This window comes from Caulobacter segnis ATCC 21756 (genome assembly GCF_000092285.1).
GTDB lineage: Bacteria > Pseudomonadota > Alphaproteobacteria > Caulobacterales > Caulobacteraceae > Caulobacter > Caulobacter segnis.
Window position 1 is genome coordinate 3,772,206 of the sequence record NC_014100.1, and the last position, 227,932, is coordinate 4,000,137.

Sequence of the window (227,932 nt, forward strand, 5' to 3'; positions counted from 1 at the left end):
TAGTTGCCAGCCGGCTTTTCGATGGCGTCGCCAGCCTTGCCGAAGGCGGTGCCGAGCTTGGTGCCGAGGGTCGTGACGGCGGTCACGATCACAACGGCGATCAGGGCGACGATCAGGCCGTATTCGATGGCCGTGGCGCCGGATTCATCCTTCAGGAAGCGCGTGACGAACTTGCTCATGACTTGGTCTCCAAAACCAGGGCTTGTGAGTTTGAGGCTTCCAAGTCAGCTCGACTTGCCACCCCTCCGAGAACACGACCAACTTCTCGGCAGGCGCTTAATTGGTAGTAAATTGGAAATGGTTTATTTCATATTTAGCTAAGTTTATTCGAATTTACTATTATCAAGACTTAACCATAAATCGAAATCGCGACACAAAGTGCTGATTCAGCTGGAGTTTTGCGCGATCATCGATAGCGCCCACGGCGCCCCTTAGGCCTTTATTGACCAATAGGTCCGATCCTGAAGGGCGTCGGCATCAGCCCAAGGCCCTCCATGCGTCGTTTTTCGTTCACCCTCGCCGCCCTCCTGGTCGCCTGGAACGTCGACGCCGCGGCCCAATCGCGCCCCGCCGCCCTGCCGCTGGCGACCGGCCAAGCGATCTCGTTGTCTCTGGGCGGCGCCATGCGCGACGTGGTGGTGGGCGATCCCGAGGTCGCCGACGTCAGCATCGTCAACGAGCGCACGCTGGTCGTTCTGGGCAAGCGCCCGGGCGTCACCAATCTGCTGGTCTTCGGCGCCGGCGGCCGCGCCCTGACCGATCGCCAGCTGATCGTCTCCGAAGCCGGCGGCGCGGCGGTGACCGTCTATCGAGGCGTCACCACCAGCAACTATGCCTGCCCGCGCGAGTGCGCTCGCCTGGCCCCTCCCGCCGCAGGCGCCTCGCCGCCCTGAGGGCTAAAAACCTCGTGCGCTTCTAACCAGTGATTAGGACCGTTCGACCTAGGCTCGCGGTTCGTTCACGAGGCGCCGCTCCGCATGGCCCATCGCTTCATCCTCGATCGCGCGCGGCTGCGTCTCGCGCGCGCCGCGGCCCGCTTCGCGCGGGCCGAGCGCGGCGCGACGGCCGTGGAGTTCGCCCTCGTGTCGATCCCGTTCCTGCTGCTGGTCATGGCGATGATCGAGCTGGGCCTGGTGTTCCTGGTCTCGCTGAGCCTGGAGAACGCCATCATCGACGCCGGCCGCACGATCCGGACCGGCGAGGCCCAGGGCGCGAAGGTCACGGCGACCGCGTTCAAGACCAGCGTCTGCAACCGGATGAGCTGGCTCGGCGACCGTTGCGCCGACGCCCTCTCGCTCGACGTGCGAACCTTTACCGACTTCGCGGGCGTCAGCGCCTCGGCGGCCAACGCCACGGCGCCGAACCCGACCGCCTGGGATCCCGGCCAGCCCGGCTCGATCGTGCTGGTGCGGGGCTACTACACCTGGCCGCTGGTCACGCCCCTGATGAACACCGGCCTGCAGAGCGCGGACGGCAAGCGCACGATCTACGCGGCGACCGCCTTCATGAACGAGCCCTACGAGCAATGAGCGCGCGCGGCCCCGTCTTGCCGCGCTTCTGGCGCGACCGGCGCGGCGCCTCGGCCGTGGAGTTCGCCCTGATCGCGCCGGTGCTGATCGTCATGTATTGCGGCATGGCCGAGTTCACCCAGGCGATGATGGCCCAGCGCCGGCTGACCAACATCACCTCCTCGATCGGCGACCTGACCGCCCAGGCCTCCCAGACCGGGCCGGCGCGAACGACGGACATCTTCACGATCGGCGCGATCATCATGTCCCCCTTCCCGACGGGAGGACTGAAGATGTGCCTGGCCAGCGTGGTCTCGGACGCGAACGGCAAGGCGACGGTGGCCTGGTCTCAGGCCTCGGCGGCGGGCATGGCCGAGTGCCCGACCAAGGGCGCGGTTCTCACCGACGTTCCGCTCGCCGTGCTGCCGGCCAACAAGAGCGTGATCCTCTCGCGCACCGCCTATGTCTACAGCTCGCCGATCCAGTTCATGCTGCCTCGGCCGCTGACCTTCACCCGCACGCTCTACCTGCGCCCGCGCCGGGTGGACGCGGTGCTGTGGTCGATCGCGAGCTAGACCCCTAGGCCGGCAGCGCCGCGCGCAGGCGCTCGACCAGCGGATGAGGCTCGAACGCCCGCTCGCCCAGCCGCGAGACGGGACGCAGGCCGATCAAACTGTTCGTCAGGAACACGGCCTCGACGCCGTCCAGAGCCTCGGGCCCCACGGCGACCTCCTCGACGGCCTGCGCCGCCAGCAACCGCGCCCGGGTGATCCCCGGCAGGACGCCGCAGTGGAGCGCCGGCGTGAACAGCCGCCCATCCGCGACCCAGAAAAGGTTGGCCGCGGCGCCGCAGACCAGTTCGCCGCGATTGTTCAGCATCAAGGCCTCGTCGGCCCCGGCGGCGACGGCCTCGGCGCGCGCCAGGACGCTGTCGACATAGGCCAGGGTCTTCAGGCGCGAGGCCGGCGAGCCCTCGTTGCGACGGACGGTCGAGAGCACGGCCCGCGCCGGCGTCGTCACCGGAGCGACGGGCGCCGCGCGGGCGAAGAGACGCGGCGCCTGGTCGGCCGGCCGATCCAGGCCGCGGCCGCCCGAGCCGCCGGTCAGGGTCAGGCGCAGCGCCACCCGGCCCGTCGCCGGGATCATGCGGCGGCACAGCCCCTCGGCCTCGGCCCGGTCGAACGGCAGGCCCAACACCGCGCAGCCGCCGGCCATGCGATCGAGGTGGGCGTCCAGGTGACGGACCTCGCCATCGAGGGCCAGCAAGGTCTCGAACAGCCCCTCGCCCAGCAGCAGGCCCCTGTCGTCAAAGGGAATGGCGTCGTGGGGGATGGCGTCGTGGGGGATGGCGTTGGGGGCGATCATCCAAGGCTCTCTGTCAGCGCACGCCGAATGGCGGCGATCTTGGCCTCGGCCTCCAGCCGCTCGGCGCGCGGGTCGCTGTCGGCGACGATCCCCGCGCCGGCGCGCGCCTCGACCCGCCAGCCGTCGCCATCCTCGACCAAGGCGACGGTGCGGATCAACACGCTGGAGTCGAGTGCGCCATCATGCCCCACCCAGAATAGGGAGCCACAGTAGGGGCCGCGCGGTGTTTCCAGCCCCGCGATGACCTTCATGGCCTGAACCTTGGGCGCGCCGGTGATCGAACCGGGCGGAAAGCTGGCCCGCAGCAGGTCGGCGACCCCGCGCCCCTGCGCCAGCCGCGCGGTGACCGTCGAGACCAGGTGATGGACGTTGGCGAAGCTCTCGATCCGGAAGAGGTCCTGCGCGCGGACGCTGCCCGGCGGACTGACGCGCGCGAGATCGTTGCGCATCAGGTCGACGATCATCAGGTTCTCGGCCCGGTCCTTCTCGCTGGCCAGGAGCTCGGCGGCCAGGGCGAGGTCGCGGGCCGGATCGCGGTCGCGCGGCCGCGTGCCCTTGATCGGCTTGGTCTCGATCGCGCCGTCGGACTGGACCTTCAGGAATCGCTCCGGCGAGTTGGAGACCACCGCCCGCCCCGGCAGGCGCAGATAGGCCGAGAACGGCGCTGGGCTCTGGCCCCGCAGGCGCATGAAGAGATCGAAAGGGTCGGCGTCCGGCGAAAGGCGGCCAGTCCAGGCGCGGGCGATGTTGGCCTGGAAGATCTCGCCGGACAGGATGCGCTCGACCACCTCGGCGACGGCGGCTTCGTAGGTCGCCGGATCGTCGGCGGCGAGATCAGGGCAGAGCGGGCCGTCGGGCTGCGCGCGCGGGGCCGCCGGCGCGTCCAGCCAGGCCAGGGCCGCGCGGGCCCGGGCGTCCGCCTCGCCCTCGCTCGCCCCGCGTCCGATCGCCAGCACCTGGCGCGCATGGTGATCGAAGGCCAGCAGGGCCGGATAGCGCGCGCAGACGAGGTCGGGCCAGTCGGAGCGTTGAAGGCCCAGCGCCTCAACCCGATCGCCAAGCTCATAGGCGGCCAGGCCCACGACCCCGCCCTGGAACGGCGGCCCCTCGGGGTCGGTCAGCTGGCGCGGGCCCAGCAGGTCCGCCAGCGCCGCAAAGGGATCGGTCTTGTCGGCGGCGGTCAGGCTGAGGGTCTGGTCCGGCGCGCGCAGCAGATACGACCAGCGCCCGCCCTGGCCGCCCGACATCATCGCACAGGCGTACGGCTCGTCCCGGAAGGGCGCCAGGGCCCAGACCGGTTCACGCCAGGGGGCGGTGAGGATGGCGACGCGGCGCATGGGGGCCGGAGTATCAAAATCCTCTCCCCAGCGGGAGAGGTGTCGCCAAAGGCGACGGAGAGGGAAGAGGCAGGGCCGGCGGAACTTCCCCCTCCGGTCCTTCAGACCACCTCCCCCGCTGGGGGGAGGATTAAGCTACCCTTCCCGTCCCCCGCCCTTCACCGTCGACAGCCCGACCAGCCCCACCAGCATCAGCGCCGCGATCGGGATGAAGCCGGCCACCTGGTTGTTGGCCAGCTTGGTCGCCAGAGCCACCAGCAGCGAGCCCAGCCAAACCGTCGCCGTGCCCGACAGCGAGAACAGGCCGAAGAAGGCGGCCATGCGGTCGGGCGGCGCCAGGCGCACCAGCAGGGTGCGGCTGGAGGCGTATTGGGCGGTGACGAACACCGCGATCATCAGGCTGCAACCCAGATAGACGAGCTCGGGCAGGGTCTGGAACAGCGGGCCGCCCCAGACGGGCGGATGGGCCCCCGCCGGCCAGGGCCAGAGGTACAGGATCTTCTCGCGGTTGGTGCCGATCATGCCCAGCAGCATCAAGACGCAACCGATGATCTCGACCTGGACAGCGCGGCGCGGTCCCAGTGTCCGGTCCAGCACCGGCGCGATCAGGCCGCCCAGCACGCCGAACACCGACAGCGAGATGCCGTAGGCCAGCATCTCCAGCTCGCCCCAGCCCATCAGTCCGGCCGCGAACAGGCCGCCGAAGATGATCATGGCGGTCATGCCGTCGCAGTAGAACATCCGCGCCCCCAGGAACTTGGCGACCTCGGCATGACCCTTGAGGTTGCTGAAGGTGTCGAGGATCAGCCGCACGCCCTCCTTCAGCGAGGCGAGCATCGAGACGCCGGTGCGGGCCGCGTCGCGGGTCCACAGAAAGAACGGGATCGCGCCCAGCAGCATCACCGCCGCCGACAGGGGCCCCGCCAGGCGGCTGGGCTCGTTGTCGGCCTGGCTGAGGCCGAACAGCGGCGTGGCGGGCACGAACGACCAAGGGACCTGGCCCGGCAGCACGAAGGCCCACATCACGAAGATCAGCAGGCTGACCGACAGGCCGTTGGCGAGCGCATAGCCCAGCCCGGACAGCACCGGCTCCTGGCCAGGCTGCGCGGCCCGCGACAGCAGCGAGTTGTTGAGCACGTCGCCCAGGTTATAGGCCACGCCCAGGGTGATCAGGGCCGCGCCGATCAGGGCGACCGACGGACCGCCGGGCTTGGCGAACCACAGGGCCAGCAGGATCGGCAGCATGATCGCCAGGATCATGGCCATGAACGGCTTGCGCGGCCCGTAGCGCTCGATCGAGGCGCCCAGCAACGGCGCCGTCAGGGCGGTGATGATCCCGTAGACGGTGGAGATGTCGGCGACGACCGCCTGGCCCCTGACCGGATCACCGACCAGCACCCGAGAGAAATAGGGCGCGAACACATAGATGGTGACCAGGATGACATAGGGGTCGCGGCTGCCCTGGTGCAGGATCCAGCTGAGCGCCCCGCGCGAGAGCCGTTTTCGCGGCGCCGGAACCAGGACGTCCTCGGCCCCCGCTTGACCCAGGACCTCGCTGACGCCCGGAGGCGTCCCCGCCAGCTCGCTCATGCCGCACCCTAATGTCACCGGCCCTCTGACGGGACCATGCGACGAGGCTGGACCTTAAACGAGCGTTTGTCACCTTACGGATTAGAGCAGGATATGCGCCCGCACCCGCTCGCGGACGTCGTTATCCAGGCCCACCACCCGCTCCAGATAACCGTCCAGCGAGCCGCACTCGTCCTTGATCACCGCGAAGGCGGCGGCGAGATAGCGGCCCTCGACACCCATGGCCGCGCGCATGGCCGCTTCGTCGGGGCGGCGGCCGGTCAGCTCCGCGATGTGATCCATGAAGATCCGGCCGCGACGGTCGAAGCGGGTGGGGTCGTTGGTCAGCAGGTAGTCGTCGATGACGTCGTCGTCGGCCACGCCGGCGATGTGATGGGTCAGCGCCGCCAGCACGCCGGTCCGGTCCTTGCCCGCCGCGCAGTGGATCAGCGCGGGGCCCTCGCCCTCGGCCAGCGCCAGGAAGAAGCGGCGGAAGAGGTCGATGTGCCGCTCCTTGAACGGCAGGCGGCGATAGTACTCGTCCATGTAGTCGTGGACGGCGTCCTCGGTGAGATCCGTGCTCGTGATGAACTCGAGCCAGGGGTCGGTCCCGGTGACGCCCAGGTCGTTGTCGATCACCCGGGCCGCGAAGCCCTTCCAGCGCCGCGAGGGCGAACGCTCCCGCTCGTTGGGCCGGCGCAGATCGACCAGGGTGACGACGCCCAGGGACGCCAGGATCTCGAGGTCCTCGTCGGTGGCCTCGGCCTGATGGGCGGCGCGGAACAGCACGCCCTTCTTCAGGCGGCCCGCCCCCGCGGCGTAGTCGCCGAAATCGCGGAAGTTCTCGACGCCTTGCAGGGGGATGTGGCGGGTCATGACGACTTACTTTCTGAGCAGCGGCTGCAGCCGGTCCTGGATCGGCTGGTCGATATAGGTGTGGGAACAGCCAGGCCGCGGCGTAGGCCAGCGGGAAGCCGGCCAGCCACATCAGCCACTGCCAGCCGATGCCGATCGGCACGGTGTCGATCAGCTTGTGAATGGCGCTCCAGTAGATGACGCCAACGAAGATGTGGGTGATGAACAGCGCGAAGGACAGCTTGGCGCCCTCCTCGATCCAGGCTTGCGGGCGCTTCACGGGCAGGCGGCCGGCGCCCAGCACGATCATGGCGATGGCCAGCAGCGACGGCGCATCGAACATCCATTCGTCCGGCAGGGCGTAGCGGTCCAGCGGCTGGGTGACGACCAGCAGGGCGACGCCGCCCCACAGCAGGGCCCTGGCCGCGCCCTCGGAGGGCCAGCGCATGTCGACCGCCCGCGCCAGACAGACGCCCAGGATAAACAGCGGCAGGGCTCGGACGACCCCGAACTGGAACTGCAGGTCGGCCAGGGCGTGGTGGAACACCAGCTCGGCCAGCACCTCGAAGGCGGCCAGCAACGCCAGGCCGAACAGCGGCAGCAGCCAGACATGGCGGACCTTGCTGGCCGTCCGCCAGAACAGCGGGAACAGGGCGTAGCAGACGATCAGCGCCGACAGCGACCAGCTGGGCAGGTTCCAGCCGTCGCTGGGAAAGCCCCAGGCGTGGATCAGCAGGGCCTGGGTCGGCAGTTGGTCCCAGGCGAAGCGGCTGGGCTTGTGGGCGTCGGTGCCGAAGCTGTTGAGGATCAGCACTAGCACCGCCAACATCGCCAGCACCGCCAGGTGCCCCGGCCAGACCCGCGCCGCGCGGCGGACCCAGAAGCGCGGCGTGCTGATGTGGCCCTTCAGCACCGAACCGCCATAGGCGCGGCCCAGCACATAGCCCGACAGCATCAGGAAGAAGTCGGTGGCCAGGAAGCCGCGCGAGAACACCTGGGCGAACCGCTCGATCCGCATCGGGCTCTCGGCACCGTAGTGGTAGACCACGATCAGCAGCGAGGCGAGGAAGCGCAGGAAGTCCAACGCGCCGCCGCGCACGGCCTCCTTGCCGGCGGGCGAAGGCGCGGTTTCCGGCGAGGCCGAGGCGGAGGGGGTAAGCGGCGCGGTCACGGCTCGCGCATACCAAAGCCGCTCGCGCCGGGAAAGGCCGCCGTAAGGGCGCCGAGTTGCGACGAGGCCGCGCGGCGCTTATCTGTAACTCATCTTGTTTCCAATGAGCTCCGCCATGTCCCGCACCCCCGTCCTCTTCCTCGGCCACGGCTCGCCGATGAACGCCATCGAGGACAACGCCTGGAGCCGTGACTGGGCGCGCCTGGGCCGCGAGCTGCCTCGGCCCAAGGCGATCCTGATGATCAGCGCCCACTGGGAGACGCGCGGCGCCTCGGCCGTCAGCGCCGCGAGCGCGCCCGAGACGATTCACGACTTCGGCGGCTTCCCCCAGGCGCTGTTCGACGTGCGCTATCCCGCGCCCGGCGATCCGGCCCTGGCCGCGCGGGTGGCGGAGCGGCTCTCGCCTGATCCCGTAGTCCAGCATCCGACGCGCGGTCTCGACCACGGCGCCTGGGGCGTGCTGAGGCCGATGTATCCGGACGCCGACATTCCCGTGGTCCAGCTCAGCCTCGATCGCGCCCGCCCGGACCGCTGGCACTACGAGGCGGGCCGACGCCTGGCCCCGCTGCGCGACGAGGGCGTGATGATCCTGGGCAGCGGCGACATCGTCCACAATCTGCGGGCCATCGACTTCCGGCGGCCCGAGACCCTGCCCTGGGCCGAGCGCTTCAACGAGACCGCCAAGGCCTTGATCCTGGCCGGCGACCACGATCCGCTGATCGATTGGCGCAGCCTCGGCCCCGACGCCGAGGCCTCGATCAACAGCGCCGAGCACTACCTGCCACTGCTCTACGTGCTGGGCGCGGCGGGCAAGGACGAGCCCGTCAGCTTCTTCAACGACGACGTCTTCGCGGCGATCTCGATGACGGGGGTGAAGGTGGGTGAGGGGGGTCAGTAAGCGCCCCCTCCGTCACGCGGCTGCGCCGCGCGCCACCTCCCCCGTTGCACGGGTGAGGAGGAAGTCGCCCATCCTCACCCGCCCGCGGGGGAGGTGGATCGCCGCTCGCGGCGAGACGGAGGGGGCGCTGCCTCACATCGCCGCGCCGCCTGTTTCGCCGCCTCGATCCGCGCGTCCATCGCCTTGCCATAGAGCGCGGCGATCCGCTCCAGCACCTGGGCCGGCGCCGTCTCGGGACGGCCGGCGTCGAACGGCGGGGCCGGCGCGTACTCGACGGCCAGCTGAATACCTTGCGCCATCTCGTCGCCCGCCAGCTCGGCGATCAGGGTCAGGGCGAAGTCGATGCCCGCAGTCACGCCGCCGCCGGTGATGTAGCGCCCGTCGCGCGCCACCCGCGCCGGATCGGGGATCGCGCCGAACAGGGCCAGCTGATCGCGCCAGGCCCAGTGGCAGGCCGCGCGCTTGCCCTTCAGGAGCCCCGCCGCCCCCAGCACCAGCGAGCCGGTGCAGACCGAGCAGACATAGCGCGCGCCGTCCGCCAGCCGGCGGATTTCGGCGATGAAGTCGGGGTCGCCCATCGCCTCGGTTGTCCCGAAGCCGCCGGGCACGATCAGCACGTCACAGGCCTCGATGTCCGACAGCTTCGGCAGATGCGCGAAGACCAGGCCGTCGGCCTCGATCTCGCCGCCCGCCAGGCTGGCGACCGTGACCTTGGCGCCCGGCAGCCGGCATAGCACCTGGTGCGGGCCGGTGAAGTCGAGATGGGTCACGCCAGGAAACAGGGCGATGACTATGGAGAGGGGCTGGCTCATGCGGTGGTCTCCGTCACGATTGACGTGGAGAACATGGTTCGATTAGCCTCTGGCGGAAATGACATAGTTCCCACGGTTTCAGCCAAGGCGCTCCCCATGCCCCGCGCGATCGGCTTTCTGGTCTATCCAGGCTTCCAGCTGCTGGACGCCACCGGCCCGATCGCGGCCTTCGAGATCGCGGCGCGGTTCTCGCCAGGGGCCTACAGCCTGCACTTTCTGTCGCTACGGGGCGAGCCCACGCCCAGCTCCTCGGGCCTGATCATCCAGACCCAGGCCTTGAAGGACGCCCCGCCGCTCGACACGCTGGTCGTTTCGGGCGGCGCGACGGGGTCAGGGTCCCGGCGACCTGCCCCGAGACCCAGGAATTCGTCCGCAAGGCCGGGCGCGAGGCGCGCCGCGTCGCCTCGGTCTGTTCGGGGAGCTATGTCCTGGCCGAGGCGGGCCTGTTGGACGGCAAGCGCGCGACGACCCACTGGAGCCGGACCAAGGACTTCCAGCGCCGCTATCCGAACGTGCGACTGGAGCCCGACCGCATCTGGATCCAGGACGGCAAGGTGTGGAGCTCGGCGGGCATCACCGCGGGCATCGACCTGTCGCTGGCCCTGATCGGCGCGGACCTCGGCGAGGCCATCGCCCGCCGCACGGCCCAGCAGCTGGTGGTCTATCACCACCGCCCCGGCGGTCAGTCGCAGCACTCGGCGCTGATCGACCTGCGCCCCGGCCGCTTCGACGCCCTGCTGTCGTGGGCGCGGCAGAACCTGGCCGAGCCGCTCAGCGTCGAGCAGTTGGCCGACCGCGCGGCCATGAGCCCCCGCAACTTCGCCCGCCTGTTCGCCCAGGAGACCGGCGTCACCCCGGCCAAGGCCATCGAGCGCCTGCGCGTCGAGGCCGCCCGCGCCCTGCTCGACAGCGGTCCGCTGCAGGTCGAGGACGTGGCGCTGGAGACGGGCTTTGGCGATCCCGAACGCATGCGTCGGGCCTTCCTCCGCGCCTTCGGCCAGCCGCCGCAGGCGCTACGACGATCGGCGAGGGCGGGGTGAGTTTCGAGGGGAGATTTAAATGAGGCTCTTGTTGGCGCTCGCGGCCTTGATCCTGTCAGGCGCTATGAGCCTGGCCCAGGCCGGGACCTGCGAGCAGCGCTCGCCGACGGTGTTCGTCATCATGGGCGAGATAGATACGGCCTTGGCGGATTGCGTGACCGCCAAGCACGCGCCGACGACCCGCGAACTCATCATCGACAGCCCTGGCGGCAAGGTGGGGCCCGCCATGGATATCGCTGACCGCCTTTCGACTTCGACAGACCTGACGATCCGCATCACGGGACAGTGCGTATCGAGCTGCGCGAATTACATCCTGCCGATGGCGCGCCGAATGATCGCGGCGCCGAACGCGATTATCGCGCTCCACGGCGGGGTTGATCCCGCCCAGGTCGCAAAGGCCCCACCGGCGAAAGCCGAAGCCCTGCGCAGCCTCTCCGACAAGCAAAGACGCTTCGCGACGCGCCATGGCGTCCCGCCAGGGTGGCTGCTCTACCGGACGGCCGAAGCGCCCGCGCGCACGGATGGCTTGGATGGTCGGTATCGGTGGCCGCCCGCGAACGCGACCCTATACCTTGTCGAAGCTCCGATGCTGAAATCCTGCCTGCCTTGGCTCGATATCGGCGACTATCAGGCCGAGCTCGAAGCCAACCGCCTGCTCGCCAAGGGCATCGAACGGCTCAAGCGAGACGGGCTGGTCGCCACGGGCTCGATCGTCTGCAACGGCGCAACTTGGTAGTCAGTCCGTGCAGTGAACCTCGTCGTCGTCTTCCATCGCCTCCTGGACGCGGTGGGCGATCGCCGTAGCGCCGGCGTCGTCGGCGGCGATGTCGCCCTGGTCCTTGCGGTCGGCCGAAGCCTTGGCCAGGGCGTCCTCGGTCTCGTCTTCGGTGGGTTGGGTCATCGGGATCTCCTGTGAACTCAGGAGTCTAAGGCCCGGCGCGCGGGACTGTTCCGAACGAATCAGGCCGCCGCGGGGTTCGCCGGCAGGAACGGCGAAACCGCCGCCATGGCCCGCTCGACATAGGCCTCCTTTCGCCGGCCGGCGCGACGTAGCGGACGGCCACCACGCCGGTCTAGGCGCGCCGCAGCCCGGGCTCTGGGCTTGACCCGTCGCGTCCGCGGGCATCTGATCAGCGATAACAAAGATACGGGAGGGACGACATCATGGCCGCGAACGGTCGCAAGAGCATCTTTATCACCGGGGCGGCCAGCGGCATCGGCCTGGCCTGCGCCAAGCGTTTCGCGGCCGAGGGCTGGTTCGTGGGCCTGTCGGATATCGATCAGACGGGGCTGAAGGCCGCCCTCCTGGCGATCGGCGCGAGCAACGGCTCGATCCATCCGCTGGACGTGCGGGATCGGCAAGCTTGGGAGAACGCGCTGGGCGAGTTCGGGCGCGAGACCGGCGGCAAGGCCGACGTGCTGCTGAACAACGCCGGCGTCGCGCGCTTCGGCGTGTTGGAGGACATGTCCGACGCCGATTGCGACATCCAGATCGACGTCAACATCAAGGGCGTGATCAACGGCGCGCGGACCGGTCTGCCGCTGCTGAAGGCCGTGGGCGGGCGGCTGATCAACATCGCCTCATGCGCGGGACTCTATGGCGCGCCCAAGCTGGCGGTCTATTCGGCGACCAAGTTCGCGGTGCGCGGCCTCTCGGAAGCCCTCGACGTCGAATACGCCCGTCACGGCGTCAGCGTCGCCTGCGTCATGCCATGGTTCATCGAGACGCCGATCCTGAACGCCGGGGCGTCAGGCACGAACGAGCACATGAGCGACGCCCTGCGCGCCGGGGGCCTGGAGGTCTATCCCGTCGAGGACGCCGCCCAGGTCGTCTGGGAGGCCGCGCAGGGCAAGGCCCTGCACTACTTCGTGGGCAAGCGGGCCAAGCAGATGCGCTTCGCTTCCAGCCATATGCCCGGCGTCGTCAGGAAGCAGCTCCGCTCCCGGCCCCTACTGTCGACTTGAGGCCGTCCAGCGGCGCGCGGTCGGCCGAGATCGCGATCGGCTTGGGTCCGACGGCCTTGTCGGCGGCCGGAACCAACGCCTTCACGGCGGCGGCGATCGGGGCCGAGGCCGGCTCCGGCGCCGGGCCGATCGGACCACCCTGTCCGCCCGGAACCGAGGCCTGCTCGAGGCGGCCCAGCGCGCTGGCGGCGTAAGCCACCGGCGGCTTCCCGTCGGCGGTCAGGCTGGCGATCTCCGACGGCGCGATGTCCTCGACCGTGGGCACGCGGGCCGACGACGCGCCGTGGCGTCCGAAGCGATAGAAGATGTGCATCCCCACCTGCGCCACGCGCATCAGGCGCGGCCCCCAGATGGGCGAGACGTTGATGGTGTGGAAGTGGGTGGCCGAACCGACCTGGTTGGACATGTCGCCCGCCAGGGTGCGCGCGGCCATCTTGCGGGCCCGGTTCCAGGCGCTCACGTCGCGGGCGCGACGCATCGAGCCGTCGCAGGCGAAGCTGAACTGGCAGCCCGTGCGGTTGTAGGCGCCCTGGAACACGACACCGCAAACCGACTTCGGGAAGGCCGGGTGGCGCACGCGGTTCATCACCACCTGCGCGACGGCCGCCTGGCCGCTCGGCGTCTCGCCGCGGGCCTCGTAGTAGATGGCGTCGGCCAGACACTCGAGCTCGCGCGAGCTTTCCAGGGCGTTGCCGAGTTGGAACGGGCCGGCGGCGCCGGGCGTCAAGGAGCCGAAGCTGGCCCGCAGCATCAGCGGACCGGTGCGGCCGCTTTGGCCGGGCATCAGGGTCCCACCGGCGCCTTCGAGACGCGCGGCCAATTGGGCCGACTGACGGTTACGCTGGTCTAGAGCTGCGAAAAGAAAAGGATCATGACGCTTGGCCACGGCGAGAGCGCCGGGGTCCATACGCGTAGCCGCGCTGACCATGGCGGCGTCCGAAAAGCTTCCGGAGGCGCCATCGGCCAAGCGGGCGACGCGGGCGTGGGTGGTGGCGGTCTGCGCCAGGCCACCCATCAGGTAAACGCCGCCCAGAGCCAGACCCGTGATGGATCCGACCAATACGGCGCCGACCAGCCCGCGCGCGTCCGCGCGCGTCTGCGACTTGATATACAAAACTCGTGTCCTGCGCGGCGAGGGCCTCCGGCCCCCCGACAAAAACCGCTTCGAGATCCCCGGAAAAGCACTGTCGGGGAGGCCTTCGAAGCGGGGGATTGGCCGTATCACGACGTGGCCAAGATCCCGCTGTTAGCGGCTTATGAACGATTGGTGACCGACTCGCAAGCGCTCGGGCCCCGCCCAAGGCCCCGTTGCGCGGTCGCGTCGCAGGGTCAAATCGTTAATCCGTTGAATCCGCGTGAAAAGCTGGACAGGAGCAATCGGCGATTTTTTTCGCCGTCAAAACCCTTGCGCCGCCTGATTTCCACTCAGGGTGGCGCTGACCGACCACCCTCGCCCGGCGCATCCCTGGCGGAAAAAAGGTTAATACGGAACCTTAAGCTGAGCTTTCCGGAGGGCGCCTTTCAGCGCCCTCGCGAGAGGCGCCAACCATGGACCGCGACCTTGGTCAGGTTGATGGCGGCGGCGACCCAGAGCGTGATTTCGAAGGTCAGGTCCAGGGTTCGCTGCAGGTTGGCGAGCCCTGCTTCAGAGGCGGCGGGCGCCAGGACCGTGACCAGGGGCTGGGCGGACCACAACGCCCAGACCAGGGCGACGCCGCCCACCGCGCCGACGATCTCGGCGAGATTGCGAGCAACCGTCCAGCCCGGCTTGACCACCAGGAACAGGGACGAGATCACCTGCACGATCGCGAGCGCCAGGATCGGCCAATAGAGCTGCCGGAACACCGGGGAAACCTGCAGGAACGCCTCGCCTCCGCGCGTCTTGATCACATTGGCCACGGGGAACGTGACGACCCCCGTCCACCAGCCGATGAACAGCAGCATCACCACCAACTCGAACAGCCCGTCGAAGCGGCTCTTCACGAACCACTCTCGACTGTCGGAGACACGGGGCAGCTCGCTGACCTTCCAGCGCCGGAACCCCTCGGTCTTGATCCAGCCGCGCTCGATGGCGGCGGCGATCAGGGTGGCGGCGCCAACGAGGCTGAGCGCCGTGGGGATGAAGTCCTGGATCGTTCGGAACACCAGGCGCGCGTCGCCATGGGCCGTGAGCACAGCGATCCCGGCCGGGATCGTCGCGGCCAGGGCGGCGATGGCCAGCAGGACCTTCACCCCGAACAGCCAGAACGGATAGATCTCGGCCCCGACCAGCGCCCGCGCGGGGCCATAGCGGCCGGCCACCGCGATCGGATGGCCGATCTCGCGCAGCAGATCCTCCATCTCGCGCTTGTCGAGCGGGCGGCCGCGCTGGGCCTCGGCGTCCTCGACGCGGTTGAGGATCAGGTCGCGCAGCTCGGCGACGATGTCCTGGCGTTGGGCCTTGGGCAGCAGGGCGGCGACGGCGCCCAGGTAACGATCAACCAGATCGCTCATGTCATAGGGTCCTTCGGTGAGGGTGGCCGCGCTCACAGCAGCGGCTCCAGGGCGGCGTTGATCGCGCGCCATTCGTCGGCGAGGCGCGCCAGCACGGCCCGGCCCTCTTCCGACAGCTGGTAGAAACGCTTCTTGCGCTTGTCTTCCTCACGCCACTCGCTGGCCAGCAGGCCCTGGGCCTCCAGCCGGCGCAGCATGGGGTAGAGCGCGCCTTCGTCGATCTCGACGCCCACCGACGAGAGGGCCTGACGCAGGCTGTAGCCGTAGCGCTCCTCCCGCAGCTGGGCGAGGACGGCGAGGATCAGCGTCCCCCGCCGAAGCTCCTGGCGGAGCGATTCAAAGATGTCCGTATCGGTCGGCATGAACGTGTGCGCCACATAGTGTGCATCACATGGTGTGTGACGCACACTGTATGTCACACAGTATTGGCGCGCGTCAATGGCGTAACGTGGATCGCTCGGACGCGACGCGTATTCTCCAGAGGACCACAGCGACGGGAGCCGCCCATGGCCGACCTTTCCCGCTTCGTCGAGGCGCAAGCCACGACCTACCAGACCGCCCTCGCCGAGCTGCGGAGAGGACGCAAGGAAAGCCACTGGATGTGGTTCGTCTTCCCGCAGATCCAGGGCCTGGGCTCCAGTCCGACCGCCCGGTTCTACGCGATCGCCGATCTGGCCGAGGCCCGGGCCTATCTGGAGCATCCGGTGCTGGGACCGCGCCTGCTGGAGGTCGTGGCGGCGATCAACGCCCTGCCCGGCGCCGACGCCCACGCCGTGTTCGGCGCGCCCGATGACTTGAAGCTGCGCTCGAGCCTGACCCTGTTCCAGGCCGCCGCGCCCGACGAGCCGGCGTTCGGCCAGGCGCTGGACAAGTTCTTCGGCGGCGCGCCCGATCCGCGGACGCTGGAGCAACTTGCGGCCAAACCGTAGGTAGTCGCCCCGACTGCGTTCGCGTCCCGTCGAGCGTACTATCCCGCCCAGAGGCTATAGGCTTCCGGGAGAACGCCATGGATACGATGATGAAGGCCGCCGTGGTGCGGGCCTTTGGCCAGCCGCTGGTGATCGAGGATCGGCCGCGCCCCAAGCCCGGACGTGGCCAGGTGCTGGTCAAGATCGCCGCCTGTGGCGTCTGCCACACCGATCTCCACGCCGCCCACGGCGACTGGCCGATCAAGCCGTCCCTGCCCTTCGTGCCCGGACATGAAGGCGTCGGCGCGGTCGTCGAACTGGGCGAAGACGTCGAGCACCTGAAGATCGGCGACCGCGTCGGCGTGCCCTGGCTGCACACCGCCTGCGGCCGCTGCGTCCACTGCCTGGCCGGCTGGGAGACCCTCTGCGAGAAGCAGCAGAACACCGGCTATTCGGTCGACGGCGGCTTCGCCGAATACGTCCTGGCCGACGCCGACTATGTCGGGCTGATCCCGGCCAACCTCACTTTCGTCGAGGCCGCGCCGATCCTGTGCGCCGGGGTCACCGTCTATAAGGGCCTCAAGGTGCTGGACGCCAAGCCGGGCGACTGGGTGGCGATCTCGGGCGTCGGGGGCCTGGGGCACCTGGCGGTGCAATACGCCAAGGCCATGGGCTTCAAGGTCGCCGCCGTCGACGTGGCCGAAGACAAGCTGGCCCTGGCGCGCGCTCTGGGCGCCGAGCTCACGGTGGACGCCAGCCGCGAGGATCCGGTCGCCGTGTTCCAGGCCAAGGTCGGGGGCGTGCAAGGCGTGCTGGTCACGGCCGTCTCGCGCGGCGCCTTCGCCCAGGCGCTGGGCATGGTCCGGCGCGGCGGAACCGTGTCGCTGAACGGCCTGCCGCCCGGCGACTTCCCGCTGTCGATCTTCGACACCGTGCTGCGCGGCATCACCGTGCGCGGCTCGATCGTCGGCACGCGCCTGGACCTGCAGGAGGCCCTGGCCTTCGCCGCCGACGGCCGGGTCAAGGCGACGGTCTCGACCGAGGGCCTGGACGCCATCAACGACATCTTCCAACGCATGGAGAAAGGCGCGATCGAAGGCCGGGTGGTGCTGGACTTTGAGGCCGCGCGGTGAGGAGCGTCCTGCTGGCGCTAGGCGCGGCGCTGGTCGCCTCCCCGGCCTTGGCGCAGGCGTCGCCCGAGAACGGCGAGCGGATCGCCCAGCGGGCCTGCGGCGGCTGCCACGCCGTGCGCGGGACCAAGAGCCCCCTCCCCGACGCGCCGCCGTTCGCGCGGCTGCACGAACGCTATCGCAAAGGCGGCCTCGACGCGCTGCTCGACGAGGGCATGCTCGCCCCGCCCCTACCGCCCGAAGAAGGCGCGCCCCGCACCCATCCACGCATGCCGATGGCCAAGTTCGACGACGACCAGCGCGCGGACCTGAAGGCGTATCTGCAGAGCCTGGAGCCGAGGCGGTAGGGCATCGCGAGCGCCCCCTCCGTCACGTCGCCTATCGGCGCCGCGCCACCTCCCCCGCGAGCGGGGCAGGAGGGACGTGTTTCCTCCTCACCCGTGCAAACGGGGGAGGTGGATCGATGCGGATACGCATCGAGACGGAGGGGCCGTCCTCCGCCTACACCGCCGGCAGAGGCTCCGCCGGCCCCGGCGCGTCGTCTGCGTCGAGTGGGAAGCTGATCTCGCAGCGCACCCCGGCGGGGTCATGCTCCAGGCGCACCTTGCCGCGCAGTTCGCGAGCCAAGGCCTGCGAGATCAGGCGCGTGCCGAATCCCCGGCGGGTCGGGGCGACGACGGGCGGGCCGCCCTCTTCCGCCCAGAGGAAATCCAACTGCCCCGCCGCCACGCGCCACGTCACGCGGATCACACCATCGGGCGCGCTCAGCGCTCCGTACTTGAGCGCGTTGGTGCTGAGCTCGTGCAGCGCCATGGACAGGGCCAGCGACCGCGCGGGCGAGAGGCTCACCGACGGCCCCTCGGCGATGAAGCGGTCGGCGACGAACGGCTCGGCGGCCTGCCGCACCAGGTCGCCGAGCTCGGCGCTGGTCCAGCTGGATTGGGTCAGCAGGTTGTGGGTGGCCGACAAGGCCATCAGGCGGCGGTCGAAGGCCTCGCGCGCCGTGGCCAGGTCGTCCGACGAGCGCAGGGTCTGGGCCGCCAGCGATTGCACCGTGGCCAAGGTGTTCTTCACCCGGTGGTTCAGCTCGTTGATCAGCAGGCGCTGCAGCTCTTCCGCGCGGCGGCGCTGCGCCAGCTCGGCCTGGGCCGACTGGTAGAGGCGGGCGTTGTCGATGGCGATCGCCGCGTGCGAGGCCACGCCCTCGGCCAGCCATTGGGCGCGCTCGTCGAACACGTCGGGATCGGAGTGGCCGAAGAACAGCCCGCCGATGATCTCGCCCGAGCGCGAGCGGACCGGCACAGCCAGGTAGCTGCGCACCGGCAGATGGCCCTTGGGCATGCCGAAGTGCGGCGCGTTGTGGCCGTAGCGGGGGTCCTGGGTGATGTCGCCCGAGCGCACCGTGGCGCTGCCCTCGAAGGTCGGAGCGAAGACCTCGGTGGGCCGGGGATGGCCGAACGCCTCGAACGCCGAGCGCGGCGCCCCCGACAGGGCGTAGAGCATCATCGACTGCCCCTGGGTGTCCGGCGCGGTGTAGAAGAACGCCGCGTAGCGCGCGCGGGTCAGGGCCGCGCCGGCGTCGATCACCACCTGGACCGCGCGCTCCAGGTCGAGCTCGGCGGCGATCACCGCGCCGGTCTCGTTGAGCACCGCCAGGGCCGCGCTCTCGGCCTTGTACCGGCTTTCGCTGCGTTCCAGCGCCTCGCGGCCGCGCCGCTCGCTGGCGACGGCGGCCAGGATCAGGGTGGTCGAGGCCATCACCGCCACGAACTGCTGGGTCAGCAGGATACCGCCGGACGGTTCGGCGTTGTGGAAGGGCCCGCCGCCCTGCAGCGTCCCGACGAACGCGCAGAGGCTGACCAGCAGGGAGGCCAGGGCCGCGCCGCGCGCGTCGAAGGCCAGGCCCGCCCAGACCAGCAACGGAAAGACGAACCAGGCTCGCGAGTAGGCCCCCTCGCCCCGCAGGAAGATCAGATAGGCCAGGGCGCCCGTCGCCACGCAGATCAGCGACAGATGGCCGATACGCGTTGGCGACCAGCGCTCCAGCGCGCCACGCCAGGTCAGAAACACGGGCGCGAAGGTCAGCACCCCGGTCAGGAAGCCGAACCACCAGTTGACGAAGGCCTGGTCCACCTTGCCCGGCGCCGAGCCGCTGAGCAGCAGCATCAGCGCCCCCGCGCCGGCCGAGATGGTCGCCCCGCCGGCGCCCGCGCCGATCACCAGCCACAGGGCGCTGGGCAGGCTGTCGAGCATGGCGTTGGTCTTCAGGCGGTTGAGGACCAGGACGGGGACCAGCGCGCCCAGCGCCGTCGCCGTGGCGATCACCAACTGCGTCCACAGCGGCTGCGGCGCGGCCATCACCCAGAAGGTCAGCAGACGGCCCAGCAGCGCGCCCAGCCACACGCGCGGTCCGTAATAGGCCACCGCCGCCAGGGCGATCCCGGCCGATGGCCAGAACGCGGTCCCGGCCCCGGGCACCACGGCCCAGCGCAGGCTGATCACCGCGCCGGCGCAATAGATCAGCGCCAGACTGGCGACCAGCAGCCATTCGCGAAGGGTGCGGGGCGTCAGGTTCATGCGCTCGAGCCCGCGGAGGACCGACGTCACGCGCCCAGCTCCAAACCCGTCCGCGCCCTCAAAGCGTCCACACTCCCAAAGCCCACCTTCAGCTTATCGCCTTCCGCCGGCTCGTCGCCATACGCCTTTTCGCCCCGACGAGCACCTCTGCCGCCACCCTGCTGCCAGCCTTGTCAGCAGCCCCCTAGCCGTCAGCCCCCCGCGCGCCTACCTTGGGGTCATGCCTCGCAGCCAGAACCCCGGCGTTTCGGACGTCTCCGCGCCCTTCGTCATGGACAACCTTGAGGGCGCCGTCGCCGACGTGGCGGCCGGCGTCATGCCCATGCTCTGGACCCCGCACCGCCCCGCGCGGCCGGACAAGACCGAGGGCGGGCGCAAGTTCAAGCTGGTCAGCGAGTACCAGCCCGCCGGCGACCAGCCGACCGCCATCGCCGAACTGGTGCAGGGCATCGAGAGCGGCGACCAGGATCAGGTGCTGCTGGGCGTCACCGGCTCGGGCAAGACCTTCACCATGGCCAAGGTCATCGAGGCCACCCAGCGCCCGGCGCTGATCCTGGCCCCGAACAAGACCCTGGCCGCCCAGCTCTACAGCGAGATGAAGTCGTTCTTCCCGGAGAACGCGGTCGAGTACTTCGTCAGCTACTACGACTACTACCAGCCCGAGGCCTACGTGCCCCGGACCGACACCTATATCGAGAAGGACAGCTCGATTAACGAGCAGATCGACCGGATGCGCCACTCGGCCACGCGGGCGATCCTGGAGCGCGACGACGTCATCGTCGTGGCCTCGGTGAGCTGCATCTACGGCATCGGCTCGGTCGAGACCTACACCGCCATGACCTTCACCCTGGAGGTCGGGCAGAAGGTCGACGAGAAGCAGCTGATCGCCGACCTCGTGGCCCAGCAGTACAAGCGCAACGACCAGGCCTTCGAGCGCGGCGCGTTCCGCCGCCGCGGCGACACCATCGAGATCTTCCCCGCCCACTACGAGGACCGCGCCTGGCGCGTGACCATGTTCGGCGACGAGGTCGAGGCCCTGTCCGAGTTCGACACCCTGACCGGCAAGAAGACGGCCGATCTGGAGATGATCAAGGTCTACGCCAACAGCCACCACGTCACCCCGCGCCCCACCCTGCGCCAGGCGATCATCGCCATCCGCCAGGAGCTGAAGGAGCGGCTCGAGTGGCTGACCGCCAACGGCAAGCTCCTGGAAGCCCAGCGCCTGGAGCAGCGCACGACCTTCGATCTGGAGATGATCGAGACCACCGGCTCGTGCGCCGGCATCGAGAACTACAGCCGCTACCTGTCGGGCCGCAAACCCGGCGAGCCGCCGCCGACCTTCTTCGAATACATCCCCGACAACGCCCTGCTTTTCACCGACGAGAGCCACCAGACGGTTCCGCAGATCGGCGCCATGTACAAGGGCGACCGCAACCGCAAATGGACGCTTGCGGAGTACGGCTTCCGCCTGCCCTCGGCCCTGGATAACCGCCCCCTCAAGTTCGAGGAGTGGGACGCCATGCGCCCGCAGTCGGTGCACGTGTCCGCCACCCCGGCCAACTGGGAGATGGAGCGCGCCGGCGGCGTCTTCGCCGAGCAGGTCATCCGCCCGACCGGCCTGATCGACCCGCCTGTCGAGGTGCGCCCGGTCTCCAAGGACGGCGCCAGCCAGGTCGACGACGTGGTCGACGAGATCCGCCAGACCATCCAGAAGGGCTACCGCACCCTGGTCACCGTGCTGACCAAGAAGATGGCCGAGGACCTGACCGAGTACCTGAACGAACAGGGCATCCGCGTCCGCTACATGCACAGCGACGTCGATACCCTGGAGCGGATCGAGATCATCCGCGATCTGCGCCTGGGCCACTTCGACGTGCTGGTGGGCATCAACCTGCTGCGCGAAGGCCTCGACATCCCCGAGTGCGGCCTGGTGGCCATCCTCGACGCCGACAAGGAAGGCTTCCTGCGCTCGGAGACCTCGCTGATCCAGACGATCGGCCGGGCCGCGCGGAACATCGACGGCAAGGTCATCCTCTACGCCGACCGGATCACCGGCTCGATGGAGCGGGCCATGGCCGAGACCGCTCGCCGCCGCGAGAAGCAGCACGCCTACAATCTCGAGCACGGCATCACGCCCGAGAGCGTCAAGCGCGACATCAAGGACATCCTCAACAGCCCCTACGAGCGCGGCGACCGCGTGCTGGTGCCGATGGGCATGTCCGAGACCGACGACCGGCCGTTCAGCGGCGACAACTTCAAGGCCGCGCTCAAGGACCTGGAGGCCAAGATGCGCGAGGCCGCCGCCAACCTCGAGTTCGAGACCGCCGCCCGCCTGCGCGACGAGATCAAGCGCATGAAGCTGATGGACCTGGAGTTCGCCAACGAGGTCCTGGCCGCCACCGGCGACGAGGTCGACAAGGCCGCGCCCAAGCGCCTGCGCGCCGAGATCCGCGAGGAGAAGGCCGCCGAGTTCCGCAAGAAGCGGCGCTAGGGCGTGGCGGACGACGCGCGCAGGAGCCAGCCGCCGCCGAAGACCGCCCAGGCGATCCTAGGCCGCAGGGCGCTCGGGATCGGGATCGCGCTCTGCCTGGCGGGGCTTGGCCTCGCGGGACTGCAGGCCCTCCAGACGCTGCTTGACCGGCCCAACGAGGCCGTCGTCAGGACGATCCCCGACGTCCTGGCGATCTGGCGCGAGGAGGAGCCCTCGGCCCTGTTCTGGGCGTTCCTGCTGATCATCACGCCGCCGCTGGCCCTGATCCCGAACGCGTTCGGCACGCTCCATCGCCAGCCCTTGCCGCGGATCTCAGCGCGGACCCGCTGGGCGATCGTGGCCGTGTCGGCCCTGCTGGTCGTCGCCGGCGTCGGCGTGGGCGCCGTCTTCGGCCGCGCCGAGGTCGCCGTCGCCACCCCGGTCGGCGTCAGCTGGCTGAAGGACGGCAAGGTGCGGGAGTACTGGTCCTGGGGCGCGGCGACGACCATCGCCGCCGCCTGCGTCCGGCGCGACGCGAGCGGCGGCGGCGACAAGGCCGGCTTCGCCCTGAACTACGACGTCACCTTCCCCACTGGCCGCGAGGCCCGCCTGGTCCGGACGCCGGACAAGCTCGCCGACCAGGTTCCGCGCCTGGCGGTGCTGGACCAGCGCCTGCGCGCGACGGGCGTCCCGCGCTTCACCAGCGCGGAGGCGGCGTGTTTGGAGCATTACGGGCGAGCGCTGGCGCCGGCCGAGCGGGAGACGCTAGGCGCCCTGCTGAAGCGCTAGCCGTCACCCCCTCCCCCGGTTGGTTCGACGCGCCGACCTCAAATTGCCCGCGACGGCGGCCCGCGCAGGGCCTAAACAGCCGCCTCGTTCGAAAGGCCCGACCATGTCCCTCCACATCGCCCTGCTGCGCGGCGTCAACGCCACCGGAGGTCGCTTGATCACCGGCGACGAGTTGACGGGCCTGCTGACCGATCTCGGCCACACCGAAGTCCGCATGGCCCCCAAGGTCGGCGACCTGGTGTTCGAGAGCGGCGAGCGCACGGGCGCGGAACTTCAGACCCAGATCGAAACCGAGCTTATGGCGCGCCTGGGCCTGCGCACCGATGTCTATGTCCGCACCGCCGAAGCCTGGCGGGCCTTGATCGCGGCAAACCCGTTCCCGGACTTCGCGGCGGCCAATCCGGGCTGGCTGATGACTCTGTTCTGCAAGGACACACCCGACAAAAAGGCTATGGGCGCCCTGCGCGCGGCGATCCGGGGGACCGAGCAAGCGCGCGCTGAAAACCGCCAGATCTATGCGATCTACCCCGACGGAGTCGGCGGCTCGAAACTGACCAACAGCCTGGTCGAGAAGACCCTCGGCACGCGGATCACGGGGCGGACGTGGACGGCGGTGCTGGCGCTCGCCGAGATGCTTGAGCCGATCTAGCGCCTCAGTGCCTTTCTTGGCTCTATCGTCCCACCCCTCCAGCCCCCCTTAATGGGGGAGGGGGACCGGCGAACGCCGGTGGAGGGGGGGGGGCGGCGCCGGCCCGACTGGCCCCGGTTGGCGTTACGGGTAGTTAGATGGCTTGCCCCGCCTCGACTAGTCGGCCGTAGCGGCGGCTTTCGCCCCCTTGGCCGCGGCCTCAAGTTCCTTCAATCGCGCTTCGATCTGCGGCACATACTGATAAATGTCCGTTAGGTCATTTATCTGATGACGAGTCTCTTCCTTATCGACAAACGTGCCGACATACTTTGAAGTCGCTGCATTGAAGTGCAGTCGGGCTATGGATTTTCTATTGTTGTCATCCAAAAGAATAGCACAGTATGACTTTTGATCCCGCATCACAATTCGCTTGGGGTGAACAAACTTGGATGCGATTGCTTGAACGATATGAAAGCCTGACATCTCTTCTTGGGTAGTGACGATTTCCTCCTCGGTTGGCTCGGGCTCATTAGTCACCTCCAAGGGTTTCGGCGTTGATGCGTTTAGCGCCGATGATAGCCGATCTGTCACCATGTCCCGGACTAGCGTTGAAATTGTGCTAGCAAGCAGCTTAGCGGTATTATCTTTAATCGCCGCCGTTACGTTTCCGCTGTAAACGCGACGCGCCATAATCTTCACAAAATCATCCGAAGGATCGGAAAACTCCTTCTCCAATTCTTTTCGTAGAAGTGACTGAATTTTTAGATTTCCAGCCTCTTTAACAATCTTATCTATATCGAAATTACCTTTCGCAAAGTTTTCTAGCGTCTTTACATCTGTTGGCTTGATAGCATCCATGCTGAACGTGAAGAACGGCTTATCGTCCATCTTATTCGGCGCTTCTATGTCGGAATAGAATTGATAGACCACGCCATTAGTCAAAATAGCGAGGCGCGCCGATGTCACAGAAAAATACCGGAATAGTTGCCCGGCGTGGTTTATATTTAACTCAGAAGACGACGGCTTACATTCAATTAGGACAGCGACAGATTTGTCCCTACAGATGGCATAGTCGACCTTTTCGCCCTTTTTAGTCCCCACATCCGCAACATACTCAGGAACGACTTCCGAGGGATTGAAAACATCGTACCCGAGCGCCTGAATAAAGGGCATTACCAAGGCAGTCTTCGCTGCCTCCTCGGTCAGCAGAACCTCGCGGTGCTCAACAGTCCGCTTCTGAAGCTCGGCCAGTCTAGTCGCCAAATCCATGTTATTCCCCCAATTCGCACGTCATAGGGGAAGAATGTCCCAGCCGAGCCCTCGCGTCCACTACCCCTCAAAGCTCACGTCAGCCCAGCGATCATCTCGCCGCGAGATTCAAGGACAGCTCCTTCTCGGGCGAGAAGCCACTCACGGCGCGCGGAGCAGCCCCTACTCCTCCACCACCCGCCGCAGGGCGTCGAAGCGCGAGCGCCACAGCGTTCGCTGCAGCCGGGCGAAGGTTTCGAGCCGCTCCAGGCCGTCGGGGTCGATGGCGCAGCGGCGTTCGCGGCCGACCTTGCGGGTGCGGACGAGGCGCGCGGCCTCCAGCACGCGGATGTGCTGACCAAGGCCGCTGAGGGTGATGCCGAGGGGCTGGGCCAGCTCGCCGATCGACTGCTCCTTCTCCATCAGAGCGAAGAAGACGCCGCGCCGGGTGCTGTCGCCCAGCGCCGCGAAGAGGCCGTCCATCTCGCTGGGCGTCGGGCCGTGGGTCGCGGGCGTCACGGCTAGGCGTCCAGGTGGCGGCGGAGGTCGGCCAGGAGCTGCTCATGGCCGCGACGGCGCAGCTCGGGGCCGTCGGCGCCTTCCAGATAGGTCCCCTGCTGGGTCATCTTCAGGCGCGCGCCCGCGCCGTGCGCGCTGAAGACGAAGGTCTCGTTGGTGATCGAGACCACGCGCTCGCCGGCGATCATCCGCGACGCATAGACCAGGAGCGCGGCGTCGACGCGGGCGACGCACTCGCCGACCATGTCGATCCGCATCCCGGGAACGGGGGTCTTGTCGTTGAGGACCAGGCGGAAGATCTCCTTGCCGCCGACCTGGGCGTCGAGCGAATAGTCCAACGTCTCGTGGGTGTCGGCGTGCGCGCCGTCGACGTACCAGTCGCGCTTGATCGCCGGATCGGTGAAGGCGCGGAAGAGCGTCTCGACCGAACAGGCGAAGGTCTCCTCGATCTCGAAACTGTCGAATTGCACGGCCATGGCGCGCTCCCGATTGGTGAAGTTTGGACTTCACCATCGAGCGCCGCGAGGCGATAGTCAAGCCCTCACTTCACCATTGAGCAGCGTCGTTGGGCGGGGGGCTGGCTAGCCCCGCCCTACCTCTACGCCGCCACGGCGTCGTCGGGGTCGGTCATGATCTCGTACTGGTCGTCGATCCAGCGTCCGACCAGCCTGCCCGTGCGGTCATAGATCCAGACCTCGGCCTCGCCGTCGTACGAGCGAGCTTCGCCGGCCAGGGCGCGGGCGCGGCGTTCGGCCTGGCCGCCCGTGTCGAAGAACATCACCTCGCCGGTTGAGATGACCTTGACGCACCATCCCCCATCGAAGGGGGAGACCACGAAAATACTCCGCATGGTTCTCTCCGTTCAAATGGATGCTTCTGGAGGAAGCGTGGTGAACGTAGGCGCCGTCCGGCCAGTTCCAAGACCCCATCCAATGATGGCGGCGCCGGCGGTCGAACGGGGGGAACCGCCGCGACGGCCGCCCGTTGCTGCACGGCTCTGGAGACCGCCGGAGCGGTCAACGCCCGGATGCTCGGATGACGCCCCTCGCCTCGGACCGCCCCGCCTACGACACGCCCTACGACGCCATCGTCGTCGGCGCGGGCCCCGCCGGGCTGACGGCCGCGACCTATCTGGGGCGCTTCCACCGCAAGACGCTGGTGCTGGACGGCGGGATGTCGCGGGCGAGCTGGATTCCCGAGAGCCACAATACGCCGGGCTTCCCGCACGGCGTGGGCGGCGAGGCTTTGCTGGCCCGCCTGCGCGAGCAAGCCGATCGCTACGGCGCCCAGCGCCGCCCGGGCCGGGCGCGGAGCCTGGTCCGCGGGGCGGACGGCTTCGTGCTGGCGTTCGAGACCGAGGCCCCGGGCGAGGACGCCGACGCGCCGGTGATCGCGCGCGCGCCGTTCGTGCTGCTGGCGACCGGCGTGGTCGACCGGCTGCCAGCGATGGAGGGGGTGGAGGACGCGATCCGCGCCGCTCGCGTGCGGCTCTGCCCGATCTGCGACGCCTATGAGGCGACCGGCCAGCGCATCGCCGTGCTGGGCGACAGCGAGCACGGCGCGCGGGAGGCGGCGTTCCTGACGACCTATTCGGCGGACGTGACCCTGCTGGACCTGCGGCCGGACGCGGCCCGCCAGGGCGACGGCGTCTTCGCTCGGATGCCGGTGGCCCTGGCCGACATCACGGTCGGTCCGAACGCCGTCACGATCGCGGCGGCGGGCCAGGCGGAGCGAACTTTCGACTGCCTGTATCTTGCGCTGGGCTTCGACAGCCAGCAGACGCTCGCCCGGCAGGCGGGCGCCGTGCTCGACGCCGACGGCCGTCTAACCGTCAACGCCCATCAGCAGACGTCGGTGGAGGGCTTGTACGCAGCCGGGGATGTCGTTCGAGGCCTGAACCAGATCGCCGTCGCCACGGCCGAGGCGGCGATCGCCGCCACCGACATCCACAATCAGCTCAGGGCGTTGACGGCCTGAGGGTCGCCCTCGCCGACCGAGCAGATCTCGACCCAGACCGGATAGAGCTCGTTGCGCGTGTCGCTGGCCAGGGCGGCGCGACCGTTGACGACGATGTAGGGCTGGAACTCGGCGTCGGCGCCCAGGCGGACCTCGCCGCACACCGCCACGCGCCCTTGGCGGTGCTCGATGTGGTCGTTGCGGAAGACGACATTGTCCCAGACTTCCATCTGGCGCTTGACGGTCCATTGAGCGCCGGTCAGCTCCATCTGGCGGATGCGCGGCAGGGCCAGGGGGGTCTCGATCTGCGCGGACTTGGCGCTGGGATGATAGCCGATCGCCATGAAGGCCACGAAGGCCAGCAGGATCAGATACGGCGCGAGCGCGCGGACGATCGGCGTCCGGAGCGTCGGCCCTTCCGCAACGTTTCCAGCCATGGAAAATCTCCGCCTCTCGTCAAGCCATCCCGGACGTAGGGGAAGGATGGCTCACGCAAAACGTCGTTAACACGAACCTACACCAGGGACCACAGCCACCCGCCCCAAAACTAGTAATATGCAGGCCCAGGCACACACCTTTGAGTGTAATTAAAATCACACTCGCCGCGAAAACGAGCAATGAAGCGGACTATATTTCAGATCGTCGTTATCTGCACGGCGGCGTAATGGCGCACGGCGAGGCTTGACGACGACGATCAGGACTTGGGCTTGGGCTTGGCCGCCGACTTGGTCTTCTCGCGCCGTTCGTCGGCGGCGATCTGGCTGAGGATCAGCAGGGACGAGGAATAGTAGTCCTCGTTCTGGATCCGGGCGGACGAGGCCTTGCCGGTCAGGGCCAGGTCCGCGACGCTGACCATGCCGACCGGCGCGGCGAACGGGGCGACTTCGCCGGTGCGCACGTCGATCCAGGCCGGGGCCGGCTTGCCCGCCGCGCGGAACGAAGTCCACCAGCGCTTGACCGGATCCAGCGAGGCGTCGCCGCAGCGGCCCGACCAGCACATGTAGAGCGGCACCCGTATGGCGTCGAAACCGAAGCGCGGCGGGCGGTCGGGGTCGGTCCACATGGCGCCGGCCGTGTCGACCTTCACCCAGTCGACGGGCAGGTCCGTGGCGCCGAAGCGGGCGTCGCGAAGGGCCCTGAGCGTCTCGTCCCGGACCATCGGCCAGGGCGACTTCGGCTCGCGCGCGGCGAAGGCGTCAAGCGCCGGCATGATCGCGTAGGACGGGTTGAAAATCATCCCCTGGGCGTTGACGAAGCCGTCGACGCCCGGGACCAGCAGAGTCCGGTTCCCCTGCTTGACCAGCAGCTTGCTCAGGATCGCGCTGCGGATCTGAGCGCTGGCCTCGAGATATTCGGGGCGCTTCCAGCGCTCGCCGCCGCGCAGCAGGGCCCAGGCGATCAGCATGTCGCCGTCCAGGGCGTTGTTCGGATCGGGGGTGTGCAGATCCCCCGTGGGGATGTAGCGCCACTTGAACAGGCGCGTGTCCGGCCGCGACAGGGTCTTGTCGGTCCAGGTCCACATCTTCTTGAAGGTCGCCGGATCATCATAGGCCGTGGCCATGATCATCGCGAAGCCCTGGCCTTCGGAGTGGCTGACATTGCCGTTGCCGGTGTCGACCACCCGCCCGTCGGCCTGGAGGAACCGGGTCTTGTAGTCCGCCCAGTTGCCGGGCGTAGGCGCGGCGCAGGCGCTCATGGTCACCGCCTGGAAGCCCAGGGCCGCGACCACCAGCAGCATGGCTCCGCGCCTAGAGGCCATAGGAGAATTCCAGGACGTCGTCGCTGGCGCCCTCGCGGTGGGTGGCGGTCATTTCCGGGCGCCCCCCCTGGCTTTGCAGCCAGACGGTGTAGACGCCTTCCAGCAGCGCGCAGAAGGCGCGGCGCCAGTGGCCGCTGGCGTCTTCCAGATATTGGCCCGGATAGGCGCGGTGGCGGATGGCGATGGCGCTGTCGGCCAGCGACAGGGACACATAGCCCCAGTCCATCTCGGCCAGCACGACGTTCAGCGAGGCTTCGAGCTCCTCCAGGGTCTTGACCGGCGGCAGGGCGACCGAGCGCGACACGCGCAGGCCGATCTGGCGGTAGAAGCCCCAGGCCTCCTGGGCGCTGAAGTTCTCGAACAGCTCGTCGGCCATGGCGAGCATGACGGCGCGCCACTGCGCGCTGAACTGACGGGCGGCCAGGTAGCGCAGGTCGGCCGCGTCGGCGACCTTGGCGGCTTCCGGCGCGGCGGTCCGGGACGAAAGACTCTTCAACATCGGTCGTTCCTATTGGCTGGCCAGGATCCGCCGCAGATAGAAGCGGAACTTGTACTCATTGTAGATCCCGAAGGTGTCGAGCGAGAGTTCGCCGCCGGCGGCCGAGCCGCCCCGGAACTTGTACTCGCCCAACAGCTGGCCGGTCAGGCCGATGCCGGTCTTGCTGGCCGAGTCGTAGCGGGCCAGGACCGTGCTGTCGGCCGCCGCATAGGACTCGATGGCCTGCTGGGCCGCCGGGTTGTTCGGGAAGATCGGCGAGCTGTCTTCGCTGTACGACTGCACGCCGACGCTGAAGCCCGCCTTGGCCCGCCAGTGCTCGCGCTCCTTGGTGTACGACACCGGCAGGGCGACGCTGACGAACTGCTGCGGGCTGAAATAACCGCCCTGTCCGAAGCTGAAGAAGCGCAGGTTGCGATCATAGGCCTGCATGTTGGCGTTGAGGCCGATCTGCAGCTGGTCGCCGTCGCTGTCGATCGGGCGGAAATAGGCCCCGGCGTTGATCTCGTAGCCGGTGTTCCGCGCGACGTTGACGCCGGTCAGACGGCGATAGGCGGCGTCCAGATAGGCGCCGGCCGAGCCGAAGTTGGCCGAGGCGCCCAGGCTGGCGTTGCGCCGGATCACCCCGCCCCACTCGACGCCCGTCAGCGGGTCGCGGTCGCCGGAATAGGCCAGCACGCTGTCGGTCACCGGACGCTGCTCGATCGTGGCCCGCACCTGGGCCTCGCCGATGTCGAGACGCCCGGTCAGGCCGCCGGTGAAGCGCTTGCGCATGAAGCCCAGCGGCGTGACGCCGGCGTCCAGCGAGATCGGGCCGGAATCGTAGAACACCGACACCCCGGCGCCGGCCTCGCTGCGGCTGTCCAGCGCGGGCAGGACGATGGTGTTGCCGGCGACGATCGCTTCGGCGTTGACCAGCGGGTTGGTCCCGATGTTGGCGATCGCGGCCTGCTTGGGCGCGCCGGCGCTGATGATCACCGGATTGACCGCTACGCCCAGGCGTCCGATCCCGAACGGCGAGACCGAGGCGGCGATGCGGGTGTTGGCCTCGAACAGGCGGCTCGTGCCCTCCTCGCCGCTGCGGGCGCGCATGTTGGCCACGCCCTCCAGCTGCGGGGCGGTCGATTGGCGCAGCGCGGCGATCTCGCGACGGACCTTGGTCGGCAGCGGCGCGGAAGCGTCGGCGGCCGAGCCGACCACCTGGGTCCGGCCCGTGGCGGCGTAGGCGCGCGGCGGCGTGTAGGCCGGCGCGGGCGTCGGCATCGGCGCCAGGGCGGCCGGCGCGGCGCCGTAGGGCGAGGCTTGGTAGGCCGGAGCCGCATAGCTCGGCGCGGAGTCGACCGGCGACAGGCCGGCCTGCGCGTAGGACGGCGTAGCCGTCGGGTTCGAGTTGGCCGGCAGGCTGAGACCGCCGCTCATCGCGCCCGGATCGCTCTGCGGCGAGTTCGACGGAATGGGCGCGAAGCTCTGGACCGGGGCCGGCGCGTAGGACGCGTAGGCCTGCGGCTGAGCCGTCGCCGCGTTCGGAAGCTGCGGCAGGGCGAAGGTGGGCGCGGCGGCCGACACCGCCGGCGCGCCGTAGGTCGGGGCGCCATAGGACGGAGACTCCGCCGCCTGGGCCATCGCGCGCGCGGCGAACGGGTTGGGACCCAGAGCGCCGCCGAGGCTGGCCGGGGCGCCGGGCTGACCGCCCTGCCCGCGCGCCAACAGGCCCTGGGCGCGTTCGAACGCCTTCAGCGCGGCGCGCTCGCGGCCCCGCGCCTGCTCCATCTGACCAAGCTGGTAGTAGAGGTCGGCGTTGTTCGGCTGGATCGCGATCGCGCGACGCAGCAGGTCGTTGGCGCGGTCGTAGTCGCCCGTCCGGACCGCGACGCGGGCCGAGCCGGCCAGCGCCTCGTAGTCGTTCGGATTGATCGACAGCAGGGCGTCGTAGGTCTGGGCCGCCTGAGGGGCCAGGTCGCCGGTGTCGTAGAGGCGGGCCAGGGCCGACAGCAGCATCGGATCGCGCGGCGCGACCGTGAAGCCTTGCGACAGGGTGTCGAAGGCGCCGGCGAAATCGCCCGCCAGGCGCAGGCGGTCGGCGCGGCGGGCGCTGTAGAGCGCCGCCAGGCCGCGGTACTCGCTTTGCGGCTGCTGCTGCGAGGCGGCGTTGAGCAGGTTGATCGCGGCGGCGTCCTGCCCGGTCTGGGCCAGCACCGCCAGGAAGCCCGAGGCCTCCGACGGCTTGAAGCTCGCGGGCGGCTGGCGGGCGGCTTCCAGCGCCAGAGCGGTCGACTGATAGCTGTCGCCGAGGTCCAGCAGGGTCTCGGCGATGCGACCGCGCACGCCGAAGCTGGGCGAGGTGCGGGACATCAGGCCGCGCAGCAGGCTGACGCCGTCGACCGGGCGGCCCTGGGCGCCCCAGCGCTTGGCCTGCTCGATGGCGCTGAGGGCGTCCACGCGGGCGATCAGATCCCTCACCGCGCGGGTGCGGCTGGCCTCGGGCACGCGACGCAGGAGGCCGACGGCCTCCTCGTTGCGGCCGCGCGATTCCGAGTACAGCGCGGCGGCCTGAAGGGCCTCCGGATCGCTGGACTGGTACAGCGGGGCCATCAGCGACTGGGCCTCGGCCTCCTGGCCTTGATCCGCCAGGAACTTGGCGTAGTCGTAGCGCGACCAGGGATTGTTCGGATTGGCGGTCAGGGCGGCCGACAGGGCCGCGCCGGAGCCGAAGGTGTCGCCGCGCTTCTGCAGTTCGTTGGCGCGAGCGCGTTCGATGGCGGCGCGCGTCTGGCCGGCCGTGGGGCCAGTCAGGTTCGCGGCGATCTCGCTGGCCTCGTCATAGCGGGCCTGGTCGGCCAGGGCCTGGGCGAGGCCGGCGACGGCCTCCGGCCGCTGCGGCGCGGTGGCCAGGGCGGCGCGGAACGCGGTCTCGGCGTCGGTCGGGCGGCCCAAGGCGGCCAGGGACTGGCCCCAGAGGACCTGCGCCTCAATGCGATCGGGGTTCTGGCCGTTGGCCAACGGGCGAGCGTCCTGCTCGGCCTGGGCGAAGCGACCGCCCTCGTAAGCCGCACGGGCGCGCGACAGGGTCGAGAAGAACTGGGCCGAGCGCAGGGCCTCGCCCCAGCGCTGCTCGCCCGACGCGCCGCCGCTGGCGCGCTTCAGCAGCGTCTCGGCGTCGGCGAACCGGCCTTGCTGCAGGCGGATGATCCCAAGCCCGCCGGCGGCGTCGAGGTCGTTCGAGCGTTCGCGCAGGGCCTGGTTGAACAGGCGCTCGGCGCCGGCGAGGTCCTTGCGCTCCAGCGCCTCGAAGCCGGCCGCGCGCGAGGCGCCGCTGGGATCGATCGGCGGCGAAGGCTTGGTCTCGGTCCTGCCCTGGCGGGGATCGACCACCGCCGTGTCCTGGCTGTTGGCGACCGAACTGGCGAAGCGCGTCTTCAGCGCCCTGTCCAGCGCCACGACCCGGGGGTCGGACGCACTGGTGACGGCGCGCAGCTGCCGCAGCCAGCGGTCGCCCGCCCCGACATCGCCGTCCTCGATGGCGTAGGTGGCCAGACGCTGCAGCACCTGCGGGTTATTCGGGCTCTCCTTCAGCGCCCGTTGCAGGGCCTGAAGGCTGAGATCGTTGCGCCCGCGCTTGCGCTGGCTGGCCGCCTGGTTGAGCAGCACCTGCACCACGCCGCCCTGGGTGGCGCCCTGGGCCGGCGGCGGCGCGGCCACCTCCGGCTTCAGCGTCTTGGCCCCGGGGACCAGCGGCTGGGCCGCCGGCTTGTCGGTCGGCAGGCGAGGTTGGACCTGGGCGATCGCCGTCGAGGCCAGCAGGCTCGACGCCAGAGAGATAAAGGCGATCGTCCTCATCGCGGGTCCACTTCCCTGTCGGCCAGGCGCTTACGCTCAAGGGCGCCGAGCACGACCCAGAAGCCTAGCCCGATTACCAGCGAAGCGCCGATCACCGCCAGAGCCAGCAGCAACGGATTGCGGCTGCACCACCACATAACCGCCACCCACCACGGCAGGTGACCAGACCAGAAGCCCGGCGCAACCTGGAAGCTATTGAAGCTCTTGTCGGTCGCGATGGCCAGGTCGCCCTGCATCGCGGCGTTGGCTTCCGGCTTGTCCATGGCGTTGACGAGTTCGGGCAACCGCGCCGGCGTGGCCGACAGGACGGCGACCACCACGCGGGTCTTGTCGAACGGCGAGCGCCAGCTGGTGACGCCCGTGAAGTCGCTGTTCGTCACCAGGGCGGCGTCGGCGGCGACCGGGTTGCGCTGGTCGACATTGGAGCCGAAGCGCGAGAACAGGCGCGTGATCGGCGAGTTCGAGGCCACGCGCAGCTGGCTGCCTTCCACCCGAACGGGAGCGTTCTGGAACAGCTCCGAGGCTTGCGAGGCCAGCGACAGCGGGCCCACCACCAGGATGTCGCGACCGCGGAGGCTGGGCGACTCGCCCGGATGGGCGATCGTGACGCCTACGGCAGGCGCGCCGGTGGAGTCGCCGATGCGGCCGATCAGGGTGAACAGCGCCTGCAGCGTGTCCGGCTGCGGTTGCTGCGGGATCAGGACCAGGGTCTCCGAAAGGTCGGCGACGCGGCTGAACGGGAAGCCGGAGCTGGCGAAGAACGCCAGGTCGGGCATGCGCGAGAAGTGGTGCGCGCCGGTCAGGTCCAGCGTCGAGTCGGCGTCGATGCCCACGCGGATGCCGACCGGAAGCGTGCCTTGGCAGGCGCCCTTCTTGTTGCTGTGCAGGTCATAATAGAACTGCAGCTGGTTCTGGCCGAAAATGTTGTAGCCGGGAATGTCCACCGACGCCGTCTGCTGGGTCGCCGAGACGCCGATGGCGTCGCGGACCTTGGCGGCGGTCCGTTCCGGGCGCAGCGGGATCGAGCGGATGTACTTGTCGTTGGCCAGCACATCCAGGCGCGACATCGAATAGTCGAGCCACGGACCGGCGGGATAGCGATAGCCGAAGGTCAGCTTGGCGCCCGTGCGCGGCCAGAAGAACAGGTCCGGCGCGGTGCGGAATTCGGCCGTCAGCAGACCGGGGCGAAGACCCGAGCCTTCCAGGTAGGATTGCCCAACCAGGTCGCCCAGCCGCACCGGACGGCGGGTGTCGACCCAACGTGGCGCGTCATAGGGCTGGCGGCGCGCGATCGGCTGCGGCGTGATCTGGGCGCTCTGGCCCGAGAGGCTCTTGGGCGAGGCGGCCAGCACCCGCGCGGCCGACAGGACGTCCTCGTCGGAACCGCCGGTGATCACCAGCAGGGAGGCGTAGGGGTTGCGCGGGTTGCGCACCAGGCTGATCGTCGGTCCGGCGGCGTCCGGGACCACCCAGCCGCCGATCTGACTGCCGCCGCGCGCCAGCACGACCGCGTTGCCGTCCGGCAGGTCGCTGAACAGCACCGGGAACGAGAAGCCGTGGAAGCTGGCGGTCATGCCGAAATAGGACGCGGTCGCCGCGCCGGCGGCGATCAGGTCGTTGGACGGCGCGCCGGCGAACACGAACGGCAGCTTCAGCTGACGGCCTTCCGTCGCGTCGAAAAACGGACCAGGCAGGCGCGAGAGCGAGTCGCCCACCGACAGCTGCTGCATGGTCAGGGTCAGGCGGCTGCGGGTGTTGCTGATATTGGCCCACAGCGTCGAGTGCAGCGGATCCTCGCAGCTGCGCGTGTAGTGGCTGATGAAGCGGAAGCCCAGGCGGTTCTCGTTGGTGAACAGGCCCGGATCGATCGGCAGGGTGACGACCACGCCGCCGGCGCCGTCCGGCGTCAGGGGCACGGTGCCGATCACCTCGTCGTTCATCAGCACGGTCAGGTGGCTGAGGTCCGCCAGAAGCTGCGGGGAATAGGCGAAGTTCAGCGTCAGCTGAGCCTGGGTGACGACCTCGTCCTGACGCAGGTTCACCGGGATGCCGGCCTCGGCCGCCGAGCCGATCAGGCGCAGCGGTCGATTAACCTTAAGATCCTCCAGCGTCATCGACAGGCTGCGGATGCCGCCCGTGGAGACGGCCTTGGCCGGGGCGGCGGCGCCGGGCGCGGCCGGCCCAGCGGCGGCGGGACGGCTCGCGGCGCGCGCCGTCTGGGCGTGGCCCTCGCTCGGCGCCAGCAGGCCAAGACCCAGCGCCACGGCCAGGATCGCGGCCATCGTCGAGGCGCCCGCGCGGTTGTAGGCCGCCGACGCCCGCGGCGTATCGCGATGGCGCCACCAGAACATGATCGACAGAGACGCGCGCATCAGGTCGGTGAAGGACTGCCAGGCCGACCAGGACACGTGGTCGTCGATCAGCGGCCAGGCGTCGGCGCGCCCCATGACGACGCGCACCAATTGCCGGCGCGACTCCAGCGTCATTTCCGTGAACATGAACCTCAGCCCGCCCTTCCCGCTTCCCAACATCTTGACCGGGAACCCAAATGTCTTTTCGGCCGCGAACACCTCGACGTGGGTCACGGTCCGTCCCTCTAGGACCTCTTCGTCCGGCGCCGGAACCGCCATGCCGCCCATCGAGATGTTCATCGTCTCGGTGGACAGCACATGGCCGTCGTCGAAATAGAGCCGCGTGGGCAAAACAACGCCCAAGTGCTCGTGTTTGCGGACCTGCCGCGTCTCGCGCCCCACCGCGATCGCCGTGATCAGGATCAGCAAGCTGAAGCTTGACCAGCCCACGTTCAGCATGATCGTGCCCAACTGCACATCGAAATACTGCGGCAACAGCAGCTTGGCGATCCCCGAACCGATCCCACCGAACAACAGGCCCGTGGTGATCAGCAGAGGCAAGAGAACCTTGAAGTCGAAATAGCCTTCCTCAAGCAGCCCGCCCTTGTCGGTGACGTTGAACTTGCCCTTCTTGGGATCGAACAACGGCAGGATCGTCGGCCCCACCAGGTGGAACGAGATCAGCGATTCATAGACCTCGCCCCAGAACGCGCGGCGATAGCGCCCCTGGATCCGCTCGTTGACCAGCACCGACAGCAGAAGGTGCGGGATCGCATAGGTGACGATCGTCCAGGCCGCCGCCGCGATGATGTTCTGCTCGAAGATGAGATAGGCCAGCGGCGAGGTCAGGAACACGATGCGCGGCAGTGGAAACTGGAAGTGCAGCATCGCATTCAGGTAGCAGAGGCGCTGCCCCAGGCTCAGGCCCGGCCCGAGCATCGGATTGTCGATGCGGAAGATCTGGGTCATGCCGCGCGCCCACCGGGCCCGCTGGCCGATGTGCAGCGCCAGGCGCTCGGTGGCCAGGCCCGCCGACAGGCGCGTGTTCAGATAGGCCGTGTTCCAGCCCATGCGCTGCAGCTTCAGCGCGGTGTGGGCGTCCTCGGTGACGGTTTCGCCGGCGAAGCCGTTGGTCTGCTCCAGGGCCTCGCGACGGATCACCGCGCAGGAGCCACAGAAGAAGGTGGCGTTCCAGAAGTCGTTGCCCTTCTGGACCACGCCGTAGAACAGGTCGCCCTCGCCCGGGATGTCCTTCACGGCGCGGATGTTCCGCTGCACCGGATCGGGCGAGTAGAAGTAGTGCGGCGTCTGCATCAGGGCCAGCTTCGGGTCGGCCTGGAACCAGCCGACGGTCAGCTGCAGGAAGGCGCGCGTGGCCACGTGGTCGGCGTCGAAGATGCAGAGCAGCTCGCCGGTGGTCTGCGGAATGGCGTTGTTGAGATTGCCCGCCTTGGCGTGCTTGTTGTCGGTCCGGGTGATGTAGCCGCAGCCGGCCTTCCGGGCGAACTCCTCGAACTCGGGCCGTCGGCCGTCGTCGAGGATGTAGACCTTGAAGCGGTCCGGCGGATAGTCCTGGTCCATCGCCGCGAACACGGTGTCCTGCACCAGCTCGAGGCTTTCGTTATAGGTCGGGATGTAGATGTCGACCGTCGGCCAGGTCTCGGGCGGGCCGGAGATCTCGCGCACCTTGCGGTCCAGCGGCCAGACGCATTGCACGTAGCCAAGGACGAGGATGAGCCAGGCGTACAGCTCGGCCAGATAAAGACCTGTCCCCAGGCCGGCGGCCAGGGGATTGTCGAAGTGCAGGGTTTGGGTGGTGCGCCACCATATGTATCGCGTCGACAGCGCCGTTGAGACCACGACGAGGCCGATGGTCATCTTACGGCTTTGGCTGAGCTGGCCGATGGCGGCGCTGACGGCGAACACGCCCAGGCCGAAGATCAGCTGGCCGTTGCTGTCCAGGGGCACCACGACGGCCAGGAAGACGACGGCCGCCGCCAGCGCGAAGATCGCGTAGCGCGCCGGCGCGGACGCCGCGACGCGGCCGAAAAGGCCTTCGCCGAGGTCCGATGCCCCCTGGATTTTCATGGTCAGTAGGACCCCGGAGCTGTCAGTCGATCAAGGCGACCCGCGATCATGTCGATGTCAAGCGCCGCCACGCTGCCCGGCGCGGCGCCGACCACGGGCTCGCCCCGCGCCGCGGCCTCGGCCAGCGCCTCGTCATAGTGCACGACGCCGATGAACCGCTCGGGCGCATTTACGGAAATGAAGTCGGCGATGTCACGGCTGAGCCGGCGTCGCGGATCCACCTGGTTGAGGACGCCGAAGGTGTCGGGTCGCTCCGAGAGCGGACGCAGCATCAGGCCGTCGCGATAGGTGGGCACCAGCGCCATCGAGCCGGCGTCGGCCAGCAGGACGATCAGCTTGATGTCCGCCAGGGCCTCGAGGCGCTCCTGCATGCGCCCCTCGCCCGGCGTGGTGTCGGCGATGACGATCTCGTCGGGCGAGCGCGCCAGGCCGCTCAGGGCTTCGGACAGCGCTTCCTGGACCAGCATGTCCTTCATGCGCAGGCGCTCGGCCGTTGAGGCCTCGCCGTAGGGCGCGACCCGCACGCCATCGATCCCGCCGACGAGCGCGGCCGACCAAGGCAGCCCGCGCGCGGTGCAGCGCGCCACGCCAAGGTCGTCTTCGTGATTGGGGGCCAGGAGGAAGCGCAGAGCGTTCTGGGAGTCGAAATCGACGGCGGTCACCTGTCGCCCCCGGCGGCGCAAGGCCACGGCCAGGTTGGCGACAAGTGTCGTCTTTCCCACGCCCCCCTTGGGCGACGACACGACAACAAGAACCATTTAGAGCGCCTTCCGCCCGATGCGCTCGAAGATCTCCGAAAGGGCTTGGGGCGCGTCTTCGACGGGCTTGGCCGCGCCGTAACGGCTGAAGGCGGCGGCCTTGGCGGGCGCGGTGTCGGCCTGCAGGCGGGAGAACAGCGACCCTTCGGCCGGGGCTTCGCTCACCAGAACGTCGGCCACGCGAGCGGCGGGGCTGGCGGCGGGCGGGGCGGCGGGCGCGGCTTCGATCGGCGCGACCGGGGCAGCCACCGGAGACACGGCCCGCGACAGGGCGCTCTTGGCCTGCGCCATCTTCTCGAGGATCGGCCAAGCCTGGTCCCCAGCGCGCGGCGCGTCAAACTGCTTATAGCTGACGGTCGCTTTCAACTTATCCATCAGGGCGCTTACGTCGCTCACCGGGCAATTCCTTCGTTCCAATCAGGGCAGCGTTTGCTCGATTAGAGATGAATTCGAAACTCTTGATCTAATCCAACAACTTCAAAGCACAAGACTTGAAATTGTTTCGTCCCGTGTCGCCAACCCTATGAACCGTTGAAACCGAACAGAATTCAGCGAAGCACGGTCCCGCCGAAAAAAGTAGAGATACAACTCACAGTTTATTATTATTAATCTCTTATTTACCCGTCGCACCGAGCTCAGAAGACTCCAAGCACAACCCAACAAGGTAAATGCATGTACACTATCGCAAGAGCCTAAGGTCAAGCGTCGCGACATGCAGGTTAACCCATAACAACCCAAAACGGGTAAACTCAAAGACAACCTTAGAGAGGAATACCACCTAGAAGCGAAGTTCATTTCACGAGCCAAAGTTCTATATCGGTTTTTATTCCGAACTAGTTGCCGCTCTCGTGGAAGGTCTCTCCGCGCCATCGATGACCGCTGGTATACGAGCAGTCGCGATCTCAGCACAGGCTGAACCCACGCGCTCTATTGTCGCATCCTCCACGCGCAGGCCGCGCCCCGGGAGACGCGCAACCCCAAGCGCCACAAGCCTTTGCGACTTCGGCGCGGACCAGCGGCGCGCGGAAAGCGCGCATGCGGCAAGAGCGCCGATCAAGCTTGGATTTTCGACTTAAAGCATTTTTACCATGTCTTGCTCGCCGCTCGGCGGGCGACATGACCGACGGGTCGGGCGCCGGCGCGGCGAGGTCGCCCTCGACCGCGCCAAGGATTCGCCTCGCCTTAGACGATCCCGATCAGGGCGTCGAAGCCCGAGACATCGTTCAGCGCCACCGCGGCGCCGACTTGGTGCACGGCCAGCGTATCGGCGAAGACATAGAAGTCGTCTCCCACCTGCACCCCGACATATACGAGAGCCGCCTTGGCGGTGAACGCGGCGTTGGCCGCGGCCAGGGCGCTGTCGAACGTGGCCGCGCTGGGCAGCAGCTGGTAGTTCGTGATGGTGGCCGCCGTCAGGCCCTGGAAGTCCAGAGAGTCCTCGCCATCGAAGTCGAGGATGTGGTCCGGCGCGGACGGCAGCGAGTCCGAGGCTCCGAACACGAAGACGTCGGCGCCCGAGCCGCCCGAGAGGGTGTCCGCGCCCGCGCCGCCGGTCAGGGTGTCATCGCCCGCGCCGCCGATCAGGATGTCCTTGCCCACGCCGCCCACCAGGACGTCGGCGCCGGCGCCGCCATCGAGCGTATCGTCGCCGCGGCCGCCGGTCAGGGTGTCGGCGCCCGCGCCGCCCGTCAGGGTGTCATTTCCAGAACCGCCGTCGAGCGTGTCGTTGCCCGCGCCGCCGATCAGGATGTCGGCGCCCGAACCGCCCTGCAGCGTGTCGGCGCCCGCACCGCCGTCCAGCGTGTCGTCGCCGTCGCCCCCGATCAGGGTGTCTGCGCCGTCGCCGCCTTCCAGGCTGTCGTCTCCGCCCGCGCCGTCCAGGGTGTCGTCACCCACGCCGCCGACCAGGTGGTCGTTGGCGTCGCCGCCGGTCAGGATGTCGTCGCCCGCGCCGCCGAACGCCGCGATGACGTGGCTGGCCTGCGCGGCGGTCGGCTCGAAGAAGTCGTCGGCGACGCCGCCGACGAACAGATGCGAGCCGTCCGAGAACTTGATCCGGTCGGCGGTCGCGGCCGCCGGCAGGCCGAAGTTCACGCCCGCCTGCGGGAAGGACACCGACCGCGACCCCAGAGTCAGCTGGTAGGAGCCATAGCCATTCGATTGCGGGAAGAAGTCGATCACGACATCCGTCGCCGAGCCCGAGGTGAAGACCAGGGTGTCGTAGCTCAGGATATTGAAGCGTTTCGCCTCGGCGGCCGTAATCTTGGAGAAGGTGTAGGTCGCCATGGTCTGCCTCCCGGCCGCGAAAATGTCAGCGGTCATCGGTCGATAGTGCGTGACGAGGCGATCGTCGAGCCCCGGGCTCGGGCAATTTGTCGCATGGCGCGGTTTGTTCGCAAAATAACGCCGCCAACATCCCCAATCCGGGTAGCCGGGGAGACTGCGAACAGCTTCACCGTTTCAGTACAGCCAAGTAGACGCTCCGAGACGAAATCTGCGCAGATCTCGACCGCGGCGGGAGCGCCGGCTCGGCCGGCCCCGGCGCGAACGCCGAGGCCGGCCTTGCAGGCCATAGAGGTGTCGGAGTCGGGCGGGCGCCCGACCCTCTGCGCTCTAGAAGTTGGCCTTCACGCCCAGGTACATGTACCGGCCGCGGTTGTCGTAGATGCCGCTGCCTTCGCCCGCGCCCGTCAGGCGGTACGGCGGCAGGCGATCGAAGACATTCTCCATGCCGCCATAGACGGTGTAGTTGCCGTTGATCGCGTATTCGGCCGTCAGGTCATGATACATGACGTCCGGATAGTAGTTGATCGTCGCGAAGTCGGCGTTCTGCGGCGGGCGGCCGCCGACCGACTTGATGTTCTCGATCACGTCCACCGACATCTTGCCGATGTAGCGGCCCTGATAGCCGACGGTCAGCTTATCCTTGCGCCATTGCGCCGAGATGTTGAACGCCCAGCGCGGATCGCCCAGCTCGTACAGGATCTGGTCCGGACGGTTCGGGTCGTCGATGAACGGATAGTTGTCGCGCTGGACCACGTAGGTCACCGTGCCACGCAGGTTCACCGTCCCGCTGTCTTGCGGCAGGTCGAAGCGATAGTTGATGTCGCTGTCGACGCCCCGCGCGCGACGCTTGGCGAAGTTCAGCGAGGTGTCCTGCAGGCTGCCCGGCACGAAGAACTTCGTGGTCGGATCACGCTGGAACAGGGCGCAGAAGGCGTTGTCCAGGTTGGCGGCGTCGTAGCAGTTGTTCAGGACCTGCTGCGGAGCCACCGACGAGATCACGTTGGCCAGCTTGATGTCGTAGTAGTCGACCGAGACGGTCAGGCCCGGGACGAAGCGCGGCTGCAGAACAGCCCCGATCGTCCAGGACTTGGCGGTCTCTTCGCCCAGCCGGGGGTTGCCCGCGCTGGTGATCTCGGTCGTCGCCGCCCGCGCCTCGTCGTTGATGAAGCCGACCGGGATGCCGGCGGCGGCGCAGTTGGCCGCCCGCGTCGCCGTGCCCGAACCGATGTTGGCCACGTCGCAGGGGTCGCTGACGCTGGCGAAGTTCTGGCTGGGGGCCGAGTACAGTTCGGCCAGCAGCGGCGCGCGGACCGACTTGGAGTAGTTGGCCCGGAAGCGAACGTCGCGGATCGGCGCGTAGATGACGCCGGCGTTGTAGGCCAGGACCTTGCCGGTGGCGCCGCTGTAGTCCGCGCCGCGCACCGCGCCGTTGACCGACAGTTCTTCGGCCCAGGGCAGGTTGGCCAGGACCGGCACGCGGATTTCGGCGAAGGCTTCCTTCACGCTGAACGCCGGCGGATCGAAGATCGGGATGGCGTTCAGGAAGGTGCCGCCGCGGCGGACCAGTTCGTCATATTCCTCGCGCGCGGTTTCGCGGCGGTATTCGGCGCCGGCGGCCAGGCCGATGGGGCCGGCCGGCAGGCTGAACCAGGGGCTGGTGTCGCCCGAGATCGAGCCGCTGAACACGGCTTGCGTCTGCTTGCCGTCCGAGCGCGAGGTCGTGTTGACATAGGCCTTGGCGGCTTCGCTGGGCGCGCCCTCACCGAAGGGGTTCAGCGGCACGCAGGCGGCGACGTCGCCGGCCACGTACGACGCCAGGTCGGGCGCGTAGGGCACGCGAGCGGTGGGGTCGACCGTCACGCGGCAGACGATCTGGCCGGTCGGCGAGCGGACCGCGTCCAGGGCGTAGGCGTAGCGCTGCTCGACGCGGTTGTTGCGCGACAGGGTGCGCTTCTTGAACTCGCCGTAGGTCGCCGAGACGTCGTAGCGCCAGGCGTCGCCGATGTCGCCCTCGGCGCCGAGCACGGCGCGATAGGTTTCACGACGGATCGACTCCTCGCGCACGCCCAGGTCGAGGTTGTTGCGGTTCAGGCGGAACGTGGTGGCGCCGGCCGGCAGACGGGCGGCGATGAAGGCGCGCGTCTCGGCCGAGAGGAAGGGGTTGTCCAGGCTGATCTGGTCGCCGCTGTTCAGCAGCAGCGGCTGGTCGAACGAGGGGCTGGACTGCTGGAAGACCTTGTTGCGGACGTACTTGGCCTCGACGTAGGGACGGAAGGCGCGGTTAACGTCGAAGTGGCCGATCAGGTTCACGGCCAGGCGCTCGGTCTGGGGCTGGAGCTGACCGTAGCGGCGCAGGGTCGAACCGTCGCCGCCGGCCGAGCTGTTGGCCAGCGGACGGAAGTCCTGGCCGTAGTCGGCCTCGCGCAGCGTGCCGTCCTGCTGGAAGCGGAACAGGCGGGCGCGGCCGTCGGGGCGGCAGGTCAGCGGGTTGCCGGCCGTGCACGAGGGCTGGAACGTGCCGCCTTCCGACAGCAGCAGGCTGTGGATGTCCGAGACGAAGATGCGGTCGGGAATCCCGTCCGAACCGTTCGGCGAGCCGGCCGGATCGGAATCGACGATCACGAAGCCGCCGCGCTCGCGGAATTGGCGACGGTCGCTGAAGTAGATGTCTTCCTGCTTGGCGTACTCGACCGACAGGGCCACGTTGCCGCGGTCCTCGGCGAAGTTGCGGCCGGCGGTGCCGCTGACGAACCAGGCATTGCCGTCGCCGCGGCTGCTGATGCCGTCCTGGGCGCGCAGCTGCAGGCCTTCGAAATTACGCTTCAGCACGAAGTTGACGACGCCGCCGATGGCGTCCGAACCGTAGATGGCCGAGTTGCCGCCGGTGACCACGTCGATGCGGTCGATCAGGTCGGTCGGGATGGTGTTGGTGTCGACCTCGTTGGAGCCTTCCGACGACGACACGTGGCGACGGCCGTTGACCAGGACCAGGGTCCGCGTGGTGCCGAGGCCACGCAGGTCGAGGAAGTTCAGACCGGCCGTGCCGATGAAGCGGGTCGAATTGGACGACGAGAACGTCGAACGGATCGAGGGCAGCTCGTTCAGGATGTCGCCGACCGACACGATGCCGGTGTTCTGGACCTGGGCGGCGCTGATGCTGGTCACCGGCACGTTCGATTGCAGGTTCGGCGTACGGATGCGCGAGCCCGTGACGACCACCTGCTCGACCGTCGCGGCGTCCTGCTCAGGCGCCGGAGCCGTGGTCTGAGCCGTCGAGGCCGTGGCCAGCGCGCACGCCAAGGCGGCCGCGCCGGAGAACAAAATATGGCGATAAGACATGTCCAACCTTCACCCGAAACGGGATTTTACTCTTCGGGCGGCGAACATAGAGGACGGCGACCAGTAGCCAAGATCAACTGTTTCACAAAGTTGCAACGTGGCAAAAGGCACACACCTTTTGATATCATCGTTATTCACAAATAGTAGAGATCATCGTTTTTTGAAATCGGCGTATGCCGAGCTTCATCTCAAATCCTGACTATTTAATCAGGTGTCGGCCGAACCGATCAGGCGCGTGAAACAACGCGACGGAACACGCCGTATACTCAGAGAACGATGATCAACCGCGCACTCACATGGTCGCGCTAGAGCGCTCACGCGACGGGCGTGAACGCTCTGGGCCGATGGTCGGAGCTACATGGGCGTATTGGGCGCGGCCCCGGCGGCCTCGGGGCCGTCTTTCGACGGGCTTAGGACACCATCCCCGCCAGCCGGCCGCGGATCAGCGCCTCGGCCTCGGAGACGATGCGGTCGACCAGCTCGCGCACGGTCGGCACGTCGTGGATCAGGCCCTGGACCATGCCGGCGGTCCAGACGCCGTGGTCGACATCGCCGCTCTCAAGGCCTTCCCGGCCCCGCGCGCCCTTCACCAGGTCGGCGACGTCCTCGAACTTGGCCCCGCCGGCCCGCTCGATGGCGACGACCTGCTGGCTGATGGCGTTGCGGGCCACCCGTGCGGTGTTGTGCAGGGTGCGGAAGATGAGGTCCGTGGCGCGCTCGTCGTTCTCGACCATGGCCCGCTTGAAGTTCTCGTGGATCGGCGCTTCGACCGTGGCGCAGAAGCGGGTGCCCATGTTGACCCCGTCTGCGCCCAGCGCGAGGGCCGCCACAAGGCCGCGTGCGTCGCCGAAGCCGCCCGAGGCGATCATCGGGATCTTCACCTTGTCGGCGGCGATCGGGATCAGGATCAGGCCCGGGATGTCGTCCTCGCCCGGATGGCCGGCGCACTCGAAGCCGTCGATGCTGATCGCGTCGACGCCCATCCGCTCGGCCGAGAGGGCGTGGCGGACGGCGGTGCACTTGTGGATCACCTTCACGCCGTGGGCCTTGAAGTGGTCGACGTGCTCCTGCGGCTTGTAGCCGGCGGTCTCGACGACCTTGATCCCGCTCTCGATGATCGCGGCGCGATACTCGGCGTAGGGCGGCGGCGTCATGGCCGGCAGGATGGTCAGGTTCACCCCGAACGGCTTGTCGGTCATCTCGCGGGTGCGGGCGATCTCTTTCGCGAGAGCCTCCGGCGTCGGCTGGGTCAGGGCCGTCAGGAAGCCCAGCGCCCCGGCGTTGGCCACGGCCCCGACCAGCTCGGCCTTGCCGACCCACTGCATGCCGCCCTGGGCGATCGGGTGCTCGACGCCGAACAGCTCGGTGAAACGGGTCTTGATGGCCATGGCGCGGCGCCTCCCTCTGATTTTGAGGGGACTATGAAGAGGCGGCCCTTAGGTCAGGCAAGAGGCTGATCCTCCCCCGCGATGCGGGGGAGGTGGCCCAGAGGGCCGGAGGGGGCTAGCTGGACGAATGCCGCGCTTGCCCCCTCAGTCACTCCGTGACAGCTCCCCCGCATCACGGGGGAGCATCTAACGAAGCCGCCGATACATCTCCAGCGCGTCGGCGCGGCGGGCGGTGTGGTCCAGCAAGCAGGCGTTGGCCTCGATGCGCGCCAGCGTCCCCCAGTCCGGGTCGTAGACGCTGGCGCAATCGGCGTCGCGATAGGCGATCCAGGCCCGCTGGGCCTTCTTCAACGCGGCGCGCTGGCGCGGCTGGTCCAGGCGCTTCATGGCGTCCTGGTAGGCGCGGTTCAGGCGCGCGTCCTGGACCTTCAGCTCGGCGGCCGCGCACTGGATCATGCCGATCGTGCTCTGGCCCTCGGGCGAGGCCAGGCAGCGGTCATAGGCCGGCGAATATTTCGGCTCGGCCGCCTGGCCCACGACGGGCGCGGCCAGGATGGAAAGACACAGCAGGATGGGGGCGAAACGCATGAGAAACTCCGGCTTGGTCCCCCGACCCGACGTGATCGCCTACTGCAGGCCCGCGCGGCCGATCGCGTAGAAGCGGTCGGAGCGCTGCTTGCGAAGCTGCTCGGCGCTCATGTGCGCCATGGCCTTCAGCTCTTCCTCGACGGCGTCGCCGACCGCCTGGATGGCCACTTCCGAGTTCGAGTGCGCGCCGCCGGCCGGCTCGTCGACAATGCGGTCGACGATGCCCAGCTTGATCAGGTCCTGGGCGGTGATGCGCATGTTCGTCGCCGCGTCCTTGGCCCGGGCGCCGTCGCGCCACAGGATCGAGGCCGCGCCTTCCGGCGAAATCACCGAATAGATCGAATGCTCGAGGATCAGCACGCGGTTGGCGCCCGCCAGGGCGATCGCGCCGCCCGAGCCGCCCTCGCCCACGATCGTGGCGACCATCGGCACACCCAGCGTCAGGCAGCGCTCGGTCGAGCGCGCGATGGCCTCGGCCTGACCGCGCTCCTCGGCACCAAGGCCCGGATAGGCGCCGGCGGTGTCGACGAAGGTGATGACCGGCAGCGAGAAGCGCTCGGCCATGTCCATCAGCCGGACGGCCTTACGATACCCTTCCGGGCGGGCCATGCCGAAGTTGTGCTTCAGGCGCGTGGTGGTGTCGTGGCCCTTCTCGTGGCCCATGACCACGACCGGCTGGCCGCGGAAGCGGCCGAGGCCCCCGACAATGGCCTGGTCGTCGGCGAACTTGCGGTCGCCGCGCAGCTCGACGAACTCGTCGATCAGGCCTGCGACATAATCGCGCAGGTGAGGCCGCTGCGGGTGCCGCGCGACCATGGTCTTCTGCCAGGCGTCGAGGTTGGCGTAGGCCTCCTTGCGGAGCTCCTGGGCCCGATCGCGCAGGGCCTGGATTTCGAGATCGAACGCGCCCGGCCCAGCGGTCTCGGAGAGCTTGGACAGCTCTTCGATCTTGCTTTCCAGGTCAGCGATCGGGCGCTCGAAATCGAGATAATGGGCGGCCATGGACTCTCAAACGTCGCCGTGAATGAAAGGGTGCGAACCTAGTGGCGGAATCCTCCGAGGGAAAGAGGCGAGATTCCGTCGGGGAACCGCCCCGAATCCGCCGGGTTTTATCCACAGCATCAATCAACAGGTGAGTCTCGATTCAAGACTCTCCTGATCTGGTGAATCGCGACATAGAGTCCTATGTTGTTTTCCAGCGAGCCGCGAAAGCCGGTTCGCGCCCACCGCGGCCCCCGCCATCGAATATGCGCGGTCCCGCCTGATGAGAGCGCACAGTTCCCATGCAGGTGTTCACCTTCTTCTGTGTCGAGTCCGACGGCTCGGTCCCCCGTTTCGACGTCACGCCCTGCGCGGACGATCAGGCCGCGCGCGCCCGCGCCTTCGAGCTGCTGGATATGCACCGCCGCTGCGACTTCGTGGAAGTGTGGCGCGGTTCTCAGCGCGCCTTCGACGTTTCCGGCCAACAGCAAGCGGCCGCCTGAATTCATCGAGCGATGAATTATTGCGTCGCCTGGTGAGCGGCGCTAGGCTGTTTTTCCGGATGGGGCCTCTTTAGACGCCCGCTTTCCGGAAGGCCGCTTCATGGACGCTCAAGTCCGCGACGTCAAAGTCGGCCCAGGGCCGCTCGTTCCTCCCGTTCCCAAGGTTCACCCCCGTCCGCTGGGCGGCTCCCCCCTCGACGACCTGCGCATCGCGTGGGAAATGAGCCGAAACCTGATCGGGGCCTGGTGCGAAGAGGACTTCGACAACCTCGTCACGCCTTATCATTTCATGGGCCAGCCTGGGCTGGTCGTCAGCGATCCCGCCGGCGTGCGTCAGGTGCTGGCCTCGCCGAACTTCCGCCGCCCGCTCAAGCTGGGCCGGCCGCTGAAGCCTCTGGCCGGCGAGGGCCTGCTGCTCTCCGAGGGCGAGACCTGGAAGCGCCAGCGCAAGAGCCTGGCGCCCGCCTTCACGCCGGCGGCCATCGGCGGCCTGCTGCCCCACTTCGTCGCCGCGGGCGCCAGCCTGACCGAAGGCCTGGCGAACCAGACCAAGGCCAACCTGTCCGAGGCTTTCCACCACGGCACGCTGGACGCGGTGCTGCGCGCCCTCTTCTCGCGCCGCGCCGACCGGGACGGCGCGGTCCTGGCGCAGATCGCCCGGCGCTATCTGGAAGGCCCGGCGCACTTTCGCCTGCTGGACTTCATCGGCCGAGGGCGGGATGACCTGACCTTCGCGGACGGCGACCGGCGGCGGCTGGGCGGCCGCTGGCTGGCCGAGGTCGACGCGCTGATCGCCCAGCGGCGGGCCGCGCCGGCGGCCGATGACCGGCCCGGTGATCTCCTGGACCGCCTGCTGACCGCGCGCGACGAGGACGGCGGCCCCCTGCCCGACCAGGAGATCCGCGACCAGTGCAGCTCGATGCTGGCGGCGGGTTTCGAGACCACCTCGCGCCTGCTGTTCTGGGCGACCTATCTGCTGGCCCGGGATCCCGAGACCCAGGATCGCGTCCGGGCCGAGATCCTGGCCTTCCCGGTCGAGCGCGTGAACGGCCTCGACGACCTCAAGGCCTGGCCGCTGCTACGATCGGTGCTGTTCGAGACCCTGCGCCTGTATCCCACCGCCCCGACCTTCGGCCGCCAGGCCCTGGCCGACGAAACGGTGCTGGGCCACAAGGTCCCGGCTGGAGCCATGGTCACCATCAGTCCGTGGCTGATCCATCGCCACCGCAAGCTTTGGGACGCGCCGGCCGTCTTCCGACCCGAGCGCTTTCTGGACCAGCCGCATCCGTGGGGGATCGAGGCCTTCCTGCCGTTCGGCGGCGGGCCCCGCGTCTGCATCGGCGCCGGCTTCGCCCTGGCCGAGGCCCAGATCATCCTGGCGACCGTGCTGGCGCGCTTGGAGATCGCCCTGGCCGACGACCGCCCGGTGATCCCCGTCGCCTCGATCACCCTGGGTCCCGACCGCGAGCCGGATTTTCTCCTCACGCCGATCGTCCAAGCGCGGGCGTGAGCGGAGTGCTAGGAAGCGTCCGCTAGCGCCCCTTTCCGAGGAAAGCCATGACCGAAGATCTCCGCACCCGCCCGTTCGCCACCGCCACCGACAGCGGCCACGGCGGCTTGCAAACCTTCGTGACGGCGGGACCTTCGACCATCGTCGCCGACATCGCGGTGGCCCAGGGCGGCCTCGACCTGGGCCCCGATCCGCACGAGCTGGTCGCCGCGGGCCTGGCGGCCTGCACCAGCATGACCCTGCGCCTCTACGCCAACCGCAAGGGCTGGACGATCAGCCACATGCACGTCGAGGTCTTCTCGCACTTCGACAAGGACCAGACCCCGCACGAGCGCTTCGAGCGGGTGATCACCATCGAGGGCGACCTGAACGACGAGCAGCTGGAGCGCCTGTTCGAAATCGCCGACCGCTGCCCGATCCACCAGCTGCTGACGAATGGCGCCCGGGTGGTGACAACGGTGGGCGGGAATTAGGGACCAGTTCCTCCCCCGCGATGCGGGGGAGGTGGCCCGGAGGGCCGGAGGGGGCCAGTTCGGCCGCCACGGTGCTCGCCCCCTCAGTCGCCCCGCGACAGCTCCCCCGCATCGCGGGGGAGCATCTAGAAATCACAACCCGTACAGCCCCGCATACTCCGCGTCCTTCGCCGCGATCTGCTTGGCGCAATCCACCATCACCTTGGCCTGCTTCCAGGTGGCGTCGTCCTGCATCTTGCCGTCGATCATCGCCACGCCGGTTCCGTCGGGCATGGCCTCGAGGATCTTCTTGGCGAAGGCGACCTCGGCCGGGTCGGGGCTGAAGACCCGCTTGGCGATCTCGATTTGGCTGGGGTGCAGGCTCCAGGCGCCGGCGCAACCCATCAGGAAGGCGTTGCGGAACTGCTGCTCGCAGGCGACCGGGTCGTCGATCGCGCCGAACGGGCCGTAGAACGGCTTGATGCCGTGGGCGGCGCAGGCGTCGACCATCTTGGCGAAGGTGTAGTGCCAGAGGTCCTGCTGCACCGAGACTCGCGCCGAGCCGTCGGCGTGCGGATCCTCGATCACCCGATAGCCCGGATGACCACCGCCCACGCGCGTCGTCTTCATCGCCCGGCTGGCGGCGAGGTCGGCGGGGCCCAGGCTGATCCCCTGCATGCGCGGGCTGGCCGCGGCGATCGCCTCGACGTTCATCACGCCCTCGGCCGTCTCCAGGATCGCGTGCAGCAGGATCGGCCGGGTGACGCCGTGCTTGGCCTCCAGCGAGGCCAGCAGTTGGTCCATGTAGAAGATGTCCCACGGCCCCTCGACCTTTGGGACCATGATCACGTCGATCTTGTCGCCGGCCTTCTCGACGATGGTGGCGACCTCATCCAGGTGCCAGGGCGAGTTCAGGCAGTTGATCCGCGTCCAGAAGCCGACGCCCAGCGCCTTGAAGTCGACCTCCCGCGATAGGGCGACCAATCCGGCCAGCGCCGCGCCCTTCGCGTCGGCGGGAATGGCGTCCTCCAGATTGGCCAGGATGACGTCGACCGTCGGGGCGATCTCGGGGACCTTGGCGCGCACCTTGTCCAGGTGCGGCGGCACGAAGTGGATCATCCGCTCCACGCGAGCGGGCAGCTCGCGATAGGGCGTCGGCGCGCCGATGGCCAAGGGTTTGAAAAAGCCGCGCGGCGTCTTCATGCCGGTCACTCCCCGTTCTGTCGCCGCCATCTTGAGCGGTCATTTCGCAATTGCGAGAAGATTGCGGCGGCGCGGCATGGAGGTCAAGGCTGACGCGTGGGTCAGGCCTTCGCGGGCGGCGGCTTGGGGGCCTCTTCGGGATCCTCGCGCTCGAGATCGGCGGCGGCGTCGTTGCTGGAGCCCGACTTGGCGGCCTTGGCCTTGCGACGACGGGCGGCGGGCTCGAGGCGCAGGCTGGTGAGCGCGTCCTCGCCCTCCTCGCCGAACAGGCCGCGCAGGCGGATGTCGCGCTGGGGATAGGGGATCTCGATCCCCGCGCCGCGCAGGGCGTCATCGATCAGCCAGGTATAGGCCGCGTGAATGGCGGCCGGACGGCGCACCGCCTCGATGGTAGGCCAGACGATCAGCTCGAACTTCAGGGCGCTCTCGCCGAACCCCACCAGCCAGACCTGCGCGCGGCGCGTCGGGTCGTCGGGCGAGGTGAAGGGGGCGGATTTCGCGGCCTTGAGGACGGCGTCACGCACCTTGTCCTTGTCGACGCCCAAAGCGGTGTTGAACGGCACCCGGATGCGGCGGTTGGTGCCGCGCAGGGTCCAGTTGATCACCTGATCGTTCACCAGCACCGAGTTCGGCACGATGATGTCGGTGCTGTCGTTGGTGCGAATACGGGTGGCGCGCGCGCCGATCGCGTGGACCACGCCGCGCCCGCCATTGGGCAGCTCCACGAAGTCGCCCACCGCCACCAGGCGCTCGAACACCAGGCTGACGCCCGAGGCGAAGTCCTTGATCACGCCTTGCAGGCCAAGACCGACCCCGACGCCCACGGCGCCGGCGAACACGGTCAGCGAGGTCAGGTCGACGCCCATGGTCGACAGGCCGACCACCACGCCGATGATCACCAGGCCGTAGGTCGCCACCTTCTCGACGACATAGAGCGAGGCCGCGTCGCCGGCCGCCCGCTCGCGCAGCCGTCGCAGGCCCGCCGAGGTCAGCCGCGCGGCGACCATCGCCACGCCGACGATCAGCAGCCCGGCCGCCAATCCGCCGACCGTCACCGACGCCTTGCCCAGCTTGATCAGTTCGAAAGAATCGAGGGTGCGGAGCGGATTGCCGGCCATGGCGGGAGTGTGGGCTCAGGTTGCGGCGAGGGGCAAGCGCGACGTCAGCCCGGCGTGACCAGGCCCTGGAGGCCAACGATCATGGCGATCACGCCGAAGACGGCGAGCAGAAGACCTGGACCGCGCGCGGCGCTGTCGGGTAGCGCTCGGCCGATCCGCAGGCGCTCCCACAGAAGCAATACGCCGACGGCGATGCCCACGACCTCGAAGTGGAAGACGTGCAGGCCGCTGGTCAGATGGACGATCAGGAAATAGCCGCCGCAGACCAGGGCCGCGATGCCGACGATCCAGCGGAACGGCGCCAGCCGCCCCGCGAACCGCTCGAAATCATCGCCGATGCGCGGAGCCAGCACCAGCAGGCCGATCGCCAACAGGAAGCCGCCGAGGATGTTGCAGAGATCGAGGATGAGCGAGAGCATGGGCCATCAATGCCCAAGCTCCGCAGGTGTTCCCGGCCTCAGCGCCCCACCATCGCCAGCCCCGCCTTGGTGTATCGCTCGCCCTCGACGGCCGTCTCCGGCACGGCGGCGGCGATGCGGGCGAGGTCTTCGGCGGAGAGGGCCAGATCGACCGCGCCGAGGTTCTCCTCCAGCCGGGCGATCTTGGTGGTGCCCGGGATCGGGGCGATGGAGTCGCCCTGGTGCAGGATCCAGGCGAGCGCCAGCTGGGCCGGGGTCGCGCCCTTCTCGGCCGCGATCTGGGTCAGCGCCTCGACCAGCGACAGGTTCTTGGCCAGGGCCTCGCCCTGGAAGCGCGGCAGGTTGCGGCGGAAGTCGTTGTCGGCGAGCTCGGTCTTCATCGCGCCGGTCAGGAAGCCGCGGCCCAGCGGGCTGTAGGGCACGAGACCGATCCCCAGCTCGCGCAGGGTCGGCAGGACCTCGGCCTCCAGCTCACGGAACCACAACGAATACTCGCTCTGCAGGGCCGCGACGGGCTGGACGGCGTGGGCCTTGCGGATGGTCGCCGCGCCGGCTTCGGACAGGCCGAAGTGCTTGACCTTGCCCTCGGCGATCAGGTCCTTGACCGTCCCGGCCACGTCCTCGATCGGCACGTTCGGGTCGACGCGATGCTGATAGAAGAGGTCGATCACCTCGACGCCCAAGCGCTTCAGCGAGGCCTCGGCCACGGCGCGGATATGCTCGGGGCGGCTGTCGGTGCCGCGCATGCGCGAGAAGCCCTCGCCCGTCCCCTCCGGCGCGATGTCGAAGCCGAACTTGGTGGCGATCACGACCTTGTCGCGGAAGGGCTTGAGGCCCGCGCCGACCAGCACCTCGTTGGTGTAGGGGCCATAGACCTCGGCGGTGTCGAAGAAGGTCACGCCCAGCTCGACGGCGCGGGCCAGCAGCTTGTGGGCGTCGGCCGTCTCCAGCGCCGTGCCGTAGACCTGGCCCATCCCCATGCAGCCAAGACCGATGGCCGAGACCTCGAGGCCGTCGCCGAGTTTACGCGTCTTCATGGGATGCTCCTTCGTCTGGATGGGCCGGCGTCGCCGACGCTCGGCAGATGGGGTCGAGCCGCGCGCGACCTAGCCCCTCGCCCATCGATCCGTAGGATCAGGCAATCATCCCGGCGCGGGCGTCAATCAAGGCGACGCCTAATTTCCAAAGCCCTGTCGGAACGGACGTCGCCCAGCCGTCCTCGGGTCATGACGATGGAGAACGCCATGCCGAAGATCACCCCGTTCCTGTGGTTCGATACAGAGGCCGAGCAGGCCGCCAACCTCTATGTGTCGGTGTTCCCGAATTCGCGGATCCACGACGTCTCCTACTATCCCGGCGAAGCGCCGGGCGGCGGCAAGCCGGGCAAGGTGATGACCGTGACCTTCGAGCTCGACGGGCAAAAGATCGTCGCGCTGAACGCCGGCCCGACGTTCAAGCTGGACGAGGCGTTCTCGTTCGTCATCGACTGCGACGGCCAGGACGAGGTCGACCACTACTGGAACGCGCTCACCGCCGATGGTGGGGCGGAGTCGCAATGCGGCTGGCTGAAGGACCGCTTCGGCCTGTCCTGGCAGGTGACGCCCCGCCAGCTGATCGAGATGACCACCAGCCCGGACCGCGCGGCGGCCGGTCGGGCGTTTCAGGCGATGATGGGCATGAAGAAGATCGACATCGCCGCGCTGAAGGCGGCGTACGAGGGAGCGTAGTCAGAAAGCGCCCCCTCCGGCCCTACGGGCCACCTCCCCCGTTGTACGGGGGAGGATGAAACTGAAACTTCCTCACCCGCATCGCGGGGGAGGTGGCGCGGCGCGGAGCGCCGTGACGGAGGGGGCGCTCTTCTGCCGCCTCAAGCCTTCTTGACGAACTCCGTCCGCAGGACCAGGCCGCGGACCTTGTCGACATTGGCTTCGATCTCGTCGGGGTCGCCGGTCAGGCGGATTTTCTTGACCACGGTGCCGCGCTTGAGCGTGACGCCGCCCGAGCCCTTGACCTTCAGGTCCTTGATCAGGGTGACGGTGTCGCCGTCGGCCAGGAGGGTTCCGTTGGAGTCGCGGGTTTCGTCCGACATGGCGGGCCTTTCAGGTGGGGCGGCCGATGACGGCAAACCCGTAAATTTGGTGTGGGCTTTCCTAAGCGGCGCCGTGCCTACGCGTCAATGCGGCGTCTTCTTCCGCCCCAGCGGGTGCTTGGTCTGGACGACATGGGCCAGGTGCTCGCCGGCCACGTGGGTGTAGATCTGGGTGGTGGCGATGTCGGCGTGGCCGAGCAGGGTCTGGATCACCCGCAGATCCGCGCCGCCTTCCAGCAGATGTGTGGCGAAGGCGTGTCGCAGGACGTGGGGGCTGACCTTGTCGCGGTCGATGCCGGCGGCGATGGCCGCGTCGTCCAGCAACTGTCCCACCCGCCGCGCCGTCAGCCGCCCCGAGCCGCCGCGCGAGGGGAACAGCCACGGGCTCTCCTTGGCGCCCTTCGGCAGGAAGGTCCGGCGACCCGCGAGATAGGCGTTCACCGCCGCGCGGGCGGCGTCGTTCAGCGGGGCCAGCCGCTCCTTGCCGCCCTTGCCCTTGACGATCAGATAGGCTGGGTCGCGCGCCAGGGCCGTCAGCGGCAGGGCCAGCAGCTCGGAGATCCGCAGGCCCGAGGCGTAGATCAGCTCGATGATGCAGGCCAGGCGCAGGCCCTGGGCGCTGTCCCCCATTTCTGTATTTGGGGCCGTCGCGGCCGCCAGCAGGCGCTCGATCTCGGCGCGCTCCAGCACTTTCGGCAGGGGCCGGCCCGCCTTGGGCGCGGCGACGCGGCGGGAGGGATCGTCAGTGCGCCAGCCCTCGCCCAGCACGAAGCGATAGAACTGACGCACGGCCGAGCGGCGGCGGGCGGCGGTGGCGGGCGACAGGCCGCGCGCGCCGAGATCCTGAAAATAGGCCTCGACGGCTTCAGCGTCTGCGTCGTCGAGGTCGCGCTTCGAGCGTCCCAGGAAGCCGCGCGCGTCCTCGAGGTCCTTGCCGTAGGCCGTCAGCGTGTTGCGGGCGGCGGCGCGCTCGACCGCCATCATCTCCAGGAACGCGTCGACCCAGCCGGACGCGGCCCCGCTCATTTGGCGTATGCGAGGCCGAGCAGGCCTTCGACCACCACCGCCCGCGCGTCGACCGGCAGGCCGGCGCGGTTCAGGGCGCGAGCGATGCGGGCGCGATCGACGGGCGCGGGTCCGTTGGCCCCAGCGTCCAAGGCGATCGACAAGGCCATCAGCGCCGCCTCGCCCTTGCGCTTGGCGCTCGCGGCGTCTTCCAGGATCTGGACACGCGCCGCCGACGCGGCGGGACGGCCCAGGTCGAAGGCCGCGAACTGGGTCCGCGTGTCGGCGTCCATGGTTCCGCCCAGGCTGGACAACAGCACGGCGGCCGCCGGAGCGGGCGACTTGGCGCCGCCGGTCGCGCCGCGGCCGACCAGATTGCTCAGCACCTGGTTGTCGACCTTGCCCGAGGCCGCGCCGATCAGGGCGTCGAGGATGGCGAGATCCGTGGCCGAGGCGCCGGGGATCACGTCCTGGGTCAGACGGCTGCGGATCGCCTGGGCGCTCTCGACATCGCCCGCCGCCACGGCCGCGCGGGCCAGCAGCACCGGATCCTGCAGCGGGCCGCCGGCCTTGGCCAGGGCCGCGATCGACGGGGCCGTGGCGCGGGCGGCCTCGCTGAAAGCCGGCAGGGTCTTGGCTTGGCGCAGGAAGGCGAGATCCGAGGCCTCGGCCGCGGTAAGGTCATGACCGATGTCGGCCACGGGGGCCGGCGGCGGGGCCGCCACGGCCTTCAGCGCCGGCGAGGCCGAGGCCAGGGCGGCGGCGGACTGGACGTCCAGGTTCAGCCGGCGTGACAGGGCGTAGTTGACCCCGTTCTTCAGATTGGCCGCGCCGGGCGGCGTGCCGGCCAGGGCCGCGCCCATCAGGCGGGCGTAGTCGGCGTCCTTCGTCTGCTGCTGGGCCAGTTGGAAGGTCAGTTGGGCGGCGTCGAGCTGGGCGGCCTTCAGCTGGCAGAACGCGCGCAGGCGAACCCAGTAGGCCGCGCTGCGATCGACGATCAGGTCTTGCTCGGTGCGGCAGGCCTTGTCGTCGTCTCCCGCGATCAGGGCGGCCTCGGCCGTCGCCATCGACAGGGCTGAACTGCCCGGACCACCGGTCGCGCGGTCGAGGATGGCGTTCGCGCCCTTGGCCTCGCCCAGGGCGATCAAGGCCAGGCCCCGCGCCGCGCCCATTTCGACCTCGTCGCCGGCGTCGGCCGGGCCGTTGGCGCCGGTCGACAACACGCGCCGCGCCAAGCTGGCGAAGGCCGGCGACAGGGGCTTGGATCCCGCCAGCTTGGGCAGCGCGTCGCGCAGGATCCCCGGCGCGGTGTCTTTCCAGAGGTCCGACGGAATCCCGGTGTCGGCGACGGCGCCGGAGAAGTAGTCCGGCGCGGCCAGGGTCTTGACCCTGACGTCTTCCTGGGCGCGCGCGGCGCTCCCGGAGAGCGATGGCGACAGCGACAGGACAAGCGCGCTGGACAGCAGCAGCAGGCGCGGAGAACGCGGGAGCGAGATCATGGAGCGGTTATGACGCATGACGGGGTTCTCGCAAACTTGGGCTTTGGCCAAGCCTCGTGTAAACCCGCGACCGCATCATGACCGAGTCCGCTCATCCTCCCGAAGACAAGGCGTCGGCGCGCCAGGGGTCCGAAGACCTGGCGCCGCTGCGCCAGAAGACCATCGTGCTGGTCGGGCTGATGGGCGTGGGCAAGTCCAGCGTCGGCCGCCGCCTGGCGACGGCCCTGAACCTGCCCTTCCGTGACGCCGACAACGAGGTCGAGGCCGCCGCCGGCCGCTCGATCTCCGAGATCTTCGCCGAGCTGGGCGAGGCCGCCTTCCGCGATGGCGAGCGCCGGGTGATCGCTCGTCTGCTGGAAGAACCGCCCCACGTTCTGGCCACGGGCGGCGGCGCCTTCGTCAACGCCGAGACCCGCGCCCTGATCAACGAGAAGGCCCTGTCGGTCTGGCTGAAGGCCGATGTCGAGCTGCTGGCCCGCCGCGTCTCGCGCAAGGACACCCGGCCGCTACTGAAGGGCAAGGACCCGGTCGCGGTGCTGACCGAGCTGGCCCGCGTCCGCAATCCCGCCTACGCCGAGGCGCAAGTGCACGTCCAGACCGGCGACACGCCGCACGGGGTGGCCGTCGACGCCATCCTGACCGCGCTGCGCCAACGTCTGGCGCAAGGAGTTCCCGTTCGATGATCCGCACAGTCTCCGTGGGCCTGGGCGACCGCGCCTATGACGTCGTCATCGGCCCCGGCCTGATCGATCGCGCGGGCGAGCGGATCGCGCCCGTCCTCGGAAAGCGCAAGCGCGTCGCGATCGTCACCGACGCCAATGTCGGCGAGCACCACGGCGAGCGCCTGGCGGCGTCCTTGGAAAAGGCCGGCGTCGCGGTCGACGTCATCACCATCCCGCCCGGCGAGGAGAGCAAGAGCTTCGACGGCCTGTCCGAGCTTTCCGACCACCTGCTGGCCCTGAACCTGGAACGCGGCGACCAGATCGTCGCCTTCGGCGGCGGCGTCGTGGGCGATCTCGCTGGCTTCGCGGCGGCGATCTACAAGCGCGGCATCGATTTCGTACAGGTCCCGACCACCCTGCTCGCCCAGGTCGACAGCTCGGTCGGCGGCAAGACCGCCATCGACACCCCGCGCGGCAAGAACCTGATCGGCGCCTTCCACCAGCCGCGTCTCGTCCTGGCCGACCTCGACGTCCTGGCCACCCTGCCCGCCCGCGAGCTGGCCTGCGGCTACGCCGAGATCATCAAGTACGGCCTGCTGGGCGACTTCGCCTTCTTCGAATGGCTTGAAGCCAACGTCGCCAAGGTGCTGGAGCGCGACGTCGACGCCCTGGTCCGCGCCGTCGGCCGCTCGGTGGAGATGAAGGCCGAGATTGTCGCCGAAGACGAGAAGGAAGCCGGCCGCCGCGCCCTGCTGAACCTCGGCCACACCTTCGGCCACGCGATCGAGGCCGAGATGGGCTTTGGCGATGCGCTCAAGCACGGCGAGGCCGTCGGAGTCGGCATGGCCCAGGCGTTCCGCTTCTCGGCCGCCCAGGGCCTCTGCCCCAGCCAGGACGCCGTCCGCGCCGAGGCCGCCATCAAGGCCGCCGGCCTGCCGACCACGCTGGCGGATGTCCGTCCCGAGCCCTTCGACGCCGACGCCCTGGTCGCCCATTGCGGCCAGGACAAGAAGGCCGAGGGCGGCAAGCTGACCTTCGTGCTCGCGCGCGGCATCGGCGATGCGTTCGTCGCCAAGGACGTGGACCGGGCAGCGCTGAAGGCGTTCCTGATCGAGGAAGGGGCCCGCTAGGCCCCTCTCTCTTGGCGTCCGCGCGACGCCTAGGCCCGCTTGCGGCCCTTGAGCGTCAGCGCCACGGCCGCGACCAGGAAGTAGAACGCCCCGAAGCCCGCATAGGGCGCGATCTCGATCGGCGCGGGCGGATGGCCGCCGTGCTGCAGCGAGCGGGTGATCATGAAGACCCCGGCCAGGACCGACTGGGCGCCGCTCAGCACCATCGGCCATTGGCCGCCGACCGAGCGCCAGCGGCGCAGCCCCGCGACGAGCTGCAGGATACCGGAGAACCCGGCCCAGACGCCGAACACGGTCAGCACCCGGCGCGGCTCGACCTGCAGCGCGAGCAGCACCGCGGCCGCGACCAGCAGGCTGACGACCAGGTTGAAGGTCTGCGGCGGATTGGCCGCGAAGCCGCCGTTGGATCGCGCGTCCATCGCGTTGGCCAGGGCGTCCCAGGCCGGATAGGCGACCAGCAGCACGCCGCCCAGCAGCGGGTTGCTCGTCCCCACCGCGACGGCGGCGAGGATCCAGGCGACCGACACCGCGGCCCGCAGGAAATAGTAGCGCTTGAGACCGTCGCGCTGGACTTGATCGACCTGGGCCATGGCGGCCTCCCTGAAGATGAGCTTTCCATGTCGAGACATTATATGTCGCGACATATGATTGCTCTCTACAGCCCCTCGGTGAACGAGTCCAGGCATTATTTGTCACGACATCTAATTTCGCGGTATGGAAGGAGGACGATCAGGAGCGCGCCGTGTCCGACTACATCCCCACCCTCGACCAGCAGCTGTGCTTCTCGCTGTACGGGGCCAGCATGGCGATCAACCGCGCCTACAAGCCGCTGCTGGACGCGCTGGAGATCACCTATCCGCAGTACCTGGTGCTGAGCGCCCTTTGGGAGACCGACGGCATGAGCGTCGGCGCGATCGGCGAACGGCTGGGCCTCGACTCCAGCAACGTCACCCCCCTGGTCAAGCGCATGGAGGGCGCGGGCCTGGTCAGCCGCGTCCGCAACCCCGCCGACGAGCGCCAGGTGGTGGTCAGCCTGACCGACGCCGGACGCGACATGCAGGCCCGCAGCACGTGCCTTGGCCAGACCCTGTTCGCCGCCGGCGGCATGAGCGTCGAGCGACTGGTGCAGCTAAACAAGGACGTCCAGGCGTTTCGGGATTCGGTCTCGCGCTTCGTGAGCGAGCAACCGCGCGGGTCGGGCCATTGAGCCACGCCGGCCAGGGCCGCGTCGATCCGGCGCGGCCCTAGCAAGCCAATTGTGCCGCCAAGTCGCGCTCCAGCACTGGCGTTCCGCGCCCAGCCGGGGTAGCAGCCCCGCCCATGATCCGCCTCGACAACATCTCCAAGCAGAACGGCCACCAGATCCTGTTCATCGAAGCCTCGATGGGCATCCAGAAGGGTGAGAAGGTCGGGCTGGTCGGCCCAAACGGCGCCGGCAAGACGACCCTGTTCCGCATGATCACGGGGCAGGAGCAGCCCGACGACGGGATCGTCTCGATCGATCCGGGCACGCGGATCGGCTATTTCAGCCAGGACGTCGGCGAGATGTCGGGCCAGAGCGCCGTGGCGGCGGTGATGGATGGCGTCGGCCCGGTCAGCGCCCTCGCGGCCGAGATGGCGCAGCTGGAGGCGGCCATGGTCGATCCGGACCAAGCCGACCAGCTGGACGCCGTCATGGAGCGCTATGGCGAGGTGCTGGAGCGCTTCCAGGAGCTGGACGGCTATGCGCTGGAGGCCCGCGCCCGCGAGGTGCTGGCGGGCCTGAGCTTCAGCCAGGAGCGCATGGACGGCGACGTCGGCCTCTTGTCAGGCGGCTGGAAGATGCGCGTGGCCCTGGCCCGCATCCTGCTGATGCGCCCCGACGCCATGCTGCTGGACGAGCCCAGCAACCACCTGGACCTGGAAAGCCTGATCTGGCTGGAAGCCTTCCTGAAGAACTACGACGGCGCGCTGCTGATGACCTCGCACGACCGCGCCTTCATGAACCGCATCATCGGCAAGGTGGTCGAGATCGACGCCGGCCAGCTGATAACCTATTCCGGCGACCTTGATTTCTACGACCAGCAGCGGGCGCTCAGCGAGGCCCAGCGCCAGGCGCAGTACGAGCGCCAGCAAGCGATGCTGGCCAAGGAAATCAAGTTCATCGAAAAGTTCAAGGCGCGCGCCTCGCACGCCGCCCAGGTCCAGAGCCGGGTCAAGAAGCTGGACAAGATCGAGCGCGTGGAAGCGCCGCGTCGTCGCCAGACGGTCCAGTTCGAATTCCAGAGCCCGCCCCGCTCGGGCGAGGACGTGATCAGCCTGCGCGGCGTCCACAAGGGCTACGGCGAGCGGCCGATCTACCAGGACCTCGACTTCCTGGTCCGCCGCAAGGAGCGCTGGGCCGTGCTGGGCGCGAACGGCGCGGGCAAGTCGACGCTGCTGAAGCTGGTGGCCGGCGCGACCGAGCCCGACCAGGGCAAGGTCGCCATCGGGGCCAGCGTGAAGATGGGCTACTTCGCCCAGCACTCCATGGACCTGCTGGAGGGCGAGGAGACGATCTTCGAGTCGCTGGAACGCTCGTTCCCGCAGGCGGGCCAAGGGGCCCTGCGCACCCTGGCCGGCTGCTTCGGCTTCTCCGGCGACGACGTCGAAAAGCCCTGCCGCGTGCTGTCGGGCGGCGAGAAGGCGCGTCTGGTCATGGCCAAGATGCTGTTCGATCCGCCGAACCTGCTGGTCCTCGACGAGCCGACCAACCACCTCGACATGGCGACCAAGGAGATGCTGGTGGCGTCCCTGGCGGACTTCGAGGGCACCATGCTGTTCGTCTCGCACGACCGTCACTTCCTGGCGGCCCTGTCGAACCGCGTGCTGGAGCTGACGCCGGAGGGCGTCCACCAGTACGGCGGCGGCTACACCGAATATGTCGCCCGCACCGGCCAGGAAGCGCCGGGCCTGCACCCGGGGGGCTAACGCCTCTCCCCCCCGCCCTCGGCATGGCCTAGAACAAGCTCATGTTCACCGCCCTGCTCGGCCTCGCGCCCATCGTCATCGCCCTGCTGACCCTCTCGGCGCTGTTCTCGGCGGCGGAGACGTCGATGACGGGCGCCAGCCGGTCGCGCATGCACCAGCTGGAGCGCGACGGCGACGCGCCGGCGCGGCGGGTCAACAGGCTGCTGTCCGATCAGGAGACGATGATCGGGGCCGTCCTGCTGGGCAACAACCTGATCAACATCCTGGCCTCGGCCCTGGCGACCCAGGTGCTGACCACCCTGATCCCCGGCCCCTGGGGCGTGGCCGTCGCCACGGCGGTGATGACCGTGCTGGTCCTGGTCTTCGCCGAGGTGCTGCCCAAGACGGTGGCCATCGTCCGCTCCGACGACGTCGCCCGCGCCCTGTCGGGCCCCACCCTGTTCATCGTTCGGCTGTTCGGGCCGATCATCTACACGATCCAGTGGATCGTGCGCCGCACGCTGCGCCTGTTCGGCGTCAAGCTGGACATGGCCGTCGACGTGCTGGCCGCCCACGAGGAGATCCGCGGCGCGGTCGACTACCACCACTCCGAAGGCCTGGTGGAGACCGACGACCGACGGATGCTGGGCGGGGTGCTGGACCTGTCGGACATGGACGTCTCGGAGATCATGGTCCACCGCAAGTCGATGGTCCTGCTGGACGCCGCCCTCCCCGCTCGGGAGCTGGTCGACGAGGTGCTCGAGGCCCAGCACACCCGTGTTCCCGTCTATCGCAACGAGCCCGACAACATCGTCGGCGTGCTGCACGCCCGCGACCTGCTGAAGGCCCTGGCGGAGTCCCCCACGGGCGTCGAGGGCCTCGACATCGCCGCCATCCTGCGCGAGCCGTGGTTCATCCCCGACACCACCAACCTGAAGGACCAGCTGAACGCCTTCCTCAAGCGCAAGAGCCACTTCGCCCTCGTGGTCGACGAGTACGGCGCGCTGCAGGGCCTGGTGACGCTGGAGGACATCCTCGAGGAGATCGTCGGCGAGATCGACGACGAGCACGACACCGCGCTGGACGGCGTGCGCAAGCAGCAGGACGGCTCGGTCAATGTCGACGGCCACGTCACGGTCCGCGACCTGAACCGCGCCATGGACTGGCGGCTGCCGGAGGGCGACGCCGTGACCATCGCGGGCCTCGTCATCCATGAGGCTCAAATGATCCCCGAGCCCGGCCAGACCTTCATCTTCCATCGCCATCGTTTCCAGGTGCTGCGGCGCCAGCGCAACCAGATCACCGCGCTGCGCATTAGCGCCTTGCTAGACGAGGGCGAGGGTCCGTGAGCTGATCATCTGACAGCGATGGAACCCAATCCCTTAGCGCGCGTTTAGGCCCATTGCTGGCCAGGGGCGGTCAGACGGAGGGGCAAGTTGGTCGGCTTGGCTGGGACGCAGTTTCGCGACGTTTCGACGGACGACCTTTACGCACGCCTGGAGCAGGCCGAGGCCGCGCTCGCCGACGAAATCCGAAAGTCCGAAACCCTGGCGCGGGTGACCGAAGCGGTCGCCTCCACCAGTGATGTCGACGCCTGCGTCCAGGCGGGGATCGACGGCGCCCGCGAGATCATCGGCGCGGCCTACGGGGCGTTCTTCTACAATGCCGTGAGGGGCGACGGCGAGGCCTACACGCTCTATCGGCTGTCCGGCGCGCCGCCCGAGGCCTTCTCCAACTTCCCCATGCCGCGCAAGACCGCGGTCTTCGCCCCGACCTTCGACGGCGCCGGGGTCGTGCGCTCCAGCGATATCACCCAAGACCCGCGCTACGGCCAGAACACGCCGAGGAGCGGCATGCCCGAAGGCCACCTGCCCGTGCGCAGCTACCTGGCTATTCCGGTCAGCAACCCGCAAGGCGTGGTGCTGGGCGGCCTCTTCTTCGGCCATCCGGAGCCTGGGCGCTTCACGGCGCGCGATGAGGCGCTGCTGGTGGGCCTGGGCGCCCAGCTGGCGGTGACCATCGACTCGATCCGCATCAACGCCGCCGCCCTGGATGAACTGGACCAGCGCCGCCGGGCCGAGGAGCGCCTGAAGTTCGCGCTGGATTCCGGGCGCATGGGCTCCTGGGACCTCGATGTCGCCACCCGCGCCTACGAGGCTTCCGACCTCTGCAAGGCCAATTACGGGCGCCGCACGGACGAGTCCTTCACCTTCGCGGACCTGATCGCCACGATCCATCCCGAGGATCGCCCACGCATCATGGCGGCGATCGAGAGCGCCATCCGCGACGGGGCGGACTATGATGTCGAGTACCGCGTCGTCCTGCCCACGGGCGAGCTGCGCTGGCTGCACGCCCGCGGCCGCGCGGCCCAGACGGCCGACGACGGCGGCGCCCGGCGGCTGGCCGGGGTCTCCCTGGACATCACCGAGCGCAAGCGCGCCGAAGAGCGCCAGAAGCTGCTGGTCAACGAGCTGAATCACCGGGTCAAGAACAGCCTGGCCACCGTGCAGTCGATCGCCGCCCAGACCCTGCGCTCGATCGCCTCCCCGGAATTCTTCCGCGAAGCCTTCGAGGCGCGGCTGATCGCCCTGTCCCACACCCACGACCTCCTGACCCGCGAAAGCTGGGAGGGCGCCAGCCTGCGCGAGGTGTTCGACGGCGAGCTGCGCGCCATGGCCGGCGAGGACCGCGTCACCTTCGACTACCAGGCGGATCTGCGGCTGAACCCGAAGGCCGCCGTGGCGCTGGGCATGGGGCTGCACGAGCTGGCGACCAACGCGGCCAAATACGGCGCCTGGTCGGTTCCGGGCGGGCGCGTGGTCGTCTCCTGGCGGCTGGAACCCAATCTGCTGCGTCTGACCTGGACCGAACATGGTGGTCCGACGGTGAAGCCTCCCACCCGCCGCGGCTTCGGCGCGCGGCTTCTTGAACGCGGTCTCGCGGCCGAGCTATCCGGCGCGGTCGAGCTGACCTATGATGCGTCTGGACTCGTCTGCCACATGGCGCTGCCCCTTCGCGCGCTGGAGCCCTGATCTATGAAGACACTCTCGTCCCTGAAGGTGCTGGTCGTCGAAGACGAAGCCCTGGTTTCCATGCTGGTCGAGGACATGCTGACCGACCTCGGCTGCACCGTCGTCGGGCCCGCCGCCGAGATCGAGGAGGCGTTGAAGCTTGCCGGCTCGGCGGATATCGACGCCGCCCTGCTGGACGTGAACCTGGGCGGTCGGCCGATCTTCCCGGTCGCCGACGCCCTGCGCAGCCGCGGCGTGCCCTTCGCGTTCGCCAGCGGCTACGGCGAGGCCGGCATCAGCGAGGACCACAAGGGCTCGGCCGTTCTGCAGAAGCCCTTCCGCGAGGCCGACCTGCGCCGCGTGCTGGAAGGCCTGGTCGCCCAGACGGCCTGAACACGCTCTTCTACCCGAAATGACGAGGGGCGGCCTCACGCAGGCCGCCCCTTTTTCGTCCGCGCGCCGGAAACGAAGAAGGCCCGCCTCCCCAAAGGAAGGCGGGCCTCTTTTCGCGGCCTGACGACCGAGAGCGACCACGAAGGTCGTCCCCGGTCTTGGTCGGCTTCTAGAAGCGCATGTTGACGCCGAAGTGGAACCGACGACCGAAGAGGTCGAAGTTGTCCGTGAAGCCGGTCTGCACATTCGGCTCGGCGTCGAACACGTTGTTCACGCCGCCCCGGATGTAGGCCTTCTCGCTGACGTCGTAACGGAACGAGATGTCCTGCTGCAGGAAGCTGCCGGTGTCGAAGTAGTCCTTCTCACGCGAGTCGATGTTCTCGCCGACCAGACGGTAGTTGAACAGTTCCTGGGCGGTTTGGTAGTCCGCGCGCCAGGTCAGCGCGAGCGGGCCCTTGCTCCAGGTCGCGGTCGTGCGGAAGCGGACGCGCGGGTTGTTCGTGGTGGTGTCCAGGTTGGTGGCCAGGCCCTTGACCGTCGGGTTGGTGAAGTCCTGACGACGGATCAGGTAGTTGCCCGTCACGCCGAGGTCCAGACGACCCCACTCCTTGCCGCCGAACAGGTCGCCGGGTTCGAAGTTGTACTTAATCGAGAAGTCCATGCCGCGCGACAGCAGAGCCGCGAAGTTGAACGGACCTTGGGTGAAGCCGTCAATTTCGTAGGCGTCGGGACCCGACGAGGCCGGGCGACGCGGAACGGCGGCGCAGGCGGTCGTGTTCAGGACGTCCTCGTCCACGCAGAGGTTGGCGAGGGTCTGGGCCGACAGGGTCGAGATCGCGTCGGTGATCTTGATGTCGTAGTAGTCCAGAACGATCGACAGACGCGGCGTCCAACGCGGCGTGATGATCGCCGAGATGGTGTGGCTGGTCGACTTTTCGGCCTTCAGGTTCGGGTTGCTGCCGTCCTTGCCGTTGTTCGAGAAGCCCGGGTTGGGGTCCACGTAACTGGCCGGAATGCCGAGCAGCGCGCAGTTCTTGATCCGGTTGTTGCGGATACGCGGATCGGTCGTGCCGGCGATGATCGGGGCCGAGCACGGGTCGGTCAGGCTGGGGAAGGTGTCGAACGGCGGATCATAGAGCTCACCCAGCGTCGGCGCGCGCACCGACTTGCCGTAGGTGAAGCGGAACGCGATGTCGCGAACCGGACGCCACAGACCGTTCACGCCCCAGGTCTTGGTCGAGCCGATGGTCGAGTAGTCCGAATAGCGATAGTTGCCGCTGACTTCCAGGTTTTCGGCCAGGAACATGTTCTTCAGCAGGGGCAGGCGAGCTTCGCCGAAGCCTTCCTTGACGCTGAAGCCGATCTTGGCCAGGTCGCCGCCCGAGTTGCCGAACAGCACGCGATCGCCGAAATCGGTCAGGTCGGCGCTGGTCTGTTCCTTGCGGTACTCGCCGCCGACAGCGATGCCGATCGGACCCGCGCCCCAGAAGTCCCAGAGGTTACCCGAGGCGAAACCGCGCACGTCGTGCTGCTCGTTCATCTCCTTGGTGACCAGGCTGGTCGTGATGTAGTCCTTCGAGTCCGCGAAACCGCCGGTGCCGAACACGCGCGAAGGCTTACAGCCGGCGATGGTCGGGTCGTTGGCCGAGTAGGCCACGCCGTCCAGGTTCTTGATCTGCACGCCGCGCTTGGCCAGCAGCTGCACGCGGCAGACCACCGCGCCGGCCTTGCCGAGTTCGCCGGCCGTGTCGACGACAGCGTCGATCGAGTAGGCGTAGCGCTCGACGTCGATGGTTTCCGGCTCGGTGTTGACGGCCTTCATCTTGCCGTAGGTGTAGCCCAGCTCCCAGGACACGTCCTTCACGAAGCTCAGCTGTTCGAAGTCGCCGCGGAAACCGCCCACGAAGCGGGTGGTGTTGCGCTCGGCGATCGACGGGCGATAGCCCAGGTCGTAGCTGAACACGCGCAGCAGGGCGCGACGGTCGTTGACCGTGCCCGTGACGGCGCTGCCGGCCGTCGCGGTCGGCGCGCCGTAGACGGTGCGCTGGTTGTTGATGATCGCGTTGCGGACTTCGCCTGGCATGTAGGCGTTGTCCAGACCGATCGTGAACGAGGTCAGAGCGCTGTAGTCGTTGGGGTACTCGGTGGCGCCGAACGCGCGGATGTTCACGTTGGCGAAGTGCGGCTGGAAGATGTCGACGTTGGTTTCTTCGACATACTTCAGTTCGCTGAAGAACTTGACGTTCTCCTTGACGTCGAAGTTCAGGCCCACTTGGAAGCGGTCGGCCTTCTGCTTGGGCAGGCGGTTGGTTTCGACCACGCTCAGGCCGTCGCCGCTGCCGCCGATCGTGGTGACGCGGTTGACCGCGCCCGCCGTCTGGCCAGCGCCGAAGTCGGCCAGATAAGGGGTGCCGTCGGCGCGGAACTGATAGGTCTTGCCCGGATTGGTGGCGAAGCAGTTGGCCGCGAAGGTGGCCGAGTTCGCCTGGGTGGTGGCGCAGGCGCCGTACGGGATGTCCGGATCGGTCGTGATGCTGCCGGGCGTGCCGTTGGCCAGCACCAGAACGCCGCCGATCGGACGGTTCAGCGAGCGCAGGTTGAAGCGACGATCAACGTCGAAAACGCCATCGTTGACCGCGCTGGTCGGGTCGACGTCCAGCGTCACCAGACGGCTGTTCTTGCGGACCCACGAAATCGCCAGGTCCTTGTCGAACACGACGTCCGAGCGTTGGGTCTCGGCGTAGCCGTAGACGTTCAGGCGGCCGTCCATGAAGTTCTTGCCGGCGGTCAGCGAGATCTTCTTGTTGTAGGCCGAGGTGTTCTGCGCCAGCTGACCGATGGCGGCGTCCATTTCGACGCCTTCGTAGTCATCGCGCATGATGAAGTTGACGACGCCCGAGACGGCGTCGGCGCCGTACAGGGCCGAGCCCGCGCCGGTGGTGACTTCCACGCGACGGACCAGCGAGCTGGGGATGGTGTCGACGTCCACCGAAGCGCCGCCCGGATCGCCGGCGACGTGACGACGGCCATCGACCAGGACGAGGGTCCGCGCGGAGCCGAGGTTACGCAGGTTCAGGAACGCCAGACCGCCGATGCCGACGAAGCCGCCGGTGGTGTCTTCGTAGACCTGGCTGTTCTGCAGGGCGGGGATGTCGGCCAGGTAGTCGACGATGTTGATCTCGCCCGACTGCTGGATTTCTTCCTGGCCGATCTGGATCAGCGGCGTCGGCGAATTGAGCGGATTACGACGGATCAGCGAGCCGGTGACGACGACTTCCTCGACCTGAGTATCCTGAGGTGCAGTCTGGGCGGACACGACACCAGGAGCGGTCAAGGCCAAGCCAGCCATCATGGTGCTGGCCAGCAGCGATTTTCTATTGCGCGCGATCAACTAACTTCTCCAGCCTCAGCTTTGGAATACAAACACGAACGCGCCTCTCCCCGAGGCCCCTCCACAGGAAACGTTCGCCCGTTTGCAACCTAGCGGACCAGCCGCGCCTTCCAAGTCAGATTGCCACAAAGCAGACACGATTATAAATTTACTGTAACGCAATCGGCACACTTTTCCGACAAGTGCCCGCTTCCGCGCCAGGTCAGACCCCGCGTCAGCGCAAAGCAGCAAGGACATTCCAAGCCGCTAGCTGCCCGAATTGTTTCGACTTTTACCCGTTTCGACACAGCATCAAACGCAGGTCGGCCCCAGTCGGGCCGTTTGCGCTCGCGCCAAGGGAAATTGGGCGAAAAAACGCCCCTTTTCAGCTCAATCCAGATCACTCGGCCCGAAGGCCTGGGGCAACAGGTCCCAGAAGAGCGTCCTTGCGGTCGGCAGGCCGCCTTGCACCGACACGATCTCGCAGCGCTTGGCGGCGAATTCGGCGATCCGCTGACGGCAGGCGCCGCAGGGTTGGACGACCGCGTCGGAGCCGGCCGCGATCAGCACCTTGGCGATGCGGCGAGAACCGCCGGCCGTGATCATCGCCCCGATCGCGGTCTGTTCGGCGCAGGTTCCGGAGGGATAGGCCGCGTTCTCGACATTGACGCCATAATGCGCCCGCCCCTCGTCATCGATCACCGCCGCCGCCACCGTGAAGTTGGAATAACGGGCGTAGGACCGCTCCAGCAAGGCGGGCAGAGCTCGGGCGGCGTCTTGTTCCAGGGTGTCGAAGGTTACGGAGACGTCGGCGCTCATGCTTATCCTGCCTGCCCGGCCAAGATCGCGCCGGGGAGAGAGGCAATCAGTCGCGGCGCCGGGGCGCAAGCCCAAAATAACTTAGGCGCTCAAGCCTCTCCGGGCGCGGTCGCGACGATCGACAGGGCGTGGACCGGCCCCGCCAGTTCGTCGGCCAGCACTTTCATCACCATGCGCTGGCGCATCACCCGCGCCTTCCCGGCGAAGGCCTCCGCCTCGATGCGCAGGGTGAAATGGCTTTCGCCCGCGCCGCTGTGGCCGGCGTGGCCGTGGTGACGGTCGCTGTCGTCCGCCAACTCCAGGCGCGACGGCGAGAAAGCGGCCTCCAACTTGCCGCGAATAGCTTCCGCAACGGCGCCCATGACGCGACTCCCGCATGTCAATCCTTGAACGGAAATAGCGCGGGCTTACTCTAAGCGCCATGAGCCGGCCGTTCGAGTACCGCCCCAAATTCTACGACATCCGGGTCCGCCCGCCAAAGGAAGGCGAGGACGAGGCTGTCAACGACGTGCTGCGCCTGAAGCCGGGCGAGAAGCGCTGCGACCATCCCGACTGCAGCCTGCCCGGCTCGGCCAAGGCGCCAAAGTCGCGCGACATGCCCAACCAGCACTACTGGTTCTGTCAGCGGCACGCAGCCGAGTACAACAAGAACTGGAACTTCTACGCCGGCATGAGCGAGGCCCAGATTCGGGCCCAGCAGGAGACCGAGCGGATGACCGGCGGCCGCCCGACCTGGAGCTTCAAGGCCGACGCCAACTCGCGCGAGGCCGCCGCCGCCGCCGCCCGCGACGCTCGCGCCTTCGCCGATCCGTTCGGCATCTTCCGCGCCCAGCAGCGGCGGGCCGAATCCCAGCGCACCGCCGCCGAGCGCGGCCTGGGCAAGCTGGAGCGGCAGGCCCTGGCCGACCTCGACCTCGAGGCCGGCGCCGACGGCGCGGCGATCAAGGCCAAGTACAAGGAGCTGCTCAAGCGCTGCCACCCCGACGCCAACGGCGGCGACCGTAGCGCCGAGCACAAGCTTCAGCGCGTGATCAAGGCCTACAAGCAGTTGCAGAAGTCGGGGCTGGTCTAACCGCGCCGCCCCGAGCTTGGTTCGCCCGCCCGCTCCGCGCTAAGGGGCGGGCGCGTGATCGATGCTGAAGGTGCGGGCCATACGCCACTGGCCGTCCTCGCCCAGCTTCCACAGGATCGAGAACCGGGCCTGGCCCGCCAGGCGCTCGGGGCCGTCGCCCTTGCGCTCGTAGAAGAGGTGGGCCCCTTCCTCGACCGCGCCGAAGCCGGGAATGGCGTAGACCCTCAGGGTCTCGGGCTTCAGCTCGCGACGCGACCGCCAGGCGTCCGGGGCCCGCTTGGCCTCGCAGCTTTTGGCGTAGTCCGCGATGAAAGCCTCGCGCTCCATCAGACCGCCCTTGTCGTGATAGAACTCCATGTCGTCGGTGACCAAGCGCTTCAAGGCGCCAGGATCGCATTGCGCGAACATCACATCGAACAGCGCCGCGTCCCGCGCGGCGATGGCTTGCGTCAACGCCGGCGGCGAAGGAACCTCGACGGGCGACAAGGCGAGCGCGGCGAGAAGGGCGAACGGCGGCATGGGCGGCTCCAGGTCGAGCTTGGAGACTGGATCGAGCCAGAAAATCTGTCTCGTGAATTCGAGGCCATGAAGGGGCGAGGGCCCAGGGGCGCCCACGGACGCGCTCCAGCGCACCTAGGCGAGGCTGCGGCCGCATTCCCTTGCGACGCACGGGGCGAATAGGCCATTGTCCCGCGCCGACACGCGGCGGGCGGGGGACTCCTTTCGATGAGACAGCCAGCGATCCAGAATGGCGCGCCCCGGCTGAAGCGCCGACGCCGGTGACGCCGGTGCCCTTCGGCAAGCCCTGGAGCATCTGGGCCTGGGGCTCGGTGCTCTCGACGGCGGGTCTGGCCCTGGCGGTCGCGCCGAACGCCGTCCTGCACGTGCTGGAAAGCCCGGTCGAACACGCCGCCCTGCCCTGGGTGCGGTTCTGCGGCCTGCTGCTGCTGGCCTACGCCATGGGCTATCACGTCGCCGGCTGGACCGGGCAGCGGACCTATATGCGCGCCTCGGTCGTGCTGCGGGTGTTGTCGCTGGTGGTGATCGGCGCCTTCGTCCTGGCCGACTGGCTGCCCAAGGCCTGGCTGGCCGTGGGCCTGGCCGACTTCGCCGGCGCGGTCTGGACCACGCTGGAGCTCAGGTGGCGTCCAAAGCCGAAGGCGGCTTGAGCCGACGGCGCACGAGATAGGCCAGCAGCCAGCAGGCCATCGCCCAGGCGCCGCCGACGCACCAGCCCGCCAGCACGTCGCTGGCCCAGTGGACGCCGAGATAGACGCGACTGGCGCCGACCAGCAGGCTGAGCAGCACCGCCGCGCTGATCGCCAGCACCTTGACCCGCCGCCGATCGGCGAAGCGCGCGGTCAGGACGCCCAGGGTGAGGAACACGACCGCCGACAGCATGGCGTGGCCGGAGGGGAAGCTGGCGTTGACCGCCTCGACCGCGCGATAGGCCATGTCGGGCCGCTCGCGCCCGAACACCAGCTTCAGGCCCTGGCTGATACTCACCCCGCCTACCGCCCCCGCCAGCAGCAGAACGCCCTCGCCCCAGCGGCGCAGCGAGGCCAGCAAGGCGAAGGCCAGCAGAATGATCAGGCTGAGCACCGCCACGGAGCCGAGCGCCGTGACGTCCACCGCGGCGACATGCAGCCAGTCCGGCCCGACCAAGGTCTGAGGTCGCCCCTCGACCCGCAAGGCGCGCAGCACGGCCAGGTCCAGAGCATGGGTCTCGCCCTCGGCCACCTCGTCGGCGATGGCCAGGAAGCCCATTCCGCCCAACGCCGCGATCAGCAAGGCCGAGGCCGCGCCGATCTCGCGCCGAGCAACGGCCACAAGTCTTCGAACGTCCAAGTGAAACACCAATGAAAACCTCGCGTCGAGAACCGAAGATATCGGCCTGTATAACAATATTTCTCTTTTGAAACATGAACTTAAGCCAACCACGCCCGTTCATGCCAGGACCACGTCGAGCCGCATAGGCTCTGATCCTGGACAAAGGAGACCGACATGAAACGCATTCTTACCGCTTCGGTGGCCGTGCTGATGCTGGCCAGTGGCGCGACCGCCGCTTCGGCCCAGGCCTATCGCCACGACGGTCGTTACGACAGCCGCGATCGCGCCTATCAGCAGGGCCGCCACGACCAGGCGCGCCAAGAGACCCGCCAGGATCGCCGCGAATACCGTCGCTGGGCCAAGGGCCAGCGCCTGGACACCCGCTACCGCGACCGCGCCTACTATGTCAGCGACTGGCGCCGCCACGGTCTCCGGGCTCCGCCGCGCGGCTATCAGTGGCGCAAGGTCGACAACCAGTACGTCCTGGCCGCCGTCGCCACCGGCCTGATCGCCTCGGTGATCATCGCCAATCGCTAAAAAAGAAGCTGAAAGGGCGTCGCCGAGGCGGCGCCCTCTTCCCTCCCCCTGGGTCAAGGCGCTAATCGGAAAGCATGCCCGAGTTCGCCGAAACCAGCTCCGCCCAAGATCCGCTGATCACCCTGGTCCCTGACAAGTGGGTGACGCTGCGGGACGCATTCGGCGTCGACAGCGACATGAAGGTTCCGGCCTTCAGCCACCGCGATCCGCACGTGCCGGAGATCGACGGCGCCTATCGCTTCGATCCCCAGACGACCAAGGCCATCTGCGCGGGCTTCGCCAAGGACCGCCGCGTCATGGTCCAGGGCTATCACGGCACCGGCAAGTCGACGCACATCGAGCAGATCGCCGCGCGCCTGAACTGGCCGCTGGTCCGGGTGAACCTGGACAGCCACGTCTCGCGGATCGACCTCGTCGGCAAGGACGCGATCGTCCTGAAGGACGGCAAGCAGGTCACCGAATTCCGCGAAGGCATCCTGCCCTGGTCGCTGCAGCGCCCGATCGCCCTGGTGTTCGACGAATACGACGCCGGCCGCCCGGACGTGATGTTCGTGATCCAGCGCGTGCTGGAGGCCGGCGGCAAGCTGACCCTGCTGGACCAGAACCGCGTCATCCGCGCCAATCCGTATTTCCGCCTGTTCGCCACGACCAACACCATCGGCCTGGGCGACACCACCGGCCTCTATCACGGCACCCAGCAGATCAACCAAGGCCAGATGGACCGCTGGTCGATCGTCACGACGCTGAACTACCTTGAGCACGACGTCGAGGCGGCGATCGTGCTGGCCAAGAACCCGTCCTACGACACGACGGAAGGCAAACGCACGATCTCGGCCATGGTCCGCGTCGCCGACATGACCCGCAACGCCTTCATGAACGGCGACATCTCGACGGTCATGAGCCCCCGCACCGTGATCACCTGGGCCCAGAACGCCGAGATCTTCGATCACGACGTGGCCCTGGCCTTCCGCCTGACCTTCCTGAACAAGTGCGACGAGCTCGAGCGCCCCACCGTGGCCGAGTTCTTCCAGCGCGCGTTCGGGACCGACCTGCCGGAAAGCGCCGCGCGGGTGAAGGTGGCTTAAGGGCTAGTCGTTTTCCGACAAGACAGCGTCATCGGAACCGCCTTAACTGGCGGACCGTTCGACGTCCGAGCTTTACGGAGATGCGCCATGACCGAAGTCACCTACACCATCGTCGAACATGACGGCGGCTGGGCCTACAAGGTGGGCGACACCTTCTCCGAGACCTTCCCCAGCCACGACGCTGCGCTGAAGGCCGCCCAGCGCGCGGCCGGCGAGCAGCGCCTGCCCGGCGAGACCGAAGGCATCGTCTACGAAGACAAGCAGGCGGTCTGGCATCAGGAGCTCTCGTCCGGCGACGACCGCCCGACGACCCGCGTCGAGGACGCGAACTAGCCGTCGCACGCCGGCGAAACGCACGTTTTTTCGGCGCCGACGCGGGGCGTGTGGCGAGCGCGCCACGCGGCCCCGCTTTCACGTCCTTCCCCGGGAACGGTGATCCACGGCCAGGCTTTGTAGAAGCGTGGGTCGAACCGATCGACCGTTTCTAGGAGTCCTCATTCCATGGCCGGCAAGTCGCTGAAAATCGTGCCGCCGATCTCGGGCGTGGCCGAAATCTACGACCTCGGGCGTGGTCCCGAGACAAACGCTCAGCGCGTCAAACGCCTCCAGGCCGAAGCCCGCATGCTGGCCCGCGAGGAGGTCGAGCGCCTCGAGCGCGATCTGCGCCGCCTGGCCCAGCAGGCCAACGCTATCGCCGACGGCGGCGAAGCCTATCCGGCGGGCATTCGCGAACTCACGAGCCGCATCTCGGTCGAGACCGCCCAGCGCGCGGAGATCCTCCAGGCGCTGCTGCAGCGACTGGCCTGAGCGGCCTAGACCGCGTTCGCCATCCGACGAAGACGGCGGGCCAGGTCCTCAGGGCGATCGGCGATCTGGTCGAACAGAGCCTGGACCTCGGCCTCGCCGAAACCCGCCGCTCGCAGCGTGCGCCAAGCGCCGGCCAGCACCGCCTCGGCGATGTCCAGGCGATCCTCGGTCAGGCGCAGGCCCGAGCCGAACGGCGTTTGCGCCAGGGCGCCGGGCGAGAGGGACGACGGAGCGAGCGGCGACATCAAGGCTCTCCTGCGGCTGGGGAGTAATGTTCCTTTTTTGTTCTTATTTGATCGCCGAGTCGAGTCCCGCAGCGCTTAAGCGCGACAAAAAGCCCCAGGTCCCGAAAGACCTGGGGCTTGAAGGCGGATCGCCGGCTCACAACGGCGACCCGATCGTCCGCGTGTCTTAGCGGCACACGGTGCGTTCGAAGTAGCGTCCGCTCCACCGATCGTACTCACGCGTGGTCCAGCATTCCCGGTCGCCGTAGTAGGGACGCGGGGCGTAACCATAGCCGTAACCATAGTGGCGCGGAGGCGGCGGCGGAGGCGGCGCGTAGGCGCGACGGCCGTAGTAGCGATCGTCGTAACGATCGCCCCGATCGTTGTCAGACAAGGCCGCGCCGACCGCCAGGCCCAGCACGCCGGCCGCGATCGCGGCCACGGCGACGTCGTCGCCCTTATCCCGATGACGATGATAATAGCGCGGATCGGCCGAGGCCGTGGTGGCCGCGGCGACCAGCGAAAGGGCCGCGACGCCGGCGCCGACCCGACCCAGGGTGTTGACGAATTTGCGGACCATGACGGCCTCCCTGACCTCTCTCGCTTCCCGGCGCGGCGCGCCGCTCAGAAGCGTCACGAGGACGATCGACCTTCTCGCCTGAACGGCGCCTGAACGAATTTGTCGGGTTCCTGGAACCGGTTTGTTCATCTTTTTCCGCGAGCGTGGTCAGACGAAATTCGCGCTCCCCGGAGACCGCCATGACCACGACCGTGTCTTACGCCCAAGGCCAGGCCCTGCAGGTCCTGTCTTTCGAAGTCGGCGCCCAGACCTATTGCGTGCCCGTCAGCGCCGTCCGTGAAATCCGCGGCGTGACCCCGCCGACCCCGCTGCCCGACGCGCCGCCTTTCGTGCGCGGCGTCATCAACCTGCGCGGCCAGGTCATGCCCGTCATTGACCTGTCGCAACGTCTGGGCAAAGGCGCCGCGCAAGACGGTCCCCGTCAGGTGATCATCGTCGTCGAGAACCAGACCGACGTCGCCGGCCTGCTGGTCGACGCCGTCTGCGACAGCTTCACCGTCGAGGCCGACGCGATCAACCCGCCGCCGTCGCTGGGCGACGTCGAGGAATCGCCGCTGGTCTCGGCCGTGATCACCACGGGCGAAGGCGACATGACGGTCCTGCTGGCCGTCAGCCGCATCCTGCCCGAGCGCCCGATCGCCCTGGCGGCCTAAGCAAGCCGCGCGAGCCGCCCCCGGCTTGCCACCTCCCGTCGCATCGAACATGTTGCCGCCCCCGGGCGCGACGAGGTTTGCTGCGTATGAACGATGTGAGGGTTGAACGCGAACCCGGCGAAACCGCTGAGTTGTGGCGGCTATGGAGCGCGCTGCACCGCCTGTTTCCGACCTGGGCCCTGATCCCCGAAAGCTTCGTCACGCCCGGCGCCTGGGGCTATGTGGGCCTGGACTTCATCAGCGGCTTTCGGCGCAATCCCTCGACCCTGAAGGCCTTCGCGCTGTTCGACGGCGTCAGCGACGCGTTGTTCGACGGCGTAACGGCGATGGCGGCCCTGAACGCGCGTCGACAGGATCAGCTGCTGCGGGTGGTCATCGTGGGCTATCTGACCGTCCCGCTGTCGGTTCTCGCCCTAGCGGCGGAACTGGCCGGCGCCAGCCTCTTGACCTTCGTGAAGGCGCACCAGAGCATCACGCTGTGGATCGCCCTCACCCTGACGCTCGCCCCCCTGGGCTACATGATGAGCACCTGGCGGTCCAAGCAGCTGATCGGCGTGCTCGACCTGATCCGCATCGAGCGCCAGCAGCAGCCCTACACCGCGCTGGAACTGCGGGAAGATTAAGGGCCGCCCGCGCCAAACATTTGTTCGAATAGCCCCTTCCACTCGCCCCGAGCGGGACGCTAGTCTCCTGGCAAACAAGAGGGAGACGAGCATGAAGGCCGCTGTTCTGCGCGAGGTGGGCAAGCCCCTCGAGATCGAGACCGTGGCCATCGGCAAGCCCGGCCCGCGCGAAGTGCTGATCCGCACCAAGGCCGCGGGCGTCTGCCACTCCGACCTGCACTTCATTGAGGGCTCCTATCCTCACCCCCTGCCCGCCGTGCTGGGCCACGAGAGCGCCGGGATCGTCGAGGCGGTCGGCTCGGAGGTGCGGACGGTCAAGGTCGGCGACCACGTCATCACCTGCCTCAATCCCTATTGCGGCCACTGCGAGGTTTGCCTGACCGGGCACATGAACCTCTGCATTAGCCCCGAGACGCGTCGGGGCAAAACCGAGGAGCCTCGCCTCTTCAAGGAAGATCTCGGCGGCGAGCGCGGCCCGATGGCCCAGTTCCTGAACCTGTCGTCCTTCGCCGAGATGATGCTGGTCCACGAGCACGCCTGCGTGGCGGTGCGCAAGGACATGCCGTTCGACCGCGCCGCCCTGATCGGCTGCGCGGTGACGACGGGGGTCGGGGCGGTGATTCAGACCTCCAGCGTCCGCGCGGGCGAGACCGTGGCGGTGATCGGCTGCGGCGGCGTCGGCCTGGCCACGATCAACGGCGCGGCGATCGCCGGGGCCGGCCGGATCATCGCCATCGACCGCGTCCCCGCCAAGCTGGAGCTGGCCAAGACGTTCGGCGCGACGGACGTGATCGACGGCTCGCAGGTCGACGACATCGCCAAGGCGGTGATCGAGCTGACCGGCGGCGGCGTGCAGCACAGCTTCGAGGCCATCGGCCTGAAGGCCACCGCCGAGGCCTCGTTCAAGATGCTAAGGCGCGGCGGCACGGCCAACATCATCGGCATGATCCCGGTCGGCACCAAGATCGAGCTGCACGGCCCCGACTTCCTGGGCGAGCGCCGGATCCAGGGCAGCTACATGGGCTCCAACCGCTTTCCGGTCGACATGCCGCGTCTGGTGGACTTCTACATGTCGGGCAAGCTGAAGCTGGACGCGCTGATCTCGCGCCGGATCAAGCTGGAGGACGTGAACTCGGCCTTCGACGAGCTGAAACGCGGCGAGTTGGCGCGATCGGTGATCGTGTTCGATTGAGTTTTCAGCGCCCCCTCCGTCACGTCGCCTATCGGCGCCGCGCCACCTCCCCCGCAAGCGGGGCAGGAGGGAGACACTTCTCCTCACCCGTGAAACGGGGGAGGTGGATCGCTGCGGATACGCAGCGAGACGGAGGGGGCGCTAAGTCCCAAGGCAAACATCTGGTCTAGTCCAGTTGTCACAGGACTGACGAATAAGCCGTGCTATTTCCGGCGGCAGTTCATCGGAGTTCCGCCATGTCCCAGATCGATCGTCGCGGCTTGCTCGCCGCCATCGGCGCCCTGAGCCTGCCGCCCGCGCTGGCGCGCGCGGCCGCCATCGACGCCGACGTCCGCAGCGGCGCGATCCAGGACGTCGAGCATGTGGTGATCCTGATGCAGGAGAACCGGGGCTTCGATCACTATTTCGGGACCCTGAACGGCGTGCGCGGCTTTGGCGACCGCTTCCCCGCGCCCGTCCGCGACGCCGCGGGCCGCAAGGACGCCTCGGTGTTCGTCCAGGCCCACGGCAAGGACAAGCTGCTCGCGCCGTTCGCGCTGAACAGCGCCGAGACCTTCGCCCACATGCGGGTCGAGGGCACGCCGCACAGCTGGACCGACGCCCAGGACGCCTGGGACCAGGGCCGCATGGACCGCTGGCCCGACGCCAAGCACCCCTGGTCGATGGGCTATTTCCAGCGCGCCGACATCCCGTTCCAGTACGCCCTGGCCGACGCCTTCACCCTCTGCGACGCCTATCACTGCGCCACCCAGACGGGGACCAACACCAACCGCCTGTTCCTGTGGACCGGCACCAACGACCCCGCGGGCAAGGCCGGCGGTCCGTCGATCTCGAACAGCCACGACAACTTCGCCGAAAAGGGCGGCTCCAAGGAGTCGTACAGCTGGACCACCTATCCCGAGCGGCTGCTGAAAGCCGGCGTCTCCTGGCGCATCTACCAGGACATGGCCGACAACTTCACCGACAACCCCCGCTGGCGGGCTTCAAGGCCTATCGCGACGCCTACAAGGACGCGCCGGGGTCTGATCCGCGCCTCAAGCAGTTGGGGCTGTCGACCTGGCACCTGGACAAGCTGCGCGAGGACGTTCTGGCCGGCCGCCTGCCGCAGGTCTCGTGGATCATCGCGCCGGCCGCCGATTCCGAGCATCCCAACCCCTCCAGCCCCGCCCAGGGCGCGGACTACACCGCCCGGGTGCTCGACGCCCTGACCGCCGATCCCAAGGTCTGGGCGCGGACGGTGTTCCTGGTGATGTTCGACGAGAACGACGGCTTCTACGATCACATGCCCCCGCCCTCGCCCGCCTCGCTCGGCGCGGACGGCAAGCCGCTGGGCGGCTCGACGGTCGACGAGACCGGCATGCGCCACCACGTGCGCAACCCGACCGAAGCCAAGTCCGAGCGCGACGACCTGATGGGGCGGCCCTATGGCCTGGGCCCGCGCGTGCCGCTCTACGTGATCTCGCCCTGGAGCCGCGGCGGCTGGGTCAACAGCCAGGTCTTCGACCACACCTCGGTGATCCGCTTCCTGGAGGCGCGTTTTGGCGTGATGGAGCCGAACATCGCCCCCTGGCGGCGCGCGGTCTGCGGCGACCTGACCACCTGCTTCGACTTCAAGACGCCGAACGCCAAGCCCTTCGCGCCCCTGCCGCCGACCGCCGAGGCCGCCAAGCGCGCTAACGCCCTGGGTCGCACCAAGCCGCCGACGCCGACGAGCGTGGTCGCGCCCGTTCAGGCCAAGGGAACGCGGCCCTCGCGCGCCCTGCCCTACGCCCTGAGCGTCGACGCCCAGGTCCGCGACGGCGCGGCGCGGCTGACGCTGGCCAACCTGGGCGCGGCCGCGGCCGTGCTGCACGTCTATGACCGCCTGCGGCTGGAGACGGTTCCGCGCCGCTACACCCTGGCGCCCGGGACGCGTCTGGAGGACGTCTGGCCGGCCGGCCCCTATGATCTGTGGGTGCTGGGCCCGAACGGCTTCCACCGCCGCTTCGCGGGCAATGACGAGGGCGTCGAGATCAGCGCCCGCGCCGAGGGCGACACGCTGCTCGTCAGCGCCGTCAACACCAGCCAGGCGCCCCGCGCCCTGTCGGTCGAGGTCCTGGACGGCGAAAGCCTGAACGTGACCCTGGCGCCGGGCGAGACCCGCTCCAAGGCCTTCCCGACCCGTCAGGGCTGGTACGACCTCACCGCCCGCCTCGACGGCGCCCCGGGCTGGCGGCGCCGGGTCTCGGGCCGGATCGAGACCGGCAAGGACTCGATCAGTGACCCTTGGATGGGCGGTCCGGCGCTGCTGACGGTCTAAGGCGTCACAGCGCTTCGCTTCCCGTTGGATGACGGTCTAGGGTGGCGGCGTTTCCAAGGATTCGCCGCCATGCCCCTTCGCCACGCCGTCTCCCTCGCCGCTCTCGCCCTGGCCCTGACGGCGGCGCCGGCGATCGCCGCGCCCAAAGCTGATCCAGCCAAGACCGTCGGCAAGCTGGTCGCCTCCCCGGCCTTCAAGACGGCCGTCGCCAAGCTCGACGCCGACTACGACCGCACGGTCGCCGACATCATCACCCTGACCGAGATTCCCGCCCCGCCCTTCAAGGAAGAGAAGCGGGCCAAGGCCTATCTCGAGATGCTCAAGGCCCACGGCCTGACGAACGTCGAGATGGACGCCGAGGGCAACGTCATGGGCGTGCGTCCTGGAACCGCGACCAAGGGCGCGGGCCCGTTCGTGGTCATCGCCGCCCACCTCGACACGGTCTTCCCCGAGGGCACGGACGTGAAGGTGCGTCGCGAGGGCGCCAAGCTGATGGCGCCGGGGATCGGCGACGACACGCGCGCCCTGGCGACCCTGCTGGCCTATGTACGGGCCATGGACGCGGCCGGGATCAAGACCAAGAAGGACATCTTGTTCGTCGGCAATGTCGGCGAGGAAGGCCCGGGCGATCTGCGCGGCGTCCGCCACCTGTTCAACAAGGGCCCGTACAAGGGCCGGATCAGCGCCTTCTTCTCGATGGACGGCGCCAATCCGGAGCACATCGTCGACCAGGGGACGGGCTCGAAGCGTTATCGCGTGACCTTCTCCGGCCCGGGCGGCCACAGCTATGGCGCGTTCGGCATCGTCAACCCGATGGCCGCGATGGCCAAGGCGGTGACCGACCTCTACGCGGTCGAGCCGCCGAAAAAGCCCAAGACCACCTATTCGGCCAGCGTCACCGGCGGCGGCACCTCGGTGAACTCGATCCCGCACGACGTCTTCATGGAGTTCGACATGCGCTCGGAGAGCGCGGCCGAGCTCGCCAAGCTGGATCAGACCCTGATCGGTATTCTCGATAAGGCGGTGGCCAGCGAAAACGCCGCCCGATCGACGCGCGCCGGCGTCGTGACCTACCAGGCCAAGGTGATCGGCGAGCGTCCGGCGGGCGCCACGCCCGAGACGGCCGAGATCTCGGTGCTGACCCAGGCGGCGGTCACAGCCCTCGGCTACAAGCCTTCGCGCGAGGCCAGCTCCACCGACGCCAATATCCCGATGAGCCTGGGGATCCCGGCGCTGACCATCGGGGCGGGCTTCCTCGGCGGCCGCGCCCACGCCCTCGACGAGTGGATCGACATCGAGAAGGCGCCGACGGTGAAGGGCATGAGCGTGGGCCTGGCGGCCCTGCTGGCGGTCGCGGGCGCCGACTGAGCTCGAGCCGCCGCGCCCCTCGATGGCCGCGCGCCATAGCCTCGCAATCTCCGGAGCCGGTCGAGGCTAAGAGCGCGAGCGCTCTGTGGCGGCTCACGATGTTGGTCGGCGTCGACTTCAGCGTTGGAACATCATCACGCCGAGACGCCACATGCGCAGGAAATGCCCGCGGAAGAACGCCAACCGGGCCTCGCGATCAAACGCCGCGAAAAGCGGGTCGGCCTCCATGGAGGCGATCGTTCGTGCGCCGTCACACCACTCGAACGTGGCCGCTTCCGCGGGGCTGACCGGAAAGCGGCCGGGGCCGCTGATCACGTGCATGGCTCCCTCCTGAACCTCAAGCCGAGCGTTTGGGAAGCGACATGGCCTGTAGGTGAGGAAATCATCGCTTTCTAGGTCCAAGCGATGGACCTGGTCTGCGTGGCGTAGAATGAACGAGTGGCGGAGAAGAGATCCTTGCAGAGCCTCAACCGACGCCCAGCGATCACGATCCGATAGGGGCGCCAATCTTTCAGCGACCTCGGGCGGCAAAAAAGCCTGTGGCTCATAGCGCGCGTTCTGCATCCAGGACTGGAAGCCCAGACCGACGCCCTCAACCCAGTCCAACAGCTGCGGCACGGTGTAGGCCCGATCCTGTGGATGAAGAAAGCTGTCCACGAAGCCGGCGTCGTAGCTAAGGTCCTGCACGGTATGGCGGTAGCGTTGCACCGGATGGTCTATCGGCAGGAGGTCCAGCACGCGACGGGCGAAGGCCACATCCTCCGGCGTGTGCGACAAGCCCATGCGCCGAAAGGCGTCTTGCAACAGATAGACGCCTGCGCGCCCGACCGCCGCATAGACCATGATGTACATGGCCCCATCCGGGGCCAGCACCGACTTGAGGGCCGCTAACCCCTCAGCCGGATCCGCCATATGGTGAAGCACGCCGGTCGAGACGATCAGATCGAACTTTTCGCCGATCTCGCCCACTTCGCGGAGATCGCCCTGGTAGAGCTCCAGGTTGGTCAGTTCGAACTTCTCGCGCAGGAAACGTTCGTGCCCCAAGCTGGCGTCCGAAAGATCTATGCCGACCACACGAGACGCCGGATTATTGTAAGCGATAACGGCCGCCTGCACGGTCCCGCAGCCGGCGATCAGGATGCGGGGCGGCGCCTTGCGCGCTCCCTCCGGCCAGAACATCCGCTCGAACAGAGATGGATCGCCATACTCAGCGTGGCCCGACCGCACGCGGACGTCGAGATCGACGAAAGCTTCGGGATAGCTGTAGGCCGAGTACTGGGCGGCGACTCGCGTCGTGACGTTGTCCATTCCGCCGTACTAACCGAAAGATATACTTAGCGCAGCTTGGGCTCTCGCAAATCCGTCATCGCCAGCTTCGGTGTGTCCATGACCGCTCCACCATCCGCCAGCATGCGGTCGATGTGGGCCTTCTGCGACCGGAAGGCGGCCAGCTCCGAGCCGGCCAGCACCGTGCCTTGGGGGACCTTTGCGCCGATCGGATTGACCCGCTGGCCGCGCTGCCAGATTTCGTAGTGGAGGTGCGGGCCCGACGCCAGGCCGGTCGAACCGACATAGGCCACCACCTGGCCCTGGCGGACCTTCACGCCCGGACGGATGCCGGGGGCGTAGCGCGAGACGTGGCCGTAGCCGGTGTCCCAATTGCCCGAGTGGCGGATGCGCAACCAGTTGCCGTAGCCGCCCCAGCGGCGGGCCTCCAGCACCACGCCGTCGCCGGCGGCCAGGATCGGCGTGCCCGTCCCCGCCCCGAAGTCGACGCCCTGGTGGGCGCGGGTGTAGCCCAGCACCGGGTGGCGACGCATGCCGAACACCGAGGTGATCCGCGCGCCGTCGACGGGCGTGCGCAGCAGGAAACCTTTGATGTTCTTGCCCATCTCGTCGAAGAACTGGGTCTTGCCGTCCCCCCCACCGCTATTTGGGTCTCGACGATCGAAAGCGTAGAACTTCTGACCCTTGACCTCGGCGTATTCCAGGTCGCCGGCCTCGATGGTGCGGCCGCTCTCGGTGACCTTGCGCTCGAACACCAGGCAGAAGCGATCGCCTTCCTGGATGTCGCGCGAGAAGTCGATCTTGTGCGAGAACAACTTGGCCGCCTGGCTGATCACCTGCGGGGTGCCGCCGACGCTGGCCACGCTCTCATAGAACGAGCCGTTCATCTCGCCGCACGCGACCTTCTTCTCGTCGCGGACCTTCTCCTCCAGCTCGCGCAGGCGCAGGGCGCCGTCGAAGGTGCGCGAGACGGTCAGGGTCGAGGACGGGCTGGCGCGCATCGACAGGCCGATCAGCCGCGCCGGACCGCGCTGGTCCCGACGCTGGGCGATGGCGGTCTCGAAGGCCATGCCGGCCTTGATGTTGACGGTGTCGATCGCGCCTTGCAGCACCGAGACGACCTGGCGGGCCTCTTCCGGCGTCACGCCCGCGCGCTGGACGGCGCCGAGCAGGGTCTCACCGGGCCGCACCTTGACCTCGACGTTCTCGGGACGCTCGAAGCCGGGCTGGGCCTCTGCGCCGGCGAAGGCGACATGCTGCAGGGCGGCCAGGGCGGCGGGATCCAGCGGCGCCTTGTCGGCGGGCGACTTCACGTCGTCGGCGGTCAGTTTCAGGCCCAGGCCCAACGCGGCCAGGCCGGCGACAGCGGTAAAGAGCCTCGGCGCCCAGCGCGTGGCGCTGCGTCGCGGATCGAATTCCTGCATCGTGCCCCCGTCGATGTCGACGCCGCGCAAATCGTAGTCACACGGCTGGGAAGCCCCCCAGTCGTTGTTTTCGCGCCGGACCATGGTCGCCCCCGCAGCCAGCGGCAACGACTATTCGGCGCTTCGGTCGATTTGTCACGGGGTGGATCGCCACGCAAGCTAAGCCATTGACCCAAAAAGAAAACGCCCGCCGTTTCCGGCGGGCGTCTTGGGTACGCTTACTGTTACGCTACTAAAGAGTTTCGCCTTAGGCGGCGTTGACCTGCTCGTTCGGGTCGCGCAGGACGTAGCCGCGGCCCCAGACGGTTTCGATGTGGTGCTTGCCGTGCGCCGAAGCGGCCAGCTTCTTGCGCAGCTTGCAGATGAAGACGTCGATGATCTTCAGCTCGGGCTCGTCCATGCCGCCGTACAGGTGGTTCAGGAACATTTCCTTGGTCAGGGTCGTGCCCTTACGCAGGGAGAGCAGCTCGAGCATCTGATATTCCTTGCCGGTCAGATGCACGCGGTTGCCGTTCACTTCGACGGTCTTGGCGTCGAGGTTGACGACGATGTCGCCAGTCTTGATGACCGACTGGGCGTGACCCTTCGAACGACGGACCACCGCGTGGATGCGGGCGATCATCTCGTCCTTGTGGAAGGGCTTGGTCATGTAGTCGTCGGCGCCGCCGGCGAACGTCTTGACCTTGGTGTCGATCTCGGACGAACCCGACAGGATCATGATCGGGGTATTGATCTTCGCGACCCGCAGGGTGCGCAGAACATCGATGCCGCTCATGTCGGGAAGGTTCAGATCCAGCAGGATCAGGTCGTAGTCGTAGATCTTGCCCAGATCCACGCCTTCCTCGCCCAGATCGGTCGTGTAGACGTTGAAGCCCTCGGACTTCAGCATCAGCTCGATCGTCTGCGCGGTCGCGCTGTCATCCTCGATCAACAGTACGCGCATGAGCCCCTCCACGCCATTCAGGCGTAATTCGACGTCTTGGCGGAATACCGCCGGTTAAACTCTTCGACCATCCTGCCGGAGAGTTAATTTAAGACTGGTTAATGGTGAATGTTCGTGTTGGTCGAATGGTTAATCTGATTTGCGAATCGGGTGCAAGCCGTCCGCTGACGCTTTGGCACATTGGTCGCAGGCGTCGCACCCAGCGTTTCCGGGCCTTCCAAAACACGCTCGCCCAGACCGAAACCCGATAGCCGACAAGCCTCATCGAGCGCCCGCAACTGTTAATCCAGGGTCGTATCACAGGGCGGTTCCGGTGCTATTGCGGCGTTCTGTCGCGAGATTTCCGGCCGTTGCTTGGCGGTCGGCGGCGCTCTTCTCATCGTCGCCGCTTCAAAGCCTGCGACGCCGGGACGCGGCGCTTCAGATCAAGTTTTCGTCGGCCAGCCAACCGGCGGCGCGAAGCTTGGCCACCGAGGCGCGACTGACCGGCGCGGTCTGGCCGTCGACAAGACGCAGACGCAGGTTTCGGCCGTCGCGCTCGACCCCCGCGATGGCCCGCCGCGCCACCCACCACGACCGGTGGGTCTGCAACCCCTCGACGCCGGAAAGCCCGGCGGTGACCCGCGCCAGCGGCCCCATTTCGAGTCTGGAGCCGTGCTCGCTCCGCACCCGGACATAGTGGTCCTCCATCCTCAGATAGAGGACAGCGCCCGGATCGACGGTGAAGGCGGGCGCCGTCACCGGAACCAGCGCCTCGCGCGCGCGGGCGCGGACGAGCGGGCGGATGCGGATGAAGTAGTAGGCCAGGACGATCGGCGTCGTGATCGCCACGCATTGGCCGTACCACGCCAGCGGCGTGACCAGCCTGCCGATCTCCGGCCATAGGGCCACCGCGACGAGGCGCAGCGGCGCGCCTTGCAGCAGGGCGCCGATCAGCACGACGGGCGGCAACACCGCCCAGAGCGGCCAGCCCCGTCGCCAAGCCAGGGCCAGACCCAACCGCGCCAGGCCGCTGATCACCGCCATGCCGGTGACGACGCTGCCGACCCAGTAGGCGATCCGCACCGGAACCCCGCCGTTGAAGAAGCTGCCGAAAGGCCCCATCAGCCCCAGCAGCACGCCGATCCCCACGGCGACGGCCAGGTCGACCGCCCATTCGCGAGCGGTCCCCATCAGCGGCGCTGTCGAGCGGTGGGCGGTCATGTCCTTCGTATAGGACCAGGCCCGGCGGAGTCGCCAGCCCATGACCGCTCGCCCGCTCGCGAACCCGTTCGCCCATTCGCGCAGAACCCCTGGCGAGACACCCGCTCCGCCGGCGAAAGCGGCGACATCGTCATTCTCGAAGGTTCCCCCATGTCCCTCCGCGCCCTCCTCGCCGCCGCCCTGCTGGCCGCGACCGCCACCCCCGCCCTGGCCGCCAACGCCGGCTTCATGGTGCTGCAACAGCCGCGCCCCGACGCGCCGCCGGTCGAGGTCGGGGTCTGGTATCCCACCGACGCCGCGCCCTCGCCGATGAAGCTGGGCCTCAACGCCCAGACCGTGGCGGCCGGCGCGCCGATCCTTGGCGAGCGCCTGCCGCTGATCGTCATGTCGCACGGCAACGGCGGCGCTTTCAGCGGCCACGCCGACACGGCCCAGGCCCTGGCGGAGGCCGGCTTCGTGGTCGCAGCCCTGACCCATCCCGGCGACAACTACCGCGACCAGAGCCGCGCCACCGCCATGACCGACCGACCGGCCGCTTTGTCGGCCCTGATCGGCTGGATGCTGGACAGCTCACCCCTGAAGGCGAAGATCGACCCCGATCGCGTCGGCGCCTTCGGTTTCTCGTCCGGCGGCTTCACGGTGCTGGCGGCGGCGGGCGGAGAGCCGGACCTGTCGCGGATGGTCGGCCACTGCCTGAAGTCTCCCAGCAACTTCGACTGCAAGCTGACCGCCAGCCGCCCGGCGCCGGCCAGCGCCTTGACCGCCCGCTGGGTTCACGACCCGCGCATCAAGGCCGTGGTCGCCGCCGCCCCGGCCCTGGGCTTCACTTTCCGCAAGGACGGCCTGAAGGGGATCACCGCGCCCGTGCAGCTGTGGAAGGCCGCCGACGACGAGATCCTGCCCGGCGACGACTACGCCGAGGCCGTGCACCGGAACCTCAAACGTCCACACGATTATCGCGTGGTCGCCCATGCGGGGCACTTCGACTTTCTGGCGCCCTGCGCCGCCACGCCGCCGGCCGACCTGGCCTATTTGTGCGCCAGCGCGCCCGGCTTCGACCGCCAGGCTTTCCACCGCGACTTCAACGCCGCCGTGGCGCGCTTCTTCATCGACCAATTGGTCGCACCCAAAGACGTCGCACCCCGACGCTGATTTCACACCTGGTTAACCACGTTGCCCGACTGTGGCGACACGGAGGCAACGGTCAAGTTCGGCGCCGCCGTGGGGTTTTCGGGGTCCAGCTTGCGCAGTCTCATCGCCGCCGTCGAACGTCTCGACCCGCTGACCGTCTATGGTCGCGTGGCCGCCGTGAACGGCCTGCTGATCGAGGCGCGTGGCGGCCTGACCCGCCTGGCGGTCGGCGCCCGGGTCGAGATCGAGCGTCTGGGCCAGACCGCCCTGCCCGCCGAGGTGGTCGGCTTCCGCGAGACCCGCGCCCTGCTGATGCCCTTCGGCCCCGTCGAGGGCGTCGCGCCCGGCGCGGAGATCCGCATCGTCCCCGAAGGCGCCGTGGTCCGCCCGACCAAGGCGTGGCTGGGCCGGATCATCAACGCCTTCGGCGAGCCGATCGACGGCCTGGGTCCGCTGCCGCAGGGCGAGGTTCCCTATCCGCTGAAGACCGCCCCGCCGCCGGCCCACGCCCGCGGCCGGGTGGGCGAGCGCCTGGATCTGGGCGTGCGCTCGATGAACGTCTTCACCACCACATGCCGGGGCCAGCGCCTGGGCATTTTCGCCGGCTCGGGCGTCGGCAAGTCGGTGCTGCTGTCGATGCTGGCGAAAGAAGCCACCTGCGACGCCGTCGTCGTCGGCCTGATCGGCGAGCGGGGCCGCGAGGTCCGCGAGTTCGTCGAGGAGACCCTGGGCGAGGAAGGCCTGCGCCGCGCCGTCGTCGTGGTCGCCACCTCGGACGAGCCGGCCCTGACCCGCCGCCAGGCCGCCTACATGACCCTGGCGATCAGCGAATACATGCGCGACCAGGACCAGGAAGTCCTGTGCCTGATGGACTCGGTCACCCGCTTCGCCATGGCCCAGCGCGAGATCGGCCTGGCCGCCGGCGAGCCGCCGACCACCAAGGGCTACACGCCCACCGTCTTCACGGAGCTGCCCAAGCTGCTGGAGCGCGCCGGCCCGGGGCCCATCCGCGCCGACGGCACCACCGCCGCGCCGATCACGGCGCTCTTCACCGTGCTGGTGGACGGCGATGACCACAACGAGCCGATCGCCGACGCCACGCGCGGTATCCTGGACGGCCACATCGTCATGGAGCGCGCCATCGCCGAGCGCGGCCGCTTCCCGGCCATCAACGTGCTGAAGTCGATCAGCCGGACCATGCCAGGCTGCCAGCTCCCGCACGAGCGCGACATCGTCAAGGGCGCGCGCCAGGTGATGGCCGCCTATTCGAACATGGAAGAGCTGATCCGCATCGGCGCCTATCGCGCCGGGGCCGACCCGGTGGTCGACCGCGCGATCCGCCTGAACCCCGCCATCGAGGCTTTCCTTAGCCAGGATAAGGAAGAGGCAACCAGTCTCGACGACTCTTTCGGCTTGCTGGGCCAGATCCTGCAGAGTGAGTACTGATGACCAAGTGGGCCGCCTCGCTGATCCGCATCTCGACCCACGAAGTCGAGACCCTGCAGAAACGCCTCGCCGAGATCGTCGAGCGCCGCACGGCGGCCGAGATGCGCGTGGCCATGCTGGACGCCGAGGCCGAGGCCGAGGCCAAGCGCGCCGAGGGCGACGCCTCGGCCGGCTGGTACATGATCGGCTACCGGGAAGGCCATAAGCGCCGTCGCGCGGAAATGCTGCTCGAGATCGACCTGCACCTGGAAGAAGAAGCCGGAGCCCGCGACGCCCTCTCCGAGGCCTTCGAGAACCTCAAGAAGTACGAGCACGTCGCCGAACAGGCCAAGGTTCTGGCCGCCAAGAAGCTGGGCGTCTTCGAGTCCGCCCAACTGGACGAGCTGGGCCTGCGCCGCAAGGCGGCGGGGTTCTGACCTCGCCATACACGAAATCTCAAGCCGCCCGCCCGATAGCTGCGGCATGAGCCTCATTCACGCGCTTCAGGAAACAGGCCGCGCCAATTCGTTGGCGACGCGCTTCCGGCGCGCGCGGGCCGCCCATGTGGTGGCGCTGATCGAGAAGACCTTCGCCGAGCGCGGCCAGTGCCGCATCGCCGACCTGGGCGGCGAGCCGGCCTATTGGCGGCTGCTGTTCGACCGCGACTTCCTGGAGTCGCGCAAGGTCCACGTCAGCCTGTTCAATCCGCAGCCCTTCACCGTCGACGATCCGCTGTTCAGCGCCGTGGTCGGCGACGCCTGCGACCTGTCGGACCACGGCGACCAGAGCTTCGATCTCGTCCACTCCAACTCGGTGGTCGAGCATGTCGGCGACTGGCCGCGCATGGAAGCCTTCGCTGGCGAGTGCCGGCGCCTCGCGCCGCGCTACTACGTCCAGACGCCGTATTTCTGGTTTCCGATCGAGCCGCACTTCTCGTCGGCCTTCTTCCACTGGCGCTCGGAGCAGACGCGGGCCCGCATGCTGCTGAAGCGGGGTTATGGCTGGTGGCCCAAGGCCGCCGACATGGGCGAGGCCATGCGCGCCGTCCAGCACGCCCGCCTGCTGGACAAGGCCCAGTTCCAGTTCCTCTTCCCCGACGCGCGGCGCATCGACGAGAAGGTCCTGGTGGTGACGAAATCGCTGATCGCGATCCGGGATTAGTCGAACCGCGCGAAGACCTTGTGCGTAAAGGTCGCCAGGACGTTGTCGACCTGATCCCAGTAGACCGTGCGCCAGCCGATCTCGGTGTCGTGTCCGTTGTGATCGATCGGACCGGGGTACATGCCGCCATAGACGACGTCCACCAGACCGGCGTCGCCGGCCGAAAAGGTGATGTAGGGCAGCGGCTGGTCGGCCGGATGGTCTGGGCGCTTGATCTCCAAGCGATACTTCGACGCTTGGCCTTCGCCCGCCACCTCGAGCCGCGCTTCGAAACCGTGCGCGCCGGCCCGATCGACGACGTTGCGGAGCAGAGGCTCCAACTTCTCCTGCGCCACCTCGTCGAACCCGCGATGAGCGGCGGCGGGCCGCTGCTCGGGAGTCCCGCTGGCGCGCCCGGCCCCGCGTATTTCCCGGCCGGTCACCGTTCTGGATGCTTTGGGCCACGAGACCCGAAATCCGAAAATCGACGCGATACAGATGACAACAAGCACGAAAGCCAGGATGCCTGGCCATCCGCCCAACGCTTCTAGGTACATGGACGCCTCCGGCCTTCGGTAGGCCATCGGCGCCTCGCGGGGGCATTGTCCTGGATCAACCCGTGCGCCGCGTCGAAAGCGGCCCGGCGATCGTGCTCAAGGTTAATTCGAGGTCATGAAGGTCTTGTAAGTTGAGGCTCGAGGTGAGCGCCCGTAAACCCCGCCGCTCCGGCGCGTAACGCCGTTTTTTGAACAGCAATTGGCGAGCTCAGGCCGAGGTGCGCGACAGTCGTCGCGCGTCCATAGCCTCGCTGCGCCCAATCATTAGGGGTATATCGTGATCCATCATCTGTCCGTCAGCGCCGCCGATCCGAAAGGCGTGGCCGAGTTCTTCGCCGACATCATGGGCGGGACCGTCGTCGACTTCCCCCCCAATCCGGGGAGCTACATGGTGTTCAAGGCCGACGGCATGGGCACCGCCATCGAGATCTATCCGGCCGGCAGCGTCATGGTCCCGAACGGCGATCCCGGCGCGGTCTTCGAACGCCAGGCCGAAGGCGCCGACCGCCGCTCGCCCACCCATTTCGCGCTGAGCGTCTCGATCGCGCGGCAAGACGTGCTGGCCCGCGCCGCCGCTCTGGGCTGGCACGCCTATGTCTGCGATCGCGGCGGCCATTTCCACGTGATCGAGGTGTGGGTGGAGAACGCCTGGCTGGTCGAGGTCCTGCCGCTGGACTTCGCCGCCGAATATCTGAGCTTCGCCAACGCGGTGACCGAGATGGCCGATCCGAACACGGCCCTCGACGCCCACCAGCCCCAGGCGCGCACGCTCGAGCACGCTTAAGGGCGAGCACGCTCAAGGGAGAGAGGGGCGGCGCTCCCCCACACCGCCGCCCCTCTTGCCGAGACCCTCCACATTACAGCGAGTTCACTTTTGCCGCTACAAATGTAGCGCTACGGATGTAGCGAACCGGTTCTCGGAGGCCGCCCTTGATCGACTCCCTGCCACGACGCGAACGCGAGGTCTTCGAGACGCTGTGCCGGCTGGAGACCGGCGCCACCGCCGACGTCCGCGCCGCGCTCGCCGATCCCTTGAGCGACTCCGCCGTCCGCACCCTGCTCGTCCGCTTGGAGAGCAAGGGCCTGGTCGAGCGCTCGCCCGGCGCGCACGGTGTCGTCTACCGCCCCGCCCAGGCCACCCCGAGACCGTCGCGGTCGGGGCCCTGCGCAGGCTGATCGACACCTTCTTCGCCGGCTCGGCCGCCAGCGCCGCCAGCGCCCTGCTGGGCCTGGGCCAGAAGCTGACGCCGGAAGAAGCCGCCGCCCTCGAGGCGATGATCGACAAGGCCGTGATCCCCCGGGACGGAGAGGATAAGCAATGACCTGGACACTGCTGATCTCGCTGCTGGTCAAGTCCAGCCTGATCGCGGGCGCGGGCCTGGCCGCGTCTCGCCACCTCACCCAGCGCCCGGTCGAGCGGGTCGACATTCTGCGCGGGACGGTATGCCTGCTGCTGGCCTTGCCGGTGATCATGAACGCCCTGCCGCCCATCGAGCTGGCGCTGCTGCCGCCGCTGACGGAAACGCCCACCCTCGCCGCGTCGGATATCGCCAGCATCACCCCGCCGCCGCCCACCGCGCGCTGGACCACGCCGGGCGCGATCCTGGGCGGTCTGTGGCTGCTGGGCGCGGCGCTGATCGGCGCGCGCCTGGCCCTGGGGCTTCGCACCCTGACGCGCTGGACGCGGAAGGCTTCGCCGGTCACCTGCCCCGCCTGGCTGGCGCCGATCGAGGACCTGCCGCCGGCGGATCGTCCCAACCTTGTCTGCAGCGACAAGGTCGCCGGTCCCCTGAGCTGGGGCGTCGCGCCGGGCGCCATCCTGGTCGACCCGGCCACCCTGGCCGAACGCAACACCGCCAGCGCGATCATGGCCCACGAGCTGGCGCACCTGCGTCGCCACGACTGGATCTTCCTGGTGATCTCGCGCGTGGTGCTGGCGATCTTCTGGTTCAATCCGCTGGTCTGGCGCCTGCACGCCGTCCTGCGCCAACGCTCCGAGGAAGCGGCCGACGCCGCCGCGCTGGGGACCGTCGATCGCGCGCTATACGCCCGCACGCTGGTCCGCCTGGCCGCCCACCCCACGTCCCTGCTCGCGCCGGCCGCCTCGCTGCCGATGGCCGCCGACGCCCGGACCCTGAAATCGAGGATCGCCAGCATCATGACCGACGCCCCCGCGCGCCGCCGCCCCCTGACCGTCGCGCTTTGCATCGGCACCATCGCGCTGGTCGCAGCCCCGCTGGCCGCCTTCGCCGTGACCCGGCAGCTCGCGCCGCCGATCCCGCCGGTCCCGCCCGCCGAGGTCGCGAGCGCGCCCCTGCCGCCCGCGCCGGCGGCCGAGCCCGCCGAAGCCGCGCCCGCCGCTCCGCCAGCGCCTGCCGCGCCTGCCGCGCCTCCGGCTCCAGCAGCTGACGCGGCTGACGCCTACGACATGGCTCAGGCGCGAGCCCAAGCCGCCTGGGACAGGGCGCAGGCGCGAGCCGAGGCGCGGACTCAGGCGGCCTTTGACAGAGGCCAGGCGCAAGACCAGGCGCGCGCTCAGGCCGCCTGGGACCGGGCGCAAGCCCAGGCGCAAGCCGAATGGGCCAGGGCCCAGGCGGACGCCGCCCGCGTAAACGCCGACGAGATCCGCCGCCAGGTCGAAGCCCATCGCGACGAGATCCAGGCCGCCGCGCAGGTAGCCGCCGCCCAGGCTCGCGCCCAGTCGCGCGTCTACGCCGAACAGGCGCGTCTCTCGGCCGAGGACGCCCGCCGCATCGGCGAGGAGGCCCGCAGGGCCGGCGAGCACGCCCGCGTCGTCGCGATGAAGCAGGCCAGGCTCGACATGGCCAAAGGCGCCGAGCAGATGCGGGCCGGCGCACGCCAGATGCGCGAGGAGGCCACGCGCCTGCGCGATCCGGCCTACCGCACCAAGCAGATCGCCGACAATCGCGCGCGCGGGCAGACCGTGACGGACGAGGAGCTGAAGGCCCTCTGCCGCAGCCTGCCGGGCAAGGCCGAAGACCTGGAACGCCGGGCGGATCAGCTTGAGGAACGCGCGCGCGAGGTGTCGTAAGTGATCCTTCTCCCCTTGCGGGAGAAGGCTTCAAACGTCCAAACAAAAACGCCCCGGTCCTGCGACCGGGGCGTCTTCATTTGAGCTGAGCCTGTACCTTACGAGTCCAGGAAGCTGCGCAGCTTGCGCGACCGCGACGGGTGCTTGAGCTTGCGCAGGGCCTTGGCCTCGATCTGACGAATACGTTCGCGGGTCACCGAGAACTGCTGGCCGACTTCTTCCAGCGTGTGGTCGGTGTTCATGCCGATGCCGAAGCGCATGCGCAGCACGCGCTCTTCACGCGGGGTCAGCGAGGCCAGCACGCGGGTGGTGGTTTCCCGCAGGTTGGACTGGATGGCCGCGTCGATCGGCAGGACGGCGTTCTTGTCCTCGATGAAGTCGCCCAGGTGGCTGTCTTCCTCGTCGCCGATCGGCGTTTCGAGCGAGATCGGCTCCTTGGCGATCTTCAGGACCTTGCGGACCTTTTCCAGCGGCATGGCCAGCTTCTCGGCCAGCTCTTCCGGGGTCGGCTCGCGGCCGATCTCGTGCAGCATCTGGCGGCTGGTGCGGACGATCTTGTTGATCGTCTCGATCATGTGCACCGGGATCCGGATGGTCCGGGCCTGGTCGGCGATCGAGCGGGTGATGGCCTGACGGATCCACCAGGTGGCGTAGGTCGAGAACTTGTAGCCGCGGCGGTACTCGAACTTGTCGACGGCCTTCATCAGGCCGATGTTGCCTTCCTGGATCAGGTCCAGGAACTGCAGGCCGCGGTTGGTGTACTTCTTGGCGATCGAGATCACGAGACGGAGGTTGGCCTCGACCATCTCCTTCTTGGCCTGACGGGCCTCGCGCTCGCCCTTCTGCACGGTCTGGACGATGCGGCGGTAGTCGTCGATCGGCACGCCGGTCTCGGTGGCCAGCGCGGCGATCTCCTGACGGATGTCGCTGATCGAGCTGTTGTCGTTCTCGACGAACTTGGTCCAGCGCACGCCCATCGCCTTGACCTGCTCGCCCCAGGTCGGGTTCAGCTCCGAACCAAAATAGGCTTTCAGGAACTCGGCGCGGCTGATGCCGTAGCTGTCGGCCAGGCGCAGCAGGCGGCCTTCCAGGCCGATCAGGCGCTTGTTGATCGCATAGAGCTGCTCGACCAGCGCCTCGATGCGGTTGTTGTTCAGCTTCAGCGTCTTCAGGTGCTGGATGATGGTCGCCGACAGGCCTTCGTAGGCCTTGCGGTCGGCTTCCGAGAGATCTTCACCCTTCAGGCGGCTGCCGACCAGCTTGTCCTGCAGCTTGCGGAAGCTTTCGAACTCGCTGGCGATGGCGTCCAGGATGGCCATCACGCCTTCGCGCAACTCGCCTTCCATGGCGCTGACGGTCGGACCGGCGCCGTCGTCGAAGTCGTCGTCGTCCTCGCCCTCGGCGCCTTCCGGCTTGGCTTCGCCGGCTTCGTCGTCGATCGGCTCGGCCGGGCCTTCCTCGTCCTCGGCGGCGGGCTGGGCGGCCACGCCGTTGATCGCGGCGTAGGTGCCTTCCAGGTCGATGACTTCGCGCAGCAGGATACGGCCCGAGCCCAGCTCCTCACGCCACACCATGATGGCTTCGAAGGTCAGGGCGGACTCGCAGAGGCCGCGGATCATCGTGTCGCGGCCGGCCTCGATGCGCTTGGCGATGGCGATTTCGCCCTCGCGCGACAGCAGCTCCACCGAGCCCATCTCGCGCAGGTACATGCGCACGGGGTCGTCGGTGCGGTCGTAGGCGGCCGGCTTGTCGCTGGTGATGACGGTGGTGTTCTCGTCGCGGGTCGCGACCTCGCCGCCCTCGCCGCCCTCGGCGTCTTCTTCGGCCTCGACGACGTTGACGCCCATCTCGCTGAGCATGGCCAGGGTGTCTTCGATCGCGTCGGGAGAAACCTCCTCCGACGGCAGCACCTTGTTCAGCTCGTCCATCGTGACATAGCCGCGGGCTTTCGCCTGCTTGATGAACTTCTTGACGCCGGCGTCGGTCAGGTCGAGCAGCGGGCCGTCGCCACCGGTGGCTTCGGGCGCTTCGGTCTCGGCCGAGGAATTGTTGCTCATCAAGCTCTCCGCAATCGACGTCGCCTCGGTCCTGCAAGACGCGCGCCGAAAAAATCCTTATCGAAAAGGCTTGCCGGCCTCGTCCGCGCCTTTGATCAGCGCTTACCCAGGGATCACGTTCCCGTCAGGAGGCCAGTCCGCGCTCGTTCGCCATGTCAGAACGCTCCGCGAGAGACCCGTCGGAGGACACAGAGGCGATAAGCGCGATCTGGCGCGTCTCCCGTAGGGGTCAGCGACCGCTGGGGACTCGGGACGGCGGCGAGGGTGACATCCTGTTTCGATAAGGGCGCGCGCTACGGCGGCCCGAGCGATGTCAATCAGCTGCGTGGCAAATCCTTGAGTCGGCATGTGGCTTTGGGAGGGCTCTGTGTCAAGATGGGAAGACGCCGGACCGCAAAGATTTGCAAGCCAGAGCAAGACGCCCGCCCGCCTCCGCGGAGCGCTCACGCGATCCGCACCGGCAGCCTCGCCTCGACGCCTGGCGGCAGGAAGACCAGCTCAGGCTTGCCGCCCAGGTCTCCGACGAGGCCGCGCTCCAGCAGCCGCGCGCCAAAGCCGCGATGCGTCGGCGCGACGACCTCCGGCCCGCCCCACTCCCGCCAGCGCACCATCGCGTGCTTGTCGCTCTCCAACGCCCACTCGACGCTCACCCGACCGCCGGGCGACGATAGCGCGCCGTACTTGGCCGCGTTCGTGCCCAGTTCGTGCGCGGCGAGCGCCAGGGCCAGGGCCGCGCCGGGCTCGACGCGCAACGAGGGGCCCTTGATCGAGATGCGGTCCGGGTCCTGATCGTCGGCGAAGGGGCGCAGGGCCTCGCGCAGGATGTCGTCGATGACCGCGCCCGACCAGCTCTCGCTGGTCAGCACGTTGTGGGCGGCCGACATCGCCATCAGACGCTCGATGAACTGGTCCCGCGCCCGCGGCGCCACATCGTCCGAGCGCAGGGTTTGGCGGGCGATCGACTGGATCGAGGACAGGGTGTTCTTCACCCGGTGGTTCAGCTCGTTGATCAGCAACTGCTGGTGAACCTGGGCGGTCTTGATCTCCGTGTGGTCCATCGCCATCCCAACATAGCCAAGGAACGCGCCGCTGGCGTCGATGCGCGGCTTGGCGTTGACCAGCATCCAGCGCCATCCTTCGGGATGACGCCGGAAGCGCGCCTCGAAACTGTAGGGATCGGGCCCGGCCCGCGCCGCCTCGCGACGCACCAGGATTTCGGCGAGGTCATCGGGATGGATCAGAGCGATCCAGGCGTGGCCCATCAGGTCATCGCGACCAACATTGGCCAGCTCGGCGAAGGCGGCGTTGACGAACTCGACCTCGCCGGAGGGCTCGGTTATCCAGATCGGCGCTGGCGCGGCGTCCGCGAGGATGCGGAACAAGGCCTCGCTCTCGCGCAGCTTGTCGGCGGCCGCCTTCTGCTCGGTGATGTCGGTGTGAACGCCGACCCACTCGCGGATTTCGCCGGTCTCCTCGAACAGCGGCACGGCCCGGATGCGGAAGTCGCGCCAGACGCCGTCACGCCGCCGCACGCGATGCTCGAACTCGAAGGTCCGCTTCTCGGCGACCGCCGCCAGCCACGCCTTGACGGTCGGTTCGATGTCGTCGGGATGCACCGCCTTGGTCCAGCCAAAGCCCTGATAGTCCGCTCGCTCCTGGCCTGTCAGCGCGCCCCAGGCCGGCTGCTCGCCTTCCATCTGGCCCTTGGCGTTGTTGGTCCACAGCACGCCCTGGACCGCGTCAACCGCCGCGCGCAGGCGCGCCTCGCTAGCGAGCACGCGAGTCATCGCGTCGGTGGTCGGGATAGGCCGCGGTCTTTCGGGGTCCGACAATCTGGCCTCGCAATGGCTTCCGGCGCGTGGCGGGGAGTTGGCGGTCCAGGCCCGACGCGCCTGTCCACCACACAACTCCCACGCTGGAAAGGCAACCGTGAAGGTTGAGGCGCCTTAACTCTAGTGCAGCACCTGCGCCACCAGGCTGGGATCGGTCCAGCCGCCGCTGTCGATCAGTCGCTTGACCGCGTCGCGCTCGGTCTTCAGCCGGAACAGGGTGTGGGAGTCGCCTTCGTGGGCCAGGTCGGCCTTGGCCTCGTCGACCGCCCGCTCCAGCGCCGTCAGCCGGATCAGGAGATCGAAGGCCTGAGACCACAGCCCTCGAATCGCGTCCTCGGGGCTCTGGGCGGCGCTCTGGGCGGCGTCCAGCGCCTTCACGTGCGCGGCTGAGCGCTCCAGCGCCGCAAGGGTCGCGTCGTCATAGCCGGCCGTGGCCAGACGCCCACGCACCATGCCCGCCTCGACATGGTCGGCGTCCATGCGCAGGTTCACCAACTCCTGGGCGATGGCGTCCAGCCGCTGGTCTCCGAAGCCCTGGTTCATCAGCACCTCGATCCGGTCGTCGACGACCTTGGGATCGCGGATGGCGGCGATCAGCAGGGCGGCCGAGAACGGGCGCGGGGCCTGCTGCAGGGCCGCCGCCGCCTGACGCCCCTCGGCGGTGGAGCCTTCCAGCCGCCCTTTGCCGCCGCGCCGAGGCGTGTTGTCCCAGCGCTGGCGCGACAGCGCGCGTCCCGCGTCGCTGGCGTCGGCCTTGACCCGCCGGGCCGCCCGCATCTCGTCCAGGCGGTCGAGCAGTTCTTCCTTGTAGGCGTGGGCCAGGTCCTTGTCGGCGATGGTCGCGGCCAGGGTGCGCAGGCGAACCTTGAGGTTCGTGCGCTGTTCGGGCGTATCGAAGGGCTCAAGCTCGCGCTCACGCTCGAACAGAGCCTCGACGAACGGCTTGGTGTTCGAGATCTGCGCCTTCAGCGCCGCCGGTCCCTGCTCGCGCAGCACGTCGTCCGGGTCCTTGCCGCCCACGGGCATCGAGAACAGGAACGAGCGGCCGGGCTTCAGCAGCGGCAGGGCGCGGTCGATGGCGCGGTCCGCGGCGCGGCGGCCGGCCTTGTCGCCGTCGAAGCATAGGGTCGGGGTCGGATGCAGGCGCCAAAGGCCCTCCATCTGCTCCTCGGTCAGGGCCGTGCCCATGGCCGCCACGGCCGGGATCCCGGCGCGCTGGCAGGCGATGACGTCCATATAGCCCTCGACCACCACCATCGGCGGCTTCTCGCCCCCGCTCTGGCCGGCGTGCAGGATCTTGCGGGCCTCGAACAGGCCGTACAGCACCCGCCCCTTGTGGAAGAGACTGGTCTCGGGGCCGTTCAGATACTTGGCGCGGGCGGCGGGATCCATGGCCCGGCCGCCGAACGACACGACCTTCCCCCGGCTGTCGGCGATCGGGAAGATGATCCGGTCGCGGAAGCGGTCATAGGGCTGGCCGCCGTCCTCGGGCGCGATCAGCACGCCGGCGTCCACGAGGTCGCCCGGCTTGGCGCCCTTGGCGATCAGGTAGTCCTTGAGGCCCGTGCGATTGTTGGGCGCGAAGCCGATGCGGAAGCGGCTCCACTCGCTCTCGGGAAGGCCGCGCTTTTCGAGGTAGGCGCGGGCGGCCTGGCCGACCGGGCGACGCAGCTCGCTCTCGAACCAGGCGGCCGCCAGCTCCATCCAGTCGCCCAGGGACGAGCGCTTCTGCTCCTCGCGCGCGGCGCGGGGGTCGACCTCCGGCAGGCTCATGCCGGCCTCGGCCGCCAGGCGCTCGACCGCCTCGGCGAAGGTCAGCCGCTCGGTCTCCTGCAGGAAGCTGATGATGTCGCCGTGCTTGCCGCTGGAGAAGCAGTGATAGAAGCCCTTCTCGTCGTTGACGAAGAACGAGGGGCTCTTCTCCTTCGTGAACGGCGACAGCCCCGCATACTCGCGCCCCTGCCGCCGCAGCTTCACCGTCTTGCCGACGACGTCGGACGGGCGAAGGCGGGACTTCAGTTCTTCGAGGAAACGGTCGTCGAAACGCATTGAGGGTGAGCGGTACTTCGCGGGCTTGAACCCTACACCTTATCTGGCGAGCCGCTTCGCCAGAACCGGACGTGGCGGCCTCGTCCCAAGCCATACGCCGAGTCCCTCACAGGTTACCCACAGATTCACCGATCAAGCGCGGCATTAGGAACAGCCGTTCGCGCCCGTCCGTTTCCGTCACAGAGCGCCTCGACGCGCCCTTTCCCCCTCTGAACGTCACGGAGCAGACCCATGCCGCAACGATGGAATGACCGCGAAGGTCGATTTGATGTCGAGCCGGACGGCGATTTCGACCGCGATCGGGGCTATGGCTACGACGCCGCGCGGCGGCGCGACCCGGCCTACGACAATTCCCAACGGGACCGCCCCCGTCGCTCGGGTGGAAGCCAGTTCCTGCGCGCGGCCCAGCAGGGCGGTGACTTCGGTTACGGCCGGATGAACTCGGGCGCGGACTACGGCGCGGGCGCCGGCGGCTATCGCCAGCCGGGCGACTGGGGCCGCGTCGGCGGCCATGACTTCGGCGGCTCCACCGGCGATTATGGGGCTAGCGGCTACTCCAGCCGCACCGCCGATTATGGCGACGAGCGTTATTTCGAACAGCGCGACGGCCGCCGAGACCGCGATCGCTACGACCACGACGGCGCCTATGGCGACTACAACCCGTATCGCTCTTTCGGTCCGCGCGACCGCGGCCGCCCGCAGCAGGAAGAGCGCACCTGGTTCGACCGCGCGCGCGACGAGGTCTCCTCGTGGATGGGCGATCATGACGCGCTCAACCGCCGGCAGGCCGACGGCGAGCATCGCGGACGCGGGCCCAAGGGTTATCGGCGCTCGGACGATCGCATTCGGGAGGACGTCAGCGACCGCCTGACCGACGACGCCTGGCTGGACGCCCAAGGGATCGAGGTCGCGGTCAGCGACGCCGAAGTCACCCTGACCGGCACTGTCCGCTCGCGCGAGGACAAGAAGCGCGCCGAGGCGATCGCGGAGACGGTCTCGGGCGTCGACCACGTCCAGAACAACCTGCGGCTCGACCGCGGGACGGGCGCGACATCGACGGCGACCATCGTGCCGACGTCGTCCGATCCGCTGGGCTGATAAAAATCCTCCCCCCTAGCGGGGGAGGTGTCGGCTCGAAGAAACGACGGAGGGGGAAGAGACAAGTCATCAAAGACTTCCCCCTCCGGCCTTCGGCCGCCTCCCCCCACTGAGGGGAGGATTTGATTACGCATTCGCAGCTTCGTTTCACGGTCGAAACGATTGCCCATATTCCGCATGCGGAGGCCAACTTGGCCTCGACAAGCCGATATTAACGCCACAAACATCCCGGCTTCTCGTCGCGGGAGCACGCCCGCGCGCCGCATTGGGTGTTTCGTGAAAGCGCTGTTCTTCTCCGTCTCCGTCCTGTCCCTGGCCGCGACCGCCGCGCTCGCGCAGACCCCGGCGGCGTCCCAGCCCTGGCCGGAGTCGGCCGCCGCAACCGCGCCGATCCCCGCGCCTCAGGACGTCCCCTACGCCGGCACGCTGAAGCTGGCCGTGGACGCCACCGATCTCGACCGCAAGATCTGGACCGTCACCACGACCATCCCGGTCAGCAAGGCCGGCGACTTCGTGTTCCTGTATCCGCAGTGGGTCCCGGGCGGTCACTCGCCGCGCAACGACCTCGACAAGCTGGCCGGCCTGGTGGTCACCGCCAACGGCAAGCGCATCCCCTGGACGCGCGACGTCGTCAGCGTCCACGCCTTCCACGTCGACGTGCCCACGGGGGTCAGCGAGATCCAGGTCAGCTACCAGTTCCTGACCGCCGTCGAGGCCAAGGTCGGCCGCACCGAGGTCACGCCCGAAATGCTGAACCTGCAGTGGCTGCAGGTGACCATGTACCCGGCCGGCTTCTACACCCGCAAAATCCCGATCGAGGCCAGCGTCAAGCTGCCGGAAGGCTGGAAGCTGGCCACGGCGCTGGAGACCGCCAAGGTCGACGGCCAGGTCACCACGTTCAAGCCGACCACGGTCGAGACCCTGGTCGATAGCCCGATCTTCGCGGGCAAGTACTTCAAGTCGATCGACCTGGACCCGACCGGCCCCGCGCCCGTGCGCCTGAACCTGGTCGCCGACAGCCCCGAGCTGCTGGACGCCAAGCCCGAGCACATCCAGATCCACAAGGACCTCGTCCAGCAGGCCTACAAGCTGTACGGCTCGCATCACTACGACCACTACGACTTCCTGGTCGCCCTGTCGGACAAGATCGGCGGCATCGGGCTGGAGCACCACCGCTCGTCCGAAAACCGCGTCACGCCCAAGTACTTCACCGAGTGGGACAAGAGCTTCGTCGGCCGCGATCTGCTGAGCCACGAATACACCCACTCGTGGAACGGCAAGTTCCGCCGCGCCGCCGACCTTTGGACCCCCAATCTGAACGTGCCGATGCGCGACAGCCTGATGTGGGTCTATGAGGGCCAGACCCAGTACTGGGGCAACGTGCTGGCCGCCCGCTCGGGCCTCCTGACCAAGCAGCAAGCCCTGGACTCGATCGCCGCCACCGCCGCCACCTACGACAACCGTCGCGGCCGCGACTGGCGCCCGGTGCAGGACACCACCAACGACCCGATCATCGCCAGCCGCAAGCCGCTGTCGTGGCTGTCGTGGCAGCGCAGCGAGGACTACTATTCCGAAGGCCTGCTGGTCTGGCTCGACGCCGACACCCTGATCCGCGAGAAGACCGGCGGCAAGAAGTCGCTGGACGACTTCGCCAAGGCCTTCTTCGGCGTCGACAACGGCTCCTACGTGCCGCGCACCTATGTGTTCGAGGACGTGGTCAGCACGCTGAACGGCGTCTACGCCTACGACTGGGCGACCTTCCTGAAGAGCCGCATTCAGGACGTCCAGGAGAAGGCGCCGCTCGATGGCCTGGAGCGCGGCGGCTACAAGCTGGTCTACACCGCAACCCCGACCGAGTTCATGAAGGCGGCCGAGACCCGCGCCAAAAGCACCGGCCTCAGCTACTCGCTCGGGCTGACGGTGGGCTCGGACGGCGTGATCAGCGACGTGCAGTGGGGCGGTCCGGCGTTCAAGGCGGGCCTGACCCAGGGCCTCACGGTCGTGGCCGTCAACGGCGAGGCCTTCGACGGCGACAAGCTGAAGGCCGCCGTCACCGCCGCCGCGAAGCCCGAGAACCCGCTGGTCGAGCTGCTGCTCAAGGACGGCTCGCGCTACAAGAGCGTCAAGATCGACTACCGCGGCGGCCTGCGCTACCCGCGCCTGGAGAAGATCGCCGGCGTTCCCGCGCGCCTCGACGACATCCTGACGCCGCGCAAGTAAGCTGCGAGCGCTTCGCAACCTGCGACGAAATGGAGAAGGGCGGGAAGCCGGCGATTATGCCATTTTCCCGCCTGTTCATTCCCTCTGAACGCGTACCGAAGGGCCCGCTACCCCCCTCTCCCAAAGCGGGCCCTTCTTCGCGTCCGGCCTCGGGCCATCGGGCGAACCCTCTCTCGACAATCTGTGACCGTGGCGCGCGGCGTCGCGAGCGGCTATCTCTCCGCGTGATGGATCGAGACCCCGCCCTGCCGGACAGCCCGGAACTCCACCGCGTCACCACGCAATATGTCGTCACCGAGGATCGCCTCCGCCTGTCGGGCGAGACGGCCGGCGGTGAGACCGTGGTCCTGTGGCTGACCCAGCGCATGCTCAACATGCTGATCCCTCGCCTGACCGGCTGGCTGGAGCAGAACGGCGGCGACGCCCTGCTGCAGGAATTCGCCCAACAGGCGGCCGAGGCCTCCCTCGGCGCCGAGCCTCCGGTGCCCGCCAGCCAGGCCGCTCCCGGCGGCTGCGTGACCAGCGTCGACATCGGGACCGGACCCGACGGGGCGGTCCTGATCTTCAAGCCGGAGACCGACGAGCAAGGCGTTCGCCTCCCCCTGACGACCGACGCCCTGCGCCAGTGGCTGGCCATCGTCCGCGCGCAGTATGTGATCGGCGGCTGGCCGACGAGCGTCTGGCCGGCCTGGATGGACGAGGCCCAGCTTGCTCGCCCGCAAACGACGGGCTTTGCGCTGCACTAGGGCGCGTTAGGTTTAAGTCTACGCGGCTAAACCGCCCGAACGCGCTCTAAGCGTAAACAGACAGGCTCTAGCGCTCCGGATCATGAGACCGGTACCATTTCCGGCTTGAGTGGTCAGACAACTGCCCCCATAGTGCCGCCCGAAGGCGGCCCGAGAGCCGCCGCGCCATTCGCGTAGCCCCGGGGAAACGTTCAGATGACCACCGCCATCACCCGCCGCCTGTTCGGCGCGAGCCTCGCCGCTCTGTCCGCCGCCGCTCTCCCAGCCCTGGCTCAAACCGCCAGCAACGCGCCGAAGACCTCGGGCGGCAAGCCGCTCTACAAGGACCCCGCCCAGCCGATCGACGCCCGCGTGCAGGACCTGCTGGGCCGCATGACGCTGGAGGAAAAAGCCGCCCAGCTGATCGGCATCTGGCTGACCAAGAACAAGATCCAGACCCCGGAGGGCGAGTTCTCGCCCGAGCAGGCCAGCAAGAACTTCCCCAATGGCCTGGGCCAGATCTCGCGTCCGTCCGACCGCAAGGGCGCCAAGCCCGTGACGGTGATCGGCGCGGCCGCCGGCGCCGACGACGGCGCGATCAACCGCAACGCCAAGGAAACCGCCCGCTACACCAACGCCGCCCAGAAGTGGGCCGTGGAGAAGACGCGCCTGGGCATCCCGATGCTGATGCACGACGAAGCCCTGCACGGCTACGTCGCCCGCGACGCGACCAGCTTCCCGCAGGCCATCGCTCTGGCCTCGACCTTCGACACCGAGCTGACCGAGAAGATCTTCGCCGTCGCCGCCCGCGAGATGCGCGCCCGGGGTTCGAACCTGGCGCTTGCCCCCGTCGTCGACGTGGCCCGCGACCCGCGCTGGGGCCGCATCGAGGAGACGTATGGCGAGGACCCGCACGTCTGCGCCGAGATCGGCCTGGCCGCCATCCGCGGTTTCCAGGGGACGACCCTGCCGCTAGCCAAGGACAAGGTCTTCGTCACCCTCAAGCACATGACCGGCCACGGCCAGCCCGAGAACGGCACCAATGTCGGCCCGGCCCAGATTTCCGAGCGCGTCCTGCGCGAGAACTTCTTCCCGCCGTTCGAGCGCGCGGTGACCGAGCTGCCGGTCCGCGCGGTCATGCCCTCGTACAACGAGATCGACGGCGTGCCTTCGCACGGCAGCCGCTGGCTGCTGACCAAGATCCTGCGCGAGGAGTGGGGCTACAAGGGCTCGGTCCAGAGCGACTACTTCGCCATCAAGGAGATGATCAGCCGTCACAAGCTGACCACCGACCTGGGCGAGACCGCCGTCCGCGCGATGCACGCCGGCGTCGACGTCGAGCTGCCCGACGGCGAGGCCTACGCCCTGATCCCCGAGCTGGTGAAGGCCGGCCGCATTCCGCAGTTCGAGATCGACGCGGCCGTGGCTCGCGTCCTGACCATGAAGTTCGAGGGCGGCCTGTTCGAGAACCCCTACTGCGACGAGAAGACCGCCGACGCCAAGACGGCGACGCCGGACGCCGTCGCCCTGGCCCGCGAGGCCGCCCGCAAGGCCGTCGTGCTGCTGAAGAACGACAAGGGCGTGCTGCCGCTGGACGGCAAGAAGATCAAGCGCCTTGCGCTATTGGGCACGCACGCCAAGGACACGCCGATCGGCGGCTACTCCGACGTGCCGCGCCACGTGGTGTCGATCTATGAAGGCCTGACCGCCGAGGCCAAGGCCCAAGGCTTCGCCCTCGACTACGCCGAGGCCGTGCGGATCACCGAACAGCGCATCTGGGCGCAGGACCAGGTCAATTTCACCGACCCGGCCGTCAACGCGAAACTCATCGCGGAAGCCGTCGAGGTCGCCAAGAAGGCCGACGTCGTCGTCATGGTGCTGGGCGACAACGAGCAGACCAGCCGCGAGGCCTGGGCCGACAACCACCTGGGCGACCGCGAGAGCCTGGACCTGATCGGTCAGCAGAACGACCTGGCCAAGGCGATCTTCGACCTGGGCAAGCCGACCGTGGTCTTCCTGCTGAACGGTCGTCCGCTGTCGATCAACCTGCTGGCCGAGCGCGCCGACGCCATCATCGAGGGCTGGTACCTGGGCCAGGAAACCGGCAACGCCGCCGCCGACGTGCTGTTCGGCCGCGCCAATCCGGGCGGCAAGCTGCCGGTCAGCATCGCGCGCAACGTCGGCCAGCTGCCGATCTACTACAACCGCAAGCCGACGGCCCGCCGCGGCTATCTGGGCGGCGACGTCACCCCGCTCTATCCGTTCGGTTTCGGCCTGTCGTACACCAGCTTCGACATCTCGGCGCCGCGCCTGGCCAAGGCCAAGATCGGCCAGGGCGAGACCGTCAAGGTCGAGGTCGACGTGGCCAACACCGGCAAGGTCGCGGGTGACGAGGTCGTTCAGCTCTACATCCACGACGAGACCGCGACGGTCACCCGTCCGGTGCTGGAGCTGAAGCACTTCAAGCGCGTCACCCTGGCGCCCGGGGCCAAGACCACGGTGACTTTCGAGATCAAGCCGTCGGACCTGTGGATGTGGGACCTCGACATGAAGCGCGTGGTGGAACCGGGCGACTTCTCGATCCTGGTCGGCCCGAACTCGGTCGACCTGAAGAAAGCCACGCTGACGGTGGCCTAGGGCTTAGCGCCCCCTCCGTCGGCTTCGCCGACACCTCCCCCGTTCACGGGGGAGGATGGTCCCTCCTCCTCACCCGCATCGCGGGGGAGGTGGCGCGGCGCGGATACGCGCCGTGACGGAGGGGGCGTCCGCCCCCCTTAAGTAACAATCGACAGTCAAGTTTGATCACGACGGGGTTCAGTCGCGGAGCGTAAGGGCCCATATCGCGGCCATGTCCGCTTCCGACCGCGCCCAGATCCGCGCCGACGCCGCCCCGTTCACCGACGAAGAGATCGACCGCCTCGTCGAGACCTTCTACGCCCGCGTCCGCCGCCACCACCGCCTGGGCCCGATCTTCGAGACCGCGATCGGCGAGAACGGCTGGCCCCAGCACCTGGCCACGCTGAAGGACTTCTGGTCGTCGGTCCTGAACACCTCGGGCCGCTACAAGGGCCAGCCGGTGGCGGTCCACCAGCATGTCGAGGGCCTCACCGAAGGCCTGTTCATCCCCTGGCTGAACCTGTTCCACCAGACCTGCGTCGAGCTGTTCGACGCCCCGCGCGCCGCCATCGTCGGCCAGAAGGCCGAGCGCATCGCCCGCTCCCTGAAGCTCGGCCTGTTCTTCAAGCCGGAAGCCGTGGCGTGAGCGCGCGCGAGGCGCTGGCCGCCGAGGGTTTCGTCCGCTTCGAGGGTTCCGAGACCCTGGCCTTGCTGGGTCCTGAGGTCACCGCCGGCTGGAGCGCCTTCGCCGACAGCTGGAACGACCTGCCGTTGGACGGCTTCATGGCCGATGGCGGCCGCTATCGCCGGCGCCGGTTCGCGGCCTTTGCGGCGTCGCCCGAGAGCGTCGTGCGTAAGCCGCATCAGCCGCACTGGCAGAGCCGCGACTACAACCCGCTGAACGGCGGCGTGCAGCGCTGGTTCGAGCCGGTCACCGAGGCGATCGCCGACCACCCTGTGACGCGCGGCGTGATCGCGGCCGGCCTCGAGCTCTTCCAGCCGCTGACCACCGATCCGCCGGAAGCCTGGCACGTCGAGCTGCACCAGTTCCGCATCGAGGCGCGCACGGGCATGGCCGGCCTGCCGACGCCGGAAGGCGCGCACCGCGACGGCGTCGACTGGGTTATCGTCATGCTGGTCGATCGTCGCAATGTCGACAGCGGCGTCACGGACATCTATGCGCCGGATGGAACGAGCCTAGGCTCCTTCACCCTGGTCACACCTGGCGACGCGGTCTGCGTCGACGATCATCGGGTGCTGCACGGCGTCACGGCGATCCGCCCGCTGGACCCGGCCCTGCCGGCCGTGCGCGACGTGCTGGTAGTGACCTTCCGACGTCCGGACGCCCGGGACGGCTAAGCTTCACTGTGACGGCGTCGCGACGTTTCGAAATGCGCGCGACATGCCCGTGGACGATGGAAAAGACGTCAATCGCATCCCGCTGACGCGTTGACGCTTGATATTGCAATTCGTTCTCAAGTAAGGACGAGCCTTCATCGCCAAGGTTCCTCGAACGCCCGTGAAGTCCGCCGCCGATCAGCATCGCCGCTCGTTCTGGCTGAAGCAGCTGCACCAGTGGCATTGGATCAGCGCGGCCGTGTCTCTGATCGGCATGCTGCTGTTCGCGATCACCGGCATCACCCTGAACCACGCCGGCCAGATCGAGGCGGAGCCCAAAGTCGTAAGCCGCAAGGCCACCCTGCCCCCCGACCTGATGGCGGTGCTGGCCAAGGGCCCGGAGGAGGGCAAGCGGCCCCTGCCCGTCCCGCTGGAGCCCTTCCTCGACAAGGCCGTCGGCGCCGACGTCGCCGGCCGCGAGGGCGAGTGGTCGCCCGAAGAGGTCTATGTCGCCCTGGCCCGTCCCGGCGGCGACGCCTGGCTGTCGATCGACCGCGAGACCGGCGCGATCGAGCACGAGAAAACGACGCGCGGCGTCGTCTCCCTGCTCAACGACCTGCACAAGGGCCGCAACTCGGGCAAGGCCTGGAGCTGGTTCATCGACATCTTCGCCGCCGCCTGCGTGATCTTCACGGTCACCGGCCTGATCCTGCTGCAGTTCCACGCCCGCGCGCGGCCGCTGACCTGGCCCCTGGTGGGCCTGGGCCTGGCCGCGCCGGTCATTCTCGTCATCCTGTTCGTCCACCTTTGAGGCAGACACCGTGAAGCCTACGCTTTCCTTGCTGACTTTCGCCGGGGCCGCCGTCGCGGGCGCTCCCGCCCTGGCCGCCGACCTCAACGTCTCCGTCGAGATCCCGCGCCTGACAGTCGCCGAGTACCATAAGCCCTACGTCGCCATCTGGATCGAGAACCCGGCCGACGCCAGCGCCGCCGGCACCCTGGCCGTCTGGTACGACGCCGACAATCGGGAAGATCACGGCGCCAAGTGGCTGAAGGACATGCGCCAGTGGTGGCGCAAGGCCGGCCGCGAGATGAGCTTCCCCGCCGACGGCGTCAGCGGGGCCACCCGCGCGCCGGGTCCGCAGAAGCTGGTCTTCGCCGGCTCCAAGGGCGCTCTGAAGGCCCTGAAGCCGGGCCAGTACAACCTGGTCGTCGAGGCCGCCCGCGAGGTCGGCGGCCACGAGGCCGTCCGCGTCCCGTTCACCTGGGGCAAGCCCGGCAAGCCGGCTTCGGCCAAGGGCGCGTCCGAGTTGGGCGCCGTCACCGTTTCCGTGAAGTGAGAAAAGCCATGACCTTCAAGAAGCGCCTTCTCGCCGTCGCAGCCCCCCTGTTGATTGGCAGCGCGGCTCTGACCCTGCCGATGTCGGCCTCGGCCCACCGCGGCTGGCTGCTGCCGGCCTTCACCACCCTGTCGGGCGACAACGCCTGGGTGACGATCGACGCCGCCATCTCCAACGAGCTCTTCTATCCCGACCACCGCGCGATGCGCACCGACGGCGTCCAGGTGCTGGGTCCGGACGGCGCGGCCGACAAGATCCAGAACGCCTCGACCGGCCAGTACCGCTCGACCTTCGACGTCCAGCTGACCAAGCCGGGCACCTACAAGATCTTCACGGCCAGCAATTCGGTCATGGCCAGCTGGACCGAGAACGGCGAGGTCAAGCGCTTCCGGGGTTCGGCCGACGACTTCGCCAAGCAGGTCCCGGCCGGCGCCGCCGACCTCAAGACCATCAAGATGGCCAGCCGTAACGAGACCTTCGTCACGCGCGACAAGCCCTCGACCGGCGCCCTGGCGCCGACCGGCAAGGGTCTGGAGCTGGTCCCGGTGACTAACCCGACCGACGTCGTGGCCACCGAGCCCGCCACCTTCAAGTTCGTGCTGGACGGCAAGCCGGCCGCCGATCTGGAAGTGACCTTCATCCCCGGCGGCGCCCGCTGGCGCGCCACGCCCGGCGAGATCAAGGTCAAAGCCGGCGCCGACGGCGCGGTGAAGTTCACCCTGCCGGAAGCCGGCATGTACTGGGTCAACGCCACGGCCCGCTCCGGCGAGACCGGCCGTGGCCCCGGCGGCCCCGGCATGGGCGGCCCGGGGGGCGCTCCGGGCGCTCCGGGCGCTCCGGGCGCTCCGCAAGGTCCCGCCACCCCGCTGGCCGGCAACGGCGTCAGCGCCAGCTACACCGCCGTCATCGAAGCCCAGCGGCCTTAAGGTCCGCTCTCCTCCCTCGCGTAGCGGGGGAGGTGGCGCGGCGCGGATACGCGCCGTGACGGAGGGGGCGCACCCCGCTGTCGACGCCCCCTCCACCGCTTCGCGGTCCCCCTCCCCCGCACGCGGGGGAGGATGAGATTTCCCCATGCCCCGCGTCCTCGTCCCCGCCCTGACCACGCCCCCCGCCCGCCCGGTGGGCGGCGCCGTGCGCGCGTTCGGCGGGGCGACCATGGGCACGACCTGGTCGGCCAAGGCGGTGCTGCCGGCGACCGTCGACCTTCCCGCCCTCGAGGCCATGGTTCAGCGGGCGCTCGACGCCGTCGTCGCCCAGATGAGCCCGTGGGAACCGTTGTCGGACCTTTGCCGCTACAACCGCGCGCCGGCCGGGAGCTGGGTCAGGCTTCCCGAGCCGACCCTGACCGTCCTGCGTCGCGCGATCGAAGTCGCCGAGGCCAGCGCCGGCGCGTTCGACCCGACCCTCGGCGCGCTGACCGATCTGTGGGGCTTCGGGCCCCGCCCCTTCTCCGGCGCGCCGCCCGAACGCGACGCCGTCGCCGCTCTGCGCGAGACCGGCGGCTGGAAGCGCCTGACGCTGGACGGCGAGGCCCTGTTCCAGCCCGGCGGCCTGAAGCTGGATCTGAACGGCGTCGCCAAGGGCTTCGGCGTCGATCAGGCGGCCGCCGCGCTGGATCGCGCAGGGGTGAAGAGCTACCTCATCGAGGTCGGCGGCGAGCTGCGGGGGACGGGCGCCAAGCCCGACGGCCAGCCCTGGTGGGTCGAGCTGGAACGGCCTCCGAGCGCCAACGACGCGGAAAAGACCGTCGTCGCCCTGCATGATCTGGCCGTCGCCACCTCCGGCGACTACCGCCGCTTCTTCGACCACGAAGGCCGGCGCTACGCCCACACCCTGGACCCCTCCACCGGCGCGCCCGTCACCCACACGACCGTCAGCGTCACGGTGCTGGCGAAGGACTGCATGAGCGCCGACGCCTGGGCGACGGCCTTGACCGTCATGGCGCCCGACGCGGCGCTGGCCTTCGCGGCGAAGCACGACCTCGCCGCCCTGATCGTCAGCCGCGCGGCGGCCGGCGGACTGGAAGAGCGCCTGTCGCCGGCCCTGCGGGCCATGCTGGACTGATGCCCGACCTGTCCGCCTTTTCGCCCGAGGTTCGCCGCCTGCTGGCCGCCGGCGCCGTCGCCGGGGTCTACGCCCTGTTCTGTGGCGGGATCGCCCTGCGTGAAGCCCTCCGCCGCCGCGCTGTCGTGCGCGAGGCCGAGACGCTGTCGCAAGGCGCAGGCGAGCCCGTGCTGGTCGCCTACGCCAGCCAGACCGGTTTCGCCGAGGAACTGGCGGGCGCCACCGCCAAGGCGCTGTCCGAAGCCGGCGCGCCGGTGACCCTGCGCGAGCTGTCCGCCGTCACCGCCGCCGACCTCTCCGGCCCCGCCCTGTTCATCGTCAGCACCACCGGCGAAGGCGACGCGCCCGACACGGCTCGCGCCTTCATCCGCGACGTCATGAAGGACGGCCATGACCTCTCGGCCCTCCGCTACGGCGTCCTGGCGCTGGGCGACACGTCCTACGCCCACTACTGCGCCTTCGGCCGGACGCTCGACGCCTGGCTGGCCCATGCGGGCGCGCAAGCCCTGTTCGACCGCGTCGAGGTTGACGACGGCGATCCGGCCGCCCTGCGCCACTGGCAAGGCAAGCTGTCGGTCCTGACCGGCGTCACCGATGCGCCCGACTGGAGCCGCCCCGCGTATGGCCGCTGGACCCTGGCCGAGCGAGAGCTGCTCAACCCCAGAAGCCCGGGCGGCGAAGCCTGGCGCGTGCGCCTGACCCCGCCCGACGGCGCGACCTGGCAGGCCGGCGATATCCTGGAGATCGGCCCGCGCAACGCGCCGGCCGAGGTGGCGGCGCTGGGCCTGCCGTCGGAAACGGCCGAGATCCTCTCGGGCTTGCGCCTGCCCCATGAGCCCGCCGCCATCGAAGCGCTTCGTGGTCTCTCGCCCTCGGCGCTGGCCGAGCGCCTGACACCTCTGCCGCACCGGGAATATTCGATCGCCTCCCTACCCGCCGACGGCGGCGTCGAGCTGATCGTGCGGCTGATGACCGACGCCGAGGGCCGCCCGGGCCTGGGCTCCGGCTGGCTGTGCCGCCACGCCGAGGTCGGCGGACCGATCGACGCCCGCGTCCGGACCAACCGCAGCTTCCACGCGCCCGATCCCGCCAAGCCGATGATCCTGATCGGCTCCGGCACGGGCCTGGCGGGCCTGCGCGCCCACCTCAAGGCCCGCGCCGCCGCCGGCGCGACCCGCAACTGGCTGGTGTTCGGCGAACGCACCGCGGCCCATGACTACTTCCTGCGCGAGGAGATCGAGGGCTGGGCCGCCTCGGGCGCGCTAGAGCGCCTGGACCTGGCCTTCTCTCGCGACCAGCCCCAGCGGCTGTACGTCCAGCATCGTCTCCGCGCGTCAGCGGACACGCTGCGGCAGTGGGTGGCGGACGGCGCGGCGATCTACGTCTGCGGCTCGCTGGAAGGCATGTCCCGCGACGTCCATGCGGCGCTCGTCGAGATGCTCGGAGCCGAGGCCGTCGAGCGGCTGACGGACGAGGGTCGGTATCGCAGGGACGTGTACTGAGCGCCCCCTGCGTCACGATGCTACGCATCGCGCCACCTCCCCCGCTTTGCGTGGGAGGAGGACTTTCCCCTCCTCACCCGTGAAACGGGGGAGGTGGCTCGTCGCGAAGCGGCGAGACGGAGGGGGCGCTCACTGGCGCGATAAAGCCTCCACCTCCTCCGGCGTGTTCGCCCCGCGCAGCCGCGCCAGCGCCCCTTCCGGAAGCGGCAGCGCCGTGAGCCCAGCCCGCTCCACGAGCCGCCGCAAGGGCCAGCCCGCCTCCGCGTCGACCGGCAAGGCGGCCGCCTCGAGCACCATCGGCACGGGCAGCCCCTCGTAGAAGCCACCGCTCGCCAGCAGCGGCGCCAGGTCGTCGGGCGTCACGGTCGGCGCGTCGACCGCCAGCACCAGCAGCCGCGCCGTCCCGAGCGCCTTCGCCCCGGCCAGCACGCCGCCGACCGGCCCCGCGCCAGCCTCGTCGTCAGGAACCCAGGGCAGGCCCAGATCGGCCCCGGCGGCGACCAGCGCCCCCGCGCCGACCGCCCGCGCCAAGTCGGCCACGCGGTCCACGGCCCGCCGGCCGTCCCAGTCCAGCACCGCCTTGTCGCGTCCCATCCGCCGGGAGCCGCCGCCGCACAGGATGATCGCACCGAGGGAGGTCATTCGACTTGCCTATCCGCTGCGGCGACGCAGGAGAAGACCTTAGACCTTCGCCGTCTTCCAAGCTGCGCCCAAACCGGTCTAGTGTCCCGCGCGCATAGGGATATTACCAAGAATGAGCCAACCGACCGAGCGTCAGCGTCGCCGTACGACCCAGAGCGCCACGATCCGTGATGTCGCCGCCCGGGCAGGCGTTTCGCCGATGACCGTCTCGCGCGTCATCAACCGCGAGAGCACCGTCAAGGAAGAGACCCGCGCCCTGGTCGAACAGGCCATCGCCGAGCTCAACTACGCCCCCAATCCCGCCGCCCGCAGCCTGGCCGGCAGCGCGCCGTTCCGGATCGGCCTGCTCTACGACAACCCCTCGACCGGCTACCTGTCGGAATTCCTGGTCGGCGCCCTGGACGAGAGCAGCCGCACGGGCTCGCAGATCGTCATCGAGAAGTGCGCCGAGCCCGAGCTGGCCGGCGCCACGCTGGCCCGGTTGCTGAAGACCGGCGTCGACGGCCTGATCCTGCCGCCGCCGCTGTGCGAGTCCCCGCAGGTCCTGGCCGAGGTCAAGGCCGCCGGCGCCGCCGCCGTGGCCGTCGCGCCCGGCATGGCCAGCGCCGACATGGCCACGATCCGCATCGACAACGAGGCCGCCGCGCTCGAGCTGACCCAGCACCTGCTGGGCCTGGGCCACAAGCGCTTCGGCTTCATCAAGGGCCACCCGAACCAGACCGTCAGCCAGCAGCGCCTGGACGGCTTCCTGTCGGCCCTGAAGGCTGCGGGCGTCCCGCAAGAGAACATCCGGGTCGAGCAGGGCTATTTCACCTATCGCTCGGGCCTGGAGGCGGCCGAACGGCTGCTGGCCGCCGAGCCCCGCCCGACGGCGATCTTCGCGGCCAACGACGACATGGCCGCGGCGGCGGCGGGCGTCGCTCATCGCCTGGGCCTCGACGTGCCGGGTGACGTCTCGATCGTCGGCTTCGACGACACCTCGATCGCCGACAACATCTGGCCGCCTCTGACCACCGTCCACCAGCCGATCGCCGCCATGGCCCGCGCGGCGGTGGACTTGGTGCTGGAGGAAATCCGCCGTCATCGCGACGGCGGCGGCGAGCCCCGCCAGCTGATGCATCCGCATACGCTGATCGTGCGCGACTCCAGCGGGCCGGTTACCGACTGAAGTCTATCTCCCCGGGGAGAGGGATTCAGGTATTGGTCTGACAACGTGCTTGCAGCCGTTACATGTTAGCGCTACCAAGCTTTCGACCAACGAGCGCCGCCGACGGTTTCGGCGCCTTCAGACGCTCGGCAATGGGGAGAAGACGCCGTGGGCGTAAGCGAATTCCTTCCGGATGATTGGAAAAACGCGACCCTGCTGGGCCGCATCGACTTCGGCGAAGGCCCGACGCCCGTGCTGGTGCGCGGCGGCCGCGTCGAGGACATGTCGAAGGTCGCGCCGACCGTCGCCGACCTGATGAACGCCTTTGGGCCCGGCGCGGCGATCCCGCGCGGCGAGGACAAGGGCCCGCTGGAATCCCTCGACATCCGCCCGGTCTGGGAAGACCCTGACGGCGCCGCGCCGGTCAAGCTGCTGGCCCCCGTCGACCTGCAATGCCTGAAGGCCGCCGGCGTGACCTTCGCCGTCTCGACCCTGGAGCGGGTGATCGAGGAACGCGCCCGCGGCGACGCCGCCGCCGCCCTGAAGATCCGCGAGCAGCTGTCGGCCAGCATGGGCGGCGACCTGCGTAGCGTAAACCCGGGTTCGGAGGGCGCCGAGCGCCTGAAGCAGACCCTGATCAAGGACGGTCTCTGGTCGCAGTACCTGGAAGTCGCCATCGGCCCCGACGCCGAGATCTTCACCAAGGGTCCGACCCTGTCCTCGATGGGCTGGGGCGACCATGTCGGCGTCCGCTACGACAGCCACTGGAACAACCCCGAGCCGGAAGTCGTGCTGCTGTGCGACGGCGCGGGCCAGATCCGCGGCGCCTCGCTGGGCAACGACGTCAACCTGCGCGACTTCGAAGGCCGCTCGGCCCTGCTGCTCAGCAAGGCCAAGGACAACAACGCCTCGTGCGCCATCGGTCCGTTCTTCCGCCTGTTCGACGAGACCTTCGCCCTGGACGACGTCCGCTCGGCCGAGGTCGAGTTGAAGATCACCGGCCGCGACAACTTCGTGCTCGACGGCAAGTCGAACATGAGCCTGATCAGCCGCGACCCCGCCGTTCTGGCCGGCCAGGCCTATGGCAAGCAGCACCAGTATCCGGACGGCTTCGCCCTGTTCCTGGGCACCATGTTCGCCCCGATCCAGGACCGCGACACCCCCGGCCAGGGCTTCACCCACAAGGTCGGCGACCGCGTGCGCGTGTCGACGCCGAAGCTGGGCGTGCTCGAGAACGAGGTCACCACTTGCGACAAGGCCAAGCCGTGGACGTTCGGCATCTCGGCCCTGATCCGCAACCTGGCCGGCCGCGGCCTGCTCTAATCGAAGGATCATCGGCATGACCGACACCCTGCGCCACTACATCGGCGGCGAACGCGTCGCGGCCGACGCCCCGGCCGAGAGCCTGAACCCGTCCAACACCAACGACGTCGTCGCCAAGGTCCCGATGGGCGGCCAGGCCGAGGTCGACGCCGCCGTCGACGCGGCCAAGAAGGCGTTCCCGAGCTGGTCGGAAGCCTCGCCGGAAGTCCGCTCAGACCTCCTGGACAAGGTCGGCTCGACCATCATCGCCCGCAGCGCCGACATCGGCCGCCTGCTGGCCCGCGAAGAGGGCAAGACGGTCGCCGAAGGCGTCGGCGAGACCGTCCGCGCCGGCCGCATCTTCAAGTACTTTGCTGGTGAAGCGTTGCGCCGCCACGGGCAGAACCTGGAGAGCACCCGTCCGGGCGTCGAGGTCCAGACCTACCGCCAGGCGGTCGGCGTCTACGGCCTGATCACGCCCTGGAACTTCCCGATCGCCATCCCGGCGTGGAAGGCCGCCCCGGCGCTGGCCTTCGGCAACACCGTGGTGATCAAGCCGGCCGGCGCCCGACCCCGGCCACCGCCAACGTCATCGCCGACATCATGCAGGAATGCGGCGCCCCGGCCGGCGTCTTCAACATGCTGTTCGGTCGCGGCTCGATGGGCGACGCCCTGATCAAGCACAAGGACGTGGACGGGATCTCGTTCACGGGCTCGCAAGGCGTGGGCGCGCAAGTCGCCGCCGCCGCCGTGGCCCGCCAGGCCCGCGTGCAGCTGGAGATGGGCGGCAAGAACCCGCTGATCATCCTGGACGACGCCGACCTGGAGCGCGCCGTCGCCATCGCCCTGGACGGCTCGTTCTACGCCACCGGCCAGCGCTGCACCGCCAGCTCGCGCCTGATCGTCCAGGACGGCATCCACGACAAGTTCGTGGCCCTGCTGGCCGAGAAGGTCGCCGCGCTGCGCGTCGGCGACGCCCTGGACCCCAACACCCAGATCGGCCCGGCCGTCTCCGAAGACCAGATGGAGACGAGCTACAAGTACATCGACATCGCGCGCGGGGAAGGCGGCCGCCTGGTCACCGGCGGCGATCGCCTGAAGCTCGACAATCCGGGCTGGTACGTGCAGCCGACCCTGATCGCCGACACGCAAGCCGGCATGCGGATCAACAACGAGGAGGTCTTCGGCCCCGTCGCCTCGACCATCCGGGTCAAGTCGTACGAGGAGGCCCTGGAGATCGCCAACGGCGTCGAGTTCGGCCTGTCGGCCGGCATCGCCACGACCTCGCTGAAGTACGCCCGTCACTTCCAGCGTCACGCCAAGGCCGGCATGACCATGGTCAACCTGGCCACCGCCGGCGTCGACTATCACGTGCCGTTCGGCGGCACCAAGAGCAGCTCGTACGGCGCCCGCGAACAGGGCTTCGCCGCGGTCGAGTTCTTCACCCAGACAAAAACCTCCTACTCGTGGTCGTAAGCAGCATGTCCTCAGCCATCTATCCCAGCCTGAAGGGCAAGCGGGTCGTCATCACCGGCGGCGGTTCGGGCATCGGCGCCGGCCTCGTCGCCGGCTTCGTTCGCCAGGGCGCCGAGGTGATCTTCCTCGACATCGTCGACGCGGACTCGCAGGCCCTGGTCGCCGAGCTGTCGAAGGACGCGGTCATCGCGCCCGTCTACAAGCGCTGCGACCTGATGGACATCGACGCGCTGAAGGCGACCTTCGCCGAGATCGGCGACGTCGACGTGCTGGTCAACAACGCCGGCAACGACGACCGTCACAGCCTGGCCGACCTGACGCCCGCCTATTGGGACAACCGCATCGGCGTGAACCTGCGCCACATGGTGTTCGCGGCCCAGGCCGTGGCCGGCGGCATGAAGAAGCGCGGCGGCGGCGCGATCATCAACTTCGGCTCGATCAGCTGGCACCTCGGCCTGGAGGACCTCGTCCTCTACGAAACCGCCAAGGCCGGCATCGAGGGCATGACCCGAGCCCTGGCCCGCGAGCTGGGCCCCGACGACATCCGCGTCACCTGCGTGGTGCCGGGCAACGTCAAGACCAAGCGCCAGGAGAAGTGGTACACGCCGGAAGGCGAGGCCGAGATCGTCAAGGCCCAGTGCCTGAAGGGCCGCATCCTGCCCGATCACGTCGCCTCGCTGGTGCTGTTCCTGGCCTCGGACGACGCCTCGCTCTGCACCGGTCACGAGTACTGGATCGACGCCGGCTGGCGCTAGGGCTTGCTCCCTTCCCCCTTGATGGGGGAAGGGTTGGGGATGGGGGTGATGTGGCGGTTCGGCCGCCGATGTCCTATCACCCCCACCCTACCCTCCCCATCGAGGGGGAGGGATCTGAAGAGGCTGATATGACCGCTGAAGTCACCTGCGTCTGGGATCTGAAGGCCACGCTGGGCGAAGGCCCCATCTGGCATGGCGACGCCCTGTGGTTCGTCGATATCAAGCAGCGCAAGATTCATAACTACAAGCCGACGACCGGCGAGCACTTCAGCTTCGACGCGCCCGACCAGGTGACCTTCCTGGCGCCGATCGCCGACGCTGGCGGCTTTGTCGTCGGCCTCAAGACCGGCATTCACCGTTTCCATCCCATCACCGGCTTTCGCCTGCTGATCGAGGTGGAGGACAGCGCGCTCGACAACCGTCCGAATGACGCCACCGTCGACGCCAATGGCCGCCTGTGGTTCGGCACCATGCACGATGGCGAAGAGGCCAAGAGCGGTTCGCTCTACCGCATGGACGCCGAGGGCGTGGCGCGGATGGACAAGGACATCTGCATCACCAACGGCCCGTGCGTCTCGCCGGACGGCAAGACCTTCTACCACACCGACACCCTGGAAAAGACCGTCTGGGCCTATGACCTGGCCGAGGACGGGACGCTGTCGAACAAGCGCGCCTTCGTGCACGTCAAGCTGGGTGACGACATCTATCCGGACGGCACGGTCGTCGATTCCGAAGGCTGCCTGTGGATCGCCCTGTGGGGCGGCTTCGGCGTCATCCGCGTCTCGCCGGCGGGCGAGATCGTCGGCCGCATCGAGGTTCCCGCGCCCAACGTCACCAAGGTCTGCTTCGGCGGACCGGACCTGAAGACCCTCTTCCTCACCACAGCCCGCAAGGGCCTCAGCGACGAAACCCTGGCCCAGTATCCGCTGGCCGGCGGCCTGTTCGCCATCGGGGTCAATATCGCGGGCCAGCCCCAACACGAGGTTCGCCTTGTCTGAACGCACGCCCCGCCGGTTCCGGTCTCGCGATTGGTTCGATAACCCCGACCACATCGACATGACCGCGCTCTATCTGGAGCGCTTCATGAACTACGGGATCACGCCGGAGGAGCTGCGAAGCGGCAAGCCGATCATCGGCATCGCCCAGACCGGCAGCGACATCTCGCCCTGCAACCGCATCCACCTCGACCTGGTGACGCGGATTCGGGACGGGATCCGCGACGCCGGGGGCATTCCCATGGAGTTTCCGGTCCACCCGATCTTCGAGAACTGCCGTCGCCCGACGGCGGCGCTGGACCGGAACCTCTCCTATCTCGGCCTCGTCGAGACCCTGCACGGCTACCCGATCGACGCCGTCGTCCTGACCACCGGCTGCGACAAGACCACGCCGGCGGGGATCATGGCCGCCACCACGGTCAACATCCCGGCCATCGTCCTGTCGGGCGGCCCGATGCTGGACGGCTGGCACGAGGGCGAGCTGGTCGGCTCGGGCACGGTCATCTGGCGCTCGCGCCGCAAGCTGGCCGCCGGCGAGATCACGGAAGAAGAGTTCATCGACCGCGCCGCCTCGTCGGCGCCGTCGGCCGGCCACTGCAACACCATGGGCACGGCCTCGACCATGAACGCCGTGGCCGAGGCGCTGGGCCTGTCGCTGACCGGCTGCGCGGCGATCCCCGCCCCGTACCGCGAGCGCGGCCAGATGGCCTACAAGACCGGTCAGCGGATCGTCGACCTGGCCTATGAGGACGTCAAACCGCTCGACATTCTCACGAAGAAGGCCTTCCAGAACGCCATCGCCCTGGTGGCGGCGGCCGGCGGCTCGACCAACGCCCAGCCGCACATCGTGGCCATGGCCCGTCACGCCGGCGTCGAGATCACCGCTGACGACTGGCGCGCGGCCTACGACATCCCGCTGATCGTCAACATGCAGCCGGCCGGCAAGTATCTGGGCGAGCGCTTCCACCGAGCCGGCGGCGCGCCGGCGGTGCTATGGGAGCTTCTCCAGCAAGGCCGTCTGCACGGCGACGTCCTGACCGTCACCGGCAAGACCATGGGCGAGAACCTGCAGGGCCGCGAGACCAGCGACCGCGAAGTGATCTTCCCCTACCACCAGCCCCTGGCCGAGAAGGCCGGCTTCCTGGTGCTGAAGGGCAACCTGTTCGACTTCGCGATCATGAAGTCCAGCGTGATCGGCGAGGAGTTCCGCAAGCGCTACCTGTCGGAGCCCGGCAAGGAAGGCGTCTTCGAGGCTCGCGCCATCGTGTTCGACGGCTCGGACGACTACCACAAGCGGATCAACGACCCGGCTCTGGAGATCGACGAGCGCTGCATCCTGGTGATCCGCGGCGCGGGTCCGATCGGGTGGCCCGGCTCGGCCGAGGTCGTCAACATGCAGCCGCCGGATCACCTGCTGAAGAAGGGCATCATGAGCCTGCCCACGCTGGGCGACGGCCGCCAGTCGGGCACCGCCGACAGCCCCTCGATCCTGAACGCCTCGCCCGAGAGCGCGATCGGCGGCGGCCTGTCGTGGCTGCGCACCGGCGACACCATCCGCATCGACATCAACACCGGCCGCTGCGACGCGCTGGTGGACGAAGCGACGATCGCGGAGCGCAAGAAGGAAGGCATCCCGGCCGTCCCGGCGACCATGACGCCCTGGCAGGAGATCTACCGCGCTCACACCGGTCAGCTCGAGAGCGGCGGGGTGCTGGAGTTCGCCGTCAAGTACCAGGACCTGGCCTCGAAGCTGCCGCGTCACAACCACTAGAGACAGAAGCCCCCGGAGCCATCCGGGGGCTTTCTTCTTGGGGCCTCGTTCTGGGTGCTGGCCTTGCCGCATCCACCGCGCCAGGATGCCCCTGGGAGGGCCCTGTCTTGCAAGACTTCGAACCGCTTTTCGTCGCCGCGCGCCAGGCCATTGCCGCAGGCCATCGCGACCAGGCCCGCGACCTCTACGCCAAGGCCGCCGACAAGGCCCGCGCCGTCGGCGCCGCCATTCCTCTCGCCCACGCCCTGCGCCATGTCTCCGATCTGGACCGCGAGGCCGGACGCGCCGAGCCGGCGCTGGCCGCCGCCGACGAGGCCGTCGCCCTCTACCGCGCGAGCCCCGACGCCACTGATCTGGACCTCGCCAACGCGCTTCGACTGTCCGCCCTGGCGCGCGAAGCGCTGGGACAAGCCGCCACCGACCTCTGGCGCGAAGCCGGGGCGCTGTATCAGGACGCCGACGTCGAAGCCGGGGTCGAGGAGGTCGCGCGGCGACTGAACCTGGCGACCCGCGCCGCCGAGCCCGAAGACCTGGCGCCGCTCGCCCGGCTTTGGCGAGAAGGCTGGAGCGACGCGCACAACGGCATCGTCCCCGAAGCCCTGGTCGCGCTCCGTACGCCGGAGAGTTTCGAAGAGCGCATGGCCAAGGCCCTGCCCCAGGTGAGGGCGCTGGGCCCCGTCGGCGCGCCGCTCGGGTTCCACCTGATCAAGGGCGATGAGCTGAACCAGTTCTATCTGGCGAGCGCGGCGCGCGGCACGGGCGCGGCCGGCGTGCTGATGGCCGACGCCGAGATGCGTCTCGCCGAAGCGGGCGTCGCGACGGCCTGGCTGGCCTGCGCCATCGGCAATACGCGCGCCGCCCGCTTCTACGAGAAGGCGGGCTGGACCCGGGCGGGGGTCGAAACCGTGCCGACCGAGACGTCGGAAGGGTCGTTCCCGCTGGAGGTCTGGCGTTACGAGAAGCGCTTGGCGATCGACGCGCTCTAGCCTCCGCGCGCCGGGTCGCCGCCTCTCCGCATCGCAACCAAATCGCGCCGCTCTCTGGCGCCGTCGACCACGAGCCGCCACATTGGCCAGGTCACGAGCGCAGGAGATCCGCATGACCGACGCCACCTATGTCCCGCCCAAGGTCTGGACCTGGAACAAGGAGAGCGGCGGCCGGTTCGCGTCCATCAACCGCCCGATCGCGGGCGCCACCCATGACAAGCCGCTGCCGATCGGCAAGCATCCGCTGCAGCTCTATTCGCTGGGAACGCCGAACGGTGTGAAGGTGACGATCATGCTCGAGGAGCTGCTGGCCCTAGGCCACGCCGGCGCCGAGTACGACGCCTGGCTGATCAATATCGGCGAGGGCGACCAGTTCGGCAGCGGCTTCGTCGAGGCCAACCCGAACTCCAAGATCCCGGCCCTGGTCGACCACAGCGGATCCAAGCCGATCCGCATCTTCGAGTCCGGCGCCATCCTTATTCACCTGGCCGAAAAGTTCGGCGCCTTCCTGCCCACCGAGACCGCGGCGCGGGCCGAGTGCCTGTCGTGGCTGTTCTGGCAGATGGGCAGCGCGCCGTTCCTGGGCGGCGGCTTCGGCCACTTCTACGCCTATGCGCCCTACAAGATGGAGTACCCCATCAACCGCTACGCCATGGAGGTGAAGCGCCAGATGGATGTGCTGGACCGTAACCTGGCCGAGCGCCGGTTCGTCGCCGGCGACGACTACACCATCGCCGACATGGCCATCTGGCCCTGGTACGGCGGCCTGGCCAAGGGCCTGCTGTACGAGGCCGGCGAGTTCCTGTCCGTGCAGGACTACAAGAACGTCATCCGGTGGGCCGACGACCTGGCCGCCCGGCCGGCGGTGCGGCGCGGGCGGATGGTCAACCGCACCTTCGGCGAGCCGTCCAGCCAGTTGCGCGAACGGCACGACGCCAGCGACTTCGACACCAAGACCCAGGACAAGCTGGAGGCGAAGTAGGGGTAACGCCCCCTACCCCGGCCCGCCGGCGCTGAAGTCGAACTGCTCGGGCCGGGACTTGCCGCCGCCGAAGGCGTAGCTGAAGCCGAAGAACACCGAACGGACGTTGGCTGTGCGGCGCGTGCGGTCGCGGAGGGCCGGGGTGTCGACGACGGTCACGTCCGCGAAGTTGTCCAGCACGTCCTGGGCGGTCACGACCAGCGAGAGCTTTTCGTTGACCTTACGGCGGTAGCCAAGGTTCAGCATCTTGAACGGCTCGCGATAGCCCTGAGGCGTCAAACGCTTGCCCGAAGTGAAGGCGTTCAGCTGGAAGAAGTCCTTGGGCGTGGCTTGCCAGTTCAGGTTCGCGCGGCCCGACAACGCCGTGCCGGAACGATCGCCCGTGAAGCCGAGATTGGCCGCATCGATCTCGTTCCAGAACAGATTGCCGCTGAGGTTATAGGTCAGCTTGGGCGTCAGGCGACCGTTGGCGACCAGCTCCAGACCGCCGCTGCGGCTCTTGCCGAGATTGGCTCGGGAGGTCAGCAGCACGCCGCCGCCCAGGTCGCTGACCACGTCGGTGACGCTGTCGCGGGTATCGCGGAAATAGGCGGTGGCCAGATAATAGGTCTGGCCCTTCCGGAACTGCCAGCCCAGCTCATAGGAGTCGGTGATCTGCGGCTTCAGGTTGGGATTGCCCTGGCGATAGTTGAACGGATCCAGGTAGACCCGATACGGGTGCAGATCCTGGGCGCCAGGACGTTGGACCCGCCGGCTGTAGTTGGCGCTGAGGGTTTGGCTCTGGCTGAGCGTGTAGCCCGTGTGCAGGGTCGGGTAGACGCGGAAGTAATCGTTCTGCCCGGTCGCGCCGTGGGTCACGTCGTTGACGTCGATCTGGACCTGTTCGGCTCGCAGCCCCCCCTGAACCGTGAAATCGCCGAACGGCCGCTCATAGGTGACATACGCCGCGTAGACGTCCTGATCGTAACGATAGAGGTTCGTGCGGGCCGGATCGACCACCAGCCCTCCAGCGGTCGGTCCCGCGGCCCCACGGTTTTCGTAGTCGTTGCTAGCCAGTTCGAAATCGAGGCCGGTCTTCAGCTTGACGTCCTTGGGCAGCGGCTTGCTGTAGTCGAGCTTGAAGTTGGCGCGCTTCTGATCGACGTCCATGCCGATGCGCTCGTACTGGTCGACGCCCGGGCTGTTGCGCGTGAAGGCGTCAGCCTCGCGCGAGAAGTCCGTGACCTCGTATTCCAGGTGAGTCGTCAGAAGGTGGTCGGCGCCCTTGAACTGCCGGCGCCAGTCGGCGCTGACCGCGCCGTTGTCGCGTTGGATCTCGCCCGTCAGATCACGGACATAAGCCCGGGTCGGCGCGCCGGCGGCGTCCGAAGCGGCGTAGGTCTCGCGGTTGTCGGTGTCGAACGCTATGCGGCGCAGACGCAGCTCGCCGCTCAGGCGGTTGTTCTTGTCCAGGTCATAATCGACCGCGCCCCGCAGGTTGGTCATGCCGCCTTCGTTCTCGACGTCGGCGTCCTGCGTGCTGGAGGCGTAGCCTCCACCGGTTTGCCGCACCGACCGTTCGATCAGCTGGCGCGCCTCCTGCACGTCGTGGCGATAGCTGGCGTCGCCGGTCAGGGTCAGCTTGCCGGTCCGGCGCGTGGCGCTGATCCCGCCATTGTGGCGGCCGGTCGTATCGACGTTGAGCCGGACCGTGCCGTTCGTCCCGGGCTTCTGGGTCTTCTTGGTGATCAGATTGATGATCCCGGCCGAGCCGTCGGGGCGATAGGCGGCCGAGGGATTGGTCATCACCTCGACCGCGGTCGATCTGGTCGGCCGGCATGGATTGCAGCGCGTCGCCCTTGCCCTCGCCGGTGAACTGGCTGCTGGGCTTGCCGTCGATCATGATGGTGACGTTGGCGTCGCCGCGCAGGCTGACATTGCCCTGCACGTCCACCTCGACCGAGGGGATGTTGCGCAGCGCGTCGGCGATCGAGCCCGTCTTGGCCGACAGGTCATTGGTGACGCTGTAGCTGCGGCGATCGATCGAGCTGCGCATCGCCGTCGAGTCGGAGGTGATCGTCACCCCTTCGACGGCCGTCGGCGCGTCTTTCGCCGGCGCCTTGGGCGCGGCTGGCGCGGTCTGGGCCAGAGCCAGGGAGGGAGACAGCGCGGCGACCGCCGCCAGCAAAGCGTACTTCAGATGCAAGACATCCCCCAGGGCCACGGGCGGCGCGCGATCAGCCAGTCGCCGCGCGAAGATTACAAAATGTACATGTGTAAAATTCTGTACCCTGCTCTTAAACCCGTGTTTTGCGACGAGAACAAATGTCTTTTCCGCAATGTTCGCTCGGCTGCTATCGATGGGGTCGGAGGTGAGTCCCACGCGCGAGTAAATGGTCGCCAGAACCTGCGCTTGCGCGCTGATACCGGTAACACTAAGGTCGCGCCAACCAGAGGCCCCTTAAGGGGTCGTAGGGGCGTCAACGGGCCGGAGAAGGCCCAATGGGAGGAAACCTGTGGCAAGTGTATCCAACGCCGGCCCCAGCGCGGGCATGAGCGCTGACGGGACGAAGGTGAACATGGCCTTCGTCGCCGCGATCGTCGCGGTCGCCACGATCGGCGGCTTCATGTTCGGCTACGACAGCGGCGTCATCAACGGCACGCAAGAAGGCCTGAACAGCGCCTTCAATCTCACCGAGTTCGGCACCGGCCTGAACGTGGCCGCCATCCTGATCGGCTGCGCCATCGGCGCCTTCGCCGCCGGCCGCCTGGCCGACGTCTGGGGCCGCCGCACCGTGATGATCATCTCGGCCGTGCTGTTCATCATCAGCGCCCTGGGCACCGGGGCGGCGCACACCTCGACCATCTTCGTCATCTTCCGCCTGATCGGCGGCCTCGGCGTCGGCGCGGCCAGCGTGCTGTGCCCCGTCTACATCTCGGAAGTCACGCCGGCGAACATCCGCGGCCGCCTGTCGTCCGTGCAGCAGATCATGATCATCACCGGCCTGACCGGCGCGTTCGTGGCCAACTACGCGCTGGCCCACACCGCCGGCAGCTCGACCGCCGAGTTCTGGCTGGGCCTGCCCGCCTGGCGCTGGATGTTCTGGATGCAGGTCATCCCGGCCGGCGTCTTCTTCCTGTGCCTGCTGGGCATTCCGGAAAGCCCCCGCTACCTCGTCGCCAAGGGCCAGGACGCCAAGGCCGAAGCGATCCTGTCGCGTCTGTTCGGCGCGGGCGCCGGGGCGGCCAAGGTCGCCGAGATCCGCGCCTCGCTGAGCGCCGACCACAAGCCGAAGTTCTCCGACCTGCTCGACCCGGTCAGCAAGAAGATTCGTCCGATCCTCTGGGCCGGCCTGATCCTGGCGGTCTTCCAGCAACTGGTCGGCATCAACATCGTCTTCTACTACGGCTCGGTGCTGTGGCAGTCGGTGGGCTTCACCGAGGACGACAGCCTGAAGATCAACATCCTCTCGGGCGCGCTGTCGATCGTGGCCTGCCTGGCCGCCATCGCCCTGATCGACAAGATCGGCCGCAAGCCGCTGCTGCTGATCGGCTCGGCCGGCATGGCCGTGACCCTGGGCGTCCTGACCTGGTGCTTCTCGACCGCCACCACGGTCAACGGCGCCCTGCACCTGGACGGTAATGTCGGCCCGATCGCCCTGGTCGCCGCCAACCTCTACGTGATCTTCTTCAACCTCTCCTGGGGTCCGGTCATGTGGGTGATGCTGGGCGAGATGTTCCCGAACCAGATGCGCGGCTCGGCCCTGGCCGTCGCCGGCTTCGCCCAGTGGATGGCCAACTTCGCCATCTCGTTCAGCTTCCCGGCCATGGCCAAGCTCAGCCTGGCGGCCACCTACGGCTTCTACGCCGCGAGCGCCGTGGTCTCGTTCTTCCTGGTTCAGAAGCTGATTCACGAGACCCGTGGCAAGGAACTGGAGGCCATGGAGGGGTAACCGACAATCCTCCCCCTAGCGGGGGAGGTGTCGGCCCGAAGGGACGACGGAGGGGGAAGAGGCAAGCGCTCAAATACTTCCCCCCTCCGGTCCTTCGGACCACCTCCCCGCGAGGAGGATTTAGAGACCCACAACGCCCGGAGGCTCCGCTTCCGGGCGTTTTCTTTTTTGCGCCCGCCTCAATGACACCGGTGGACAAAACCGCGCCACCGGCTAGCCTCGCACCAACAAATAAGTCCGCGTTGGGGAGAGGCATCATGGTCGACATCAATCGTCGCGGCGCGCTGGGATCGCTACTGACCGGCGCTGGCCTGGCCGCCCTGCCCGCGTCGAGCCAAGCGGCGGCCCAGATGGGGACCCTGCCTTCCAAACCCACGACCGGCCCGACCTGGGCGAAGGGGATCGAGGGCCAGCGCAAGGCCGACCTGGGCGATGGGACCTTCCTCAATCCGATCCTGGCCGGCGACCATCCCGACCCGTCGATCCTGAAGGACGGCGACGACTACTACATGACCAACAGCTCGTTCGACGCCTATCCGGGCCTCTTGATCTGGCATAGCCGCGACCTGGTGAACTGGACGCCGGTCACCACGACGCTGAAGACCAATGTCGGCTCGATCTGGGCGCCCGAGCTCTGCAAGCACGAGGGCCGCTACTACATCTACCTGCCGGCCAAGAAGCCGAACAACAACACCAGCTACGTGATCTGGGCCGACAGGATCGAAGGCCCGTGGTCCGAGCCGATCGACCTGAAGCTGCCGCGCTACATCGACCCCGGCCATATCGTCGACGAGACGGGCGAGCGCTGGCTGTTCCTGTCCGGCGGCGACCGCATCAAGCTGGCGCCCGACGGCCTCTCGACCGTCGGCCAGCCCGAGCATGTCTATGACCCGTGGCGCTACCCGGACGACTGGGACGTCGAGGGCTTCTCGCCCGAGGGCCCCAAGGTCATGCGTCGCGGCGCGTACTACTACATGATCACCGCCGTGGGCGGCACGGCCGGCCCGCCGACCGGCCACATGGTCATCGTCGCGCGCGCCAAGTCGTTGGCCGGTCCGTGGGAGGACCATCCGCGCAACCCCCTCGTCCGGACGACCGACAACGCCGAAAAATGGTGGTCGCGCGGCCACGCCACCCTGGTCGAGGGGCCGGGCGGCGACTGGTGGACCGTCTATCACGGCTACGAGAACGGCTATTACACCCTGGGCCGCCAGACCTTGCTGGCTCCCGTCACCTGGACCGCCGACGGCTGGTTCGACGTTGGCGGCGGCGATCTCTCAAAGCCCCTCCCCAAACCCAAGGGCGGCAAGCCCGGCCCGCACGGCATGGCGCTGTCGGACGACTTCTCGACCGACAAGTACGGGGTCCAGTGGAACTTCTTCGATCCGCGTCCGGACGAGCATCAGCGCATCACGCGCGCCGGCGACGTCCTGACCCTGAAGGGCGCGGGCGAGGCCCCGTCCAGCGGCGCGCCGCTGATCTTCGTCAACGGCGACCAGGCCTATGAGATCGAGTGCGAGATCGAGGTCGATCCCGAGACCCGCGCCGGCCTGATCCTGTTCTACGACCGCCAGCTCTATTGCGGCCTCGGCTTCGACGCGAAGGCCTTCGTCACCCACCAGTACGGAATCGAGCGCGGCCGCCCGGCCAACCCGCACGGCGCCCGGATGCTGATGAGGCTGCGCAACACCCGCCACATCGTCGCCTTCCATACCAGCGGGGACGGCGGCAAGACCTGGAAGCGCTTCGACCGCGGCATGGAAGTCAGCGGCTACCACCACAACGTCCGCGGCGGTTTCCTGATGCTGAAGCCGGGGATCTACGCCGCCGGCAAGGGCTCGGCGCGGTTCCGGGGGTTCAAGTACCGGGCGTTGGACTAGGCGCGCCTCGGCGCGCGCCCTCCCTAGGCGGCGAACCGTTGAGCCGATCGCCCGTTCGAGGTCGGGGCCGTCACGTTGAAGCGGGCGATCAGACGCTCCAGGTGCTCGGCCTCCACGCGGAGGTTCGCCGCGGCGGCCGTCGCCTCTTCAACCATGGCGGCGTTCTGCTGCGTGACCTGATCCATCTGGTTCACGGCGACGTTGACTTCGCGAATGCCGGTGGCTTGTTCGCGGGAAGACTGAGCGATCTCTCCGATCAGCGTGTCGATCTCGCTGACCTTTCCGACGATCGCATTCAGCGCGCGCCCCGTATCGCCCACGAGTTTCACGCCGCGCTCGACCTGAGCCGAGCTGTTGGCGATCAAGACCTTGATCTCCTTGGCCGCATCGGCCGAACGCTGAGCCAGAGCGCGCACTTCCTGAGCGACCACGGCGAAGCCTCGCCCAGCCTCGCCCGCCCGCGCCGCCTCGACGCCCGCGTTCAGAGCCAGAAGATTGGTCTGGAAGGCGATCTCGTCGATCACCCCGATGATCTGGTTGATCTGGGCGGAGCTCGACTCGATCCCGTCCATGGCCGAGACCGCCTCGCCGACGATGTCGCCAGACCTGGCCGCGTCGACGCGGGCGTCGGACGCCGCCGTCGAGGCGCGCTTGGCGCCCTCGGCGCTTCGGCCAACCGTGGCGGTGATCTGGTCAAGCGCCGCCGCGGTCTCCTCCAGGCTCGCGGCCTGCTGCTCCGTTCGACGGGACAGGTCGTCCGAGGCGACCGAGATCTCGTTGGCGCCGCCGGCGACATTCTGAGTGGCCGTCGCGACGGCGCCGATCGTCTCGTCCAGTGCGGTCACCGCGCCGTTGAAATCGTCGCGCACGCGCGCGAACTGGGCGTCGATGGAGCCCGTCATCCGATAGCTGAGATCATTCGCCGCCAGACGCTCCAGCGCGCGGGCGATCTGGTTGACCGCATCGACGCGGCCCGTGACCTCGGTGGCGAACTTGACTACCTTGGCGACCCGCCCCTTGGCGTCGAACACGGGGTTGTAGGAGGCTTGGATCCAGACCTCCGCCCCGCCCTTACCGATCCGCTTGAATTCCTCCGCGACGAACTCTCCGGCGTTCAACTTCCGCCAGAAATCGGCATAGGCTTGAGATCCGCGATAGGCTGGATCGACGAACATGCCGTGGTGCTTGCCCTTGATCTCCGCGAGGGAGTAGCCGACCACGGCGAGGAAGTTCTCGTTCGCGTCCAGGATCACGCCCTCTGTCGTGAACTCGATGACGGCCTGCACGCGCTCGACCGCGGCGAGCTTCGCCGCGCGTTCGGCGTTGGCCTCCTTCTGCGCCGTGACATCGGTCGCGACCTTGAGCACCCTGGTGACCTGACCGGCCGCGTTCTTGACGGGGTTGTACGACGCCTGGATCCAAACCTCCCGGCCGCCCTTGCCGATACGCAGATACTCGCGCGCGTCGAACTGACCGCTAGCGAGCCGAGCCCAGAAGTCGCGGTACGCTTGGCTAGAGACCTCATCGGGCGGCACGAACATGCTGTGGTGCTTGCCGACAATCTCCCGCTCCTCGTAACCGAGGGCTTTGCAGAAATTGGCGTTGGCCGCGAGGATCGTTCCCTTGGGGTCGAACTCGATCATCGCGAGGGAATTGCTGAGCGCGCTGATCTTGCTCGCGGCGTCACCTGTCAGTCGGTTGCGCAGATTGATCATCACGAACGATCCGTTTTCTTTATGAGCCCAAATTCCGCCCCTCGAAGAACATCGTTCACACACCTCAATAAAACATAAACGGCAAGTTCACCTCAGGCGCTTTACCGACCTTCATAGGCGTAATTTCAGATCATGTGCCGAATAGTCGCAGAAGAACCCGCTTAACTTGAGAACTATACTCATTTCGCATTCAACTGAAACGGGAGGTCGGGGGACCACTTACATCCGATAGCTGTATGCGCTGCATTTTCGGAGGTTTTGACGCCGATTCTCTACCAGGGGCCGATGTATCGAAGGCTCGATGATCGGCGCTCGGCCCGCCGCGGGCGCGTCCCATCCTACCCCCGATAGGCGTCGAGCGCCGCCCGCAACACGTGCAGCATCCGCTCGCGGTCGGCGTCGTCAGGGGCGGCCTTCAGCGCCTCGCCCAGAGCCAGCTGGAAGGCCGCGCGCTGGTTGTGCCAGTCGAGCGAGCCGGCCGCGCGGGGCGGCAGGCGGGGCGGCGCCTGGTCGGCCAGGGTCGCCGGGCCCGCGCCCACCAGGAAGGTCTCGTCCAGCGCGGGGACCAGCAGGCGATCCTCGGCGAAACCGGCCTCGGCCAGCCGGCGCTTGAGGCCCTGGGCGGCGTCGGGCTCGCCGTGGGCGATGAACACCGAGCCCGCCACGGGGTTGCGCGCCTTCGCCCAAGCCACCAGCCCTTTGGCGTCGGCGTGGGCCGGAATAGGCGTCCAGCTGGCGGATGCGGGCGCGAACCCGCACCTCGTCGCCCCGGATCGAAACGCGCGGCGCGCCCTCGGCCAACAGGCGCCCCAGCGTGCCGGTGGCCTGGTAGCCGCATAGCAGCACCGTCGCCTCCTTGCGCCACAGCAGGCGCTTGAGATGCTTGCGCACGCGGCCCGCGTCGCACATGCCGCTGGCGGCCAGGATGATGTGCCAGCCGCTCAGGCGATCCAGGCCGTCGCTCTCGCCCGGCGAGCTGAGGAAGCGCAGATGGTTCGATGGCTTCAGCGCCTCGAACGGATTGGTCTGGGCGCCGGGCTTCCAGCCCCGGGCCTGGAAGACCTTGGTCGCTTCGATGGCGAGCGGCGAGTCCAGGAAGATGTCGCCCTTGGGGACCTCGCCCGACTCCATCAGGTCCAGCAGGTCGACCAAAAGCTCCTGGCTGCGCTCGACCGCGAAGGCGGGGATCAGCAGCGGCCCGCCGGCCTCGCGGGCGGCGCGCACCTCCTCGGCCAGTTGCTGACGTCGGGCGGCGCTGTCGAAGCCGGTGCGCTCGCGGTCGCCGTAGGTGGACTCGATGATCAGGTGGTGGACGCCGACCGGCGCGTCGGGATCGTCGACGAACGGGCTGCCGCCGGGGCCAAGGTCGCCGGAGAACAACAAGGTCTGGGTCTGCCCGGGCGGCCCGACCTCCACCGCGATCGAGGCCGCGCCCAGCATATGGCCGGCGGGCCAATAGGTGGCGGTAACCCCCTCGGCGATCGTCACGGGCTCGCCCAGCTTGACCTTGTGGAACTGGGCGGCGACCGCCTTGCCGTCTTCGGCGGTGTAGATCGGCTCGACCGGCGGGACGCCGCGCCGCTGATTGCGGCGATTGAGGCTTTCGACCTCGTTCTCCTGAATGCCGCCCGCGTCGACCAGCATGACGGCGGCCAGGTCGCGGGTGGCGGCCGTCGCGTAGATCGGCCCCTCGAAGCCGGCCAGCATCAGCTTGGGCAAGAGGCCCGAATGGTCGATGTGGGCGTGGGTCAGCAGGACCGCGTCGACCTTGCCGACCTCGAACGGAAACGGCTGATAGTTCAGCGCCTTCAGGGTCTTGGAGCCCTGGAACATGCCGCAGTCGATCAGCACCGTGGCGTGCTCGGTGACGAGACGGGCGCAAAAGCCGGTCACGCAGCCGGCGGCGCCGTGGAAGGTCAGGGTCGGGGTCATCGCCACGCCATCATTGGGGGAAACCTGGGCGAGCATGGCCGCTCCGGACGTCGTCTCGCCCTGATCCAGGTCAACCCCGCGGGCGGATTGCGTCATAGTCTGCGCCACAACACAAACCCTGAGTCTTCCCCGTGACCGAAGTCCCCCTGCCGACCGCCGCCCCCGACAACCACGCGCAGCTCACCTCGCCGTCGTACCGGCTGGCCGCGCTGGACCAGGACTTCCTGCTGGGCGACTCGATGCGCGGCGTGCGGTTCCTGCTGGAGTTCGCCAAGGCCGACGAGGCGCTGCGCCGCTGGGGCGTGCGCTCGACCGTGGTGGTGTTCGGCAGCGCGCGCGTGCGCCAGGACGGTCCGGTCGAGCAGGCCCGCTGGTACGAGGAAGCCCGGCGCTTTGGCCGCATCGTCTCCGAGCGCGGCGGGGCCAAGCTGGAGAACGGCGACCACGTCCGCGACAACGTCATCGCCACCGGCGGCGGCCCTGGCGTGATGGAGGCCGCCAACCGCGGCGCCTATGAAGCCGGCGCGCCGTCCATCGGCTTCAACATCACCCTACCGCGCGAGCAGACGCCCAATCCCTACTGCACGCCGGACCTGACGTTCCGCTTTCACTATTTCGCCATGCGCAAGATGCATCTGGCCATGCGCGCCAACGCGCTGGTCGTGTTCCCAGGCGGCTTCGGCACCTTCGACGAGTTGTTCGAGATCCTGACCCTGCGCCAGACCGACAAGGCCCCGCCGATCCCGATCGTGTTGTTCGACGAGGCCTACTGGCGCTCGATCATCAATTTCGAGGCCCTGGTCGAGCACGGCATGATCGCCGAGGCGGACCTCGACCTGCTGCACTTCGCCGACGACGCCGAGGAGACCTGGGCGGAGCTGGTCAAATGCGGGCTGAAGCTGCCCGGCGGCGAGGGCTAGCTCAGCAGGTGGCGCACCGTCGAGCGCAGCACCAGGCTTAGGGCTTCGCGGTCCAGGTCGGGGTGGTTGACGCCGCGCATCAGCAGGCCGTCGAAGATCAGGCCGATCGCCTCGCAACGGGCCTGGAATTCGGCCTCGCTCCATTCGGGCTTGCGGCTTCGCTCCATCAAGGACCTGGCCATCTGCCGCTCCTGGTCGTCGGCCGAGCGGACGATGGCGGCGACCTTGGGATTGCGAGCGGCCTCGGCGATGACTTCCAGCGCCAGGGCGGCGCGCCCCGGCTCGAAGCACTTGTCGATGCTTTCGGGCAGGTGCTCGTCGATCGCGTCCAGCAGGGTGCCCGGCTGGCTCTCCAGCTCGGCGAACTTATCGCGCATCTCGGCCAGATCCTGGGCGACGATGGCGGCGATGATCGCTTCCTTGTTCTCGAAGTAGCGGTAGATCTGGCCGACGCTCAGGCCCGCGGCCTTGGCGATGTCGGCCATGCTGGCGCCATGGAAGCCGGAATGGCGCACGCGGTCGCAAGCGGCGTCGAGGATCTGCTGACGACGCGACTCGGGTGACGGGCGACCGGAATGGGCGTCATCAACCATTGAAAATCCTAAGCGACATTACATTTCCGTTAGGGCAGCCTCAGCGGTGGGCTTGAAGGTTGACTTGCGACAGTCGCGCTCCTATGTCCAGCCCACTTGAGAATGAACGTTCATTCTCAGATTGTTCATCATGCCGGTCTAGTCAAGGGCAATAGCTCACTAGTCCATCGCATCCGGGGTCACATATGTACGTCAAACGCACCGCCGCCATCTCGGCCGTGGGTCTCGCCGCCATCGCGCTCACCCTTTCGGCCTGCGGGCAGAAGGGCGACGCCGGCGCTGGCATGGGAGGGGCGACCGAAGTCGGTTACGTCGTCGCCCAATCCCAGTCCGTGGGCCTGACCACCGAGCTTTCCGGCCGCACCTCGGCCTTCCTGGTCTCCGAAGTGCGCCCACAGGTGGGGGGCGTCATCAAGGCGCGCCTGTTCGAAGAGGGCTCGATCGTCAAGGCGGGGCAGTCGCTCTACCAGATCGATCCGGCCACCTATCAGGCGACCTACAACAGCGCCGCGGCGTCTTTGGCCCAGGCCCAGGCCACGGCCCTGGCGGCGAAGCTGAAGGCCGACCGTTACAAGGCCCTCGTCGAGAGCGGCGCGGTCTCCAAGCAGGACAATGACGACGCCCAGGCGACCGCCGCCCAGACGGCCGCCGCCGTCGCGGTGCAGAAGGCCGCGTTGGACACCGCCCGCATCAATCTGAACTACACCAAGGTCGCCTCGCCGATCTCCGGCCGCATCGGCAAGAGCGCCGTGACCCCCGGCGCCCTGGTGACCGCCAGCCAGGCCACGCCCCTGGCGACGGTCCAGGACCTGTCGAAGATCTATGTCGACCTGACCCAGACCTCGGCCGAGCTGCTGAAACTCAAGCAGCAGTTCGCCAGCGGCAAGCTGGGCCGCACGAACTCGGCCACCGTGACCCTGAAGCTCGAAGACGGCTCGACCTATCCGACCCCGGGCACGCTGGAATTCTCCGACGTCACCGTCGACGCCGGCACCGGCTCGGTCACCCTGCGCGCGGTGTTCCCCAATCCGAACGGCGTGCTGCTGCCGGGCATGTATGTCCGCGCGAGCCTGACGCAGGGCGTCGCCTCCGGCGGGATCCTGATCCCGCAGACCGCCGTCAGCCGCGACCCCAAGGGCGCCGCGACGGTGACGCTGGTCGGCGCCAAGGGCCCCGAGCCTCGTCCCGTCACCCTGGGCCAGACGATCGGCGACAAGTGGCTGGTCACCAGCGGCTTGCAGCCGGGCGACAAGGTCATCGTCGAGGGCCTGCAGAAAGTGCGCCCCGGCGCGCCGATCAAGGCCGTGCCCGCCGGCTCCGCTCCCGCCGCTCAAGCCCAGCGCTAAGGCCAGCCTCCGATGCTTTCACGCTTCTTCATCGACAGACCCATCTTCGCATGGGTCATCGCCATCGTGATCATGCTGGCCGGGGCGCTCGCCATCCGGACCCTGCCGATCGCGCAATATCCTGAAATCGCCCTGCCGCAGGTGGCGATCTCGGCCAACTATCCCGGCGCCTCGGCCAAGACCGTCGAGGACAGCGTCACCCAGGTCATCGAACAGAAGATGAAGGGCCTGGACGGCCTGGACTACATGTCGTCGACCAGCGACAGCTCGGGCTCGGCCACGGTGACCCTGACCTTCAAGGCCGGCACCGACATCGATATCGCCCAGGTGCAGGTCCAGAACAAGCTGCAGACCGCCACCGCCCTGCTGCCGCAGGAAGTGCAGCAGCAAGGCCTGACGGTCGCCAAGTCGGCCCGTAACTTCATGATGGTCGTGGGCCTCTATTCCGAGGATCCCAAGACCACGGGCACCGACCTGGCCGACTACCTGGCCTCGAACATCCAGGACCCGCTCAGCCGCGTCGACGGCGTCGGCGACATCCAGCTGTTCGGCGCGCAGTACGCCATGCGCATCTGGCTGGACCCGCAGAAGCTGGCCAGCTTCAGCCTGACCCCGGCCGACGTGTCGACCGCGATCAAGGCCCAGAACGCCCAGGTTTCGGCCGGCCAGATTGGCGGGACCCCGAACTTGCCGGGCACGGGCCTGAACGCCACCATCACCGCCCAGTCGCGCCTGCAGACGCCCGAGCAGTTCCGCCAGATCATCCTGAAGAACACCACCGGCGGCGCCACGGTGCGCCTCGCCGACGTGGCTCGCGTCGAACTGGGTTCGGAAAGCTACATCTCGACCGCCAAGTTCAACGGCCACCCGGCCGCCGGCATGGCCATCAAGCTGGCCCCCGGCGCCAACGCGCTGAACACCGCCGCGGCGGTGAAGGCCCGCATGGCCCAGCTCGAGAAGAACTTCCCGGCCAGCTACAAGTACGTCGTCCCCTATGACTCGACGCCGTTCGTGAAACTGTCGATCGAGGAAGTGGTCAAGACGCTGATCGAAGCCATCGTGCTGGTGTTCATCGTCATGTTCCTGTTCCTGCAGAACTGGCGCGCGACCCTGATCCCGACCATCGCCGTCCCGGTCGTCCTTCTGGGCACCTTCGGCGTGCTGGCGGCCTTCGGCTACTCGATCAACACGCTCACCATGTTCGGCCTGGTGCTGGCCATCGGCCTGCTGGTCGACGACGCCATCGTCGTGGTCGAAAACGTCGAGCGCGTGATGAGCGAGGAGGGCCTCTCGCCCAAGGAAGCCACCCGCAAGTCGATGAACGAGATCACCGGCGCCCTGATCGGCATCGCCCTGGTGCTGGCCGCGGTGTTCGTGCCGATGGCCTTCTTCGGCGGCTCGCAAGGCGTGATCTACCGCCAGTTCTCCATCACCATCGTCTCGGCCATGGGCCTGTCGGTGATCGTCGCCCTGGTCCTGACCCCGGCCCTCTGCGCCACCATGCTGAAGCCGGTCCGGGCCGGTCACCACGACGAGAAGACCGGCTTCTTCGGCTGGTTCAACCGCAGCTTCAACGACATGAGCGGCCGCTACCAAGGCGGCGTGCGCAAGATCCTGGGCAAGAGCGGTCGCTGGATGGCCATCTACGCCGCGATCATCGTCGCCATGGGCCTGCTGTTCGTCCGCCTGCCCAGCGCCTTCCTGCCGGAAGAGGATCAGGGCGTTATGTTCACGCTCGTCCAACTGCCCGCCGGCGCGACCGAGGAAAAGACCCTGGCCGTGCTGGACAAGGTGCGCGACCACTTCCTGGTCGGCGAGAAGGAGGCGGTCCAGTCGGTGTTCACCGTCTCGGGCTTCAGCTTCGCCGGCGCCGGCCAGAACGCGGGTCTCGCCTTCGTGCGCATGAAGGACTTCGAGCATCGCAAGGCCGCCAACTTGAAGGCCCAAGCCGTGGCCGGTCGCGCCATGGGCGCCTTCGGCGCTCAGTTCCGCGACGCCATGGTGTTCGCGGTCGTCCCGCCGGCCGTGTCGGAACTGGGCAACTCGTCCGGCTTCGACTTCCAGCTGCAGGACACGGGCGGCGTCGGTCACGAGACCCTGATGAACGCCCGCAACATGATGCTGGGCATGGCCGCTCAGGATCCGAACCTGGTCGGCGTGCGCCCGAACGGCCAGGACGACACCCCGCAGCTGAAGATCGAGGTCGACCAGGCCAAGGCCGGCGCGCTGGGCCTGACCACCGCCGACATCAACAGCGCGCTCAGCGCCGCCTGGGGCGGGTCGTACGTCAACGACTTCATCGATCGCGGCCGGGTCAAGAAGGTCTACATGCAGGCCGACGCGCCGTTCCGCATGACGCCGGAGGACCTGAACCGCTGGTACGTGCGCAACGACAGCGGCCAGATGGTGCCCTTCCCCGCCTTCGCCAGCGCGTCCTGGACCTACGGCTCGCCGCGCCTTGAGCGTTATAACGGCCTGTCGTCGGTGAACCTCCAGGGCTCGCCGGCCCCGGGCAAGAGCTCGGGCGACGCGATCGCGGCGATGGAGAAGATCGCCGCCAAGCTGCCGCCCGGCATCGGCTACGAGTGGACCGGCCTGTCGGCCCAGGAACTGGAAGCCGGCAACCAGGCGCCCGCCCTGTACGCCATCTCGATCCTGGTCGTGTTCCTGCTGCTGGCCGCCCTCTATGAGAGCTGGTCGATCCCGCTGGCGGTGATCATGGTCATCCCGCTCTGGGCGTGATCGGCGCGCTGCTGGCGACCTTCGCCCGCGGCCTCAGCAACGACATCTACTTCCAGGTGGGCCTGCTGACGACCATGGGCCTGGCGGCCAAGAACGCCATCCTGATCGTCGAGTTCGCCAAGGACCTCTACGAGAAGGGTATGGGCCTGATCGAGGCCACGCTGGAGGCCGTCCGCCTCCGCCTGCGCCCGATCATCATGACCTCGCTGGCCTTCGTCTTCGGCGTGCTGCCGCTGGCGATCTCCAACGGGGCCGGCTCCGGCGCCCAGCACGCGATCGGCACCGGCGTCATCGGCGGCATGATCTCGGCCACCCTCCTGGCGATCTTCTTCGTCCCGCTGTTCTTCGTGGTGGTCGAGAAGATCTTCAAACCCAAGCACCAAGGCCCAAGCTCAAACGGGCACGACGCGACGCCGACCCCTCAAGGCGACGCCCCGTCGACGGAGGCCCACTGATCATGTTCCGTAACCTCACCCTGATCCTGCTGGCCTCCACGGCGGTCAGCGCCTGCACCCTGGCGCCGAAGTACGAGCGCCCGGTGCTGCCGGTCGCCCAGACCTGGTCGACTCCGAAGGCCGAGCCGGCCGGCCAGGTCACGGCCGCCGATCTCGACTGGCGCCAGGTGCTGGTCGATCCGCGCCTGCAAGGCGTGGTCGACCTGGCCCTCAAGCAGAACCGCGACCTGCGCGTGGCGGTGCTGAACATCGAGAAGGCCCGGGCGACCTACGGCGTCCAGCGCGCCAACCTGTTCCCGGCGATCGACGGCGCGCTCAGCGGTAATCGCAGCCGCACGCCGGCCGGCGTCTCGCAGACCGGCCAGGCCATCGAGACCGAGACCTACAGCGCCACCATCGGCTTCACGGCCTATGAGCTGGACCTGTTCGGCCGGGTGCGTAGCCTGAACCAGCAGGCGCTGCAAAGCTTCTTCGCCACCGAAGAGACGGCGCGCTCCACCCGGATCAGCCTGATCGCCGAGACGGCCAACGCCTGGCTGACGCTGGCGGCCGACCAGGACCGCCTGGCCTTGGCCAGGAACACCCTGGCGGCCCGCGAGGAGTCCCTGGCCTTGACCCGTCGCCAGGTCGACGGCGGCGTCGGCTCGCTGCTGGATCTGCGCAACGCCGAGACCCTGGCCGAGAGCGCCCGCTCCGACATCGCCACCTACACCGCCCAGGTGGCCCAGGACCGCAACGCCCTGGTGCTGCTGGCGGGCGGCGAGGTGCCGGCCGAGCTGCTGCCCTCCGGCCAGGTCGAGACGGCGAAGATCCTGGCCGACCTGCCCGCGGGCCTGCCCTCCGACGTCCTGGCCCGCCGGCCGGACGTGCTGTCGGCCGAGCATAGCCTGCAGGGCGCCAACGCCAATATCGGCGCGGCGCGCGCGGCCTTCTTCCCGCGCATCAGCCTGACCGGCTCGACCGGCGCGACCAGCGGCGACCTCAACGACCTGTTCAAGAACGGAACCGGCAGCTGGAGCTTCACGCCCCAGATCAGCCTGCCGATCTTCGCGGGCGGGGCCAATGTCGCCGGCCTCGACAGCGCCAAGGCCAGCCGCGACATCGCCGTCGCGACCTACGAAAAGACCGTGCAGACGGCTTTCCGCGAGGTCTCCGACGCGCTGTCCGTTCGTCAGACGGTGTCGGACCGCCTGGCGGCCCAGGAGCGCCTGGTCGCCGCGGCCGCCGACAGCGAACGTCTGTCGCGGCAACGTCGCGACGCCGGCGTCGACAGCGCCCTAACTCTGCTCGACTCCCAGCGCACGCTGTACTCGGCCCAGCAGGGCCTGATCACCGCGCGCCTGGACCGGGCGACGAACCTGGTGACCCTCTACAAGACGCTCGGCGGCGGCGCGCCCGCCCGCTGAGCCTTCTCCAGCCTTCCCCGGTTCAGCCCCGGGGAAGTTCGCCGGCCATCATCCCCCCCCCGATGGTCGCGAACGGAAGGGGCGCGCTCCTCTCCCCCATTCCCGGGAGCCGCCCCTTCCCCCCTCTTTCTTCAGTAAATCCAAAGCGCCGAGCGGACCCAATTTGGGGACGGGTAAGCCATTTATTACTGTTTGGTAACCCTCTTAGGTTAACGTTTGCACGTTGAAGGTGTTTCCGCGCGTGCAGAAGCTAAGGCCGGAAGAGGATACCCATGACGACGAAAGCGAAGAACGATCAGACCACGAAACAGGCCGCCCAAGTGGCCGGCATCGTGCTCGCCAGCCTGCTGGCCCTGACGGCCATCGTCACCGCTGTGATCGCGCCCACCGACCTTTCCGACCGCCCGCTCTCGACCCAGACCCTCACCCCCTAGAGCCTCAGAGCGGCAACTGGACCGTGCTCTTGACCTCCTCGAGCACGGCGTAGGTGCGGGTCTCCCGCACGCCGGGCATCTTGACCAGGATGTCCCCCAGGAAGCCGCGATAGGCCTCCATATCCTTCACGCGGGCCTTGATCAGATAATCGAAGCCCCCGGCCACCATGTGGCACTCCAGCACCTCGGGCGCGCGCCGCACGGCGGCGGCGAAATCCTCGAAGGTCTCGCCCGTGGTCCGCTCCAGCACCACCTCCACGAAGATCAGCAGCGCCCGGTCGACCTTGGCCGGGTCCAGCAGCGCCGCGTAGCCGGTGATGTAGCCGCGCTCCTTCAGCCGCCGGACGCGGTCGAAGGTCGCCGCCGGCGAGAGGTTGCAGCGCTTGGCCAGCTCGGCGTTGGTGATGCGGCCATCGACCTGCAAAACCCTGAGTAGCCGGCGATCGGTGTCGTCTAGAGTGGAGATGGCCATAGTGCGTTTCCGCCGAAGAAGCTTCGAAAAATAGCGCTCATAAACGTAGCACCTTCGACAAACTTAGCGTTACACCCTCGATCGTTCCAGCCCACCCGCGCCACCCCCTCCTCCTCAGGGCGTCGGTGGGACGGCTTTGCCGTTCGGAACGTCGCGACGCTCGCCCCTCTCCCCCTAACCGGGCGTCGCGCTAGAGAGGAAGGGACGCAACCGTCTCCCCGACCGGCGTCCCTTCCTCCCTCCCCACTTCCAGCGCATCCTCACTTTACGCCGCCCGCATTCGCTGGAGCGGACGATCATTTTTGGCGCTCTAGCCGAAGCCCCATCGGCCTGAGCGATCAACAAACGAAGCACCTTTGGCGGAAGTCGCGTTAGACCGACGATATTCTAACTTCAGGGAACGCCATGCCCGCGATGAACTGGGATAGCCTCGACGACGGCAAGTATCGTGACGAAGCCGCCGTGATCGCCGACCTGCTGGCCTCGACGCCGCTCTCCAGCGAAGACCGCGCCGCCGTCCGCGCCGAGGCCGAAGCGCTTGTGCGCGGCGCCCGCCGCAGCGTCCGCAAACAGGGCGTGGTCGAAAGCTTCCTGCAGGAATTCTCGCTCGGCACCCGCGAGGGCCTGGCTCTGATGTGCCTGGCCGAGGCGCTGCTGCGCACGCCCGACGACGACACCCGTGACAAGCTGATCGCCGAAAAGATCGGTTCGGCCGACTGGGCCAGTCACCTGGGCGGCTCCGACAGCCTGTTCGTCAACGCCTCGACCTGGGGCCTGATGCTGACCGGCAAGATCGTCGAGCCCGACGACGAGGCCCGCAACGACATGCCCGGCTTCATCAAGAAGCTGGCCGGGCGCCTGGGCGAGCCGGTGATCCGCGCCGCGGTCGGCCAGGCCATCCGCATCATGGGCGAGCAATTCGTCCTGGGTCGCACGATCGAGGCCGCCATCAAGCGCGCGGCGAACGAGGACACCATGTGCTCGTTCGACATGCTGGGCGAAGGCGCCCGCACCGCCGCCGACGCCGAACGCTACGAAAAGGCCTATGCCGACGCGATCACCACCGTCGGCAAGCTGTCGAACGGCGCCGGTCCCGAGAAGGGCCACGGCGTCTCGGTCAAGCTGTCGGCCCTGTGCCCGCGTTACGAGGCCACGCACGAGGACCGCGTGTGGGAGGAGCTCTATCCGCGCACCCTGCGCCTGGCCGTGATCGCCGCGCGCTACAACATCAACTTCACGATCGACGCCGAGGAGGCCGATCGCCTGGCCCTGTCGCTGAAGCTGCTGGACAAGCTGTGCCGCGAGCCGGAGCTCGCCGGCTGGACAGGCCTCGGCCTCGCCGTCCAGGCCTATCAGAAGCGCTGCGGCGAGGTGATCGCCCGCCTGCGCGCCCTCTCCGAGGAAACCGGCCGCCGCCTGATGGTCCGCCTGGTCAAGGGTGCCTACTGGGACAGCGAGATCAAGCGCGCCCAGGTCGCCGGCCGTCCGGACTATCCGGTCTATACGACCAAGCCGGCCACGGACCTGTCGTACCTGGTCAACGCCAGGGCGCTGATCGACGCCGCGCCGGGCCTCTACGCCCAGTTCGCCACCCACAACGCCCACACCCTGGCCGCCGTCGTGCGCATGGCCAAGAACGCCGGCGTGCGCATCGAGCACCAGCGCCTGCACGGCATGGGCGAGGCGCTCTACAAGGCCGCCGACGATCTCTATGACGGCATCACCCTGCGGGCCTACGCGCCCGTCGGCGGTCACGAGGACCTGCTGCCCTACCTGGTCCGCCGCCTGCTCGAGAACGGCGCCAACACCTCGTTCGTCCACGCCCTGCTGGAGACGAGCGGGTGCCGGTCGAGAAGGTCGTCACCGACCCGATCGACACCGTCGAGGCCCACCCCGACCGCCACGCCAAGATCCCGACGCCGATCGAGGTCTATGGCCCGCGCCGCCAGAACAGCGCCGGCCTTGATTTGTCCGTGAAGGCCGATCGCGAGCGTCTGGCCACGGCCGTCGCGGCGATCGACGCCGAAACCCTGTCGGCCGGTCCACTAGTCGGCGGCAAGCTGGCCGTCGGGACTCCGCCCCTGCCGGTGGTCGCCCCCGCCGACGACAACCGCGTGGTCGGCGCGGTGTCCGAAGCCCAGCTGCCGCAGATCGACGAGGCCTTCCGCCTGGCCCGCGCCGCGCAGCCGGCCTGGGATCGCGCCGGCGGCGCCGCTCGCGCCCAGGTGCTGCGCGCTATGGCCGACGCTCTTGAGACCAACATCGAGCGCCTGATCGCCATCCTGGCCCGCGAGGCCGGCAAGACGCTCAGCGACGGGATCGCCGAGGTCCGCGAGGCCGTCGACTTCTGCCGCTACTACGCCGTGCTGGCCGAGGACCAATTCGGCGCGGGCGAGATCCTCAAGGGCCCGGTCGGCGAGACCAACAGCCTGCGTCTCGCCGGGCGCGGCGTCTTCGTCTGCATCAGCCCCTGGAACTTCCCGCTGGCGATCTTCACCGGCCAGATCGCGGCCGCCCTGGCCGCCGGCAACGCCGTCCTGGCCAAGCCCGCCGAGCAGACCCCGCTGATCGCCTACGAGGCCGTGAAGCTCTATCACGCCGCCGGCCTGGACCCGCGCCTGCTGGCCCTGCTGCCGGGTCGCGGCGAGACCGTCGGCGCGGCCCTCACCGCCCACGAGGGCCTGGATGGCGTCGCCTTCACCGGCGGCACCGACACGGCCTGGCGGATCAACCAGACCCTCGCCCAGCGCCAGGGCCCGATCGTCCCGTTCATCGCCGAGACCGGCGGCCTCAACGGCATGTTCGTCGACACGACGGCCCAGCGCGAGCAGGTGATCGACGACGTCATCGTCAGCGCCTTCGGCTCGGCCGGCCAGCGGTGCTCGGCGCTGCGCCTGCTGTTCCTGCCGTACGACACCGCCGACCACATCATCGACGGCCTGACGGGCGCCATGGACGCCCTGGTCCTGGGCGATCCGGCCCTGGCCGTCACCGACGTCGGCCCGGTCATCGACGCCGAGGCCAAGACGGCCCTCGACAAGCACCTGGAGCGCCTGAAGCGCGAAGCCAAGGTGCTGCACGCCCTGGTCGCCCCCGAGGGTGGGACCTTCTTCGCGCCGGTCCTGGCCGAGATCCCCGCCGCCGACTTCCTGGAGCGCGAGGTGTTCGGCCCCGTGCTGCACGTGGTCCGCTACAAGCCCGAGGACCTCGAGCAGGTCGCCGGCGCCCTGGCGGCCCGCCGCTATGGCCTGACCCTGGGGATCCATTCCCGGATCGAGAGCTTCGCGGCCGACGTCCAACGCCTGGTCCCGGCCGGCAACGCCTATGTCAACCGCTCGATGACCGGCGCGGTCGTCGGCGTCCAGCCGTTCGGCGGCGAAGGCCTGTCGGGCACCGGCCCCAAGGCCGGCGGTCCCCACGCCCTGCTGCGCTTCGCCGTGGAGCGCGCGCTCAGCGTCAACATCACCGCCCAGGGCGGCGACCCGGCGCTGCTGAACCTGTAAGACCAGGGCGCGCTTCACAACCGCGACGCGCGCGGCCTAAGCTTCCCTCGACTTCAGGGGGAGCCTCGACATATGCGCCTGTCGCGCCGTGATCTCATTCTGGCCGCCGCCCTGCCCGCGCTTGGGGCGGCGGCCAGGCCCGCCGTTCCACCGAAGGGCTTCGTCACTGTCCAGAGGGGCAAGCTGGCGCTCGACGGCAAGCCCTACCGCTTCGCCGGCGCGAACCTCTGGTACGGCGCCTGGCTGGGCGCGCCGGCCGACTTCGGCGACGTCGAGCGGCTGAGGCGCGAGCTGGATCGGCTGAAGGCCCTGGGCGTCACCAACCTGCGAGTGTTGGGCGCGGGCGAGCGCTCCCCGGCCAAGGCCGCCGTCTCGCCCACGTTCCAGGAGGAGCCCGGCGTCTATCGCCAGGACCTGCTGAAGGGCCTCGACGTCCTGCTGGCCGAGATGGCCAGGCGGGACATGAAAGCGGTCGTCTACGTCAACAACTTCTGGGACTGGTCGGGCGGCATGCCGGCCTATCTGAACTGGGTCGGAAGCGGCCCCTGGTTCCAGCAGGGCGACCCAAACCATCCGTGGCCGGAATATCCAGACTACGCCGCCCGGTTCTACGGCGACGCCAAGGCCAACGCCCTCTTCCTGCGCTATCTGCGCGGGCTGATCGGCCGGGTGAACACCGTCACCGGCGAGCCCTATCGCGATGATCCGACCATCATGGCCTGGCAGCTGGCCAACGAGCCTCGCCCGGGCGGCACGGCGGTGTTTGGCGCGCGCAACATGCCCGTCTTTCAGCAGTGGGTCCGCGACACCTCCAAGCTGATCAAGACGTTGGACCCGGGCCATCTCGTCTGCACGGGCAGCGAAGGCCTGAAGGGCTGCCTGGAGAGCGAGGCCTGCGTGCTCGATGCTCACCGGCCCGACACCATCGACTACGTGACCGCCCACGTCTGGCCCAACAACTGGGGCTGGATCGATCCTAAGAACCAGCCGGCGACCTATGAGGCCGGCGAGGCGCGCTGCCGCGACTATGTCACGCGCCACATCGCCATCGCCCGCCAGTTGGGCAAGCCGCTGGTTATCGAGGAGTTCGGCCTGATCCGCGAGGCCCGGGCCTTCGCCCCCGGCTCGGCCACGGCCGACAAAGACCGCTTCTACCGGACGATCTACGGCCTGGCGCTGGAGGACATGAAGGCCGGCGGTCCGACGGCGGGGACCAACTTCTGGGCCTGGAACGGCGAAGGCCGCGCCCAACATCCGGACGCCTGGTTCGCGGCCGGCGACAAAAGCTTCGTCGGCGATCCGCCGCAGGAGGAGCAGGGCCTCTACGGCGTCTTCGACACCGACGCCTCGACCCTCGCCGTGATCGCCGAGCACGCAGCGGCGGTGAAGGCGCTCTAGCGCCCCGCCGTCACCTGCGCCACCGCCGCCGGCAGGCGCATCGCTAGACGGCGGGCCTTCAGGGCCGGACCATCCGTGTTGCGGAAACCGACCAGCACGTCGGGCTCGACGCCGCCGATCTCGTTCGAACCATCAGCGCGCAGACGCAGGCAGTCAGGCAGCGACAGGCGACCGCCGCTGTTCCTGAGCACCACCGGGCCCAGACCCGTCGCATGACCACACCCCGCGCCCAGGGTCGGAGAGCCCATGATCACCCCGGCCTTGTTGTCCTGGATGATGGCGGCGAACTCCTCCGAGGCGCTGGCGGATTTACCGTCGACCAGCACGATCAGCGGCCCGGACCAGACGCCCTCGCGCCACGACCACTTGGCGGGCTGGAACACCGACTGCCCCCAGGCCTTGTCCGCCAGGGCGACCGGATCGCCCGAGGCGCGGACGCCGCTGCCGTAACCGGCGTCGATCAGAAGCGGACAGGCCGTGTCGGTCGCCGGATCGCAAACCCGGCGGGCCTCCGCGGCGCGGGTGCGCAGGTCGGCGGCCTCGCGCAGCAGGGCCGCCTTCGCCGCGCCCTTCTCCCCGCCGATATTGGCCTCGATGTCCTGGGCCAGGCTCTCCAGGCTCTCGGCGGCGAGAGGTGAGCGCACATAGCGGACCGGAGCGCTCTTCAGGCGTAGCGGGCTCAGCTGACGCACGGCGACCTCGGCCCATTCGCGACCCCCGCCGTTGCCGGCCAGATCGACCATCAGCACCTGGGCCCCGGCCGCCTTCATCGCCTCCAGCCGGGCGGCGAAGCGGTCGCTCATCAGCTGATACATGTGCTGGTCGAGGCGGCGCGAGCAGTCGCCCTCACAAGGCTTGTCGAGAGGATATTTGAGCTCGGCGGCGGCGGCCTCGCAGACCACGCGATCGGCCATGAAGAGCACGATCTGCACGACTCCGACCTTGCGGCCCTCGACGGTGACGATCCCCCCCGGGAACTCGCGAGCGCCCTCGCCCGTATCCAGCGGCGTCCAGCCGGGCAGGCCCGAGGCGACCGGCGGCCGCTGGCGCTGGGGTCGGATGTCCGCGCACGGCGGCGCGGCGACCGATGGCCCCGAGGCCGCAGGCGCCGCCACAACGGGGCTCCAGTCGACCTGTACGTGGCCGTCGGCGAGGCTGGCCAGAGCGCGGTCGAGCAAGGCCTTGGCCTCGACGTCCGACTTGGCCTTCTCCAGCCCACCCTCGACCGCCCGGAAGGCCGCGTCGAGATCCATGCCCCGATCCCCGGTCAGCCAGCCGACATTGGGATAGCGAGACCCCAGGGCCGCGCGGATCTGGCGGGCGTCCTCGATCCAGGGCTTGGAGTCGTAGGCGAAGGCGGGCCAAGCCGCGCCGCAGAGGGCCAGGACCAGGACGGCGGTGCGCAGACGCTGAAACATAACGACGTTATCCCCCACGAGCTTTCCTCGCCTCCTAGTCGGGCAAACCGCGGGGAGCACGTTAAAAGGCCGTAAGACGCGTGCGACCTGTGGATTGCCACCGGTGTCACATGCTACCGCTGGCGCGAAGCTCGCCAGAAGCCGCCGGAGGAAACTCGATGGACGCCACCCGCCGCACCCTGATCACCGGCGCCGCCGCGCTGGCCGCCTACGCCGCGTTGCCCAGCGCCGGCTTCACGGCCGAGAAGCGCTCGCCCGTGGTCAAGACCACCCACGGCAAGGTGCGCGGCTATGTCGACAGCGAGGTCAGCGTCTTCAAGGGCCTGCGCTATGGCGCCGACACTGGCGGCGCGCGGCGGTTCATGCCGCCGGTCAAGCCCGAGCCCTGGACCGACGTCAAGGACGCCCTCACCTACGGCGCGGCCTCGATGCAGAGCGGCAAGGGCGAAGAGGGCGAGACGCTCTCGGAAGACTGCCTGTTCCTGAACGTCTGGACGCCGGCCAAGCCTGGGAAGGCCGGCCTCGCCGACGGCGGCAAACGTCCGGTGATGTTCTACATCCACGGCGGCGCCTACAACGGCGGCTCGGGCGCCAGCCCCTGGTACGAGGGGACCAAGCTGGCCAGGCGCGGCGACGTCGTGGTGGTGACGGTGAACCACCGCCTGAACGCCTTTGGCTACCTCTATCTGGCCCGCCTGTTCAACGACCCGTCGGTCGCCGACAGCGGCAACGCCGGCCAACTGGACCTGGTGCTGGCGCTGCAGTGGGTGCGCGACAACATCGCCGCGTTCGGCGGCGATCCGGAGCGGGTGATGCTGTTTGGCCAGTCGGGCGGCGGCGCCAAGATCGCCACCCTGATGGGCATGCCCGCGGCCAAGGGCCTGTTCCACCGCGCCGCCACCATGAGCGGCCAGCAGGTCACCGTTGGCGGCCCGTTCAACGCCACCCGGCGCGCCAAGGCCTTCCTCGACAAGCTGGGCGTGACGGACCTGGCGGCCCTGCGCGCCCTGTCCGCCCAGGACATGCTGGCTGGCCTGAAGGCCGTCGACCCAATCGCCGCCTCGGGCGGGGTCTATATGGGTCCGGTGCTGGACGAGCGGTCGCTGACGCGCCACCCGTTCTTCCCCGACGCCACGCCCGAGGGTCTGTCGGTCCCGATGATGTGCGGCAACACCCACGACGAGACCAAGGGCTTCATCGGCTGGGACGCAAAGGCCTTCCCCCAGACCTGGGACGAGGTGATCGCCAGGCTGCCGGGTCAGTTCAACGCCCGCATCGACATCGATCCCGAGACGGTGGTGGCCTTCTACCGCCAGACCTATCCGACCTATTCGCCGGCCGACGTCTATTTCGCCGCCTCGACCGCCGGGCGCTCGTGGAAGGCCGCGATCATCCAGGCCGAGGAGCGGGCCCGATCGGGCGCTCCGGCCTATGTCTATCAAGTGGACTGGAAGTCGCCGATCCAGGGCGGGATCTTCGGCGCGCCGCACACCATCGACATCGGCCTGGTGTTCGGCACGCTGGACGCCAAGGGCTCAATCGTCGGGACGGGACCGGAGTCGGTCGCCATGTCGAACACGATGAGCGACGCCTTCATCGCCTTCGCCCGCGGCGGCGATCCGAACGGCGGAAGCCTGCCGAAGTGGGAGCCCTACACCCTGCCCCGCCGCCAGACGATGGTGTTCGACAACACGTCGCGCATGGCCGACGACCCGCGCGGCGCAGAGCGCCAGTTCTTCAACCGCGTGCCGTTCACCCAGTTCGGGACCTGAGTTCTAGGCAAAGAAAAAGGGCGAGCCCGAAGGCTCGCCCCAGATGCAGCCGGCGCGAACGCCGCCGCTTTATCCGTCTTAGCGGAACAGGCTCAGGATCGACGAGCTCGAAGAGTTCGCGATCGACAGCGCCTGGATGCCCAGCTGTTGCTTGGTTTGCAGCGACTGCAGCTTGGCGCTTTCCTTGGCCAGGTCGGCGTCCACCAGGTTGCCAACGCCGGCGTCCAGGCTGTCTTGCAGCTTGCCGATGAAGGTCAGGTGGGTGTCGAGGCCCGTCGAAGCCGTGCCGAGGGCGGCCAGCTTGTTGGTGGCCGTGCCGATGGCGCTGTCGACCTTGGCGATCATGGCCTTGGCTTCGGTCGCGGTGGTGAAGGCCGCGGCCGCGGCCGTCGTCAGGGCCAGGCCGCCCAGGCTCAGGGTCTGGGCGCTGACAGTCAGGCCCGAACCATCCGAGTTGGCCAGGAACGTCATGCTGGCGACAGAGCCGGTGGCCAGGCTGGCGCCGTTGAACTTGGAGTTCGTGGCGGCCTTGGTGATCTGCTTCCGCAGCGATTCAAAGTCCGACTTCAGAGCGTTGAACGAGGCGGTGTTCAGCGAAGAGTCGGAAGCGGCCAGGGCCTTTTCCTTCATCTTGCCGAGCAGGTCGGTGATCGTGTCGCCGGCGGCGAGAGCCACGTCGATGGTGGACTGACCGCGTTGCAGCGAGTCCTTCACCGAATTCAGGCTGCTGGCGGTGGCCGACTGCGTCTTGGCCATGGCCCAGATCGCGCCGTTGTCCTTGGCGGTGGCAACTTTCTTACCGGTATTGATGCGCTGTTGGACGGTGCCCAGTTCGGAATTCGTCGCGTTCAGGTTTTGCAGGGCGATAAGGGCCCCAGAGTTCGTGTTGATGCTGTTCAGCGCCATAACGAAACAACTCCTATTCGAGGTGTTCCGGCGTCCTTTTGACGGCCGGTGGGCGTTTTACCCACGGCAAGTATCCGATAGTGTGATTTCTATTTCGTTTAAGAAACACAGATGTACTATTAACATAGCGATCTATTATATTAATCATTAAGATCGAATTTACTTAATCTAGATATAGGTTTTTATAGAATATGTCTCAGAATGAGACACGGCCCGGCGAATTGCACATGGCTATATTAATTTCGATTCAGGGTATCAGCCCGCCACGGACTCGGGAGCGGCTGGTGGAACGCGGCGCGAGCGACACGGCCTGGCCGCCGCGCGGATGCGCGTAACGAAGACCAGCGCCTTCCAGGCGTCCGACAGGAAACGAAGACGACGACGCATCGAAAGAGGCTCCTTGCCTCCTTCCAACGAAGGAAAGACCGACAGGCTCCCTGACCGGCGCCGCTATTTCCGCCGCGTGACCACCACCGGCGCGCCCGCATAGTCGATCGTGGCGTCGGCCACGTCGAAGTCTGCGGACTTCACCCCGGGCCCGACGAAGCGAACCTTGAACGCTCGTCTATCGACCATGCCGTCGTAGCGCCCCGACCGGGGGCCGATGGTCAAGCGGCCCGCGGCGTGGTCATAGCTGACCGGAATGCGGCTATAGGCGCCGCGCTGATAGGCCGTTGACAGGCCATCGTCCTCGTAGAGCTCGAACCGGCCGTCCGCACCCGTGTAGACGAGCAAGGTGATCGGCGCGTCGGGCTTTTCGCCGATAAACTGCTGGACCTCGGTCGTCGGCACGATTGACCCGGCCTTGACGAACAGCGGCATGCGCGAGAGCGGCGCGTGGGCCGTGATCGTCTGGCCGCCGGCGTGGCGCTGGCCGGTCTCGAAGTCGTACCAGGACGTCCCCGCCGGCAGATAGACCTCCCGCGACCGCGCCTGGAAGCGGGTCACCGGCGCGACCAGGAAGGCCGGGCCGTAGAGGTACTCGTCGTCGACGTTCCGCGCCTTCAGGTCGTCCGGGAAGTCCATGACCAGGCCGCGCATGATCCCGCCGTCGCGGTGATAGGTCTCGCCCGCCAGGGTCAGGGTGTAGGGCATGAGCCGGTACCGGAGCGCGTCGTACCAGGCCAGGCTCTGGTAGACCTCGGTCCCGTCCTCGGCGAGGTTGTAGATCTCGCGGTACGGGAACTCGCCGTGGCTTCGGAACAGGGGCGAGAAGGCGCCGAACTGGAACCAGCGCAGGTTCAGCTCTCGCCACTCGGCCTTATGGGCCGGCTCCTGGTTGGTATAGCGATCCTCGACCGAGAAGCCGCCGATGTCGGTGGTCCAGTTGGGCACGCCCGACATCGACAGGTTCACCCCCGCCGAGATCTGGTCGCGGAAATCGTCCCAGCGGGCGACCACGTCACCGCTCCACAACGCCACGCCGTGACGCTGGATGCCGCCGAAGCCCGAACGCGACAGGATGAAGCCGCGCTTGTTGGGATCAAGCTCACGCTCGCCCTCGAACACGCCTTGGGTGTGAATCAGCGGATAGGAATTGAAGAACTCGGCGCCCGGCCCCAGCGCCGTCGGCCCCATGCGAAGGGTGCGCTCGGGAACGTCGAGGTTGGAGTGCATGTCCGGCTCGTCGCTGTCCATCCACCAGGCGTCGACGCCGTAGCGCTTTAGGCTGTCCTTGACCTGGCGCCAGTAGATGTCACGCGCTTCCTTGGCGTACGGGTCGTAGAACGAATTGGCGTAGCCTGGCCCCACCCAGTCGACCGCGCCCTGCTCGATGTTGCGCTTGTACATGAAGCCCTTGGCGTCGAGCGCCTTGAAGTGGTCGGTCCACGGATAGAACTTGGGCCAGATCGAGATCATGAAATGGCCGTTCATCCCGTGGATGTCGTCCAGCATCTTCTGGGGATCGGGGAAGCGCGTCTCGTCGAACTTGTGGCTGCCCCACTGGTCGTCCTTCCAGTAGCGCCAGTCCATCACGACATTGTCGATCGGCAGCTTGCGGGCGCGGTACTCCTTGAGCACGCCGACGATCTGGTCCTGGGTCTCGTAGCGCTGGCGGCTCTGCCAGAAGCCGTAGGCCCAGCGCGGCAGAGCCTCCGCCTTGCCGGTCAGCTGACGGTAGCCCGAGACCACCTGGTCGAGGTTCTCGCCGGAGACGAAATAGTAGTCGACCGCGTGGGCGACGTCCGAGGTCAGGGTCAGCGACTTCTGCTGGGCGGCGGGCAACGGGTCGTTGTGCAGCAGGGCGATGTAACCGTCCTCGGGCGTCCACTCGATCCGCACCTTGTGGCGGGTCCCGGCCTTCATCGGGGCCGTGAAGTTGTGGAACCACGGGTTCCAGTTCTGCCGCCAGCGGTCGATCTTCAACTGACCGTCCACCCAAAGCTTGGCGTAGCTGGACGAGTACAGCTGGAACTTCTGGACGCCGCTGGTCCTGGGTTCGACATAGCCCTCCCAGACCACACTGGCGCCCTTGAGCGGCTTCTTGTCGGCGCCCGTCAGCTCGCTCGGCCAGTTCGGCAGGTCCTTCAGGTACTGGTAGTTCACGTCCGCCTCGACGCGGGTCAGCTTCAACTGGCCGTTCACGGAGTACTTGGCGGTGAAGCCGCCCGGCTTGCCGGCCGCGTCGAAGATCTTCAGGTCGCGCGAGGCCAGGGCGTAGGGCTTCGGGTCGCCGAAGCGGGTGATGCCATTGTTGTCCCAGAGCACCCCGTAGTTGCGGGTCGACAGCACGAACGGGATGGCGATGGCGCGATTGTACTGGGCCAGCTCGACGTCCTGGCCGTTGTAGTTCATCTGGCCGTTCTGGTGCTGCCCCAGGCCATAGAAGCCCTCGTCGGTGCTCGGGTTGAACCGTTGGCTGACCGCGTAGAAGCCCTTGCCGTCGATGGTCAGCGGCTTGAAGGCCGAGCGTCCCTGCTCGGTCAGGACGGTCTTGCCCGAAGCGTCCTTGAACGAGACCGCGCCGTCCTTCAGCGCCACCTCGGCCGTGGCCTGACCCGCCTTCAGCACGACCTTGCCGCCCGCCTCGGACACGGTGAAGCCCGAGGTCTTCGGCGTGGCGACGACCATCAGGCTGGGCGGGACGTTGATCTCATCGGTCGGAGAGGCGGTGACGCGGATGATCCGGTCGCCCATCACCTGCAGGCGGATCGTCTTGGCCGGCCCCGCCGCGGGCGTGACGATCACCCCGTCGGCGGTCTTCGCGAAGCCGCCGTCCAGGGCCAGGGCCGAGCTCGAGGCCATCAAGGCCGCCACGGAAACCGCCACCGCCAAACGCCGAGCGCCCATCCCCATTCTCCCTCGTCGCGCCTTGATAGCGCTATCAGTCGTTCGGAAGACACTCGCCGCCCGGCGACGTCTTGGCCAGACCCCTGATGGTCGTAACCAGGTCGATTGCACCGCGGGATATTGTACTATAAATCCTCCCGACATCGGGCCACCCAAAGGCCTGGCTAGGGACGATCATGAGCGACGGGAACACAGGACGGCGACGCGCGACGGCGAAGGTCGAGGCCTGATGGACCAGGATATCGTGATCGTCGGCGACTGGGGCACCTCCCGCCTCCGGCTCTGGCTGCGCCAAGGCAAGAGCGTCATCCATCGCCGCGACGGGCCGGGCGTCTCGGCCCTGACCGACACCCCCGAAAAGACCTTCCTCGACCTGGTCGGCGACTGGCGCGAGGCCAAGCCCGCGGGCGCGATCCTGTGCGGCATGGTCGGCTCCAGCATCGGCTGGACCCTGGCCCCCTACGCCCCCTGCCCGGCCGATCCGGCGGCGATCGCCGAACGCACGATCCGGCTCGAGGCCGACGGCCTGCCGGTGACCCTGGCGCCTGGCCTCTCCTGCGTGAACCCGCTGGGCGGTCCCGACGTGATGCGCGGCGAGGAGACCCAGGTCTTCGGCGCCCTGTCCCTGAACCCCGCCCTGCAGACCGGTCGCCATCTGCTGGTCCTGCCCGGCACCCACAACAAGTGGACCGTGGTCGAGGACGGCAAGGTCACCGGCTTCGTCACCGCGCCGGTCGGCGAGACCTTCGCCTTGCTGAAGAAGCATTCGACCCTCGCGGCCGGCGGCGGAGGCCAGGCCGACGGCTCGCCAGAGGGCTTCGCGCTGGGCCTCTCGCGCATCGCCGAGCATGGCGCCGCGCGCCTGACCCACCTGATGTTCGAGACCCGCGCTCGCCAATTGCTGGACGGCATGAGCCCCGCCGACGCCATGGGCTATCTGTCGGGCCTGCTGATCGGCGCGGACGTCGCGGCCGCTCGCGACTGGTTCGGACCGATGGACGCCGTGACCGTGATCGGCGCGGGCGCCCTCAGCGACCTCTATGTCCAGGCCCTGGCCAAGATCGAGGTCGGCGCGTCCGTCGTCGATGGCGACGCGGCCGTCCTCGCCGGCCTTTCGGCGATCTCCAGATCTCAAGAGAAGTGAAGCTTATGACCAACGCCGCCCCGCCCCCCATCGTGGCCATCCTGCGCGGCGTCAAGCCGACCGAGATCGTCGACATCGCCGCCGCCCTGGTCGCGGCCGGGATCAAGGGCATCGAGGTGCCGATGAACTCGCCCGATCCGCTGGAGAGCATCGGCAAGCTGTGCGACGCCTTCGGCGACCAGGCGCTGTGCGGCGCCGGCACGGTGCTGGCGCCCGAGGTCGTCGACCAGGTCGCCGGCGTCGGCGGCAAGCTGATCGTCACGCCCAACACCGACGCCGCCGTGATCGCTCGCGCGGTCGAACTGGGCCTGACCGCCATGCCGGGCTTCGCGACGCCGTCGGAGGCCTTCGTGGCCGTCAAGGCCGGCGCCAAGGCGCTGAAGCTCTATCCGGCCAGCTCGTTCGGTCCCGGCCACATCAAGGCGGTCAAGGACGTGCTGCCCAAGGACATTCTCGTCTACGCGGTCGGCGGCGTCGGCGCGGGCAATCTCGAGCCCTGGCGCGCGGCGGGCGTCGCCGGCCTCGGGGTCGGGGGCGACCTCTACCGGCCGGGCTACACGGCCCAGGAGGTCGGCGAGCGGGCCGCCGCCCTGGTCGCGGCCTGGAACGCCTGACACCGACAAGAGCAATAAAAGGGGGGAACATCATGAACTTGGCCATGATCGACATCGCGGTGCTGGCGATCTACGCGGTCGCCATCTTCGGCCTGGCGCAATGGGTCAGCCGGGACAAGGGCGGTCACCAGAAGGACTCGACCGACTACTTCCTGGCCGGCAAGGCTCTCCCCTGGTGGGCGATCGGCGCGTCGCTGATCGCCGCCAATATCTCGGCCGAGCAGATCATCGGCATGAGCGGCTCGGGCTACGCCATCGGCCTGGCCATCGCCTCGTACGAGTGGATGGCGGCCCTGACCCTGCTGATCGTCGGGAAGTTCTTCCTGCCGGTGTTCCTCAAGAACGGCGTCTACACGATGCCGCAGTTCCTGGAGCAGCGGTACGGCCCCAGCGTACGGACCCTGATGGCCGTGTTCTGGCTGGGCCTCTATGTCTTCGTGAACCTGACCTCGATCCTGTGGCTAGGCTCGATCGCGGTCCACACCGTCACGGGCCTCGACCAGATGTGGGCCCTGGCCGCCATCGGCGCCTTCGCCCTGGCCTATCAGATCTGGGGCGGGCTGAAGGCCGTCGCCTTGACCGACATCGTCCAGGTGGCCCTGCTGGTCACCGGCGGCCTGATCATCGCCTGGCTGTCGCTGGGCAAGATCGGCGGCGGCGACGTCGTGGCCGGCTTCCACCACCTGACCACCCAGTTCCCCGAGAAGTTCGACATGATCCTCTCGAAGGACAACCCGCACTACAAGGACCTGCCCGGGATCGCGGTCCTGATCGGCGGCCTGTGGATCATGAACATCAGCTACTGGGGCTTCAACCAGTACATCATCCAGCGCGCCCTCGGCGCCAAGGACCTGGCCGAGGCCCAGAAGGGCATCGCCATGGCCGCCTATCTGAAGCTGCTGATGCCGGTGATCGTGGTCCTGCCGGGCATCGCCGCGCTGGTGCTGGCGCCTGAGGGCATCAAGCCCGACCAGGCCTATCCGGAGATGATGAAGCTACTGCCGCCCGGCCTGCTGGGCCTGGTGTTCGCGGCGCTGGTGGCGGCGATCGTCGCCTCGCTGGCGGCCAAGATCAATTCGATCGCCACCATCTTCACGCTCGACGTCTACGCCAAGGCGCGCCCGAACCACAGCGAGGGTCACCTGGTGACGGTGGGCCGGATCACGGCCGTCGTCGCGGTGATCATCGGCGTCCTGACCGCCAAGCCGCTGCTGGGCGGCGCCGAGCAGGCCTTCCAGTTCATCCAGGAGTTCACGGGCTTCTTCACGCCGGGGATCGTGGTGATCTTCATCCTGGGCATGTTCTGGAAGAAGGCGACCACCGCCGGCGCCCTGACGGCCGCCATCGGCTCGGCCGTTCTGTCCGCCGTCTTCTGGTGGCTGCAGGAGAAGGGGATCTACGCGATGCCCTTCATGAACCGCGTCGGCGTCGTCTTCCTGCTGTCGCTGGCCGGGGCCGTTCTGGTCTCGCTAGCCGCGCCGCAGAAGAAGGTCGTCAGCGTCGTGACCCTGGAGGGCGTCAGCTACAAGACCTCGACCGGTTTCAACATCGCGGGCGTCGGCGTGGTCCTGATCCTGATCGCGCTCTACGCCACCTGGTGGTGATCGGGGCGAAGCCAAGCGCGCAAAGGGATAGCGAATGCCGGTCCTTCAGCATTTAGGCGACGCCGCAAGTCCGAACGCTCTTGCCCAAAGCGGGCGGCGCGGCTGTATTCGGACCCATAGATTCCGCGGTTCGGCGGACGTGAACACCATAGGGAGCGGCGGCCGACGAAAAGCCGCCGCCAGAGGAAAGAAGATCCGCCGATGCGCACCCCGCCTGGCCTGAGCTTGACCTACGGCCTGGTGGAGCAGCTGGGCCAGGCGATCGTCACCGGCGAATACGCCGCGATCGGCTTTCCGACCGAAGGCGAACTGTCCAAGCAGTTCGGCGCCAGCCGCACCGTCACGCGCGAAGCGGTCAAGATGCTGACCGCCAAGGGCCTGCTCAGCGCGCGCCCGCGCCACGGCACCGTCGTGGAGCCCGAGGCCGAGTGGAACATGCTCGACCCCGACGTGCTGCGCTGGCTGCTGGAGCGCAAGTTCTCCCTGCGCCTGCTGGCCGAGTTCACCGAGATGCGGCTGGGCATCGAGCCCGCCGCCGCGGCCCTGGCCGCCCGCAACGCCGACGAGGCGGGGCTGGAGGAGATCCGCAAGGGCCTGCGCCGGATGAAGGCGGCCGCCGACGGCGAGGACGACCCGCTGTCGGCCGACATCGCCTTCCACATCGCCATCCTCGACGCGACGAAGAACCCCTTCTATCGCGAGCTGCACGAGCTGGTGAACACGGCCCTGCGCATCTCGATCCGGTTCACCAACCGCATCAAGGGCCGCACCGCCTCGATCCCCTCGCACGAGGACGTGGCCGAAGCGATCATCGCCCGCGACGCGGAGAGGGCCTCGGCGGCGATGCGGGAGATCATCGTCGACGTCCTGGAGCTGATCCGGGCCGCCTCGCCGGGCACGGAATCGGAGGCCGCGCGCCGCGAGGCGTGAGTCTTTCGAAAACGACTCGCGGGTCGCATGGCCAAGGTTTAATGTGGTGGCGCTTGGCCGAAAGGCGGCGGACCCTTAAAGTTCTTGCTATGGACAAGGGCGATCCCTCTGTGACGGACCAGGTCGAGGGTCTCGACCGTCTCACCGAGCGTGAGCGTGAGTGCTTGCGCCTGGTCGATCGGCACATGAGCTCCAAGGAAATCGCCCGGGAACTGGGCCTCTCAAAGCACACCGTCGACTGGCATCTGGACAAGGCGCGCCGTCGCCTCGGCGCGGCCGATCGCTACGACGCCGCGCGACGGGTCTTCGATCGCGCGCATCGCGCGGACGCTCCCCCTACGACGCCCCCTGTCACCCCCCCTCCGATCGCGTCGGGGTCCGATCCGGCGCGGCTAGGCGCGCATCCTTCTTTTGGGTCTCCTGACCTCGCTGAGGAAGGAGCTTTCCGTGACCGAACTGACCCCCTACCAAAAGGAAGCCATTGGCCGGGCGACGTACATGCGCCAGGACATCATGAGTTTCCGGAACAGCTGGCCGGCTCTCAATTCGGCCGAGGCCCTTCCGCCCATCACCTGGAGCGAACTCGAGCGCCAGCTGATGAGCCTTTCGGCGACGCCGGATGGCGCGGCGATGGTCCACGACCTAGTGGCGGCCACGCGCAAGCAGGCTTCCTTCAAGCCGAGCGAACTGGTGATGCGGGAAATCCTGTGCATCGCCAGCGCGGTGATGGACGAGACCTTCCCGTTGGACTCCTCGTCTTCGGACTCGGAAATGGACGACCTAACCATCTAAGCGTCCCGCTCCGGTTGGCTTTCATCGCCGCCGTGATGATCGTGACGGCCTTTGCGTTCGGCTCGATCCTCGCGGGACTCCACGCGCTGCAAGCCCTGTTTCCCTGATTGAGACGCCCCAGGGCGTCTCGGCTTTCCTACCCTCACCCTTCCTGCAACGCGCCGGGTCGCCCGGCGTGACGGAGACCGCTCATGCTTAAGCAACGCCGCCTTGCCGCCGAGACCGTCGCCGAAGCCCTGTTCGCCGCCGAAAGGGCCATCGACGCCGCGATCGCCAGCACCGCCACCCTGGCCGGGCTGATGCCGACGACCCGCCAGGAGGCCAATCTCTCGGCCCTGGTCGGCCAGGACGCCCTGATGTCCGCCATCAACACGATGCAAGCGCTGGGCGTGGCCCGCGAGAACATCGTCGTCACCCACAAGCATCTGTCGGTGGCCCAGCATGATATCGGCCTCGCCGCCATTTCGTTCGGTCAAGCGCCCGAAAAGCCGGGGGACGGGGCGACGCGCACCGGCCGCCTCAGCGTCGCCGCCTAGCGCGCGACTTGCTCATCCGCCAAGGCGCTCCCGCGCCGTCGCGCGCCCCCCGGCGGTTCCCGCCGCCGAGGGGCGTTGCAATCTGGAAGAACGGCGCCACCCTGGCGCGATGAACTTCAACCACCTCTATCAGTGGGCCAGCCTCGTTGGGCTGTTGATCACGACCGGCGCGGCGCTCTGGCGCGGCGGCCCGCCCGAGCGGCTCGCCGCCGTCGCGATGATCCTGGCCTGGTTCGCCACGGGCCTCTTCTACAAGAGCCACCTGTGGTTTGGCCCGCAGACCCCGGTGTTTCTCGTCGACATGACGCTGCTGGGAGTTCTGCTGTTCATCGCCCTGCGGTCGGATCGCTGGTGGCCCATGTGGGCCTGCGGATTCCATGGGCTGACCCTGTTCCTGACCCTGGCCACCCTGGCCGATCCCAGGATCCCCAACCGCGCCAGCTTGATCGCGGGCGGCGGCATCTTCAGCTACCTGGCCATGACCGCGCTGTTTCTCGGCTCGATCCGCCGCCGAAACCCGCCCTCTCCTGACGCCGCGTCACCGCTGACATAGCCCCAAACGCCTGTTTCACTCTCCGCAACGCAAGCGCGTCAGGCGAAGTGTGAGCGGTTCGCCGCCCGGACGCGCGTCAAGGCAAAAGGGAGGAACCAATGGGCGAAGCCTATATCGTGGCGGCCGCGCGGACGGCCGGGGGGCGCAAGGGCGGCAAGGTCTCGGGCTGGCACCCGGCCGATCTGGGCGGCGTCATTCTCGACGCCCTGGTCGATCGGACCGGCGCGGATCCGGCCCTGGTCGAGGACGTGATCATGGGCTGCGTCGGCCAGGTCGGCGAGCAGGGCCTGAACGTGGCTCGCAACGCCATCCTCGCCTCCAAGCTGCCCGAGAGCGTGCCGGGGACCTCGGTCGACCGGCAGTGCGGCTCCTCGCAGCAAGCCATCCACTTCGCCGCCGCCACCGTGATGTCGGGCGCGATGGACATCGTCATCGCCGCCGGCGTCGAGAGCATGAGCCGCGTGCCGATGGGCCTGTCCTCGCAGCTGCCGTACAAGAACGGCTTCGGCACCTACAAGAGCCCGCGCATCGAGGACAAGTATCCCGGCGTCCAGTTCAGCCAGTTCATGGGCGCCGAGATGATGGCCAAGAAGTACGACCTCTCGCGGGCCGACCTCGACGCCTTCGCGCTCGAGAGCCACCAGCGGGCCATGGCCGCCACCAAGGCCGGCAAGTTCGCCGCCGAGATCGTGCCGATCGAGGTCAAGCTGGAGGACGGCAAGACCGAACGCCACGAGGTCGACGAGGGCATCCGCTGGGACGCCTCCCTGGAGTCGATCGGCTCGGTGAAGCTGCTGGCCGAGGACGGCCGCATCACCGCCGCCACCTCCAGCCAGATCTGCGACGGCGCGGCCGGGGTGATGATCGTCAACGAGCGTGGCCTGAAGGCCCTGGGCGTCGAGCCGCTGGCCCGCATCCACCACATGACCGTGATCGGCCACGACCCGGTGATCATGCTGGAGGCCCCGATCCCCGCCACCCTGAAAGCGCTGGAACGGGCCGGCATGAAGATCGGCGACATTGACCTCTACGAGGTCAACGAGGCCTTCGCCTCGGTGCCGACGGCCTGGCTGAAGGTCACCGGCGGCGATCCGGCCAAGCTGAACGTCAACGGCGGCGCCATCGCGCTGGGTCACCCGCTGGGCGGCTCGGGCGCCAAGCTGATGACGACGCTGGTGCACGCCCTGAAGGACCGCGGCGCGCGCTACGGCCTGCAGACCATGTGCGAGGGCGGCGGCCTGGCGAACGTCACGATCGTCGAGCGGCTGTAGCGTCCTTCTCCCCTAGCGGGAGAAGGTGTCAGCCCCCGGGTCGCGCGAAGCGCGCCCGAGGATAAACTCCGCTGACGGATGAGGGGTCGCGCCGGCGACGCCGAGAGACCCCTCACCCGGCCTTCGGCCCCCCTCTCCCACAGGGGGAGAGGGATAGGAAGATGACCATGATCACCCTCTGGCACTGCCGCGACGCGCGCTCGTTCCGTCCGCTGTGGGCGCTGGAGGAGCTTGGGATCCGGTACGACCTCAAGCTCCTGCCCTTCCCGCCGCGCTTCCACGCGCGGGAATACCTGGACCAGAACCCGCTGGGCACCATCCCGCTGCTGGTCGACGGCGATACGCGGATGACCGAGTCCGCGGCGATGATCGAATACCTGTCGATGCGCCACGGCGAGGGCCGCCTGTCGGTCCGTCCCGAGGAGCCGGGCTACGGCGCCTATCTGAACGGCCTCGTTTATGGCGAGGCCACCCTGACCTTTCCCCAGACCCTGGTGCTGCGCTATGCGCGGCTCGAACCCGAGGAACGCCGCCAGCCGCAAGTGGCCGAGGACTACGCCCGCTGGTTCCTGGCGCGGCTGGAGGGGCTGGAGGCGATCCTGGAGACCTCGGCCTTCGTCGCCGCCGACCGCTTCACCGGCGCCGACATCTCGGTGGCCTACGCCCTGCTGCTGGCCCGGGCCCTGAAGCTGGACGGCGAGCTCCCGCCGGCGGTCGCCGACTACTGGACCCGCATGAGCCAGCGTCCCGCCTTCGCCAGCGCCAAGGCGGCGCAGAGCCAGGCTCCAGCAAGCGTTTGAACGTTTTTATCGTCTTACGGCAAATTAACTCAGCGACCGGGGGTTTGTCGGCTAGAAGGCCGACGGGCTAACAACTGTCACTGGGGTTGAACGTGCTTTACCGGATCAATGGGCGCCGCCCGACTACGAGCGCGCTGGTCTTGGTCCTGGGGGTGAGCGCGATCGCCCTTTCTGGATGCGGCGACAAGAAGCCGAAGAAGGCCAAGGCCCCCGCGGCGGCCGCCACCGTCAGCGTGGCCACGGTCGCCAGCCAACCGATCGCCCGCCTCATCAACGCCACTGGCACCGTTTCGCCCTGGGAAGAGGTGCCGGTCGGCGCCGAAACCGGCGGTCTCACACGGCCGTTTCGGTCAACGCCGAAGAGGGCCAAGTGGTCCAGGCCGGCCAGGTGCTGGTCAAGCTGAACGACGCCCTGATCAGCGCCCAGCTGCGCCAGCAGGAGGCCGCCGTGGCCAGCGCCCGCGCCACCCTGGCCGAGGCCCAGGCCGCCCTGGGCCGCGCTCGTGAGTTGCAGGCCAAGGGCTACCTCAGCCAAGCCTCGCTCGACACCGCCACGGCCCGCCAGGGCACGGCGAGCGCCAACCTGGCCGCCGCCGAAGCCGCCCGTGGCGAGACCGCCGCGCGCCTGGCTCAGACCTCGGTCCGCGCGCCGGTCGGCGGGCTGATCAGCCGCCGCAGCGTCACCAAGGGCCAGATCGTCACCTCCGGGTCGGAGCTTTTCCGCATCGTCCGCGACAGCCGGCTGGAAGTCGACGCCGAGATCCCCGAGACCGAGCTCGGCGCCGTGAAGGCGGGGATGCCGGCGACCATCTATTCCGACAAGGTCGGCGAGACGAGCGGTCGCGTGCGCATCGTCACCTCCGAGGTCAACACCAGCAGCCGCCTGGGCGTGGCGCGCGTGGCGCTGTCGTCGATGGGCGGCTTCCGCCCGGGCATGTTCGCCCGCGTCCGCATCGACGCCGGCGACCAGCCGGCGCTGGTGGTGCCTAGCGCCTCGGTGCTGTACCGCGAGAACCGTCCGGGCGTCTTCGTCGTCGACAACGCCAAGAAGGTCCATTTCCGCCGGATCCAGATCCTGACCAGCACCGGCGACCGCGTCGCCGCCACCGGTCTCGCGGCCGGCGAGCAGGTGGTGGTCGAGGGCGCGGGCTTCCTGGGCGAGGGCGACCTGGTGCGCGTGAGCGCCGCCGCCGCGCCCAAGCCCGCTCGCTAAGGACGCCCCGATGCGCAACATCTCGTCCTGGTCGATCAAGAACCCGATCCCCGTCATCATGCTGTTCCTGCTGCTGACCATCGCGGGTCTGGCGGGCTTCCGTTCGATGCGGATCAACAACAATCCCGACGTCGATCTGCCGATCGTCGTCGTCACGGCCGTGCGCCCCGGCGCCGCGCCCAGCGAGCTGGAGACCCAGGTCACCCGCCTGATCGAGGACTCGATCGCGGGCCTGGGCCAGGTGCGGCACACCAACTCGACGATCGTCGACGGCGCCTCGACCACGGTGATCGAGTTCGAGCTGGGCGTGGACCACGAGCGCGTCACCAACGACGTGCGCAACGCCATGTCCAACCTGCGCGGCGACCTGCCCCAGGACATGCAGGAACCCGTCGTCACCCGCGTCGACATCTCCGGCGACGACCTGATCACCTATGTCGTCAAGGCCCCGACCCTGACGCCCGAGCAGCGCAGCTGGTTCGTCGACAACGACGTCAGCCGCGCCCTGCTGGCGATCCGCGGCGTCGGCGAGGTCAACCGCCGCGGCGGCGTCAATCGCGAGATCGAGGTCGCCCTGGATCCGGACCGCCTGGCCGCGCGCGGCGTCACCGCCGCCGCCGTCAGCCAGGCCCTGGTCTCGTCCAACGCCGACCTGCCCGGCGGCCGCGTGACTATCTCGGGCGCCGAGCGGGCCATCCGCACCCTGGGCGCGGCCGGTTCGGTCGAGCAGCTGCGCGAGACCCGCGTGCCCCTGTCCGGCGGCGGCGCGGTGCGGCTGGCCGACCTTGGCCAGATCACCGACCACTGGGCCGAGCCGCGCTCTCGCGCCCGCTTCGACGGCCAGGAGGTCGTGACCTTCTCGATGATCCGCTCGCGCGGCGCCTCGGAAGTCCAGACCGCCGAGAAGGTCCGCAAGGCCGTCGAGAAGCTCGACAAGGAGCACCCCGAGGTCCAGATCGAGGAGATCACCTCGAACGTGAAATACATCGAGGAGAGCTATCTCGCTTCGATGGAAGCCCTGATCATCGGCGCGATCCTCGCCGTGCTGGTGGTGCTGCTGTTCCTGCGCGACTGGCGCGCCACCCTGCTGGCCGCCGTGGCCATCCCGACCTCGCTGCTGCCGACCTTCGCGGTGCTGGCGCCGATGGGGCAGTCGCTGAACGGCGTGACCCTGCTGGCCCTGTCGCTGACCGTCGGCATCCTGGTCGACGACGCCATCGTCGAGATCGAGAACATCGTCCGCCACATGCGCGGCGGCAAAAGCCCCTACGCGGCGGCCATGGAGGCGGCCGACGAGATCGGCCTGGCCGTCGTGGCCACCACCTTCACCATCGTGGCGGTGTTCGCGCCGGTGGGCTTCATGCCGGGGATCATCGGCCAGTTCTTCAAGGCCTTCGCCCTGGCCGCCTGTATCTCGGTGCTGTTCTCGCTGGTCGTCGCCCGCCTGCTGACGCCGCTGATGGGCGCCTACATGCTGAAGGCCGACCACAAGCACGAGGACAAGGACCCGGCGTGGATGGGTCCGTATCTGAAGAGCCTGAACTGGGGCCTGAACAACCGCTGGAAGGTCCTGCTGATGGGCATTCCGCTGTTCCTGATCTCGATCTTCCTGGCCACCCGCCTGCCCTTCGAGTTCCAGCCCCAGGCCGACCGCGGCCGGTCCGAGTTCTCGATCGAGCTGCCGCCGGGCGCGACGCTGGACGAGACCGACGCCGTCGTGCAGCGCGTGACCAAGGAGCTGCTGGCCCGTCCGGAAGTGGTCAGCGTCTACGCCTCGGTGGGCCGCAACAACGCGGTCAACAAAGGCGCGGTCACCGCCGACCTGACCGACAAGGGCCAGCGGATCAGCCAGCAGCAGTTCAGCCGCCAGATGGTCGACCAGTTCGCCGCCATCCCCGGCGCGCGGATCGGCGCGGGCAGCAACAACGGCGGCGGCCCGTCGAGCGGCGGCAGCTATACGCTGAGCCTGGTCAGCGACAACGGTCCGGCCCTCGAAGCCGCGGCCCGCAAGGTCGAGGCTGAGATGCGCACGGTCCCGGGCCTGGCGCACGTGGTCAACACCGCCGCCATCGCCCGTCCCGAGATCGTCGTGACGCCGCGTCCCGACCAGGCCGCCCGCGCGGGCGTCTCGGCCGGCGCGATCTCGCAGGCCGTGCGCGTGGCGACGATCGGCGACGTCGACCAGAACCTGCCCAAGTACAATCTGGGCGACCGCCAGGTGCCGATCCGTCTGCGCCTGAACGACGACGCGCGCGGCGACATCGCGGTGCTGCAGACCCTGCAGGTGCCCTCGGCCAATGGCGCCGTGCCGCTGAACGCGGTGGCCGACGTGCGCTTTGGCGCCGGTCCCTCGCAGATCGACCGTCGCGACCGCTCGCGGGTGGCCACGATCACCGCCGAGCTGGACGGCATCGTCGTCGGCGAGGCCGCCAACCGCGTCCACGCCCTGCCCTCGGTCAAGAACCTGCCCACGGGCGTCAAGGAGGTGGCGGCCGGCGATGCGGAGTTCATCCAGGAGATGGTCAGCGGCTTCCTGGGCGCGCTGATCACCGGCATCCTGTTGATGTACGTCGTGCTGGTGTTGCTGTTCCGCAGCTTCGCCCACCCGATCACCATCATGGTCGCCCTGCCGCTCGCCATCGGCGGCGCGTTCGGCCTGCTGGTGCTGGCCAAGTCGAGCTTCTCGATCTCGACCCTGATCGGGATCCTGATGCTGATGGGCATCGCGGCGAAGAACTCGATCCTGCTGGTCGAGTACGCGATCATGGCGATGAAGGAACACGGCATGGACAAGCGCACGGCCATCGTGGACGCCGCCCACAAGCGGGCGCGGCCGATCCTGATGACCACCGTGGCCATGGGCGCGGGCATGCTGCCCACCGCCATCGGCCTGGGCGCCGAGGTCGAGTTCCGGGCGCCGATGGCCATCGCCGTCATCGGCGGCCTGATCACCTCGACGCTTCTGTCGCTGCTCTACATCCCGGTGGTGTTCGTGCTGATGGACGGCCTGAAGACCCGCGCCGAACGCCTGATGCACCGCCTGTTCGGCCACCAGCACCACGCCGCGCCGAAGGCGGCGGAGTAGACCTTAAAAACTGTCATCCCGGCCCAGCGCGAAGCGCGCCGAGCCGGAACCCAGGGGCCGCCGCATCGCGCTTGGCCCCTGGGCCCCGGATAGCCTCTTCGAGGCTTCCGGGATGACACGGGGGATTTACCCCTTCAACGCCTGCGCCACGACCGGCGCCAGGCGCTCGGCGATGATGCGGGCGCCCTCGGCGTTCGGGTGCAGGCCGTCGCTCTGCATGTAGCGCGAGACGCCGATCACCCCGGTGAAGAAGTCGGGCGCGTAGAACACGCCCTCCTGGCGCGCCAGCTCGGGATAGATCTGGGTGAAGCGGCGGGCGTAGTCGACGCCCAGCAGGGCCGGCGCCCGCATCCCGGCCAGCACCACCCGCACGCCCCGGGCCTTCAGTCGGGTGACGATGGCGCGCAGGTTCTCGCGGGTCCAGGCGGGGTCGGCGCCCTGCAGCAGGTCGTTGCCGCCCAGGGCGACCACGCAGACGGCGGTCTCGGCCGGGATGCGCTCGACGCGGGAGAGACCGGCCTTGGTGGTGTCGCCGATGACACCGAAGCCGAAGACGCGGGCATGGATCTTCATGCCGTCCAGAGCGCGCTGCAGCCAGGCGGGAAGCGCGCGGTCCTGGGCCAGGCCGAGGCCCGCGGTGATGGAGTCGCCGAGCACCGTTACCAGGGGCGGGGTCGGCGGCGCCTTGGCGCGCACGGCGGCGTGGACGGCGCCCGGGACGCCAAGCGCCAGCAAGCCGCCGAGGAGGGCGCGGCGATCAGTGAAGGGGGTGTGGAACTTCTCCATGGATCGAACCGTATGTGTTGCCTGCCAACATGAAACGCGTTTGCCTTTGAACGCGGGATGAAGGGGAGAAGCGGCTATGCGTCGCAGGGTTCGCGAAATCTTGATCATCGGCGTGGCCATGGCGGCTCTGTCGGCTTGCGGCCAAGGCCAATCCCAGACGCCTCCCGTGGGATACGGCCCCAACCCCGCCCTCCCCGAGCCGCACAGGAGCCTGATCCCGACCGTCAAGGTTTCGGAGGTGGTCGGCTGGCCGACGGGCGTGACGCCCAAGGCGCCGGCGGGCTTCCAAGTGCAGCCCTTCGCCATGGGCCTGGATCACCCCCGCTGGCTGCTGGTGCTGCCCAATGGCGACGTGCTGGTCGCCGAGAGCGCCGAGCCGCCCAAGAGGGAGCCCCCGCACGGCCTGCGCGGCTTCTTCCAGAAGATGCTGATGAAGAAGGCCGGCTCCGTGGTGCCCAGCGCCAACCGCATCTCCCTGCTGCGCGACGCGAACGGGGACGGCGTGGCCGAGCTGAAGACGCCGTTCCTGACCAACCTCTATTCGCCGTTCGGCATGGCCCTGGTCGGCGAGACGCTCTACGTCGCCAACGCCGACGCCATCATCGCCTTCCCCTATAAGACCGGCGAGACGCAGATCACCGCCGCGCCGCGCAAGGTGACCGACCTGCCGGGCGGGCCGATCAACCACCACTGGACCAAGAACATCATCGCCAGCCCCGACGGCGCGAAGCTCTACGCGACGGTCGGCTCCAACAGCAATGTCGGCGAGAACGGCATGGAGAACGAGGTGAACCGCGCCGCGATCCTGGAGGTCGACCTGGCCACCGGCGCCAAGCGCGTCTTCGCCTCGGGCCTGCGCAACCCCAATGGCCTGGGCTGGAACCCGGCCAATGGCGAGCTGTGGACGGCGGTCAACGAGCGCGACGAACTCGGCAACAACCTGGTCCCCGACTACATGACCTCGGTGCGCGAGAACGGCTTCTATGGCTGGCCCTACAGCTATTTCGGCCGTCACGTCGACAAGCGGGTCAAGGACAGCGACCGCCGCCCCGACCTCGTCGAGCGCGCCATCATCCCGGACTACGCCTTGGGCGCCCACACCGCGTCTCTGGGCCTGACCTTCTACGAAGGCGCCCAAAACCAACAAGGGGGCTTCCCAGCCCGGTACAAGGGCGGCGTCTTCATCGGCCAGCACGGCTCATGGAACAGGAAGCCGCAGGCCGGCTACAAGGTGATCTTCGTGCCGTTCGCCGGCGGCAAGCCGGCGGGCGACGTCGAGGACTTCCTGACCGGCTTCCTCGACAAGGACGGCAAGGCCCAAGGCCGCCCGGTGGGCGTGACCGTCGACACCACCGGCGCGCTGCTGGTGGCGGATGACGTCGGCAACGCCGTCTGGCGGGTCAGTCCGGCGCGATAGGACGCCCCCTCCGTCGCGCCGCCTGTCGGCGTCACGCCACCTCCCCCGCGAGCGGGTGAGGAGGAACGTCATCCTCCCCCGAGAAACGGGGGAGGTGGATCGCTGCGGAACGCAGCGAGACGGTGGGGGCGTTCCCGACGCAAGGGGAAACTTGCACAACGAGACTAACTAGCCGTAGGCTCCTCCCACAACACGGGAGGACCTCCGGATGAAACTCGAACGCCTGCCGCCGGTGCGGACCTCGCTGTCGCCGACCAACCATCCGTACATGACGGGCGCGTGGACGCCTCAGCACGAGGAGGTCAACGCCTGGGACCTGGAGGTGCTGGAGGGCGCGATCCCCGCCGACCTGGACGGCGTCTATCTGCGCAACACCGAGAACCCCGTCCACGATCCGCTGGGCCGCTATCACCCGTTCGACGGCGACGGGATGATCCACCAGATCGAGTTCCGCAACGGCCAGGCGACCTACCGCAACCGCTTCGTCCGCACCCGCTGCTTCGAGGCCGAGCAGGAGGTGAACGAGAGCCTGTGGGGCGGCCTGATGGATGGCCCTGGGACCTCGAAACGTCCCGGCTTCGGCGCTCACGGGTCGTTGAAGGACAGCGCCAGCACCGACATCGTCGTTCACAACGGCGAGGCGATCGCCACCTTCTACCAGTGCGGCGAGGCCTATCGGCTGGATCCGCTTACCCTGGAGACGCTGGGCGTCGCGTCCTGGGCGCCGCTGGACGGCGTCTCGGCCCACCCCAAGGTCGACGAGGCGACCGGCGAGTTGATGTTCTTCAACTACTCCAAGGCCTGGCCCTACATGCACTACGGCGTGGTCGGGCCGGACGGTAAGCGGAGCCTCTATCAGGGCGTGCCCCTGCCTGGTCCGCGCCTGCCGCACGACATGTGCTTCTCCGAGCACTGGGCGATCCTCAACGACCTGCCGGTGTTCTGGGACCAGGAGCTGATGGCCCGCGACATCCACGCCGTGCGCCTGCACAAGGGCCTGCCCAGCCGCTTCGCCCTGGTGCCGCGCCACGGCGGCGAGCCCCGCTGGTTCGAGGCCGAGCCCACCTATGTGCTGCATTGGCTGAATGCGTACGAGGACGGCGACGAGGTCGTGCTCGACGGCTACTTCCAGGAAAAGCCGATCCCCCGCCCGCTGGAGGGCGCGCCTGACGGCCACGGCCACCTGATGGCCTATCTGGACGAGCACAGCTTCCTGCCCAAGCTGCACCGCTGGCGCTTCAACCTGAAGACCGGCGAGACGACCGAAAAGCATCTCGATGACCGGATCCTCGAGTTCGGCATGTTCAATCAGAAATACGCCGGCAAGCCGTATCGCTACGCCTATTCGACCACCGCCAAGCCGGGCTGGTTCCTGTTCAACGGCTTCGTCAAGCACGACCTCGAAACCGGCGAGAGCTGGTCGATCACCCTGCCCGAGGGTCGCTACGCCAGCGAGGCGCCGTTCGCGCCCAAGGTCGGCGCGGTCGACGAGGACGACGGCTATCTGGTCAGCTTCATCATCGACGAGAACCGGGGAACCTCGGAGTGCGCGATCATCGATGCGCGAGCCTTCGAGGTCGTCTGCCGGGTAGCCCTGCCCCACAAGCTGAGCAGCGGCACGCACAGCGTCTGGGCGGGGCGCGAGATGCTGCGGGGGTAGGGGGGCGCCGCCCCCACACTTAACCGCACCTTCACCGACCGCGCGGTAACCATGACGCGCCATGCGCCGCGCCCTTCTCGCCTTGCTGATCCTGACCGCCGCCGGCCCCGCCGCGGCCCAGGCGTCCAAGTCGCCGGGCTCGGTGCTGCAGTCGCGCGAGCCGCCCAAGACCATCCTCGCGTCCCCCTGGGCCCTCATCCCGCGCCAGCCGGCCGGCGACCAGCACGGCTGCAAGACCATGTGCTCGCGCGTCCGGTACTTCTGCGAGGCGCGCGACGTGGGATACACCGGCTGCGGCAGCGACTGGGTGCTGTGCAATCGCCGTTGCGCCTCGGCCTACGCCACCACGCCGTTCGGGCGGTAGACGCGCGGCCTTCCGCAAGGTCCGCTTGCCGGGCGCCACAGGGCCGGTACACTCACCTGAACAACGATAAGTCGGGAGGGTGGAATGGCGACCGGGATCCCCCAGGCGAGATTGCCGAAGGCGTGCGTGATCGGCGCCGGCTGCAGCGGCTTCACCACGATCAAGCGGCTGAAGGACCACGGGATCCCCTACGACTGCTTCGAGATGTCGGACGAGATCGGGGGCACCTGGTACTACAAGAACCCCAACGGCATGTCGGCCTGCTACGACAGCCTGCACATCGACACCTCAAAGTGGCGGCTGGCGTTCGAGGACTTTCCCGTGCCGAAGGACTGGCCGGACTTTCCGCACCACGCGCAGCTGTTCCAGTACTTCAAGGACTATGTCGACCACTTCGGCCTGCGGCCGACCATCACCTTCAACACCCGCGTCGAGAAGGCGCGCCGCACGGCCGACGGCCTGTGGGCGGTGACGCTGTCGAGCGGCGAGACGCGGCTCTATGACGCGCTGTTCGTCTGCAACGGCCACCACTGGGATCCGCGCGTGCCGGAATATCCCGGCGAGTTCGACGGGCCCGCCTTCCACGCCCACGCCTATAGCGACCCGTTCGATCCGGTCGATATGCGAGGCAAGAACGTCGTGGTGGTCGGCATGGGCAATTCGGCCATGGACATCGCCAGCGAGCTCTCTCAGCGCCCGATCGCCAAGACCCTTTGGGTGTCGGCGAGGCGCGGGGTGTGGGTGTTCCCCAAGTACTTGAACGGCAAGCCCGCCGATAAGTCCGCCCTGCCCGCCTGGGTGCCGCGCAAGCTGGGCCTGGCCCTGTCGCGCTCGGTGCTGAAGAAAGCCATCGGCCGGATGGAGGACTACGGCCTGCCCAAGCCTGATCACGAACCGCTGGAGGCCCACCCCTCCGTCTCGGGCGAGTTCCTGACCCGCGCGGGCTGCGGCGACATCAAGTTCAAGCCGGCGATCAAGGCGCTGGAGGGCAAGCGCGTGCGCTTCGCCGACGACAGCGTCGAGGACGTCGACGCCATCGTCTTCGCCACCGGCTACAAGATCAGCTTCCCGTTCTTCGACGATCCGGAGCTCTTGCCCGACGCCGACCACCGCTTCCCGCTGTTCAAGCGGATGATGAAGCCGGGGATCGACAACCTGTTCTTCATGGGCCTGGCCCAGCCCCTGCCCACCCTGGTGAACTTCGCCGAGCAGCAGGCCAAGCTGGCCGCCGCCTACCTGGACGGCCAGTACGCCCCGCCGCCCCGCGCGGAGATGGAAAAGATCATCGCCAGGGACGAGGCCCGCCATACCGGCCACTTCTACGAGTCCGCCCGCCACACCATCCAGGTCGACTTCAACGTCTATTGCGCCGACCTGAAGAAGGAGATCGCCAAGGGCGAGGCGCGCGCCCGGAGCCAGGGCGGCAAGCTGCCGGTGGCGGCGCGGGCGGAGGGCAAATCGGAAACGCTGCTGGCCCCCACCTGATCGCTCCGCGATCGTCCGCCCCCGGAGGGGGCGGAAGGCGCCCCCTTCTTCCCCCTTCGGGGGAGGAGCGCCGTAGGCGCGGAGGGGGCTAGTATGGGCCAGGATTCGGAGCCCCCCATGCCCAAGATCACCTTCGACAAGGACACCCGCGCCAAGCTGGTCGCCGGCCTCTCCCACTATCTGAAGGACGAGCTGGATCTGGAGGTGAAGGGCTTCGACGCCGAGTTCCTGCTGGACTTCGTGACCGAGCGGCTGGGACCCTACTGGTACAACCAGGGCCTTCACGACGCCCAGGCCCTGTACCGCGAGAAGCTGGAGGCGATCAGCGAGGCGGTCTACGACATCGAGCAGCCGGTCAAACCCTTATGAGACCTCTCTCAATTCCGATTTCCCCGGCGAATGCCGGGGCCCAGATGAAGGCCTGAGCAGTGCTCCAGCTTGCGCCTTTCCAGCCTTATGATCTGGGTCCCGGCATTCGCCGGGAAAATCGGATATGGGGAGCGGACTCGCGTAACCCTTGCATCCAACCCCGGACTAGGGCTGTCATCCTGACGGCGCGTCATGATCGCGCCATCTCCGAGTCGGGGCCCATGTCGAACATCGCCTATTTCCCCAAGCCTCACATCGACCAGCGGCCGGGGAAGCGCGAGCGGACCAAGACCGCCAATCGCCAGGCCATCCTGGACGCCGCCCGCGAGGTGTTCGGCGAGCTGGGCTACGACGCCGCCACGGTGCGCGACATCATCCGCCGCACGGGTTTGGCCTCGGGCACCTTCTACAACTACTACAAGTCCAAGGAGGAGGTGTTCGACGCGCTGGCCGACGACGGCGCCCGCCGTTTCCGGCCGCTGCTGCGCGCCGAGTCCGAGAAGGCCGTCGACTTCCCATCGTTCCTGCGCGGCGCGATGCTGGCCTATTTCGACTTCCTGGCCAAGGAGCAGGAGAGCTGGCGCACGGACCGTTCCGTCGGCGAGCCGATCCCGCACGCCCGATCGACGCCCGAGCTGGCCGCCGTCTTCGACGAGGTGCGCGAGGCCTTCGCCCGCGTGCTGGCGCACGACAACGCTCCGCCGGTCGACCTCGACTACCTGACCTCGGCCTGCATCGCGATCGCCCGCGAGCTGGGCGACAAGATGCTGGAGCGGCGGCCGGTCGACACGGCGGCGGCCGCGGACTTCGCCGTCAAGCTGATCCTGGGCGGCGTACCCGCCCTCCCAAAACTGTAAAAAACGGCGAAACTACAAAAACAACAGGAGGGGGAAACATGGCCTCGGACGCCACGCAGAAAGCCATACTGAAGCTGATCCTTTCGCTGCCCAGCCCGATCCTGCGGGCCATGTCGGGCGGGGGCGTCGTCTACAAGGGCGGCCGGACCCTGGACCCGCGCTTCCAGTTCTTCGCCCACGCCGCCAAGAAGCTGCCGCCGATGTCCAGCCTGTCGCCCGCCGAGGCCGTGGCCGGCAGCGCCCGAGGCCTGGCCGCCGTGCAAGGACCGCTGGAGCCCGGCGTGCGCACCGAGAGCCTGTCGGTGGAAGGCCCGAACGGCCCGATCCCCTGCCGCGCCTATCGCCCCGAGGTCCAGGACGTCCACGCCCCGCTGATCGTCTACGCCCACATGGGCGGCGGTGTGATCGGGGACCTCGAGACCTGTCACGCCTTCTGCTCGATCCTGGCCAGGATCGTCCGCACGGCGGTGATCTCGGTCGACTATCGCCTGGCGCCCGACCACAAGTTCCCGGCGGGCCTGGAGGACGTGCTGGCGGCCTATCGCTGGGCGCGCGACAACACCGCCCGCTTCGGCGCCGCGCCGACCCCGCCGGCCATCGGCGGCGACAGCATGGGCGGCAACTTCTCGGCTATCGTCGCCCAGGAGATGAAGCGCACGGGCGAACCGCAGCCGGCCGCCCAGATCCTGATCTATCCGGCCGTGGACGTGGCCAGCGAGACGCCGTCCATGACCACCTTCGGCGACGCCTATCCGCTGACCCGCGAGACCATGGACTGGTTCATGGGCCACTACATGGGCGCCGACGCCGACCCGGCCGATCCGCGCCTGTCGCCCGACCGGACCGAGGACCTGTCAGGCCTGGCCCCCGCCGTGATCGCGACCGCCGGCTTCGATCCCCTGACCGATCAGGGCGAGGCCTACGCCAAGCGTCTGCAGGCGGCCGGCGTACGGGTGCGCTACCGCCGCTACGACAGCCTGGCCCACGCCTTCACAGCCTTCACGGGCGCCATCCCCGCGGCGGACGCGGCCTGCCGCGAGATCGCGGGCCTGGTGCGCGAGACGTTCGAAGCGGGGGCGTAAGGCGTGCGCGCCAACCTTCTCCCTTCCCCCTTTGATGGGGGAAGGGCGGGGATGGGGGTGACCCCGCCGGACGGTCCTGCGCGGCCGAGCTACCTACTGAAACGCTGTCACCCCCATCCCCAACCCTTCCCCCATCAAAGGGGGAAGGGGGCATGACGGTAGCTCCGGAAAAGATGCGCGCCCTCGTCGTAGAGGGCCTGGCGCCCGACTTCGGCGGTTGCGCGGTTCGCGAGGTTCCGACGCCCGAGCCAGGTCCCGGCGAGGCGCTGGTGCGGGTCCGCGCGGCCAGCGTGAACTTCCCCGACCTGCTGACGACGCGGGGCGAGTACCAGTTCAAGCCGCCCCTCCCCTTCACGCCCGGCCTGGACCTGGCCGGTGAGGTCGCGGCGCTGGGCGAGGGCGTCACGTCCCTGGCCGTCGGCGACGCCGTGGTCGGCGGGGCGCGGCTGGGCGGCTTCGCGGAGTACGCGGTGCTGCCCGCCGAGGCCCTGAAGCCCAAGCCCGCGCGGCTGTCCTTCGCCGAGGGCGCGGCCTATGGCGCGGCCTATCTCACCGCCTATGTCGCCCTGGTTCGCCGCGCACGGCTGGAGCCTGGCGAATGGGTGCTGATCCACGGCGCGGCCGGCGGGGTGGGTCTGGCGGCCGTCGACATGGCCAAGGCCCTGGGCGCGCGGGTGATCGCCACCTCCGCCTCGGACGACAAGCTGGCCCGGGTCCAGGCCCTCTACGCGCCCGACGCCGTGGTCAACGTGACCGGCGGCTTCCGCGACCGGGTTAAAGAGATCACCGGCGGCCACGGAGCCGACGTGATCTACGATCCCGTCGGCGGCGACGTCTTCGACGAGAGCGTCCGCTGCGTCGCGTTCGACGGTCGTCTGCTGGTGATCGGCTTCACCTCCGGGCGGATCCCGACGATCTCGGCCAACATGCCGCTGATTAAGGGCTTCTCGGTCGTGGGCGTGCGGGCCGGCGAGTACGGGCGGCAGTTTCCCGACAAGGGCCGCGAGAACAGCGAGGCGGTCTGGCGGATGGCGGACGAGGGCCTGATCCGGCCGCACGTGCACGCCGAGGTCCCGCTGGACCGCTGGCGCGAGGCCTTCGACCTGCTGGCCGAGCGCAAGGTGGTGGGCAAGGCGGTGATTGTTCCATGATCCACCCGTCGTATCGTTATCTTCCATCGTCATCCCGGGCGGCGTAGCCGACCCGGGACCCAGGGGAGCCTCACTGCCGCTTGCCCCTGGGTCCCGGCTCTCCGCTGCGCTACGGCCGGGATGACGATAAAGGGATACGAGGAATTAGACGCGGGCGCTTCGCGGTCGACTCAGGTTGACATCCCGCGTCCGTTCTTTTATCCACCGCCCCTCACTCGCGGGGCCCCAGGCTTCGCGTCCAACGTTTTGCATTTCGGAGCCACGTCGTGAAGCGCACCTTCCAGCCGTCGAAGCTCGTGCGTGCCCGCCGTCACGGCTACCGCGCGCGTATGGCCACCAAGAATGGCCAAAAGGTCGTCGCGCGTCGCCGCGCCAAGGGCCGCAAGCGCCTGACCGCCTAATTGCTCTTCCTCCTTCGGGAGGCGAGATCATGATCAAAGCCGCCTTTTCCACAGACCTGATTTCAGGTTCTCGCCGGAAAGGCGGCTTTTTTCATGCCTGAGGCCGTGTCCGAGGCCCCGCTCCGCTTCGAGCGACTGCGCAAGCGCGCCGACTTCCTGCTGGCGGCCAAGGCTCCGGCCCTGTCGCGCGGCGCGGTGTTCATCCAGATGCGCAAGCGTTCCGACGAGGATCCGGTGGTCCGCGTCGGCTTCACCGCCACCAAGAAGATCGGCGGCGCCGTCGAGCGCAACCGCGCCAAGCGCCGCCTGCGCGAGGCCGCCAGGCTGGTCCTGCCCCTTCATGCGCGCCCTTCGCACGACTATGTATTCATCGCGCGCGGCGGTACGGGCTCGCGCGAATGGGGACGTTTGCTTGACGATGTCAAAAGCGCGCTGATAAGCCTCGCCGCCGAGCACGATGGGGCGAAGGTCTCGCGGTCATCGTTCGGCGCATCCTCGAAAGCCGTCTCTTCCCAACAACCCGATCCCACAGTTTCCGGTTAAGCGCTCCATGCAGAACGACAACAAAAACACGCTGATGTTCATCGTCAGCGCGTTCGCGATCCTGATCGGGTACCAGTTCTTCATCCTGGGTCCGCAGCAGAAGAAGGCCGAGGCCGAGATGCGCGCCAAGAAGGCCGCGCAACAGCAGACGGCCGCCCAGGCCGGCGTGCCGCTGGACGCCAACGGCAATCCCGCCCCGCTGCGCCTGTCGCGCGATCAAGCCAAGGCTCAGAGCCCGCGCATCGTGGTCGACACCCCGGCCCTGTCGGGCTCGATCGCGCTAAAGGGCGGCCGCATCGACGACCTCTTCCTGCGCAAGTACGCCGAGACGACCGCCAAGAACTCGCCGCCGGTCGAGCTGTTCCGCCCCGAGGGCGCCGAACACGCCTGGTTCGCCGATTTCGGCTGGGCCGGCGCCAACCTGCCGGGCCTGCCCGACAGCCGCACCGTCTGGACCGCCGCGCCGGGCCAGGTGCTGCGTCCCAATTCGCCGGTGACGCTGACCTATGACAACGGCATGGGCCTGACCTTCACCCGCGTGATCGCCGTCGACGACCAGGCGATGTTCTCGGTCACCGACAGCGTCAAGAACAACGGGACGGCCGCCTTCCAGCTGGCCCCCTACGCCACCGTCCAGCGCCAGGGCATCACCGACCACCTGGGCAAGACCCAGATCGTCCACGAAGGCGCCATCGGCGTCCTGGGCTCGGGCAAGGACCAGAAGCTGGAACTGGCCAAGTACCAGAAGTGGAAGAAGGACAAGCCGCTCACGACCTTCGACTCGGTCGGCGGCTGGGCCGGCATCACCGACAAGTACTGGCTGGCGGCCCTGATCCCCGGCCAGACCGAGGCCATCAAGGCTCAGTACCGCGTGACCAATGTGGCCGGCGTCGACGTCTACGACGTCAACTTCGTCGGCCCGACCCAGGCCCTGAACCCGGGCGCCACCCTGACCCAGACCACCCGCCTGTTCGCCGGCGCCAAGACCGTGCCGCTGCTGCGCAAGTATCAGTACGGCGGCGCCAAGCCGCCGGCGTGGTGGGAGTTCTGGAGCAACGCCAAGGCCGAGATCCCGCGCTTCGACTGGGCCGTGGACTGGGGCATGTTCTCCATGTTCACCCGCCCGATCTTCAACGTGCTGGAGATCTTCTACAAAATGGTCGGCAACTTCGGCCTGGCCATCCTGGCGCTGACCGTCCTGCTCAAGCTCATCCTCTATCCGATGGCGGACAAGAGCTATGAGTCCATGGCCAAGATGAAGAAGATCGCCCCCGAGGTCGAAAAGCTGAAGGCCAAGCACAAGGACGATCCGGCCAAGCAGCAGCAGGAGATGATGGCGCTGTATCAGAAGGAGAAGATCAACCCGATGATGGGCTGCCTTCCGATGCTGATCCAGATCCCGGTCTTCTACGCCCTGTACAAGGTGCTGACCGTCACCATCGAAATGCGCCACGCGCCGTTCTTCGGCTGGATCCAGGACCTGTCGGCCCGCGACCCGTCGACGATCTTCAACCTGTTCGGCGCGATCCCGTGGGATCCGGCCACGGCCCCGCTGATCGGCGGCTTCCTGGGCGGTCCGCTGCACATCGGCGTCTGGCCGCTGCTGTACGGCTTCACCATGTGGCTGACGACGGCGATGAACCCGCCGGCCGGCGACCCCATCCAGCAGAAGATCTTCCAGCTGTTCCCGATCATCTTCACCTTCACCCTGTCGCAGTTCGCGGTGGGCCTGGTGATCTACTGGTGCTGGAGCAACGTGCTCACCATCGTCCAGCAGTACGTGATGATGCGCCGCTACAAGGTCGAAAACCCGATCGACCGCATCATCGCGCGCCTGCAGGGCAAAGCCGTAAGCACGACCTGATGAGCGAGGACCCGATCTTCACCCCGCCGCTTTTCAGCGACGAAGAGATCGAGACGGCGCGGGTGTTCTTCGCCCAGCCGGTCTCGTTCATCATGGGCGCGGTGCGCATGGACGCCATGCCCGCGCCGGACCTGCCGGAAGTGGCCTTCGCCGGCCGCTCCAACGTCGGCAAGTCCAGCCTGATCAACGGCCTGGTGAACCAGAAGTACCTAGCCCGGGCCTCGAACGAGCCGGGCCGCACGCGGGAGATCAACTTCTTCCTGCTGGCCGAGCAGGTGCGCCTGGTCGACTTGCCGGGCTACGGCTTCGCGCGCGTCTCGCGCTCGATCGCCGACAAGTTCCAGGACCTGGGCCGCGCCTACCTGCGCGGCCGCGCCAACCTCAAGCGCGTCTATGTGCTGATCGACGCCCGCCATGGCCTCAAGAAGGTCGATCTCGAGGCGCTGGACGCCCTGGACGTGGCGGCGGTCTCCTACCAGATCGTCCTGACCAAGTCCGACAAGATCAAGCCGGCCGAGGTCGACAAGGTCGTCGCCGACACGCTGAAGGCCATCGCCAAGCGCCCGGCCGCCTTCCCGCGCGTCCTGGCCACCTCGTCCGAAAAGGGCCTGGGCCTGCCGGAGCTGCGCGCCGAGATCGTTCGGGTCTGCATCGACGAGTGAGCTAAGCTTACAAGGCTCAAACCCGTGTCATCCCGGAAGCCTCGCAGAGGCTATCCGGGACCCAGGGGCCGGCGCATTGCGGTCGCCCCTGGGTCCCGGCTCTCCGCTACGCTATGGCCGGGATGACACTATATTGATGGCCTTCCACAGCCCTATCGCCACGCGTTAACCCTGCGCTAGGCTTCGCCCGCCAGAACCCCCGCCTCCCCGTTTTCCAGAAAAGTCTCCCGACCATGCATCGCCACGAACTGAAGACCTGGCCCAAGTACTTCGCCGCCGTCCGCTCGGGCCAGAAGCGCTTCGAGATCCGCCGCAACGACCGCGAGTTCAAGGTCGGCGACATCCTGGTGCTGCGCGAGTTCGACCCGTCCACCGACACCTACACCGGCCAGTCGGAAGAGCGGCAGATCACCTTCCTGCTGTCGGAAGAAGACTACGGCGGGGTGATCCACGGCTTCGTGGCCATCGGCTTCGGCGACGTCGCGCCGCATCCGGACGCGGCCGACGACCTGACGCCCGAAGCCCTGGCCGACTGGCACGAGGCGGCCGCCTCGCAAGCCGCCCTGCGCGCCCAGGAGGCCCGCAAGGTCTCGGAGAGCTACGCCGAAAGCAACATGGGCGTGGCCCGCGACCGCCACGCGGCCGTCGCCGACGCCGCCGAGGCCGAAGCCGGCTTCCACGCGGCCGCCGCGCGGATCGTGCGCAAGGGGTAGTTTGGTAAGTTCCTCCCCCGCGTGCGGGGGAGGTGGCCCAGAGGGCCGGAGGGGGCCAATGCGGCTTAGACCCAGCTCGCCCCCTCAGTCGCTACCGCGACAGCTCCCCCGCTCGCGGGGGAGCATCTCAGGATCAAGCCGCTTCGTGCACCACCGCGGGGAACACGTCGTCCATGCGCAGGTAGGTGATCAGGCGGTTTTCCATCGAGATGATGGCCTGGATGTAGCGCAGCTCGTCGACGCCGACGTCCGGGGCCGGCTGCAGGCTGTCGCGCGGCACCGTGAAGGTCTCCGACACGGCGTCCACCAGGATGCCGGCCAAGCGGTCCTGGCACTCGACCACGACGATGACGTGGCGGGTCTCGGGGATGGTGACGCCCAGGCCCAGGCGGTTGCGCAGGTCGATGACCGGCATGATCGCGCCGCGCAGGTTGATGACGCCGCGCAGGTAGGCCGGAGCATGGGGGATCGGGGTGGCCGGGGTCCAGCCGCGGATCTCGCGGACGGTCTTCACATCGATGCAGAATTCCTGCTCGCCGATGCAGAACGAGATCAGCTCCAGAGCAGGCGCGGTGGTGTCGGTCATAAGCGGTCCCCGGGAACAAAGAGCTCAGCCCGAAGCTGCGTTTCGACGCGCTCCGGGACACCTTGCCAGATAAGCGCGCGCCGCCTTTAGCAAGCGTTAAGCCAAACCCATCCCGGGCGCGCCTAAATGTCGCGGCGCCCCGAAAAGAGTCCTGTTGCTCGCCTAGGGCTCAGACAGCCCCTCGTCGCCGTCGTCGGCCAGGTTGAATTCGTACCAGACGCCGTTCAGCACGCCGAAGGCGACGGCCAGGCCCAGGCCCAGGATCCAGGTGAAATACCACATCGGCTTGTTTCCTTCGGATCAGTAGAGATCGGGGTTGGTGACGAGCGCGCCGGTGGTGCTACGGCCCCACAGGACCTTGTAGACCCACGCGGTGTACAGCAGCACCAGCGGCAGGAAGACGATCGTCACGATCAGCATGACGAAGAGCGTCAGGTGCGAGGACGAGGCGTTCCAGACCGTCAGGCTCGACCGGGGGTCGAAGCTGCTGGGCAGGATGAACGGGAACATCGACAAGCCCACCGTGCCGATGATGCCGGCGGTCGAGGCCGACGAGCCGGCGAACGCCATCCAGGCGGACTTGGCTCGCAAGCCCAGCAACGCCAAGGCCGCGCCCGCGAAGCCCAGCACGGGGGCGACGATGGTCCAGCCATGCCGGCCGTAGTTGTCGAGCCAGGCGCCCGGCGCCTTGACCGCGGCCGCGCCGCGCAGCGGGTTGGACGGACCGGCCGCGTCGGCCAGGCCCTCGATCCGGAAGCCGAGGCCCCCGAAGGCGACCCAGAAGCCGCCGGCCGCGAACAGCACGATGCTGGCCAGGCCGGCGATCTCGCCGATGCGGCGGGCGCGCTCGGCGACGGGGCCTTCCTCGCCCTTCACCGTGATCCAGGCCGCGCCGTGCAGCACCAGCATGGCCACCGACAGCAGGCCGCACAGCAGGGCGAACGGCGAGAAGAGGCCAATGAACGAGCCCTCGTAGAAGGCGCGCAGGTCGCCGTCGAGGCGGAAGGGCGCGCCTTGCAGCACGTTGCCCAGGGCCACGCCGAAGCACAGCACCGGCACGAAGCCGCCGACGAACAGCGCCCAGTCCCAGAACGAGCGCCAGCGCGGGTCGGCGCGCTTGGACCGGTACTTGAAGCCCACGGGGCGCAGGATCATGGCCGTCAGGACCACGAACATCGCCAGATAGAAACCCGAGAAGCTGATGGCGTAGACGAAGGGCCAGGCCGCGAAGATCGCGCCCCCGCCCAGGATGAACCACACCTGGTTTCCTTCCCAGGTGGCGCCGACGGTGTTGATCACCATCCGCCGCTCCTCATCGGTCTTGGCGACGAACGGCAACAGGGCGCCGACGCCCATGTCGAAGCCGTCGGTGAGGGCGAAGCCGATCAGGAGGATCCCGACCAGGGCCCACCAGATGACGCGAAGCGTGGCGAAATCGACGGGGATATCCATAAGTTCGCTCCTCTTAGGCCACGGCCGGTTCGGCTTCGACGGATCCGTCGGGCGCCGGCTCGTGCTGGGCGAAGGGGCCCTTCTTGATGGTCTTGAGGATCAGGCCGACCTCGACCACGGCCAGGCCGCCGTAAAGCAGGGTGAAGACCGCGATGCTGGTCAGCAGCTGCGGGACGGTGAGGCTGGACGCGCCCAGGAAGGTGGGCAGCACGCCCTCCACGGCCCAGGGCTGGCGCCCGACCTCGGCCAGGACCCAGCCCAGCTCGGTCGAGATCCACGGCAGCGGGAGGGCCGCCACGGCCAGATACAGGAACCACTTGGTGTCATGCTTGCGCAGGGTGACCAGCAGGAAGGCCGTGGCGAACAGGGCGATCATCAGGAAGCCGATCCCGGCCATGATCCGGAAGGCCCAGAACATCACCGGCACCGGCGGCACCGTATCCCAGGCCGCCTTCTGGATCAGATCGGGCGAGGCCTGCCGCGGATCGGCGACATAGCGCTTCAGCAGCAAGCCATAGCCCAGGTCGCGACGGTGCTGCTCGAAGGTCGCCCGCGCGGCCACGTCGTTCGGGTTGACCTTCAGCGCCTCGACCGCGCCGTAGGCGATGACGCCGGACTCGATGCGGCTCTGCGCCTTGGCGACCAGCTGGAAGATGCCCTCCACCGGCTTGTCGAAGCTGCGGGTGGCGATCACGCCCAGCACGTAGGGGATCTTGATCTCGTGGTGGGTCTTGCGGTCGGCGAGGCTGGGGATGCCGAAGGCCGTCAGGCCGGCCGGCGCGGGCTCGGTCTCCCACATGGCCTCTAGGGCCGCGAGCTTCATTTTCTGGTTGTCGGTCAAGGCGTAGCCGCTCTCGTCGCCCAGCACGACCACCGACAGGGACGACGCCAGACCGAAGGCCGCCGCCACCGTCATCGAGCGCTTGGCCACGCCCGCGTACTTGCCCTTCAGCAGGTAGTAGGCCGAGATCCCCAGCACGAAGACCGAGGCGATCACGTACCCCGCGCTGACCGTGTGGACGAACTTGGCCTGGGCCACCGGATTGAACAGCACGTCACGGAAGCTGGAGACCTCCATGCGCATCGTGTCGGGATTGAACACCGCGCCCATCGGGTTCTGCATCCAGCCGTTGGCCACCAGGATCCACAGCGCCGACAGGTTGGTGCCCAGCGCCACCATGAAGGTGACGAACAGGTGGCCGACCCTGGAAAGCTTGTCCCAGCCGAAGAACATCAGGCCAACGAAGGTCGCCTCGAGGAAGAAGGCCATCAGGCCCTCGATCGCCAGCGGCGCGCCGAATATGTCCCCGACATAGTGGGAGTAGTAGGACCAGTTCATCCCGAACTGGAATTCCATGGTGATCCCGGTCGCCACGCCCAGCACGAAATTGATGCCGAACAGCGTCCCCCAGAACCGCGTGACCGTGCGCCAGATCGGGCGCTTGGTCATGACGTAGATGCTCTCCATGATGACCAGCATGAAGGAGAGCCCCAGCGTCAGGGGCACGAACAGGAAGTGGTAGAGGGCCGTCAGCGCGAACTGCAGTCGCGAGAGGTCGATAACCGCGGGGTCCATGGACAACTCCGAGACAACGGTCGATACGCACGCCGACCAAGGACCTTGCCCTAGATCGGCCTGTTGCGCCGAGCCTTGATCGTGATCAAGGATCGACGGCGGCGTCAGCCTACACTCAAGCCATGGGTTCCGGCATAGTACAGATTGACCACCCCCGCGTTTCCAAGGCCTGGCTCAAGCGGCGCGACCGGACCGCTGGCCCCGCCCTGCGCCGAGCCCAGGGCGTCAGCCTGCTGGACGGCCTGGCCGCGATCGGCTTCGCGGCGGGCCTCGCGTTCGGCGCCGACGCCCTCGCCAACCCTCGCGATCCCTTGATCTTTTTCGCCTGCCTGGCCGGCGTTCTGGCGGCCATGCTGCTGCGCGCGGCGCTCGCCTACGCCAGCGCCCGGACCGGGGCGGAAGCGGCCGCCGAGGCCAAGGCCGGCCTGCGCGCGGAGCTGGCGCGCGCGGTGTTCGGCGGCCCCCGCCGCTCGGCCGGCGAGGCGACCACGGCGCTTGTCGAGGGCGTCGAGGCCATGGACGGCTACTTCGCCCGCTTCCTGCCCACCCGCCTGTCCGCCGCCGCCCTGCCGCTGGTGATGATCGCCGCCGCCGCGATCGCCAGCCCGATCTGCGCGGCCATCATGCTGGCCACCCTGATCCCGTTTGTCGGCGCGATGATCCTGGCCGGGAGCGCCGCGGCGGCCGAATCCCGCGCCCAGTTCCAGGCGCTGGAGCGGCTGTCAGGCCTGTTCCTCGACCGCGTCCGCGCCCTGCCGGTCGTCCTGGCCTTCGAGGCCGAAGGGACGACCACGACCGCGCTCGGCCGCTCGGCCTCGGCGCTGGCGGAGCGGACCCTTAAGGTGCTGCGGGTGGCCTTTCTTTCGTCGGCGGCGCTGGAGTTCTTCGCCGCCCTGTCGGTCGCCCTGGTCGCGGTCTACTGCGGCTTCAACCTGCTGCGCCTGCTGCCCTTCCCCGTGCCCGAGCAGTTGGACCTGAAGCGCGCCTTCTTCGTGCTGGCCCTGGCGCCCGAGGTCTACGCCCCGATGCGGCGCCTGGCCGCCGCCTATCACGATCGCCAAGCCGCCGAGGCCGCCGCCGTGCGCCTTTCGACCTTCGAAGAGCCGCCGCCAGCGCCCACCGTCGCGCCGCTGTCGGCCGCGCCGGCCATCCGCTTCCAAGGCGTGACGATCCGCTATCCGGAAGCCGACGCTCCAGCCGTGGCCGAGTTCGACCTCGACATCCCCGCCGGCGCGATCGTCGCCCTGGTCGGGGCCAGCGGCGCGGGCAAGAGCTCGATCCTGAACCTGCTGCTGGGCCTGTCGCCGTTGACCGAGGGGCGGATCCTGATCGACGGCGCCGAGCGTCCGGTGACGGCGGCCGACATCGCGTGGGCGGGCCAGTCGCCGCTGATCCTGCCCGCCTCCATCGCCGACAACATCGCCCTGTCGCGCCGCGACGCCCCCCGCGCCGAGATCGAGGCGGCGGCCCGCGACGCCGGGCTCGAATCCGCCCTGGCCCAGCGCCCCGGCGGCCTCGACTTCGTGCTCGACGAGCGCGGCAGCGGTCTCTCCGGGGGCGAGCGTCGCCGCCTGTCCCTGGCCCGCGCCCTCTTGAAGCCCGCGCCGATCCTGCTGCTGGACGAGCCGACGGCCAATCTCGACACCGCGGCCGAAGCCCAGATGCTGACCGCCCTGCGCCGCGCCGCCCAGGGACGCACGACCCTCATCGCCACCCACTCCGACGCCGTCGCGGCCTTGGCGGACACGGTGGTGCGCCTGTGAAGAAGACCGCGCCCACGCCCCTCGACATCCTGATCCGCGCGCAGAAGCGCGCCCACGCCGGCGCCCTGCGCCTCGCGGTGCTAAGCGCCGTCGTCGTCGGCGCGGCGTCGACCCTGCTGCTGGGCCTGTCGGGCTGGTTCATCGTCGCCAGCGCCGTCGCCGGCGCGGCCGGCCTCGCCGCCGCCCACGCCTTCAACGTGCTGTTGCCGGGCGCGGCGATCCGCCTGCTGGCCATCCTGCGCACCGCCTCGCGCTATGGCGAGCGCCTGGCCGGCCACGCCGCCGCCCTGCGGGCGCTCGCCGCCATCCGCCCCGCCGTGTTCGCCAGCCTCGCCGCCGCCCCGCCCGCGGAATCCCTGGCCCTGTCCCGCGGCGAAGCCTCGGCCCGGCTGGTGCAGGACGTCGACGCGGTGGAGACCCGGTTCGTGCGCCTGTCCGCCCCCTGGAGCGCGGCTGCGGGCCTGGGCGCGGGGCTCTTCCTGACCGCCTTCGCCGGCTGGGCGCCCAGCCTGGTCATTCTCACCGCCGCCGCCGCCGCCATCCTCTCGGCCCGCGCCCTGGCCCGCCGTTTCTCCACCCCGGCCCGCGCCGCCGTGCAGACCCGCGTCGGGGCCCTGAAGGACAGCGCCGCCGCGCTGGTCTCGGCCGCCGCCGAGTTGCGCGCCTATGGCTTGGAGGACTGGGCCGGCGAGACCCTGAACCAGCGCGCCGCCGACCTGGAGGCGGCGCGTCTGGCCGCCGCCCGGGCCCAGGGCCTGGTGCTGGCCAGCCAGGCCGCGATCCTCGGCGCGGCCGTCGCCGCCGCCATGGCCGCCGCGGCCCCGGCGGGGGCGCCCCTCGCCGCGCTGGCGGGCCTGGCCGCCGCCATGAGCGTCGAGGCCCTGACGGGCCTGGCCCACGCCTTCGACCAGGACGGCGCGACACACAAGGCGCGGGAGCGGCTGAACGCCCTGTTGCGCCACGCGCCGCGTCCGGGCTCCGCGCCGCTGGACGAAGCGCCTCCCCTGACCTTGCTGGATCAAACGCTTCGCCCCGGAGAGCGCCTGGCGATCGTCGGCCCGTCGGGCTGCGGCAAGACCACCCTGGTCGAGACCCTGCTGGGCCTGCGCGACACGCCCGCGCCTGCGCCGCGCGCGGCCTTCGCCTGGCTGCCGCAGGACGCCGGCCTGATCGCCGGGACCGTGCGCGAGAACCTCCGCCTGGCCGCGCCCCAGGCCAGCGACGCCATGCTTTGGGAAGCCCTCGAGGACGCCGCCCTGGCCGACCGGGTCCGGGCCGCGCCGGGCGGCCTTGGGGCCTATCTCGGCGACGACGGCGAGCGGCTGTCGGGCGGTGAGCGCCGACGGCTGGCCCTGGCCCGCGCCTATCTGCGCAGCGCGCCCTGGCTGCTGCTGGACGAGCCGACCGAAGGCCTCGATCCGCGCACCGAGGCCCGCGTGGTCGAAGGCCTGCAACGGCGCCTCGCGCGGACCGGCCAGGGCCTGGTGCTGATCAGCCACCGCCCGGCGCCGACGAAGATCTGCGACCGCGTGCTGACGCTCGGCGACGCGCACGAAAAAGGCCTGGCGATCGCGCCGCCAGGCCTCGTCGTCACGCCCTGAAGGCGCGCTATTTCATGTTCACCCGGATATGGGTCCCGAACAGCACCAGGGCGAACGCGGCGAACGCCACGATCACCATGCCCAGATAAGCCGTTTGCCCGTCAGTCATGGAGGGTCTCCCTTGATCGAAGACAAGAGCTTGAGCTTTGACCGGACGGCTCGCCTTGACCTGCCTCAAACGCCGTCGGCTATAAGGGCTGCGTTTTCGTCGGAGTGCGTGCGCGGATGAAGCCCGCCCGAGGCCTGTCCTCGACCCTGTTCAGCGATCCTCGGCCCGCCGCCTATGTCACCGCCCTGGTGGCGGTGATGGCGACGGCGGTCCTGCGTCTGTATCTGCCGGAGGCCTTCACCGCGCCCTCGTCGTTCCTGCTGTTCGTGCCGGCGGTGCTGGTCAGCGCGGCCCTTGGTGGGGTGGGTCCCGGCGCCTTCGCCACAACCCTGGCCTGGGCCGCGGTGTGGTGGATGACACGCCACATCCCGTTCAACTTGGTCAGCGGCATCTGCGCGGGCATCTTCCTGTCCACGGGCTTTGGCATGGCCGTCGGCGGCGGCTGGTTCCACGCCACGCGCCGGCGCGCCGCCGCCGTCAACGACCACCTACGCTCGATCCTCGACACCGTGCCCGACGCCGTAGTGGTCATCGACCGCCAGGGTCTGATGACCTCGTTCAGCCCCGCCGCCGAGCGGATGTTCGGCTGGAAGGAGGCGGACGTGCTGGGCAAGAACGTCAGCCTGCTGATGCCCGAGCCCTACAAGGCCCAGCACGACGGCTATCTCGGCCGCTACGCCCGCACCGGCGAGCGCCGGATCATCGGTTCCGGCCGGGTCGTCGTCGGCAGCCGCAAGGACGGATCGACCTTTCCGATGGAGCTGGCCGTTGGCGAGACCAAGGGCTCCACGCCCTCGTTCACCGGCTTCATCCGCGATCTGACGGAAAGCCAGGAGACCGAGACCCGCCTGCAGGAACTGCAGAACGAGCTGGTCCACGTCTCGCGCCTGACGGCCATGGGCGAGATGGCCTCGACCCTCGCCCACGAGCTGAACCAGCCGCTGTCGGCGATCGCCAACCTGCTCACCGGCTCGCGCCGTCTGATGGAGCGCGGGCGCGAGAGCGACCAGGCCAAGATCCGCGACGCCATCGACCGCGCCGCCGCCCAGGCCCTGCGGGCCGGCGAGGTGATCCACCGCATGCGCGACTTCGTCCGCCGCGGCGCCAGCGAACGCGAGGCCGAGAGCCTGTCCAAGCTGATCGAGGAGGCCAGCGCCCTGGCCCTGATCGGCGAGAAGGAGCGCCAGGTCGACGTGCGCCTCAACCTCGACCCCAAGGCCGACGCGGTGTTCGCCGACCGGGTCCAGGTGCAGCAGGTGCTGCTGAACCTGATCCGCAACGGCATCGACGCCATGCAGGTGCAGGACCCCAAGAAGCGGGCCCTGCTGATCAGCAGCGCCATGACCGAAGAGGGCTGGTCGCAGGTCAGCGTCGACGACACCGGTCCCGGCATCGCCGACGAGGTGCGCGAGCGCCTGTTCCAACCGTTCATGACCACCAAGCCGCAAGGCATGGGGGTGGGCCTGTCGATCTCGCGCTCGATCATCGAAGCGCACGGCGGCCGCATCTGGGCCGAGGCCAATTCGGCCGGCGGCGCCCGTTTCTGCTTCACCCTACCGCCCGCCGAGTCGGCGGCGGCCGCCAAGGAGACCGTCGATGACTGACGCCCCCGTCGTGCATGTGGTCGACGACGACGAAAGCGCCCGCGATTCCCTGGCCTTCCTGCTGGAATCCGCCGATTTCGAGGTCGTGACCTACGCCAGCGCCCCGGCCTTCCTGGACGCGCTGCCGACCGCGGCCCCGGGCGTGATCATCACCGACGTACGCATGCCCGAGATGAGCGGCCAGGACCTCGTCGCGCGCTTGGCGGCGCAGAAGGTCAAGATGCCCATCGTGATGATCACCGGCCACGGCGACATCCCGATGGCGGTGGACGCCATGCGCTCGGGCGTCGTCGACTTCCTGGAAAAGCCGTTCTCGGAGTCGCGGATGCTCGACGCCCTGCAACGCGCCTTCAAGTCGGCCGAGGCCGCGCCGGTCTCCACCGACCAGGCGGCGGTCCTCAAGCGGATCGAGAGCCTCTCCGAGCGCGAGCGTCAGGTGCTGGACGGGGTGGTCGCCGGCCACGCCAACAAGGTCATCGCCCGGGAGCTCGGCATCAGCCCGCGCACGGTCGAGATCTACCGCGCCAAGCTGATGACCAAGATGCAGGCCGACAACCTGGCCGCCCTGGTGCGCATGACGCTGTCGGTGCGCGGGGGTTAGTCGGGCTAGAGCGCCCTCTCCGTCGCGATGCGTATCGAGACGGCGAGGGCGGCGCGCCTAGTGCTTGGCCAGCAAGGCCGCCAGCTCCCGCCCCAGCGAGTCGTCGAGCAGCGGCTTTTCCACCACGGTGACGTCCTTGACGCCCTGGCGCTGGAAGCGTTGGGCGTCGCTGGTCAGGACGATGGTCGAGCGGCCGGGAACGGGCGCGGGCAGCGGCGCCGAGCCGTCGTCGATGATCACGCACGCGGCGGCCCGACACTCCAGGCAAGACGCGCAGCCGTCGGCGCACGGCGGGGCCGTCACGCTATAGCCTTCGGTCTCCAAGGAAAACCGCAGGGCGTCGCGCAAGGGCTCGTCCGCGACGAGCAGAAGGATCAGGGGCCGGACGTCTCCGTCCGACAGGTCGGACCGGTCGCACATGGCCCAAATTCATGCAGCGCCCCCCGCCTCCTGACTTTGATCCCGGTCAAAACAGGTTTGTAAAGGGGCGGCGCATAAGGGATTTCCCTTAGCGAGGCCTCCTTAGGCGGCCCCCCCGAATTTCGCGACTTTTGCTTTGGCGCAATAACCCTCGGGCAACTGGGGGTTTCCAATGCTGTCTCCGATCCGCGCTCAAAGCTTCGAACCGACCGTCCACCTGGACGCCAATCTGGACGCGGTCCTCGCCACGCCCTGCGCCTGCCCGCGCTTCGCCCGCGACGAGGAGATCTTCGGCGAAGGCGAAACCGCCGACTACGTCTATCAGGTCGTTTCGGGCGCGGTCCGGACCTACCGCATCCTGCGCGACGGCCGCCGCCAGATCGACGAATTCCACTTCGCCGGCGACTATTTCGGGCTGGAGCTGGGCGAGGCCCACCGCGTCACGGCCGAGGCCATGACCGACACCACCATCCGCATGATCCGCCGGGGCGCCCTCAGCGACCTGGCCGCCCGGCGCGGCGACGCGGCCCGCGCCATCCTGCGCCTGACGGCCGAGGGCCTGCAGCGCAGCCAGGACCATGTGCTGATGCTGGGCCGCCGCTCGGCCTGCGAACGGGTCGCCGGCCTTCTGCTCGACATCGCCGAGCGGACCAACGCCAAGGCCGAGCTGGACGTGCCGATGAGCCGCCAGGACATGGCCGACTATCTGGGCCTGACCATCGAAACCGTCTCGCGCACCCTGACCAGCCTGCAGGACGAAGGTCTGATCGCCCTGCCCAGCGTCCGCCACGTGGTGCTGCAGGACCGCCGCGCGCTGGAGCGGATGACGGCCTAGACCCCGCCCTCATCGGACCGCTCGAGCCCGGCGATCGTCGCCTCCTGCTCGGGCGAGGTCTGGCTGACCGACCGCAGCATCGCCTGGCGCAGCGCGTAGACCAGCATGGCCAGCAGGATCAGGGCGTTCAGCACGAACGGGCCCCAGCCCACCTGCTCGTAAAGCAGCACGAACAGCGGCGCGACGACCACGTTGAGGCCGTTGATCGCCGCGATCGCGCCCGCCGCGCCGGCCTGGTCCTTGGCCCCCACCGACAAAGACGCGCCGGCCGTGAAGCCGGGCCGCGCAAAGCCGTAGCCCAGGCTGGCGATCGCATAGCCGATGGCCACCGCGGCGTAGTCCGGCGCGAAGGCCACCACCACATTGCCCAGCGCCGCGGCCCCGACGCCCCAACGCATCAGCTCGCGCGGGCCCATCCGGAACATGCGGATCAGGCCCCATTGCGCCAGAAGGCCCGCGACGGCGCCCGCCGCCATGGCCAGGGTGATGAAGCCCTGCGCCTTGACCGGCGGCAGGCCCAGCTTATCGATGATGAGAAAGCCCAGGGTCTGGGTCTGGGCCGTCTGGCAAGAGGCGACCAGGAAGCCATAGATCAGGAAGGGTTTCAGCCGCGGATCGCGCCATAACGCCGCCCCCTCGCCGCGCCAGGGCAGGCCCATCTTGCGGCGCGGCGGGGTGTCGCCTCGCCCCGGCTTGAAGGTCTCGGGCAGGCCGCGATGCACGACGACCAGCATGATCGCCGCGATCAGGGCGAAGGCGAACATCGGCCCGGCCAGGCCCACGAACGGCAGCACGAACAGCGGCGCCAGCAGCGGTCCGACCACGGTGCCGAGGCCAAAGGCGCCGGCCAGGGTGGCCATCGTCTGGGTGCGCTCCTCGCGGCTGGTGCGATCGGCCATGTAGGCCTGCGTCGCCGGATTGGCGGCCGAGCCGACGCCGCCGAACAGCGCTCGGCACAGCAGGAACAGCACGAAGATCACCATCGGCGGCGCCAGGTGGTGCAGACCCGCCGAGACCACGATCGCGCACAGCGTCATCGAGACGCAAAAGCCGGCCAAGCCGAGCAAAATCAGAGGCTTGCGGCCGCGCAAGTCAGACTGGCGCGCCCAGAACGGCGACGTCACCGCCCAAAGCACCGCCGACAGCGAGAAGATGGCCGCGACCATGGCGTCGGGGATGCCGATCTGCCGGCCGATGGCGGGCAGCACCGACAGCATGCCGGTGTTCCCCAGGGCGGTCGCCACCGACACGCCGAAGAGGATCGCGAACGCGCGCCGGTTGGTCCGGGCTTCTGATGTCTCCCCAGTCATCAAACAACCGTTAGACCCCGCCACGCGCCCGTGCAACGTGTCGCGGGCCGCGCCGCCCCTAATCGTCGCCGCGGGAACCTTGGATTAAGCATTAACTCCGATGATACGCGCTCAAACTCGGGGTCGGCTGCTCACCATGTTCCAGATCATCGGCATCGTCCTGCTGTTCGCCCTCGTGTTCGGCAGCTACCTGATGGGTGGCGGCAAGATGGACGTGATCCTGCACGCCGCGCCGCACGAACTGATGGCCATCCTGGGCGCCGGCATCGCCGCGTTCCTGATCTCGAACTCGATGACCGTGATCAAGGCCACGGCGGGCGGCTTCGGCAAGATCTTCGCCGGGCCCAAATGGAAGGCCAGCGACTATCGCGACCTGCTCAGCCTGCTGTTCCTGCTGACCAAGACGATGAAGTCCAAGGGCGTGATCGCCCTGGAAAGCCACATCGAAAAGCCGCATGAGAGCAAGATCTTCGAGCGCTACCCGAAGATCACCCACGACCACTTCGCCGTCGACTTCATCTGCGACACCCTGCGGATGATGACCATGAACCTGGAGGATCCCCACCAGGTCGAGGACGCGATGGAGAAGCAGCTCGAAAAGCACCACCACGAGGCGCTCGAGCCCGCCCACGCCCTGCAGAGCATGGCCGACGCCCTTCCGGCGCTGGGCATCGTCGCCGCCGTGCTGGGCGTCATCAAGACCATGGGCTCGATCACCGAGCCGCCGGCCGTCCTGGGCGGCATGATCGGCGGCGCGCTGGTCGGCACCTTCCTCGGCGTGTTCATGGCCTATGGCCTGGTCGGTCCGATGGCCGCGCGCCTGCAGGCCGTCGTCAACGAGGACGCGGCCTTCTACAAGATCATCCAGGCGGTCCTGGTCGCCCACCTGCACGGCAACGCCGCCCAGATCTCGGTCGAAATCGGCCGTGGCAACGTCCCCTCGCCCGCCCAGCCCAGCTTCGCCGAGCTGGAAGAAGCGCTGTCGCAGATCCCGAATGAATAATGCGACACGTTCCGGCTCTCGCGTTTGCGCGAGCCGCTGAACGCGTTATGCCTTCCTGGAAGACGTCGCGTACGAAACGACGCTCACTCGGAAGGGAAACCTCATGCGCACCACCATGCTCCGTAAGCTGCTGATCGCCGGCATGGCCGTCTCGGCCCTGTCGCTGGCCGCCTGCGGCAAGAAGGACGAGGGCGGGGACGAGAGCGCCGCCGCCAAGGCCGCCGCCGCCGACGCCAGCACCGTGACCGAGGCCGCCACGGCCCAGGACCAGGCCGCCGCCGACGCCAACAAGGAAGCCGCCGAAGCCGCCAACGCCCCGGTCGACCCGGCCGACGCCGCGGCCACCGGCGCCACCTCGACCACCACCCCGGCCGACACCTCCGCCACGGCCGCCGCCGACGCCAAGCCGGCCGAGAAGAAGGCCGCGCACTAAGCGCGTCGCCTCTCGACGTTCAAAGGGCCGCCTCCCCGCGAGGCGGCCCTTTTTCGTTGACGCCCGCCCACCGCCGGCGCTCTAGCAACCGCATGGATCCCACCGCCCCTTCCAGTCCGCTCGTCTGGCGCGAGGACGGCCTGCCGCAGTCCAGCCTGTATGGCGACGTCTACTTCTCCAGCGTCGATGGCCTGGCCGAGACGCGGGCGGTGTTCCTGCAGGGCTGCGGCCTGCCGGAGCGGTTCACGGGGCGGCGCGACTTCGTCGTCGGCGAGCTGGGCTTCGGCTCGGGACTGAACATCGCGGCTCTGCTGGACCTGTGGCGACGTGAGAAGCCGGAAGGCGCGCGCCTCAGGATCTTCTCGATCGAGGCCCATCCGCTGGAGCGAGACGAGGCCGCCCGGATCCTGGCGCACTGGCCGGAACTGGGCGAGGCGGCGGAGGCCCTGCTAGGAGCTTGGCCAGGCCGGGCGCGCGGCTTTCACCGGGTCGACCTGCCGGGCTTCGACGCGGTTCTGGACTTGGCCGTCATGGACGTCGTCGAGGCGCTGGAAGCGTGGGACGGCGCGGCCGACGCCTGGTTCCTGGACGGCTTCTCGCCCGCCCTCAATCCGGCCATGTGGCGCGAGGAGGTGCTGGCCGCCGTCGCCGCGCGGTCGGCGCCCGGGGCGCGCGCGGCGACCTTCACCGTCGCCGGCGCGGTGCGGCGCGGCCTGCAGGCCGCCGGCTTCGACATCGCCAAGCGCCCCGGTTTCGGCCGCAAGCGCGAGCGGCTGGAGGCCTGGCTTCCCGGTGGGCGCGTGGTCCCCTCGCGTCCCCAAAGCCTGGCGATCATCGGCGGCGGGATCGCCGGCGCGGCCCTGGCGCGCGCGGCGCGCGCCGAAGGTCTCCGCGTCACCGTGATCGACGATCCGGACGGCGTCGCCGCCTCGGGCAATCCCGCGGGCCTGGTCACTCCCGCTCTCGACGCCGGCGGCGGTCCCCGCGCGGCGCTCTACGCCCAGGCTCTGGCGCGCGCGACCGCGCTCTACGCGGCGACGCCCGGCGCCGTCGTGGCGCGCGAAGTGCTGCAACTGGCCAACGGCGAGCGCGATCCGGCCCGCTTCGCCGCCGTCGCCCTTCAGGACATCTTCGAGCCCGGGGCCATGACGCCCCTCGATCCGGCGGAAACCCAGCGCCGGCTTGGCGAGGCGGCGCCGGCGCTCGCCATGGGTTCGGCCCAGGTCGTCGCGCCGCCGACGATCCGCGCGGCCTGGATCGGCGAGACGCTCGCCGCCCAGGTCGCCCGGCTCGAGCGCGACCCGAAAGGCTGGCGGTTGCTGGATCCGGCGGGCGTCGAGATCCTCCGCGCCGACGCCGTGGTCCTGGCCGGCGGCGCGGCGAGCCCGGCCCTCGATCCGACCCTGCCCCTGCGACCGGTGCGCGGCCAGGCCAGCTGGACGAGCGGGGTGTCCCCGTCAGCGCCCGCGGCGTTCGGCGGCTATGCGATCCCGACCCGCGACGGCGTGCTGTTCGGCGCCACCCACGATCGCGACGAAACCGCCGTCGACGTCCGGGCCGAGGACCACGCCCGCAACCTCGCCACCCTGGCCAAGGGCCTGCCGCGCCTGGCCGAGCAGCTGGCCGGCGGGGCGTTCGAGGGCCGCGCGGCCCTGCGCGCCACCGTGCCCGACCACTTGCCGCTGGCCGGCGCGCGCGCCGACGGCCTTTGGCTGCTGACGGGCCTGGGCTCGCGCGGCCTCTGCCTGGCGCCGCTGCTGGCCGAGCACGTGATCGCCAGCCTGCTGGGCCTCCCCTCGCCTCTCCCGCGCCAATTGTCGCACCCGGTGAATCCGGGCCGTTTCGACTCGCTCGCCGAGGCCGCCCGCGTATAGTCGAACACGGTTATCGACACGGTTTGTCGAAACGGGGCCGGAGCCCTCAAGCCGGCCGCGTCGCGGCGGCCGCCGCCCTCTAGGCCCGCCGTCCAGGACGCTCCCGACCCCCATCGGGAGCGTCCTTTCGTTTAGGGCCGCCCCAAAAGCCAAGACGCAAAAAGAAGAGGGCTGGCCTTGCGGCCAGCCCTAGTGGTTTCAAAAAGAAGAGGGCTGGCCTTGCGGCCAGCCCTCCGGATCTTCCGAGTGGAAAACCTTAGAAGTTGATCGACACCGTCGAACGGCGGTTCAGCGGTTCCTTGACGCCATCGCCAGTCGCGACGGCCGGAGCGCTTTCGCCCTTCCAGTCGACGGCCAGGGCCGTGGCGTTGACACCCATGCCCACCAGGCCATCGGCGACGGCCTTGGCGCGGCGTTCCGACAGGCGGCGGTTGTAGGCGTCCGAGCCCGAGGTGTCGGTGTGACCCGTCACGACGATCTTGGTCGCGCCGCCACCCTTGGCGTAGTCAGCGGCTTGCTGGACCACGGCCTGGGCTTCCGGCGTCAGGACGTACTGATCGAACGGGAAGTAGACCACGAACTCACGCGACTCGTAGGCCGGAGCGGCCGGCGGCGGCGGGGGCGGAGCGCCGAACGTGTAGCGCAGACCCAGGGTCACCGAGGTGTCCTTGTAGCGGCCCGAGAAGGTGCCGACATCGGTGATGGAGCCACCGGCGGGACCGGCGTTTTGCGTCACCGAACCCCAGTCCAGCTTGCTGGTGCGCAGGTAGCGACCGGTCAGGTCCATCGACCAGTTCGGGGCGAAGTTCCAGCCCAGGCCGACGATGCCCTGCATGGCGAACGCCTGATCGACGTCGTCGAAGTTGGTGTTCTGGAAGCGCGCGGCGCCGGTCGGAACGCCCGACAGTTGGCCGTACGCCTTGTTGTGGACCCAGGCCGTACCGACGCCAGCGCCGATGAACGGGTTCAGGCTCGAGTTCGGGGCCATGTCGAAGAGGACATTGGCCATCAGAGTCGTGGCCTTCATCTTGCCGTCGATCTCACCGCAATCCGGAGCGCTCGGGCTACGGCCCACGCCGGGGGTGCAGAGGCCGATCGGCTGACCCGTTCCCGTGCCGTCCACACCGGCCAGACCGGCGCCGCGAACGGTCTTCAGATCGTTCGGGCGGAAGCCGTATTCGGCTTCGACGCGCCAGTTCGGGGTGAACTTGTAGCCCAGGCGGCCGAAGGCGGCCCAGTCATGCTCACCACCAAAGTTCCATTGGTAGTTGTTGGTGGACGTAGCCTTGACGTCCTTGGACTCGTGATAGCCGACGTCCGCGCCGACGTACCAACCGCTCGTAGCGCTCTGGGCCAGAGCGCCCGAGGCGGCGCCCAGCGCCACCGTCGCTACGCTGACCAGCAACCGCATCTTCATTTGATGTACCCTCTACTTTTCGAATGTCGCGGTCCCGACATGTCTCAGCGGGACCCACGACGACAAACGCGCTCGAACGGGATTTAGGTGTTGCTCTAGAGCCACAGAATGGGGCGAATTGTGAAATCAATGCGGCCAGACGCCATGATGCGGCAGCGCTTAGCTTGGCCGGAAAAGTGCGCGCTCTTGTCGCAAGAACCTGAGATTGCAGGGAAAATCGGCCTCCCCCATACTCCTATTCAGGGGCGAGTGGAGTACGGCGATGAGCGTTGAACCTTTTCCTCTGGCCCCGGATGATTTCGCCTCGATCTCCGGCGGCGACACCCCCAACGCCTTCGTCAACGCCGACTCCCGCGTCGGCATGGTGGCCGGCAAGACCAGCCTGACCATCCCGCAGGCGGCGTCCCAGCTGCTGCGCGGCGAACCTGGATGGTCGTTTCAACTGCAGCAGGCGGCGACGGTCAGCTACGCCTACCGCGCTTCCGCCTCGACGATGCCGAACGACACCGGCGGCTTCTCGACGTTCAGCGCCGCTCAGATCGCACAGACGGAGAAGGCGCTGGCCGCCTGGTCCGACGTCGCGCGCATCAGTTTCGTGCGGGTGGGCGAAGGGACCTCCGGCTCGGCAGCCTATAGCAATGAGGCGGCGATCCTGTTCGGCAACTACAGCTCCGGCGAGGACGGCGCCGCGGCCTTCGCATTCTATCCGGGCAACTACGCCACTTCGAACCGCTCCGGCGACGTCTGGATCAATTCGACCCTGAGCTACAACGCCAACCCGACCGGGACCAACTACGGCGGCATGGTGCTGATCCACGAGCTGGGCCACGCCATCGGCCTAGCGCACCCCGGGGACTACGACGCCGACGCCAACACCACCCTGACCTACGCCGCCAACGCCGGCTATTATGAGGACAGCCGCCAGTACACGGTGATGTCCTATTTCAGCGAGAGCAACACCGGCGGTTCGTTCAGCGGCGCCTACGCCTCCTCGCCCTTGCTGGACGACATCGCCGCCGCCCAGCTGGCCTACGGCGCCAACATGTCGACCCGGACCGGCGACACCGTCTACGGGTTCAACTCCAACGCCGGCCGCGACTGGTTCAGCGCGACCAGCACGTCGACCAGGCTGATCTTCGCCGTCTGGGACGCCGGCGGGACCGACACCCTCGACTTCTCGGGCTACAGGGTCGCCCAGACCATCGATCTGCGGGCCGGCTACTTCTCCAGCGTCGGCGGCCTGACCGGCAACGTCTCGATCGCCATCGGCGCGACGATCGAAAACGCGCTCGGCGGGACGGCGGCGGACATCATCAACGGCAACAGCGCGGCCAACCGCATCGTCGGCGGACAGGGCAATGACACGCTGGACGGCGGCCAGGGCGCGGACACCGCAGTGTTCTCCGGCAAGGTCGCCAGCTACGCCATCACGCCCCTTTCGACCGGCGGATGGCAGGTGAAGGACAACGCCGGGACCGACGGGACGGACGTCGTCGTCAATATCGAGAGCCTGGTCTTCGCGGACGGCGCCGTCTCGCTGGTCGACAGCCGCGTCGCGACGGCCATGGGCGGCCTGCTGCGCCTGAAGCCGCTGAGCGCCGGCGCCGAGACCCTGGCCAAGAGCCTGGCGGCCGATATGGCCGCCGGCGGGACCTATTCGAACGCCATCGCCCAGGTGATCACGGCGGCGGACTCGACCTCCTCGGTGGCGGTGATGTCCTACCAGTTCTTCACCGGCCGCACGCCGACGACGGCGGGCATGGACTATCTGATCGCGCCCGACGGCCCCAACGCCAACAACCTCAACAGCGCCTATTATCAGACCTTCGACTACGGCAACCGCTACATCAACTTCGCGGTGAACCTGGGCAAGGTGGGCGAAGGCGCCGCGGCGTTCACCACCGGCTACGGCGCGCTGTCCCTGACCGAGGCCACCCGCAAGGCCTATGCGGCGATCTTCGGCCTGAGCCCCACCGACCAGAAGCTGCACGACCTGCTGGACGCCAGCTTCACCCTGGGCGGCCAGACCATGACGCGGGCGGACTACTTCGCCTACTACGGCCAGGACGGGCTGAACGGCCAAGGGACCAAGGCGGCGATGGTCGGGTGGCTGCTGGGCGAAGCCGCCAAGGCCGATGTCGGCGTCTACGCCAAGTCCCTGGCGGCCATGTACGCCGACGAGCTGACCCGCGACGTGTTCGGCGTCGACCTGATCGGCGTCTACGCCAAGCCGGAATACAACCTCACCTGAATCCAATCCGGGCGCGGCGCGTTGGAACGAGGAGCGCCTTCGCTCCGGAGTTCAGCCATGCCGTACACCGTCCGCGCCCGCCACCTGCACGGGGGCCACGCCCGCCGCGTCGACGAACCCACCGCCGAAGCCGCCGCCGTCGCCTATCTGGAAGACTTCGGCCATGACGCAGACCAAGACGAGGCGGTCAGCCTGATCGTCCGCGACCAGGACACCGGCCGCGAGCAGTGCTTCCGCGTGGACTTGGCGACGGGAGAGACAGAGCCGTGCGGCTGAGAGCGCGCCTATCTAAGATTGCAAGCGTGATAGCGGACGCCTTCTGCTATCGGTGACCTTCCACGGGAGCGCCGCCGATGCATCTGACCGATCTGCCGCTGGTCCATGGCAAGCCGCCGGGCTGCGTCGTGGAAGGCTGCTTCACCCTGGAGTCGCCGCACTACGCCGGCGAGCCGGTAGAGGCCAAAGGCGCCCAGGTCGTCATCCTCCCGCGCACCGGATACGGCGCCTGGCTTCAATTGAGCGCCGTCACGCCCGACACTTCCGGGCTGTTCGCCCGCGGTCCCGAAGGCAATCGGCTGGCAATCCACCTGCCAGCCACGGTGGACCTGGAAAAGCTTCTTGAGGAGATCTCCAGGCCGACGGCCGATCCCGGACGCGGCCACATCGAGAGAGTCAGCCTTTCCGGCGTTTGCGCGCTTGGCTATTTCAGCGGACAGATCGCGAGCCTGGAAGTCCGGACCCAGATCCTGGAGGCCGGCCTGGGGGTGAGCTTTGTCGGAGACGCAGGCCCGCTGACCCTCAGCGCGCCCTTCGGGGTGACGCGGGAGCCCGAGCCGACCCTGGCCGACAGCCACATCCGGGCCGACTTCGTCATACCCTGGACGTACCTGACCTTGCTGAACTCGCCGCTGGCGCTCCTCGGGATCACGCCCGAGATTCGCGACGAACGTCCTGAGCAGCGTTTCGACTTCACTCGCCCAGGATTGGCGGGCGTCGCCCTGGATCGAAACTTTGACCTCGCCTACTTCCAGGGCCAGCTAAAAGTGCAGACCATCGAGAGGCCCGCGTCCGGCGTCGCGGCGCACGTCAATCTAAGGTTCCATCAAGCTGAGGAACCTCGGCCCTGCGTGGCGGCCCAGATAACCCAAACCGAGCTTGAGCTGACGCCAACGACCACGCCTTTTGTCTATGCCAACGGCTTTACCAGGGGAGAGTACGGGCGCGGCCCAAAGCTCAACCTGTTCGGCATGGGCTACGACGCCTGGATCAAGGCGCTGAGCGGCGAGACCACGGGACACCTGGAAATCCGCGGAAATTGCGTCGGCTTCCTCACCGAGGCCTGGGTTATCGACGCCGTGGCCGGACGCCACGCGGTGACGGCCTGCAGCCTAGACCTGGCGCTGGACGACTACGAACTGGTCGTGACCCTGCAAGGCGAGATCGACCGCCTGCTGACCTTCACCGGCCCGCCCCTTCCGCCGAAACTGGGGACAGGGTTCTCGGTGACCATGCACATCCCCCGCCTGTTCTTCACGCTCCGAGGGATGGACCTGCTGGAATGGGGCAAGCAGGAGCACAGGCTCCTTGAGGGAATAGGCTACCACTGACCGCCTTCACCCCCGGTGGCCGAAGCCGACGGCCACGAACAGGAAGCTGACGACGCAGGCCAGGACGAACGCGGCGGCGATCAGAACGATCACACCACCCTGGCGCCGCGCCTTCGGGTCCTCGTGGACCGGTTCGGTCGGATCGCTCACGATCGCCCTCCGGCGAAGACGGTCAAACCCTTCGACATGCGCGTCTCCCTGCTGAAAGCAGCAAGACGCATGGCGGCCTTAGGTTCCGACACGACGCGGCGAGCGGCCGGCGTAGCGCGGAGAATGTCTGGCGATGTCGAGGAGGAGAAGGATGGTGGACGCGACAGGGATTGAACCTGTGACCCCTACGATGTCAACGTAGTGCTCTCCCGCTGAGCTACGCGTCCGCCGAAGCGATCCGAAGCGCCTTCGTGAAGACGTCCCGGCCGGGAAGGTGTGGGGGTATAGCGGCGGCTTGGCCGGCGCGCAAGCCGCCCGAAAACTTTTTCGAATGGTTTTTTAGGCGGCCATCATCTTCTCCACCTCGGCGACCAGGTCGCGCAGGTGGACAGGCTTGGACAGCACCTTCGACCCGGCCGGCGCGCGGTCTTGCGCCGACAGGGCCACGGCGGCGAAGCCGGTGATGAACATGATGCGCAGGCTGGGATCGCGGGCGGCGGCCTGACGGGCCACCTCGATGCCGTCCATGCCGGGCATGACGATGTCGGTCAGCAGCAGGTCCCAGCTGTTGTCCAGGTGCTGGACGGCTTCCTCGCCATCCGCGCAGGCCTGGACCTCGAACCCGGCGCGTTCCAGCGCCCGGGCCAGGAAGCCGCGAAGGGAATCATCGTCTTCGGCGAGGAGGATGCGGGCCATGAGGTCACGTGTCCTGGAGATAAGAAAGTCGTAGCTTGGGGGCACCTTAGCAAGTTCAGCGTAAATCGGGGATGAACCTAAACGTCGCGGCTGTGGACGGATCGGCGCGCGGCTTGATGATCGGCAATTCGCCATTTGACCCTGGGGGCCTGGGCTTCGATGATGAGCCATGAGCGTTGCGCGGCCGATCGTGTCTGAAACGCTGGAAACCCTTGCGGGGCCAGCCTTCGAGGTGCTGCGCGCGGCTCCGGTCGGCGCTCCGCCGCCGACGGCGCTCGTCTTCGCCTCGCCGCATTCGGGCGGGGTCTATCCGCCGGACATGGTCGAGGCCGCCCGGCTGCCGGTCGAAACGCTGCGCGCCTCGGAGGACGCTTTCGTCGACCGCATCATCGCCGGCGCCCCCGCTTTGGGCGCGGCGGTGATTCTGGCCCGCCTGGCCCGCGCCTATGTCGACCTGAACCGCGAGCCGTGGGAGCTGGACCCGTCGATGTTCGACGAGGACCTGCCGGACTACGCCCAGGGCCGCACCGCGCGGGTGGCGGCGGGGCTGGGGGCGATTCCCCGGGTCGCCGGCGAGGGCCGCCCGATCTACGCCCGCAAGCTGACCTTCGCGGAGGCCCGCGACCGTATCGAGCTGGCCCACCGCCCCTATCACGACGCCCTGGACCGCCAACTGGCGGCGGCGCGGGCGGCGCATGGCGCGGCGATCCTGATCGACTGGCACTCGATGCCGGCCGCCGCCGCGCGCGGCCTGCGCGGCCGGGCCGGATCCTGCGACATCGTGCTGGGCGACCGCTTCGGCGCGGCCTGCTCGCCCAAGCTGACCGCCCTGGTCGAGCGCGAACTGGAAGCCCTCGGCTACCGCGTCGCCCGCAACGCGCCCTACGCCGGCGGCTACACCACCGAGCACTATGGTCGCCCGGCCAAGCGCACCCACGCCCTGCAGATTGAGATCAACCGCGCGCTCTACATGGACGAGGAGACGCGCGAGCCCACCGAGGGCCTGGAGAAGCTCACGGCCGACGCCGAAGCGCTGACGCGAACGCTCGCGGCGCTGGATGTGGCGGAGTTGAAGTAGTTTTTCTCCCCTTGCGGGAGAAGGTGTCGCCGCTAGGCGACGGATGAGGGGTTGAAAGACCTCTCGGCAAGGGCGGCGCCCCCTCACCCGGCGCTCCGCGCGCCCCTCTCCCACAAGGGGAGAGGGAAACCGTTCCCTCCGAACCCGGCGCGTTGTCATGGATCAACGACGTCCGCGGCCGCTCAGGCCAAAAAAAAAGCCCGGCGAAACCGCCGGGCCAGTTCATTAGGGAGGAAACGCCCAGGAAGGGCAGAAGCGGCAGCGCCGCCTCACGGGATTGTTTATAGGGTGCGACGCAAAATTGGGCAAGTAGAAAAATGCAGTTCAATTCCTATTTTTCTGAGGGGGATTGAAGCAACCCTTTATGCGACAAGGGTTACGCAGGGTCGGCGAAAGATCGTGCATAAATTTTAGTCATGTTGCGCCGCACAATTTGTTGCGACTGAAACCGTCTCTGTCGAGAACATCGCGCAAAGCCAAGTCCGGTAAGGGTTTGGCGATGACACCGGTTACCCGCGACAATGCTTTCCGATGGGTGGGGGTGGATAAATCGAGCGCAGTCGCGTAAAAGCCGCGCGCCTGACGCCTGACTCGTCATCCCTATTTCTCCCGAAAGTCCGTCCGTTCCCATGAACATGCGAAATATCGCCATCATCGCGCACGTCGATCATGGCAAGACCACCCTCGTCGACCAGCTGCTGGCTCAGTCCGGCGTGTTCCGCGCCAACGAAGCCACGACCGAACGGGCGATGGACTCCAACGACCAGGAGCGTGAGCGCGGCATCACCATCCTGGCCAAGTGCACCTCGGTGCTCTGGAACGGCGAAGCGGGCGAGACCCGCATCAACATCATCGACACCCCCGGCCACGCCGACTTCGGCGGCGAGGTCGAGCGCATCCTGGGCATGGTGGACGGCTGCGTCCTGCTGGTCGACGCCGAGGAAGGCGTCATGCCGCAGACCAAGTTCGTGCTGACCAAGGCGCTGAAGATGGGCCTGCGCCCGATCCTCTGCATCAACAAGGTCGACCGCGCCCACGCCGATCCGGACCGCGTGCACAACGCCGCCTTCGACCTGTTCGCCGCCATCGGCGCCACGGACGAGCAGCTGGACTTCCCGCACATCTACGCCTCGGGCCGCGCCGGCTGGGCCACGCTGGACCTGAACCAGCCCAGCGACACGCTCGCCCCGCTGTTCGACCTGATCGTGCGCCACGTGCCGCCGCCCAAGGTCGCCGAGAACAAGGACAAGCCGTTCCAGATCCTGAACGTGCTGATCGAAAGCGACCCGTTCCTGGGCCGTCTGCTGACCGGCCGCATCGAGAGCGGCAAGGCCGTCCCCGGCATGGCCATCCACGCCCTGGACCGTAACGGCAACGAGATCGAACGCGGCCGCATCACCAAGGTGCTGGCCTTCCGCGGCCTGAAGCGCCAGCCGGTCGACGAAGGCGCCGAGGCCGGCGACATCGTCGCCATCGCCGGCATGAGCAAGGCCACCGTGGCCGACACGCTCTGCGCCATGGAAGTCACCGAAGCGCTCCCCGCGCAGCCGATCGACCCGCCGACCATCTCGATGACCGTCTCGGTCAACGACTCGCCGCTGGCCGGTCGCGAAGGCGACAAGGTCCAGTCGCGCGTCATCCGCGACCGCCTGCTGAAGGAAGCCGAGAGCAACGTGGCCATCCGCGTCACCGAGACCTCGGAAAAGGACGCCTACGAAGTCGCCGGCCGCGGCGAACTGCAGCTGGGCGTGCTGATCGAGAACATGCGCCGCGAAGGCTTCGAAGTGTCGATCAGCCGTCCGCGCGTGGTGTTCCAGAACGATCCGGAAACCGGACAGCGCCTGGAGCCGATGGAAGACGTGATGATCGACGTGGACGACGAGTTCACCGGCATCGTCATCGAAAAGCTGTCGGCCCGTAAGGCCGAGCTGAAGGACATGGGACCGTCGGGCGCGGGCAAGACCCGCATCACCCTGCTGTCGCCGTCGCGCTCGCTGATCGGCTATCAGGGCGAGTTCCTGACCGATACCCGCGGTTCGGGCGTGCTGAACCGCGTGTTCAGCCACTACGAGCCGCACAAGGGCCCGATCGACCAGCAGCGCAAGGGCGTGCTCGTCTCGAACTCGGATGGTGAAACCGCCGCCTACGCGCTGTGGAACCTGGAAGAGCGCGGCGTGATGTTCGTCGGCGCTGGCGAAAAGACCTACCAGGGCATGATCATCGGCGAGAACAGCCGTTCGGACGACCTGGACGTCAACCCGATGAAGGCCAAGCAGCTGACCAACGTCCGCGCCTCGGGCAAGGACGAGTCGATTCGCCTGACCCCGCCGCGCAAGATGACCCTCGAGCAAGCCATCGCCTATATCGAGGACGACGAGCTGGTCGAGGTGACCCCGAAGAACATCCGCCTGCGCAAGCAGGTCCTGAACCCCTCGTTCCGCAAGAAGCGGGTGAAGGAAGACTAGTCGTCGGGTCTCCCCGACACGAAGAAGCCGCCGCCCCCTCGGGACGGCGGCTTTTTTCTTGGCGTCGGAAAACATGCTCCAAACCTGCGACGCGCGAGAACGAATGTGGCCCCTTACGTAAGGTCACCGCAACGGCTTGCCGGCTGCGCCCGAAAGGCGCGGTCACACTTAACCGCCAGTTTACATAAACGACGGATATCTTTCCGCGTGGGGAGCGGACTGCCCCCGGGGGATCAGGGCACTTGCGTTCCACGATCAGCGCGTTCGTCGGTCGAGAAACGACCGCACTTTTGTCTCGGATGCTGCCCGCCTTGCCTGAGGCGATGGCCGGCCGTGTCCGCATGGAGCAGGTGCAGAGCATCCTGCGCATGACGCCCGTCATGATGGGCGCCAACATCATCATCGCCATCCTGGTCGCCCTGGCGGGCCACGGCAGCCCCCGCGCCGACAGCCTGATCATCTGGGCGTGCCTGGTGGTCGCCTACGCCCTTCTGGGCCTGCGCGGCTGGGTCGCCTCCCAGCGCCGGCGAAGCGCCAACCAGATCGTCTCCGCCCGCGGCGTGCGCCGCATCACCTGGCAGGCGGGCCTGCTGGGCGTCCTGTGGGCCGCTCTCCCGATCATGACCATGCCGGCCGAGCAGGGCTTCGAAGGCTCGATGCCGATGATGGTCGCCTCGGTGATCGCCGGCATGATCGGCTGCGGCGGTTTCGCCCTTCTGACCCTGCCGGCCGCGGCCATCGCCTATTCGACGCCGATGGCGCTGGGCGCGCTGTGGGCGCTGTCGACGAGCCACGACCCGATCCTCTACGCCCTGGGCGGGCTCCTGATCTTCTGCCACGCCGTCGTGGTCGCCTCGTGCCTGTCGCACGCCAGGATCTTCGTCGACCGCCTGCTCGCCGCCGAGGAGCTGGACACCCAGCGCCAGGTGGTCAGCCTGCTGCTCAGCGACTTCGAGGAAGGCGCCAGCGACTGGCTGTGGGAGGTCGACTGCCAAGGCCGCATGACCTACGTCTCCGACCGCATGGTCGCCGCCGCGGGCGTCGAGCGGTCCAAGCTTCTGGGCCAGCCGATGTCGGACCTGTGCGGCGCCGCCGAGGGCCCCGACGGCCCGGTCGCGGCCCTCTCGGCCCTGTTCGTCGAGCAGAAGACCTTCCGCGACGTCGTCGTCTCGATCGAGGTCGGCGAGCAGACCCATTGGTGGTCGCTCTCGGCCAAGCCCGTCCACGACCTGGACGGCCACTTCACCGGCTTCCGCGGCGTCGGCGCCGACATCACCCAGGCCCGCGAGGACCAGGCCCGCATCTCGCGCCTGGCCCACTACGACGTGCTGACCCAGCTGCCCAACCGCCTGTCGTTCCTGCAGGCCCTGAGCCGCGCCTGGACCGAGCACGGCCGCGGCGACCGCGAGCCGCGCGGCGCGGGCTGCGCCGTGCTGTGCCTGGACCTCGACCACTTCAAGGGCGTCAACGACAGCCTGGGCCATCCGATCGGCGACGACCTGCTGGTGCAGGCCTCGGCCCGCCTGCGCGACTGCGTCGGCGAGATGGGCCTGGTCGCTCGCCTGGGCGGCGACGAGTTCGCCGTCGTCGTGGCCCCCTCGCCCGGGGCCGAGGCCCTGGGGGAGCTGGCCCGCGACATCGTCGACAGCCTGTCGCGTCCCTATGACGTCCGTGGCAACCACGTCCTGATCGGCGCCAGCGTCGGCATCGCCGAGGCCCCGCTGCACGCCGACGATCCGGACGGCCTGCTGAAGAACGCCGATCTGGCGCTCTACCAGGCCAAGGGCGACGGCCGCGGCGCCTATCGCTTCTTCGAGACATCGATGGACCTCTGGATCCAGCAGCGCCGCGAGCTGGAGATGGACCTGCGCGAAGCGCTGGAAAACGACGAGCTGAAGCTGTTCTTCCAGCCGCTGATGGGCCGCGACGGCAGCCAGATCACCGGCTTCGAGGCGCTGCTGCGCTGGCAGCATCCCCGCCGGGGCCTGGTCGCGCCGAACGAATTCGTCGAGTGCGCCGAGCAATGGGGCCTGATCGGCAAGATCGGCGAATGGGTGCTGGCCGAGGCCTGCCGCACGGCGGCGACCTGGCCCTCGCCCATGACCGTGGCCGTCAACCTCTCGCCCCACCAGTTCGCGTCCGGCGACCTCGTCGCCCAGGTGCGCAAGGCGCTGAAGGCCGCGCGCCTGGCCCCCTCGCGTCTGGAGCTGGAGATCACCGAGGGCCTGCTGCTGCAGGACAGCGCCACGACCCTGGACCAGCTGGCGCAGCTGAAGAAGCTGGGCGTGAAGATCGCCATGGACGACTTCGGCACCGGCTATTCCAGCCTGTCGTATCTGTGGCGGTTCCCGTTCGACAAGATCAAGATCGACCGCTCGTTCGTGGCCGAGATGCAGGACAACGCGGCCATCGCCGACATCCTGCGGACCATCGCCCTGCTGGGCCAGACCCTGAACCTGGAGGTCACCGCAGAGGGCGTCGAGACCGCCGACCAGGCCAAGCTGCTGTCGGAGATGCGCTGCGACCACTTCCAGGGCTTCCTGTACGGCCGCCCGATGCCCGTCGGCGACATCCCCAGCTTCCTGATGGCCGCCACGGCCCGCCGCCTGCGCGGCGAGGACCGTGACTGGCTTGAGGGTGAGGACGGGGCCGAGGAGAGCTTCGGCTAGCGCCGACTTAGCGCTTGCGGATCAGACCCAGCAGCCACAGCAGGATGACCGCGCCCAGCGTTGAGATCAGCAGGCTGCCCAGCAGTCCGAACATGTGGATGCCGAGCAGGCCGGCCACGAACGAACCGAGCAGCGCGCCGACCAGGCCGACGATCAGATTGGTCAGCAGGCCGTGATCGCGCTTCATGATCTTCTCGGCGATCCAGCCGGCCAGAATCCCGATGATGATCGCCCCGATGAAGCCGACGCCGTTCATGATTTCGCTCTCCGCTTGGTGAGCTTCGTCAATGCGCGAGCTTAGCTTCCGGTTCATCCGCGGCCGCCGAGATGCTACCCACCCTCATGGTCCATCCCGTCTTCGACAACCTGCCGACCACGATCTTCGAGCGCATGAGCGGCTTGGCCCGCCAGCACGGGGCGATCAATCTCGGCCAGGGCTTTCCGGACGACCAAGGCCCCCTGCCCGTCCGTGAGGCCGCCGCGCGGGCGCTGATCGAGGGCTCGAACCAGTATCCGCCGATGCGCGGCCTGCCGGCGCTGCGCGCCGCCGTCGCGGAGCACTATGGGCGGACGCAGGACCTGACGCTCGACCCCGAGACCGAGATCACCGTCACGTCCGGCGCGACCGAGGCCCTGGCGGCGGCGTTCCTGTCGCTGATCTCGCCCGGCGACGAGGTCGTGCTGTTCCAGCCGCTGTACGACGCCTACCTGCCGCTGGTGCGCCGGGCGGGCGGCGTTCCGCGCCTGGTGTCGCTGAAGCCCCCGCACTGGCGCTTTGACCGCGAGAGGCTCGAGGCGGCGTTCTCGCCGCGTACGAGGATGGTGGTGCTGAACAGCCCCCTGAACCCGGCCGGCGTCGTCACGCCCGACGAGGACCTGGCCCTGCTGGCCGAGTTCTGCGTCCGCCACGACGTGGTCGCGGTCTGTGACGAGGTCTGGGAGGCCGTGGTGTTCGACGGTCGCCGCCACCGGCCGCTGATGACCTTCCCCGGCATGCGCGAGCGGACGGTCAAGATCGGCTCGGCCGGCAAGCTGTTCGGCATGACCGGCTGGAAGGTCGGCTTCCTGTGCGCCGCCCCGCCCCTGACCCGCGCCCTGGCCGCCGCCCACCAGTTCCTGACCTTCACCACCCCGCCGAACCTGCAAGCGGGCGTGGCCTGGGGCCTGGAGCACCACCGCGCCTGGTTCGACGAGATGCCGGCCGCGCTGCAGCGCTCACGCGACCGCCTGACGGCTGGCCTGCGGGCCGCCGGCTATGTCGTTCTGGAGAGCCAGGGGACCTATTTCCTGAACGTCGACCTCGTCGCGTCAGGGATCGCGGAAAACGACGTCGCCTTCTGCGAGCGCTGCGTCACCGACTTCGGCGTCGCGGCGATTCCGGTCTCGGCGTTCTTCGCGGAGGACGCCGTGACCACCGTCGTTCGGCTGTGCTTCGCCAAGACCGACGCGACGCTGGACACGGCCGTGCAGCGCCTGGCGGCGGCCCGCGAGGCGATGACGGCCTAGAACGTTCTCCGGGACGCGCGGCGCGCCTAGATGGCGAAGCCGTGCTCGCCGGAAACCCGGATCTGGCAGGCCTGGCCCTGCTGAATGTGCTCGCGCGCGCGCCGAGCCGCCGAGGCCTTGGCGATGTCCTTGTCGGCGGAGGCGCCGAAGAACACGCCGCCCTCCTCGGCCGCCCACAGGCCGTCGCTGCGGCAGACGGTGATGACGATGCGGTGGATGTCGGGCTTGCTCATGGGGCGCTCTCTGGGATGGGGGGATGCGCCACGGGGCGTGGAAGCCTCGTCGCGCCTGGGATGGGCGATGTCAGGACTTGGGCGCGTCGTCGTCCGACGACGCGTCGGCTCCGCCCTGCTGGAGATAGGTCAGTCCCGCGGGCGTCGGACGCCAGCCGCCCGGACCGTGCCGCGCGAGGCCCAGCTGCGCCAGCGCCTGCGCGTCGCGGATGTTCACCGCGTCCAGATCGCCGGTGCGAATCCGGCGTTCCAGCTGGCGCAGCGCGCGTAGCGCCTCGGCCGACAGGCCGCGGCCGCCCTGGTCGCGCTCGGGCTCGGAGACAAGGCTGAGCCCAGCGGGGCGGGCGCGGTCGTCGTCGGGGTTGGACATCATGGACTTCCGGCGGCCGGGTCAGACCGTCGCCGACGCGCCAGATCGCCCTAGCGCGGGACGCGGGAGGGCGCGGAGGCGCGCGGCCATGTCGCGGCGCATGCCGCTCTCGCGGTCGGCGGGCGAGCGCGCGCCGGCGGGCGTGGCGAAAGCCGTCATCAGCGTCTGGTGCACGAGGAAGCGCGAGGCGTTGACGTCCAGCTGGAATCCATCGGCGAGCCGGTGCAGGTCGTGGGACAGGCTGACGATCTGCAGATGATCTTGATGACGAGCCGGCATGATCGTTTCCTTCAATCGCCACGCATCGCGGAGGATGATCCGCACAAGCTTCACGGCGCCGAAACACAAGCAGCTTCAGCGTCGGAAAATTGTTCCGCTAGAGCGGAAAATAATCTGGGGCGAAAATTCTCAAGAACCATGCGCCTTTTCCCCTCTGAATGATAGCAAAACCCATCAAGGGAATGTTTTTATTTACCTTTGAACCTTGGGTCGGCTGATGAATTGATGAGGAAGATCGCCACGGGCGATGTTCTCACTTTCCGGATGCGCCATGCTTTTTGAGGTCGAAGCCTCCCTCACCTACGACTTCCCCGAACCGTGCGAGGTGCTGCTGCTGGTCGAGGCCGCGCACGGCGCCGGCCAGACCGTGATTTCGGACGCCCTGACCTTCTGGCCGCCGGTCGAGGCCGTGCGCGTCGACGATCCGGTCACCGGCGAGCGCCGCACCGTTTTCTCGGCGGCGGGCCGCGTGAACGCCCTTTATCGCGGCAGGATCGACGTGGCGCCGGACAGCCAGCCCCTGACGGACGCCGCCGAGATGGCGATCCGCGATCTTCCCAGCGACGTGCTGCCCTATCTCCGCGCCAGCCGCTACAGCCCCTCCGACCGGCTCCTGCGCTTTGTCGAGCGCGAGTTCGGCGGCCTCAAGGGCGGCCCCAAGGTCGAGGCGATCCTGAGCTGGATCGCCCATCACGTGGACTACGAGGCCGGCGTCAGCCACTCGGGCACCACCGCGATCGACACCTTCATCGATCGCGCCGGCGTCTGCCGCGACTTCAGCCATCTGGTCATCGCCCTGTGCCGGGCTGCCAATGTCCCGGCGCGCGCGGTCAGCGCCTACGCCTGGAAGCTGGAGCCGCCCGATCTCCACGCGGTGGCCGAGGTGTTCGTGGGCGGCCGCTGGCGGCTCGTCGACGCCACGGGCCTGGCGCCCATCGACGGCCTGGTCCGGGTGGCCACCGGCCGGGACGCCGCCGACATCGCCTTCATGACGATCTTTGGAAGCGCTTATCTCGTCGAGCAGCACTTCAGGATCGACAAGGTCGGCGGCTAGGCCATGCCCAGGCGGCTCCATGGAGGACAGAGTCCGCCCCCGGGCCTGGGGCCTTTCAGCTACAGCTTCCGCCCCAGTCCGGCGGGACGTGGCGGCGCGATCCTGATCCGTGGTCCCGAAGGCGCCCCGCCTCCCGCTCCGGGGGACCTGCTCACCCTGGCCCTCGACGATGATCGCGACGCCCAGTTCGAAGTGACCGAGATCACGAACGCCGCCGACGGCTGGTGGGCCAGCTGCGAGCGCAGGGGCCGCTCCGACGGCGAGGATGGCGACTGAGCGGACGGCGGCGGGCGGTCATCGCCAAGGGCGGATTGGGAGATGAATACGCGTCAGGGAAAGGCTATCGACGTCCGCGATTCATAAAGACGACGATGAGCGCCCCACTGATCGCCACGAGGACCGCGATCCAGCTAGCGGGTGTGAAGTCGGACATTGGAGCCTCCAGCGCAGGGAGTGGAAGCGAGCGGCCTTCCATCTCGCTATGCTACCCGCCTAAGCGAACTTTCGGAACGCCCCACAAGGGTGGGAAAGTTGACATTCGCCTAGTGGGCGGAGGCCTTGGAAAACACGTTCATCACCACGACGCCTATCACTATGAGAGCCATGCCGATCAACGCAGGTGCGTCCAACTTTTGCCCCTGCAACGCCCATGCAGCTAGCGAGATCAGGACGATGCCGACGCCTGACCAGATAGCGTACGCGATGCCCGTCGGAATGACCTTCAGCGTTTGCGATAGGAAGAAGAAGGCAACGCCGTAACCTATCACGGTCACCACGCTCCAAAGCGGCTTTGTAAAGCCGGCTGATTGCTTCATCGCCGTGGTTGCGACGACTTCGGAAACGATGGCGACCGCTAGTAGGAGGTATTTCATGGGGCGTCCCTACCACAGGCTTTAAGGTGAAAATCTGACGGCGGTGGCCGCGCAGCGAACGCCCTGGATGTCCGCTAGGAGCTATTTCGCGCTCTTCTGCGCTGCGCCATGGAAATCCATCAACGCCCCATAGGCGGGGACCACGTGGTCGACCATGACCTGGGCGAAGTCCATCGCTTCCGGACGATCCCAGGTCTTCATGACCTCGGACATCAGCGCGAAGGTGTCGATCGGCATCGCGCCGGCCTGCGTGACCCGGGCGATCGTGAGGTCGGTCGCCATCTGGGACAGGTTACCCGAGGCGTCCACGATGCAGAACACCTTGTACCCTTCGGCAAGGGCGCTGAGGGCGGGCAAAGCCATGCAAATGCTGGTCAGCGTGCCGGCGATGAGCAGGGTCTTGCGCTTGGTGCTCTCGACGGCTTCAACAAAGGGACGGTGATCCCACGCGTTGATCGGCCCGTTGCGCGGAACGTGCACCGCGTCGGGATTGCTCTGATGGATCTCGGGAATGATCGGACCGTTCGGACCGTCGGGAACGGACGCCGTCGTGATGGTCGGGATCTTGGCGATCCGCGCCACCTTCGCCAGCGTAACCACGTTGTTGCGCAGGGTCGTAAAATCCATATCGCGAACCAGCTGGAACAGTCCGCTCTGGTGATCGATCAGCAGCAGGACGGCGTCGTCGGCGTCGATCATCCACTTGTTCGAGGTCATGGTGTTTCCTTTGTCTTAGGGGGCTGGAAAAGCTGCGGCTCCGCAGCGGGGAGGTGCAGTCTCGACCGCGCCTGTTGGCTTTCAGATGCGTTCAGGCGGCGCGCGTCAGGGAAAGACGAGCTCGCCCTCATCGCCCGGGGGCTCGCGCCCCCAGGCGAGAGTTCAGAGGCGGCCCTTGGCCACGAGGGTGTCGCGGATCTCATCGATCCGAGCCTCGCCGGCCTGGAGGGCTTCGGCGGAGGTGTGGACGGAGTAGTAGCCGAGCACGAGATCGTGCGGGTGGCGCACCGCCGAGCCAAGCATGAACTCGGTGTCGGTGAGGGCCTTGAACTCGACGGGATCGGCGCCGGGCTCAAAGACGACGATTTCGCCGTGATCGAGCGTCTCGTGTGAGGCCTCGACAGCTCCCTTGCCCAGCGCAATCCACAGGACCGAGTGGTCTTGCGGCGGCGCGTACCGCCAGGTCTCGCCGGCCTTGAGGCGGACCGCCAGATAGTTGATCGGGGACGGGGCTTCGATGGCGCTGGCGCCGCCGCCATAGCGGCCCAGAAGCACCCGGGCGGGACCCACCTGAGGGATATCGGCCGCGCCCTGGTAGAGGCTTTCGGAGGCGCCCAGTTCCAGGTGCGGCGGCAGCGCCACCCAGAGCTGAAAGCCGCGTGTCCGACCGGGGTCGCCGGCGCCGCCGGAATGCCAGACCCCCTTGCCGGCGCGCATCCATTCCACGCCGCCGGCGCGCAGGATGCCGGTGGCGCCATTGGTGTCCTCGTAGCTGATGCTGCCTTCGGCGATGTAGGTGAGCGTGGCCAGGCCCGAGTGGGGATGCAGGCCAAAGTTGGGGAAACGATCGGCTTTGCTGTCGAGCAGGTCCAGGAAGACGAAGGGCTTCAGGATCTCGCCCAGGTCTCCGGGGCTCATCAACCGCGTGACGGCCCCATGGGTTCGGCCGCGGGTGCGGTGGATGATTTGGCGCGGAGGGGGGCTGGCGACGTGGATGGCTGCGGACATGACGACCTCGATGGAACGGAGGGAGGAAGGCTGTGCGTCGGGCCGGGGGAAGGCCCGACGCAAAGGGCTCGCTAGGCCGACTGGAGTCTGGAGCCGGCCTGAGCGCCGGATCGGCGGGCCAGCAGGGCGTCCACGGCGAACTTGCCGCCACCGAACGCCACGACCTGCAGCAGGCCGCCGACGATGGCGATGTTCTTCATGAAGTGGATCATCTGGTTCTGGTCGGCGAAGTTGTTGTGGAAGATCACGGCGGTCGCCAGGGTGAAGCCCGCCAGGCCGATGGCTACGAGACGGGTGCGAACACCGGCGATCAGCAGGGCGCCGCCAAGGGTTTCGACAGCCGCAGCCACCGCGAAGGCGACGACAGGGGCCGGCAGGCCGACCGAGGCGATGTAGCCTTGGGTGGCGCCCGGGGCGGCCAGTTTGGAAAGGCCGCTCATCAGGAAGAGCCCGCCGATCAGGATGCGACCGGCCAGGGCGACGGCGTCATAGGGCTTGGACATAGGTTTGATCCTTCGATTGGTCGTCGGATCATTGGCTCCCGCGACCGAGCTTCAGAAGGTGGTGTCCGCTCGCTGCGGTGTTGGCCACGAGCTCAAGGTAGCTATTTCTATCCGTCAAAAAACTCGTAAAATACTGGCCAGATCGTTCAGGAGATTTGAATGATATCCGAGCCCGGCTTTCCGACCATCGACCAGCTCAAGGTGTTCCTGACGGTCGTCGAGACCGGCAGCTTCACGGCCGCGGCCAAGCGACTGAACCGCGCCGTGTCCGCGATCAGCTACGCGATCGCCACCCTTGAACATCAGCTCGGGATTGGACTGTTCGACCGAGAAGGCGCGCGCACGCCAGTGTTGACCAAGGCCGGCGCCACGGTCCTCGAAAAGGCCAGCGTGGTCGCCGTGGGCGTGGATGATCTGCGGGCCAGTGTCCGCTCGTTGCTCGGCGGCATCGAGGCCGAGGTCACGCTGGTCGTCGACGTGATGTTGCCGAGCGCCCGACTCGTCGATGCCGCGCAGGCGTTCGAAGCCACCTTTCCGACGGTTAAGCTCCGGTTGCATGTCGAGGCCTTGAGCGCCGTCGCTCAGCTTGTTCGGGCCGGCGAGGCCATGGTCGGGATCGGGGGCGGAATCCACGCGACCGAGACCGATCTGGAACTCATCCATGTCGGCGACGTGGACCTGATCCCGGTCGCCGCGCCCCGCCACCCCTTGGCGCTGGCCGGCCCCGTGCCCGCCAGCGCGGCGCGCCGCCACCGCCAGCTGATCCTCACGGTGCGCACGCCGTTTTCGGAGGGACCGGACATCGGCGTGTTTGCGGCAGAGGGATGGCGCATGGCCGATCTTGGCGCCAAGCACGCCTTGCTGCTGGCCGGCGTGGGTTGGGGCAACATGCCTGAACCCTATGTTCGCGACGATCTCGCCGCCGGCCGTTTGGTTCGCCTGGAACTGCCCGAGGCCACGGGCGGCCTCTACGCCTTCCAGGCAATGTATCGTACCGACACGCCGCCTGGCCCTGCGGCGGCGTGGCTGATCCAGCATTTTGCCGACCAGAAGGGCTGAAGTCTCCCGGTCGCTCTCACCCTCAAGCGCGAAACGCAGAGACGGTCGCGCCTAGCTGTAGTTTCGTCGCAATCAGACGCAACGTCCGCTATGGGTCGCTAACGGCCTTCAGCGTCCATCCAGAAATCCGACCTTCGCGGCGCATTTGGGATCGCCCGTGCGCGCCGGGCCCTGCCGCCCCCTACCCCGCCGTCTCGCGCGCGCGGCTCAGGCAGCGGTCCATGACCGAGAGGAGGTTGCGCAGGTCGATCGGCTTGGCGACGTGGGCGTCGCAGCCGGCGTCGAGGCAGGTCTTGATCTGGGCCGACATCACGTCGGCGGTCAGGGCGATCACCGGCAGCCGGTAGAAGCGCGGATCCAGGCGCAGGCGGCGCGTGGCCTCCAGCCCGTCCAGGACCGGCATGTTGACGTCCATCAGCACCAGATCGATCGGACGCTGGGCCAGGACGTCCAAAGCGACCTGGCCGTTCTCGGCCTCGACCAGCTCGCAGTCGAACGGCTCGAGGAACAGGCGAATGACGCGACGATTGACGGGATGGTCGTCGACCACCAGCACGCGGCGGCCATGCAGGGCGGCGAAGCCTTCCGGCGCCTCGGCGGAGTCTTCCGCCCCGGTCGGCGCCTCGACGGGCTCGGCCGGGTCGACCAGCATCTCGATCGTGAAGACCGAGCCGCGCCCCTCTTCGCTCTCCACCTTGATCTCGCCGTGCATCATCTTGACCAGCCGGCGGGTGATGTTGAGGCCGAGCCCCGTGCCGCCGAAGTTGCGGGTCGTCGAGGCGTCGGCCTGGGTGAAGGGACTGAAGAGCTTGGCGATCGTCTCCTGGCTCATGCCGATGCCGGTATCGGAGACGCGCAGGCGCACGCGCACCCGGCCGTCGTCCTCGGGATAGCAGGCCAGGCCCACCTCGACCTTGCCCTCGGTGGTGAACTTCAGGGCGTTGGAGACCAGGTTGGTCAGGCACTGGCGCACCCGCACGCCGTCGAACATCAGGGGGCCGGGCGCCTCGCTCTCCAGCCGGAACGACAGGACCACGCCCTTCTCGCGGGCGGTGGGCTGATAGCCGCCGACCAGGCGCGCGCAGCTGCCCACCAGGTCGCCGGTCGTCGGCGCGATCTCCAGCTTGCCGGCCTCGATCTTTGAGAGATCGAGGATGTCGTTCAGCAGCACCAGCAGGGTGTCGCCGCTGTCGAGGATCAGGTCGATCTGCTCGCGCTGCTGCGGCGTCAGGTCTTCGGTGCGCAGGGCCTGGGCCAGGCCCAGCATGCCGTTCAGCGGCGTGCGCAGCTCGTGGCTCATCACGGCCAGGAAGGCGGACTTGGCCTGGTTGGCGGCCTCGGCGCGCTCCTGGGCGCCCTTCAGCCGTTGCGAGCCGCGGCGCTGGTGCAGGGCCCAGCCGACCCCGCCGGCCACCAGCACCGCCAGCAGCAGGGCGATGATGGCCGAGGCGCGGACCAGGCTGCGCGACAGCCGCACCTGCTCGGCCAGGCGGCGGCTCTCGTCGCGCTTGGCGCGCAGCTCGCCGTCCAGGGCCGCCGACATCTCGGCGACATTGCGGGCGTTCTGGCGGGAGACCCGCAGGGCCTCGGTCTTGCGCCAGGCGTCGAGCTCGCGGAACGCCTCGGCCGAGCGGCCCTCGGCCTGGTCGATATAGGCGTTGATCAGGGTCTCGGCGGAGAGGTCGCGCGGCCCCAGGGCGTCGGGGATCGCCTGCATCCGCTGAAGGTCGGCGCGCGCCGCCGACGCCTGGCCCAACTGGGCCTGGGCGGTCGCGCGCAGGCCCAGCATCACCACCTGCAGGCGTCGCTCGGGCCGGTCGACCAGCGCCTTGGCGTCGGCCAAACAGTCCAGCACCTGCCGAGGCTGATCGGCCAGGTTGGCGATCTTGGCGCAGAGATAGCGATCCCAGGTCGCCAGATCGGCGTTGCCCGAATTGGCCACCCACCGGTGATGCAGCGCCGCGAACCGGCGCGCCTGATCCAGCGCGCCGAGGTCGGCGGCGGTGTAGGCGATGTCGTAGAGCCGCTCGACCTTGCGGATGAAGAAGACGTCGCGCTCGTCCAGCTCGGCCGCCCGGGCCATGTGGTCGAGCGCGCCCTCTTTGTCGCCCATGTCGGACAGGGTGTAGCTGTGCACCTGATGCAGCTCGGCCAGGACCGGCTGGGCGATCTCGCCCTCGCGCCCGGCCTCGTTGGTCAGCTCGGTCGCCAGACGGGCCGCCTCGCGCCAGCGCCCCACCTGCCCCAGGTGCCGGACCCGTTCGATACCGGCCATCAGGCGGATGTCGGGACCCGAACGGTCCATGAACCGGGCCCAGTCGGCGTCCGTGAAGGCGCGGAAGCCTTGGGTCTCGTGCCGCAAGGCGGTGGTCTGCAGGTCGACGAGCGCCAGCAGCGGCGCGTCGTCGTCGCGCCGCGCCGCCGCCCGCGCGCGCTCGGCCCAGGGCTCGAACCGGCGGCGGACCTGGTTGCTCTTGTAGGCGTACAGGACCCGCCAGGCGTCATAGAGCCGCTGGCGTCCCTGCTCGGACAAAGCCGCCTCGCCGGCGCGCTCGACGTCCTGATTGTCGGAGGACGGGCGGACCGTGTCGACGCCGATCCTGCGGCTCAACTGTTCGAGCCGCTGATCCAGAGGCGCGCCTGGTTGGGCCTGGGCGGCGCCGACCACCAAGGTCCCCAGCAGGACGAGCGAAATCAAGAAACGCCGCAAACCCGATTCCCCAGAATCTGCGGTCACACTTCGCGGGAACTCATGTAGGAGCCGTTAAGCTTGTCGCCGCAGCCAAGCGTCAGATGGTCGCCCCGCCGTCGACGACCAGCGCCTGGCCGGTCATGAAGCTTCCCGCCTTCGAGGCCAGGTACACCGCCGCCCCCGCCAGTTCGTCCGGCTCGCCGATCCGGCGTAGCGGCACGGTGCGGGTCGAGCGCTCCAGCGTCTCGGGGTTCTCCCACAGGGCGCGGGCGAAGTCGGTGCGGATCAGGCCCGGCGCAATGCAGTTGACCCGCACATTGTCGGGCCCGAACTCGTGGGCCAGGTTGCGGGCCAGCTGGAAGTCGGCGGCCTTGGAGATGTTGTAGGCCCCGATGATCGCGTTGCCGCGCAGGCCGCCGATCGATGACACGATGATGATGGCGCCGTCCTTCCGCGCCCGCATCTCCGGCGCGACCATGCCGATCAGCCAGTGATTGCTGATGATGTTGTTGTCGAGGATCTTGCGGAACTGGTCGTCGCTGATCCCCTCCATCGGCCCGTAGTAGGGGTTGCTGGCGGCGTTGCAGACGCAGATGTCGACCTTGCCGAACGCCTTGCGGGTCTCGTCGACCAGGTTTTGCAGCTCCTCCTTCGAAGCGATGTTGGCCGGGACCGCGATAGCCGTCCCCGCGCCGTGCCGGGCGTTGAGCGCCGCGGCGACCTCCTCGCAGGGGCCGGCCTTGCGCGAGGAGATCACCACCTTGGCCCCCTGCTCGGCCATCCGCTCGGCGATCGCCTTGCCGATCCCGCGCGAGGACCCGGTGATGATCGCCACCTTGCCGGAAAGGTCGAAGAGGCTCATGGCGCGCTCCCTAAACGTTTGTTTGAATTGTGAGCACAGTGCGGCGGGGCGCGGCGAGGGTCAAGCGCGCTGAAATCCTCCCCCCATGGGGGAGGTGTCGGCGCGAAAGCGACGACGGAGGGGGAAGAGGCAAGATCAGCAGGACGTCCCCCTCCGGTCCTTCGGACCACCTCCCCCGCTGGGGGGAGGATTTTTCGCCCTCCCTTGTCGGACCCCGCGCCATCGCCGCGTCCTTGAGGCAAGATCGACCCAAACCTGGAGACGCTCGATGCCCCTCGACACCGCCCCCGACGCCCCAAAGAACGAGGAACAAGACCTCGACCTCGTCCTGGAACGGATCATCGATGTTCCGCGCGAGACGCTCTACAAGTGCTGGACGTCGCCCGAGCTGATGGCCCAGTGGTTCTGTCCCAAGCCTTGGTACGTCTCGGACGTTCGCCAGGACGTCCGCACGGCCGGAAACAGCTACCTCGTGATGAACGGCCCGAATGGCGAGCGCATGCCGCAGCCGGGCGTCTTTCTCGAGGTGGTCCCGAACGAGAAGCTGGTCTTCACCGACGCCTTCACCGAGACCTGGAAGCCGTCGGCCAAGCCGTTCATGGTCGGCATCGTCACCTTCGAGGACCTGGGCGGCGGCAAGACCCGCTACCGCGCCGTGGCCCGCCACTGGACGGCCGAGGACCGCGACACCCATGAGAAGATGGGCTTCCACGAGGGCTGGGGCGTCGCGGCGGACCAACTGACGGCCCTGGCCAAGACGCTGTGAGGCGTCCGCCTCACCGGCAAAGGCTATAGCGGGCCGGGTTCAGGTGCAGGTGATCGGCGTGGGCGGCGTTGTAGTCCGGGCTCAGCACCACGCCGAACACCCGGCAGGCTCCGTCGCGGACCGCGCGGACGAAGCGGCCTTCGTCGGTCTCGCGGCGGAAGTCGCGGGCCACGGTGATCCGCCCCCCATCGGCCAGGCGGAAGCCGGCGATGTCGAGGGCGTTGGCGCGGGCGTGCTCGCTGGGCCGCTCGCCGGGCCGGCCGTAGATCGTCCGGCAGGCGTAGGTCCCCAGGTGGTCGACCCGGACCACCGCCTGGCCCAGCCGCTCCCGGGCGGCGGGCGCCACCACCTGCCGCTCCCACAGGGCGTAGCGCAGGGCCATCGGACAGGTCATGACCGGGGCGGCGGGCGACAGCTTGCCCGACGCCCTCACCGTGTCGCGGGTCGAGCAGAAGCCGTCGTCCTTCACCGGCTGATCGACGACGGTTAGTCCGCCGTCGCGGAGCGCCGCGCGGCAGGCGGCGGGGTTCGAGGCGATCCGCGACAGCTTGCCCGCTGTCGCCAGGCCGATCGGCTGGTTCAGCGAGAACGGCTTCCACGGCAGGTCCTGCGGCGGGGCGATCCGGTCGATCAGGATCAGCAGCAGCAGTCCGGCGAGGATCGCGTCCAGCAGGAGCGTCCACAGACCGGCCAGCGCCAGGATTTCGGGTGAGACCGGCTTCACCCTGCTCCAACGAAGGGCCGCCGCATGGGTTCACTTGCGGACGCTGGCGGCGTACAGGCTTTCGCTCTTCGGCGGAGATGGCCCTACCGGCATGCGTTTGACGATCGACAAGGCCCTCGCGCCCCGCTTCGCCCTGCTGTGCCTAGGCATCTGGCTGAACGCCGCCGACACCCTGGTGACGGCGACGATCATGCCCAGCGTCGCGCGCGATATCGGCGGCTACGCCTATTTCGGCTGGTCGGTGGCGGCCTACCTGACCGGTTCGATCGTGGCCGGCGCGTGCTCGGGCAAGCTGTCGCTGGCCATGGGCTTGCGGCGAGCGACGGCGTTCAGCGGCCTCGTCTACGCGGTCGGCTGCGCGATGAGCGCCCTGGCGCCGGAGTTCGTCACCTTCATCCTGGGCCGTCTCGTCCAGGGCCTGGGCGCGGGGGCCGTCGTGGCGCTGTGCTACGTGGCCATCACCGCCCTCTTCCCCGAGAGCCTGTGGCCGCGCGTCTATGGCGCGGTGGCGGGCGTCTGGGGCGCGGCGACCCTGCTGGGCCCGACCCTGGGCGGCCTGTTCGCCGCCGCCGGCTTCTGGCGCGGCGCGTTCTGGATGTTCGTGGTCCAGGCGATCATCTTCATCGCCGCCGTCATGGTCATGCTGCCGGCCGACAAGGGCGACGCCGCTCGCGGCCGCGTCCCGGTCCCGCAGCTGGCCCTGCTGGTGCTGGCCGTCAGCCTGATCGGCGCGGCGGGCGTCGTCGCCTCGCCCCGGCTGGCGGTGGGGCTGGCGATCGGCGGCGCCATCGGCATGGCCGCCATGCTGGCCGTCAACGCCAAGACCCACGATCGCCTGCTGCCCAAAAGCGCCGCCGACCTTTCGACCGCCACGGGCCTGGGCCTGCTGACCATCTTCTCGACCGAGGCGGCGGTGATCGGCTTCACCGTCTATGGCCCCGCCTTCATCCAGGCCCAGCATGACGCCTCGCCGCTGCTGGCCGGCTATGTCGTCGGGGCGATCGCCGCTGGCTGGACGCTGTGCGCCCTGCTGGTCGGCAAGATCCCGGCCGAGCGGGACGGCCGCTTCGTCCGGGTCGGCGTCGTCGTGATCCTGCTGGGCGCCCTGGCCAGCGCCTGGTTGACGCCGCGCGGCACGCTGGTCGAGACCGCCCTGGCCTTCGCCCTGCTGGGCGCGGGATTTGGCCTGTGCCACGCCTTCATCGCCCGCCGGACCATCGGCGGCGCGCCGGCCGACGAGCAGGCCGTGGCCTCCGGCGCGGTCCCGACCTCGCAGCTGATCGGCGGCGCCACGGGCGCGGCCGGCGCGGGGGCGATGGCCAACATCCTGGGCTTCAGCCACGGGATCGACCCGACCCTGGCCGCCGACCGAGGCCCCCTGCTGTTCGCCGCCTTCCTGCCGCTGGCCGTCGTCGGCGTGCTGGCGGCGTGGCGGCTGGGCGGGCGCTAGGCTTCCGCCAGCGCCGTCGCCTCCACCAGCTTCACGACGTCGCCCATGATCTGGGTGATCTTGAAGTCCTTGGGCGTGTAGATCCGCGACACGCCCATCTGCTTCAGGATCAGGGCGTCGGCCTCGGGGATGATGCCGCCCGCGACGACGGGGATGTCACCCAGGCCCTCGGCGCGCATCACGCGGATGACTTCCTGCACGAGATCCAGGTGCGAGCCCGACAGGATCGACAGGCCGATCACATGGGCGCGGGTCTCCTTGGCGCGGCGGACGATCTCCTCCGGCGTCGAGCGGATGCCGTCATAGACCACCTCCATGCCGCAGGCGCGGGCGCGCGTGGCGATCTGCTCGGCGCCGTTGGAGTGGCCGTCCAGGCCGGGCTTGCCGACCAGGTAGGTCAGCGTGCGGCCCAGCACCTGGGAGACCCGCTCGACCTCCTTCTTCACCGCCTCGACGTCCTCGGCCTCGCCGGTGGAGACGACCACCGCCACGCCGGTCGGGCCGCGATATTCGCCGAACACCGCGCGCAGGGCCCCCGCCCATTCGCCGGTGGTGACCCCGGCCTTGGCGGCGGAAATCGAGGGTTCCATGATGTTCGCGCCAGAGGCCGCGGCGGCCTTCAGGGCGCTTAGAGCGGCGTCGACGGCGGCCGGATCGCGGGCCTCGCGCCAGGCCTTTAGGCGGTTGACGACCTCAGCCTCCAGCCGGGGATCGACCGTCTCGATCGCGCCTTCGCCGGCGGAAAGCGGAGAGACCTCGGTGTCCGTCCAGCGGTTGACGCCGACCACGGTCAGGTCGCCGGTCTCGACGGCCCTCACCCGCTTGGCGTTGGAGGAAACGAGCTCGCCCTTCATGTAGTCGATGGCGTTCTGGGCGCCGCCCAGCTCGTCGATCAAGGCCAGCTGCGAGAGCGCGCCCTTCGACAGCTCGGCGACCTTGGCCTCGACCACGTGCGAACCGTCGAACAGGTCTTCGTATTCCAGCAGGTCCGTCTCGTAGGCCAGCACCTGTTGCAGCCGCAGCGACCACTGCTGGTCCCACGGACGCGGCAGGCCCAGGGCCTCGTTCCAGGCCGGCAGCTGCAGGGCCCGGCAGCGGGCGTCCTTGCTGAGCGTAACGGCCAGGGCCTCGATGAGAATGCGGTAGACGTTGTTCTCGGGCTGCTGCTCGGTCAGGCCCAGGCTGTTGACCTGCACCCCGTAGCGGAAGCGGCGGGCCTTGGGGTCCTGGACGCCGTAGCGCTCCAGCAGGATCTGGTCCCAGAGCTTGGTGAACGAGCGCATCTTGCACAGCTCGGTGACGAACCGGACGCCCGCGTTGACGAAGAAGCTGATCCGCGAGGCGACGATCTCGAAGTCCTCGTCGGGGACCTGGCCGCCGGCCTTGACGGTGTCGAGCACCGAGATGGCGGTGGCCAGGGCGAAGGCCAGCTCCTGCTCCGGCGTCGCGCCCGCCTCCTGCAGGTGGTAGCTGCAAACGTTCATCGGGTTCCACTTGGGAACCTCGCGATAGCACCAGGCGATCATGTCGCCGATCAGCCGCAGGGAGGGGCCCGGCGGGAAGATGTAGGTGCCGCGCGACAGATACTCCTTGATCAGATCGTTCTGCGTCGTGCCCTGAAGCTTCTTGCGATCCGCGCCCTGCTCGTCGGCCAGGGCGACGTACATCGCCAGCAGCCAGGCGGCCGGCGCGTTGATGGTCATGGAGGTGTTCATCTTCTCCAGCGGGATCTCGCTGAAGAGGGCGCGCATATCGCCCAAATGGCTGATCGGCACCCCGACCTTGCCGACCTCGCCGCGCGCCAGGATGTGGTCGGGGTCGTAGCCGGTCTGGGTGGGCAGGTCGAAGGCCACCGACAGGCCCGTCTGGCCCTTGGCGAGGTTGGCCCGATAGAGCGCGTTCGACTTCTCGGCCGTCGAGTGTCCGGCATAGGTGCGGAAGATCCACGGCGGATCGGGCGCATGCTGGTGCGGCGTCGAGGTCATGATCACTCCCGGGGCGGCTCTGGCGGCCTTTGATTATCGGCGATCATGATCCGGGATTTGCTGCGATGCAATATCCATTTCGCGGGTGCGGGAGACCGTCGGCGCGCCGCCGGAAGCGCGCTTTCCCGCCTCAACTAGGCCGACAAATGCGGATTGCCCGAACGCTGTTCCGGGGATAAGTCCTATGGCGGGCGGCCGATAACTCGGCACGGCCATTTGTAATACTCGTACAAGATAGCGATCGAAGCCCGGCCTCACCGCGCCGGCGCGCGGTTCGCCAAAAGCGCTAAACGCCTGTCACCCCGCAAAGGCGGCGGCCGGCCAAGACGACACACCCAGACCGGTGACCAGACCCCACCGCTGGGCGAACGATAAAAATTGTTACCGGTAACAGGGAGGAATGAGATGCGAAGGACCACCGCCGCGGCGCTGTACATGGCCGCGTGCTCGATGCTGGCGATCACCGCCGCCCAGGCCCAGACGCCGCGCGTCAGCCCGGACCAGACGCTGGAAGCCCCCGGCCTCAGCGTGATCGTCGAGCAGAACCACTTCAGCCCGATCTTCTTCGACGAGAAGAACGCCGGCATCCAGATCGTCCTGCATGGCGAGCGGATCGCCACCGACGGCGAGGTCCGGCTCAACCCGACGCCCGAGCAATGGGACCCGGTGCCGATGTTCGGCGAGCGGACCCTGGGCGACGGCGGCCAGATCGTGGTGCGCTCCAGCTATCCCAAGGAGAAGCTGAACTACCGCGTGAAGGTGACCCCCGAGGACGGCGGCTTCCGCGTCGCGGTGGATCTGGACGCGCCCCTGCCGCCGGAGCTGGTCGGCAAGGCCGGCTTCAACCTCGACTTCCTGCCGACCGCCTATTTCGGCAAGACCTATCTGATGGGCGACAAGCCCGGCCTGTTCCCGCGCAATCCGAACGGCCCGATGGCGACGGATGGCTCCGGCGATCCGCTGCCGATGGCGGCGGGCGCGAACAGCGTGACCCTGTCGCCGGAAGACCCGACCACCCGCGTCACCATCACCGCCAACGCGCCGCTGGCGATCTATGACGCCCGAAACCGCGCCCAGAACGGCTGGTTCGTGGTGCGCTCGATGATCGCCGCTGGCGCCAAGGACGACGCCGTCGTCTGGCACGTGCGGCCCAACATGATCCCCGGCTGGACCCGCGCCCCGGTCGTGTCGTTCAACCAGGCGGGCTACACGCCAGGACGGAGCAAGGTCGCGCTGATCGAGCTGGACCCGGCGTTCAAGGCGCCGGCCGAGGCGACCCTGGTCAAGCTGACCGACAAGGGCGAGAAGCCGGTGTTCAAGGCGGCCGTCCAGTCGCGCGGCAAGTGGCTGCGCCACAACTACGCCGCCTTCGACTTCTCCAGCGTGCGCGAGCCCGGGATCTACGCGATCTCTTACGCGGGCCAGACGACCAACCCCTTCCCGATCGCGGCCGACGCCTATGCGCGGATCTGGCAGCCCTCGCTCGACACCTATCTGCCCGTACAGATGGACCACATGACGGTGCGCGAGCAGTACCGGGTGTGGCAGCGCGCCTCGCATCTGGACGACGCGGTGCAGGCCCCGCCCAACATCGTCCACTTCGACGGCTATCGCATGGGTCCCAATCTCGACTCTCCGTTCAAGCCGGGCGAGCACATCCCGGGCCTGGCGGTCGGCGGCTTCCAGGACGCCGGCGACTACGACATCCAGACGCCGCAGAACGCCCAGGTCGTGCGCGACCTCGTTTGGGCGCGCGAGCTGTTCGGGCTGGACTGGGACGAGACCAGCGTCGACGAGAAGGCCCGCGAGGTCGAGATCCGCAAGCCGGACGGCGTTCCCGACGCCCTGCAGCAGGTCCGCCACGGCGTCCTGCAGCTGCTGGCCCAGTACAAGGTCTTCGGCCACTCGATCGTCGGCATCGTCGATCCGAAGCTGCGCCAGTACGTCCACCTGGGCGACGCCGGCTCGCAGACCGACGGCAAGATCCACGATCCGGCGCTCGGGCCAAACGAGGTCAAGGGCGACCGCTCGGGCGCGACCGACGACCGTTGGGCGTTCACCACCGCCTACCCGGCCAACGACCTGATGGTGGCCGGCAGCCTAGCGGCCGCCAGCCGCGCCTTGAAGGACTCCGATCCGGCGATGTCGGCCGAGGCGCTCGCGGCCGCCAAGGCCCTGTGGTCGGCGCGCGAGGGCCAGACCGGCAACAGCAGCGACGGGCGCGACGACAGCGGGCCCATGGCGCGGTTCCTCGACCTGGCCAAGGTCGCCGCGACGGTCGAGCTGGTCATCACCACCAACGGCGATCCGGTCTATACGAAGCGACTGAGCGCCCTGCCCCCCGCGATCGAAGCCAACTTCGACCGTGTCAGCGGCCCCGCCGTGCGCGCGATCCCCTACATGGACGCGGCCTACAAGGCGCGGATCCGGACCCTGGTGGCCGGCGTCAAGCCGAAGATCGACAAGGAGCTGGCGGGCAATCCGTTCGGCGTGCCGATCAGCATGGGGTCGTGGGCGGGCTCGGGCGAAGTCGCCGGCTTCGGCGCCAACATGTACCTGATGCACAAGGCGTTCCCGGACCTGATCGGGCCGGAACACACGCTGCACGCGCTGGACTACATGCTGGGCCGCCATCCGGCGAACAACCTGTCGCTGGTCTCGACCGTCGGCACGCGCTCGAAGCTGAACGGCTACGGCCATAACCGCGCCGACTACGGCTTCATCCCCGGCGGCATGGCGCCCGGCGTGCTGGTCATCAAGCCGGACTTCCCGGAGATGATCACCGACTGGCCGTTCCTGTGGTTCGAGAGCGAATACACGGTGGGCAGCGCCACGGCCTATATCCTGGCCGCCAAGGCCGCGATCGCGGCCACCGAGGACAAGCGCTAGCGGGAAGACCAGGTCGCCACGGGCACCGCCGTGGCGACCGCCCCCGTCAACGCCCCTCGAACACCGCCGCGCGCTTGCCGATGAAGGCCGCGCGGGCCTCGGCGTGATCGGCGCTGGCGGCCAGCGCCGGGATTTCGGCGACGGTCTTCGACACGCCCGACGCCACCCGCTTGGTCGCCGCGACGGCCAGCGGTCCCCGCGAGGCGATCGTCCGCGCCATGCCCAAGGCCGCGTCCCGCAGATCCGCCGCCGGGTGGACCTCCGCCACCAGCCCGTCCGCCAGCGCCCGCGCCGCGTCGAACGGGGCGCCGGTCAGCAGGTGGACCTTGGCGCGACTCTCGCCGATCAGCTTGACCAGCCGCTCGGCCGAGGCCGTCAGGCCCATCCGGACCGCAGAGCACGCGAGGCTGGCGCGGTCGCTGGCCAGGCGGATGTCGGCGGCCAGCGCCAGCTCCAGCCCGCCGCCGATGCACCAGCCGTCGATCGCCGCGATCACCGGCTGCGGGCAGGCCGCGATCCGGTCGCACATCTCAAGGAAGTTCAGGATCGCCGCCGTCTGGGCCGCGACGTCGCGGGTCAGGGACTCGGCGAGATCATCGCCGGTGCAGAAGGCGCCGTTGCGGCCCGTCAGCACCACCGCCCGCACCACCGGATCGGCCTCGATCGCGGCGAAGGCGTCGAGCAGCCGCGCGCGCTCGGACAGGGCCAGGACATTGGCGGGGGCGACGTCGAGCTCGACGAGCGCGATCGAAGGGTCGGGATGGGACAGATGGATCATCGCCGCGCACCGTGACGCGCCCGGGCGGCCGCCGCAACCTTTCCGCCACGGCGCCCGCGAGACCGATGCTGCGGCGCACAAGATTCCGCTTGCCAGTTTCAAACATCTGTCTCAGCGTAGGGGTCTTCCGGGCGGAAAATTGCGCCAGGGAGCCAAAAACGACCCGGAGGGGAGGTGTTTTTCACGCCTTTACCGCCCGGGCGCGCAGCCGAGTTTGGCCTTCACGCGTTGTTGCAGCGCAGAAGGAACGGGGAGTGAGATGACGACGCAGACGCTGGCGAAGACCGAGCTGAAGGACCTGTACGAGATCGGTGAGATCCCGCCGGCCTTCCACGTGCCGAAAACCATGTACGCCTGGAGCATCCGCAAGGAGCGCCACGGCCCGCCGTCCACGGCCATGCAGGTCGAGGTGGTTCCCACCTGGGAGATCGGCGAGGACGAGGTGCTGGTCCTCGTGATGGCCGCGGGCGTCAACTACAACGGCGTCTGGGCCGCGCTCGGCGAGCCGATCAGCCCGCTGGACGGCCACAAGCAGCCCTACCACATCGCCGGGTCCGACGCCTCGGGCATCGTCTGGAAGGTCGGCGCCAAGGTGAAGCGCTGGAAGCTGGGCGACGAGGTCGTCATCCACTGCAATCAGGACGACGGCGACGACGAGGAGTGCAACGGCGGCGACCCGATGTTCTCGCCCAGCCAGCGGATCTGGGGCTACGAGACGCCGGATGGCAGCTTCGCCCAGTTCTGCCGCGTCCAGTCCCGACAATTGCTGCCGCGTCCCAAGCACCTGACCTGGGAAGAGGCCGCCTGCTACACCCTCACCCTCGCCACCGCCTACCGCATGCTGTTCGGCCACAAGCCGCACGAGCTGAAGCCCGGCCAGAACGTGCTGGTGTGGGGCGCGTCCGGCGGTCTGGGCGTCTTCGCCACCCAGCTGGCCGCCGTCGCCGGCGCCAACGCCATCGGCGTGGTCTCCTCCGAGGACAAGCGCGAGTTCGTGCTGTCGATGGGCGCCAAGGCGGTGCTGAACCGGGGCGACTTCAACTGCTGGGGCCAGCTGCCCAAGGTCAACGGCCCCGAGTTCAACGACTACATGAAGGAAAGCCGCAAGTTCGGTAAGGCCATCTGGCAGCTCACCGGCAATCGCGACGTCGACATGGTGTTCGAGCACCCGGGCGAGCAGACGTTCCCGGTCTCGGTCTTTCTGGTCAAGCGCGGCGGCATGGTCGTGATCTGCGCCGGCACCAGCGGCTTCAACCTGACCATGGACGCCCGCTTCCTGTGGATGCGCCAGAAGCGCGTGCAAGGGTCCCACTTCGCCAACCTGATGCAGGCCAGCGCCGCCAACCAGCTGGTCATCGACCGCCGCGTCGACCCGTGCCTGTCGGAAGTCTTCCCCTGGAACGACATCCCGGCCGCCCACGAGAAGATGCTGGCCAACAAGCACCTGCCCGGCAACATGGCCGTGCTCGTCAGCGCCCAACGCCCGGGTCTCCGGACCTTCGAGGAGGTGCAGGAGCTGAGCGGCGGGCTGTAGAAGACCGAGCGCGCTAGATTACAAATCTAAAACCCCCATTGCCATCGCCGCGCGACGCCTCCAGCATGCCGGCGAGGGCATGGGGGACACTATGGCGAAGGATCGGATCGTCCTGTTGGACGCGCTGCGGGGCCTGGCGATCCTGGGCATCTTCCTGTGCAACATCCCGCTGGTCTTCGCGCCCGAGATCGTCGCCGAGAGCATACCGTTCTGGCCGCACGGCCAATCCCCGGCCAGCCTGACGGTCTGGTGGGTCACACAGGTGTTCTTCCAGCAGAAGTTCTACACGCTGTTTGGCCTGCTGTTCGGCGCCTCGATCCTGCTGGTCGGCGGCGAGGGCGGCGACCGCGATCGCACGGTGATGATCGTCAAGCGCCTGCTGGCGTTGCTGGCGATCGGCCTCTTCCACGGCTTCGTCATCTGGCAGGGTGACGTGCTGTGGACCTACGCCTCGGTGGGCCTGATCGCCCTTTTGGTGCGGGGCTGGAGCGCGCGCCGCCTGCTGACGGCGGGGATCCTCATCCACCTGGGGATCAACGGCTGGCAGTTCTGGCGGCAACTCAGCCGCGCCGCGCAGTTCGCCACGCCCTT

The 227,932-nt window shown here is 68.5% G+C and carries 195 protein-coding genes, 1 tRNA gene and 14 pseudogenes (2 of these 210 only partly in view); 121 read left to right on the forward strand and 89 right to left on the reverse strand.

Annotation, left to right across the window (positions count from 1 at the left end; translation table 11 throughout):
- Nucleotides 1-179 carry the 5' portion of a Flp family type IVb pilin gene (locus tag CSEG_RS17295; RefSeq protein ID WP_013080524.1) on the reverse strand. It extends 1 nt beyond the left edge of the window, so 179 of the gene's 180 nt are visible here — the first part of the coding sequence; its start codon is at nt 177-179; only part of the stop codon is in view: it crosses the left edge, with 2 bases visible at nt 1-2.
- Between the two features lie 315 nt (nt 180-494).
- On the opposite strand from CSEG_RS17295, the gene CSEG_RS17300 reads away from it, so the two are divergent.
- The 3 genes from CSEG_RS17300 to CSEG_RS17310 all read left to right on the forward strand — a co-directional run bounded on the left by CSEG_RS17300 (nt 495) and on the right by CSEG_RS17310 (nt 2,083).
- The gene (locus CSEG_RS17300) at nt 495-893 is read left to right on the forward strand and encodes a pilus assembly protein N-terminal domain-containing protein (RefSeq protein WP_013080525.1); all 399 of its coding nucleotides are present in this window, start codon (nt 495-497) and stop codon (nt 891-893) included.
- An 84-nt stretch (nt 894-977) separates the two neighbouring features.
- The gene (locus CSEG_RS17305; protein ID WP_013080526.1) at nt 978-1,529 is read left to right on the forward strand and encodes a TadE/TadG family type IV pilus assembly protein; all 552 of its coding nucleotides are present in this window, start codon (nt 978-980) and stop codon (nt 1,527-1,529) included.
- Nucleotides 1,526-2,083 (forward strand): TadE/TadG family type IV pilus assembly protein, encoded by a 558-nt coding sequence (locus tag CSEG_RS17310; RefSeq protein WP_013080527.1) that lies wholly within the window; start codon nt 1,526-1,528, stop codon nt 2,081-2,083. Before CSEG_RS17305 ends, CSEG_RS17310 begins: the two co-directional genes overlap by 4 nt.
- A 4-nt stretch (nt 2,084-2,087) precedes the next feature.
- On the opposite strand, the gene CSEG_RS17315 is transcribed toward CSEG_RS17310, so the two are convergent.
- From CSEG_RS17315 to CSEG_RS17335, 5 genes and pseudogenes are all read right to left on the reverse strand, one after another.
- Complete coding sequence (locus tag CSEG_RS17315; RefSeq protein ID WP_013080528.1) at nt 2,088-2,873, reverse strand: aminotransferase class IV; 786 nt, start codon at nt 2,871-2,873, stop codon at nt 2,088-2,090.
- On the reverse strand, nt 2,870-4,210 hold the full coding sequence (pabB, locus tag CSEG_RS17320; RefSeq protein WP_013080529.1) for an aminodeoxychorismate synthase, component I: 1,341 nt from the start codon (nt 4,208-4,210) through the stop codon (nt 2,870-2,872). The genes CSEG_RS17315 and pabB overlap by 4 nt, the downstream gene beginning before the upstream one ends.
- Before the next feature lie 135 nt (nt 4,211-4,345).
- Nucleotides 4,346-5,800: an MFS transporter gene (locus CSEG_RS17325; protein WP_013080530.1), complete on the reverse strand. Its 1,455-nt coding sequence runs from the start codon at nt 5,798-5,800 to the stop codon at nt 4,346-4,348.
- Nucleotides 5,801-5,881: 81 nt separating this feature from the next.
- Entirely contained in the window at nt 5,882-6,655 is a 774-nt protein-coding gene (locus tag CSEG_RS17330) for a tyrosine-protein phosphatase (protein ID WP_013080531.1), read from the reverse strand.
- A gap of 6 nt (nt 6,656-6,661) precedes the next feature.
- Nucleotides 6,662-7,805, reverse strand: a pseudogene (locus CSEG_RS17335) (acyltransferase family protein).
- Between the two features lie 115 nt (nt 7,806-7,920).
- Between CSEG_RS17335 and ygiD the strand changes: the two are divergent.
- Nucleotides 7,921-8,703, forward strand: a complete 783-nt coding sequence (gene ygiD / locus CSEG_RS17340; protein WP_013080532.1) for a 4,5-DOPA-extradiol-dioxygenase — start codon at nt 7,921-7,923, stop codon at nt 8,701-8,703.
- 74 nt (nt 8,704-8,777) lie between these two features.
- Here ygiD and CSEG_RS17345 read toward each other — a convergent pair whose 3' ends face one another.
- The gene (locus tag CSEG_RS17345) at nt 8,778-9,515 is read right to left on the reverse strand and encodes a DJ-1/PfpI family protein (RefSeq protein WP_013080533.1); all 738 of its coding nucleotides are present in this window, start codon (nt 9,513-9,515) and stop codon (nt 8,778-8,780) included.
- A 96-nt stretch (nt 9,516-9,611) separates the two neighbouring features.
- Here CSEG_RS17345 and CSEG_RS17350 point away from each other — a divergent pair.
- Both CSEG_RS17350 and CSEG_RS17355 read left to right on the forward strand, forming a co-directional pair.
- Nucleotides 9,612-10,555 (forward strand): annotated as a pseudogene (locus CSEG_RS17350) (GlxA family transcriptional regulator).
- 64 nt (nt 10,556-10,619) lie between these two features.
- Nucleotides 10,620-11,291 carry an ATP-dependent Clp protease proteolytic subunit gene (locus CSEG_RS17355; protein WP_244264910.1) on the forward strand — a complete coding sequence of 224 codons (672 nt, stop codon included), beginning with the start codon at nt 10,620-10,622 and terminating at the stop codon, nt 11,289-11,291.
- Here CSEG_RS17355 and CSEG_RS22695 read toward each other — a convergent pair whose 3' ends face one another.
- Nucleotides 11,292-11,456: a hypothetical protein gene (locus tag CSEG_RS22695; RefSeq protein ID WP_013080535.1), complete on the reverse strand. Its 165-nt coding sequence runs from the start codon at nt 11,454-11,456 to the stop codon at nt 11,292-11,294. It lies immediately after the preceding gene.
- Between the two features lie 263 nt (nt 11,457-11,719).
- On the opposite strand from CSEG_RS22695, the gene CSEG_RS17360 reads away from it, so the two are divergent.
- Nucleotides 11,720-12,520 (forward strand): SDR family oxidoreductase, encoded by an 801-nt coding sequence (locus CSEG_RS17360; RefSeq protein ID WP_013080536.1) that lies wholly within the window; start codon nt 11,720-11,722, stop codon nt 12,518-12,520.
- Here the strand turns inward: CSEG_RS17360 and CSEG_RS17365 are convergent.
- The 3 genes from CSEG_RS17365 to CSEG_RS17375 all read right to left on the reverse strand — a co-directional run bounded on the left by CSEG_RS17365 (nt 12,480) and on the right by CSEG_RS17375 (nt 15,375).
- On the reverse strand, nt 12,480-13,634 hold the full coding sequence (locus CSEG_RS17365) for a cell wall hydrolase (RefSeq protein ID WP_013080537.1): 1,155 nt from the start codon (nt 13,632-13,634) through the stop codon (nt 12,480-12,482). The genes CSEG_RS17360 and CSEG_RS17365 overlap by 41 nt on opposite strands.
- A 407-nt stretch (nt 13,635-14,041) precedes the next feature.
- Nucleotides 14,042-15,013, reverse strand: a complete 972-nt coding sequence (locus CSEG_RS17370) for an HAAS signaling domain-containing protein (RefSeq protein WP_106907327.1) — start codon at nt 15,011-15,013, stop codon at nt 14,042-14,044.
- A gap of 32 nt (nt 15,014-15,045) precedes the next feature.
- A complete protein-coding gene (locus tag CSEG_RS17375; protein WP_013080539.1) occupies nt 15,046-15,375 on the reverse strand; it encodes a PadR family transcriptional regulator in 330 nt (109 codons plus the stop codon).
- A gap of 144 nt (nt 15,376-15,519) precedes the next feature.
- Here CSEG_RS17375 and CSEG_RS17380 point away from each other — a divergent pair, with 144 nt between their 5' ends.
- From CSEG_RS17380 to CSEG_RS17390, 3 genes are all read left to right on the forward strand, one after another.
- Nucleotides 15,520-15,942 (forward strand): DUF1810 domain-containing protein, encoded by a 423-nt coding sequence (locus tag CSEG_RS17380; RefSeq protein ID WP_013080540.1) that lies wholly within the window; start codon nt 15,520-15,522, stop codon nt 15,940-15,942.
- A 77-nt stretch (nt 15,943-16,019) separates the two neighbouring features.
- Nucleotides 16,020-17,054 (forward strand): alcohol dehydrogenase AdhP, encoded by a 1,035-nt coding sequence (gene adhP / locus CSEG_RS17385; RefSeq protein ID WP_013080541.1) that lies wholly within the window; start codon nt 16,020-16,022, stop codon nt 17,052-17,054.
- Nucleotides 17,051-17,398 carry a c-type cytochrome gene (locus CSEG_RS17390; protein WP_013080542.1) on the forward strand — a complete coding sequence of 116 codons (348 nt, stop codon included), beginning with the start codon at nt 17,051-17,053 and terminating at the stop codon, nt 17,396-17,398. The genes adhP and CSEG_RS17390 overlap by 4 nt, the downstream gene beginning before the upstream one ends.
- 31 nt (nt 17,399-17,429) lie before the next feature.
- Here CSEG_RS17390 and CSEG_RS22700 read toward each other — a convergent pair.
- Both CSEG_RS22700 and CSEG_RS23010 read right to left on the reverse strand, forming a co-directional pair.
- A pseudogene (locus CSEG_RS22700) lies at nt 17,430-17,544 on the reverse strand (hypothetical protein); the annotation flags it as partial.
- A gap of 8 nt (nt 17,545-17,552) precedes the next feature.
- A complete protein-coding gene (locus tag CSEG_RS23010) occupies nt 17,553-19,658 on the reverse strand; it encodes an HWE histidine kinase domain-containing protein (RefSeq protein WP_013080543.1) in 2,106 nt (701 codons plus the stop codon).
- A 190-nt stretch (nt 19,659-19,848) separates the two neighbouring features.
- Here CSEG_RS23010 and uvrB point away from each other — a divergent pair, with 190 nt between their 5' ends.
- The 3 genes from uvrB to CSEG_RS17410 all read left to right on the forward strand — a co-directional run bounded on the left by uvrB (nt 19,849) and on the right by CSEG_RS17410 (nt 23,536).
- Nucleotides 19,849-22,119: an excinuclease ABC subunit UvrB gene (gene uvrB / locus CSEG_RS17400; protein ID WP_013080544.1), complete on the forward strand. Its 2,271-nt coding sequence runs from the start codon at nt 19,849-19,851 to the stop codon at nt 22,117-22,119.
- Between the two features lie 3 nt (nt 22,120-22,122).
- Nucleotides 22,123-22,887, forward strand: coding sequence for a hypothetical protein (locus tag CSEG_RS17405; protein WP_013080545.1), 765 nt, complete (start codon nt 22,123-22,125; stop codon nt 22,885-22,887).
- Between the two features lie 103 nt (nt 22,888-22,990).
- Entirely contained in the window at nt 22,991-23,536 is a 546-nt protein-coding gene (locus tag CSEG_RS17410) for a DUF1697 domain-containing protein (RefSeq protein ID WP_013080546.1), read from the forward strand.
- A gap of 156 nt (nt 23,537-23,692) precedes the next feature.
- On the opposite strand, the gene CSEG_RS22115 is transcribed toward CSEG_RS17410, so the two are convergent.
- The 4 genes from CSEG_RS22115 to CSEG_RS17425 all read right to left on the reverse strand — a co-directional run bounded on the left by CSEG_RS22115 (nt 23,693) and on the right by CSEG_RS17425 (nt 26,132).
- Entirely contained in the window at nt 23,693-24,784 is a 1,092-nt protein-coding gene (locus CSEG_RS22115) for a type I restriction endonuclease (RefSeq protein WP_013080547.1), read from the reverse strand.
- 162 nt (nt 24,785-24,946) lie between these two features.
- Nucleotides 24,947-25,282, reverse strand: a complete 336-nt coding sequence (locus CSEG_RS17415) for an ArsR/SmtB family transcription factor (protein WP_013080548.1) — start codon at nt 25,280-25,282, stop codon at nt 24,947-24,949.
- 2 nt (nt 25,283-25,284) lie between these two features.
- Nucleotides 25,285-25,758 carry an SRPBCC domain-containing protein gene (locus tag CSEG_RS21700; RefSeq protein ID WP_013080549.1) on the reverse strand — a complete coding sequence of 158 codons (474 nt, stop codon included), beginning with the start codon at nt 25,756-25,758 and terminating at the stop codon, nt 25,285-25,287.
- 122 nt (nt 25,759-25,880) lie between these two features.
- Complete coding sequence (locus tag CSEG_RS17425; RefSeq protein WP_013080550.1) at nt 25,881-26,132, reverse strand: hypothetical protein; 252 nt, start codon at nt 26,130-26,132, stop codon at nt 25,881-25,883.
- Between the two features lie 185 nt (nt 26,133-26,317).
- On the opposite strand from CSEG_RS17425, the gene CSEG_RS17430 reads away from it, so the two are divergent.
- Nucleotides 26,318-27,259 (forward strand): NAD(P)/FAD-dependent oxidoreductase, encoded by a 942-nt coding sequence (locus CSEG_RS17430; RefSeq protein ID WP_013080551.1) that lies wholly within the window; start codon nt 26,318-26,320, stop codon nt 27,257-27,259.
- On the opposite strand, the gene CSEG_RS17435 is transcribed toward CSEG_RS17430, so the two are convergent.
- From CSEG_RS17435 to CSEG_RS17490, 12 genes are all read right to left on the reverse strand, one after another.
- Nucleotides 27,235-27,675, reverse strand: a complete 441-nt coding sequence (locus CSEG_RS17435) for a hypothetical protein (RefSeq protein WP_013080552.1) — start codon at nt 27,673-27,675, stop codon at nt 27,235-27,237. The two genes, CSEG_RS17430 and CSEG_RS17435, sit on opposite strands and share 25 nt — an antisense overlap.
- 257 nt (nt 27,676-27,932) lie before the next feature.
- Nucleotides 27,933-28,997, reverse strand: coding sequence for a glycosyl hydrolase family 8 (locus tag CSEG_RS17440; protein ID WP_083778418.1), 1,065 nt, complete (start codon nt 28,995-28,997; stop codon nt 27,933-27,935).
- Nucleotides 28,987-29,496 carry a cellulose biosynthesis protein BcsD gene (gene bcsD, locus CSEG_RS21705; protein WP_013080554.1) on the reverse strand — a complete coding sequence of 170 codons (510 nt, stop codon included), beginning with the start codon at nt 29,494-29,496 and terminating at the stop codon, nt 28,987-28,989. Before bcsD ends, CSEG_RS17440 begins: the two co-directional genes overlap by 11 nt.
- 9 nt (nt 29,497-29,505) lie before the next feature.
- Nucleotides 29,506-33,330, reverse strand: a complete 3,825-nt coding sequence (locus tag CSEG_RS17450; RefSeq protein ID WP_013080555.1) for a cellulose synthase subunit BcsC-related outer membrane protein — start codon at nt 33,328-33,330, stop codon at nt 29,506-29,508.
- Entirely contained in the window at nt 33,327-37,769 is a 4,443-nt protein-coding gene (gene bcsA, locus CSEG_RS17455; protein ID WP_013080556.1) for a UDP-forming cellulose synthase catalytic subunit, read from the reverse strand. Before bcsA ends, CSEG_RS17450 begins: the two co-directional genes overlap by 4 nt.
- A gap of 2 nt (nt 37,770-37,771) precedes the next feature.
- The gene (gene bcsQ, locus CSEG_RS17460; protein ID WP_013080557.1) at nt 37,772-38,527 is read right to left on the reverse strand and encodes a cellulose biosynthesis protein BcsQ; all 756 of its coding nucleotides are present in this window, start codon (nt 38,525-38,527) and stop codon (nt 37,772-37,774) included.
- Entirely contained in the window at nt 38,528-38,923 is a 396-nt protein-coding gene (locus tag CSEG_RS17465; RefSeq protein WP_013080558.1) for a hypothetical protein, read from the reverse strand. It abuts the gene before it with no gap.
- Between the two features lie 786 nt (nt 38,924-39,709).
- Nucleotides 39,710-40,813 (reverse strand): calcium-binding protein, encoded by a 1,104-nt coding sequence (locus tag CSEG_RS23590; protein WP_013080559.1) that lies wholly within the window; start codon nt 40,811-40,813, stop codon nt 39,710-39,712.
- A 327-nt stretch (nt 40,814-41,140) separates the two neighbouring features.
- Entirely contained in the window at nt 41,141-44,152 is a 3,012-nt protein-coding gene (locus CSEG_RS17475; protein WP_013080560.1) for a TonB-dependent receptor domain-containing protein, read from the reverse strand.
- A gap of 410 nt (nt 44,153-44,562) precedes the next feature.
- Complete coding sequence (locus CSEG_RS17480; RefSeq protein ID WP_013080561.1) at nt 44,563-45,540, reverse strand: NAD(P)H-dependent flavin oxidoreductase; 978 nt, start codon at nt 45,538-45,540, stop codon at nt 44,563-44,565.
- A gap of 186 nt (nt 45,541-45,726) precedes the next feature.
- Nucleotides 45,727-46,128 (reverse strand): lysozyme inhibitor LprI family protein, encoded by a 402-nt coding sequence (locus CSEG_RS17485; RefSeq protein WP_013080562.1) that lies wholly within the window; start codon nt 46,126-46,128, stop codon nt 45,727-45,729.
- 39 nt (nt 46,129-46,167) lie between these two features.
- Nucleotides 46,168-47,130 carry an acetyl-CoA carboxylase carboxyltransferase subunit alpha gene (locus CSEG_RS17490; protein WP_013080563.1) on the reverse strand — a complete coding sequence of 321 codons (963 nt, stop codon included), beginning with the start codon at nt 47,128-47,130 and terminating at the stop codon, nt 46,168-46,170.
- Between the two features lie 281 nt (nt 47,131-47,411).
- On the opposite strand from CSEG_RS17490, the gene CSEG_RS17495 reads away from it, so the two are divergent.
- From CSEG_RS17495 to CSEG_RS17505, 3 genes are all read left to right on the forward strand, one after another.
- The gene (locus CSEG_RS17495; protein WP_013080564.1) at nt 47,412-47,612 is read left to right on the forward strand and encodes a hypothetical protein; all 201 of its coding nucleotides are present in this window, start codon (nt 47,412-47,414) and stop codon (nt 47,610-47,612) included.
- A 100-nt stretch (nt 47,613-47,712) separates the two neighbouring features.
- Entirely contained in the window at nt 47,713-49,122 is a 1,410-nt protein-coding gene (locus tag CSEG_RS17500) for a cytochrome P450 (RefSeq protein ID WP_013080565.1), read from the forward strand.
- Between the two features lie 47 nt (nt 49,123-49,169).
- Nucleotides 49,170-49,595 carry an OsmC family protein gene (locus CSEG_RS17505; RefSeq protein WP_013080566.1) on the forward strand — a complete coding sequence of 142 codons (426 nt, stop codon included), beginning with the start codon at nt 49,170-49,172 and terminating at the stop codon, nt 49,593-49,595.
- A gap of 132 nt (nt 49,596-49,727) precedes the next feature.
- Here CSEG_RS17505 and CSEG_RS17510 read toward each other — a convergent pair whose 3' ends face one another.
- The 4 genes from CSEG_RS17510 to CSEG_RS17525 form a co-directional block, all read right to left on the reverse strand.
- On the reverse strand, nt 49,728-50,786 hold the full coding sequence (locus CSEG_RS17510) for an HpcH/HpaI aldolase/citrate lyase family protein (protein ID WP_083778420.1): 1,059 nt from the start codon (nt 50,784-50,786) through the stop codon (nt 49,728-49,730).
- A gap of 92 nt (nt 50,787-50,878) precedes the next feature.
- Nucleotides 50,879-51,895, reverse strand: a complete 1,017-nt coding sequence (locus tag CSEG_RS17515; RefSeq protein ID WP_013080568.1) for a mechanosensitive ion channel family protein — start codon at nt 51,893-51,895, stop codon at nt 50,879-50,881.
- 44 nt (nt 51,896-51,939) lie between these two features.
- Complete coding sequence (locus CSEG_RS17520) at nt 51,940-52,314, reverse strand: hypothetical protein (RefSeq protein WP_013080569.1); 375 nt, start codon at nt 52,312-52,314, stop codon at nt 51,940-51,942.
- A gap of 38 nt (nt 52,315-52,352) precedes the next feature.
- On the reverse strand, nt 52,353-53,351 hold the full coding sequence (locus tag CSEG_RS17525; protein WP_013080570.1) for an aldo/keto reductase: 999 nt from the start codon (nt 53,349-53,351) through the stop codon (nt 52,353-52,355).
- 207 nt (nt 53,352-53,558) lie between these two features.
- Between CSEG_RS17525 and CSEG_RS17530 the strand changes: the two genes are divergently transcribed.
- A complete protein-coding gene (locus CSEG_RS17530) occupies nt 53,559-54,041 on the forward strand; it encodes a VOC family protein (RefSeq protein WP_013080571.1) in 483 nt (160 codons plus the stop codon).
- A 140-nt stretch (nt 54,042-54,181) separates the two neighbouring features.
- Here the strand turns inward: CSEG_RS17530 and CSEG_RS17535 are convergent, their stop codons facing one another.
- The 3 genes from CSEG_RS17535 to CSEG_RS17545 form a co-directional block, all read right to left on the reverse strand.
- Complete coding sequence (locus tag CSEG_RS17535) at nt 54,182-54,403, reverse strand: alkylphosphonate utilization protein (RefSeq protein WP_013080572.1); 222 nt, start codon at nt 54,401-54,403, stop codon at nt 54,182-54,184.
- A gap of 84 nt (nt 54,404-54,487) precedes the next feature.
- A complete protein-coding gene (locus CSEG_RS17540; RefSeq protein WP_013080573.1) occupies nt 54,488-55,429 on the reverse strand; it encodes a site-specific tyrosine recombinase XerD in 942 nt (313 codons plus the stop codon).
- Complete coding sequence (locus tag CSEG_RS17545; protein ID WP_227878860.1) at nt 55,426-56,907, reverse strand: hypothetical protein; 1,482 nt, start codon at nt 56,905-56,907, stop codon at nt 55,426-55,428. Before CSEG_RS17545 ends, CSEG_RS17540 begins: the two co-directional genes overlap by 4 nt.
- 77 nt (nt 56,908-56,984) lie before the next feature.
- Here CSEG_RS17545 and CSEG_RS17550 point away from each other — a divergent pair, with 77 nt between their 5' ends.
- Nucleotides 56,985-57,590: a shikimate kinase gene (locus CSEG_RS17550; protein ID WP_013080575.1), complete on the forward strand. Its 606-nt coding sequence runs from the start codon at nt 56,985-56,987 to the stop codon at nt 57,588-57,590.
- Nucleotides 57,587-58,699: a 3-dehydroquinate synthase gene (gene aroB / locus CSEG_RS17555; RefSeq protein WP_013080576.1), complete on the forward strand. Its 1,113-nt coding sequence runs from the start codon at nt 57,587-57,589 to the stop codon at nt 58,697-58,699. The genes CSEG_RS17550 and aroB overlap by 4 nt, the downstream gene beginning before the upstream one ends.
- 29 nt (nt 58,700-58,728) lie before the next feature.
- On the opposite strand, the gene CSEG_RS17560 is transcribed toward aroB, so the two are convergent.
- Nucleotides 58,729-59,289 carry a DUF308 domain-containing protein gene (locus tag CSEG_RS17560; RefSeq protein ID WP_013080577.1) on the reverse strand — a complete coding sequence of 187 codons (561 nt, stop codon included), beginning with the start codon at nt 59,287-59,289 and terminating at the stop codon, nt 58,729-58,731.
- A gap of 152 nt (nt 59,290-59,441) precedes the next feature.
- Here CSEG_RS17560 and CSEG_RS17565 point away from each other — a divergent pair, with 152 nt between their 5' ends.
- The 5 genes from CSEG_RS17565 (at nt 59,442) to CSEG_RS17585 (ending at nt 65,031) form a co-directional block, all read left to right on the forward strand.
- Nucleotides 59,442-59,906 (forward strand): MarR family winged helix-turn-helix transcriptional regulator, encoded by a 465-nt coding sequence (locus tag CSEG_RS17565; RefSeq protein ID WP_013080578.1) that lies wholly within the window; start codon nt 59,442-59,444, stop codon nt 59,904-59,906.
- Nucleotides 59,907-60,019: 113 nt separating this feature from the next.
- Entirely contained in the window at nt 60,020-61,648 is a 1,629-nt protein-coding gene (locus CSEG_RS17570) for an ABC-F family ATP-binding cassette domain-containing protein (protein WP_013080579.1), read from the forward strand.
- 41 nt (nt 61,649-61,689) lie between these two features.
- Nucleotides 61,690-62,976: an HlyC/CorC family transporter gene (locus CSEG_RS17575; RefSeq protein WP_013080580.1), complete on the forward strand. Its 1,287-nt coding sequence runs from the start codon at nt 61,690-61,692 to the stop codon at nt 62,974-62,976.
- A gap of 87 nt (nt 62,977-63,063) precedes the next feature.
- Complete coding sequence (locus CSEG_RS22120; protein WP_013080581.1) at nt 63,064-64,659, forward strand: HWE histidine kinase domain-containing protein; 1,596 nt, start codon at nt 63,064-63,066, stop codon at nt 64,657-64,659.
- A 3-nt stretch (nt 64,660-64,662) separates the two neighbouring features.
- Nucleotides 64,663-65,031: a response regulator gene (locus tag CSEG_RS17585; protein WP_013080582.1), complete on the forward strand. Its 369-nt coding sequence runs from the start codon at nt 64,663-64,665 to the stop codon at nt 65,029-65,031.
- 169 nt (nt 65,032-65,200) lie between these two features.
- Here the strand turns inward: CSEG_RS17585 and CSEG_RS17590 are convergent, their stop codons facing one another.
- From CSEG_RS17590 to CSEG_RS17600, 3 genes are all read right to left on the reverse strand, one after another.
- On the reverse strand, nt 65,201-68,422 hold the full coding sequence (locus tag CSEG_RS17590; RefSeq protein ID WP_013080583.1) for a TonB-dependent receptor domain-containing protein: 3,222 nt from the start codon (nt 68,420-68,422) through the stop codon (nt 65,201-65,203).
- A 369-nt stretch (nt 68,423-68,791) separates the two neighbouring features.
- A complete protein-coding gene (cdd, locus tag CSEG_RS17595) occupies nt 68,792-69,220 on the reverse strand; it encodes a cytidine deaminase (protein WP_013080584.1) in 429 nt (142 codons plus the stop codon).
- Nucleotides 69,221-69,309: 89 nt separating this feature from the next.
- On the reverse strand, nt 69,310-69,582 hold the full coding sequence (locus CSEG_RS17600) for a BolA family protein (protein ID WP_013080585.1): 273 nt from the start codon (nt 69,580-69,582) through the stop codon (nt 69,310-69,312).
- 59 nt (nt 69,583-69,641) lie between these two features.
- Between CSEG_RS17600 and CSEG_RS17605 the strand changes: the two genes are divergently transcribed.
- Nucleotides 69,642-70,292, forward strand: a complete 651-nt coding sequence (locus CSEG_RS17605) for a J domain-containing protein (protein ID WP_013080586.1) — start codon at nt 69,642-69,644, stop codon at nt 70,290-70,292.
- Between the two features lie 39 nt (nt 70,293-70,331).
- Here CSEG_RS17605 and CSEG_RS17610 read toward each other — a convergent pair whose 3' ends face one another.
- Nucleotides 70,332-70,811: a nuclear transport factor 2 family protein gene (locus tag CSEG_RS17610; RefSeq protein WP_013080587.1), complete on the reverse strand. Its 480-nt coding sequence runs from the start codon at nt 70,809-70,811 to the stop codon at nt 70,332-70,334.
- Nucleotides 70,812-70,969: 158 nt separating this feature from the next.
- Between CSEG_RS17610 and CSEG_RS17615 the strand changes: the two genes are divergently transcribed.
- Nucleotides 70,970-71,461, forward strand: a complete 492-nt coding sequence (locus CSEG_RS17615) for a hypothetical protein (RefSeq protein WP_083778496.1) — start codon at nt 70,970-70,972, stop codon at nt 71,459-71,461.
- On the opposite strand, the gene CSEG_RS17620 is transcribed toward CSEG_RS17615, so the two are convergent.
- Nucleotides 71,430-72,149: a phosphatase PAP2 family protein gene (locus tag CSEG_RS17620; RefSeq protein ID WP_013080589.1), complete on the reverse strand. Its 720-nt coding sequence runs from the start codon at nt 72,147-72,149 to the stop codon at nt 71,430-71,432. The genes CSEG_RS17615 and CSEG_RS17620 overlap by 32 nt on opposite strands.
- A gap of 147 nt (nt 72,150-72,296) precedes the next feature.
- On the opposite strand from CSEG_RS17620, the gene CSEG_RS17625 reads away from it, so the two are divergent.
- The 4 genes from CSEG_RS17625 to CSEG_RS17640 all read left to right on the forward strand — a co-directional run bounded on the left by CSEG_RS17625 (nt 72,297) and on the right by CSEG_RS17640 (nt 74,551).
- Entirely contained in the window at nt 72,297-72,659 is a 363-nt protein-coding gene (locus CSEG_RS17625) for an RcnB family protein (RefSeq protein ID WP_013080590.1), read from the forward strand.
- Nucleotides 72,660-72,733: 74 nt separating this feature from the next.
- Nucleotides 72,734-73,744, forward strand: coding sequence for a cobaltochelatase subunit CobS (gene cobS / locus CSEG_RS17630; RefSeq protein WP_013080591.1), 1,011 nt, complete (start codon nt 72,734-72,736; stop codon nt 73,742-73,744).
- A gap of 87 nt (nt 73,745-73,831) precedes the next feature.
- Nucleotides 73,832-74,077, forward strand: coding sequence for a DUF2188 domain-containing protein (locus CSEG_RS17635; protein ID WP_013080592.1), 246 nt, complete (start codon nt 73,832-73,834; stop codon nt 74,075-74,077).
- A gap of 168 nt (nt 74,078-74,245) precedes the next feature.
- Nucleotides 74,246-74,551, forward strand: a complete 306-nt coding sequence (locus CSEG_RS17640; RefSeq protein WP_013080593.1) for a hypothetical protein — start codon at nt 74,246-74,248, stop codon at nt 74,549-74,551.
- Between the two features lie 5 nt (nt 74,552-74,556).
- On the opposite strand, the gene CSEG_RS17645 is transcribed toward CSEG_RS17640, so the two are convergent.
- Nucleotides 74,557-74,796, reverse strand: a complete 240-nt coding sequence (locus tag CSEG_RS17645) for a hypothetical protein (protein ID WP_013080594.1) — start codon at nt 74,794-74,796, stop codon at nt 74,557-74,559.
- A gap of 166 nt (nt 74,797-74,962) precedes the next feature.
- Entirely contained in the window at nt 74,963-75,355 is a 393-nt protein-coding gene (locus CSEG_RS17650) for a hypothetical protein (RefSeq protein WP_013080595.1), read from the reverse strand.
- A 179-nt stretch (nt 75,356-75,534) separates the two neighbouring features.
- On the opposite strand from CSEG_RS17650, the gene CSEG_RS17655 reads away from it, so the two are divergent.
- From CSEG_RS17655 to CSEG_RS17675, 6 genes and pseudogenes are all read left to right on the forward strand, one after another.
- Complete coding sequence (locus tag CSEG_RS17655) at nt 75,535-76,008, forward strand: chemotaxis protein CheW (RefSeq protein WP_013080596.1); 474 nt, start codon at nt 75,535-75,537, stop codon at nt 76,006-76,008.
- 86 nt (nt 76,009-76,094) lie between these two features.
- A complete protein-coding gene (locus tag CSEG_RS17660) occupies nt 76,095-76,631 on the forward strand; it encodes a hypothetical protein (protein WP_013080597.1) in 537 nt (178 codons plus the stop codon).
- A gap of 91 nt (nt 76,632-76,722) precedes the next feature.
- Nucleotides 76,723-77,823: a Zn-dependent alcohol dehydrogenase gene (locus tag CSEG_RS17665; RefSeq protein ID WP_013080598.1), complete on the forward strand. Its 1,101-nt coding sequence runs from the start codon at nt 76,723-76,725 to the stop codon at nt 77,821-77,823.
- A 9-nt stretch (nt 77,824-77,832) separates the two neighbouring features.
- Nucleotides 77,833-77,916 (forward strand): annotated as a pseudogene (locus CSEG_RS23810) (hypothetical protein); the annotation flags it as partial.
- A gap of 143 nt (nt 77,917-78,059) precedes the next feature.
- Nucleotides 78,060-80,122: pseudogene (locus CSEG_RS17670) on the forward strand (phosphocholine-specific phospholipase C).
- A gap of 69 nt (nt 80,123-80,191) precedes the next feature.
- Nucleotides 80,192-81,490 carry a M20/M25/M40 family metallo-hydrolase gene (locus tag CSEG_RS17675; RefSeq protein ID WP_013080599.1) on the forward strand — a complete coding sequence of 433 codons (1,299 nt, stop codon included), beginning with the start codon at nt 80,192-80,194 and terminating at the stop codon, nt 81,488-81,490.
- A 117-nt stretch (nt 81,491-81,607) separates the two neighbouring features.
- Here the strand turns inward: CSEG_RS17675 and CSEG_RS21720 are convergent, their stop codons facing one another.
- The 4 genes from CSEG_RS21720 to CSEG_RS17695 form a co-directional block, all read right to left on the reverse strand.
- Nucleotides 81,608-82,798 carry a class I SAM-dependent methyltransferase gene (locus tag CSEG_RS21720; RefSeq protein ID WP_013080600.1) on the reverse strand — a complete coding sequence of 397 codons (1,191 nt, stop codon included), beginning with the start codon at nt 82,796-82,798 and terminating at the stop codon, nt 81,608-81,610.
- A gap of 26 nt (nt 82,799-82,824) precedes the next feature.
- On the reverse strand, nt 82,825-84,201 hold the full coding sequence (locus CSEG_RS17685) for a M23 family metallopeptidase (RefSeq protein WP_041538734.1): 1,377 nt from the start codon (nt 84,199-84,201) through the stop codon (nt 82,825-82,827).
- Between the two features lie 247 nt (nt 84,202-84,448).
- Nucleotides 84,449-85,144, reverse strand: a complete 696-nt coding sequence (gene ctrA, locus CSEG_RS17690) for a response regulator transcription factor CtrA (RefSeq protein WP_010920871.1) — start codon at nt 85,142-85,144, stop codon at nt 84,449-84,451.
- 420 nt (nt 85,145-85,564) lie between these two features.
- On the reverse strand, nt 85,565-86,389 hold the full coding sequence (locus tag CSEG_RS17695; protein WP_013080602.1) for a LytTR family DNA-binding domain-containing protein: 825 nt from the start codon (nt 86,387-86,389) through the stop codon (nt 85,565-85,567).
- Between the two features lie 108 nt (nt 86,390-86,497).
- Here CSEG_RS17695 and CSEG_RS17700 point away from each other — a divergent pair, with 108 nt between their 5' ends.
- The 4 genes from CSEG_RS17700 to CSEG_RS17715 all read left to right on the forward strand — a co-directional run bounded on the left by CSEG_RS17700 (nt 86,498) and on the right by CSEG_RS17715 (nt 90,064).
- A complete protein-coding gene (locus CSEG_RS17700; protein WP_013080603.1) occupies nt 86,498-87,499 on the forward strand; it encodes an alpha/beta hydrolase family protein in 1,002 nt (333 codons plus the stop codon).
- A 90-nt stretch (nt 87,500-87,589) separates the two neighbouring features.
- A complete protein-coding gene (gene fliI, locus CSEG_RS17705) occupies nt 87,590-88,924 on the forward strand; it encodes a flagellar protein export ATPase FliI (protein ID WP_041538736.1) in 1,335 nt (444 codons plus the stop codon).
- Nucleotides 88,924-89,340, forward strand: coding sequence for a hypothetical protein (locus tag CSEG_RS17710; protein ID WP_013080605.1), 417 nt, complete (start codon nt 88,924-88,926; stop codon nt 89,338-89,340). The genes fliI and CSEG_RS17710 overlap by 1 nt, the downstream gene beginning before the upstream one ends.
- 46 nt (nt 89,341-89,386) lie before the next feature.
- Entirely contained in the window at nt 89,387-90,064 is a 678-nt protein-coding gene (locus CSEG_RS17715) for a class I SAM-dependent methyltransferase (protein ID WP_013080606.1), read from the forward strand.
- Here the strand turns inward: CSEG_RS17715 and CSEG_RS22720 are convergent.
- Complete coding sequence (locus tag CSEG_RS22720) at nt 90,061-90,600, reverse strand: hypothetical protein (protein ID WP_013080607.1); 540 nt, start codon at nt 90,598-90,600, stop codon at nt 90,061-90,063. The genes CSEG_RS17715 and CSEG_RS22720 overlap by 4 nt on opposite strands.
- Nucleotides 90,601-90,877: 277 nt before the next feature.
- Here CSEG_RS22720 and CSEG_RS17725 point away from each other — a divergent pair, with 277 nt between their 5' ends.
- From CSEG_RS17725 to CSEG_RS17735, 3 genes are all read left to right on the forward strand, one after another.
- The gene (locus tag CSEG_RS17725; RefSeq protein WP_013080608.1) at nt 90,878-91,384 is read left to right on the forward strand and encodes a VOC family protein; all 507 of its coding nucleotides are present in this window, start codon (nt 90,878-90,880) and stop codon (nt 91,382-91,384) included.
- 146 nt (nt 91,385-91,530) lie between these two features.
- Nucleotides 91,531-91,776: a BlaI/MecI/CopY family transcriptional regulator gene (locus tag CSEG_RS23420; protein WP_013080609.1), complete on the forward strand. Its 246-nt coding sequence runs from the start codon at nt 91,531-91,533 to the stop codon at nt 91,774-91,776.
- A 142-nt stretch (nt 91,777-91,918) separates the two neighbouring features.
- The gene (locus tag CSEG_RS17735) at nt 91,919-93,652 is read left to right on the forward strand and encodes a M56 family metallopeptidase (RefSeq protein ID WP_013080610.1); all 1,734 of its coding nucleotides are present in this window, start codon (nt 91,919-91,921) and stop codon (nt 93,650-93,652) included.
- Between the two features lie 98 nt (nt 93,653-93,750).
- On the opposite strand, the gene rpoD is transcribed toward CSEG_RS17735, so the two are convergent.
- The 3 genes and pseudogenes from rpoD to dnaG form a co-directional block, all read right to left on the reverse strand.
- Entirely contained in the window at nt 93,751-95,709 is a 1,959-nt protein-coding gene (gene rpoD / locus CSEG_RS17740; protein WP_013080611.1) for an RNA polymerase sigma factor RpoD, read from the reverse strand.
- Nucleotides 95,710-96,152: 443 nt separating this feature from the next.
- Nucleotides 96,153-97,484, reverse strand: a pseudogene (locus CSEG_RS17745) (sensor histidine kinase); the annotation flags it as partial.
- A 177-nt stretch (nt 97,485-97,661) separates the two neighbouring features.
- Nucleotides 97,662-99,590, reverse strand: a complete 1,929-nt coding sequence (gene dnaG, locus CSEG_RS17750) for a DNA primase (RefSeq protein ID WP_013080613.1) — start codon at nt 99,588-99,590, stop codon at nt 97,662-97,664.
- Between the two features lie 231 nt (nt 99,591-99,821).
- Here dnaG and CSEG_RS17755 point away from each other — a divergent pair, with 231 nt between their 5' ends.
- The 11 genes from CSEG_RS17755 to CSEG_RS17805 all read left to right on the forward strand — a co-directional run bounded on the left by CSEG_RS17755 (nt 99,822) and on the right by CSEG_RS17805 (nt 112,493).
- Nucleotides 99,822-100,688, forward strand: coding sequence for a BON domain-containing protein (locus tag CSEG_RS17755; RefSeq protein WP_013080614.1), 867 nt, complete (start codon nt 99,822-99,824; stop codon nt 100,686-100,688).
- 264 nt (nt 100,689-100,952) lie between these two features.
- Nucleotides 100,953-102,908 carry a M61 family metallopeptidase gene (locus CSEG_RS17760; RefSeq protein ID WP_083778498.1) on the forward strand — a complete coding sequence of 652 codons (1,956 nt, stop codon included), beginning with the start codon at nt 100,953-100,955 and terminating at the stop codon, nt 102,906-102,908.
- 227 nt (nt 102,909-103,135) lie between these two features.
- On the forward strand, nt 103,136-103,654 hold the full coding sequence (locus tag CSEG_RS17765) for a hypothetical protein (protein ID WP_013080616.1): 519 nt from the start codon (nt 103,136-103,138) through the stop codon (nt 103,652-103,654).
- 195 nt (nt 103,655-103,849) lie between these two features.
- Nucleotides 103,850-106,270, forward strand: a complete 2,421-nt coding sequence (locus CSEG_RS17770; protein WP_013080617.1) for a glycoside hydrolase family 3 N-terminal domain-containing protein — start codon at nt 103,850-103,852, stop codon at nt 106,268-106,270.
- 211 nt (nt 106,271-106,481) lie between these two features.
- Nucleotides 106,482-106,895, forward strand: coding sequence for a group III truncated hemoglobin (locus tag CSEG_RS17775; RefSeq protein WP_013080618.1), 414 nt, complete (start codon nt 106,482-106,484; stop codon nt 106,893-106,895).
- Nucleotides 106,892-107,608, forward strand: coding sequence for a 2OG-Fe dioxygenase family protein (locus CSEG_RS17780; RefSeq protein WP_013080619.1), 717 nt, complete (start codon nt 106,892-106,894; stop codon nt 107,606-107,608). The genes CSEG_RS17775 and CSEG_RS17780 overlap by 4 nt, the downstream gene beginning before the upstream one ends.
- A 160-nt stretch (nt 107,609-107,768) precedes the next feature.
- The gene (locus CSEG_RS17785; RefSeq protein ID WP_013080620.1) at nt 107,769-108,398 is read left to right on the forward strand and encodes a PepSY-associated TM helix domain-containing protein; all 630 of its coding nucleotides are present in this window, start codon (nt 107,769-107,771) and stop codon (nt 108,396-108,398) included.
- Nucleotides 108,399-108,408: 10 nt separating this feature from the next.
- A complete protein-coding gene (locus CSEG_RS17790; RefSeq protein ID WP_013080621.1) occupies nt 108,409-108,927 on the forward strand; it encodes a DUF2271 domain-containing protein in 519 nt (172 codons plus the stop codon).
- On the forward strand, nt 108,924-109,853 hold the full coding sequence (locus CSEG_RS17795) for a DUF4198 domain-containing protein (protein WP_083778421.1): 930 nt from the start codon (nt 108,924-108,926) through the stop codon (nt 109,851-109,853). The genes CSEG_RS17790 and CSEG_RS17795 overlap by 4 nt, the downstream gene beginning before the upstream one ends.
- 193 nt (nt 109,854-110,046) lie before the next feature.
- Nucleotides 110,047-110,991: an FAD:protein FMN transferase gene (locus CSEG_RS17800; protein ID WP_167535163.1), complete on the forward strand. Its 945-nt coding sequence runs from the start codon at nt 110,047-110,049 to the stop codon at nt 110,989-110,991.
- Nucleotides 110,991-112,493, forward strand: a complete 1,503-nt coding sequence (locus CSEG_RS17805; RefSeq protein ID WP_013080624.1) for a sulfite reductase subunit alpha — start codon at nt 110,991-110,993, stop codon at nt 112,491-112,493. The genes CSEG_RS17800 and CSEG_RS17805 overlap by 1 nt, the downstream gene beginning before the upstream one ends.
- Before the next feature lie 129 nt (nt 112,494-112,622).
- On the opposite strand, the gene mobA is transcribed toward CSEG_RS17805, so the two are convergent.
- Nucleotides 112,623-113,135 carry a molybdenum cofactor guanylyltransferase gene (gene mobA / locus CSEG_RS17810; RefSeq protein ID WP_013080625.1) on the reverse strand — a complete coding sequence of 171 codons (513 nt, stop codon included), beginning with the start codon at nt 113,133-113,135 and terminating at the stop codon, nt 112,623-112,625.
- 112 nt (nt 113,136-113,247) lie between these two features.
- Here mobA and CSEG_RS17815 point away from each other — a divergent pair, with 112 nt between their 5' ends.
- The 8 genes and pseudogenes from CSEG_RS17815 to yghU all read left to right on the forward strand — a co-directional run bounded on the left by CSEG_RS17815 (nt 113,248) and on the right by yghU (nt 122,549).
- Complete coding sequence (locus CSEG_RS17815) at nt 113,248-114,303, forward strand: LacI family DNA-binding transcriptional regulator (protein WP_013080626.1); 1,056 nt, start codon at nt 113,248-113,250, stop codon at nt 114,301-114,303.
- Between the two features lie 147 nt (nt 114,304-114,450).
- Entirely contained in the window at nt 114,451-115,605 is a 1,155-nt protein-coding gene (locus CSEG_RS17820) for a fumarylacetoacetate hydrolase family protein (RefSeq protein WP_013080627.1), read from the forward strand.
- A 16-nt stretch (nt 115,606-115,621) separates the two neighbouring features.
- Nucleotides 115,622-117,060, forward strand: a pseudogene (locus CSEG_RS17825) (aldehyde dehydrogenase family protein).
- A gap of 5 nt (nt 117,061-117,065) precedes the next feature.
- Nucleotides 117,066-117,815, forward strand: a complete 750-nt coding sequence (gene xylB, locus CSEG_RS17830; RefSeq protein WP_013080628.1) for a D-xylose 1-dehydrogenase — start codon at nt 117,066-117,068, stop codon at nt 117,813-117,815.
- 128 nt (nt 117,816-117,943) lie between these two features.
- Nucleotides 117,944-118,813, forward strand: coding sequence for a D-xylonolactone lactonase (xylC, locus tag CSEG_RS17835; RefSeq protein WP_013080629.1), 870 nt, complete (start codon nt 117,944-117,946; stop codon nt 118,811-118,813).
- On the forward strand, nt 118,806-120,581 hold the full coding sequence (gene xylD, locus CSEG_RS17840) for a xylonate dehydratase XylD (RefSeq protein WP_013080630.1): 1,776 nt from the start codon (nt 118,806-118,808) through the stop codon (nt 120,579-120,581). The genes xylC and xylD overlap by 8 nt, the downstream gene beginning before the upstream one ends.
- A 107-nt stretch (nt 120,582-120,688) precedes the next feature.
- Nucleotides 120,689-121,567 (forward strand): GNAT family N-acetyltransferase, encoded by an 879-nt coding sequence (locus tag CSEG_RS22130; RefSeq protein WP_013080631.1) that lies wholly within the window; start codon nt 120,689-120,691, stop codon nt 121,565-121,567.
- 112 nt (nt 121,568-121,679) lie between these two features.
- Nucleotides 121,680-122,549 (forward strand): glutathione-dependent disulfide-bond oxidoreductase, encoded by an 870-nt coding sequence (gene yghU / locus CSEG_RS17850; RefSeq protein ID WP_013080632.1) that lies wholly within the window; start codon nt 121,680-121,682, stop codon nt 122,547-122,549.
- 12 nt (nt 122,550-122,561) lie between these two features.
- On the opposite strand, the gene CSEG_RS17855 is transcribed toward yghU, so the two are convergent.
- Together CSEG_RS17855 and CSEG_RS23425 are read right to left on the reverse strand one after the other, a co-directional pair.
- A complete protein-coding gene (locus CSEG_RS17855) occupies nt 122,562-124,334 on the reverse strand; it encodes an outer membrane beta-barrel family protein (protein ID WP_244264911.1) in 1,773 nt (590 codons plus the stop codon).
- A gap of 70 nt (nt 124,335-124,404) precedes the next feature.
- Nucleotides 124,405-124,584 (reverse strand): annotated as a pseudogene (locus tag CSEG_RS23425) (TonB-dependent receptor plug domain-containing protein); the annotation flags it as partial.
- 460 nt (nt 124,585-125,044) lie between these two features.
- Here CSEG_RS23425 and CSEG_RS17860 point away from each other — a divergent pair.
- Together CSEG_RS17860 and CSEG_RS17865 are read left to right on the forward strand one after the other, a co-directional pair.
- The gene (locus CSEG_RS17860; protein ID WP_013080633.1) at nt 125,045-126,481 is read left to right on the forward strand and encodes a sugar porter family MFS transporter; all 1,437 of its coding nucleotides are present in this window, start codon (nt 125,045-125,047) and stop codon (nt 126,479-126,481) included.
- Between the two features lie 257 nt (nt 126,482-126,738).
- Nucleotides 126,739-128,361, forward strand: a complete 1,623-nt coding sequence (locus CSEG_RS17865) for a family 43 glycosylhydrolase (RefSeq protein ID WP_013080634.1) — start codon at nt 126,739-126,741, stop codon at nt 128,359-128,361.
- A gap of 23 nt (nt 128,362-128,384) precedes the next feature.
- Here CSEG_RS17865 and CSEG_RS17870 read toward each other — a convergent pair whose 3' ends face one another.
- Both CSEG_RS17870 and CSEG_RS17875 read right to left on the reverse strand, forming a co-directional pair.
- A complete protein-coding gene (locus tag CSEG_RS17870; RefSeq protein ID WP_013080635.1) occupies nt 128,385-130,076 on the reverse strand; it encodes a methyl-accepting chemotaxis protein in 1,692 nt (563 codons plus the stop codon).
- A gap of 338 nt (nt 130,077-130,414) precedes the next feature.
- Nucleotides 130,415-132,008 (reverse strand): annotated as a pseudogene (locus CSEG_RS17875) (MBL fold metallo-hydrolase RNA specificity domain-containing protein).
- 146 nt (nt 132,009-132,154) lie between these two features.
- On the opposite strand from CSEG_RS17875, the gene CSEG_RS17880 reads away from it, so the two are divergent.
- Nucleotides 132,155-132,928, forward strand: a complete 774-nt coding sequence (locus tag CSEG_RS17880; protein WP_041538741.1) for an LOG family protein — start codon at nt 132,155-132,157, stop codon at nt 132,926-132,928.
- Here the strand turns inward: CSEG_RS17880 and CSEG_RS17885 are convergent.
- The gene (locus tag CSEG_RS17885; protein ID WP_013080638.1) at nt 132,925-133,521 is read right to left on the reverse strand and encodes a TetR/AcrR family transcriptional regulator; all 597 of its coding nucleotides are present in this window, start codon (nt 133,519-133,521) and stop codon (nt 132,925-132,927) included. The two genes, CSEG_RS17880 and CSEG_RS17885, sit on opposite strands and share 4 nt — an antisense overlap.
- Nucleotides 133,522-133,706: 185 nt before the next feature.
- On the opposite strand from CSEG_RS17885, the gene CSEG_RS17890 reads away from it, so the two are divergent.
- The 4 genes and pseudogenes from CSEG_RS17890 (at nt 133,707) to CSEG_RS22725 (ending at nt 139,904) form a co-directional block, all read left to right on the forward strand.
- Complete coding sequence (locus CSEG_RS17890; protein ID WP_013080639.1) at nt 133,707-134,867, forward strand: efflux RND transporter periplasmic adaptor subunit; 1,161 nt, start codon at nt 133,707-133,709, stop codon at nt 134,865-134,867.
- 12 nt (nt 134,868-134,879) lie between these two features.
- Nucleotides 134,880-138,064: pseudogene (locus tag CSEG_RS17895) on the forward strand (efflux RND transporter permease subunit).
- 2 nt (nt 138,065-138,066) lie between these two features.
- Nucleotides 138,067-139,470 carry an efflux transporter outer membrane subunit gene (locus CSEG_RS17900; RefSeq protein WP_013080640.1) on the forward strand — a complete coding sequence of 468 codons (1,404 nt, stop codon included), beginning with the start codon at nt 138,067-138,069 and terminating at the stop codon, nt 139,468-139,470.
- 272 nt (nt 139,471-139,742) lie between these two features.
- Nucleotides 139,743-139,904 carry a hypothetical protein gene (locus tag CSEG_RS22725; protein WP_013080641.1) on the forward strand — a complete coding sequence of 54 codons (162 nt, stop codon included), beginning with the start codon at nt 139,743-139,745 and terminating at the stop codon, nt 139,902-139,904.
- A 4-nt stretch (nt 139,905-139,908) separates the two neighbouring features.
- On the opposite strand, the gene CSEG_RS17905 is transcribed toward CSEG_RS22725, so the two are convergent.
- The gene (locus CSEG_RS17905) at nt 139,909-140,376 is read right to left on the reverse strand and encodes an Lrp/AsnC ligand binding domain-containing protein (protein ID WP_013080642.1); all 468 of its coding nucleotides are present in this window, start codon (nt 140,374-140,376) and stop codon (nt 139,909-139,911) included.
- A gap of 414 nt (nt 140,377-140,790) precedes the next feature.
- Between CSEG_RS17905 and putA the strand changes: the two are divergent.
- A pseudogene (gene putA, locus CSEG_RS17910) lies at nt 140,791-143,879 on the forward strand (bifunctional proline dehydrogenase/L-glutamate gamma-semialdehyde dehydrogenase PutA).
- A gap of 72 nt (nt 143,880-143,951) precedes the next feature.
- On the forward strand, nt 143,952-145,277 hold the full coding sequence (locus CSEG_RS17915) for a glycoside hydrolase 5 family protein (protein ID WP_013080643.1): 1,326 nt from the start codon (nt 143,952-143,954) through the stop codon (nt 145,275-145,277).
- On the opposite strand, the gene CSEG_RS17920 is transcribed toward CSEG_RS17915, so the two are convergent.
- Nucleotides 145,274-146,695 (reverse strand): S41 family peptidase, encoded by a 1,422-nt coding sequence (locus CSEG_RS17920; protein WP_041538364.1) that lies wholly within the window; start codon nt 146,693-146,695, stop codon nt 145,274-145,276. The genes CSEG_RS17915 and CSEG_RS17920 overlap by 4 nt on opposite strands.
- A gap of 158 nt (nt 146,696-146,853) precedes the next feature.
- Here CSEG_RS17920 and CSEG_RS17925 point away from each other — a divergent pair, with 158 nt between their 5' ends.
- Entirely contained in the window at nt 146,854-148,467 is a 1,614-nt protein-coding gene (locus CSEG_RS17925; protein ID WP_013080645.1) for a carboxylesterase/lipase family protein, read from the forward strand.
- 78 nt (nt 148,468-148,545) lie between these two features.
- On the opposite strand, the gene CSEG_RS17930 is transcribed toward CSEG_RS17925, so the two are convergent.
- From CSEG_RS17930 to CSEG_RS17935, 3 genes are all read right to left on the reverse strand, one after another.
- A complete protein-coding gene (locus tag CSEG_RS17930; protein ID WP_013080646.1) occupies nt 148,546-149,373 on the reverse strand; it encodes a flagellin in 828 nt (275 codons plus the stop codon).
- A 255-nt stretch (nt 149,374-149,628) separates the two neighbouring features.
- Nucleotides 149,629-149,760 (reverse strand): hypothetical protein, encoded by a 132-nt coding sequence (locus CSEG_RS23595; protein ID WP_265416127.1) that lies wholly within the window; start codon nt 149,758-149,760, stop codon nt 149,629-149,631.
- A 63-nt stretch (nt 149,761-149,823) separates the two neighbouring features.
- Nucleotides 149,824-152,664, reverse strand: a complete 2,841-nt coding sequence (locus CSEG_RS17935) for a glycoside hydrolase family 31 protein (RefSeq protein WP_013080647.1) — start codon at nt 152,662-152,664, stop codon at nt 149,824-149,826.
- A 229-nt stretch (nt 152,665-152,893) separates the two neighbouring features.
- Between CSEG_RS17935 and CSEG_RS17940 the strand changes: the two genes are divergently transcribed.
- The 12 genes and pseudogenes from CSEG_RS17940 (at nt 152,894) to CSEG_RS17990 (ending at nt 165,206) form a co-directional block, all read left to right on the forward strand.
- Complete coding sequence (locus CSEG_RS17940; RefSeq protein ID WP_013080648.1) at nt 152,894-153,808, forward strand: 2-dehydro-3-deoxygalactonokinase; 915 nt, start codon at nt 152,894-152,896, stop codon at nt 153,806-153,808.
- 5 nt (nt 153,809-153,813) lie between these two features.
- Nucleotides 153,814-154,422: a 2-dehydro-3-deoxy-6-phosphogalactonate aldolase gene (locus CSEG_RS17945; RefSeq protein ID WP_013080649.1), complete on the forward strand. Its 609-nt coding sequence runs from the start codon at nt 153,814-153,816 to the stop codon at nt 154,420-154,422.
- 32 nt (nt 154,423-154,454) lie between these two features.
- Nucleotides 154,455-156,026 (forward strand): sodium/sugar symporter, encoded by a 1,572-nt coding sequence (locus CSEG_RS17950; protein ID WP_013080650.1) that lies wholly within the window; start codon nt 154,455-154,457, stop codon nt 156,024-156,026.
- A gap of 201 nt (nt 156,027-156,227) precedes the next feature.
- The gene (locus tag CSEG_RS17955; protein WP_013080651.1) at nt 156,228-156,956 is read left to right on the forward strand and encodes a FadR/GntR family transcriptional regulator; all 729 of its coding nucleotides are present in this window, start codon (nt 156,228-156,230) and stop codon (nt 156,954-156,956) included.
- Between the two features lie 89 nt (nt 156,957-157,045).
- Nucleotides 157,046-157,243, forward strand: a pseudogene (locus tag CSEG_RS23600) (helix-turn-helix domain-containing protein); the annotation flags it as partial.
- 211 nt (nt 157,244-157,454) lie between these two features.
- Nucleotides 157,455-157,748, forward strand: coding sequence for a hypothetical protein (locus CSEG_RS23435; protein ID WP_227878935.1), 294 nt, complete (start codon nt 157,455-157,457; stop codon nt 157,746-157,748).
- A 191-nt stretch (nt 157,749-157,939) separates the two neighbouring features.
- Complete coding sequence (locus CSEG_RS17965) at nt 157,940-158,284, forward strand: hypothetical protein (RefSeq protein WP_013080652.1); 345 nt, start codon at nt 157,940-157,942, stop codon at nt 158,282-158,284.
- Nucleotides 158,285-158,393: 109 nt separating this feature from the next.
- Entirely contained in the window at nt 158,394-158,837 is a 444-nt protein-coding gene (locus tag CSEG_RS17970) for a hypothetical protein (RefSeq protein WP_013080653.1), read from the forward strand.
- A 98-nt stretch (nt 158,838-158,935) separates the two neighbouring features.
- Complete coding sequence (locus tag CSEG_RS17975; protein ID WP_013080654.1) at nt 158,936-160,108, forward strand: acetyl-CoA C-acetyltransferase; 1,173 nt, start codon at nt 158,936-158,938, stop codon at nt 160,106-160,108.
- A gap of 161 nt (nt 160,109-160,269) precedes the next feature.
- Complete coding sequence (locus CSEG_RS17980) at nt 160,270-160,908, forward strand: glutathione S-transferase family protein (RefSeq protein ID WP_013080655.1); 639 nt, start codon at nt 160,270-160,272, stop codon at nt 160,906-160,908.
- A 370-nt stretch (nt 160,909-161,278) separates the two neighbouring features.
- Nucleotides 161,279-162,121 (forward strand): efflux RND transporter periplasmic adaptor subunit, encoded by an 843-nt coding sequence (locus CSEG_RS17985; protein WP_244264912.1) that lies wholly within the window; start codon nt 161,279-161,281, stop codon nt 162,119-162,121.
- 10 nt (nt 162,122-162,131) lie between these two features.
- A complete protein-coding gene (locus tag CSEG_RS17990; protein WP_013080656.1) occupies nt 162,132-165,206 on the forward strand; it encodes an efflux RND transporter permease subunit in 3,075 nt (1,024 codons plus the stop codon).
- Nucleotides 165,207-165,332: 126 nt separating this feature from the next.
- Here the strand turns inward: CSEG_RS17990 and CSEG_RS17995 are convergent, their stop codons facing one another.
- Nucleotides 165,333-165,992, reverse strand: a complete 660-nt coding sequence (locus tag CSEG_RS17995) for an arylesterase (RefSeq protein ID WP_013080657.1) — start codon at nt 165,990-165,992, stop codon at nt 165,333-165,335.
- A gap of 76 nt (nt 165,993-166,068) precedes the next feature.
- Here CSEG_RS17995 and CSEG_RS18000 point away from each other — a divergent pair, with 76 nt between their 5' ends.
- The 8 genes from CSEG_RS18000 (at nt 166,069) to CSEG_RS18035 (ending at nt 174,377) form a co-directional block, all read left to right on the forward strand.
- Complete coding sequence (locus tag CSEG_RS18000) at nt 166,069-167,409, forward strand: PQQ-dependent sugar dehydrogenase (RefSeq protein ID WP_013080658.1); 1,341 nt, start codon at nt 166,069-166,071, stop codon at nt 167,407-167,409.
- A gap of 208 nt (nt 167,410-167,617) precedes the next feature.
- A complete protein-coding gene (locus CSEG_RS18005; RefSeq protein WP_013080659.1) occupies nt 167,618-169,069 on the forward strand; it encodes a carotenoid oxygenase family protein in 1,452 nt (483 codons plus the stop codon).
- 61 nt (nt 169,070-169,130) lie between these two features.
- Complete coding sequence (locus CSEG_RS18010) at nt 169,131-169,433, forward strand: hypothetical protein (protein WP_013080660.1); 303 nt, start codon at nt 169,131-169,133, stop codon at nt 169,431-169,433.
- A gap of 84 nt (nt 169,434-169,517) precedes the next feature.
- Nucleotides 169,518-170,918: a flavin-containing monooxygenase gene (locus CSEG_RS18015; protein WP_013080661.1), complete on the forward strand. Its 1,401-nt coding sequence runs from the start codon at nt 169,518-169,520 to the stop codon at nt 170,916-170,918.
- A gap of 117 nt (nt 170,919-171,035) precedes the next feature.
- Nucleotides 171,036-171,287, forward strand: a complete 252-nt coding sequence (locus CSEG_RS18020; protein ID WP_041538744.1) for a DUF2164 domain-containing protein — start codon at nt 171,036-171,038, stop codon at nt 171,285-171,287.
- 221 nt (nt 171,288-171,508) lie between these two features.
- The gene (locus tag CSEG_RS18025) at nt 171,509-172,144 is read left to right on the forward strand and encodes a TetR/AcrR family transcriptional regulator (protein WP_013080663.1); all 636 of its coding nucleotides are present in this window, start codon (nt 171,509-171,511) and stop codon (nt 172,142-172,144) included.
- Nucleotides 172,145-172,182: 38 nt separating this feature from the next.
- Nucleotides 172,183-173,226 (forward strand): alpha/beta hydrolase, encoded by a 1,044-nt coding sequence (locus CSEG_RS18030; RefSeq protein WP_013080664.1) that lies wholly within the window; start codon nt 172,183-172,185, stop codon nt 173,224-173,226.
- A gap of 173 nt (nt 173,227-173,399) precedes the next feature.
- A complete protein-coding gene (locus CSEG_RS18035; protein ID WP_041538745.1) occupies nt 173,400-174,377 on the forward strand; it encodes an NADPH:quinone oxidoreductase family protein in 978 nt (325 codons plus the stop codon).
- Between the two features lie 45 nt (nt 174,378-174,422).
- Here CSEG_RS18035 and CSEG_RS23440 read toward each other — a convergent pair.
- Nucleotides 174,423-174,500: pseudogene (locus CSEG_RS23440) on the reverse strand (hypothetical protein); the annotation flags it as partial.
- A gap of 143 nt (nt 174,501-174,643) precedes the next feature.
- Between CSEG_RS23440 and rpmH the strand changes: the two are divergent.
- The 4 genes from rpmH (at nt 174,644) to yihA (ending at nt 177,847) form a co-directional block, all read left to right on the forward strand.
- Complete coding sequence (gene rpmH, locus CSEG_RS18040) at nt 174,644-174,778, forward strand: 50S ribosomal protein L34 (protein ID WP_004622337.1); 135 nt, start codon at nt 174,644-174,646, stop codon at nt 174,776-174,778.
- 105 nt (nt 174,779-174,883) lie between these two features.
- A complete protein-coding gene (gene rnpA / locus CSEG_RS18045) occupies nt 174,884-175,321 on the forward strand; it encodes a ribonuclease P protein component (RefSeq protein ID WP_041538746.1) in 438 nt (145 codons plus the stop codon).
- Nucleotides 175,322-175,328: 7 nt separating this feature from the next.
- A complete protein-coding gene (gene yidC / locus CSEG_RS18050) occupies nt 175,329-177,185 on the forward strand; it encodes a membrane protein insertase YidC (RefSeq protein WP_013080667.1) in 1,857 nt (618 codons plus the stop codon).
- Nucleotides 177,185-177,847, forward strand: a complete 663-nt coding sequence (gene yihA, locus CSEG_RS18055) for a ribosome biogenesis GTP-binding protein YihA/YsxC (protein WP_013080668.1) — start codon at nt 177,185-177,187, stop codon at nt 177,845-177,847. The genes yidC and yihA overlap by 1 nt, the downstream gene beginning before the upstream one ends.
- 53 nt (nt 177,848-177,900) lie before the next feature.
- On the opposite strand, the pseudogene CSEG_RS23445 reads toward yihA, so the two are convergent.
- Nucleotides 177,901-177,975: pseudogene (locus CSEG_RS23445) on the reverse strand (hypothetical protein); the annotation flags it as partial.
- A 105-nt stretch (nt 177,976-178,080) separates the two neighbouring features.
- Between CSEG_RS23445 and CSEG_RS18060 the strand changes: the two are divergent.
- Entirely contained in the window at nt 178,081-178,560 is a 480-nt protein-coding gene (locus tag CSEG_RS18060; RefSeq protein WP_013080669.1) for an ASCH/PUA domain-containing protein, read from the forward strand.
- A gap of 133 nt (nt 178,561-178,693) precedes the next feature.
- Here the strand turns inward: CSEG_RS18060 and CSEG_RS18065 are convergent, their stop codons facing one another.
- The 4 genes from CSEG_RS18065 to CSEG_RS18080 form a co-directional block, all read right to left on the reverse strand.
- The gene (locus tag CSEG_RS18065) at nt 178,694-179,146 is read right to left on the reverse strand and encodes a chemotaxis protein CheW (RefSeq protein ID WP_013080670.1); all 453 of its coding nucleotides are present in this window, start codon (nt 179,144-179,146) and stop codon (nt 178,694-178,696) included.
- Nucleotides 179,147-179,308: 162 nt separating this feature from the next.
- Entirely contained in the window at nt 179,309-179,428 is a 120-nt protein-coding gene (cydX, locus tag CSEG_RS18070; RefSeq protein ID WP_013080671.1) for a cytochrome bd-I oxidase subunit CydX, read from the reverse strand.
- An 18-nt stretch (nt 179,429-179,446) separates the two neighbouring features.
- Nucleotides 179,447-180,598, reverse strand: coding sequence for a cytochrome d ubiquinol oxidase subunit II (cydB, locus tag CSEG_RS18075; protein WP_013080672.1), 1,152 nt, complete (start codon nt 180,596-180,598; stop codon nt 179,447-179,449).
- A 13-nt stretch (nt 180,599-180,611) separates the two neighbouring features.
- Nucleotides 180,612-182,174 carry a cytochrome ubiquinol oxidase subunit I gene (locus tag CSEG_RS18080; RefSeq protein WP_013080673.1) on the reverse strand — a complete coding sequence of 521 codons (1,563 nt, stop codon included), beginning with the start codon at nt 182,172-182,174 and terminating at the stop codon, nt 180,612-180,614.
- A 122-nt stretch (nt 182,175-182,296) separates the two neighbouring features.
- On the opposite strand from CSEG_RS18080, the gene cydD reads away from it, so the two are divergent.
- The 4 genes from cydD to fixJ all read left to right on the forward strand — a co-directional run bounded on the left by cydD (nt 182,297) and on the right by fixJ (nt 187,852).
- Nucleotides 182,297-183,937: a thiol reductant ABC exporter subunit CydD gene (gene cydD / locus CSEG_RS18085; protein WP_013080674.1), complete on the forward strand. Its 1,641-nt coding sequence runs from the start codon at nt 182,297-182,299 to the stop codon at nt 183,935-183,937.
- Complete coding sequence (locus CSEG_RS18090) at nt 183,934-185,538, forward strand: ATP-binding cassette domain-containing protein (protein ID WP_013080675.1); 1,605 nt, start codon at nt 183,934-183,936, stop codon at nt 185,536-185,538. The genes cydD and CSEG_RS18090 overlap by 4 nt, the downstream gene beginning before the upstream one ends.
- A gap of 225 nt (nt 185,539-185,763) precedes the next feature.
- Nucleotides 185,764-187,251, forward strand: a complete 1,488-nt coding sequence (locus CSEG_RS18095) for a PAS domain S-box protein (protein ID WP_013080677.1) — start codon at nt 185,764-185,766, stop codon at nt 187,249-187,251.
- Nucleotides 187,244-187,852, forward strand: a complete 609-nt coding sequence (gene fixJ / locus CSEG_RS18100) for a response regulator FixJ (RefSeq protein ID WP_013080678.1) — start codon at nt 187,244-187,246, stop codon at nt 187,850-187,852. Before CSEG_RS18095 ends, fixJ begins: the two co-directional genes overlap by 8 nt.
- 57 nt (nt 187,853-187,909) lie before the next feature.
- On the opposite strand, the gene fixT is transcribed toward fixJ, so the two are convergent.
- Nucleotides 187,910-188,272 (reverse strand): oxygen-responsive sensory/signaling system negative regulator FixT, encoded by a 363-nt coding sequence (fixT, locus tag CSEG_RS18105; protein WP_013080679.1) that lies wholly within the window; start codon nt 188,270-188,272, stop codon nt 187,910-187,912.
- Nucleotides 188,273-188,444: 172 nt separating this feature from the next.
- Between fixT and fixK the strand changes: the two genes are divergently transcribed.
- Nucleotides 188,445-189,107, forward strand: coding sequence for a transcriptional regulator FixK (fixK, locus tag CSEG_RS18110; RefSeq protein WP_013080680.1), 663 nt, complete (start codon nt 188,445-188,447; stop codon nt 189,105-189,107).
- Here the strand turns inward: fixK and CSEG_RS18115 are convergent.
- A complete protein-coding gene (locus tag CSEG_RS18115) occupies nt 189,104-190,417 on the reverse strand; it encodes an MFS transporter (RefSeq protein WP_013080681.1) in 1,314 nt (437 codons plus the stop codon). The genes fixK and CSEG_RS18115 overlap by 4 nt on opposite strands.
- 136 nt (nt 190,418-190,553) lie before the next feature.
- Here CSEG_RS18115 and motA point away from each other — a divergent pair, with 136 nt between their 5' ends.
- The 3 genes from motA (at nt 190,554) to mnmD (ending at nt 193,727) form a co-directional block, all read left to right on the forward strand.
- Nucleotides 190,554-191,420: a flagellar motor stator protein MotA gene (motA, locus tag CSEG_RS18120; RefSeq protein ID WP_013080682.1), complete on the forward strand. Its 867-nt coding sequence runs from the start codon at nt 190,554-190,556 to the stop codon at nt 191,418-191,420.
- A gap of 103 nt (nt 191,421-191,523) precedes the next feature.
- A complete protein-coding gene (locus CSEG_RS22920) occupies nt 191,524-191,853 on the forward strand; it encodes a hypothetical protein (RefSeq protein ID WP_013080683.1) in 330 nt (109 codons plus the stop codon).
- A gap of 92 nt (nt 191,854-191,945) precedes the next feature.
- Nucleotides 191,946-193,727, forward strand: a complete 1,782-nt coding sequence (mnmD, locus tag CSEG_RS18130; RefSeq protein ID WP_013080684.1) for a tRNA (5-methylaminomethyl-2-thiouridine)(34)-methyltransferase MnmD — start codon at nt 191,946-191,948, stop codon at nt 193,725-193,727.
- A gap of 256 nt (nt 193,728-193,983) precedes the next feature.
- On the opposite strand, the gene CSEG_RS18135 is transcribed toward mnmD, so the two are convergent.
- Nucleotides 193,984-195,144, reverse strand: coding sequence for an OmpA family protein (locus CSEG_RS18135; RefSeq protein WP_013080685.1), 1,161 nt, complete (start codon nt 195,142-195,144; stop codon nt 193,984-193,986).
- A gap of 262 nt (nt 195,145-195,406) precedes the next feature.
- On the opposite strand from CSEG_RS18135, the gene sapA reads away from it, so the two are divergent.
- From sapA to CSEG_RS18150, 3 genes are all read left to right on the forward strand, one after another.
- Nucleotides 195,407-197,395, forward strand: coding sequence for a protease SapA (sapA, locus tag CSEG_RS18140; RefSeq protein ID WP_013080686.1), 1,989 nt, complete (start codon nt 195,407-195,409; stop codon nt 197,393-197,395).
- 57 nt (nt 197,396-197,452) lie between these two features.
- Nucleotides 197,453-197,671, forward strand: coding sequence for a DUF5961 family protein (locus CSEG_RS18145; protein ID WP_013080687.1), 219 nt, complete (start codon nt 197,453-197,455; stop codon nt 197,669-197,671).
- 77 nt (nt 197,672-197,748) lie between these two features.
- Entirely contained in the window at nt 197,749-199,002 is a 1,254-nt protein-coding gene (locus CSEG_RS18150; RefSeq protein WP_013080688.1) for a hypothetical protein, read from the forward strand.
- Nucleotides 199,003-199,008: 6 nt separating this feature from the next.
- Here the strand turns inward: CSEG_RS18150 and CSEG_RS22735 are convergent, their stop codons facing one another.
- The 3 genes from CSEG_RS22735 to cpdR form a co-directional block, all read right to left on the reverse strand.
- Complete coding sequence (locus tag CSEG_RS22735; protein WP_013080689.1) at nt 199,009-199,152, reverse strand: hypothetical protein; 144 nt, start codon at nt 199,150-199,152, stop codon at nt 199,009-199,011.
- A gap of 152 nt (nt 199,153-199,304) precedes the next feature.
- Nucleotides 199,305-199,379 (reverse strand) — tRNA-Val (locus tag CSEG_RS18155).
- A 112-nt stretch (nt 199,380-199,491) separates the two neighbouring features.
- Nucleotides 199,492-199,848 (reverse strand): cell cycle two-component system response regulator CpdR, encoded by a 357-nt coding sequence (gene cpdR, locus CSEG_RS18160; RefSeq protein ID WP_013080690.1) that lies wholly within the window; start codon nt 199,846-199,848, stop codon nt 199,492-199,494.
- A gap of 169 nt (nt 199,849-200,017) precedes the next feature.
- Here cpdR and CSEG_RS18165 point away from each other — a divergent pair, with 169 nt between their 5' ends.
- The 3 genes from CSEG_RS18165 (at nt 200,018) to CSEG_RS18175 (ending at nt 206,060) form a co-directional block, all read left to right on the forward strand.
- Complete coding sequence (locus tag CSEG_RS18165; RefSeq protein WP_013080691.1) at nt 200,018-200,926, forward strand: N-formylglutamate amidohydrolase; 909 nt, start codon at nt 200,018-200,020, stop codon at nt 200,924-200,926.
- Nucleotides 200,927-201,555: 629 nt separating this feature from the next.
- Nucleotides 201,556-203,391, forward strand: coding sequence for a translational GTPase TypA (gene typA / locus CSEG_RS18170; RefSeq protein WP_013080692.1), 1,836 nt, complete (start codon nt 201,556-201,558; stop codon nt 203,389-203,391).
- 299 nt (nt 203,392-203,690) lie between these two features.
- The gene (locus tag CSEG_RS18175; RefSeq protein WP_013080693.1) at nt 203,691-206,060 is read left to right on the forward strand and encodes a putative bifunctional diguanylate cyclase/phosphodiesterase; all 2,370 of its coding nucleotides are present in this window, start codon (nt 203,691-203,693) and stop codon (nt 206,058-206,060) included.
- Between the two features lie 7 nt (nt 206,061-206,067).
- On the opposite strand, the gene CSEG_RS18180 is transcribed toward CSEG_RS18175, so the two are convergent.
- Entirely contained in the window at nt 206,068-206,316 is a 249-nt protein-coding gene (locus CSEG_RS18180) for a GlsB/YeaQ/YmgE family stress response membrane protein (RefSeq protein ID WP_013080694.1), read from the reverse strand.
- Between the two features lie 86 nt (nt 206,317-206,402).
- On the opposite strand from CSEG_RS18180, the gene CSEG_RS18185 reads away from it, so the two are divergent.
- Nucleotides 206,403-207,566, forward strand: coding sequence for an aminotransferase (locus CSEG_RS18185; RefSeq protein ID WP_013080695.1), 1,164 nt, complete (start codon nt 206,403-206,405; stop codon nt 207,564-207,566).
- A 26-nt stretch (nt 207,567-207,592) separates the two neighbouring features.
- On the opposite strand, the gene CSEG_RS18190 is transcribed toward CSEG_RS18185, so the two are convergent.
- From CSEG_RS18190 to CSEG_RS18200, 3 genes are all read right to left on the reverse strand, one after another.
- Nucleotides 207,593-207,799 (reverse strand): hypothetical protein, encoded by a 207-nt coding sequence (locus CSEG_RS18190; protein ID WP_013080696.1) that lies wholly within the window; start codon nt 207,797-207,799, stop codon nt 207,593-207,595.
- A 70-nt stretch (nt 207,800-207,869) separates the two neighbouring features.
- Complete coding sequence (locus CSEG_RS18195) at nt 207,870-208,172, reverse strand: hypothetical protein (protein WP_013080697.1); 303 nt, start codon at nt 208,170-208,172, stop codon at nt 207,870-207,872.
- 18 nt (nt 208,173-208,190) lie between these two features.
- Nucleotides 208,191-208,448, reverse strand: a complete 258-nt coding sequence (locus CSEG_RS18200) for a hypothetical protein (RefSeq protein WP_013080698.1) — start codon at nt 208,446-208,448, stop codon at nt 208,191-208,193.
- A 271-nt stretch (nt 208,449-208,719) separates the two neighbouring features.
- Here CSEG_RS18200 and CSEG_RS18205 point away from each other — a divergent pair, with 271 nt between their 5' ends.
- Nucleotides 208,720-209,502: a transglutaminase-like domain-containing protein gene (locus CSEG_RS18205; RefSeq protein WP_013080699.1), complete on the forward strand. Its 783-nt coding sequence runs from the start codon at nt 208,720-208,722 to the stop codon at nt 209,500-209,502.
- A gap of 3 nt (nt 209,503-209,505) precedes the next feature.
- Nucleotides 209,506-209,778 carry a hypothetical protein gene (locus tag CSEG_RS18210; RefSeq protein WP_013080700.1) on the forward strand — a complete coding sequence of 91 codons (273 nt, stop codon included), beginning with the start codon at nt 209,506-209,508 and terminating at the stop codon, nt 209,776-209,778.
- Nucleotides 209,779-210,044: 266 nt separating this feature from the next.
- On the opposite strand, the gene CSEG_RS18215 is transcribed toward CSEG_RS18210, so the two are convergent.
- The 4 genes from CSEG_RS18215 to CSEG_RS18230 form a co-directional block, all read right to left on the reverse strand.
- Entirely contained in the window at nt 210,045-210,374 is a 330-nt protein-coding gene (locus CSEG_RS18215) for an SMR family transporter (protein ID WP_013080701.1), read from the reverse strand.
- An 81-nt stretch (nt 210,375-210,455) separates the two neighbouring features.
- Nucleotides 210,456-211,091: an isochorismatase family protein gene (locus CSEG_RS18220; RefSeq protein WP_013080702.1), complete on the reverse strand. Its 636-nt coding sequence runs from the start codon at nt 211,089-211,091 to the stop codon at nt 210,456-210,458.
- 162 nt (nt 211,092-211,253) lie between these two features.
- The gene (locus CSEG_RS18225; RefSeq protein ID WP_013080703.1) at nt 211,254-212,099 is read right to left on the reverse strand and encodes a pirin family protein; all 846 of its coding nucleotides are present in this window, start codon (nt 212,097-212,099) and stop codon (nt 211,254-211,256) included.
- Nucleotides 212,100-212,170: 71 nt separating this feature from the next.
- Entirely contained in the window at nt 212,171-212,602 is a 432-nt protein-coding gene (locus tag CSEG_RS18230; protein ID WP_013080704.1) for a DoxX family protein, read from the reverse strand.
- 159 nt (nt 212,603-212,761) lie between these two features.
- Between CSEG_RS18230 and CSEG_RS18235 the strand changes: the two genes are divergently transcribed.
- A complete protein-coding gene (locus tag CSEG_RS18235; RefSeq protein WP_013080705.1) occupies nt 212,762-213,661 on the forward strand; it encodes a LysR family transcriptional regulator in 900 nt (299 codons plus the stop codon).
- A gap of 181 nt (nt 213,662-213,842) precedes the next feature.
- On the opposite strand, the gene CSEG_RS18240 is transcribed toward CSEG_RS18235, so the two are convergent.
- Entirely contained in the window at nt 213,843-216,371 is a 2,529-nt protein-coding gene (locus tag CSEG_RS18240) for a hybrid sensor histidine kinase/response regulator (protein ID WP_013080706.1), read from the reverse strand.
- Between the two features lie 79 nt (nt 216,372-216,450).
- Nucleotides 216,451-217,215 carry an SDR family oxidoreductase gene (locus CSEG_RS18245; protein ID WP_013080707.1) on the reverse strand — a complete coding sequence of 255 codons (765 nt, stop codon included), beginning with the start codon at nt 217,213-217,215 and terminating at the stop codon, nt 216,451-216,453.
- A 268-nt stretch (nt 217,216-217,483) separates the two neighbouring features.
- Here CSEG_RS18245 and CSEG_RS18250 point away from each other — a divergent pair, with 268 nt between their 5' ends.
- Nucleotides 217,484-217,981: an SRPBCC family protein gene (locus tag CSEG_RS18250; RefSeq protein ID WP_013080708.1), complete on the forward strand. Its 498-nt coding sequence runs from the start codon at nt 217,484-217,486 to the stop codon at nt 217,979-217,981.
- A 10-nt stretch (nt 217,982-217,991) separates the two neighbouring features.
- Here the strand turns inward: CSEG_RS18250 and CSEG_RS18255 are convergent, their stop codons facing one another.
- On the reverse strand, nt 217,992-218,705 hold the full coding sequence (locus CSEG_RS18255) for an extensin-like domain-containing protein (protein ID WP_013080709.1): 714 nt from the start codon (nt 218,703-218,705) through the stop codon (nt 217,992-217,994).
- A 91-nt stretch (nt 218,706-218,796) separates the two neighbouring features.
- On the opposite strand from CSEG_RS18255, the gene CSEG_RS18260 reads away from it, so the two are divergent.
- Nucleotides 218,797-220,155, forward strand: a complete 1,359-nt coding sequence (locus CSEG_RS18260) for an MFS transporter (RefSeq protein ID WP_013080710.1) — start codon at nt 218,797-218,799, stop codon at nt 220,153-220,155.
- Here the strand turns inward: CSEG_RS18260 and CSEG_RS18265 are convergent.
- Nucleotides 220,152-222,140 carry a protein meaA gene (locus tag CSEG_RS18265; protein WP_013080711.1) on the reverse strand — a complete coding sequence of 663 codons (1,989 nt, stop codon included), beginning with the start codon at nt 222,138-222,140 and terminating at the stop codon, nt 220,152-220,154. The two genes, CSEG_RS18260 and CSEG_RS18265, sit on opposite strands and share 4 nt — an antisense overlap.
- Before the next feature lie 405 nt (nt 222,141-222,545).
- On the opposite strand from CSEG_RS18265, the gene CSEG_RS18270 reads away from it, so the two are divergent.
- A complete protein-coding gene (locus tag CSEG_RS18270) occupies nt 222,546-225,029 on the forward strand; it encodes a glycoside hydrolase family 9 protein (protein ID WP_013080712.1) in 2,484 nt (827 codons plus the stop codon).
- 46 nt (nt 225,030-225,075) lie between these two features.
- Here CSEG_RS18270 and CSEG_RS18275 read toward each other — a convergent pair whose 3' ends face one another.
- Nucleotides 225,076-225,807, reverse strand: coding sequence for an enoyl-CoA hydratase/isomerase family protein (locus CSEG_RS18275; protein ID WP_013080713.1), 732 nt, complete (start codon nt 225,805-225,807; stop codon nt 225,076-225,078).
- A gap of 259 nt (nt 225,808-226,066) precedes the next feature.
- Between CSEG_RS18275 and ccrA the strand changes: the two genes are divergently transcribed.
- Nucleotides 226,067-227,341, forward strand: coding sequence for a crotonyl-CoA carboxylase/reductase (ccrA, locus tag CSEG_RS18280; protein WP_013080714.1), 1,275 nt, complete (start codon nt 226,067-226,069; stop codon nt 227,339-227,341).
- 91 nt (nt 227,342-227,432) lie between these two features.
- On the forward strand, nt 227,433-227,932 hold the 5' end (the start) of the coding sequence (locus tag CSEG_RS18285) for a DUF418 domain-containing protein (RefSeq protein ID WP_013080715.1). The gene runs 700 nt beyond the window's last position; the window shows 500 of its 1,200 coding nt (coding positions 1-500); it begins with the start codon at nt 227,433-227,435; the stop codon falls past the right edge of the window.

Bases quoted from the DNA above. Each gene is read 5' to 3' on its own strand.
- CSEG_RS17300 (WP_013080525.1), top strand. From the start codon at position 495: ATGCGTCGTTTTTCGTTCACCCTCGCCGCCCTCCTGGTCGCCTGGAAC.
- CSEG_RS17305 (WP_013080526.1), top strand. From the start codon at position 978: ATGGCCCATCGCTTCATCCTCGATCGCGCGCGGCTGCGTCTCGCGCGC.
- CSEG_RS17310 (WP_013080527.1), top strand. From the start codon at position 1,526: ATGAGCGCGCGCGGCCCCGTCTTGCCGCGCTTCTGGCGCGACCGGCGC.
- CSEG_RS17315 (WP_013080528.1), bottom strand. From the start codon at position 2,873: ATGATCGCCCCCAACGCCATCCCCCACGACGCCATCCCCCACGACGCC.
- pabB (WP_013080529.1), bottom strand. From the start codon at position 4,210: ATGCGCCGCGTCGCCATCCTCACCGCCCCCTGGCGTGAACCGGTCTGG.
- CSEG_RS17325 (WP_013080530.1), bottom strand. From the start codon at position 5,800: ATGAGCGAGCTGGCGGGGACGCCTCCGGGCGTCAGCGAGGTCCTGGGT.
- CSEG_RS17330 (WP_013080531.1), bottom strand. From the start codon at position 6,655: ATGACCCGCCACATCCCCCTGCAAGGCGTCGAGAACTTCCGCGATTTC.
- ygiD (WP_013080532.1), top strand. From the start codon at position 7,921: ATGTCCCGCACCCCCGTCCTCTTCCTCGGCCACGGCTCGCCGATGAAC.
- CSEG_RS17345 (WP_013080533.1), bottom strand. From the start codon at position 9,515: ATGAGCCAGCCCCTCTCCATAGTCATCGCCCTGTTTCCTGGCGTGACC.
- CSEG_RS17355 (WP_244264910.1), top strand. From the start codon at position 10,620: ATGAGCCTGGCCCAGGCCGGGACCTGCGAGCAGCGCTCGCCGACGGTG.
- CSEG_RS22695 (WP_013080535.1), bottom strand. From the start codon at position 11,456: ATGACCCAACCCACCGAAGACGAGACCGAGGACGCCCTGGCCAAGGCT.
- CSEG_RS17360 (WP_013080536.1), top strand. From the start codon at position 11,720: ATGGCCGCGAACGGTCGCAAGAGCATCTTTATCACCGGGGCGGCCAGC.
- CSEG_RS17370 (WP_106907327.1), bottom strand. From the start codon at position 15,013: ATGAGCGATCTGGTTGATCGTTACCTGGGCGCCGTCGCCGCCCTGCTG.
- CSEG_RS17375 (WP_013080539.1), bottom strand. From the start codon at position 15,375: ATGCCGACCGATACGGACATCTTTGAATCGCTCCGCCAGGAGCTTCGG.
- CSEG_RS17380 (WP_013080540.1), top strand. From the start codon at position 15,520: ATGGCCGACCTTTCCCGCTTCGTCGAGGCGCAAGCCACGACCTACCAG.
- adhP (WP_013080541.1), top strand. From the start codon at position 16,020: ATGGATACGATGATGAAGGCCGCCGTGGTGCGGGCCTTTGGCCAGCCG.
- uvrB (WP_013080544.1), top strand. From the start codon at position 19,849: ATGCCTCGCAGCCAGAACCCCGGCGTTTCGGACGTCTCCGCGCCCTTC.
- CSEG_RS17410 (WP_013080546.1), top strand. From the start codon at position 22,991: ATGTCCCTCCACATCGCCCTGCTGCGCGGCGTCAACGCCACCGGAGGT.
- CSEG_RS22115 (WP_013080547.1), bottom strand. From the start codon at position 24,784: ATGGATTTGGCGACTAGACTGGCCGAGCTTCAGAAGCGGACTGTTGAG.
- CSEG_RS21700 (WP_013080549.1), bottom strand. From the start codon at position 25,758: ATGGCCGTGCAATTCGACAGTTTCGAGATCGAGGAGACCTTCGCCTGT.
- CSEG_RS17425 (WP_013080550.1), bottom strand. From the start codon at position 26,132: ATGCGGAGTATTTTCGTGGTCTCCCCCTTCGATGGGGGATGGTGCGTC.
- CSEG_RS17430 (WP_013080551.1), top strand. From the start codon at position 26,318: ATGACGCCCCTCGCCTCGGACCGCCCCGCCTACGACACGCCCTACGAC.
- CSEG_RS17435 (WP_013080552.1), bottom strand. From the start codon at position 27,675: ATGGCTGGAAACGTTGCGGAAGGGCCGACGCTCCGGACGCCGATCGTC.
- CSEG_RS17440 (WP_083778418.1), bottom strand. From the start codon at position 28,997: ATGGCCTCTAGGCGCGGAGCCATGCTGCTGGTGGTCGCGGCCCTGGGC.
- bcsD (WP_013080554.1), bottom strand. From the start codon at position 29,496: ATGTTGAAGAGTCTTTCGTCCCGGACCGCCGCGCCGGAAGCCGCCAAG.
- CSEG_RS17450 (WP_013080555.1), bottom strand. From the start codon at position 33,330: ATGAGGACGATCGCCTTTATCTCTCTGGCGTCGAGCCTGCTGGCCTCG.
- bcsA (WP_013080556.1), bottom strand. From the start codon at position 37,769: ATGAAAATCCAGGGGGCATCGGACCTCGGCGAAGGCCTTTTCGGCCGC.
- bcsQ (WP_013080557.1), bottom strand. From the start codon at position 38,527: ATGGTTCTTGTTGTCGTGTCGTCGCCCAAGGGGGGCGTGGGAAAGACG.
- CSEG_RS23590 (WP_013080559.1), bottom strand. From the start codon at position 40,813: ATGGCGACCTACACCTTCTCCAAGATTACGGCCGCCGAGGCGAAACGC.
- CSEG_RS17475 (WP_013080560.1), bottom strand. From the start codon at position 44,152: ATGTCTTATCGCCATATTTTGTTCTCCGGCGCGGCCGCCTTGGCGTGC.
- CSEG_RS17480 (WP_013080561.1), bottom strand. From the start codon at position 45,540: ATGGCCATCAAGACCCGTTTCACCGAGCTGTTCGGCGTCGAGCACCCG.
- CSEG_RS17485 (WP_013080562.1), bottom strand. From the start codon at position 46,128: ATGCGTTTCGCCCCCATCCTGCTGTGTCTTTCCATCCTGGCCGCGCCC.
- CSEG_RS17490 (WP_013080563.1), bottom strand. From the start codon at position 47,130: ATGGCCGCCCATTATCTCGATTTCGAGCGCCCGATCGCTGACCTGGAA.
- CSEG_RS17495 (WP_013080564.1), top strand. From the start codon at position 47,412: ATGCAGGTGTTCACCTTCTTCTGTGTCGAGTCCGACGGCTCGGTCCCC.
- CSEG_RS17500 (WP_013080565.1), top strand. From the start codon at position 47,713: ATGGACGCTCAAGTCCGCGACGTCAAAGTCGGCCCAGGGCCGCTCGTT.
- CSEG_RS17505 (WP_013080566.1), top strand. From the start codon at position 49,170: ATGACCGAAGATCTCCGCACCCGCCCGTTCGCCACCGCCACCGACAGC.
- CSEG_RS17515 (WP_013080568.1), bottom strand. From the start codon at position 51,895: ATGGCCGGCAATCCGCTCCGCACCCTCGATTCTTTCGAACTGATCAAG.
- CSEG_RS17520 (WP_013080569.1), bottom strand. From the start codon at position 52,314: ATGCTCTCGCTCATCCTCGATCTCTGCAACATCCTCGGCGGCTTCCTG.
- CSEG_RS17525 (WP_013080570.1), bottom strand. From the start codon at position 53,351: ATGAAGACGCGTAAACTCGGCGACGGCCTCGAGGTCTCGGCCATCGGT.
- CSEG_RS17530 (WP_013080571.1), top strand. From the start codon at position 53,559: ATGCCGAAGATCACCCCGTTCCTGTGGTTCGATACAGAGGCCGAGCAG.
- CSEG_RS17535 (WP_013080572.1), bottom strand. From the start codon at position 54,403: ATGTCGGACGAAACCCGCGACTCCAACGGAACCCTCCTGGCCGACGGC.
- CSEG_RS17540 (WP_013080573.1), bottom strand. From the start codon at position 55,429: ATGAGCGGGGCCGCGTCCGGCTGGGTCGACGCGTTCCTGGAGATGATG.
- CSEG_RS17545 (WP_227878860.1), bottom strand. From the start codon at position 56,907: ATGATCTCGCTCCCGCGTTCTCCGCGCCTGCTGCTGCTGTCCAGCGCG.
- CSEG_RS17550 (WP_013080575.1), top strand. From the start codon at position 56,985: ATGACCGAGTCCGCTCATCCTCCCGAAGACAAGGCGTCGGCGCGCCAG.
- aroB (WP_013080576.1), top strand. From the start codon at position 57,587: ATGATCCGCACAGTCTCCGTGGGCCTGGGCGACCGCGCCTATGACGTC.
- CSEG_RS17560 (WP_013080577.1), bottom strand. From the start codon at position 59,289: ATGGCCCAGGTCGATCAAGTCCAGCGCGACGGTCTCAAGCGCTACTAT.
- CSEG_RS17570 (WP_013080579.1), top strand. From the start codon at position 60,020: ATGATCCGCCTCGACAACATCTCCAAGCAGAACGGCCACCAGATCCTG.
- CSEG_RS17575 (WP_013080580.1), top strand. From the start codon at position 61,690: ATGTTCACCGCCCTGCTCGGCCTCGCGCCCATCGTCATCGCCCTGCTG.
- CSEG_RS17585 (WP_013080582.1), top strand. From the start codon at position 64,663: ATGAAGACACTCTCGTCCCTGAAGGTGCTGGTCGTCGAAGACGAAGCC.
- cdd (WP_013080584.1), bottom strand. From the start codon at position 69,220: ATGAGCGCCGACGTCTCCGTAACCTTCGACACCCTGGAACAAGACGCC.
- CSEG_RS17600 (WP_013080585.1), bottom strand. From the start codon at position 69,582: ATGGGCGCCGTTGCGGAAGCTATTCGCGGCAAGTTGGAGGCCGCTTTC.
- CSEG_RS17605 (WP_013080586.1), top strand. From the start codon at position 69,642: ATGAGCCGGCCGTTCGAGTACCGCCCCAAATTCTACGACATCCGGGTC.
- CSEG_RS17610 (WP_013080587.1), bottom strand. From the start codon at position 70,811: ATGCCGCCGTTCGCCCTTCTCGCCGCGCTCGCCTTGTCGCCCGTCGAG.
- CSEG_RS17625 (WP_013080590.1), top strand. From the start codon at position 72,297: ATGAAACGCATTCTTACCGCTTCGGTGGCCGTGCTGATGCTGGCCAGT.
- cobS (WP_013080591.1), top strand. From the start codon at position 72,734: ATGCCCGAGTTCGCCGAAACCAGCTCCGCCCAAGATCCGCTGATCACC.
- CSEG_RS17635 (WP_013080592.1), top strand. From the start codon at position 73,832: ATGACCGAAGTCACCTACACCATCGTCGAACATGACGGCGGCTGGGCC.
- CSEG_RS17640 (WP_013080593.1), top strand. From the start codon at position 74,246: ATGGCCGGCAAGTCGCTGAAAATCGTGCCGCCGATCTCGGGCGTGGCC.
- CSEG_RS17645 (WP_013080594.1), bottom strand. From the start codon at position 74,796: ATGTCGCCGCTCGCTCCGTCGTCCCTCTCGCCCGGCGCCCTGGCGCAA.
- CSEG_RS17650 (WP_013080595.1), bottom strand. From the start codon at position 75,355: ATGGTCCGCAAATTCGTCAACACCCTGGGTCGGGTCGGCGCCGGCGTC.
- CSEG_RS17655 (WP_013080596.1), top strand. From the start codon at position 75,535: ATGACCACGACCGTGTCTTACGCCCAAGGCCAGGCCCTGCAGGTCCTG.
- CSEG_RS17660 (WP_013080597.1), top strand. From the start codon at position 76,095: ATGAACGATGTGAGGGTTGAACGCGAACCCGGCGAAACCGCTGAGTTG.
- CSEG_RS17665 (WP_013080598.1), top strand. From the start codon at position 76,723: ATGAAGGCCGCTGTTCTGCGCGAGGTGGGCAAGCCCCTCGAGATCGAG.
- CSEG_RS17675 (WP_013080599.1), top strand. From the start codon at position 80,192: ATGCCCCTTCGCCACGCCGTCTCCCTCGCCGCTCTCGCCCTGGCCCTG.
- CSEG_RS21720 (WP_013080600.1), bottom strand. From the start codon at position 82,798: ATGGACAACGTCACGACGCGAGTCGCCGCCCAGTACTCGGCCTACAGC.
- CSEG_RS17685 (WP_041538734.1), bottom strand. From the start codon at position 84,201: ATGCAGGAATTCGATCCGCGACGCAGCGCCACGCGCTGGGCGCCGAGG.
- ctrA (WP_010920871.1), bottom strand. From the start codon at position 85,144: ATGCGCGTACTGTTGATCGAGGATGACAGCGCGACCGCGCAGACGATC.
- CSEG_RS17695 (WP_013080602.1), bottom strand. From the start codon at position 86,389: ATGGGCTGGCGACTCCGCCGGGCCTGGTCCTATACGAAGGACATGACC.
- CSEG_RS17700 (WP_013080603.1), top strand. From the start codon at position 86,498: ATGTCCCTCCGCGCCCTCCTCGCCGCCGCCCTGCTGGCCGCGACCGCC.
- CSEG_RS17710 (WP_013080605.1), top strand. From the start codon at position 88,924: ATGACCAAGTGGGCCGCCTCGCTGATCCGCATCTCGACCCACGAAGTC.
- CSEG_RS17715 (WP_013080606.1), top strand. From the start codon at position 89,387: ATGAGCCTCATTCACGCGCTTCAGGAAACAGGCCGCGCCAATTCGTTG.
- CSEG_RS22720 (WP_013080607.1), bottom strand. From the start codon at position 90,600: ATGTACCTAGAAGCGTTGGGCGGATGGCCAGGCATCCTGGCTTTCGTG.
- CSEG_RS17735 (WP_013080610.1), top strand. From the start codon at position 91,919: ATGACCTGGACACTGCTGATCTCGCTGCTGGTCAAGTCCAGCCTGATC.
- rpoD (WP_013080611.1), bottom strand. From the start codon at position 95,709: ATGAGCAACAATTCCTCGGCCGAGACCGAAGCGCCCGAAGCCACCGGT.
- dnaG (WP_013080613.1), bottom strand. From the start codon at position 99,590: ATGCGTTTCGACGACCGTTTCCTCGAAGAACTGAAGTCCCGCCTTCGC.
- CSEG_RS17755 (WP_013080614.1), top strand. From the start codon at position 99,822: ATGCCGCAACGATGGAATGACCGCGAAGGTCGATTTGATGTCGAGCCG.
- CSEG_RS17765 (WP_013080616.1), top strand. From the start codon at position 103,136: ATGGATCGAGACCCCGCCCTGCCGGACAGCCCGGAACTCCACCGCGTC.
- CSEG_RS17770 (WP_013080617.1), top strand. From the start codon at position 103,850: ATGACCACCGCCATCACCCGCCGCCTGTTCGGCGCGAGCCTCGCCGCT.
- CSEG_RS17775 (WP_013080618.1), top strand. From the start codon at position 106,482: ATGTCCGCTTCCGACCGCGCCCAGATCCGCGCCGACGCCGCCCCGTTC.
- CSEG_RS17805 (WP_013080624.1), top strand. From the start codon at position 110,991: ATGCCCGACCTGTCCGCCTTTTCGCCCGAGGTTCGCCGCCTGCTGGCC.
- mobA (WP_013080625.1), bottom strand. From the start codon at position 113,135: ATGACCTCCCTCGGTGCGATCATCCTGTGCGGCGGCGGCTCCCGGCGG.
- CSEG_RS17815 (WP_013080626.1), top strand. From the start codon at position 113,248: ATGAGCCAACCGACCGAGCGTCAGCGTCGCCGTACGACCCAGAGCGCC.
- xylB (WP_013080628.1), top strand. From the start codon at position 117,066: ATGTCCTCAGCCATCTATCCCAGCCTGAAGGGCAAGCGGGTCGTCATC.
- xylC (WP_013080629.1), top strand. From the start codon at position 117,944: ATGACCGCTGAAGTCACCTGCGTCTGGGATCTGAAGGCCACGCTGGGC.
- yghU (WP_013080632.1), top strand. From the start codon at position 121,680: ATGACCGACGCCACCTATGTCCCGCCCAAGGTCTGGACCTGGAACAAG.
- CSEG_RS17855 (WP_244264911.1), bottom strand. From the start codon at position 124,334: ATGACCAATCCCTCGGCCGCCTATCGCCCCGACGGCTCGGCCGGGATC.
- CSEG_RS17865 (WP_013080634.1), top strand. From the start codon at position 126,739: ATGGTCGACATCAATCGTCGCGGCGCGCTGGGATCGCTACTGACCGGC.
- CSEG_RS17870 (WP_013080635.1), bottom strand. From the start codon at position 130,076: ATGATCAATCTGCGCAACCGACTGACAGGTGACGCCGCGAGCAAGATC.
- CSEG_RS17885 (WP_013080638.1), bottom strand. From the start codon at position 133,521: ATGGTTGATGACGCCCATTCCGGTCGCCCGTCACCCGAGTCGCGTCGT.
- CSEG_RS17890 (WP_013080639.1), top strand. From the start codon at position 133,707: ATGTACGTCAAACGCACCGCCGCCATCTCGGCCGTGGGTCTCGCCGCC.
- CSEG_RS17900 (WP_013080640.1), top strand. From the start codon at position 138,067: ATGTTCCGTAACCTCACCCTGATCCTGCTGGCCTCCACGGCGGTCAGC.
- CSEG_RS22725 (WP_013080641.1), top strand. From the start codon at position 139,743: ATGACGACGAAAGCGAAGAACGATCAGACCACGAAACAGGCCGCCCAA.
- CSEG_RS17905 (WP_013080642.1), bottom strand. From the start codon at position 140,376: ATGGCCATCTCCACTCTAGACGACACCGATCGCCGGCTACTCAGGGTT.
- CSEG_RS17915 (WP_013080643.1), top strand. From the start codon at position 143,952: ATGCGCCTGTCGCGCCGTGATCTCATTCTGGCCGCCGCCCTGCCCGCG.
- CSEG_RS17920 (WP_041538364.1), bottom strand. From the start codon at position 146,695: ATGTTTCAGCGTCTGCGCACCGCCGTCCTGGTCCTGGCCCTCTGCGGC.
- CSEG_RS17925 (WP_013080645.1), top strand. From the start codon at position 146,854: ATGGACGCCACCCGCCGCACCCTGATCACCGGCGCCGCCGCGCTGGCC.
- CSEG_RS17930 (WP_013080646.1), bottom strand. From the start codon at position 149,373: ATGGCGCTGAACAGCATCAACACGAACTCTGGGGCCCTTATCGCCCTG.
- CSEG_RS23595 (WP_265416127.1), bottom strand. From the start codon at position 149,760: ATGCGTCGTCGTCTTCGTTTCCTGTCGGACGCCTGGAAGGCGCTGGTC.
- CSEG_RS17935 (WP_013080647.1), bottom strand. From the start codon at position 152,664: ATGGGCGCTCGGCGTTTGGCGGTGGCGGTTTCCGTGGCGGCCTTGATG.
- CSEG_RS17940 (WP_013080648.1), top strand. From the start codon at position 152,894: ATGGACCAGGATATCGTGATCGTCGGCGACTGGGGCACCTCCCGCCTC.
- CSEG_RS17945 (WP_013080649.1), top strand. From the start codon at position 153,814: ATGACCAACGCCGCCCCGCCCCCCATCGTGGCCATCCTGCGCGGCGTC.
- CSEG_RS17950 (WP_013080650.1), top strand. From the start codon at position 154,455: ATGAACTTGGCCATGATCGACATCGCGGTGCTGGCGATCTACGCGGTC.
- CSEG_RS17955 (WP_013080651.1), top strand. From the start codon at position 156,228: ATGCGCACCCCGCCTGGCCTGAGCTTGACCTACGGCCTGGTGGAGCAG.
- CSEG_RS23435 (WP_227878935.1), top strand. From the start codon at position 157,455: ATGCGCCAGGACATCATGAGTTTCCGGAACAGCTGGCCGGCTCTCAAT.
- CSEG_RS17965 (WP_013080652.1), top strand. From the start codon at position 157,940: ATGCTTAAGCAACGCCGCCTTGCCGCCGAGACCGTCGCCGAAGCCCTG.
- CSEG_RS17970 (WP_013080653.1), top strand. From the start codon at position 158,394: ATGAACTTCAACCACCTCTATCAGTGGGCCAGCCTCGTTGGGCTGTTG.
- CSEG_RS17975 (WP_013080654.1), top strand. From the start codon at position 158,936: ATGGGCGAAGCCTATATCGTGGCGGCCGCGCGGACGGCCGGGGGGCGC.
- CSEG_RS17980 (WP_013080655.1), top strand. From the start codon at position 160,270: ATGACCATGATCACCCTCTGGCACTGCCGCGACGCGCGCTCGTTCCGT.
- CSEG_RS17990 (WP_013080656.1), top strand. From the start codon at position 162,132: ATGCGCAACATCTCGTCCTGGTCGATCAAGAACCCGATCCCCGTCATC.
- CSEG_RS17995 (WP_013080657.1), bottom strand. From the start codon at position 165,992: ATGGAGAAGTTCCACACCCCCTTCACTGATCGCCGCGCCCTCCTCGGC.
- CSEG_RS18000 (WP_013080658.1), top strand. From the start codon at position 166,069: ATGCGTCGCAGGGTTCGCGAAATCTTGATCATCGGCGTGGCCATGGCG.
- CSEG_RS18005 (WP_013080659.1), top strand. From the start codon at position 167,618: ATGAAACTCGAACGCCTGCCGCCGGTGCGGACCTCGCTGTCGCCGACC.
- CSEG_RS18010 (WP_013080660.1), top strand. From the start codon at position 169,131: ATGCGCCGCGCCCTTCTCGCCTTGCTGATCCTGACCGCCGCCGGCCCC.
- CSEG_RS18015 (WP_013080661.1), top strand. From the start codon at position 169,518: ATGGCGACCGGGATCCCCCAGGCGAGATTGCCGAAGGCGTGCGTGATC.
- CSEG_RS18020 (WP_041538744.1), top strand. From the start codon at position 171,036: ATGCCCAAGATCACCTTCGACAAGGACACCCGCGCCAAGCTGGTCGCC.
- CSEG_RS18025 (WP_013080663.1), top strand. From the start codon at position 171,509: ATGTCGAACATCGCCTATTTCCCCAAGCCTCACATCGACCAGCGGCCG.
- CSEG_RS18030 (WP_013080664.1), top strand. From the start codon at position 172,183: ATGGCCTCGGACGCCACGCAGAAAGCCATACTGAAGCTGATCCTTTCG.
- CSEG_RS18035 (WP_041538745.1), top strand. From the start codon at position 173,400: ATGCGCGCCCTCGTCGTAGAGGGCCTGGCGCCCGACTTCGGCGGTTGC.
- yidC (WP_013080667.1), top strand. From the start codon at position 175,329: ATGCAGAACGACAACAAAAACACGCTGATGTTCATCGTCAGCGCGTTC.
- yihA (WP_013080668.1), top strand. From the start codon at position 177,185: ATGAGCGAGGACCCGATCTTCACCCCGCCGCTTTTCAGCGACGAAGAG.
- CSEG_RS18060 (WP_013080669.1), top strand. From the start codon at position 178,081: ATGCATCGCCACGAACTGAAGACCTGGCCCAAGTACTTCGCCGCCGTC.
- CSEG_RS18065 (WP_013080670.1), bottom strand. From the start codon at position 179,146: ATGACCGACACCACCGCGCCTGCTCTGGAGCTGATCTCGTTCTGCATC.
- cydX (WP_013080671.1), bottom strand. From the start codon at position 179,428: ATGTGGTATTTCACCTGGATCCTGGGCCTGGGCCTGGCCGTCGCCTTC.
- cydB (WP_013080672.1), bottom strand. From the start codon at position 180,598: ATGGATATCCCCGTCGATTTCGCCACGCTTCGCGTCATCTGGTGGGCC.
- CSEG_RS18080 (WP_013080673.1), bottom strand. From the start codon at position 182,174: ATGGACCCCGCGGTTATCGACCTCTCGCGACTGCAGTTCGCGCTGACG.
- cydD (WP_013080674.1), top strand. From the start codon at position 182,297: ATGGGTTCCGGCATAGTACAGATTGACCACCCCCGCGTTTCCAAGGCC.
- CSEG_RS18095 (WP_013080677.1), top strand. From the start codon at position 185,764: ATGAAGCCCGCCCGAGGCCTGTCCTCGACCCTGTTCAGCGATCCTCGG.
- fixJ (WP_013080678.1), top strand. From the start codon at position 187,244: ATGACTGACGCCCCCGTCGTGCATGTGGTCGACGACGACGAAAGCGCC.
- fixT (WP_013080679.1), bottom strand. From the start codon at position 188,272: ATGTGCGACCGGTCCGACCTGTCGGACGGAGACGTCCGGCCCCTGATC.
- fixK (WP_013080680.1), top strand. From the start codon at position 188,445: ATGCTGTCTCCGATCCGCGCTCAAAGCTTCGAACCGACCGTCCACCTG.
- CSEG_RS18115 (WP_013080681.1), bottom strand. From the start codon at position 190,417: ATGACTGGGGAGACATCAGAAGCCCGGACCAACCGGCGCGCGTTCGCG.
- motA (WP_013080682.1), top strand. From the start codon at position 190,554: ATGTTCCAGATCATCGGCATCGTCCTGCTGTTCGCCCTCGTGTTCGGC.
- CSEG_RS22920 (WP_013080683.1), top strand. From the start codon at position 191,524: ATGCGCACCACCATGCTCCGTAAGCTGCTGATCGCCGGCATGGCCGTC.
- mnmD (WP_013080684.1), top strand. From the start codon at position 191,946: ATGGATCCCACCGCCCCTTCCAGTCCGCTCGTCTGGCGCGAGGACGGC.
- CSEG_RS18135 (WP_013080685.1), bottom strand. From the start codon at position 195,144: ATGAAGATGCGGTTGCTGGTCAGCGTAGCGACGGTGGCGCTGGGCGCC.
- sapA (WP_013080686.1), top strand. From the start codon at position 195,407: ATGAGCGTTGAACCTTTTCCTCTGGCCCCGGATGATTTCGCCTCGATC.
- CSEG_RS18145 (WP_013080687.1), top strand. From the start codon at position 197,453: ATGCCGTACACCGTCCGCGCCCGCCACCTGCACGGGGGCCACGCCCGC.
- CSEG_RS18150 (WP_013080688.1), top strand. From the start codon at position 197,749: ATGCATCTGACCGATCTGCCGCTGGTCCATGGCAAGCCGCCGGGCTGC.
- cpdR (WP_013080690.1), bottom strand. From the start codon at position 199,848: ATGGCCCGCATCCTCCTCGCCGAAGACGATGATTCCCTTCGCGGCTTC.
- CSEG_RS18165 (WP_013080691.1), top strand. From the start codon at position 200,018: ATGAGCGTTGCGCGGCCGATCGTGTCTGAAACGCTGGAAACCCTTGCG.
- typA (WP_013080692.1), top strand. From the start codon at position 201,556: ATGAACATGCGAAATATCGCCATCATCGCGCACGTCGATCATGGCAAG.
- CSEG_RS18175 (WP_013080693.1), top strand. From the start codon at position 203,691: ATGCTGCCCGCCTTGCCTGAGGCGATGGCCGGCCGTGTCCGCATGGAG.
- CSEG_RS18180 (WP_013080694.1), bottom strand. From the start codon at position 206,316: ATGAACGGCGTCGGCTTCATCGGGGCGATCATCATCGGGATTCTGGCC.
- CSEG_RS18185 (WP_013080695.1), top strand. From the start codon at position 206,403: ATGGTCCATCCCGTCTTCGACAACCTGCCGACCACGATCTTCGAGCGC.
- CSEG_RS18190 (WP_013080696.1), bottom strand. From the start codon at position 207,799: ATGAGCAAGCCCGACATCCACCGCATCGTCATCACCGTCTGCCGCAGC.
- CSEG_RS18195 (WP_013080697.1), bottom strand. From the start codon at position 208,172: ATGATGTCCAACCCCGACGACGACCGCGCCCGCCCCGCTGGGCTCAGC.
- CSEG_RS18200 (WP_013080698.1), bottom strand. From the start codon at position 208,448: ATGCCGGCTCGTCATCAAGATCATCTGCAGATCGTCAGCCTGTCCCAC.
- CSEG_RS18205 (WP_013080699.1), top strand. From the start codon at position 208,720: ATGCTTTTTGAGGTCGAAGCCTCCCTCACCTACGACTTCCCCGAACCG.
- CSEG_RS18210 (WP_013080700.1), top strand. From the start codon at position 209,506: ATGCCCAGGCGGCTCCATGGAGGACAGAGTCCGCCCCCGGGCCTGGGG.
- CSEG_RS18215 (WP_013080701.1), bottom strand. From the start codon at position 210,374: ATGAAATACCTCCTACTAGCGGTCGCCATCGTTTCCGAAGTCGTCGCA.
- CSEG_RS18220 (WP_013080702.1), bottom strand. From the start codon at position 211,091: ATGACCTCGAACAAGTGGATGATCGACGCCGACGACGCCGTCCTGCTG.
- CSEG_RS18225 (WP_013080703.1), bottom strand. From the start codon at position 212,099: ATGTCCGCAGCCATCCACGTCGCCAGCCCCCCTCCGCGCCAAATCATC.
- CSEG_RS18230 (WP_013080704.1), bottom strand. From the start codon at position 212,602: ATGTCCAAGCCCTATGACGCCGTCGCCCTGGCCGGTCGCATCCTGATC.
- CSEG_RS18235 (WP_013080705.1), top strand. From the start codon at position 212,762: ATGATATCCGAGCCCGGCTTTCCGACCATCGACCAGCTCAAGGTGTTC.
- CSEG_RS18245 (WP_013080707.1), bottom strand. From the start codon at position 217,215: ATGAGCCTCTTCGACCTTTCCGGCAAGGTGGCGATCATCACCGGGTCC.
- CSEG_RS18250 (WP_013080708.1), top strand. From the start codon at position 217,484: ATGCCCCTCGACACCGCCCCCGACGCCCCAAAGAACGAGGAACAAGAC.
- CSEG_RS18260 (WP_013080710.1), top strand. From the start codon at position 218,797: ATGCGTTTGACGATCGACAAGGCCCTCGCGCCCCGCTTCGCCCTGCTG.
- CSEG_RS18265 (WP_013080711.1), bottom strand. From the start codon at position 222,140: ATGACCTCGACGCCGCACCAGCATGCGCCCGATCCGCCGTGGATCTTC.
- CSEG_RS18270 (WP_013080712.1), top strand. From the start codon at position 222,546: ATGCGAAGGACCACCGCCGCGGCGCTGTACATGGCCGCGTGCTCGATG.
- CSEG_RS18275 (WP_013080713.1), bottom strand. From the start codon at position 225,807: ATGATCCATCTGTCCCATCCCGACCCTTCGATCGCGCTCGTCGAGCTC.
- ccrA (WP_013080714.1), top strand. From the start codon at position 226,067: ATGACGACGCAGACGCTGGCGAAGACCGAGCTGAAGGACCTGTACGAG.